This is a genomic window from Bradyrhizobium sp. SZCCHNPS1003, assembly GCF_032381555.1.
In the GTDB taxonomy this organism is placed as follows: domain Bacteria; phylum Pseudomonadota; class Alphaproteobacteria; order Rhizobiales; family Xanthobacteraceae; genus Bradyrhizobium.
Window position 1 is genome coordinate 230,687 of the sequence record NZ_JAUHIU010000003.1, and the last position, 221,561, is coordinate 452,247.

Annotated in this window: 202 protein-coding genes and 3 tRNA genes (1 of these 205 cut by a window edge); 55 read left to right on the forward strand and 150 right to left on the reverse strand. The window is 65.6% G+C overall.

All coding sequences use genetic code 11. The annotated features are described in order from the left end of the window. Both secD and yajC read right to left on the reverse strand, forming a co-directional pair. Positions 1 to 819, reverse strand: partial view of a protein translocase subunit SecD gene (gene secD, locus QX126_RS06955; RefSeq protein WP_315738138.1) — the 5' portion only. The gene continues 783 nt to the left of window position 1, outside the view; only the first 819 of its 1,602 coding nucleotides appear in the window; the start codon lies at positions 817 to 819; its stop codon lies beyond the left edge, outside the window. An 89-nt stretch (positions 820 to 908) separates the two neighbouring features. Next, a complete protein-coding gene (yajC, locus tag QX126_RS06960; protein ID WP_172108587.1) occupies positions 909 to 1,277 on the reverse strand; it encodes a preprotein translocase subunit YajC in 369 nt (122 codons plus the stop codon). A gap of 203 nt (positions 1,278 to 1,480) precedes the next feature. On the opposite strand from yajC, the gene QX126_RS06965 reads away from it, so the two are divergent. Beyond that, on the forward strand, positions 1,481 to 2,497 hold the full coding sequence (locus tag QX126_RS06965) for an ATP-binding protein (protein ID WP_315738140.1): 1,017 nt from the start codon (positions 1,481 to 1,483) through the stop codon (positions 2,495 to 2,497). A 51-nt stretch (positions 2,498 to 2,548) separates the two neighbouring features. On the opposite strand, the gene QX126_RS06970 is transcribed toward QX126_RS06965, so the two are convergent. Together QX126_RS06970 and QX126_RS06975 are read right to left on the reverse strand one after the other, a co-directional pair. Beyond that, positions 2,549 to 3,979: a LysM peptidoglycan-binding domain-containing M23 family metallopeptidase gene (locus QX126_RS06970; protein WP_315780097.1), complete on the reverse strand. Its 1,431-nt coding sequence runs from the start codon at positions 3,977 to 3,979 to the stop codon at positions 2,549 to 2,551. A 107-nt stretch (positions 3,980 to 4,086) separates the two neighbouring features. Beyond that, entirely contained in the window at positions 4,087 to 4,734 is a 648-nt protein-coding gene (locus QX126_RS06975) for a protein-L-isoaspartate(D-aspartate) O-methyltransferase (RefSeq protein ID WP_315738317.1), read from the reverse strand. A 264-nt stretch (positions 4,735 to 4,998) separates the two neighbouring features. Between QX126_RS06975 and QX126_RS06980 the strand changes: the two genes are divergently transcribed. Then, positions 4,999 to 5,382 carry a response regulator gene (locus QX126_RS06980; RefSeq protein WP_315738142.1) on the forward strand — a complete coding sequence of 128 codons (384 nt, stop codon included), beginning with the start codon at positions 4,999 to 5,001 and terminating at the stop codon, positions 5,380 to 5,382. Between the two features lie 8 nt (positions 5,383 to 5,390). Here the strand turns inward: QX126_RS06980 and surE are convergent, their stop codons facing one another. The 12 genes from surE to QX126_RS07040 all read right to left on the reverse strand — a co-directional run bounded on the left by surE (position 5,391) and on the right by QX126_RS07040 (position 17,763). Beyond that, positions 5,391 to 6,158: a 5'/3'-nucleotidase SurE gene (gene surE, locus QX126_RS06985; protein WP_315780100.1), complete on the reverse strand. Its 768-nt coding sequence runs from the start codon at positions 6,156 to 6,158 to the stop codon at positions 5,391 to 5,393. Positions 6,159 to 6,257: 99 nt separating this feature from the next. Further along, positions 6,258 to 6,614 carry a hypothetical protein gene (locus QX126_RS06990; protein ID WP_315780102.1) on the reverse strand — a complete coding sequence of 119 codons (357 nt, stop codon included), beginning with the start codon at positions 6,612 to 6,614 and terminating at the stop codon, positions 6,258 to 6,260. Between the two features lie 102 nt (positions 6,615 to 6,716). Beyond that, positions 6,717 to 8,048, reverse strand: a complete 1,332-nt coding sequence (serS, locus tag QX126_RS06995) for a serine--tRNA ligase (protein WP_315780103.1) — start codon at positions 8,046 to 8,048, stop codon at positions 6,717 to 6,719. A 118-nt stretch (positions 8,049 to 8,166) separates the two neighbouring features. Further along, positions 8,167 to 8,985: a twin-arginine translocase subunit TatC gene (tatC, locus tag QX126_RS07000; protein WP_315738146.1), complete on the reverse strand. Its 819-nt coding sequence runs from the start codon at positions 8,983 to 8,985 to the stop codon at positions 8,167 to 8,169. Next, entirely contained in the window at positions 8,982 to 9,509 is a 528-nt protein-coding gene (tatB, locus tag QX126_RS07005) for a Sec-independent protein translocase protein TatB (RefSeq protein ID WP_315738147.1), read from the reverse strand. The genes tatC and tatB overlap by 4 nt, the downstream gene beginning before the upstream one ends. A gap of 112 nt (positions 9,510 to 9,621) precedes the next feature. After that, the gene (locus QX126_RS07010; protein ID WP_006614346.1) at positions 9,622 to 9,855 is read right to left on the reverse strand and encodes a twin-arginine translocase TatA/TatE family subunit; all 234 of its coding nucleotides are present in this window, start codon (positions 9,853 to 9,855) and stop codon (positions 9,622 to 9,624) included. Positions 9,856 to 10,139: 284 nt separating this feature from the next. Continuing rightward, positions 10,140 to 11,234: an SMC-Scp complex subunit ScpB gene (gene scpB, locus QX126_RS07015; RefSeq protein ID WP_315738148.1), complete on the reverse strand. Its 1,095-nt coding sequence runs from the start codon at positions 11,232 to 11,234 to the stop codon at positions 10,140 to 10,142. A 19-nt stretch (positions 11,235 to 11,253) separates the two neighbouring features. Then, complete coding sequence (locus QX126_RS07020) at positions 11,254 to 12,093, reverse strand: ScpA family protein (protein WP_315738149.1); 840 nt, start codon at positions 12,091 to 12,093, stop codon at positions 11,254 to 11,256. Then, positions 12,090 to 13,118, reverse strand: coding sequence for a beta-N-acetylhexosaminidase (nagZ, locus tag QX126_RS07025; protein ID WP_315738150.1), 1,029 nt, complete (start codon positions 13,116 to 13,118; stop codon positions 12,090 to 12,092). Before nagZ ends, QX126_RS07020 begins: the two co-directional genes overlap by 4 nt. A 42-nt stretch (positions 13,119 to 13,160) precedes the next feature. Further along, a complete protein-coding gene (locus tag QX126_RS07030; RefSeq protein ID WP_315738151.1) occupies positions 13,161 to 14,696 on the reverse strand; it encodes an SPOR domain-containing protein in 1,536 nt (511 codons plus the stop codon). Between the two features lie 95 nt (positions 14,697 to 14,791). Further along, the gene (gene argS, locus QX126_RS07035; RefSeq protein WP_315780105.1) at positions 14,792 to 16,588 is read right to left on the reverse strand and encodes an arginine--tRNA ligase; all 1,797 of its coding nucleotides are present in this window, start codon (positions 16,586 to 16,588) and stop codon (positions 14,792 to 14,794) included. 8 nt (positions 16,589 to 16,596) lie between these two features. Then, on the reverse strand, positions 16,597 to 17,763 hold the full coding sequence (locus QX126_RS07040) for a deoxyguanosinetriphosphate triphosphohydrolase (RefSeq protein ID WP_315780107.1): 1,167 nt from the start codon (positions 17,761 to 17,763) through the stop codon (positions 16,597 to 16,599). A 110-nt stretch (positions 17,764 to 17,873) separates the two neighbouring features. On the opposite strand from QX126_RS07040, the gene erpA reads away from it, so the two are divergent. After that, positions 17,874 to 18,215 carry an iron-sulfur cluster insertion protein ErpA gene (gene erpA / locus QX126_RS07045; RefSeq protein ID WP_315711699.1) on the forward strand — a complete coding sequence of 114 codons (342 nt, stop codon included), beginning with the start codon at positions 17,874 to 17,876 and terminating at the stop codon, positions 18,213 to 18,215. Between the two features lie 15 nt (positions 18,216 to 18,230). Here erpA and QX126_RS07050 read toward each other — a convergent pair whose 3' ends face one another. The 3 genes from QX126_RS07050 to QX126_RS07060 form a co-directional block, all read right to left on the reverse strand. Then, the gene (locus QX126_RS07050; protein WP_315780109.1) at positions 18,231 to 20,546 is read right to left on the reverse strand and encodes an ATP-binding protein; all 2,316 of its coding nucleotides are present in this window, start codon (positions 20,544 to 20,546) and stop codon (positions 18,231 to 18,233) included. 760 nt (positions 20,547 to 21,306) lie between these two features. Beyond that, positions 21,307 to 22,047, reverse strand: a complete 741-nt coding sequence (locus tag QX126_RS07055; protein ID WP_315780110.1) for a metallophosphoesterase family protein — start codon at positions 22,045 to 22,047, stop codon at positions 21,307 to 21,309. A 266-nt stretch (positions 22,048 to 22,313) separates the two neighbouring features. After that, positions 22,314 to 23,219 carry a LysR family transcriptional regulator gene (locus tag QX126_RS07060; RefSeq protein WP_315780112.1) on the reverse strand — a complete coding sequence of 302 codons (906 nt, stop codon included), beginning with the start codon at positions 23,217 to 23,219 and terminating at the stop codon, positions 22,314 to 22,316. Positions 23,220 to 23,314: 95 nt separating this feature from the next. Between QX126_RS07060 and styA the strand changes: the two genes are divergently transcribed. From styA to bla, 4 genes are all read left to right on the forward strand, one after another. Continuing rightward, a complete protein-coding gene (gene styA / locus QX126_RS07065; protein WP_315780114.1) occupies positions 23,315 to 24,562 on the forward strand; it encodes a styrene monooxygenase subunit StyA in 1,248 nt (415 codons plus the stop codon). Positions 24,563 to 24,578: 16 nt separating this feature from the next. Then, complete coding sequence (locus QX126_RS07070; RefSeq protein ID WP_315780116.1) at positions 24,579 to 25,106, forward strand: flavin reductase family protein; 528 nt, start codon at positions 24,579 to 24,581, stop codon at positions 25,104 to 25,106. Positions 25,107 to 25,537: 431 nt separating this feature from the next. Further along, on the forward strand, positions 25,538 to 26,329 hold the full coding sequence (xth, locus tag QX126_RS07075; protein WP_315738159.1) for an exodeoxyribonuclease III: 792 nt from the start codon (positions 25,538 to 25,540) through the stop codon (positions 26,327 to 26,329). A gap of 20 nt (positions 26,330 to 26,349) precedes the next feature. Beyond that, on the forward strand, positions 26,350 to 27,213 hold the full coding sequence (gene bla, locus QX126_RS07080; protein WP_409999080.1) for a class A beta-lactamase: 864 nt from the start codon (positions 26,350 to 26,352) through the stop codon (positions 27,211 to 27,213). Here the strand turns inward: bla and QX126_RS07085 are convergent. The 32 genes from QX126_RS07085 to eno form a co-directional block, all read right to left on the reverse strand. Then, positions 27,168 to 28,016 carry an urease accessory protein UreD gene (locus QX126_RS07085; protein WP_315780120.1) on the reverse strand — a complete coding sequence of 283 codons (849 nt, stop codon included), beginning with the start codon at positions 28,014 to 28,016 and terminating at the stop codon, positions 27,168 to 27,170. The genes bla and QX126_RS07085 overlap by 46 nt on opposite strands. Beyond that, the gene (ureG, locus tag QX126_RS07090; protein ID WP_315738162.1) at positions 28,013 to 28,657 is read right to left on the reverse strand and encodes an urease accessory protein UreG; all 645 of its coding nucleotides are present in this window, start codon (positions 28,655 to 28,657) and stop codon (positions 28,013 to 28,015) included. The genes QX126_RS07085 and ureG overlap by 4 nt, the downstream gene beginning before the upstream one ends. Continuing rightward, positions 28,654 to 30,360, reverse strand: coding sequence for an urease subunit alpha (gene ureC / locus QX126_RS07095; protein WP_315780122.1), 1,707 nt, complete (start codon positions 30,358 to 30,360; stop codon positions 28,654 to 28,656). Before ureC ends, ureG begins: the two co-directional genes overlap by 4 nt. 5 nt (positions 30,361 to 30,365) lie before the next feature. Further along, entirely contained in the window at positions 30,366 to 31,064 is a 699-nt protein-coding gene (gene ureB, locus QX126_RS07100) for an urease subunit beta (protein WP_315780124.1), read from the reverse strand. Positions 31,065 to 31,075: 11 nt separating this feature from the next. Next, a complete protein-coding gene (locus QX126_RS07105) occupies positions 31,076 to 31,753 on the reverse strand; it encodes an urease accessory protein UreF (RefSeq protein WP_315780126.1) in 678 nt (225 codons plus the stop codon). Continuing rightward, positions 31,746 to 32,195 carry an urease accessory protein UreE gene (gene ureE, locus QX126_RS07110; protein WP_315780128.1) on the reverse strand — a complete coding sequence of 150 codons (450 nt, stop codon included), beginning with the start codon at positions 32,193 to 32,195 and terminating at the stop codon, positions 31,746 to 31,748. The genes QX126_RS07105 and ureE overlap by 8 nt, the downstream gene beginning before the upstream one ends. Before the next feature lie 220 nt (positions 32,196 to 32,415). Beyond that, complete coding sequence (locus QX126_RS07115; RefSeq protein ID WP_315780130.1) at positions 32,416 to 32,718, reverse strand: putative quinol monooxygenase; 303 nt, start codon at positions 32,716 to 32,718, stop codon at positions 32,416 to 32,418. Beyond that, positions 32,718 to 34,232 (reverse strand): amidase, encoded by a 1,515-nt coding sequence (locus QX126_RS07120; protein ID WP_315780131.1) that lies wholly within the window; start codon positions 34,230 to 34,232, stop codon positions 32,718 to 32,720. Before QX126_RS07120 ends, QX126_RS07115 begins: the two co-directional genes overlap by 1 nt. Positions 34,233 to 34,315: 83 nt before the next feature. Next, positions 34,316 to 35,017 carry an ABC transporter ATP-binding protein gene (locus tag QX126_RS07125; protein WP_315780133.1) on the reverse strand — a complete coding sequence of 234 codons (702 nt, stop codon included), beginning with the start codon at positions 35,015 to 35,017 and terminating at the stop codon, positions 34,316 to 34,318. Then, on the reverse strand, positions 35,014 to 35,742 hold the full coding sequence (locus QX126_RS07130) for an ATP-binding cassette domain-containing protein (RefSeq protein WP_315711676.1): 729 nt from the start codon (positions 35,740 to 35,742) through the stop codon (positions 35,014 to 35,016). Before QX126_RS07130 ends, QX126_RS07125 begins: the two co-directional genes overlap by 4 nt. A 1-nt stretch (position 35,743) precedes the next feature. Further along, a complete protein-coding gene (locus QX126_RS07135) occupies positions 35,744 to 36,796 on the reverse strand; it encodes a branched-chain amino acid ABC transporter permease (protein WP_315780134.1) in 1,053 nt (350 codons plus the stop codon). Then, complete coding sequence (locus QX126_RS07140) at positions 36,796 to 37,662, reverse strand: ABC transporter permease subunit (RefSeq protein WP_315780136.1); 867 nt, start codon at positions 37,660 to 37,662, stop codon at positions 36,796 to 36,798. The genes QX126_RS07135 and QX126_RS07140 overlap by 1 nt, the downstream gene beginning before the upstream one ends. Positions 37,663 to 37,727: 65 nt before the next feature. Further along, positions 37,728 to 38,966 carry an ABC transporter substrate-binding protein gene (locus QX126_RS07145; protein WP_315738173.1) on the reverse strand — a complete coding sequence of 413 codons (1,239 nt, stop codon included), beginning with the start codon at positions 38,964 to 38,966 and terminating at the stop codon, positions 37,728 to 37,730. A gap of 99 nt (positions 38,967 to 39,065) precedes the next feature. Continuing rightward, positions 39,066 to 40,115 carry a substrate-binding domain-containing protein gene (locus QX126_RS07150; protein WP_315780137.1) on the reverse strand — a complete coding sequence of 350 codons (1,050 nt, stop codon included), beginning with the start codon at positions 40,113 to 40,115 and terminating at the stop codon, positions 39,066 to 39,068. A 199-nt stretch (positions 40,116 to 40,314) separates the two neighbouring features. Beyond that, positions 40,315 to 40,791 (reverse strand): GNAT family N-acetyltransferase, encoded by a 477-nt coding sequence (locus tag QX126_RS07155; protein WP_315738175.1) that lies wholly within the window; start codon positions 40,789 to 40,791, stop codon positions 40,315 to 40,317. Between the two features lie 41 nt (positions 40,792 to 40,832). Continuing rightward, positions 40,833 to 41,549 carry a tetratricopeptide repeat protein gene (locus QX126_RS07160; RefSeq protein WP_409997702.1) on the reverse strand — a complete coding sequence of 239 codons (717 nt, stop codon included), beginning with the start codon at positions 41,547 to 41,549 and terminating at the stop codon, positions 40,833 to 40,835. Positions 41,550 to 41,652: 103 nt separating this feature from the next. Then, the gene (ilvD, locus tag QX126_RS07165) at positions 41,653 to 43,377 is read right to left on the reverse strand and encodes a dihydroxy-acid dehydratase (protein ID WP_315774988.1); all 1,725 of its coding nucleotides are present in this window, start codon (positions 43,375 to 43,377) and stop codon (positions 41,653 to 41,655) included. Positions 43,378 to 43,611: 234 nt separating this feature from the next. Next, on the reverse strand, positions 43,612 to 44,583 hold the full coding sequence (locus QX126_RS07170) for a tripartite tricarboxylate transporter substrate binding protein BugD (protein ID WP_315780140.1): 972 nt from the start codon (positions 44,581 to 44,583) through the stop codon (positions 43,612 to 43,614). Between the two features lie 91 nt (positions 44,584 to 44,674). Continuing rightward, on the reverse strand, positions 44,675 to 45,916 hold the full coding sequence (locus QX126_RS07175) for a threonine synthase (RefSeq protein ID WP_315770829.1): 1,242 nt from the start codon (positions 45,914 to 45,916) through the stop codon (positions 44,675 to 44,677). 137 nt (positions 45,917 to 46,053) lie between these two features. Next, entirely contained in the window at positions 46,054 to 47,475 is a 1,422-nt protein-coding gene (gene lpdA / locus QX126_RS07180) for a dihydrolipoyl dehydrogenase (protein WP_315780141.1), read from the reverse strand. A 32-nt stretch (positions 47,476 to 47,507) separates the two neighbouring features. Next, a complete protein-coding gene (locus QX126_RS07185) occupies positions 47,508 to 47,747 on the reverse strand; it encodes a hypothetical protein (RefSeq protein WP_315780143.1) in 240 nt (79 codons plus the stop codon). A gap of 39 nt (positions 47,748 to 47,786) precedes the next feature. Then, complete coding sequence (locus tag QX126_RS07190; protein WP_315780145.1) at positions 47,787 to 49,142, reverse strand: pyruvate dehydrogenase complex dihydrolipoamide acetyltransferase; 1,356 nt, start codon at positions 49,140 to 49,142, stop codon at positions 47,787 to 47,789. A gap of 2 nt (positions 49,143 to 49,144) precedes the next feature. Beyond that, positions 49,145 to 49,450, reverse strand: coding sequence for a DUF5076 domain-containing protein (locus tag QX126_RS07195; protein WP_015666657.1), 306 nt, complete (start codon positions 49,448 to 49,450; stop codon positions 49,145 to 49,147). Between the two features lie 12 nt (positions 49,451 to 49,462). Then, positions 49,463 to 50,860, reverse strand: coding sequence for a pyruvate dehydrogenase complex E1 component subunit beta (locus tag QX126_RS07200; RefSeq protein WP_315780147.1), 1,398 nt, complete (start codon positions 50,858 to 50,860; stop codon positions 49,463 to 49,465). Between the two features lie 29 nt (positions 50,861 to 50,889). After that, positions 50,890 to 51,912: a pyruvate dehydrogenase (acetyl-transferring) E1 component subunit alpha gene (gene pdhA, locus QX126_RS07205; protein ID WP_315756686.1), complete on the reverse strand. Its 1,023-nt coding sequence runs from the start codon at positions 51,910 to 51,912 to the stop codon at positions 50,890 to 50,892. Between the two features lie 198 nt (positions 51,913 to 52,110). Next, positions 52,111 to 52,428, reverse strand: a complete 318-nt coding sequence (locus QX126_RS07210; RefSeq protein ID WP_315780149.1) for a septum formation initiator family protein — start codon at positions 52,426 to 52,428, stop codon at positions 52,111 to 52,113. A 65-nt stretch (positions 52,429 to 52,493) separates the two neighbouring features. Next, complete coding sequence (locus tag QX126_RS07215; RefSeq protein ID WP_315738187.1) at positions 52,494 to 53,285, reverse strand: aldolase; 792 nt, start codon at positions 53,283 to 53,285, stop codon at positions 52,494 to 52,496. A 146-nt stretch (positions 53,286 to 53,431) separates the two neighbouring features. Next, positions 53,432 to 53,989, reverse strand: coding sequence for an NADPH-dependent FMN reductase (locus tag QX126_RS07220; protein ID WP_315780151.1), 558 nt, complete (start codon positions 53,987 to 53,989; stop codon positions 53,432 to 53,434). A 148-nt stretch (positions 53,990 to 54,137) separates the two neighbouring features. Continuing rightward, positions 54,138 to 55,307: a serine hydrolase gene (locus QX126_RS07225; RefSeq protein WP_315780153.1), complete on the reverse strand. Its 1,170-nt coding sequence runs from the start codon at positions 55,305 to 55,307 to the stop codon at positions 54,138 to 54,140. Between the two features lie 247 nt (positions 55,308 to 55,554). Beyond that, positions 55,555 to 56,550 carry an MBL fold metallo-hydrolase gene (locus QX126_RS07230; RefSeq protein ID WP_315780155.1) on the reverse strand — a complete coding sequence of 332 codons (996 nt, stop codon included), beginning with the start codon at positions 56,548 to 56,550 and terminating at the stop codon, positions 55,555 to 55,557. A gap of 119 nt (positions 56,551 to 56,669) precedes the next feature. Continuing rightward, positions 56,670 to 57,809 (reverse strand): zinc-binding dehydrogenase, encoded by a 1,140-nt coding sequence (locus QX126_RS07235; protein ID WP_315780156.1) that lies wholly within the window; start codon positions 57,807 to 57,809, stop codon positions 56,670 to 56,672. A gap of 36 nt (positions 57,810 to 57,845) precedes the next feature. Beyond that, entirely contained in the window at positions 57,846 to 59,129 is a 1,284-nt protein-coding gene (eno, locus tag QX126_RS07240; RefSeq protein WP_315738192.1) for a phosphopyruvate hydratase, read from the reverse strand. A gap of 195 nt (positions 59,130 to 59,324) precedes the next feature. On the opposite strand from eno, the gene queF reads away from it, so the two are divergent. Both queF and QX126_RS07250 read left to right on the forward strand, forming a co-directional pair. After that, the gene (gene queF / locus QX126_RS07245; RefSeq protein WP_315780158.1) at positions 59,325 to 59,801 is read left to right on the forward strand and encodes a preQ(1) synthase; all 477 of its coding nucleotides are present in this window, start codon (positions 59,325 to 59,327) and stop codon (positions 59,799 to 59,801) included. A 28-nt stretch (positions 59,802 to 59,829) separates the two neighbouring features. Further along, positions 59,830 to 60,135, forward strand: a complete 306-nt coding sequence (locus QX126_RS07250) for a hypothetical protein (RefSeq protein ID WP_315780159.1) — start codon at positions 59,830 to 59,832, stop codon at positions 60,133 to 60,135. A 22-nt stretch (positions 60,136 to 60,157) separates the two neighbouring features. On the opposite strand, the gene QX126_RS07255 is transcribed toward QX126_RS07250, so the two are convergent. The 7 genes from QX126_RS07255 to secG form a co-directional block, all read right to left on the reverse strand. Continuing rightward, a complete protein-coding gene (locus tag QX126_RS07255; RefSeq protein ID WP_315780161.1) occupies positions 60,158 to 60,733 on the reverse strand; it encodes a hypothetical protein in 576 nt (191 codons plus the stop codon). Positions 60,734 to 61,739: 1,006 nt separating this feature from the next. Continuing rightward, positions 61,740 to 62,903, reverse strand: a complete 1,164-nt coding sequence (locus tag QX126_RS07260) for an IS110 family transposase (RefSeq protein ID WP_315778738.1) — start codon at positions 62,901 to 62,903, stop codon at positions 61,740 to 61,742. 471 nt (positions 62,904 to 63,374) lie between these two features. After that, positions 63,375 to 64,586, reverse strand: a complete 1,212-nt coding sequence (locus QX126_RS07265; RefSeq protein WP_315780163.1) for an MFS transporter — start codon at positions 64,584 to 64,586, stop codon at positions 63,375 to 63,377. Continuing rightward, a complete protein-coding gene (kdsA, locus tag QX126_RS07270; RefSeq protein ID WP_315780164.1) occupies positions 64,586 to 65,452 on the reverse strand; it encodes a 3-deoxy-8-phosphooctulonate synthase in 867 nt (288 codons plus the stop codon). The genes QX126_RS07265 and kdsA overlap by 1 nt, the downstream gene beginning before the upstream one ends. Positions 65,453 to 65,570: 118 nt before the next feature. Further along, positions 65,571 to 65,897, reverse strand: coding sequence for an NIPSNAP family protein (locus QX126_RS07275; protein WP_315780165.1), 327 nt, complete (start codon positions 65,895 to 65,897; stop codon positions 65,571 to 65,573). A 69-nt stretch (positions 65,898 to 65,966) separates the two neighbouring features. After that, on the reverse strand, positions 65,967 to 67,598 hold the full coding sequence (locus QX126_RS07280) for a CTP synthase (RefSeq protein WP_315775009.1): 1,632 nt from the start codon (positions 67,596 to 67,598) through the stop codon (positions 65,967 to 65,969). 167 nt (positions 67,599 to 67,765) lie between these two features. Next, on the reverse strand, positions 67,766 to 68,149 hold the full coding sequence (gene secG, locus QX126_RS07285; protein WP_315738200.1) for a preprotein translocase subunit SecG: 384 nt from the start codon (positions 68,147 to 68,149) through the stop codon (positions 67,766 to 67,768). A 210-nt stretch (positions 68,150 to 68,359) separates the two neighbouring features. On the opposite strand from secG, the gene QX126_RS07290 reads away from it, so the two are divergent. Continuing rightward, on the forward strand, positions 68,360 to 68,926 hold the full coding sequence (locus QX126_RS07290; RefSeq protein ID WP_315756702.1) for an XRE family transcriptional regulator: 567 nt from the start codon (positions 68,360 to 68,362) through the stop codon (positions 68,924 to 68,926). 2 nt (positions 68,927 to 68,928) lie between these two features. Then, the gene (locus QX126_RS07295; RefSeq protein ID WP_315780168.1) at positions 68,929 to 69,456 is read left to right on the forward strand and encodes a GNAT family N-acetyltransferase; all 528 of its coding nucleotides are present in this window, start codon (positions 68,929 to 68,931) and stop codon (positions 69,454 to 69,456) included. A 27-nt stretch (positions 69,457 to 69,483) separates the two neighbouring features. Here QX126_RS07295 and tpiA read toward each other — a convergent pair whose 3' ends face one another. After that, entirely contained in the window at positions 69,484 to 70,239 is a 756-nt protein-coding gene (gene tpiA, locus QX126_RS07300; RefSeq protein WP_315775013.1) for a triose-phosphate isomerase, read from the reverse strand. A 222-nt stretch (positions 70,240 to 70,461) separates the two neighbouring features. Here tpiA and QX126_RS07305 point away from each other — a divergent pair, with 222 nt between their 5' ends. The 5 genes from QX126_RS07305 (at position 70,462) to QX126_RS07325 (ending at position 77,604) form a co-directional block, all read left to right on the forward strand. Then, a complete protein-coding gene (locus QX126_RS07305; protein ID WP_315780170.1) occupies positions 70,462 to 72,375 on the forward strand; it encodes a peptidylprolyl isomerase in 1,914 nt (637 codons plus the stop codon). Between the two features lie 20 nt (positions 72,376 to 72,395). After that, a complete protein-coding gene (gene trpD / locus QX126_RS07310; protein ID WP_315780172.1) occupies positions 72,396 to 73,409 on the forward strand; it encodes an anthranilate phosphoribosyltransferase in 1,014 nt (337 codons plus the stop codon). Between the two features lie 15 nt (positions 73,410 to 73,424). After that, a complete protein-coding gene (gene trpC, locus QX126_RS07315) occupies positions 73,425 to 74,243 on the forward strand; it encodes an indole-3-glycerol phosphate synthase TrpC (RefSeq protein WP_315780174.1) in 819 nt (272 codons plus the stop codon). A 2-nt stretch (positions 74,244 to 74,245) separates the two neighbouring features. Then, positions 74,246 to 74,740 (forward strand): cyclic pyranopterin monophosphate synthase MoaC, encoded by a 495-nt coding sequence (gene moaC / locus QX126_RS07320; protein ID WP_315738207.1) that lies wholly within the window; start codon positions 74,246 to 74,248, stop codon positions 74,738 to 74,740. Positions 74,741 to 74,892: 152 nt separating this feature from the next. Further along, complete coding sequence (locus tag QX126_RS07325) at positions 74,893 to 77,604, forward strand: EAL domain-containing protein (protein WP_315780175.1); 2,712 nt, start codon at positions 74,893 to 74,895, stop codon at positions 77,602 to 77,604. Between the two features lie 250 nt (positions 77,605 to 77,854). Here QX126_RS07325 and QX126_RS07330 read toward each other — a convergent pair whose 3' ends face one another. Next, positions 77,855 to 79,189: a S41 family peptidase gene (locus tag QX126_RS07330; protein ID WP_315738209.1), complete on the reverse strand. Its 1,335-nt coding sequence runs from the start codon at positions 79,187 to 79,189 to the stop codon at positions 77,855 to 77,857. Positions 79,190 to 79,609: 420 nt separating this feature from the next. On the opposite strand from QX126_RS07330, the gene QX126_RS07335 reads away from it, so the two are divergent. The 3 genes from QX126_RS07335 (at position 79,610) to QX126_RS07345 (ending at position 82,824) form a co-directional block, all read left to right on the forward strand. Continuing rightward, on the forward strand, positions 79,610 to 80,746 hold the full coding sequence (locus QX126_RS07335) for an alpha-hydroxy acid oxidase (RefSeq protein WP_315780177.1): 1,137 nt from the start codon (positions 79,610 to 79,612) through the stop codon (positions 80,744 to 80,746). A 45-nt stretch (positions 80,747 to 80,791) separates the two neighbouring features. After that, a complete protein-coding gene (locus tag QX126_RS07340; RefSeq protein ID WP_315780179.1) occupies positions 80,792 to 81,421 on the forward strand; it encodes an HAD family phosphatase in 630 nt (209 codons plus the stop codon). A 743-nt stretch (positions 81,422 to 82,164) separates the two neighbouring features. Then, positions 82,165 to 82,824 (forward strand): hypothetical protein, encoded by a 660-nt coding sequence (locus QX126_RS07345; RefSeq protein ID WP_315738318.1) that lies wholly within the window; start codon positions 82,165 to 82,167, stop codon positions 82,822 to 82,824. Between the two features lie 26 nt (positions 82,825 to 82,850). Here the strand turns inward: QX126_RS07345 and QX126_RS07350 are convergent, their stop codons facing one another. Together QX126_RS07350 and QX126_RS07355 are read right to left on the reverse strand one after the other, a co-directional pair. After that, complete coding sequence (locus QX126_RS07350) at positions 82,851 to 83,840, reverse strand: alpha/beta hydrolase (protein WP_315780181.1); 990 nt, start codon at positions 83,838 to 83,840, stop codon at positions 82,851 to 82,853. A gap of 12 nt (positions 83,841 to 83,852) precedes the next feature. Next, complete coding sequence (locus QX126_RS07355) at positions 83,853 to 84,785, reverse strand: MBL fold metallo-hydrolase (protein WP_315780183.1); 933 nt, start codon at positions 84,783 to 84,785, stop codon at positions 83,853 to 83,855. An 84-nt stretch (positions 84,786 to 84,869) separates the two neighbouring features. On the opposite strand from QX126_RS07355, the gene QX126_RS07360 reads away from it, so the two are divergent. The 4 genes from QX126_RS07360 (at position 84,870) to QX126_RS07375 (ending at position 88,872) form a co-directional block, all read left to right on the forward strand. Continuing rightward, a complete protein-coding gene (locus QX126_RS07360; protein ID WP_315738214.1) occupies positions 84,870 to 85,823 on the forward strand; it encodes a LysR family transcriptional regulator in 954 nt (317 codons plus the stop codon). A gap of 232 nt (positions 85,824 to 86,055) precedes the next feature. Beyond that, positions 86,056 to 87,267: a gephyrin-like molybdotransferase Glp gene (gene glp, locus QX126_RS07365; RefSeq protein WP_315780185.1), complete on the forward strand. Its 1,212-nt coding sequence runs from the start codon at positions 86,056 to 86,058 to the stop codon at positions 87,265 to 87,267. A gap of 206 nt (positions 87,268 to 87,473) precedes the next feature. Beyond that, the gene (gene lexA / locus QX126_RS07370; protein ID WP_172109545.1) at positions 87,474 to 88,172 is read left to right on the forward strand and encodes a transcriptional repressor LexA; all 699 of its coding nucleotides are present in this window, start codon (positions 87,474 to 87,476) and stop codon (positions 88,170 to 88,172) included. A gap of 259 nt (positions 88,173 to 88,431) precedes the next feature. Beyond that, on the forward strand, positions 88,432 to 88,872 hold the full coding sequence (locus QX126_RS07375; protein ID WP_315775027.1) for a hypothetical protein: 441 nt from the start codon (positions 88,432 to 88,434) through the stop codon (positions 88,870 to 88,872). A gap of 394 nt (positions 88,873 to 89,266) precedes the next feature. Here the strand turns inward: QX126_RS07375 and QX126_RS07380 are convergent, their stop codons facing one another. After that, entirely contained in the window at positions 89,267 to 91,558 is a 2,292-nt protein-coding gene (locus QX126_RS07380; protein ID WP_315780187.1) for a ComEC/Rec2 family competence protein, read from the reverse strand. A gap of 139 nt (positions 91,559 to 91,697) precedes the next feature. Here QX126_RS07380 and QX126_RS07385 point away from each other — a divergent pair, with 139 nt between their 5' ends. Beyond that, on the forward strand, positions 91,698 to 91,910 hold the full coding sequence (locus QX126_RS07385) for a hypothetical protein (RefSeq protein WP_315738219.1): 213 nt from the start codon (positions 91,698 to 91,700) through the stop codon (positions 91,908 to 91,910). Between the two features lie 21 nt (positions 91,911 to 91,931). Here QX126_RS07385 and QX126_RS07390 read toward each other — a convergent pair whose 3' ends face one another. Then, positions 91,932 to 93,620 (reverse strand): glutamine--tRNA ligase/YqeY domain fusion protein, encoded by a 1,689-nt coding sequence (locus QX126_RS07390; protein ID WP_315780189.1) that lies wholly within the window; start codon positions 93,618 to 93,620, stop codon positions 91,932 to 91,934. Between the two features lie 136 nt (positions 93,621 to 93,756). Here QX126_RS07390 and gltX point away from each other — a divergent pair, with 136 nt between their 5' ends. Together gltX and gltA are read left to right on the forward strand one after the other, a co-directional pair. Then, positions 93,757 to 95,181, forward strand: a complete 1,425-nt coding sequence (gene gltX / locus QX126_RS07395; RefSeq protein WP_315780191.1) for a glutamate--tRNA ligase — start codon at positions 93,757 to 93,759, stop codon at positions 95,179 to 95,181. Positions 95,182 to 95,484: 303 nt separating this feature from the next. After that, a complete protein-coding gene (gene gltA, locus QX126_RS07400; RefSeq protein WP_315738222.1) occupies positions 95,485 to 96,789 on the forward strand; it encodes a citrate synthase in 1,305 nt (434 codons plus the stop codon). 108 nt (positions 96,790 to 96,897) lie between these two features. Here gltA and QX126_RS07405 read toward each other — a convergent pair whose 3' ends face one another. Continuing rightward, entirely contained in the window at positions 96,898 to 97,263 is a 366-nt protein-coding gene (locus QX126_RS07405) for a response regulator (protein ID WP_315780193.1), read from the reverse strand. A 136-nt stretch (positions 97,264 to 97,399) separates the two neighbouring features. Between QX126_RS07405 and QX126_RS07410 the strand changes: the two genes are divergently transcribed. Further along, complete coding sequence (locus QX126_RS07410; protein ID WP_315780195.1) at positions 97,400 to 98,638, forward strand: GAF domain-containing sensor histidine kinase; 1,239 nt, start codon at positions 97,400 to 97,402, stop codon at positions 98,636 to 98,638. On the opposite strand, the gene lpxB is transcribed toward QX126_RS07410, so the two are convergent. The 20 genes from lpxB to QX126_RS07510 form a co-directional block, all read right to left on the reverse strand. Next, positions 98,639 to 99,796 (reverse strand): lipid-A-disaccharide synthase, encoded by a 1,158-nt coding sequence (gene lpxB, locus QX126_RS07415; RefSeq protein ID WP_315780196.1) that lies wholly within the window; start codon positions 99,794 to 99,796, stop codon positions 98,639 to 98,641. 26 nt (positions 99,797 to 99,822) lie between these two features. Continuing rightward, positions 99,823 to 100,680 carry an LpxI family protein gene (locus QX126_RS07420; protein WP_315780313.1) on the reverse strand — a complete coding sequence of 286 codons (858 nt, stop codon included), beginning with the start codon at positions 100,678 to 100,680 and terminating at the stop codon, positions 99,823 to 99,825. A gap of 5 nt (positions 100,681 to 100,685) precedes the next feature. Beyond that, entirely contained in the window at positions 100,686 to 101,495 is an 810-nt protein-coding gene (lpxA, locus tag QX126_RS07425) for an acyl-ACP--UDP-N-acetylglucosamine O-acyltransferase (protein WP_315780198.1), read from the reverse strand. Positions 101,496 to 101,524: 29 nt separating this feature from the next. Further along, a complete protein-coding gene (fabZ, locus tag QX126_RS07430; RefSeq protein WP_315775037.1) occupies positions 101,525 to 101,983 on the reverse strand; it encodes a 3-hydroxyacyl-ACP dehydratase FabZ in 459 nt (152 codons plus the stop codon). Next, on the reverse strand, positions 101,983 to 103,050 hold the full coding sequence (lpxD, locus tag QX126_RS07435; RefSeq protein ID WP_315780200.1) for a UDP-3-O-(3-hydroxymyristoyl)glucosamine N-acyltransferase: 1,068 nt from the start codon (positions 103,048 to 103,050) through the stop codon (positions 101,983 to 101,985). The genes fabZ and lpxD overlap by 1 nt, the downstream gene beginning before the upstream one ends. 117 nt (positions 103,051 to 103,167) lie before the next feature. Then, a complete protein-coding gene (gene bamA / locus QX126_RS07440; RefSeq protein ID WP_315738228.1) occupies positions 103,168 to 105,714 on the reverse strand; it encodes an outer membrane protein assembly factor BamA in 2,547 nt (848 codons plus the stop codon). A gap of 174 nt (positions 105,715 to 105,888) precedes the next feature. After that, positions 105,889 to 107,040, reverse strand: coding sequence for an RIP metalloprotease RseP (rseP, locus tag QX126_RS07445; RefSeq protein WP_315780202.1), 1,152 nt, complete (start codon positions 107,038 to 107,040; stop codon positions 105,889 to 105,891). A 39-nt stretch (positions 107,041 to 107,079) separates the two neighbouring features. After that, positions 107,080 to 108,303, reverse strand: a complete 1,224-nt coding sequence (dxr, locus tag QX126_RS07450; RefSeq protein WP_315780205.1) for a 1-deoxy-D-xylulose-5-phosphate reductoisomerase — start codon at positions 108,301 to 108,303, stop codon at positions 107,080 to 107,082. A 40-nt stretch (positions 108,304 to 108,343) separates the two neighbouring features. Next, entirely contained in the window at positions 108,344 to 109,210 is an 867-nt protein-coding gene (locus QX126_RS07455) for a phosphatidate cytidylyltransferase (RefSeq protein ID WP_315780207.1), read from the reverse strand. Then, positions 109,207 to 109,965 carry an isoprenyl transferase gene (locus tag QX126_RS07460; RefSeq protein ID WP_315780209.1) on the reverse strand — a complete coding sequence of 253 codons (759 nt, stop codon included), beginning with the start codon at positions 109,963 to 109,965 and terminating at the stop codon, positions 109,207 to 109,209. Before QX126_RS07460 ends, QX126_RS07455 begins: the two co-directional genes overlap by 4 nt. Positions 109,966 to 109,977: 12 nt before the next feature. Next, positions 109,978 to 110,541, reverse strand: a complete 564-nt coding sequence (gene frr / locus QX126_RS07465) for a ribosome recycling factor (protein WP_315738233.1) — start codon at positions 110,539 to 110,541, stop codon at positions 109,978 to 109,980. A gap of 159 nt (positions 110,542 to 110,700) precedes the next feature. Then, complete coding sequence (pyrH, locus tag QX126_RS07470; protein WP_315775044.1) at positions 110,701 to 111,417, reverse strand: UMP kinase; 717 nt, start codon at positions 111,415 to 111,417, stop codon at positions 110,701 to 110,703. Positions 111,418 to 111,489: 72 nt separating this feature from the next. After that, entirely contained in the window at positions 111,490 to 112,413 is a 924-nt protein-coding gene (gene tsf, locus QX126_RS07475; RefSeq protein WP_315711597.1) for a translation elongation factor Ts, read from the reverse strand. Positions 112,414 to 112,541: 128 nt separating this feature from the next. Next, entirely contained in the window at positions 112,542 to 113,534 is a 993-nt protein-coding gene (locus QX126_RS07480; protein WP_315738235.1) for a 30S ribosomal protein S2, read from the reverse strand. A gap of 154 nt (positions 113,535 to 113,688) precedes the next feature. Beyond that, complete coding sequence (locus QX126_RS07485; RefSeq protein ID WP_315780211.1) at positions 113,689 to 114,210, reverse strand: hypothetical protein; 522 nt, start codon at positions 114,208 to 114,210, stop codon at positions 113,689 to 113,691. A gap of 87 nt (positions 114,211 to 114,297) precedes the next feature. After that, positions 114,298 to 115,260 carry an FHA domain-containing protein gene (locus tag QX126_RS07490; protein WP_315780213.1) on the reverse strand — a complete coding sequence of 321 codons (963 nt, stop codon included), beginning with the start codon at positions 115,258 to 115,260 and terminating at the stop codon, positions 114,298 to 114,300. Beyond that, positions 115,257 to 116,549: a S1C family serine protease gene (locus QX126_RS07495; protein WP_409999081.1), complete on the reverse strand. Its 1,293-nt coding sequence runs from the start codon at positions 116,547 to 116,549 to the stop codon at positions 115,257 to 115,259. The genes QX126_RS07490 and QX126_RS07495 overlap by 4 nt, the downstream gene beginning before the upstream one ends. Positions 116,550 to 116,729: 180 nt before the next feature. Continuing rightward, on the reverse strand, positions 116,730 to 119,039 hold the full coding sequence (locus QX126_RS07500; protein ID WP_315780217.1) for a caspase domain-containing protein: 2,310 nt from the start codon (positions 119,037 to 119,039) through the stop codon (positions 116,730 to 116,732). A gap of 170 nt (positions 119,040 to 119,209) precedes the next feature. Then, entirely contained in the window at positions 119,210 to 122,740 is a 3,531-nt protein-coding gene (gene dnaE / locus QX126_RS07505) for a DNA polymerase III subunit alpha (RefSeq protein ID WP_315780219.1), read from the reverse strand. A 465-nt stretch (positions 122,741 to 123,205) separates the two neighbouring features. Continuing rightward, the gene (locus QX126_RS07510) at positions 123,206 to 123,919 is read right to left on the reverse strand and encodes an outer membrane protein (protein WP_315770845.1); all 714 of its coding nucleotides are present in this window, start codon (positions 123,917 to 123,919) and stop codon (positions 123,206 to 123,208) included. 269 nt (positions 123,920 to 124,188) lie between these two features. Here QX126_RS07510 and QX126_RS07515 point away from each other — a divergent pair, with 269 nt between their 5' ends. Continuing rightward, a complete protein-coding gene (locus QX126_RS07515; protein ID WP_315738242.1) occupies positions 124,189 to 124,524 on the forward strand; it encodes a DUF3551 domain-containing protein in 336 nt (111 codons plus the stop codon). Between the two features lie 106 nt (positions 124,525 to 124,630). Here the strand turns inward: QX126_RS07515 and QX126_RS07520 are convergent, their stop codons facing one another. Then, positions 124,631 to 125,404: an outer membrane protein gene (locus QX126_RS07520; RefSeq protein WP_315711586.1), complete on the reverse strand. Its 774-nt coding sequence runs from the start codon at positions 125,402 to 125,404 to the stop codon at positions 124,631 to 124,633. A 442-nt stretch (positions 125,405 to 125,846) separates the two neighbouring features. Further along, entirely contained in the window at positions 125,847 to 126,617 is a 771-nt protein-coding gene (locus tag QX126_RS07525) for a helix-turn-helix transcriptional regulator (RefSeq protein WP_315780221.1), read from the reverse strand. A gap of 141 nt (positions 126,618 to 126,758) precedes the next feature. On the opposite strand from QX126_RS07525, the gene QX126_RS07530 reads away from it, so the two are divergent. Continuing rightward, complete coding sequence (locus tag QX126_RS07530) at positions 126,759 to 127,838, forward strand: zinc-binding alcohol dehydrogenase family protein (RefSeq protein WP_315780223.1); 1,080 nt, start codon at positions 126,759 to 126,761, stop codon at positions 127,836 to 127,838. Positions 127,839 to 127,850: 12 nt separating this feature from the next. Here the strand turns inward: QX126_RS07530 and QX126_RS07535 are convergent, their stop codons facing one another. From QX126_RS07535 to QX126_RS07580, 10 genes are all read right to left on the reverse strand, one after another. Next, positions 127,851 to 128,552: an ABC transporter ATP-binding protein gene (locus QX126_RS07535; protein ID WP_315738246.1), complete on the reverse strand. Its 702-nt coding sequence runs from the start codon at positions 128,550 to 128,552 to the stop codon at positions 127,851 to 127,853. Positions 128,553 to 128,559: 7 nt separating this feature from the next. Beyond that, positions 128,560 to 129,843: a lipoprotein-releasing ABC transporter permease subunit gene (locus QX126_RS07540; protein WP_315711581.1), complete on the reverse strand. Its 1,284-nt coding sequence runs from the start codon at positions 129,841 to 129,843 to the stop codon at positions 128,560 to 128,562. Between the two features lie 94 nt (positions 129,844 to 129,937). Then, on the reverse strand, positions 129,938 to 131,272 hold the full coding sequence (gene proS, locus QX126_RS07545; RefSeq protein ID WP_315738247.1) for a proline--tRNA ligase: 1,335 nt from the start codon (positions 131,270 to 131,272) through the stop codon (positions 129,938 to 129,940). Between the two features lie 209 nt (positions 131,273 to 131,481). Continuing rightward, a complete protein-coding gene (locus QX126_RS07550; RefSeq protein ID WP_315770847.1) occupies positions 131,482 to 131,979 on the reverse strand; it encodes a TlpA disulfide reductase family protein in 498 nt (165 codons plus the stop codon). Beyond that, positions 131,976 to 133,202 carry a sialidase family protein gene (locus tag QX126_RS07555; RefSeq protein WP_315780225.1) on the reverse strand — a complete coding sequence of 409 codons (1,227 nt, stop codon included), beginning with the start codon at positions 133,200 to 133,202 and terminating at the stop codon, positions 131,976 to 131,978. Before QX126_RS07555 ends, QX126_RS07550 begins: the two co-directional genes overlap by 4 nt. Before the next feature lie 8 nt (positions 133,203 to 133,210). Continuing rightward, positions 133,211 to 135,601 carry a TonB-dependent receptor family protein gene (locus QX126_RS07560; protein WP_315780227.1) on the reverse strand — a complete coding sequence of 797 codons (2,391 nt, stop codon included), beginning with the start codon at positions 135,599 to 135,601 and terminating at the stop codon, positions 133,211 to 133,213. A 91-nt stretch (positions 135,602 to 135,692) separates the two neighbouring features. After that, positions 135,693 to 136,136 carry a DUF2946 family protein gene (locus QX126_RS07565; protein WP_315775055.1) on the reverse strand — a complete coding sequence of 148 codons (444 nt, stop codon included), beginning with the start codon at positions 136,134 to 136,136 and terminating at the stop codon, positions 135,693 to 135,695. A 63-nt stretch (positions 136,137 to 136,199) separates the two neighbouring features. Beyond that, on the reverse strand, positions 136,200 to 136,718 hold the full coding sequence (locus tag QX126_RS07570) for a copper chaperone PCu(A)C (protein WP_315738252.1): 519 nt from the start codon (positions 136,716 to 136,718) through the stop codon (positions 136,200 to 136,202). Between the two features lie 138 nt (positions 136,719 to 136,856). Continuing rightward, positions 136,857 to 137,222: a DUF2946 family protein gene (locus QX126_RS07575; RefSeq protein ID WP_315780229.1), complete on the reverse strand. Its 366-nt coding sequence runs from the start codon at positions 137,220 to 137,222 to the stop codon at positions 136,857 to 136,859. Positions 137,223 to 137,755: 533 nt separating this feature from the next. Beyond that, complete coding sequence (locus tag QX126_RS07580) at positions 137,756 to 138,601, reverse strand: metallophosphoesterase family protein (RefSeq protein WP_315780231.1); 846 nt, start codon at positions 138,599 to 138,601, stop codon at positions 137,756 to 137,758. 197 nt (positions 138,602 to 138,798) lie between these two features. On the opposite strand from QX126_RS07580, the gene QX126_RS07585 reads away from it, so the two are divergent. From QX126_RS07585 to QX126_RS07595, 3 genes are read left to right on the forward strand one after another with little or no spacing between them, the layout of a single operon-like run. After that, on the forward strand, positions 138,799 to 139,821 hold the full coding sequence (locus QX126_RS07585; RefSeq protein WP_315738255.1) for a sugar ABC transporter substrate-binding protein: 1,023 nt from the start codon (positions 138,799 to 138,801) through the stop codon (positions 139,819 to 139,821). Between the two features lie 11 nt (positions 139,822 to 139,832). Continuing rightward, positions 139,833 to 141,338 (forward strand): sugar ABC transporter ATP-binding protein, encoded by a 1,506-nt coding sequence (locus QX126_RS07590; RefSeq protein WP_315780233.1) that lies wholly within the window; start codon positions 139,833 to 139,835, stop codon positions 141,336 to 141,338. Positions 141,339 to 141,348: 10 nt separating this feature from the next. Next, complete coding sequence (locus QX126_RS07595) at positions 141,349 to 142,386, forward strand: ABC transporter permease (protein WP_315738257.1); 1,038 nt, start codon at positions 141,349 to 141,351, stop codon at positions 142,384 to 142,386. Positions 142,387 to 142,617: 231 nt separating this feature from the next. On the opposite strand, the gene mtnK is transcribed toward QX126_RS07595, so the two are convergent. From mtnK to QX126_RS07700, 21 genes are all read right to left on the reverse strand, one after another. Continuing rightward, the gene (mtnK, locus tag QX126_RS07600) at positions 142,618 to 143,919 is read right to left on the reverse strand and encodes an S-methyl-5-thioribose kinase (protein ID WP_315780236.1); all 1,302 of its coding nucleotides are present in this window, start codon (positions 143,917 to 143,919) and stop codon (positions 142,618 to 142,620) included. A gap of 102 nt (positions 143,920 to 144,021) precedes the next feature. Continuing rightward, complete coding sequence (locus QX126_RS07605; protein ID WP_315738259.1) at positions 144,022 to 144,297, reverse strand: DUF1467 family protein; 276 nt, start codon at positions 144,295 to 144,297, stop codon at positions 144,022 to 144,024. A 15-nt stretch (positions 144,298 to 144,312) separates the two neighbouring features. Next, positions 144,313 to 144,717, reverse strand: a complete 405-nt coding sequence (gene mce, locus QX126_RS07610; RefSeq protein WP_315738260.1) for a methylmalonyl-CoA epimerase — start codon at positions 144,715 to 144,717, stop codon at positions 144,313 to 144,315. A gap of 45 nt (positions 144,718 to 144,762) precedes the next feature. Further along, the gene (locus QX126_RS07615) at positions 144,763 to 146,433 is read right to left on the reverse strand and encodes a ribonuclease J (protein WP_315738261.1); all 1,671 of its coding nucleotides are present in this window, start codon (positions 146,431 to 146,433) and stop codon (positions 144,763 to 144,765) included. Beyond that, positions 146,434 to 147,237, reverse strand: coding sequence for a biotin--[acetyl-CoA-carboxylase] ligase (locus QX126_RS07620; protein WP_315780238.1), 804 nt, complete (start codon positions 147,235 to 147,237; stop codon positions 146,434 to 146,436). It lies immediately after the preceding gene. Then, positions 147,238 to 148,665, reverse strand: a complete 1,428-nt coding sequence (gene nuoN / locus QX126_RS07625) for an NADH-quinone oxidoreductase subunit NuoN (protein WP_315780240.1) — start codon at positions 148,663 to 148,665, stop codon at positions 147,238 to 147,240. Positions 148,666 to 148,694: 29 nt separating this feature from the next. Then, positions 148,695 to 150,203 carry an NADH-quinone oxidoreductase subunit M gene (locus QX126_RS07630; protein WP_315780242.1) on the reverse strand — a complete coding sequence of 503 codons (1,509 nt, stop codon included), beginning with the start codon at positions 150,201 to 150,203 and terminating at the stop codon, positions 148,695 to 148,697. Next, a complete protein-coding gene (nuoL, locus tag QX126_RS07635; RefSeq protein ID WP_315780244.1) occupies positions 150,200 to 152,287 on the reverse strand; it encodes an NADH-quinone oxidoreductase subunit L in 2,088 nt (695 codons plus the stop codon). Before nuoL ends, QX126_RS07630 begins: the two co-directional genes overlap by 4 nt. Positions 152,288 to 152,352: 65 nt before the next feature. After that, on the reverse strand, positions 152,353 to 152,661 hold the full coding sequence (gene nuoK, locus QX126_RS07640; protein WP_284418728.1) for an NADH-quinone oxidoreductase subunit NuoK: 309 nt from the start codon (positions 152,659 to 152,661) through the stop codon (positions 152,353 to 152,355). Continuing rightward, a complete protein-coding gene (locus tag QX126_RS07645) occupies positions 152,658 to 153,296 on the reverse strand; it encodes an NADH-quinone oxidoreductase subunit J (protein WP_315738266.1) in 639 nt (212 codons plus the stop codon). Before QX126_RS07645 ends, nuoK begins: the two co-directional genes overlap by 4 nt. Positions 153,297 to 153,305: 9 nt before the next feature. Beyond that, positions 153,306 to 153,794 (reverse strand): NADH-quinone oxidoreductase subunit NuoI, encoded by a 489-nt coding sequence (gene nuoI, locus QX126_RS07650; RefSeq protein ID WP_006611003.1) that lies wholly within the window; start codon positions 153,792 to 153,794, stop codon positions 153,306 to 153,308. 7 nt (positions 153,795 to 153,801) lie between these two features. Continuing rightward, positions 153,802 to 154,872 (reverse strand): NADH-quinone oxidoreductase subunit NuoH, encoded by a 1,071-nt coding sequence (nuoH, locus tag QX126_RS07655; RefSeq protein WP_315738267.1) that lies wholly within the window; start codon positions 154,870 to 154,872, stop codon positions 153,802 to 153,804. Positions 154,873 to 154,882: 10 nt separating this feature from the next. Further along, complete coding sequence (gene nuoG, locus QX126_RS07660; protein WP_315780246.1) at positions 154,883 to 156,952, reverse strand: NADH-quinone oxidoreductase subunit NuoG; 2,070 nt, start codon at positions 156,950 to 156,952, stop codon at positions 154,883 to 154,885. Between the two features lie 103 nt (positions 156,953 to 157,055). Further along, positions 157,056 to 158,381, reverse strand: coding sequence for an NADH-quinone oxidoreductase subunit NuoF (gene nuoF, locus QX126_RS07665; protein WP_315738269.1), 1,326 nt, complete (start codon positions 158,379 to 158,381; stop codon positions 157,056 to 157,058). 22 nt (positions 158,382 to 158,403) lie between these two features. Further along, complete coding sequence (locus QX126_RS07670) at positions 158,404 to 158,619, reverse strand: hypothetical protein (RefSeq protein WP_315756756.1); 216 nt, start codon at positions 158,617 to 158,619, stop codon at positions 158,404 to 158,406. Then, a complete protein-coding gene (nuoE, locus tag QX126_RS07675; protein ID WP_172236403.1) occupies positions 158,616 to 159,227 on the reverse strand; it encodes an NADH-quinone oxidoreductase subunit NuoE in 612 nt (203 codons plus the stop codon). The genes QX126_RS07670 and nuoE overlap by 4 nt, the downstream gene beginning before the upstream one ends. A gap of 14 nt (positions 159,228 to 159,241) precedes the next feature. After that, positions 159,242 to 160,201, reverse strand: a complete 960-nt coding sequence (locus QX126_RS07680) for an FkbM family methyltransferase (protein ID WP_315738271.1) — start codon at positions 160,199 to 160,201, stop codon at positions 159,242 to 159,244. Continuing rightward, a complete protein-coding gene (locus tag QX126_RS07685; protein WP_315711546.1) occupies positions 160,201 to 161,397 on the reverse strand; it encodes an NADH-quinone oxidoreductase subunit D in 1,197 nt (398 codons plus the stop codon). Before QX126_RS07685 ends, QX126_RS07680 begins: the two co-directional genes overlap by 1 nt. A 14-nt stretch (positions 161,398 to 161,411) precedes the next feature. Further along, positions 161,412 to 162,017, reverse strand: coding sequence for an NADH-quinone oxidoreductase subunit C (locus QX126_RS07690; protein ID WP_315756759.1), 606 nt, complete (start codon positions 162,015 to 162,017; stop codon positions 161,412 to 161,414). A 13-nt stretch (positions 162,018 to 162,030) separates the two neighbouring features. Then, positions 162,031 to 162,615 carry a NuoB/complex I 20 kDa subunit family protein gene (locus QX126_RS07695; RefSeq protein WP_284418856.1) on the reverse strand — a complete coding sequence of 195 codons (585 nt, stop codon included), beginning with the start codon at positions 162,613 to 162,615 and terminating at the stop codon, positions 162,031 to 162,033. Continuing rightward, positions 162,612 to 162,977, reverse strand: coding sequence for an NADH-quinone oxidoreductase subunit A (locus QX126_RS07700; protein ID WP_008964559.1), 366 nt, complete (start codon positions 162,975 to 162,977; stop codon positions 162,612 to 162,614). The genes QX126_RS07695 and QX126_RS07700 overlap by 4 nt, the downstream gene beginning before the upstream one ends. A 609-nt stretch (positions 162,978 to 163,586) precedes the next feature. On the opposite strand from QX126_RS07700, the gene QX126_RS07705 reads away from it, so the two are divergent. Then, a complete protein-coding gene (locus tag QX126_RS07705) occupies positions 163,587 to 163,784 on the forward strand; it encodes a hypothetical protein (RefSeq protein ID WP_315780248.1) in 198 nt (65 codons plus the stop codon). Positions 163,785 to 163,974: 190 nt separating this feature from the next. Here the strand turns inward: QX126_RS07705 and QX126_RS07710 are convergent. Then, positions 163,975 to 164,051, reverse strand: a tRNA-Asp gene (locus QX126_RS07710). Positions 164,052 to 164,535: 484 nt separating this feature from the next. On the opposite strand from QX126_RS07710, the gene pepT reads away from it, so the two are divergent. Beyond that, positions 164,536 to 165,792, forward strand: a complete 1,257-nt coding sequence (gene pepT / locus QX126_RS07715) for a peptidase T (protein ID WP_315780250.1) — start codon at positions 164,536 to 164,538, stop codon at positions 165,790 to 165,792. A 6-nt stretch (positions 165,793 to 165,798) separates the two neighbouring features. Here the strand turns inward: pepT and QX126_RS07720 are convergent, their stop codons facing one another. Further along, positions 165,799 to 166,656 carry a class I SAM-dependent methyltransferase gene (locus tag QX126_RS07720; protein WP_315738275.1) on the reverse strand — a complete coding sequence of 286 codons (858 nt, stop codon included), beginning with the start codon at positions 166,654 to 166,656 and terminating at the stop codon, positions 165,799 to 165,801. 64 nt (positions 166,657 to 166,720) lie between these two features. After that, positions 166,721 to 167,323 (reverse strand): hypothetical protein, encoded by a 603-nt coding sequence (locus tag QX126_RS07725; RefSeq protein WP_315780252.1) that lies wholly within the window; start codon positions 167,321 to 167,323, stop codon positions 166,721 to 166,723. A 206-nt stretch (positions 167,324 to 167,529) separates the two neighbouring features. Between QX126_RS07725 and QX126_RS07730 the strand changes: the two genes are divergently transcribed. Further along, entirely contained in the window at positions 167,530 to 168,357 is an 828-nt protein-coding gene (locus QX126_RS07730; protein ID WP_315780254.1) for a metallophosphoesterase, read from the forward strand. Here QX126_RS07730 and QX126_RS07735 read toward each other — a convergent pair. The 7 genes from QX126_RS07735 to QX126_RS07765 all read right to left on the reverse strand — a co-directional run bounded on the left by QX126_RS07735 (position 168,296) and on the right by QX126_RS07765 (position 176,396). Further along, positions 168,296 to 168,781 (reverse strand): cyclic nucleotide-binding domain-containing protein, encoded by a 486-nt coding sequence (locus QX126_RS07735; RefSeq protein WP_315780256.1) that lies wholly within the window; start codon positions 168,779 to 168,781, stop codon positions 168,296 to 168,298. The genes QX126_RS07730 and QX126_RS07735 overlap by 62 nt on opposite strands. Positions 168,782 to 169,118: 337 nt before the next feature. Further along, positions 169,119 to 169,195 (reverse strand) — tRNA-Val (locus QX126_RS07740). Positions 169,196 to 169,379: 184 nt separating this feature from the next. Beyond that, positions 169,380 to 171,803, reverse strand: coding sequence for an endopeptidase La (lon, locus tag QX126_RS07745; RefSeq protein WP_315738279.1), 2,424 nt, complete (start codon positions 171,801 to 171,803; stop codon positions 169,380 to 169,382). Positions 171,804 to 172,131: 328 nt separating this feature from the next. Further along, complete coding sequence (clpX, locus tag QX126_RS07750; protein ID WP_012044595.1) at positions 172,132 to 173,406, reverse strand: ATP-dependent Clp protease ATP-binding subunit ClpX; 1,275 nt, start codon at positions 173,404 to 173,406, stop codon at positions 172,132 to 172,134. Between the two features lie 443 nt (positions 173,407 to 173,849). Continuing rightward, positions 173,850 to 174,482 carry an ATP-dependent Clp protease proteolytic subunit gene (locus tag QX126_RS07755; RefSeq protein WP_315738280.1) on the reverse strand — a complete coding sequence of 211 codons (633 nt, stop codon included), beginning with the start codon at positions 174,480 to 174,482 and terminating at the stop codon, positions 173,850 to 173,852. A gap of 298 nt (positions 174,483 to 174,780) precedes the next feature. Continuing rightward, positions 174,781 to 176,139, reverse strand: a complete 1,359-nt coding sequence (gene tig, locus QX126_RS07760; RefSeq protein ID WP_315770864.1) for a trigger factor — start codon at positions 176,137 to 176,139, stop codon at positions 174,781 to 174,783. 172 nt (positions 176,140 to 176,311) lie between these two features. Further along, positions 176,312 to 176,396, reverse strand: a tRNA-Leu gene (locus QX126_RS07765). Positions 176,397 to 176,582: 186 nt separating this feature from the next. Here QX126_RS07765 and QX126_RS07770 point away from each other — a divergent pair. After that, positions 176,583 to 177,875 (forward strand): multicopper oxidase family protein, encoded by a 1,293-nt coding sequence (locus QX126_RS07770; RefSeq protein WP_315780258.1) that lies wholly within the window; start codon positions 176,583 to 176,585, stop codon positions 177,873 to 177,875. A gap of 26 nt (positions 177,876 to 177,901) precedes the next feature. After that, a complete protein-coding gene (locus QX126_RS07775; protein ID WP_315780260.1) occupies positions 177,902 to 178,984 on the forward strand; it encodes an enolase C-terminal domain-like protein in 1,083 nt (360 codons plus the stop codon). 144 nt (positions 178,985 to 179,128) lie between these two features. On the opposite strand, the gene QX126_RS07780 is transcribed toward QX126_RS07775, so the two are convergent. After that, complete coding sequence (locus QX126_RS07780; RefSeq protein WP_315780262.1) at positions 179,129 to 180,628, reverse strand: NAD(P)H-hydrate dehydratase; 1,500 nt, start codon at positions 180,626 to 180,628, stop codon at positions 179,129 to 179,131. Between the two features lie 539 nt (positions 180,629 to 181,167). On the opposite strand from QX126_RS07780, the gene QX126_RS07785 reads away from it, so the two are divergent. The 3 genes from QX126_RS07785 (at position 181,168) to QX126_RS07795 (ending at position 183,750) form a co-directional block, all read left to right on the forward strand. Beyond that, on the forward strand, positions 181,168 to 181,506 hold the full coding sequence (locus tag QX126_RS07785; protein WP_009027873.1) for a P-II family nitrogen regulator: 339 nt from the start codon (positions 181,168 to 181,170) through the stop codon (positions 181,504 to 181,506). 222 nt (positions 181,507 to 181,728) lie between these two features. Next, positions 181,729 to 183,138: a type I glutamate--ammonia ligase gene (gene glnA / locus QX126_RS07790; protein WP_315738286.1), complete on the forward strand. Its 1,410-nt coding sequence runs from the start codon at positions 181,729 to 181,731 to the stop codon at positions 183,136 to 183,138. Positions 183,139 to 183,357: 219 nt separating this feature from the next. After that, positions 183,358 to 183,750: a hypothetical protein gene (locus QX126_RS07795; RefSeq protein WP_315738287.1), complete on the forward strand. Its 393-nt coding sequence runs from the start codon at positions 183,358 to 183,360 to the stop codon at positions 183,748 to 183,750. A gap of 426 nt (positions 183,751 to 184,176) precedes the next feature. Here the strand turns inward: QX126_RS07795 and QX126_RS07800 are convergent, their stop codons facing one another. The 3 genes from QX126_RS07800 to QX126_RS07810 all read right to left on the reverse strand — a co-directional run bounded on the left by QX126_RS07800 (position 184,177) and on the right by QX126_RS07810 (position 186,273). Beyond that, positions 184,177 to 184,776: a hypothetical protein gene (locus QX126_RS07800; protein WP_315780315.1), complete on the reverse strand. Its 600-nt coding sequence runs from the start codon at positions 184,774 to 184,776 to the stop codon at positions 184,177 to 184,179. A 34-nt stretch (positions 184,777 to 184,810) separates the two neighbouring features. Further along, the gene (locus QX126_RS07805) at positions 184,811 to 185,419 is read right to left on the reverse strand and encodes a hypothetical protein (protein WP_315780264.1); all 609 of its coding nucleotides are present in this window, start codon (positions 185,417 to 185,419) and stop codon (positions 184,811 to 184,813) included. Positions 185,420 to 185,502: 83 nt separating this feature from the next. Next, positions 185,503 to 186,273, reverse strand: a complete 771-nt coding sequence (locus tag QX126_RS07810; protein WP_315780266.1) for a gamma-glutamyl-gamma-aminobutyrate hydrolase family protein — start codon at positions 186,271 to 186,273, stop codon at positions 185,503 to 185,505. Between the two features lie 234 nt (positions 186,274 to 186,507). On the opposite strand from QX126_RS07810, the gene QX126_RS07815 reads away from it, so the two are divergent. Beyond that, positions 186,508 to 187,656 (forward strand): AI-2E family transporter, encoded by a 1,149-nt coding sequence (locus QX126_RS07815; protein WP_315738290.1) that lies wholly within the window; start codon positions 186,508 to 186,510, stop codon positions 187,654 to 187,656. A 7-nt stretch (positions 187,657 to 187,663) separates the two neighbouring features. Here the strand turns inward: QX126_RS07815 and QX126_RS07820 are convergent, their stop codons facing one another. From QX126_RS07820 to QX126_RS07835, 4 genes are all read right to left on the reverse strand, one after another. After that, positions 187,664 to 188,833, reverse strand: coding sequence for a M20 aminoacylase family protein (locus QX126_RS07820; protein WP_315780268.1), 1,170 nt, complete (start codon positions 188,831 to 188,833; stop codon positions 187,664 to 187,666). A 161-nt stretch (positions 188,834 to 188,994) separates the two neighbouring features. Then, positions 188,995 to 189,543 (reverse strand): phosphohydrolase, encoded by a 549-nt coding sequence (locus QX126_RS07825; RefSeq protein ID WP_315780270.1) that lies wholly within the window; start codon positions 189,541 to 189,543, stop codon positions 188,995 to 188,997. Positions 189,544 to 189,578: 35 nt separating this feature from the next. Beyond that, on the reverse strand, positions 189,579 to 189,881 hold the full coding sequence (locus QX126_RS07830; RefSeq protein ID WP_006611040.1) for an antibiotic biosynthesis monooxygenase family protein: 303 nt from the start codon (positions 189,879 to 189,881) through the stop codon (positions 189,579 to 189,581). Positions 189,882 to 189,949: 68 nt separating this feature from the next. After that, on the reverse strand, positions 189,950 to 191,167 hold the full coding sequence (locus tag QX126_RS07835) for a GGDEF domain-containing protein (RefSeq protein ID WP_315738293.1): 1,218 nt from the start codon (positions 191,165 to 191,167) through the stop codon (positions 189,950 to 189,952). Positions 191,168 to 191,557: 390 nt separating this feature from the next. Between QX126_RS07835 and QX126_RS07840 the strand changes: the two genes are divergently transcribed. Beyond that, a complete protein-coding gene (locus QX126_RS07840) occupies positions 191,558 to 193,657 on the forward strand; it encodes a LamG-like jellyroll fold domain-containing protein (RefSeq protein WP_315780272.1) in 2,100 nt (699 codons plus the stop codon). Between the two features lie 96 nt (positions 193,658 to 193,753). Here the strand turns inward: QX126_RS07840 and rpsI are convergent, their stop codons facing one another. The 3 genes from rpsI to QX126_RS07855 all read right to left on the reverse strand — a co-directional run bounded on the left by rpsI (position 193,754) and on the right by QX126_RS07855 (position 195,289). Next, positions 193,754 to 194,236 carry a 30S ribosomal protein S9 gene (gene rpsI / locus QX126_RS07845; protein WP_172109671.1) on the reverse strand — a complete coding sequence of 161 codons (483 nt, stop codon included), beginning with the start codon at positions 194,234 to 194,236 and terminating at the stop codon, positions 193,754 to 193,756. Position 194,237: 1 nt separating this feature from the next. Continuing rightward, positions 194,238 to 194,702, reverse strand: coding sequence for a 50S ribosomal protein L13 (gene rplM / locus QX126_RS07850; protein WP_315711511.1), 465 nt, complete (start codon positions 194,700 to 194,702; stop codon positions 194,238 to 194,240). Between the two features lie 158 nt (positions 194,703 to 194,860). Next, positions 194,861 to 195,289, reverse strand: a complete 429-nt coding sequence (locus QX126_RS07855) for a PaaI family thioesterase (protein ID WP_315775087.1) — start codon at positions 195,287 to 195,289, stop codon at positions 194,861 to 194,863. 84 nt (positions 195,290 to 195,373) lie between these two features. On the opposite strand from QX126_RS07855, the gene QX126_RS07860 reads away from it, so the two are divergent. The 3 genes from QX126_RS07860 (at position 195,374) to QX126_RS07870 (ending at position 198,605) form a co-directional block, all read left to right on the forward strand. Continuing rightward, on the forward strand, positions 195,374 to 196,195 hold the full coding sequence (locus tag QX126_RS07860) for an enoyl-CoA hydratase (protein WP_315780273.1): 822 nt from the start codon (positions 195,374 to 195,376) through the stop codon (positions 196,193 to 196,195). 315 nt (positions 196,196 to 196,510) lie between these two features. Then, positions 196,511 to 197,095, forward strand: coding sequence for a CoA-binding protein (locus tag QX126_RS07865; protein WP_315780275.1), 585 nt, complete (start codon positions 196,511 to 196,513; stop codon positions 197,093 to 197,095). A gap of 226 nt (positions 197,096 to 197,321) precedes the next feature. Further along, positions 197,322 to 198,605 carry an O-acetylhomoserine aminocarboxypropyltransferase gene (locus QX126_RS07870; RefSeq protein ID WP_315780277.1) on the forward strand — a complete coding sequence of 428 codons (1,284 nt, stop codon included), beginning with the start codon at positions 197,322 to 197,324 and terminating at the stop codon, positions 198,603 to 198,605. 329 nt (positions 198,606 to 198,934) lie between these two features. On the opposite strand, the gene QX126_RS07875 is transcribed toward QX126_RS07870, so the two are convergent. Next, positions 198,935 to 199,207 (reverse strand): hypothetical protein, encoded by a 273-nt coding sequence (locus QX126_RS07875; RefSeq protein ID WP_315780279.1) that lies wholly within the window; start codon positions 199,205 to 199,207, stop codon positions 198,935 to 198,937. A 240-nt stretch (positions 199,208 to 199,447) separates the two neighbouring features. Between QX126_RS07875 and QX126_RS07880 the strand changes: the two genes are divergently transcribed. After that, positions 199,448 to 199,786 carry a hypothetical protein gene (locus tag QX126_RS07880; RefSeq protein WP_315738300.1) on the forward strand — a complete coding sequence of 113 codons (339 nt, stop codon included), beginning with the start codon at positions 199,448 to 199,450 and terminating at the stop codon, positions 199,784 to 199,786. Between the two features lie 110 nt (positions 199,787 to 199,896). Here QX126_RS07880 and QX126_RS07885 read toward each other — a convergent pair whose 3' ends face one another. Then, positions 199,897 to 200,529, reverse strand: coding sequence for an RraA family protein (locus QX126_RS07885; RefSeq protein WP_315738301.1), 633 nt, complete (start codon positions 200,527 to 200,529; stop codon positions 199,897 to 199,899). 129 nt (positions 200,530 to 200,658) lie between these two features. Between QX126_RS07885 and QX126_RS07890 the strand changes: the two genes are divergently transcribed. Next, entirely contained in the window at positions 200,659 to 201,558 is a 900-nt protein-coding gene (locus QX126_RS07890) for a LysR family transcriptional regulator (RefSeq protein WP_315738302.1), read from the forward strand. A gap of 172 nt (positions 201,559 to 201,730) precedes the next feature. Further along, positions 201,731 to 202,639, forward strand: a complete 909-nt coding sequence (locus tag QX126_RS07895) for an amino acid ABC transporter substrate-binding protein (protein WP_315738303.1) — start codon at positions 201,731 to 201,733, stop codon at positions 202,637 to 202,639. Positions 202,640 to 202,906: 267 nt separating this feature from the next. On the opposite strand, the gene QX126_RS07900 is transcribed toward QX126_RS07895, so the two are convergent. From QX126_RS07900 to QX126_RS07915, 4 genes are all read right to left on the reverse strand, one after another. Next, positions 202,907 to 203,230 carry a transcriptional regulator gene (locus tag QX126_RS07900; RefSeq protein ID WP_315780281.1) on the reverse strand — a complete coding sequence of 108 codons (324 nt, stop codon included), beginning with the start codon at positions 203,228 to 203,230 and terminating at the stop codon, positions 202,907 to 202,909. A 30-nt stretch (positions 203,231 to 203,260) separates the two neighbouring features. Then, on the reverse strand, positions 203,261 to 203,461 hold the full coding sequence (locus QX126_RS07905; RefSeq protein ID WP_315738305.1) for a hypothetical protein: 201 nt from the start codon (positions 203,459 to 203,461) through the stop codon (positions 203,261 to 203,263). A 4-nt stretch (positions 203,462 to 203,465) separates the two neighbouring features. Beyond that, entirely contained in the window at positions 203,466 to 203,771 is a 306-nt protein-coding gene (locus QX126_RS07910) for a BrnT family toxin (protein ID WP_315780283.1), read from the reverse strand. A 626-nt stretch (positions 203,772 to 204,397) separates the two neighbouring features. Then, positions 204,398 to 205,486 (reverse strand): COX15/CtaA family protein, encoded by a 1,089-nt coding sequence (locus QX126_RS07915; protein WP_315780285.1) that lies wholly within the window; start codon positions 205,484 to 205,486, stop codon positions 204,398 to 204,400. A gap of 102 nt (positions 205,487 to 205,588) precedes the next feature. Between QX126_RS07915 and QX126_RS07920 the strand changes: the two genes are divergently transcribed. Beyond that, positions 205,589 to 205,810, forward strand: coding sequence for a DUF2842 domain-containing protein (locus QX126_RS07920; protein WP_315711497.1), 222 nt, complete (start codon positions 205,589 to 205,591; stop codon positions 205,808 to 205,810). On the opposite strand, the gene QX126_RS07925 is transcribed toward QX126_RS07920, so the two are convergent. Then, positions 205,811 to 206,872, reverse strand: a complete 1,062-nt coding sequence (locus QX126_RS07925; protein ID WP_315780287.1) for a polysaccharide deacetylase family protein — start codon at positions 206,870 to 206,872, stop codon at positions 205,811 to 205,813. 275 nt (positions 206,873 to 207,147) lie between these two features. Here QX126_RS07925 and QX126_RS07930 point away from each other — a divergent pair, with 275 nt between their 5' ends. Further along, a complete protein-coding gene (locus tag QX126_RS07930) occupies positions 207,148 to 208,392 on the forward strand; it encodes a GNAT family N-acetyltransferase (protein ID WP_315780289.1) in 1,245 nt (414 codons plus the stop codon). Here QX126_RS07930 and QX126_RS07935 read toward each other — a convergent pair. Continuing rightward, positions 208,389 to 210,659 carry an exopolysaccharide transport family protein gene (locus QX126_RS07935; protein ID WP_315780291.1) on the reverse strand — a complete coding sequence of 757 codons (2,271 nt, stop codon included), beginning with the start codon at positions 210,657 to 210,659 and terminating at the stop codon, positions 208,389 to 208,391. The two genes, QX126_RS07930 and QX126_RS07935, sit on opposite strands and share 4 nt — an antisense overlap. A 364-nt stretch (positions 210,660 to 211,023) precedes the next feature. On the opposite strand from QX126_RS07935, the gene QX126_RS07940 reads away from it, so the two are divergent. From QX126_RS07940 to QX126_RS07950, 3 genes are all read left to right on the forward strand, one after another. Next, positions 211,024 to 212,157 (forward strand): glycosyltransferase family 4 protein, encoded by a 1,134-nt coding sequence (locus QX126_RS07940; protein WP_315780317.1) that lies wholly within the window; start codon positions 211,024 to 211,026, stop codon positions 212,155 to 212,157. 153 nt (positions 212,158 to 212,310) lie between these two features. Continuing rightward, entirely contained in the window at positions 212,311 to 213,840 is a 1,530-nt protein-coding gene (locus QX126_RS07945; RefSeq protein WP_315780293.1) for an undecaprenyl-phosphate glucose phosphotransferase, read from the forward strand. 87 nt (positions 213,841 to 213,927) lie between these two features. Next, entirely contained in the window at positions 213,928 to 215,199 is a 1,272-nt protein-coding gene (locus QX126_RS07950; protein WP_315780295.1) for an O-antigen ligase family protein, read from the forward strand. Here QX126_RS07950 and QX126_RS07955 read toward each other — a convergent pair. Then, positions 215,196 to 216,374 (reverse strand): saccharopine dehydrogenase family protein, encoded by a 1,179-nt coding sequence (locus tag QX126_RS07955; protein ID WP_315780297.1) that lies wholly within the window; start codon positions 216,372 to 216,374, stop codon positions 215,196 to 215,198. The two genes, QX126_RS07950 and QX126_RS07955, sit on opposite strands and share 4 nt — an antisense overlap. Positions 216,375 to 216,511: 137 nt before the next feature. Next, positions 216,512 to 217,297 (reverse strand): DUF169 domain-containing protein, encoded by a 786-nt coding sequence (locus QX126_RS07960; RefSeq protein WP_315780298.1) that lies wholly within the window; start codon positions 217,295 to 217,297, stop codon positions 216,512 to 216,514. 186 nt (positions 217,298 to 217,483) lie between these two features. Here QX126_RS07960 and QX126_RS07965 point away from each other — a divergent pair, with 186 nt between their 5' ends. Beyond that, positions 217,484 to 219,331 carry a tetratricopeptide repeat protein gene (locus tag QX126_RS07965; protein WP_315780300.1) on the forward strand — a complete coding sequence of 616 codons (1,848 nt, stop codon included), beginning with the start codon at positions 217,484 to 217,486 and terminating at the stop codon, positions 219,329 to 219,331. On the opposite strand, the gene QX126_RS07970 is transcribed toward QX126_RS07965, so the two are convergent. Then, entirely contained in the window at positions 219,328 to 220,116 is a 789-nt protein-coding gene (locus tag QX126_RS07970; RefSeq protein WP_315759222.1) for a YdcF family protein, read from the reverse strand. The genes QX126_RS07965 and QX126_RS07970 overlap by 4 nt on opposite strands. Before the next feature lie 130 nt (positions 220,117 to 220,246). On the opposite strand from QX126_RS07970, the gene QX126_RS07975 reads away from it, so the two are divergent. Beyond that, a complete protein-coding gene (locus tag QX126_RS07975) occupies positions 220,247 to 221,188 on the forward strand; it encodes an acetamidase/formamidase family protein (RefSeq protein WP_315780301.1) in 942 nt (313 codons plus the stop codon). The last annotated feature ends 373 nt before the right edge of the window (positions 221,189 to 221,561 follow it).

Sequence of the window (221,561 nt, forward strand, 5' to 3'; positions counted from 1 at the left end):
GGTGCGCTGGTCGAAGCCGGTCTGCGCATCGGAGAGATCACCGCCGGAGACAAGCACCTGCTTCTTCACGACATAGGGCTGGTTGGGTGGCGATGCGCTCTGGAGCACCTCGGAATCCGGCGGCACCCTTCCCTGCACCGCCTGATCCGCCGGCACGGACGTATCGACCATCCGGAATTCCATCTTGGCCGTGCGCCCGAGCAGGTTCTTGAGCTGCGTCGGATCCTGCAAGCCCGGCACCTGCACCAGGATGCGGTCGTTGCCCTGGCGCTGGATCACCGGCTCCACGGTGCCGAGCTCGTTGACGCGGCGCTCGACGATCTGCATCGACTGCTCGATGGTCTGGCGGATGCGTTCGGTGATGGCCGCCGGCGGGATCGTCAGCCGGACCAGTCCGCCACCGGCATCGCTGACTTCGAGGCTGCGCTGGCCGCTGGAGCCGAGCAGCCCGCCGAGCGGCTGCGAGAGATCGCGCAGCTTGGAAATCGCAGTTCCCGTGTCGCTTTCCTTGGTGATCCGGACCTCGACCCCATCACCCCGGCTCACCAATCCGGTGTATCCGATCTTGGCATCGCGCAGCGTGCGGCGAACGTCGTCGCGCACGGCATCGAGCCGCTCCTTCTTGATGTAGTTGGAATCGACCTCGAGCAGCAGATAGGAGCCGCCCTGCAGGTCGAGGCCGAGCACCAGCCGGCGCTGCGCCCAGGACGGCCAGGTCTTGACCGTCGCTTCGGAGAAGAAGTTGGGCACCGCGCACAGGCACACGACGAGCGCCGTGAGAATGATGCCCAGCGCCTTCCACCGCGTGAAATACAACATGGAGGTTGTCCGTAAGGGCCGTATCCGGCCCGAAAAAATCAGAACATCACAAAGAGCGACGGCCGGCGTTCGACTGGCCAGGCCGGCGATCAGCTCGCGGCCTTCTCGTCCTTCTTGTCGTCCTTTGCGTCTGCCTTCGCGGGCTCGCCCTTGGTGCGGACGCCCGTGATCATCTGGCGCATCTGGCGCACGCGAATGCCGTCGGCGATCTCGAACTCGACCTGGTCGTCATCGACGACCTTGGTGACCTTGCCGACCAGACCGCCCTGGGTCACGATCGTGTCGCCGCGGCGGACGTTCTTGACGAGGTCGGCGTGCTCTTTGACCTTCTTCTGCTGCGGCCGCAGGATCAGGAAATACATGATCACGAAGATCAGCGCGAACGGCAGCAGCGACATCAGCATGCTGTTGGTGTCGCCAGCGCCGGCGGCCTGGGCATAGGCAGGGGTGATCAGCATGTGGTCGATCCTCGTGGGCAGCGCCCGGTGAGACGGGAATAGCCGGCGAACCACGCTTGTCTCGGCGCGGGCCGGCCTCTTGCGAATTTCGCGCGGAATATAGCGGCAGCAGTCCCAATAGCAAGGCGCCCCGCCCCCTCATTTCGCCCCGCTTGCGGCAGCGGGCGAGGCCCGATATGGCTGCCCCATCAGGAACTTGCAGCATGTCGAAAAAACCAGCCAAAGCCCCGTCCCGCGGTCCCGCCCAAACCGTCGTCAGACGTCTCCAAAAAAGCTCCAAGCCCGCAGCGCAAAAGCCGGCGAAGGTCGCGGCAAAACGTCCCGCCGGCCCTGCTCCCGACCACATCGCCGAGCGCATCGCCCGTGCGCTGGAAGCCATTGCGACGCATCTGGCAACAACCCATGCGGGTGCCGCGCCGGCATTGGACCTCAACGCGGCCGACGCCTTCGTCTGGCATCCGGACGGCCGGCTCTCGACGGTGCCGCGCGTCAGCCGTGTCGAGATCGACCTGCTCAAGGGCATCGACCGGATGCGCGACATCCTGATCGAGAACACCGAGCGCTTCGCCAACGGCCTGCCGGCCAACAACGCGTTGTTGTGGGGCGCGCGCGGCATGGGCAAGTCATCGCTGGTCAAGGCCGCCCATGCCAGCATCAATGTCGCCCGCAAGCCGGCGGACCGGCTCAAGCTGATCGAGATTCATCGCGAGGACATCGAGAGCCTGCCCGCGCTGATGGACATCCTGCGTGCCGCGCCGTTCCACTTCATCGTGTTCTGCGACGACCTGTCGTTCGACGGCAATGACGCGTCCTACAAGTCGCTGAAGGCCGTGCTCGAAGGCGGCATCGAGGGCCGCCCCGAGAACGTCATTCTCTACGCCACCTCGAACCGGCGCCACCTGCTCGCGCGCGACATGATCGAGAACGAGCGCTCGACCGCGATCAATCCGGGCGAAGCGGTCGAGGAAAAGGTCTCGCTGTCCGACCGCTTCGGACTGTGGCTCGGCTTCCATCGCTGCAGCCAGGACGAGTACCTCGCGATGGTCAAAGGCTATTGCAGCCATTTCGACATCGCGGTCGCCGAGGATCAGTTGGAGCGCGAGGCGCTGGAATGGGCCACGACGCGCGGCTCGCGCTCGGGCCGCGTCGCGTGGCAGTTCACGCAAGATCTGGCGGGCCGCCTCGGCGTGCGGCTGACAACGCAAAAAGCCGCGCAGTAATCTGCGCGGCCCCGTGTCGTCCACGATTGCGTGAGGTCAAACGACCGGACCTCACGCCCCGTTGAGGAATTGCAGCGGGTCAACCGGCGACGATCCCTTGCGGATCTCGAAGTGGAGCTGCGGCGATCCGACTTCTCCCGATTGACCCGACTTGGCAATGACCTGGCCGCGCTTGATCGGATCACCGCGCTTCACCATCAGCTCACTCGCATGGGCATATGCGGTGACGTAGCCGTTGGAATGCCGCACCAGGACCAGATTGCCATAGCCCTTCAATTCATTGCCGGCGTAGGCGACGACGCCATCTTCGGCCGCCTTTACCGGGGTGCCCTCGGGAACGGCGATGTTGATGCCATCATTGGACTTGCCGTTGGTCTTGGCGCCATAGCTCGTGATCACCTTGCCGCGCGCCGGCCAGCGGAATGTCGGCAGCGAGCTGGTGGTCTCGGCCGGCCGCGCCGGCTCCTCCTCCTTCTCGGGCGCCGGATTGGCCTGGGCCAGGCGGGCGGTCTGGACCGGACCTGCGGCCGTCGCGACCCGTGTGGTCGGCGCTGGCGCCGGCACGGTCGCAACCGCCTGGGGAACGGTTGCGACCGGAGCCACCGGCGCAGCTGCCGCCACGGCCCTGCCAGGGACGGTCAGCCTGGTCCCGAGCTTGAGCGGCGAAGCCTGATCGAGATTGTTGGCGCGGGCGAGCTCCGCCGCCGTCAGATGATTCTGGCGGGCGATGCTGGCGAGTGTCTCGCCGCGGTTGACGAAATGGACGGTGGACGGTGCTGCGGCCGCCACCGGCTTCGGCGCGACCATTGGCGCCGCGGCAACGGGCTGGGCCGCCACCGCGCCAGGATGCGGAATGATCAGCTGCTGGCCCGGCGACAACGCGCGCGGGCCCTTGTAGCCGTTCGCAGCCAGGATCTCAGCCGATGTCACGCGATAGCGCTTGGCGAGGATGTCGAGCGTATCGCTGGTGCCGACGATGATCTTGGTGCCGCTGGCGGGACGCGCGGCGGCGACCGAACGCGGCGGCACGGTGCCGGTGGTCTCGAGGCGCGGCTGGGCCGGCGGAGCATAGGAATGCGCCGGCTGTGCATAGGATTGGGGTGAAGCGACCGGGGGTGCAGCCACGGGGACCGCAGCAGGTGGCGCATAGGATGCGACGCCGCGCCCGCCCGAGGATACGCCTCCCGCACCGCCGCCGGCCGGATAGGATTGCGGAGCCCCGACCGCTGGGGGCGGCAGCGCCGAGGACGAGTAGGCCGGCGCCGGCGCCGGAGCGGGCGTGTAGGGCTGGTGCTGCCGGGGCGGCTGCGCCTGCACCGACCCCGTGGAATCGGATGCAAAGGGGTTTGAAAACGGGTTTTGCGTCTGCGACAGCCGCGTCGACATGTCGGCGCTGCAGCCAGCGACGCCGAACGACATCAGCGCCAATGCCGCAACCTGCGGCAGGCGGCGCGAGCGAAGCAACTCGACGGTAGTGGGCATGGTTACTCACTCGTACGCAACAAACAACGAATTCGAGTAAACACAGCCGCGGTAAATAAGCGCTTAAGCCGCGAATAAAGCGTTGTGCGGCCTGCTGATCCGCACGTTTAAAGTTCGCGCGCAATCCCCGGAATTGCCGGCACAAATCGTACGTCGACGAGCTCTTTTCGGTCGAAACGATCGCCCGTTCGCGTGATCCTGACGAGCGTCTGCACCCCGTGTTGGGGCCCGACCGGCGCGATCAGGATACCGTCCGGCTCCAGCCGGTCGAGCAGGCTCTGGGGAATCTCGTCCATCGCCGCCGTCACGATGATGCGGCCGAATTGGCCGCCCCCCGGCGGCAGCGCGTAGCCATCGCCGAGCATGACCTCGACATTGAAGCAGGCGAGCTTCTCCAGCCGCTCCCTGGCCTTGTCGGCCAATGTCCGGAAGCGCTCCACCGTCAGGACATGAGCCGCAAGCCGGGACAGGATCGCGGCCTGATATCCGGACCCGGTGCCGATTTCGAGCACGCGGTGGGTCTTTTGCAGCTTGAGCTGTTCGGTCATGTAGGCCACGACGAACGGCTGGCTGATGGTCTGCCCGCAAGCGATCGCCATCGCGCTGTCGCGATAGGCGTCCGGGCGGTCCGCCGGCAGAACGAACTCCTCCCGCGGCACCTCCTCCATCGCACGCAACACCGCCTGATCGCTGATCCCCCGCCGACGCAGGGTCAGCTGAAACATCATTTTCTCGGGAGGAGCGGCTGGGGGCATCGGGATGTCGGTTGGTGGGCTCGTGGGCAATTTACCTGCGGGGCGAGGGTTGCGCACCGAATTTCCGCGCACACGTCGCAACTACGCACCGACATGGTCCCAACGACGACCGCGTTCCGCAGGAGGAACCAAGTCGGGTCCGGTTCGTTCACCTTATGGGCGAGCCTGCCCACGCCGCACGGCGGTGAAAGATGACATTGTTGACGTTGCGCCATAAGCCGTTATTTGCGAGCGTCAAATCGGGTATGGGCAAGGACTGACATCATGACTGCACCGCGGCCGCCGCGCGGCTCTGTGTTTCTGGTTGAAGACGAAGTCATGATCCGGATGATGGTGGCCGACATGCTCGAGGAGCTCGGCTATACCGTCGCGGCCGAGGCCGGCGAAATCGGCGAAGCGATGCGGCTGGCCGAGAGCACCTTTTTCGACGTCGCCATTCTCGACGTCAACGTCAACGGCAAGGTCATCTCGCCGGTGGCCGATCTCATCAAGGCGCGCAACCGGCCCTTCATCTTCGCAACCGGCTACGGCTCGTCGGGATTGCCGGAAGAATATCGCGACCGGCCGGCCCTGCAGAAGCCGTTCCAGCTCGAGACGCTCGGAAAGGCGATCGACCATGCGCTGCGTGGCGCTGAGCCACAGGGGTAGACGGCGCTTCAGCCCAGAATGTCGCTGAGCTTGCCGGAGAACGCCTCGTCCGTGCGATCCAGGCGAAGCGGAGTCACTGACACGTAGTGCGCCGCGAGGGCCGCGAGGTCCGTCCCCTCGTCGGGCACGTCGAGCGAGGCAGCGCGGTCGAAGCCGATCCAGAAATAGGGATTGCCGCGGCCGTCGCGACGCTCGTCGACCTTCAAGAAGCCGAGATTGCGCTTGCCCTGGCGGGTGACCACGACACCCCTGACCTCTTCCGGCGCACAGGCCGGGAAGTTGACGTTGATCACCGTATTCCTCGGCACGCCGGCTTCAAGCACCTTGCGCACGATCTGCGGGCCGAATTTGAGCGCGGTGTCCCAGGACGGCTTGTCACGGGTTGCGACGCTGAATTCCTGCGACAGGGCGAACGACGGCAAGCCGAGAATGGTGCCTTCGAGCGCGCCGGCGATGGTGCCCGAATAGACGACGTCCTCGGCAACGTTACGGCCCTTGTTGACGCCCGACAGCACCACGTCGGGCAGCTTCGTCCCCAGGATGTGACGGGCCCCCATGATGACGCAGTCGGTCGGCGTGCCGCGCACCGCGAAATGCCGCGGACCAACCTCGCGCAGCCGCAAGGGGTCATTGAGCGAGAGCGAATGGGACACGCCGCTCTGGTCCAGTTCGGGAGCCACGATCCAGACGTCGTCGGACAGGGCGCGTGCGACCTCCTCGATCACCTTCAGACCCGGCGCATGGATTCCGTCGTCATTGGTGCAGAGAATCCGCATGGCCACCTTTCCATCCCGTTCAAGACGATTGCCGCGGTGTCTTATCTGCTGCGCGACATCGAGGCAAACCCGCCACCTCGAGCCGGGTTCGGCAGTGGTTCAGGGCCGAATCCGCCACTGTGGCAGGAACCTGGCGAGCTTCCCTCGCGTACCCAGCCGGAGCGACGCGGCGGGGGTGACGGACACATGGGACGCTGGCGGAGGGACCGGCGAAGGCACAGCGGACTCGGCCAGCGGCGGCGCCGGAAACCGGGCCCGCGCCACACCCAGCGCCTTGTCGAAATCAGCAGCGTTGAACCAGGCCTGATGGCGCAGGGCCTCCGGCGGGCCATCATGCCACACCGCTGCACGATCGATATCGAATGCTCCCTTCAGGCGCTGGTCGACCGCCTGGATGCCGGAGCCGGTGACGACCCATTGCCGTCCGATCCAGAAAATATCCCGATGCAGAGCCATGATGCCGGTATCTGAAAAGCAATTGCTGAACAGAACCGAGGATACGACCCGTCGGCGCCCACGCAATGGCGGCGACCTGGGCGGATGCAATTTGCCGCGGCGCTATGGCTCCGCGGCCACCACCTTGAGGCCGCCCATATAGGGCTGCAGCACATCGGGGACGGCGATCGAGCCGTCGGCCTGCTGATAGGTCTCCATCACTGCGATCAGCGCGCGGCCGACTGCCGTGCCCGAGCCGTTCAATGTGTGCACGAAGCGCGGCTTGCCGTCGCTTCCGCGATAGCGTGCATCCATGCGGCGTGCCTGGAAGTCGCCGCACACCGAACAGCTGGAGATCTCGCGGAAGGCGCCGCCATCGCCCTGCCCGGGCATCCAGACCTCGATGTCGTAGGTCTTCTGCGAGGAGAAGCCCATGTCGCCGGTGCACAGCGTGATGACGCGATAGTGCAGATCGAGCCGGCGCAGCACTTCCTCGGCGCAGGCCAGCATGCGCTCGTGCTCGTCCTTGCTGGTCTCCGGCGTCGTGATCGACACCAGCTCGACCTTGGTGAACTGATGCTGACGGATCATGCCGCGGGTGTCGCGGCCGGCCGCGCCCGCCTCGGCGCGAAAGCACGGCGTCAGCGCCGTGAGCCGCATCGGCAGCTCCTTCTCGTCGACGATCGATTCGCGCACCAGGTTGGTCAGCGCAACCTCGGCTGTTGGAATGAGACCCAGGCGCTCGGTCTTGAGGCGCTCGTCCGGCGCGGCAAGAAGCTCGCCCTTCACGGCCCAGAACTGGTCGTCCTCGAATTTCGGCAATTGGCCCGTACCGAACATGACGTCGTTGCGCACCAGCAGCGGCGGATTGATCTCGGTGTAGCCGTGCTCATTGGTATGCAGGTCGAGCATGAACTGCCCGAGCGCGCGCTCGAGCCGCGCCAGGCCCCTCTTCAGCACGACGAAGCGCGCGCCCGACAGCTTCGCAGCCGATTCGAAGTCCATGGTGCCAAGAGCCGCACCGAGATCATCATGCGGCTTCGGCGCGAAGGCGTAGTTGCGCCGGGCGCCGAAGATGTGGCGCTCGACATTGTCGTGCTCGTCCTTGCCGTCCGGCACCTCGTCGAGCGGCAAATTGGGAATCGCCGAGAGCTCGCGCGCCAGCTCCTCATCTGCCTGCTTCGCGGCCGCCTCCAGCTCCGGCATGGTGGTCTTGAGCTTGGCGACCTCGTCCATCAGCGCCGATGCGCGCGCGTCGTCCTTGGCCTTTTTGGCCTCGCCGATTTCCTTGGAGGCGGCGTTGCGCCGCGCCTGCGCCTGCTCGGACGCCAGGATCGCAGCGCGACGCCGTTCGTCGATGGCGAGCAGCTGCGACGACTGGGGCGACAGACCCCGGCGCGTCAGCGCCGCATCGAAACCTTGCGGATTGTCGCGGATCGATTTGATGTCGTGCATGGTCGTTCGGTCCTGGAGACGAAAAGATCTCGGCGAGTCGCCCGGGGTCACGGGCCGGCTTGCACTACCGCGAATGGCAGCGGATGGGAACAGGCCAGGCCGGGCGGGAAGCCCGGCCCTACTCGGCCGGATTGCTGGGCAGATTGCCGGAGCCGGACGACGTGCCGGAGCCCGACTTCGCAGCCGCTTGCTTCTCGACGATCCCCACCGCGATGATGGCGCCTTCGTAGAGGGCCAGCAGCGGGATCGCCAAGGACGCTTGGCTCAGCACGTCCGGCGGCGTCAGCACGGCGGCGATGATGAAGGCGATGACGATGAAATAGCGCCGCTTCTCTTTCAGCATCTGCGAGGTCACGATGCCGATGCGACCAAGCAGGGTCAGGATCACCGGCAGCTGGAACGCGATGCCGAAGGCGAAGATCAGCGACATCATCAGCGACAGATATTCGCCGACCTTGGGCATCAGCGCGATTTGCGCCGTCTCGGGGCCGCCGAGCTGCTGCATGCCCAATGAGAAGCGCACGATCATCGGCCACACCGCAAAATAGACCAGCATGGCGCCGAGCACGAAGAAGACGGGGGTCGCTATCAAGTAGGGTAGGAAAGCATTGCGTTCGTGGCGATACAGCCCCGGCGCCACGAACTTGTAGATCTGCGTCGCGATGATCGGGAACGAGATGAAACCAGCGCCGAACATCGCGAGCTTGAGCTGCGTGATGAAATATTCGAGCAGCTGGGTGTAGATGAACTTGCTGTTCTCGGCCCCTGCCACCCAGACGAACGGCAGCACCAGGATGTTGTAGATCTGCTTGGCGAAAAAGAAGCAGAAGATGAAGGCCACGCCGAAGCCGAGCAGTGCCTTGATCAGCCGCGACCGCAGCTCGATCAGGTGATCCATCAACGGGGCCTTGCTGGCCTCGATATCTTCGACGGTCATGACGCTTTGGCGTCCTTCAGACGTTCAGCTTCTGCTGACGCAGACATTTCAGGCTGCGGCTCGGGCTTGATTTCACGCACGATCGCCAGCGGCTCGCCCACGGCTTGATGGACTTCAGGCTCCACGAAGGTCTCGGCCACTGGAGGTTCGGGGGTGGTCGGGGTCATCACAGGAGGCTCGGGCGAAGCAGCAGCCACGTCCGATGCTGGTGCCGGCTCGGCGGACTTGTCGATCCCCTCGATATCGAGCGCCTTGTCGACGTCGCGCTGCAACGAGGAGATCACGCCGGTCGGGGTGAAACCGCTGGCCGCCTCGCGGACCTCATCGAAACTCTTCTTGAGGTCGGCCATCTCCGCTTCGCGCATCGCCTCCTGGAACTGGCCCTGGAACTCCGAGGCCATCCGGCGCGCCTTGCCGATCCATTGCCCGACCATACGCAGGACGCCCGGAAGCTCCTTGGGACCGATCGCGATCAACGCGACGACCCCAATGACGAGCAGCTCACTCCAGCCGATATCGAACATGAAACAATCCGCCTACGCGACGACGCCTCTGATCCCGCCTGCCCGGGTCTGTCCGAACAGGTCCCGGTGCCGTCTCTGCGGGAGCGCGCCGCCCGCGCCTTTCACGCGCAGATCAAACGGCTTTGCTGCCGACATCCGTGCGGGTGGCCGAAGGTGTCGCGCCGTGGTCGATCGACTTGACTGGCTCGGTCTTCTCCGGCGCCTTGTCGTCGTCCTGCATGCCCTTCTTGAAGGCCTTGATGCCCTGCGCGACGTCGCCCATCAGATCGGAAATCTTGCCGCGCCCGAACAACAGCAGGACGACCGCGATCACGACGATCCAGTGCCAAATGCTAAGCGAACCCATCCTGCAACCCTCCAAACACCGGCGCAGCCTTCACCCGACTGCCCGTCGACGCTACCGCCGAAACCGCGCCATATCCATGGACTTGACCGCGACACTTCGCTTCTAGCATTCGATTGCGAAACAGCAACACGAACGCGGCCTGTCACTGGCCAAAATAGCGCGCGGACAGCCCGATCTGGGCGGAAGGTAGGCGCCAACGCCTCCAAAAACAAGCACTTAAGGTCCGACAAATCGAGGCCGGACCTACGCAATAACGCGAGTGTTAACAGCCCCGGCCGCTAGTTTTAGTGCGGCGAGCCGTTGTCGTCGGTATCGCGGTCGTGCGCGTCATCGGCCGCGTCGATCTCCTCATCCGCCGCGTCGACCTCGGCCTCTGCCTCTGCCTCGTCGTCTACCTGAGCGTCAGCGTCGGCAGACAGCTCGACGAGCTCGATAACGGCCCCGTCGTCCGGCCCGACCTCGATCTCCTCGACGGCCAAGTCCACCTCGGTGATCTCGGTTTCCGCATCGGCGCCCGGCAGTTCCAGATCGCCAATAGCGACCTGCGACGAGGTGTCGTCCCGAACAGCGGCCTCGGCGGTCGCAATCTGGCCTTCGGCGACCTCGGCCGCAGCCGTGTCGGCTGCGACCGTTTCCATCTCGGCCGTTTCGTCTTCCGCAGCTTCGGCTTCGCCAGGTTCGGCCTCGACCGCCGGCGCAAGCGCCAGATCGAGATCGCCCGGATCCAGCGGCTCCTCGTCCTCCCGGAGCGTCGGATCGTCCGATGGCGTCGGGACGGTGAAGCCGGTCGGCAAGCGGGAATCCAGCAGGCCCGTGCCCTTCAGCTCTTCCAGTCCTGGCAGATCGCCCAGGGTCTCCAGGCTGAACTGGGCCAGGAACGCATCGGTGGTGCCGAAGGTCAGCGGACGGCCCGGGGTCTTGCGGCGCCCGCGTGGCTTGATCCAGCCGGTCTCCAACAGAACGTCCAACGTTCCCTTGGAGGTGACGACGCCGCGGATCTCTTCGATCTCGGCACGCGTCACCGGCTGGTGATAGGCAACGATGGCCAGAACTTCGATCGCCGCGCGTGACAGCTTGCGCGTTTCGGTGCTCTCGCGCGTCATCAGCCAGGCGAGATCACCGGCGGTACGGAAGGTCCACTTGTTGGCGACGCGCACGAGGTTGACGCCGCGATTGGCGTATTCCGCCTGCAGTTGCGCCAACGCGGCCTTGATATCGACACCTTCAGGCATACGCTTGGCAAGCGTGGCCTGCTCGAGCGGCTCGGCCGAGGCAAACAAGAGTGCCTCGAGGATGCGCAACTCTTCGGGGCGCACCTCGGGCTCGCTCGTCGCGATCTCGTCGGGCTCTTCCATGCGCAGTTCCGCCAAGCTTGCCATGGCAGGGTCTCCTTCTTCGTTACTCAACCGTCAAGTCCGGCGCAGCCATGGCGCCGGGCTGGATCGGTGGACGCTTACGAAAATACAGCGGCGCGAACGCCTGCTTCTGGTTCAGCTCGAGCTGCCCTTCGCGGACCAGCTCCAGCACGGCCGCAAAGCTCGATGCGAAGACGGTAGCCTTTTGGGCCGGCTCGGCGACGTAGCTCAGGAGATAGTCGTCGAGACATCCCCAGTCGTCCGACACCTCGGTCATGCCGACGAGCCGTTCGAGCGACGCGCGCGCCTCAGCGAGCGACCAGACGGTGCGCTTGGCCATATGAACGGATGTCACGACACGTGCCTGCCGTTGAATGGCGTAGGCCGACAGCAGGTCGAACAGGGTGGCTGTGAACTTCGGGCGGCGGACTTCCGCGATCTCTTCCGGATTGCCGCGGGGAAACACGTCGCGCTGGAACTGCGGACGATTCATCAGACGATTGGCGGCCTCGCGGATCGCCTCCAGGCGGCGCAGCCGGTTGGCGAGCGCGGTCGCCATCTCCTCGGCGCTCGGCCCTTCCTGCGCTGGCGGCTCGGGCAACAGGAGACGCGACTTCAGGAAGGCTAGCCAAGCCGCCATCACGAGGTAGTCGGCTGCAAGCTCGAGCCGGATCTTGCGCGCGGCCTCGATGAACTGGAGATACTGGTCGGCCAACGCCAGGATCGAGATCTTGGCGAGGTCGACCTTCTGCTGCCGCGCCAGCGCGAGCAGCAGATCGAGCGGGCCCTCGTAGCCCTCGACGTCGACGACCAACGCCGGTTCGGCCTCGGCCAGCTCCGTGGTGGGCCGGCCGGTTTCAAACGACAGAATTTCAGCGGTCATGCGCTCGCGGGTCCCAGCCGGTTGATCAAGGCGTCGAGCTCGCCGCGCGCGGCGTCACGATCGAAGCCTGTAGGTGCCTTGCGCGCCGCAAGCGCGCGATCGGCGCGAACCAGAGCCTGGCCGGCCAGCTCCGGCGTCTCGGCCGCGACCGCCTGCATCTCGTCCAGTCGGCCGTTGCAGTGAAGAACCATGTCGCAGCCGGCCGCCACGATCGCACGCGTGCGCTCGGCGATCGATCCGGCCAATGCGTTCATGGAAACGTCATCACTCATCAACAAACCCTGGAACCCGATCCGTTTGCGAATCACCCGTTCGATCATTGTCGCAGAAGTCGTGGCCGGATGGGCGGCGTCGATCGCGCTAAACACAACATGTGCAGTCATCGCCATCGGGAGGTCGGCCAGCGGCCGGAAGGCGGCGAAATCGGTTGCGTCGAGTTCCGCTTCTGGCGTGTCCACGGTCGGCAGCCGGAAATGGGTGTCGGCGGTGGCCCGGCCATGCCCCGGAATGTGCTTCAGCACCGGCAGCACGCCGCCCTGCTCCAGCCCCTCCGTCACCGCCCGGGCGATCGCCGCCACCTTTTCTGGCGTCGTGCCATAGGCCCGATCCCCGATCACGGCATCAGCGCCGGCGACGGGGACGTCGGCGAGCGGCAGGCAATCCACGGTGATGCCGAGCTTGAGCAGGTCGTCGGCGATCAGGCGGGCGCTGAGCCAAGCGGCACGGAGGCCTGCGGCCGAATCAAGATCGTAGAGACGGTCGAACACCACGCCGGCGGGATAGGCCGGCCAATGCGGCGGCCCCAGCCGCTGCACCCGGCCCCCCTCTTGGTCGATCAGGACTGGAGCCTCGGCGCGGCCGACGCAGGCCCTTAATTCCTCAACCAGTGCAGTCACTTGGGTGGGTGACTGGACGTTGCGTTTGAACAGGATGAAACCCCAGGGGCTGAACTCGCGGATGAACGCGCGCTCGGCGTCGGTGAGATCAGGCCCGGAGATGCCGGTAATGAAAGCCCGCATGGTCATGCGGGCCGCATAGACCCCGCCTCGGGGGCGGTCAAGCAAGCCTTACTGGTTGCTAAACGGGAAACACTGTCCGCCGGCGGTTTTCAACGATCCGCACATCTTGTTGGCCTCTTCCTTGGTCGCGAAGGGCCCGACGGCTGCGCGGTACCTGACACCGCCCTTCTCACCCAGATCCATCCGCCTGATGATCGGCTCATATTTGCCCAGCACGGCGCCGTATTTGTCCTGCACCGCCTTGTAGGACGACATCGCCTCCGCCTCGCTGGCCTGCGACGAGATCGAGACCAGATAGCCGCCGGTACGATCATTCTGGGTCTGCTCGGTGACCGGCACGGCCGCGGCGATGCGCGCCGGTGCTGCGGCCTGCGGAGTCAGCGGCATCGGGCTGTCGTTGGCGGCCGACGCGTTGGCGTTGGCCGGCGATTTGCGGCCCTTCGGCGTCGCCGCCGGCTTGGTTGCAGGCGTCGCCGGCATCGGCGGATCGGCCGCTGCGGCCTGATTGCCCCCCGTCACGGACAGCGTCTTGATCGGACGCGGATCACTGTTGGGCAAAATGCCATTGGCGTTGGCCATTTGCGACATCGGGGCCGCCCCGGCGCTGACCGGCGGCGGAGCCGCATTCTGGTTCATTTGCGGGAACACCACGCGCGGATTGCCGCCGCGGGCGTTCAGATCCATCGGCGTCTCCTCGCGGGACACCAGCTTCTCGCCGCCATCATTGCCGAGCAGGCGATCCGGCACCTTCGGCGTCGGATCCTGCTGGGCCATGATCTTGGTCGGACTGTTGTCGGCGCGAATGATCGGCGGCTCGCCAGTGCGGCCGGACGAGATGTAGGTCTTGTAGCCGTAGGCGCCGCCGGTGCCGACCACTGCAAGGGTCAACACCGCGAGCACGGTGCTCATGCCGCTGCGCCGCCGCGGCCGCTCCTCTTCCTCGCCCTCGTCGTAGCCGTCCTGATAGCCGTATTGGCCGTCCTGGAAATCGTTGTCGCCCTGAAACCCCTGCTGTCCCGAGCCCATCTGCCCGAACAGCGCATCGTCATAGCGCGAGGAGTCCGGCTCGTTGTCATCGAAGCCGTTGTCGCGGTTGTAGTCGCGGTCGTTCTCGGCGAACCCGTGGCGCGACTCCCCGACGCTGTAGTCGAGCTTGGACAGCTGGTCGGCGAACTCCGCGTTCGGATAACCCTGCTGCTGCCGGGGCGCGGGCGCGAAATCCTGGTCCGGGAAGCCCGGCTGGCCGCGCGGATCCTGATAGCCCGCCGGAAAGGCCGGCGGTGCCGGCGCCGGCTCGCGGCCGATGTCGGCGAAGGGATTGGCGGCGGCAGGCTGGGCACGTTGCATCCAGGCCGGAGCGCCGGCAGGAGGCATGCCGGGAACCGGCTGTTCTGGCGCGGGCGCGGCGGGGCGCACCATCGGACGCGACTGAGGTTGAGGAGTTGCCCGGCCCGACGCGGCAAAAGGATCGTTCTGCCCGATCAGGCGAGCGAGTTCGGCGAGCGGATCGGCATCGGCCTGCTGGTTTCCACCACGGCCAAAACCATCAGCGGGAAAGGGTCTGTCCTGGTAACGATCAGCCATCGTGATGAAGCGTCCCTGCGGGTGAGCCGCATATGCGTCCTAAGGCGGACCCTGCCAGATTGAGGCCCCCAACTGAAGTCGTGTGTTTCCCCCAATCAGCGCATTGCATCAGGAGCATTAACGCCCAAGATCGCAAGTCCCGACGCCAGAACCGAGACGACGCCCTGAACCATGGCCAAACGTGCCTTGGTCAATTCTGCATCATCATCGATAATGAAGCGTAAATAGGGCAAATCCCGCCCCCGCGTCCAGAGGGCGTGAAATTCGCTTGCAAGTTCATATAGGTAGAAGGCGATCCGGTGCGGCTCATGCGCTACGGCCGCGCTCTCAACCGTACGTGGGTACAGCGCCAGCCGTTTCAAGAGGTCGTGTTCAGCCGGGTCGGATAGTTTTTCGAGATTCGCCTGCGCCAGGAACGCGAGTCGCGCGCCCTCCGCCTCCGGCAATTCGGGCAGGCTTTCCCGGGCATTGCGGAAGATCGAATGCCCTCGCGCGTGGCCGTACTGGACGTAGAACACGGGATTGTCGCGCGACTGCTCGATCACCTTGGCAAGGTCGAAATCGAGCACGGCGTCGTTCTTGCGGTAGAGCATCATGAAACGGACCGCATCGCGCCCCACTTCATCAACAACTTCCCGCAAGGTGACGAAGTCGCCGGAGCGCTTCGACATCTTCACCGGCTCGCCATTGCGCAACAGCTTGACGAGCTGCACGACCTTGACGTCGAGCACTGCCTGCGCAGCCGTGACGGCCTTCACCGCCGCCTGCATGCGCTTGATGTAGCCGCCGTGATCAGCGCCGAATACGTCGATCAGGTCGGCGAAGCCGCGCTCGAACTTGTGCCGGTGGTTGGCAATGTCGGAGGCGAAATAGGTGTAGCTGCCGTCCGACTTGATCAGTGGACGATCGACGTCGTCGCCATAGGCGGTGGCGCGGAACAGGAGCTGCTCGCGATCCTCCCAATCCTCCACCGGCGCGCCCTTTGGCGGCGGCAGACGGCCTTCATACACGTCGCCCCGCTCGCGCAGGAACTCGATCGTGTCGGCAACCTTGTTGGTGCTACCTGCAATCAGCGAGCGCTCCGAAAAGAACACGTCATGACGGATGTTCAACGCAGCGAGATCGTCCTTGATCTCGGCCATCATCATCGCGATCGCCTTGTCGCGTACGATCGGCAGCCACTCGGTCTCAGGGAGCGCCTTGAGCTTGTCGCCGTACTCGCTCGCGAGCGCCTGCCCGACCGGCTTGAGATAGTCGCCGGGATAGAGCCCATCCGGAATCGCGCCGATATCCTCGCCGAGCGCCTCGCGATATCGGAGGAAGGCGGAGCGCGCGAGCACGTCGACCTGCGCGCCGGCGTCGTTGATGTAGTACTCGCGCGTGACGTCGCGCCCGGCGAACTGCAGCAGGCTGCATAGCGCATCGCCGAACACGGCGCCGCGGCAGTGCCCGACATGCATCGGCCCGGTCGGATTGGCCGAGACGTACTCGACATTTACCTTCGGCGCGCCGGGCACCGGCGCGACGCGCCCGTAGGCGGCGCCTTCGCGCAGGATCGTGCTGAGCGCTTGCGCCCAGACCACCGGCTGAAGCGTCAGATTGATAAAGCCGGGACCGGCGACGTCGACCTTGGCGACGAGTTCGTCGGCCCGCAGACGTTCGGCGATCTGCTCGGCGAGTTCGCGCGGCTTGGCCTTCGCCTCCTTGGCGAGCACCATCGCGGCATTGGTGGCCATGTCGCCATGGCTCGGATCGCGCGGCGGCTCGACCACCACGCGCGAAAAATCGATGCCCTCGGGCCAGCCGCCGTGCTTGGCGAGCGCGGCGCAGATGGCGTGGACACGCGCGAGCATGTCGGCAAAAAGGTAAGGGGTGGAAGCTTGTTCGACCATGCCGCCGCCTAACGCAAATCCGGAGTCGAGTCAAAAAGCCGGTGGTGCTCCGTTAAGGCGAAACGGTCCGTCATTCCGGCGATAAAGTGGCCGATGCGGCGAGCCCGATCGCCCTCGCCCTCGCAACCGTCCAGCCAGCCCACGGGCAGCGTCGAACCGTCCTCATGGTAGCGGCCGTACAGATCGGCGACGATGCGCTCGGCATCGCGCATCACCCGCATCACCCGCTCATGACGGTACATCCGCTGCCAGAGAAACCCCTTGATGGTCGCCTCGTGCTCGGCCACATCGGCCGGAAATGCCACCAGCGGCCCGCTGTGCCGCCTGATGTCGTGAGGCGACATCGGCTGCGCCCGCGCGATCCGGCGCTCGGTCTCGGCCGCCACGGCTGCGATCAGGTAAGAGATCAGCTCGCGCACCAGCTCGGCGCCGCGCCGGATCGGATCGAGCACCGGATATTGGCGGTCGATCTCGGCGATCATCGCCGCGAGCAGCGGAATCTCCTTGAGGTCGTCGACCGTGAACAGGCCGGCCCGCAGCCCGTCGTCGATGTCGTGGGCATCATAGGCGATGTCGTCCGCCAGCGCCGCGACCTGGGCCTCGAGCGAGGCGTAGCTCCACAGCTCCAGGTCGAACCGGGCGTTGAACTCGGTAATTCCCGGCGGGATCGGCGCCTGCAACGGCCCGTTGTGCTTGACGATGCCCTCGAGCGATTCCCAGGTCAGGTTGAGACCGTCGAAATCCGGGTAGCGCTGCTCGAACGACGTGACGATGCGCAATGTCTGGGCATTGTGGTCGAAGCCGCCATGGTCCGCCATGCAGCGGTTCAGCGCGCGCTCGCCGGCATGGCCGAACGGTGGATGGCCGAGATCATGCGCCAGGGCCAGCGTCTCCGTCAGGTCCTCGTCGAGGCCGAACTGGCGGGCGAGCGCGCGGGCGATCTGGGCGACTTCCAAAGAATGGGTCAGACGGGTGCGGTAGTGGTCGCCTTCGTGGAAGACGAACACCTGGGTCTTGTGCTTCAGCCGTCGGAAGGCGGTCGAATGGATGACCCGGTCGCAATCGCGGCGAAAAGCGCTGCGGGTGCGGGACGGCGGCTCGGCGAACAGGCGGCCCCGGCTGCGATCGGGATCGCAGGAATAGGGAGCGCGGGGGGCAGCCATTCCGACCGACACGGGCGATTGTTCCTTTTGCGGTTTGATTCCTCGGCGGAGCCCACTTAACTATGGGGAGTGCCCGGCACCAAATGAATAGGGCATGACGCGCCTCCCGGAGACCCATTGCCATGACTGATGCCTCGACCGGCCCCGTCACCATCAGCGAACGCGCCGCCCGCCGCATCGGAGAGATCCTCGGCAAGGAGAGCGCCGGCGCGATGCTGCGCATCTCGGTCGAAGGCGGTGGCTGCTCCGGCTTCCAGTACAAGTTCGACATCGACCGCGCCAAGGCGGACGACGATCTCGTCATCGAGCGCGATCGCGCGGTGGTGCTGGTCGATCCGGCCTCGGTGCCGTTCCTCGCCGGCTCGGAGGTGGATTTCGTCGACGACCTGATGGGCGCCTCGTTCCGGGTCAATAATCCCAACGCCACCGCCTCCTGCGGCTGCGGCACCAGCTTCTCGGTCTAGCCTCCGTCGTATCGGTCAGACCTCCGCGATGACGGCAGGGCCGTCGGACGGCGCAAGCGTTGGCCCTTCAACGCTCGGTGCGGGCGTTCCGATTGCCTTCAGCATCGCCGACACCATGGCCGGCTTGCGCAACGGCTTAGCCAGAAAGTCGGTCATGCCGGCCTCGCGGCACTGCTTGATGTCGTCCGGGAAGGCATTCGCGGTCAGCGCGATGATCGGCAGCCCGGCGAGCCGCCCGCCCCTCGCCCGGATGGTCCGGGTCGCGGTGATGCCGTCCATCTCCGGCATGCGGACATCCATCAGCACCAGATCGAACTCCTGTTCGTCGGCCGCCTTCACCGCCTGCAAGCCATCCGGAACGATGCATTTCTCGACCGCGAACTCCTGCAGCATCTTCGACACCACCATGCGGTTGGTGGCGTCGTCCTCGGCGATCAGGACGCGCAACGGACGGCCGAGCGCCCCGATCCGCGCCTTGAGGTCGCCGGCGCCGACACGGTCGGCGCGCTGACCCGACACCTGCTTGTCGCTCCACGGCAAGGTCAGGCTGAAGCGGAAGGTCGAGCCTTCGCCCTGCACCGACGACACCGCGATGACCCCGCCCATCTGCTCGATGATGCGCCGGGAGATCGCAAGCCCCAGCCCGGTGCCGCCGAAGCGGCGGTTGATCGAGGCATCGGCCTGGGCGAAATCCGTGAACAGCTTGCCGACGCGATCGGCGGGAATGCCGATGCCGGTGTCGGAGACCCGCCATTCGATCGTCGCCTTGTGGTCGTCGCGCGTGCGGCAGGCCACGGCGATGGTGATGCCGCCGCGCTCGGTGAACTTCACCGCGTTCGATGCAAGATTGATCAGGACCTGGCGAATGCGCGCCACGTCGCCCTTCAGAGCCGGCGGCAGCTTCGGATCGATGTCCGCGTTGACCAGCAGGCTCTTCGATTTCGCATTGACCCCCATGATGGCGGTGACCGCCTCGACCAGGGCTGCCGGCGAAAAATCCACCGTCTCGAATTCGAGCTTGCCGGCATTGAGCTTGGACAGATCGAGGATGTCGTTGAGGATGCGCTGCAGATTGTCGCCGGACTCGCGGATCGTCATGACCGCGTGGCGCTGCTCATCGTCGAGCTTTGTCTCCAGCAGGGTCGAGGCGAGCCCGAGCACGCCGTTCATGGGCGTGCGGATCTCGTGGCTCATCATCGCCAGGAAGTCGGACTTGGCACGGCTCTCGGCCTCCGCCTGCTCGGCCCGCCAGCGCTCGGTGACGTCGCGGCCGAAGCCGCGATAGCCCGCGAACTTGCCCTCATGGTCGCGCGCCGGCCGTGCCGTCAGCGCCCAGCGGCGGCGCTCGCCGCCCGCGACCACGACATGGATCAGGATCTCCGGGATCGACAGCCGCTTTGCCATGCGGTCGGCGAGAGTCGAAAGCGTCGCCGTATCCGTCGGGCAGAGATATTTCAGCGTATCGATCAGCCGCTCGCCCTTGAGCTGATCGAGCGGAAGCTGCGCCACGTCGGCGAAGCGCTGCGGCGCGTCGATCAGACGGCCCTCGGCATCGGTCTGCCACAGCCAGCTCGCGGCGTTCTCCTGGAATTCCTTCAGCAGCAGCGAGATCGTCTCGTTCTGGCGCTCATGCCGGATCTGCGCCTTCAGGTTCTCCAGGAACACGTTGCCGTGCGACACCAGGTGACGCACCATGAACGAGGTGTAGAGCAGCAGGAACACGACGAGCACGAGATAGGTCGCGCCGCCGCACAGAAGCAGCGAGCCCACCGAGGCGAGCATCAGGGTCCAGGTGTAGGCGAGGCCGGCCCGCGGCACGCTCGACATCGCGAACGCGCCACCGGAGATCATCCCGGTCATCAGCGAGCCCACGATGATCTGCAGATGCGGATCGACCTGCGGCATCACGATCAGCGGCAGCGATCCCCAGATGGTCGCCAAGAAAAACGCCTGCAGCGTCATCCGGGAGATGGCGCGTTCGGACGCCTCCTGCGGCCGCGACTTGCGCGCGCGCCACCAGCCGCGCAGCGCCATGCCGCCGGCCACGGCGATCGCGGCGCCCCACGCGATGAGGAAGAGATTGGAGACGGTGTTCCAGAACACGCCGAGAATGATCGCCGCGTTGGCGAAATTGATGCCGATGGTCACGGGGACGAGGCGCGCGACGGCATCGACCTGCCGCGCCCGGATGCGCCGGCGATCTCGCTCGGTCAGCGCTTCATCGTCGAGACCTTCGATGGCGCCGAAGCCGCCGATCCAAAGGAAGAAGGCACCCAGCGGGCTGCCACCGGCCGTTCGCTTCGAGCGCGTGGGATCCCCAGGCCAATTCATGAGCGCGCAGAACCTTCCTTGTGATCCCTTGCCATGCCTGACCGGCTGCTTCAGCCGCGTTAATTGTCCCGCCCGTAGAATTACGGAAGTTCCGAACGCGCGCGCTGACAGGGCTGGATGCAACTCGTCGTCCTCGCGGCACGATATGCCCGAGTCATGATCGTCGATTTCACCCTCGTTGAGGTCGAGGGCGCAGGGAATGCCGGGTGCTGGCCGCAACCCATGGCCCGCCTGCAGAAAAAAAGCAGGCGGCAGTCACCACAGGTCCAGCCGGTCAACCGGCATTCCCTGCGCGACGGCTCTACGCCTTATACGCACTCTCCCCGGGGACCGGCTTGATTGCCCCCGTGGCCGGCGGATCATCGTCCCCACCGGCTTGGCCTCAGCATCGGGAGACCAGGACCATGCGATTTCGGCGTGCGCCAGGACTGTTCGTCCGCACGGCATCAGCCATGCTGCAGTCCACAGCGCCCGTCGCATCCCACCCCGCGTGTCGTGACGATCGCGATACGCCCCTCGTGCCGGGGCGGGACGACCTAATGAAGCGCGATTTCTGATAAAAAGAAACAACGAAATTTTTCGACGCGGGACTGGACAGGGCAAATCAGCTTGAAGCGACTGACGAAAATCCTTTCGGCGCGCAGACGGATTCGACGCCGGCCGCACCGGCTGACGCTCGGAGAATACACAAGGCCGCGCCACCGATTTGCCCGACGGGCACGCGCGAGGGCCAGTGTCGCGCCGCGCTCGGACCGATCCCTCAGATCACCGCGCCGGATGCGTAGGCGCTGGCCCAACGCGGAAACCCGTTCTCCATGGCGCGCGCCGCGGCGCGATCCCAGTCGTAGGTCAGCGCGAACAACTCCGCCTGCCAATGTCCGCGCCGCTCCGTCAGAACGGCATAGCGCGCGTGCGGCGAGCGATATTCGAGCTGGGCAGCGACGGGGATGTCGCCGAATACGGGGCAGCCGACGCTGCCGGGATTGACGACCAGGGGCCCGCGCGGCACCTGCACCATCGCCTGCCGATGGCTGTGGCCACACAGCACCAGCGTGGCGCCGCCGAGATTGACGAGACGCGCGGCCAGCACGTCGCGACGCGCCGAGACGTAGCGGCCGTCGTCGAGCATCTCTTCGAGGAGGCAGGTGCTGTCGTCATCCGGCGTGCCGTGGACGGCAAGAATGCCCTGCTCCAACGCGATCCGCGCCGGCAAGGCATGCAACTGGCGTCGCCGCTCAGGCGTGAGCGACGCACGCGCGAAACGGCCGGCCGGCGACAGCTTCTCCTCCGGCCATTCCTCGATCCAGCGGTCATGATTGCCGCGCACCGTCGGCAGCGCCAGCGACTGCAGCAGCTCGAAGGTTTCCTGCGGCCATAGCGGGCTCGTGACGCAGTCGCCGAGATTGACGGTGGCATCGACGCTGCGGGTCGCGATGTCGGCGAGCACGGCCTCCAGTGCCGGAAGATTGCCATGCACATCGGAAATCACGGCCAGTCGCATTGTCGTTTCCTCGCGTCGCAATTCGTAGTGATCACTTGAGACAGAGCCATAGCATGATCGTCATTGCGAGCGAAGCGAAGCAACGCAGGGCGACCCAGGAACTATGGATTACTTCGCTTTGCTCGCAATGACGGCGCAAACGTAGGGTGGGCAAAGCGGCGCCGAAGGCGGCGCGTGCCCACCATCGCGATCATGTTGTGGAACGGTGGGCACGGTGCTCGCGACGCTGGCGCGTCGCTGTGCGCCTTTGCCACCCTACGATTCTCTCATTGCGGCGCATTAATCGCGAACACATCGGCGCGCTCGATGATCAGGTCGCGAAACAGACGCGCCCTATGCGACATCCATTGCGGATCGGGATAGACGACGTGCAGCGGCAGCGACGGGACGTCGTAGTCGGGCAGCAAGTGGATCAGCTTGCCCGACGCGATATGCTCCACCGCGCACCAGTCCGGCAGCACGGCAGCGCCGAGCCCTTCCAGCGCGGCCAGGGTCATGATGTCGGCGTCGTCGCACGTGAGCGATGGCGTGATGCCGACGACGTGGCGGCCGGTCTCGGACTCGAAGCTCCATTCGTTCTTTGGCGACAGCCGCGAATAGGTCACGCAGGGGAGCTCGCGCAGATCGTTCGGCAGCCGCGGCTGACGGTGCCGGGCGAGCAGCGTGGGCGCCGCGACCAGCAGCCGCTTCACGGTGCCGACGCGCCGCGCGACCAGCGAGCTCGAGCTGAGCACGCCAATGCGGATGGCGAGCTCGGTGCCGGTCTCGACGAGATCGACGAACTGCTCGGTGAAGCGGATGTCGAGCCGCACCTCGGGATAGCGTCGGCCGTACTCGGCGAAGATGTCGGCGAAGAAGAAGCGGCCGAACGAGGTCGGCACCGTCATCCGCAAGGTCCCGGAGGGAGCGCCGACACGGCGCGGCGACGGCACGCCGGCGCTCTCGAACAAGGTGACGATGTCCTTGGCGAGCTTGAGGACGCGATCGGCCTCGGTGGTCGGACGCAGCTTGCGCGTGGTGCGGACGAACAGGCGGCAGCCGAACTGCTCCTCCAAGAGCGCGATGCGCTTGGTGATCGCCGGTTGTCCCAAGCCGAGATCGGCCGCGGCCTGGGTGAAGCTGCCGGCCTCCATGACGCGGATGAAGGTCTGCAGCGCGTCGATCCGGTCCATCCATTCCTCCCCGGAATGAGTTTTATTCTCCTCATTCCGTATACGTCAGGAGGCGGCCTGGTCTAGCCTCTCAAAAAATCAAACGGAGGGAGACCATGGAGAAGTCGATTGGCATTGTCGGAGCCGGCATCGGCGGGCTGCATCTCGCGCTCTATCTGCAAAAGCATGGCGTCCGGGCGACGGTCCTGACCGACCGCGAGCCCGAGCAGTATGCTGCAACGCGGCTCATGAACACGGTGGCGCACCACGGCGTCACGGTCGCACGCGAGAACGAGCTCGGCGTGAACCATTGGGACGATCCTGATGTCGTCTATCATCACCATGATCACTTCTTCAATTTTCCGGGCAGCCCCCTGCTCTTCCGCGGCGCGTTCAAGCAGCCGAGCCGCGCGGTCGACTACCGGATCTATTTGCCGGCGCTGATGAAGGATTTCGAGGATCGCGGCGGCGCGATCGAATATGCCAGCATTCAGGACGACGACATTCCGGCGCTGGTGGCGCGCTTCGACCTGCTCGTGGTGTCGACCGGCAAGGGCGCGCTGGGGCGGATGTTCAGCCACCGGCCGGAGCTGTCGCCCTACAACCAGCCGCAGCGCCTGCTCTGCGTCGGCCTGTATGACGGCGTCGACCACGGCAGCCCCGACCGCGACGATCCGCGCGGCGTGACGCTGTCGGTCTCGCCGGGGCATGGCGAGATGATCGTGATCCCGACGCTCACCTTCGGCGGCATGAAGACGGCGCTGCTGATGGAGAACATTCCCGGCGGCGACATGGCCGAGCTGGTGTCGCTCAACTACGACGCCGATCCCTCAGGCTTCCGGCGGACGCTGCTCGACAAGCTCGAAAAGCACCATCCCCACACCTACAATTGGATCGACACGCACCGCTTCGATCTGCAGCCGCTGGACCTCTTGCAGGGCGCCGTGGTGCCGACCGTGCGGCGCTCCTCGGTCAGCTTCGACGACGGCAAGATCGCGATCGCGCTCGGCGACGTGCATTCCGTGGTCGATCCGATGATGGGCCAGGGTGCCAACATGGCCTCCTATGCCGCGTTCGAGCTTGGCAAGGCGATCACCGAGGCGGTGGCGTTCGACGACCGCTTCGTCGAGACGGTCGATCGCGCGCGCGAGAACCGCGTGCTCGCCGCCGCGCGCTGGACCAACCTGATGCTGCAGCCGCCCTCGGAGGCGATGGGGCGGCTGATCTTCACCATGGCGCAGGATCGCGGGCTCTGCGACGAGTTCACCGACAATTTCAACTATCCGGAGCGGCAATGGGACCGGCTGGCGAGCGAGCGGCGGATTCATGCCTGGATCGATGACCGAGCAAAGCTTGCAGCGTGATGGCGGAGAGAAGCCGATGAGCCATCAGCCGGACCCGGCCAGTTTTCGCGCGGCCGCGTCGCGGTTCTCGACCGGTGTGACCGTGGTGACCAGCAGCGGCGAAGACGGCGCGGCGGTCGGCATGACCGCCAACAGTTTCACGACGGTCTCGACGCAGCCTCCGACGGTGCTGGTGTCGCTGAAGCGCGGCCGGACGTGGCAGGCGGTGAGCGAGACGCGCCGCTATGCGGTCAATGTGCTCGCCGCCGACGCCGTCGCGATATGCCGGCATTTCGCCGGCACCCCGCTGGCCCAAGGAGCACCAGCGCTTGACGCGCGCGACGGGTTCTTCCTGCTGCCGCAGGCCATCGCGCAGTTCGGCTGCGAGGTCGTCAGCACGGTCGAGATCGCTGACCACACGCTGTTCATCGGCGAGGTCCGCTGGTGCCGGCACAGGGACGGCCTGCCGCTCGCGTTCTACGCCAGCCGCTTCCGCAACGGCTTGGGTGCGGAGATCTTGCCGGGCGATGCGCCGGCGTATCCGGCGGAGGGATGGAGCATTTGACCGCGTGGCGCGGTGGGCACGGCGCTGCGCGCCTTTTGCCCACCCCACCAGTCGACGGAAGTCTGATGCGGTTCGCCGGGACGACTTAGTGAGCCAAACATCGTCACATTGAAGACTGCGGGTCCGGCACAGTCGTGAGGCTCAACCGCCGATCGGTCCGGGGTCGATGCCCCCCGTTGTGGCGGCTCCAGGATGACCGGAGCGCGGCCACGTGACGATCGAACCTAAATTTTACCGCCCACCCCGCCTCGCCGTCAAATGGATCGGCACCGCAGGCGCCAGCCCTGCGGCCGGTGGTCCACAGGAGTTGCGCTCGTCGTCGGCTAGCGGCGCTCGTTCAGCCTGTGATTCCACGCCATTCGCCTTGACCGGGGTGGTCGCGGCTTGATCTAACCGGGGCCGTTTCTCCTTCCCCCCGGGAACCTCAGGCCATGCGCATCGCCACCTGGAACGTCAATTCGGTCCGGCAGCGGATCGATCACCTCCTCACCTGGCTGAAGGAGTGCGCGCCGGACATCGTCTGCCTGCAGGAAATCAAGTGCACCGATGACGCATTCCCGCGGCTGGAGATCGAGGCGCTCGGCTACAACGTGGTGACGCACGGCCAGAAGACCTTCAACGGCGTGGCGCTGTTGTCGAAGCTGCCGTTCGACGAGACCAAGTCCGGGCTCGATGGAGATGCCGAGGATGTGCATGCGCGCTTCCTGGAAGGCGTGGTCAGCCTGAAGCACGGCGTCGTCCGCATCGCCTGCCTCTATCTGCCCAACGGCAATCCGCCGAACACGGAAAAATATCCCTACAAGCTCAAATGGATGTCGCGGCTTCGTGACTATGCGCGTGAACGGCTGAAGACCGAGGAGCCGCTGATCCTCGCAGGCGACTTCAACGTCATCCCCACGGCGGCCGACGTCTCCAATCCGGAAGCCTGGGTCGAGGACGCGCTGTTCCGCCCGCAGACGCGCGAGAGCTTCCAGGCGCTGCTCGGCCTGGGGCTGACGGACGCGCTGCGCGCGGTGACCGATGCGCCCGGGCAATACACGTTCTGGGACTATCAGGCCGGCGCCTGGCAGAAGAACATGGGGATCCGAATCGATCATCTGCTGCTGTCGCCGCAGGCCAGCGACCGGCTGGTCGAGGTCGGCATCGACAGTTATGTCCGCGCCTGGGAGAAGCCGTCCGACCACGTGCCGGTGTGGGCCGATTTCGATCTCGAGACGGCGTAGACTCGAGGACGGTTCCTGTGATGCGTTACTCACGGCGGCAATTGTTTCCGCTCGCGCTCGTGCCTCTGCTGGTGAAGCCGGCGCTCGCAGCCGACCTCCAAGAGACAATTGCGGGCATCGAGGCTGACGGCGGCGGGCGGCTCGGCGTGGCGCTGCTGGACACCGCGAGCGGCGCGCTCAACGGTCATCGGCTCGACGAGCGGTTCCCGATGTGCAGCACCTTCAAGGCGTTGTTGGCGGCCGCGATCCTGACCAAGGTCGATGCCGGCGCCGAGCAGCTCTCGCGGCGGCTTCCGATCACGCAAGCCGACATCCTGTCCTATGCGCCGGTGACCAAGCTGCATGTCGGCACGTCGGGCCTCTCGATCGGCGAGCTGTGCGAGGCCACGGTGACGCTGAGCGACAACACCGCCGCGAACCTGCTGCTCGCCACGCTCGGCGGCCCGGCGGGGTTGACGCGGACCATCCGCGGCTTCGGCGATGCCATCACCCGGCTCGATCGCACCGAGCCCGATCTCAATGAGAGTGTGCCCGGCGATTCCAGGGACACCACGACGCCGGCGGCGGTGGCGCAGACGCTGGCGAAGCTCACGAGCGGCAACGCGTTGTCGGCCGCGTCGCGTGACGTCCTGAACGGCTGGCTGATCGCCTGCAAGACCGGTGGTGCCAAGCTGCGCGCCGGCCTGCCCGGCGAATGGCGCATCGGCGACAAGACCGGCGCGGGTGAGCGCGGCAGCAGCAACGATGTCGCCGTGATCTGGCCCACAGGGCGGGCGCCGGTCGTCGTGAGCAGCTATCTCACCGAGACCAAGGCCAGCGACGACAAGCGCAACGCGGTTCACGCGGCGGTCGGCCGAGCCGTCGCCAGCGCGCTCGGGGCCTGAGCCGCCGCCTCGCGATAGATCGCGGCGATCGCGTCGAATCCGGTGCGCAGCTGGCGCATCTCGCGGCCGGCGAGGCGCACGCCGAGACCGGCGCTATCCGGCAGCAGGCTTGCCGCAGCGTAGAGGGCGCCGATGCAGGACAGCGCATCGGCGAGACGCCGGCGGAGCGCGGTGAGATCGTGCGTCGGGGGCAGCATCAGCACGGCCGAGCCGAACGCGCGATGGCCCTTGAAGACGGCGACATCAGGATCGCGCAGCTGCATGCGGTCGATCAGGAGCGGCTCCTCGCCCCTCCGGCGCACGACGAGCGTGGAGTCGAGCTCGCGGAACAAGCGCCCCTGCCCGTCCGGGTCATGCATCGTGAAGGCGTCGGTCACGAGCGCCGATGCATCGGCGGCGCAGTCCAGGTCGAGCACTTGGCATAAGGCAGCCTCGGGAAACAGGATGCGCGGCTCGGGCCGGTAGTCGAGCGACGCGCCGGCCGCGACGCGCAGCAGCACCTGCTCCACCGCCCGCACGCCCGGCTCGGCGCGATACACTGACGTTGCGCCCTGCGTCGTCACGCAGGCCGCCGCACCCGGGCCAAGCGTGAACCGTTGCGTCAGCCGGTCCTCGCCATGCACCGCGCCACTGCCGGTCTGCAGAATCACGCTGAGGAGATCGGGCCGCGCCGGGTCAGTGTGGAAGCTGCGCGTCAGCACGAACGGCCAGGCGAACAGCCGGCGGTCGATCACGGTGCGGCCGCCGCGCCGGACGAAGCTCAGGTCAAGCCGCGGCTGCTCTATGGGAACGCCATCGGTCACGTGCGGAACAGCACCTCGCGCTCGAGCAGGTCGACGATCGCCTCGATGCCCTCGCCGCGCCGGCAGTTGGTCAGCAGCACCGGCCGGCCGCCGCGGACTTCCGTTGCCTCGCGCTGCATGCGGGCGAGATCGACGCCGACATGCGGGGCGAGATCGACCTTGTTGATGACGAGCAGATCGGCGCGGATCACGCCGGGACCGCGCTTGCGCGGGATGTCGTCGCCGCCGGCGACGTCGATCACGAACATCCAGAAATCGGTGAGGTCGCGCGAGAACGTCGAAGCGAGGTTGTCGCCGCCGCTCTCCAGCAGGATCAGCTCGACGCCGGGAAAGCGCCGCTCCAATTCGTCGGCGGCCTCGATGTTGAGCGTCGGGTCCTCGCGGATCACGGTGTGCGGACAGGCGCCGGCCTCGACCGCCGAGACTCGTTCGGGATCGATCAGGCCGGAGCGGCGGACGCGCTCGGCATCCTCGGCGGTGACGAGATCGTTGGTGATGACCGCGATGTCGATGCCGCGCGCCTGCAGCGCCGGGATCAGGCGCTCGACCAGCGCCGTCTTGCCGGAGCCGACGGGGCCGCCGATGCCGACGCGCGCCGCGGTCATGGGCTGATCGACGCGGGTGAGAGCGAGCCGGCTCATCGCAGCATGAACCTCCTTGCGAGCGGCACCGTGGTGGCCGGCGGGCACATCAGCAGCTTGCCGTCGGCGCGCACCTCGAACGTCTGCGGATCGACCTCGACATGCGGCATCGCCGCGTTTCTGATCATGTCGGTCTTGCGCAGGCGACGGACATTCTTGATCTGCACGGTCTCGCGGCCCAGCCCGAGCTTGCGGCGGATGTCGGCCTCGACCGCGAGCTTCGACATGAAGTTCACGCCGAGCCGCTGGGGCGCAGCACCGAGCGCGCCCCACATCCGCTTCTGGATCATCGGCTCCGACAGCCCGAGGCTGCCATTGCCGTCGCCCATCGCGGCCCACACCGGGAAGCCGTTCTTGATCACCATGTAGGGCTTGAGGCCGAACGAGGCGCGCGGCCACAGCACCAGATCGGCCATCTTGCCGACCTCGATGGAACCTACGACATGATCGATGCCGACCGCGATCGCGGGATTGATGGTGAGCTTGGCGACGTAGCGCTTGATGCGCTCATTGTCGGCGCGATCAGTCGCCTCCTCCGGCAGCCGGCCGATGCGGTCCTTCATGACGCTGGCGAGCTGCCAGCATTTGGCGACGTTCTCGGCGAGCCGGCCCATCCCCTGCGTGTCCGTGCCGAAGATCGAGATCGCGCCCATGTCGTGGAGGAAATCCTCCGCCGCCATCGACTGCGCCCGCACCCGCGCCTCGCCGAACATGACGTCCTCGGGCGCATTGTAGTTGAGCTGATGACAGATCATCGTCATCGGCACGCCCTCCTCCATGCCATAGGAGGTGTAGGGATTGGTCGGGTTGGTCGAGGACGGGATCACGTTGGGCCAGGACACGACCTTGAGCAGGTCGGGCGCATGGCCGCCGCCGGCGCCCTCGACGTGGTACATGTGGATGGTGCGGCCATCGACCGCCGCCATCGTGTCCTCGCAGAAGCCGTATTCGTTGATCGAATCCGTGTGCAGATGCACGGCGAAATCGTTGCGGTCCGCCGCGATCAGGCTCTTGTCGATCACGTCGGGCGCAGCGCCGAAATCCTCGTGGATCTTGACCGACATGCCGCCCGCGGCGACCGCCTCCTCGACGGCTTCGGGATTGGAGCCGCCACGGCCGAACAGCGCGTAGTTCAGCGGCGAGAACTCGATCGATTTCAGAAAATGGCCGAAGTTCGGCCCCGAGCCGCTGCCGACGTCGAACACAGGCCCCGAGCCGTTGCCAACCAGGGTCGTGGTGCCGCCGGCCAGCGCATGATCGGACTGCTCCGGCGAGATCAGATGCGCGTGGCTCTCGATCGCGCCCGCCGTGACGATGAACGGGCCGCCGGCGATCGGCGCGGTGGTGTGTCCCACCACCATGTCCGGATGCACGTCCGGCATCACGTCGGGGTTGCCGGCCTTGCCGATGCCGACGATGCGGCCGTCCCGGATGCCGATGTCGGCCTTCACGATGCCGGCGACGGCATCGATGATGGTGGCGTTCTTGATGACGACGTCGAGGACCTTGTGTTGACAGGTGCGATGGCCGGCGATGGCCTCGCCGTCGCGCAAATTCTTGCCGGCGCCGACCAAAAGCTCATGACCGTAGATGGTGTAGTCGTGCTCGATCTCGGCGAGCAGGCTGGTGTCGGCGAGCCTGACGAGATCGCCCTTGGTCGGACCGTAGAGCTCGGCATAGGCGCGGCGGGTCAGCGTGGCCATGATCATCAGGCTCCCAGGTAGCCGCGCGACTGCGCGAGCTTCAACGCGGCCTCGCGCGCGCCGGCTGCATCGAGCGGGCCGTTGACGAGGCCGGCCTGGCCGCGCACGATCCGGTCGCCGGTGATCGGCACCAGTCGCACGGACTTGGTGACACCCGGCTCGAAGCGGACGCCGAGTCCCGCCGGACGATCGATCTTCATGCCCCAGGCGGCGGCGCGGTCGAACAACAGCGCGCGATTGACCTCGAAGAAATGGGTGTGGCTGCGCACCTGGATGTCGCGGTCGCCGGTGTTGACGACGTCGAGCGTGACCGCCGGCAGCGCAGTGAACATCGCGATGTCGTCGCCGCCCGCAATGATTTCGCCGGGCACGAACTCGTCACCCGCGGTGCCGTCGGCCGGCTGGATCGGCTCGAACAGCGCCATCACCTTGGTGCCCTCGGCGAACATCAGCTCGACATAGAGCATCGGGATCATCTGCGCGACGCCGGGTTCGACGTCGTCGGTGGTGAGCAGCCGTCCCGCCATGTCGCGGATCTCCGCGTAGGGCAGATTGCGGCGCGCGGCGGTCATCACCTCGTCGGTGATGTAGGCCACGGCCTCGGGATGGCTGAGCCTGATGCCGAGCAAGCGGTTGCGCCGCGCCATCTGCGCGGCGTTGAAGATCACGAGACGATCCATCTCGGTCGGCGACAGGTTCATCATGGCGCAACCTCTCAGGTCGTGAACATGCGCACGTGCCGCAGCGGACCGCGCGACACGGCGATGTCGATGAAGGGCGTGAAGCTCGACGGCATGGGGTCATCGTCGGGCGTATCGGCCAGCAAATCGGAGAGCAGCGCGCGGGCGCGCGCGAGGCTGCGCTGGGAGTCGATGTGGCCGATCAGGCCGAGCCGCACGGCGGCACTGACGAGGCCCGTGATGAGGGTCCAGCCGGAAACGAGCTCCGCCGCATCGAGGCCGAGGCCAGCATCACGGCCGGCAATGGCTTGCACGACGGCGAGATGGCCGAGCCGGGCATCCGCCGAGACGCACGCGCGATAGGACACGGACAAGGGACCGGCGAGCTTGACCCAGACGCCGAGCAGCGCCCTGCCCGCGCGCCGCGAGCCGTCGCGCATCTCAGCCGACGGCGTGGTGGCCTCGGCAAGGCGATCGACGGTGGCGATGGCGGCGGTGTCGCAGGCGCGCCAAGCGCGGCGCAGCAGGATGCGGTCCATGCTGGCCCAGCGCTGCTGCAGATGATCGGCGATGACGCCATCGAGATCGTCGCGGTTCGACAGCAGGCCGTCGGCGGCGAGGCCCTCGATGCCCCACGAGAAGGCGAAGCCGCCGGCTGGAAACGCGCTGTCGCCGAGTTGCAGGAGCGCCAGCGCCTCGGCACGATCAAACATGATCGCGCTCCACGACCTCGCCGGACTCGATCAAAGGCATGATGCGCGCGCGATAGGTCTCGAGCGGCGCATCGAGCAGCACGACGAGACAATCGTCTTCGAAGCGAACCCGCCAATGCAGATTGCCGGCATGCCAGCCGAGCTTGAGCGCGCTGGCCGGATCGCGCGGCGCGAGGTGCCAGACCCTCTGCTCGCCGAAACGGGCGATGATGGCGCGATCGGATTCCAGATAGAGCAGCGCGCCGTCGATCAGATCCTCGTCGCGATCGAGGCTGACCGCGCAATCGGTGCCGCGATCAGTCGTCAGGCGGAAGCGCTTGCGGCCGGCATCGGCGGGCGGCACGAACAACAGCTCGATGCCGCCGCGATGCTCCAGGGCGTGCAACTGCCGGGCATAGGCCTTGTCGTCGGCGCGTCCTATGATGCCGTGCAGACGGAGCATCGTCGTTGGTCCTCTTTGTTCGTCGGTTCTCGGCATTGGGGCCTCATGGTTCGAGACGCCCGCCAAGTGGCGGGCTCCTCACCATGAGGGTTGAGAGTTTCGCGGTGGGTTAGCTTCGCTGTGAGTTTTCTCCCGCCACAGCCACCGTCCTCGTCCTGAGGAGCCCGCCGCAAGGCGGTCGTCTCGAAGGACGATTGGTTTGCTCAAGTACCTCCGCGCCCTACCGCAGCGTCGCCGAGACCTCCTGCGAGGTCACGAGAATGACCTCGCCGTCGAGGATCGGCTTGGCGATGCCGAAGAAGGTCGCCACCGCGGCGGAGCCGTTGTGGCGTTCCATCGCGGCCTTGTCGGCGAAGCGCTCGTAGGTCGTGAACAGACCGGGCTCGGTCTCGCTCTGCGAGATGAAGAACCCGATCGTCTCCGGCTCGTTGGCCGCGACATGGGCCGCGACCGCAACGAGGGCATCGCGCATCGTGGCCTCGTGTCCCGCCTTGGCCCTGATGACCGCGGTGATGGTGATCATCAGAACGTCTTCCAGTCGCCGTCGGCCTCGAACGCGCTCGCCGCCTGGTAGATCGTGGACTCGCCATAGTCCTTGCCGATCAGCATCAGGCCGACCGGCAGGCCGTCCGACAAGCCGCACGGCAAGGTCATCGCCGGATGGCCTGTCACGTCGAACGGGCTGGTCGTCGCGGTCATCTCGAAGGCGCGCTGCACGACCTCGGCGAGCGGCGCATCCTTGGCCGGGATCGGCGTCGCAACGCAGGGCAAGGTCGGCATCAGCAGGAGATCATAGGAGCCGAACATCGCGTCATAGGCCGCCTTGGCCTGAATCGCGATGTTGCGCGACTTGGCGTAGTAGCGGCCGCGGTAGTGCTCGAGACCCCACTGCCCGACCAGCATGGTCAGCTTCAACGTCACCGACAGATCGTCGGCGCGGGTGCGCCAGCCGGAATGCGCATCGAGCAGGCCGACGTCGTAGAGACCCTTCCAGTTGAAGCCCATGCCGTTGCCGAGCATCATCTGCACCAGGAAGCCTTCGAGCGTGATCGGATTCCACGCCGCCAGCGCATGCATGTGCTCGGGGATCGAGACCTCGGACACCGAGGCGCCCAGCTTGGCGAAGCGCTCGGCGCCGGCCTTGACCTTGCTGACGACGCCCTCTTCCATGTTCGGCGCGCTGAAGCCCTCCTTGAGCACGCCGATCTTGAGGCCCTTGACGCCCTTGCCGAGCGCCTCGGTGTAGGCGGAGACCTTCGGCGCATATTGCCTGGGATCGAGCCCGTCGGCGCCGGCCAGCACTTCGAGCAGCAGCGCATTGTCGGCAACCGACTTGGTCATCGGGCCGGTGTGGTCGATCGTCGACTCGATCGGCATCACGCCGGTGTAGGGCACGAGACCGTGGGTCGCCTTCATGCCGTAGATGCCGCAATAGGACGCGGGGATGCGGATCGAGCCGCCCTGGTCGCCGCCGATGGACATGTCGACCTCGCCGGCCGCCACCAGCGCGGCGCTACCCGAGGACGAGCCGCCGGCCGAATAGCCCATCTTCCAGGGATTGTGCACCGGCGCGGGATTGGAAGTGTGGCTGCCGCCGGACAGGCAGAAGTGCTCGCACACGGCCTTGCCGACGATGGTGCCGCCGGCATCGAGGATGCGGGCGACGATGGTGGCATCGGCGGCGGGAATGAACCCCTCAAGCGTGGTCGAGCCGTTCATCATCGGCACGCCGGCGAGCGCGACGTTGTCCTTGAGCACAACGGTGCGGCCTGCGAGTTTGCCGCCCGATGCGCCCTTGACCTCGGTCTTGATCGCCCAGGCGTTGTACTTGTTCTCCTTCGCCGGCGGCTTGGCGCCCGGCGTACGCGGATATTTCACCGGCGGCAGCGGGTTCGGCAACTCATCGATGATGTCGTACTGATCGAACATGCCGCCCATCAGCGACAGATATTCGGCGGCCTCCTCGACCGTCATGTTCATGTGCAGGCTGGCGGCGAGATCGGCGACTTCCTCGGCATTCGGGCGTTTGATGGACATGAGTCATCCTTTCTTGTGAGGACAAGCTGGGCAGAGACAGCAAATTGTCAGTTCAATGGGCCGGCGCAGCGCGCCGGTAGATTCTAGCTCGGGACCATCTGACCTTCCCGGGCCAGCAGAGTCTCACGGTCGAGCTCCTCGGTGATGCGTCCCTTCTGGATGTGCAGGATGCGATCCGACAACGACGTGATGAATTCGAGGTTCTGCTCGACCACGATCAAAGACATCTTCCAGCGCATCTTCAGCGCCAGCAGGGTCTCGATGATCTCCTCGATGATCGATGGCTGGATGCCTTCAGTCGGCTCGTCGAGCAGGATCAGCCTCGGCTTGGTGCAGAGGCAGCGCGCCAGCGCCAGCAATTGCTGCTCGCCGCCGGACAGCGCGCCGCCGCGGCGGTCGAGCAGACGGACGAGCCGCGGAAAATCCTGCAGCACGGCATCGATGACGCTGCGGTCCTCCTTGGGAGCGGATGCGAGCCCCATGCGCAGATTTTCCATGACCGACAGGTCCGGGAAGATCTCGCGGCCCTGGGGCACAAGGCCGATGCCGAGCCGCGAGCGCTCATGCGGCTTCAGATGCGTGATGGTCTTGCCGGCGAACACGACCGAGCCGTCGGTGGTCGGCAGATGCCCCATCAGCGTGCGCAGCGCGGTGGTCTTGCCCATGCCGTTGTGACCGAGAATGCCGAGATACTCGCCATCGGCCACCGTCATGTCGATGCCGAACAGGATCGGGATCCGGCCGTAGCCGGATTTGAGCCCCTTGACCTCGAGGAGCGTGCTCATGCGGCCACCTTCTTGCCGAGATAGACGTCGCGCACGCGCTGGTCGGCGAGCACCTTGTCGACGGTGTCCTCGACCAGCACGCGGCCCTGGTGGAACACGGTCACGCGCTTGGCGATCTGCTTGATGAACTCCATGTCGTGCTCGACCACGACAATGGCGCGGGTCTGGTTGATCTCGCGGATGATCGCCGCCGTATGGAAGGTCTCTTCGTCGGTCATCCCCGCGGCGGGCTCGTCGAGCAGGATCAGCTCCGGCTCGGCGGCGAGCACCATGCCGATCTCGACCCATTGCCGCTGGCCGTGCGACAGGGTGGCGACGATGCTGTCGGCGTAGTCGGTCAGCCGGATCATCTCGAGCACGGCATTGACCGCCGGACCCTGCTGGCGCGGCGTCGCCTTGCGGCGCACCGCCATCCAGATGTTCTCGCGCACCGAGAGGCCGTTGAACACATTCGGGACCTGGGTCTTGATGCCGATCCCCATCCGCGCGATCTCGTGCGACAGCTTGCCCGCGATCGGCATGCCACGGAATGCGATGCTGCCCGACGTCGGCACCAGTTGTCCGGTCAGCGTCTTGAAGAACGTGCTCTTGCCGGCGCCGTTCGGGCCGATCAGGCAGCGCAGCTCCATCTCCTGAAGCGTGAAGGTGATGTCGTCATTAGCGACCACGCCGCCGAAGCGCATCGTCAGGTGCTCGGCCTTGAGCAGAGGAACCAGGTCCGCCATGTCATTCGGCTCCTGCGGGATGCGGCGCCGCCGCTGGCTGCATCGGGGGACCGTTGGTCTTCTTCCTGTCCGGCATCAGCCGCATCACAAGATCGCGGGCGGTCGGCACCATGCCCTTCGGCAGCAGCAGCACGAAGATCACCAGCACGCCGCCGAGCACGAGGTTGGAGTTCAAGAGCTGCTGCGAGCCGATATAGGCGACGATGTATTCGATCACGACGCAGCCGATGATCGGACCGAGCAAGGTGCCGAGACCGCCGACCGTGATCCAGATGATGATCTCGGCCGACAGCGACAGGCTGAAGATGGTGGGGCTGACAAAGGCGCCCCAGTTGACGTAGAGCGCGCCGGCAAGACCGGCGATCGCGCCGCCGAGGATGAAGGTCAGGCACTTCACGAGCCGCGGGTCATAGCCGAGCAGCGAGGCCCGCACCTCGTTCTCACGCACCGCGACGATGACGCGCCCGGCCGGCAGCGCCAGCAGCAGCCGCAGCAGCAGGAACACGCCAAGCAGCACATAGGCTGTCGTCCACCACGACTGCTCCGGCGACAGCACGGTCGACGGATCGAACGGCATGTTGAAGGTGGGCACCGCCGGCATGCCGTTGAAGCCGCCGAGCAGCGCCTTGCCGATCTTGTAGGCATCGCCCGAGGTCGAGTTGACCGAGTTGAACAGGATCAGGGTGACCGTGAGCGTGATGACGCCGAGATAGACGTCGGAGATGCGGCCGAAGAAGATGAAGTAGCCGAGGATCGCCGCGAACAGCGCGGGGACCGCGATCGCCAGCAGGATCGCCGGCGTCGAATCCTGGAAGTTGATGGCTGCGATCGCATAAGCGTAGCCGCCGAGGCCGAAGAAGGCGGTCTGCCCGAACGACAGGATGCCGCCATAGCCCCAGATGAAGGCGAGGCTCAGCGCCAGCACCGACATCGCGGCAAACAGCGTCAGCTGCATCAGGGCGAACAGCTCGATCACGCTCGGCACGATCGCAATCGCCACAATGGCAAGGACGATCGCACCCATCTGGCCCGCAAGACGGGAGTGCTTGGGCATCACAGGTTCCCCTTGAAGAAACGCCCCGAGATGCCCTGCGGCAGCAAGCGGATCAGCACGATCGCGGTGGTGAAGACGATGACCTCGCCATAGACAGGCGTGGTGACGTAGGCGCCGATCTGGTTGACCGAGCCGAACAGGCTTGCCGCCGACAGCGTGCCGGACAGGATCGCCGCGCCGCCGCCGACCACGGTCATGAAGGCTTTTGCGACATAGGCACCGCCCATCACCGGGGTGATGCCTGACACCGGCGCCAGCAGGCCGCCGGCGAGGCCCGTCACGGCCGCGCCGAGCGCGAAGGTGCTCATGTAGACGCGGGCCGGATTGACGCCGAGCGTGGCCGCCATTGCCGGGTTCTGCATCGTCGCCCGTGCGACGAGGCCGAAGCGGGTGTAGCGCATCACGCCATAGACGATGGCCATCATGACCGCCGCCATCAGGGCGAGGAACAGGGTGTAGTAGCTCGACTGGTACGATCCGATCGAGAAGCCGCCGAGCGGCGTCGGCACGCCCTGCTGGGTGTTGCCGTAGATCGTGGTGATGATGCCGATGATCAGAAGGCTCAGCCCCCAGGTGGCGAGCATCGAATCGACCAGACGCCCGTAGAGGAAGCGGATCAGGCAGCGCTCGATGACGAGGCCGACGATGCCCACGAACAGCGGTGCGACGACGAGCATCGCGATCCAGATGTTCACCCCGGCATTGGCCGAGATCACGGTGGCATAGGCTCCCAGCATGATGAACTCGCCATGGGCGAGATTGATGATCTTCATCATGCCGAAGATGATCGCGAGCCCGAGGCACAACAGGAACAGCGAGGAGATTCCGTTGAGGACGTCGAGCGCGAGGATGACGTAGATCGCCATGCGTCAGATCTTTCAAGGCAGTCCAGTGAAACCGGGCCCCGCCGGATGGCGGGACCCGGCAGGCGTCAGAGATTGATGATGTACTGCTTGACGTCGTTCGGGTTCTTGACGAGGTCGCAGACACCAGCGGTGTCGGCCGGCTTGGCGTCGGTGTAGGTTTCCAGCACCGACCATTTGCGTTCCTTCACCTCGGCAAGGAACGCATTGCGGACCGTGTGATGCGTCGGCTTGTCCAGCGAGACCTTGCCGCTCGGACCATCGAAGACGAGGCCGCTTTCGAGCGCCTCGATCACCTTCATCCGGTCGATGCTGCCAGCCTTCTTGACGCCCTCGGCCCAGAGCATCACGCCTTCATAGGTGCACGAGGCGAGCTCGCTGATATAAGGCGAATCCGGATGCGCCTTCTTGATCTTCTCGACGAAGCTCTTGGAGGCCGGCGTGGTGAGCTCCTCGAAATAGCCGTAGGCGCCGATGATGGCGTCGCTCTCGGCGGCATCGAGCGTCGAGGGCTCGTTGACGAGGCCGAAGGTGGTGGAGGCGATCGGGATCTTCCCCTTCATGCCGGCCGCGGTCCACTGCCGGTAGAACGCCGTGTGGTTGCCGCCGACCAGCGCCGACAGGATGAGGTCGGGCTTGGCCGCCTGGATCTTCGAGATGGTGGAGCCGAAATTGGTGACGTCGAGCGGGAAAAAGTCGGTCGAGAGGATCTCGCCGCCATTGTCCTTGCAGTATTTGGTCATCCACTTCGCGGTAATCTGACCGTAATTGTAGTCGGCCGCGATGATGTAGGCCTTCTTGCCGGACTTCTTCATCGCGCTCGGCACAAGCTTCTCCACCGTCTGCGCCGGCGTCGTGCCGGTGCAGAAGGTGTTGCGGTCGCAGACGCCGCCTTCGTACAACGTGTTGTAGAAATACAGCACCTTGAAGCGGTCGAAGGTCGGCCGGATCGCCTCGCGCGAGGCCGAGGTGATTCCGCCGTGAACGACGTCGACCTTGTCCTTCACCGCCAGTTGCTGGGCGTATTGCGAGTACATCTGGATGTTGGACTGGGTGTCGTAGTGGATCACCTTCAAGGGACGTCCGAGCAGGCCGCCCGCGGCATTGATCTCCTCGACGGCAAGCTGCAGCGCATAGACCATCGGCGTGCCGGAGGTGCCGATGGGACCGGACTGGTCGTGTAGGCTGCCGACCGTGATCGGGTTCTCGGCCGCGAGCGCACCCGAGCGCAGCACGGCGGGTGCCGCGATCAATGTCGAGGTCGCGATGGCCGAGCGTTGCAGGAAACGACGTCGGGAGAGAGTCATAAAGGTCCCCATGGGTTGATGATGCCGGTTCATGATCCGCGAGAAGTTTAAAATGACAATATTTGAAAAGGCAAGTGTTTTTAGGAAGCGTCCTGCGCGCTAGCGCGACGCGACGACCGCGAAGTCGTAGCCGTCCAGCTCGGCGAGATGGATCGGGTGGCGTCCGCCAACCACCGGCTGCGCCTCGTTGCCGCGCGCCGTGCGCCGCTGCAGCGTGCGTCCGTAGAAGCGCCTGAGGTTGCGGGCGTCGAAGCTCTCGGCGCGCTCGATCAGCGCGGCGAGCGCGTGAATCCCTTCGTAGCAGGATTCGCCATAGCCGTTCGCGGGCGGCGGGTTGTCGCCGAACGCCGTGTAGTAGCGCTCCAGGAAGGCGCCGTTGTTGCGCGAGCGCAGCGATGCAAAGTAGCTAGAGGCGACGAAGACGTTCTCGGTCTCGCTGCTGTCGAGTCCGTAAACGATGGTCTCGTCGAAGGCGGACGAGAATCGCAGAACGTGGCGGCTGAGGCCGGCGGCGCAGAAGGCGCGGCTGAAGGCGATGCAGTCGAAGCCGAGAAAGACCGGCAGCACCACGTCGCTGCGCGTCGTCTTGATGCGGTCGAGCATCTCGTCGTAATCGTGGATGCCGACCGGCACGTAGCATTCGCCGGTCACCGTGCCGCCGAAGCGCGCGATCAGCCGCTTGGCGATCTGCAGCGACGAGCGCGGCCAGATGTAGTCGTTGCCGCAGAGGAAGAACCGCCTGGCGCGCTTGACCTCCGAGAGCCACTGCACCGCCGGCCCCAGCAATTCGCCGGCGGTCTCGCCCGTGGTCATCACGTCGCTGTTCGCCGACAGGCCTTCGAACTGGGGCGTGTAGACGAACGGCACGCGGCCGCGCGCGGCTTGCGCGACAGGATCGCGCGCGTAGCTCGGCATCATGCCGACGAGGCCGTCGACGGCGAGTTCGTCGACCGCCTCGACCGCAGCCCGGCCCGCGCTGGCGGCGGTCGCGCCGGCGTCGATCACGATCAGCTCGACCTGTCGGCGGCGGATGCCGGCGGCCTGGTTCAGCTCGGTCACGGCCAGCCGCCCGCAGGCTTCGGCGGAGGGCGCCCACAACCCTGCCGAGCCGCGCTGAGGAATGATCAGGCCGATCCGAACGCTGCGCAAACGTGCCGCCTCTGCTGTTGCAGAGGAATTGCACTCACGAATCGTGCCAAGCGCGTTTTGGCGTCATCGGGGTCGTTCGTGTACCAAAGATCGCCGATTTTGGTTCTGGAACCTGACGCTGGTCAAAACATCGGCGCGTCATCGCCCACTCCTTGGGCAGCCGCTGCCGTGGCCTTGATGTCTCACCGTGGCCCGCGACTCACGGCGCGGTGGCGAGCGTCTTGCTCATTGGATAGGAGGCCGCGGTGCCGAACTTGCCGGCGGGCACGCCGACATCGGCGTAGCCGCGGGCAAGATAGAATCGGTGCGCCGTTTCGGTGCTGAGCAGCGCGACGTCGCGGGCGCCCAGTGCCATCGCCCGGCGCTCCAGCTCCGCCAACAGCGCCGAACTGATTCCACGAAAGCGCGCCTGCGGCGACACGTAGTTGGCCGTGATCTCGCCGGGGTGCGCGAGCCCGCCGACGGCGAGAATCGCCCCCTCCTCGACCGCCACCAACAGCGACCGGCCTTGCCCGTCGGCCCAGGTCGCGACGTTGTCCGGCGTCTTGTTGGCGAGCCAGCGGCCAAGGATGTCGGGATCGCCGCGGTGATCAGCCACGCACAGTTGGATGATGGATGCCCGCAGCATCTCGCAGGCCGCCGTTGCGTCTTCCGGTGTCGCATCGCGAATGACCATTCAATCCCTCTCTCGAACGGAGGGAACGCGATGCGCTCCTGCTACTCGCGCTTGCCCTGCACCCAGCTCTCGAGCATCTGCAGCGCCGAGGCGCGGTCATCGTCGGAGGCCTTGGCGAAGGCGCGGTTGTAGCTCTCCTTGATCCAGGCTTCGTCCGCACCGGCGCTGTCGCGCGCCAAGGTGAGCCACATCAGGCCGCGCGCCGGCTGGCGCGGCAGCCGGTCGCCGTTGAACAGCATCTGGCCGAGCAGCGCCTGGGCCTGATGCTGGCCCTTCTGCGCGGCGAGGCCAAGCCAGCGCGCGCCATAGCGGAAGTCGTCGCGCGAGGCATCCGCCGTCTTCAGGTACATCCGCGCCAGGTCGTATTGGGCGTCGGCATTGCCGAAGTAGGACGCCGCATAGGAGAACATCTCCCGCGCGCGATCCGGATCGGCCTTCACCTTCGTGTTGGGGATGCCGCTCAGGTAATAGCGGCCAAGCGCGACAAAGGCATTGGCGACGATCTGCGCCTGCGGCGCCGACGGACTGTCCTCCGCATGCGCATTGGCGATGCGGCTGAAATAGTCGAAGGCGCGCATGTCATCCCGCGCAACGCCATCGCCAGCCGCATACATGCGGCCGAGCTTGAACTGCGCAACCGGGTGACCTTCCTCCGCCGCGTATTGCAGCGCCGTCAGCGACTGCGTGGGCGACGTGGAGGACGTGGTCGCAGGCAACGCCTTGCGCAGCGCGCCGGCGCCGGCCTGAGCTCCAGCCACGGGGATCGCCGGCTCCTGGTTGACCGGAGCGCCATCGAACGCGAACGATGGCGTCGGCAACGCGAGCGGGGCAACCCCCAGCATCAATGCGAAAATGATCCGATCAGATGTCCGCATAGCAATACTTCTCTTGCGCACCACCTGGGTGAGTCACGGCGCCCGCCACGGCCGGCCCCACCTGCTGGGCATATTTCCAAAGTGCACCTGACGTGTGATGCGTCTCACGCGGCGTCCACTTGGTCTTGCGTGTCGCCAGCTCGGCATCGCTCAACTTCACGTTAAGGATACCCGCCTCGGCGTCGATCTCGATGATGTCGCCATCCTCGACCAGAGCGATCGTTCCGCCGACCGCCGCCTCTGGTCCGATGTGGCCGATGCAGAAGCCGCGGGTCGCGCCCGAGAACCGGCCATCGGTGATGAGCGCGATCTTGCCGCCCATGCCCTGCCCGGTCAGCGCCGCCGTCGTCTGCAGCATCTCCCGCATGCCCGGACCGCCGCGCGGCCCCTCGTAGCGAATGACGATCACCTCGCCTTCGCGATAGGTGCGCTTCTGGACGGCGTCAAAGGCGTCCTCTTCCCGATCAAAGCAGCGGGCCGGCCCAGAGAATTTCAAGTTCGACATGCCCGCGACTTTCACGATCGCGCCCTCCGGCGCGAGATTGCCTTTCAGACCGACGACACCCCCGGTTGCAGTGATCGGCTGGTCGGCCGGCCTCACCACGTCCTGGTGCGGATTCCACTTCACGCCTTTGAGGTTTTCGGCGATCGTCCGGCCGGTGACTGTGAGGCAGTCGCCGTTCAAATAGCCATGGTCGAGCAACGTCTTCATCAAGAGCGGAATGCCACCAGCCTCGAACATGTCTTTGGCGACATAGCGGCCACCCGGCTTCAAATCCGCGATATAAGGTGTCTTTTTGAAGATTTCGGCGACGTCGAATAAGTCGAACTTGATGCCCGCCTCGTGTGCAATCGCAGGTAGATGCAGCGCAGCATTGGTCGACCCGCCGGACGCCGCCACAACCGCAGCGGCATTCTCCAGGGATTTTCGCGTGACGATGTCGCGCGGGCGGATATTGGCGGCGATCAGCTCCATGACCTGTTCGCCAGCCGTCATGCAGAACGAATCGCGGATTTCGTAAGGCGCCGGGGCGCCGGCCGAATAAGGCAGCGCCAGCCCGATCGCCTCGGAGACCGTCGCCATCGTATTGGCCGTGAACTGGGCGCCGCAGGCGCCGGCGGATGGACAGGCGACGCGCTCGAGCTCGTCGAGGTCCTCGTCCGACATCGCACCCACCGAATGCTTGCCGACGGCCTCGAACATGTCCTGCACCGTGACCTGCTGGCCGCGAAAATTGCCCGGCAGAATCGAGCCGCCATAGATGAAGATCGAAGGCACGTTGAGCCGGACCATCGCCATCATCATGCCCGGCAGCGATTTGTCGCAGCCGGCGAGCCCGACCAGCGCATCGTAGGAATGGCCGCGAATCGTCAGCTCGACGGAATCGGCGATCGCCTCGCGCGACGGCAGCGACGAGCGCATGCCGTCATGGCCCATCGCGATGCCGTCGGTCACGGTGATGGTGCAGAATTCGCGCGGCGTGCCGCCCGCATGCGCCACGCCCTTCTTGACCGCCTGGGCCTGCCGCATCAGCGCGATGTTGCAGGGCGCGGCCTCGTTCCAGCACGAGGCGACGCCGACGAAGGGCTGGTGGATCTGGGCCGTGGTCAGGCCCATCGCGTAGAGGTAGGACCGATGCGGCGCACGCTCGGGCCCTTCCGTCACATGACGGCTGGGCAGCCTGCGCTTGATGTCGGTCTTCGCGTCCATCGCTGTTCTGGCCTCCCGGTGCTGAGGAGAACGCTAAAATCCTAGAAATGGATTTTCGGCAGCCTCACACGCACTGGTTATGTTCTGATCAAAGTATTTCACGACCAGGTGTGGCTAAAAAGCGGCGCGTTTGCGGAGCGCCGGAGATTGTTACCAAAACTTCGTAAACTGTGGCGACGTCGCAACATTCGTGGCCGACGCGCAACCATCCGCGGTTAGCATGGAGAGCGAAAGCTACTCGGGCACCACCCCGGAGGCTCGGATCATCGGCCACCATTTATGGATCTCGGCGCGCTGCAGGGTTCCAAGGGCGGCCGGACTGCGCTGGTCCGCCGCCGGCATCTGCAACCCCAGGTTTTTCAACTTATTTTTCACATCCGGCTCATCCAGCGCAGCCACGGCGGCCGCATTGAGCGTGTCGACGATCTCCTTGCTGACGCCCTTCGGGAGCCAGAGTCCAGACCACAGGGTCATGTGGAAGCCCGGCAGGCCGGCTTCATCGGTGGTCGGGATCTCGGGCGCGGAATCGAGGCGCTTGGCGTCCGTGACGGCGTAGGCGCGGATCGTGCCGGCGCGGACCTGGTTGATGGCATTGGAGGTCTGGTCGACGATCAGATCGATCTGGCCGGCGACGAGATCGTTCATCGCCGGCCCCGTGCCGCGATAGGGCACGTATTGCAGCTTGAGGCCGGTGACCTGCTCGAAATAGAGGCCTGCGATGTGGCTGCCGGAGCCGTTGCCCGCCGTGCCGGCCGATACGGGGTTCGGCTGCGACGTCACCCAGGCGAGAAACTCCGGCAGCGTTTTGGCCGGGATGTTGTTCCTGCTGACGATGATCATCGGATTGCTCGGCAGCAGCACGACCGGCTCGAGATCGGCCTCGAGGTCATAGCCAAGCCGGTAGACGGCGCCGTTCGCGACGTGGGTGCCGAGATGGCCGAAGCTCACGGTGTAGCCGTCGGGCTTCGAGCGCACCGCGCGTCCCACGCCGATCGAGCCGCCCGCGCCGGTCACGTTCTCGACCAGCACGGGCTGGCCGAGCGTCCGTTTCATGTGTTCGGCGAGGATGCGCATCATCGCATCCGATGGGCCGCCGGCGGCGAACGGCACGATCACGGTGATCGCGCGCGAGGGGTAGGTGTCGGCGCGCGCTGGCACCGCCAGAGCCAGGCACGCAAACAGCACGGCGCAAAGAGCTCGTCGCATCACGTCCTCCCTTGTGTCGCACGCGCCGGTCACAGACGCGAATGCGTCTGCGCCGGAGCATGTGCTCGAGGCCGCGGTGCTGTTTTGTTAGTTAGAACTGCCCGAAGTCGATCGGCTGGTGACGATCGAGCGTCCGGGTGACCGGCGGCAGCGGATATTTAAGTCCTGTCGCGCAATTGAACAGCATGACGCGATCGTTTTTCGTCACGCGTCCGTCGGCCAGGCTCTGCTTGTAGGCGGCATAGGTCGCCGCGCCTTCCGGGCACAACAGCAGCCCCTCCTCGCGCGCGACTTCGCTGAGCGCAGATGAAATCTTCTCGTCATCGACCGCGATGGCGAAACCTTTGCTCTCGCGGACGGCGCGCAGGATAAGGAAATCACCGACCGCCTGGGGCACACGGATGCCGGACGCGATGGTGTGGGCATCCTCCCAGCGCGTCGCATGCTCGACGCCCTGCTCGAAGGCGCGCACCATCGGCGCGCAGCCGGAGGCCTGCACCGCCACCATGCGCGGGCGCTTCGCGCCGATGAAGCCGATCTTCTGCAGTTCGTCGAACGCCTTCCACATGCCGATCAGGCCGGTGCCGCCGCCGGTCGGATAGAAGATCACGTCGGGCACGTCCCAGCCGAGCTGCTCGGCGAGCTCCAGGCCCATCGTCTTCTTGCCCTCGATGCGATAGGGCTCCTTCAGGGTCGAGGTATCGAACCAGCCGACCTTGGCCTTGCCCTCGCCGACGATCTTGCCGCAATCGTCGATCAGGCCGTTGACGCGGTAGACGGTCGCGCCCTGCAGCTCGATCTCGCTGACGTTCACCTCCGGCGTATCGGCCGGACAGAAGATCGTGGTCTTGATGCCGCAGGAGGTCGCATAGGCCGCGAGCGCAGCACCGGCATTGCCGTTGGTCGGCATCGCCATGTGCTTGATGCCGAGCGCCTTGCCCATCGACACCGCCATCACGAGGCCGCGCGCCTTGAACGAGCCGGTCGGCAGCCGGCCCTCATCCTTCACGATGATCTCGCCGCCGCCGAGCTTCTTCGACAGCTTGGGCAGATTGATCAGCGGCGTCATCACCTCGCCGAGGCTGACGATGTCCTGGCATTTGCGCACCGGCAGCAGCTCGCGATAGCGCCACATGTCGGCCGGACGCTGCGCGAGCGCGTCCTTGGTTAGCGCCTGCTTCACGCCGGCGAGATCGTAGCGCACCAGGAGCGGCTTGCCGGCCTTGGACAGGTTGTGGACCTGGTCCGCCGGATAATGATCGCCCTCCATCGCGCATTCGAGGTGGGTGACGAAGGTCGGGCGTTCGATAGTGAGATTGTCGCTGGATTTCACGGCAGGACTTTCAGGTTGGCCCGTCTGGTTGCATCCGCCATTGCCGGGCTTGAACCGGCAATCCATCCTCTTCGCGAACGTTCCAGAAGCGCGATGGATGCGCGGGTCAAGCCCGCGCATGACGACGGGAAACGAGACTACATGTTCAGCACGCGGCCGTAGGCGTCGAGCACGGCTTCCTTCATCATCTCCGACAGCGTCGGATGCGGGAACACCGTGTGCATCAGCTCTTCCTCTGTCGTTTCGAGGTTCATCGCCACGACATAGCCCTGGATCAGCTCGGTGACCTCGGCGCCGACCATGTGGGCGCCGATCAGCTGTCCCGTCTTCTTGTCGAAGATCACCTTGACGAGACCCTGGTCCTCGCCGAGCGCGATCGCCTTGCCATTGCCGACGAAGGGGAAGCGGCCGACGCGGATGTCGCGGCCCTGCTCCTTGGCCTTGGCCTCGGTGAGCCCGACGGAGGCGACCTGAGGATGGCAATAGGTGCAGCCGGGAATGAGGTTCTTGTCCATCGGATGCGGATGCAGGCCCTTGATCGCCTCGATGCAGACGACGCCCTCGTGCTCGGCCTTGTGCGCCAGCATCGGGGGGCCAGCGACGTCGCCGATCGCGTAGAGGCCGGGCACGTTGGTCTTGCCGTAGCCGTCGATCACGATGCAGCCGCGATCGGTCTTCACGCCCAGCTTCTCCAGGCCGAGATTCTCGATGTTGCCGACCACACCGACCGCCGAGATCACGCGATCGAACTCGACCGACTCGGTCTTGCCCTTGCCGTCGTCGATCGTCGCCACCACGCTGTCGCTCTTCTTGTCGAGCTTGGTGACCTTGGCCCCCGTCATGATCTTGAGGCCCTGCTTCTCCAGCTGCTTGCGCGCGATGCCGGCGATCTCGGCGTCCTCCACGGGGAGGATCTGCGGCAGCACCTCGACCACGGTGACCTCGGAGCCCATGGTACGGAAGAACGAGGCGAACTCGATGCCGATCGCGCCGGAGCCGACGACCAGCAGCGACTTCGGCATCTTGTCCGGCACCATCGCCTCGAAATAGGTCCAGACCAGCTTCTTGTCCGGCTCGAGGCCCGGCAGCACGCGCGGCCGCGCGCCGGTCGCGACGATGATGTGCTTGGCCTGATAGACGCCCTCGCCCAGCGCGCCCTTGGGCGCCTCGACATCCGACTTGGTCACCGTGATCTTGCCGGGTGCATCGATCGCGGCGCGCCCCCAGATCACCTGGACCTTGTTCTTCTTCATCAGGAAGCCGACGCCGTCGTTCAGCCGCTTGGAGACGCCGCGCGAGCGCTGCACCACCGCCTTCGGATCGTAGGAGATCTTCTCGGCAGAGAGGCCGTAATCCTTGGCGTGCTGCATGTAGTGATAGATCTCGGCCGAGCGCAGCAGCGCCTTGGTCGGGATGCAGCCCCAGTTCAGGCAGATGCCGCCGAGATAGGACTTCTCGATGATCGCGGTCTTGAAGCCGAGCTGCGCGGCGCGGATCGCGGCGACATAGCCGCCCGGGCCGGAGCCGATGATGATGATGTCGAAGGATGTGTCGGCCATTACGGCTCCCATTCAACTGAAGCAGTTGGAAATCAGATGGTCGTGGTGCTGCCGACGAAACGTCGCCAGATCAAGGCTCGAACAATCGCCTCCAGCAGCATCAGCACGGCGCAGATCGCGAATCCAGCGAGCACGATTGGCGCCCAGATGCCGCGCGACAGCGCCTCGCCGGAGAAGAAAGCAGAATGGATGACGTCGATCCCGAGCGGGTTGGCGAACAATGCGACGCTCACCAGTGCCGTGATCCAGGGCCACCGCGTTCTGATGCGCATGCGCTGGCCCCGTTTGCCATCCCGCTCCGCAAAGCAACATCACACCATCATCATCACGGGATTCTCGATCAGTTGCTTGAAGGCGCCGATCAGCTCGGCGCCGAGCGCGCCGTCGATGGCGCGATGGTCGCAAGACAGGGTCACGCTCATCATGCTCGCGATCTCGATCTTGCCGTTGCGCACCACCGGGCGTTCCTCGGAGGTGCCGACCGCGAGGATCGTCGCATGCGGCGGATTGATCACGGCGGTGAAGTGGTTGATGCCGTACATGCCGAGGTTCGACACCGCCGTGGTGCCGCCCTGATATTCCTCCGGCTTCAGCTTGCGCGAGCGGGCGCGCGCGGCAAAATCCTTCATCTCGCCGGAGATGGCCGATAGCGTCTTGGTCTCGGCCTTGCGGATGATCGGCGTGATCAGGCCACCCGGCATCGCCACGGCGACGCCGACGTCGGAATGCTTGTGCTTGACCATGCCGCCTTCGGTCCAGCTGACGTTGCAGTTCGGGATCTTCTGCAGCGCCACCGCCATCGCCTTGATGACGAAGTCGTTGACCGACAGCTTGTAGAGCGGCTTCTTCTCCTTGTCCTTCGGCGCCGCCGCATTGATCTCCTCGCGCGCGGCCAAGAGCTTGCCGATGTCGCAGTCGATCGTCAGGTAGAAGTGCGGGACGTTCTGCACCGATGCGGTCAGGCGCTGCGCGATGGTGCGGCGCATGCCGTCATGCGGGATGACTTCGTAGGAGCCCGGCTCGAACAGCGCCAGGATCTGCTTGTCGGACATCGAGGGTGCGAGCGCGGGGGCGCCTGCCGCAGCGGGCGCTGCTGACGGCGCGGCCTTGAGGCCCTTGCCCGACTTCGCCTCCTCGACGTCGCGCGCGACGACGCGGCCATGCGGGCCGGTGCCGGTGATGCGGACGAGATCGATGCCGGCATCCTTGGCGAGACGGCGCGCCAGCGGCGAGGAGAAGATGCGGGCGTGGCCGTTGACCTGGAGCGCAGGCGCAGGCGCGGCGGGCGCAGGAGCCGCGGCCGGCTTGGGCGCGGACGCAGCGGCAGGCGCAGGCGTCGCGGCGGGCGCCGCAGATGCCGTCGGCTTGGCTTCGGCCTTCGGAGCTGCGGCCGCCGACGCGCTGCCGGCCGCCTTGACGTCCTCGCCCTCGCCGGCGAGCACCGCGATCACGTCGTTGACGGGTACATCCTGCGTGCCTTCCGGCACCAGGATCTTGGCGAGCGTACCTTCGTCAACCGCCTCGACTTCCATCGTGGCCTTGTCGGTCTCGATCTCGGCGATGACCTCGCCGGACTTGACCTGGTCGCCTTCCTTCTTGAGCCAACGAGCAAGGTTGCCCTTCTCCATCGTCGGCGAAAGCGCGGGCATGAGAATGTTGATCGGCATGATCAGTGACCTTGTTTCGACCTGGGGCTGGTGGTGCCCGTGTCGGTCGGCCGAGCCAGCTCGGCTTCGAACATCTCGACGATGCGCTGCAGCGCCTCGTCTTCGGAATAATCGCTCTCGCGCGCATAGGCGCGCGCAGCATGGCGGGCGACGTCGACCAGGAGCAGCCCCCACACGTCGGGCTCCTCGAAGGCGCGCTGGAAGGCGATCGAGAGCCCGCCATCGAGCACGAAGGCGCGCAACACTTCGGTGGCGTCCTCGCGGCCGATGACGTCCGGCGGCAATGGCTGCTCCTTGGGTCCGGCCATCTGGGCTTTCCCTTAGCGGTAGCAGACGGATTTGGCGGCCTGCACGACCTCCGCCGCCGACGGCAGCGCGAGCTTCTCGAGGTTGGCCGCATACGGCATCGGCACGTCCTTTCCGGACACGCGGACGACCGGCGCATCGAGATAGTCGAAGGCGTGCTCCATGATCCGCGCGGCAATCTCGGCACCGACGCCGCTCTGCGCCCAACCCTCTTCCACCGTGACGGCGCGGCCGGTCTTCTTGACCGAGGCGATGATGGTGTCGGTATCCATCGGGCGCAGGGTGCGCAGGTCGATCACCTCGGCCTCGATGCCCTCCTTGGCGAGCTCGTCGGCGGCCTTGAGCGCATAGGTCATGCCGTTCGACCACGCGATGATCGTCACGTCCTTTCCGGCGCGCGCGATGCGCGCCTTGCCGATCGGAATCACGTAGTCGTCGAGCTTCGGCACCTCGCCGGAATGACCGTACAGCACCTCGTTCTCGAGGAAGATCACCGGGTTCGGATCGCGGATCGCGGCCTTCAACAAGCCTTTGGCGTCCGCCGCCGAATACGGCGCGACCACCTTCAGACCGGGCACGTGCGAGTACCAGGACGAGTAGTCCTGGCTGTGCTGGGCGGCAACGCGCGCCGCCGCGCCGTTCGGGCCGCGGAACACGATCGAGCAGCCCATCTGGCCGCCGGACATGTACAAGGTCTTGGCCGCCGAGTTGATGATCTGGTCGATCGCCTGCATGGCGAAGTTGAAGGTCATGAACTCGACGATCGGCTTCAGGCCGGCCATCGCGGCACCGACACCGATGCCGGCGAAGCCGTGCTCGGTGATCGGCGTGTCCATCACGCGGCGGGCGCCGAACTCCTGCAGCAGGCCCTGGGTGACCTTGTAGGCGCCCTGATATTCGGCGACCTCCTCGCCCATGATGAAGACGTCGCCGTCGCGGCGCATCTCCTCGGCCATCGCGTCACGCAGCGCCTCGCGGATGGTCTGCGTGATCATCTCGGTGCCCGCAGGCACCTCGGGATCGGGCTGAGCAACGCTCTGCGGCGCAGCCACGCCGGTCGGCGCGGGCGCGGCCGGCGTGGCTGCGGCAGGCTCGGACGGCGGCGCCGATGGCGCAGCCTTCGTCTCGGCCGCAGGTGCTGCGGCCTTGCCGAGATCGGCCGCGGTCTCGCCGTCCGCGAGGATGGTCGCAATCGGCGTATTGACCGCGACGTCGGCGGTGCCTTCGGGAATCAGGATCTTGCCGAGCGTGCCCTCATCGGTCGCCTCGACCTCCATGGTGGCCTTGTCGGTCTCGATCTCGGCGATCACGTCACCCGACTTGATCGCCTCGCCTTCCTTCTTCAGCCATTTGGAGAGATTGCCCTTCTCCATCGTGGGCGACAGCGCAGGCATCAAAACTTGAATTGGCATATCAGCTCCGGACAAAACAGCGTCTGCGCTTAACGGTAAACGTCGGTGTAGAGCTCGGCGACATCCGGCTCGGGATCGGCCTGGGCGAAATCGGCGGCCTCGTTGACGATCTTGCGCACGTCGGCGTCGATCGCCTTGAGATCCTGCTCGGTGACCTTGGCCGCCAGCAGGCGGTTGCGCACCTGCTCGATCGGGTCCTGGTCGTGACGCACCTTCTCGACTTCCTCGCGGGTGCGATACTTGGCCGGGTCGGACATCGAGTGGCCGCGATAGCGATAGGTCTGCATTTCCAGAATGTACGGGCCCTTGCCCTCGCGGCACCACGCGACGGCCTTCTCACCGGCAGCCTTCACGGCGCGGACGTCCATGCCGTCGACCTGCTCGCCCGGGATGTTGAAGGAGATGCCGCGCTTGGAGAAGTCGGTCTGCGCCGAGGCGCGCGACACGGCCGTGCCCATCGCATAGCGGTTGTTCTCGATGACGTAGATCACCGGCAGCTTCCAGAGCTCCGCCATGTTGAAGCTCTCATAGACCTGCCCCTGATTGGCCGCGCCGTCGCCGAAATAGGCAATGCTGACTGAGTCGTTGCCGCGGTACCGGTTGGCGAGCGCGAGGCCCGTCCCGAGCGACACCTGCGCACCGACGATGCCGTGGCCGCCGAAGAAATTCTTCTCCATGCTGAACATGTGCATGGAGCCGCCCTTGCCCTTGGAGTAGCCGCCGCGGCGCCCGGTGAGTTCGGCCATGACGCCCTTGGCATCCATCCCGGTCGCCAGCATGTGGCCGTGATCGCGATAGCCGGTGATGACCTGATCGCCCGGCTTCAGCGCCATCTGCATGCCGACGACCACAGCCTCCTGCCCGATGTAGAGGTGACAGAAACCGCCGATCGCACCCATGCCATAAAGCTGACCCGCCTTCTCCTCAAAGCGACGGATCAGCAGCATGTCGCGTAGCGCGGCCAATTCCTGTTCTCTGGTGAATTCCGGCGGCGGGCCGTTGTCTCTGTCCTGCCCTTGTTCCTTTGCGGCGGTTTTCTTGGGTGCGGCCATGGCAATTCCGGATGAGAGAAAAAGTAGCTCTCTCTAGCTCAACTCCAAGGCACGTAAAAGGACTGCGTGAATTGCGGTTCATTTTGCTTTGCCGCACTGCAAACGAGCGCGAAATAAACGAATGCTGATGAGCGCGTTTTTGAAATTCCTGACGCCACGGCCTGCTAAAGTTTAGGCACCGCGGCGAAGGGACACGCGTCACTGCGGCCGATTGATCCGGATCAGATCACGCGGGTTGGCATAGCCGAGCTGAAAACGGGCGCGTTCATCGAGCATGTCGGGATCGACCCGGTCGGAGCGCAGCAGCAATACGCGCTTCTCACCCTCCGCCCGCTCCTGCTTCAACCGGGCGAGCTCGGAGGTGAGCGCAACGATCTCCTGGTCGAGCTCCTGACGCGCGGTCAGGCCGTACCGGCCGGTATAGGCGTTGATGCCGAAGTAGCCGATGATGGCGGCCGCCATCGTGTAGAGGGCTAGCCCGGTCAGGAAGGATTTGAGGCGCGCGCGGGAGACCATGGCCCGAGAATGCGGCGCCCCGGTTAAGGAAACGCTAACCCTGAGCCCGCCGTGCCGCTACGCGCTCAAGCCCGATAGGCGGGCTCCTCGGCGTCGAGCGTCCGCTTGATCGCTTCGAGATGCAGCCGCGCCGATTCCGCATCCCCCTCCCGCATCTGGCGATAGGCGGCCTCGGCGATGTCGGGCGCCACCGGCACCACCTTGCGCCCGGTTGACAGCGCCAGGCACTGAACCTGGCAGGCGCGCTCGAGATAATAGAGATCGTCCCAGGCTTCGGCGATGGTCGGCGCCAGGACCATGACGCCGTGATGCTTCATGAAGACGATGTCGGCATCACCGACAGCCCCGGCGATGCGGTCCCCCTCGCGCGCGTCGAGCGCCAGCCCGTTGTAGTTCGCGTCGACGGCGGTTCGTCCATAGAATTTCAGCGCCGTCTGCCCGGCGAAGATCAGCGGATCGCCTTCGGTCATCGAGAGCGCGGTGGCATACGGCATATGCGTATGGAACGCGACCTTGGCGCGCGGCAGCGCCTTGTGGATGCGGGCGTGGATATAGAATGCGGTCGCCTCCGGGCGGCCGTCACCGGCAATGACGTTGCCGTCGAAATCGCAAACCAACAGCTTCGAGGCGGTCAGCTCACGAAAGGCATAGCCGTAGGGATTGACGATGAAGAGGTCGTCATAGCCGGGCACCAGCGCCGAGAAGTGGTTGCAGATGCCCTCCTCGAGCCCGTGCCGCGCCGCCATCCGGAAACAGGCCGCAAGGTCGATCCGCGCCTGCCAGACGGCCTCCGAGTCGAGATCCGGCTGGTTCGGGCCGGGCTTCGCCGACGACGCGGGTGTGAACGAATGGGCCATCGTGCTTCCTTGGCAATGCGCATCCTTGCGCAGGTCCGGCGTTGCCTTGAAACGGATCGGGCAAGGCGCGTCAACGCCCTGCCCGGATCATACCCGTCATGCAGTTGGCGACCGCCGCACGGGCGGACGCACGGCGACGACCCTGGTCAGCCGTTCTGCTTGGCCACGAAGGCGGCGAACGCCTCCAGATATTGCTGCAGCACCGTCTTGAGCGAGTCCTTGACCAACTCGCCCTGGGCGTCGAAGGCGTCGCCGACCCCGTTCAGGTAGATCTCCGGCTGCCCCATGACCGGACCCGCGATGCCCGGCATGATGTTCTGCAGGTGCTTGGCCGCCGCGACGCCGCCGAGCGCACCCGGCGAGTTGGCGATGAGACCGACCGGCTTGCCCAGGAACGAGCTCTGCCCATAGGGACGCGAGGCGACGTCGATCGCATTCTTCAGCACGCCGGGAATCGAGCGGTTGTATTCGGGCGTCAAGATGAGCACGCCGTTCGAGGCCTTCAGCTTGTCGCGCAGCGCGAGCCAGTCGGCCGGCGGATTGGCTTCGAGATCCTGGTTGAAGAACGACAGGCCGTTGAGCGTGGTGACGTCGATCTTCAGGCTGACCGGCGCCAGCTTGACCAGGGCATTGGCGATCTTGAGCGTGAAGCTCTCCTTGCGGAGGCTGCCGACGAGGGCGACGATCGAATAGGGTGCAGGCATGGGGAGATCCTTTGAGGAGCGGCGTGTGAGGGGCACTTAAAGCGCTCCGGCAGGAACATGCAAGTGCATGAAACCGGATCCCGCGAAACACTGCGCTTCATCGCAAGAGGCGCTCGATGCCCCCACCCGCCTGCCGCTTCCCTCGGGCTCAACCCGTCTCTTTGAGGTGACGGGTGAATTCCGCCACCGCCTGGTGCGTCAGCCAGATCGCCTGGCCATCGACGGGCTGCGCCCATGACGAGACCTTGGCGATCACGATGTCGTTGGACGTATCCACGAACAGGTTCTGGCCGTGAATGCCCATCGCGAACATGAGCTGCGGCTGGTCGTTGATGACGTACCAGCCGCTGCGATAATGCATGTTGCGGCTGATGGCGGCAAAGCTGTCGCGCCACTGCCCGTCGCGCCACGCCTGGGCGTCGCCATTGTGCCTGATGTCGTCGAGCCAGCCCTCGGGGATGATCGTGTGCGAGCCGCGCCGGCCGCCTGACAGCACGAGCTGGCCGAGCCGCGCAACGTCGCGCAGCGTGGCGCAGAACCCGCCGGTGCAGCGCGGCGCGCCCTTGCGGTCGAGCGTGATGAAGGCCTCGCCGCTCGCCCCCATCGGCTTCCACAGCAAGGTGCTGACCAGGCTCGCGAAGCTGCGGCCGGTGGCCCGCTCGATCGCCCAGCCGAGCAGATCGGTGTTGGCGGAGACGTAGCTGAAGGTGCCGCCATGCGGAATCGCCTGCGCGCGCATCGTCTCGAAGAAATCGTGCAGGTTCGGCGTCGTGCGAGGTGCGACCGGCTCCCAGCCCGCGGCGTCGGCATAGGCCTGCAGGCCGGCGCCGTCGAACACGACGCCCGCTCGCATGTCGAGCAATTGGCGGATCGTGGCGCCGCGATAGGCCGTGGCCGCCACTTCCGGCACGTAGCGCGTGACCTCGGCGTCGACGTCGAGCTCGCCGCGGCCGGCCAGGATGCCGGCCATCAGCCCTGTGATCGACTTGGTCGCCGACATCAGGATGTGCGGCGTGTCGCGGTCGGTGCCGCCGTCATACATCTCGAAGACGATGCGGCCGTCCTGCAGGATCAGGAGCCCGTCGGTCGCCGTCGCCTTCAGGAAACCGTCGAGATCGAGCGTGCCGCCCTTGGGCAGCCGCACGCTGAAATCGTCGAACGACACGAGGCTCGACGGCAGCGTCCAGGCGCTGCCCGGCGCGCTCTCGATGTCGGCGACCGGCAGGATCGCGCGGATGTTGTGAAAGGCCCAGCGGCTGAACGGCGCAGTGCGCCAGTTGGAGAGATCGGCGTTGGAGGGAGAGGGATCGGTCGACATACGAATCCTGCGGGATTTCCGAGGTGCTCGACATAGGGGTTCGCAACAGGCGCGGAAAGCCCGACATTTCGCATATGCAAAAACGCTCAGGCCGCCCGAAGGCGGCCCCCTCTCTCCTCCGTCATTGCGAGCGAAGCGAAGCAATCCAGGGCTCGGTTGGGACTCTGGATTGCTTCGTCGCGGAGCCTGTCCTCGGGCTCGCCGGAGGCGAGACCCGGGGGCTCCTCGCAATGACGCTAACCGATATTCAGATCACCGGATTCCACGGCGCCGGAATCAGCCGGTACTTGGCGCCGTCCTTCTCGACATAGCCCACTGAAGGGAAAGAGAAGTGGAAGCCGATCACCTTGGCCTTCTCGGCGGCGGCCATGTCGTAGAACTTGTGCCGCGTCTCCTGCGCCATCGCGGCATCGGTGTCGAACATCACGTGCCAGTCCGGGTTGCGCAGGAACAGCTCGGGGACGTTGGTGACGTCGGCCTGGATCAGGACCCTGGCATTGCCGGACGCGACCGCGAACGAGGTGTGGCCCGGCGTGTGACCGGGCGTGCCAAGCGCGGTGATGCCGGGCGCGACCTCCTTGTCCCACTCGTACTGGGTGACCTTGCTCTCGAGCCCGCCGAACACCTTCTTGAAGTTGGCGAAATTGCCCTTCATCAAGTCGGTCTGCGCCTTGGCGGCATTCTCGTCGCTGGCCCAGAACGCCCACTCCTTGGCCGGCACCTTCAGCTCGGCGTTCGGAAATGCCAGCGAGCCGTCGGCGAGCTTGAGGCCGTTGATGTGGTCGCCATGCATGTGGGAGAGCACGACGACGTCGATGCTCTTCGGATCGACGCCGGCGGCAGAGAGGTTCTGCAGCGTGCGTCCGACCGCGCCCTTGCTGGCCTCGAAGGCGCCAGCGCCGTTGCCGGTGTCGATCAGGACCAGCTTGGAGCCGGTGTTGATCAGCTGCGGATTGAAGGGGATCGTGATCATGCCCTTCGGCATGTAGGCGCTTTCGGCAGCGGCGAGCGCGTCGTCCTTCGCCGTGTTGACGACGAACTTGTCGGGCATCGGAAAGGTGCGCGCGCCGTCATTGACGGAGGTGCATTCGTAGTCGCCGACCTTGTAGCGGTAGAAGCCGGGCGCCTGCGCGCCGGCGGGCGCAACCGCCGCGCGTGCCGGCGCGGCCAGCGGCGGCAGAGCGGTCGCAGCTCCGGCGAGGGCCGCACCGGCCAGAAATCGACGGCGATCCAATAGGGTCATGACAAATCTCTCCTCAGTGCTCCATGCGGCTGACACCGCCCCCAGACAAACGGGGCGGATTTTCTCCGCATGCGGGCCAAACGCAAGCCCGTCAGCAACGTCCCGGGAGCGACGTTAGGTCACTTCTCTTTGTTGGGGTCGATGAGGAATTTTTCGCCGGTGGCCCGTTTGGCGTACACGGCGAGATTGGCCGGATCGAGGGCTTCGGGGAGTGATACGACCTTGGTGTAGTGGCTCGCGAAGGTCGTCTTGAGCTCGTCGACGACGCGCTGCCGCAACCGCTCGGTATCCGCCTTGCCGATCTTCATCAGGAACGGAAACAGCAGCCAGCCGCCGACGCTCCAGGTCATGCCGAAGCCGCGCGTGATCTCGGTCGGGCGCGTGTCGAGGCTGCCGTAGATGTAGACCTGCTTGTGCACGTTCGAGCCGTAGCGGCTGTAGGGATGCTTGCCGGACTTGTTGATCGCAGCTTCCATCGCGTTGAGGATCTGGCCGGCGAGCTTGCCGCCACCGATCGCGTCGAAGGCGATGGTCGCGCCGGTCTCGACCAGCGCCGCGATCAGGTCGTCCATGAAGGTCGGCGCCGTCGAATCCACCACGTATTTGGCGCCGAGGCCGCGCAGGATCTCGGCCTGTGCTGCACTGCGCACGATGTTGACGAGCGGGATGCCGTCCTTGAGGCAGATCTTGTTGAGCATCTGCCCGAGATTGGAGGCGGCTGCGGTATGCACCAGCGCGGTATGGCCCTCGCGCCGCATCGTCTCGGTCATGCCGAGCGAGGTCAGCGGGTTGACGAAGCAGGAGGCGCCCTCGGCCGGCGTGGTGCCGGCCGGCAGCGGCAGGCATTCGGAGACCTTGAGGCAGCGATACTGGCTGTACATCGCGCCGCCGATGGCCGCGACAGTGCGGCCCATCAGCGCCTTCGCGGCGTCCGAGGAGCCGGTCTTGACCACGACGCCCGCGCCCTCGTTGCCGACGGCCAAGGACTCATCGAGCCGGCCGGCCATCGCCCGCATCCCCGCCTCCGGCACCTTGGCCGTGACCACGGGGCGGTCCGTGGTGCCGGACGCCTGCAGGGTCGACAGATCGGCCGCGCCGACGAGGAGGCCCAGATCGGACGGATTGATCGGCGCCGCCTCGATGCGCACCACCACCTCGTCCGGCCCCGGCTCGGGGGTCGGCACGTCGACCAGCGAGAGCTCGAGCTCGCCGCTGCGCTTGATCAGCGTCCGCAGTTGCAGGCCTGTCTCGACACCCATGCGCGCCTCCCCTGTTGGTTCTTCTTCAGCGCAGGCTCAGGCCAAGGCCTTCAGCGCCGCCCTGCCCGCATATTTGGCCTGCGCATCCAGCTCCTGCTCGATGCGCAGCAGCTGGTTGTACTTGGCGGTGCGGTCGGCTCGCGCCAGCGAGCCGGTCTTGATCTGCCCGCAATTGGTGGCGACGGCGAGATCGGCAATCGTCGAATCCTCGGTCTCGCCCGAGCGGTGCGACATCACGGCGGTGTAGCCGGCCTTGTAGGCCATCTCGACCGCGGCCAGCGTCTCCGTCAGCGTGCCGATCTGGTTGACCTTGATCAGGATCGAATTGGCGCGCCCGTTGCGGATGCCGTCGGCAAGACGGTTGACGTTGGTGACGAACAGGTCGTCGCCCACCAGCTGGCACTTGTGGCCGATCAGGTCGGTCAGCTCCTTCCAGCCGTCCATGTCGTCCTCGGACATGCCGTCCTCGATCGAGGCGATCGGGTAGCGGGCGACCAGGTCCGCAAGATACTTGGCCTGCTCGGAGCGCGAGCGCGACTTGTTCTCGCCCTCGTAGACGTACTTGCCGTCCTTGAAGAACTCGGTCGCGGCGCAGTCGAGCGCCAGCATCACGTCCTCGCCGGCGGTGTAGCCGGCCTTGCCGATCGCGCTCATGACGAAGTCGAGCGCGGCGTCCGCCGACGGCAGGTTCGGCGCGAAGCCGCCCTCGTCGCCGACATTGGTGTTGTGGCCCGCCTTCTTCAGCTCGGCCTTGAGCGTGTGGAAGATCTCCGAGCCGCAGCGCAGCGCCTCCGCGAAGCTCGGCGCGCCCACCGGCATGATCATGAATTCCTGGAAATCGATCGGGTTGTCGGCGTGCACGCCGCCATTGACGATGTTCATCATCGGCACCGGCAGGGTCCGCGCCGAGGTGCCGCCGACATAGCGATACAGCGGCATGTCATAGGAGATCGCCGCCGCCTTGGCGCAGGCGAGCGAGACGCCGAGGATGGCGTTAGCGCCGATCCGGCTCTTGTTCTCGGTGCCGTCGAGCTCGATCAGGATCTGGTCGATCTGGACCTGGTCCTGCACCGACATGTCGCTCAAGGCCTCATAGACCTCGTCGTTGATGGCCTCGACGGCCTTCAGCACACCCTTGCCGAGATAGCGGTGCTTGTCGCCGTCGCGCAGCTCGACCGCCTCATGGGCGCCGGTGGAGGCGCCGGACGGCACGGCAGCGCGGCCGACCGACCCGTCCTCCAGCACGACGTCGACCTCGACCGTGGGATTGCCGCGGCTGTCCAGGATTTCGCGGCCGATGATGTCGACGATGGCGGTCATGAGGTCCTCTCGCGGGCGTTTCTGGGTGGGCGTTGTTGCGCTGCTTCTACCGCAGGGACGGGAGGCCGAAAAGGCCAAGTCGCGAAGAAGTCGCGGCCAAATCACGAAGCCGCCAAATCACGAGGCGGATGACGCGAGGCCGGCGATTGGTTAAGACGGCGCCACCCTCACCCGTGACCCGAGCCTTTCCGAGACATGGCGAAAAGATCCACCAAATCCGAGACATCGGCGCAGCTTCAACTTGGCCGGGAGGTCGCCCAGCCCGACAGTCCCGAGGCGGCGAGGCTCGACCGCGTTCCCAATCCGCAGAACGACACGGATTACCTGGCCCGTTTCACCGTGCCGGAGTTCACCTCGCTATGCCCGGTAACGGGACAACCGGACTTCGCCCATCTCGTGATCGACTACGCGCCCGGCCCGTGGCTGGTGGAATCGAAGTCGCTCAAGCTCTATCTGGCGAGCTTCCGCAACCACGGCGCCTTCCACGAGGACTGCACGGTGGCCATCGGCAAACGCCTCGCCGCCGAGATCAAGCCGAAATGGCTGCGCATCGGCGGCTACTGGTACCCCCGCGGCGGCATCCCGATCGACGTGTTCTGGCAGACCGGCAGGCTGCCGAAAGGCCTTTGGGTGCCGGACCAGGGCGTGGCGCCGTATCGCGGGCGGGGGTGATGACGATCGAGAAGCGGAAGGCGCGGTCGTGAACGGCGCAGTCGAATATGCCCGCCTGTCGGTGTTCTGTCCCAAGTGCACCACAACCGTCACGTGGCCGTCTTCGCTGTCAGCAACGGACAAGGCGAGAATTGCAGCCGAAATCCGCCGCAGCCAGATTGAGGGCCACAAACTGCTCGTCGCCCAGTTTGGCTTCTCGATGAGGGAAGCCAAAGCTCTGACGCTGCATGTCACGCTGACGGAAGGCACGTGCCACCGCTGCCGTCGTCCGCTTTCCCAGAAGGACGATGTGAGCGTCTGCGAGACGTGCCGCTCGGCCAACCTCGACTGGTAGTCGCCGATCGCGCGCTCCTGCCTCAATACGCGTAGTAGCCGTCGAACTTCGCCTTGTAGGCGGATGGACACAGGATCTGAAACGTACTCAGCATTGCGTCCGTCCTCGCCGCCGTGCTGTTGTCGACGATCTGCTCGTTGCGATGATCCTTCCAGTTGGTGCGGATCATCTTCTTTTTTTCGCCGCTCGACTGAGGCTCCCCGGTGCCGACCAGCGAGTAGTTGCCGAACTCGGTATAAACCGTGTTCTTGGAGCACATCGCCCGCCGCTTGGTCTGTTTGCCGGCGTTGAGATCCATGACCTGCTTGGCGCAACGCGCCACTTCCGCCGGCTTGATGTCGTCAGGCGGCGGCTCGCGCAGGCAGCTCTCGATCGCGTCGTCGAGCTCGATCCGGAACGTCACCGCGGCGGTGTCGCTATCCTGGTCGGAGATGGTCAGAATGGTCGCATCGCCCCTGTGGGCGCTGAGCAGGATCTTGGCAGGCGCCGTCGCAGCAACGCGTGGGCTCTCGGACTTGGCCGAGGGCTGCGCCAGCGCCTGATGGAAACCGCCCGCAACGATCGCGACATGCAGCAACAAACGCCCCGCCCGCTTCACCGTCGTTCTCCCTTCACTCACCCGCCAAGAATGTTAAATAGAACAAATCAGAAACGCAAGTCAAAATACCTTCAGGTTGTATCGGCCGGCGCACGCATTTGCGGCGCAGCGCATGCAAAGTCCCGCATCAATGACCGTCCGTGGCGGCGGGTCGCCCGTCGGGCATGGTTGCTATCAGGCGAGGCCCTTCGCCATCGATTTCGACTGCTGAACCTCCTGCGCCTCAAAACTGAATTTTGTTGTCCGCTCAGGGCGATCACCCCTGTCCAGATCTTCCGCGAAAAACATTCTTCTTTCGCTTTATCGGAATTCGTGATTGATTGCTCCCGTCCCGTCTCGATCAGAGGGGCGCTTCGCGGTCGTCACGGACGTTGAGGCGGGATGCGGTGGGCGTGTCGGGGTCGCAGCGTGATCACTCATGCGGACGAACGGTCCTGATGCGCCGGCGAAATCGTATGGTCCTGGCCTCCCGACGCTGAGGTCACGCTGGTGGTGATGATCCGCCGGTCACGGGGGCAAGACAGCCCGGTCCCCGGGGAGAGTACGTATAAGCCGCCCAACCATCGCGCGGGGAATGCCGGGATGTCTCGGCTGAACCTTGTATGGGGAGTAAGTTGTCAAGAGGGGCGTCGTTTGTTGGGGGCGGTCTTTGGCGCCAAGGAGAGGCGCGGTCAAGGCTGGCCGAAGGCCACCGCCGGAGGCGGCGCGTCAGCGGCCTTGAGCGCGCCGAGCTTGGCGCCATCATGGCGCGCCCGCAACGCGCGGTGTCGCGATGGCAGGCCGGACGTGATGCGAGGATTGGGCCGTGAACGACAATGCGGAACGACCGCATCACCTTGTATCCGGTCGGGCGCGAGGCCCGGTACCCTGATCTTTCATGCACGGGGGAAGGTAAGGCCCAGTCAAGACGGGACCCCTCTGTGAGAGCGGGAGGTTTATGCCCCCGGTTCAGCACGGTCACGCGTCGGTCCTGGCTCACGTCGGCTGTCATGGCGCGCGCAGCCGTTTACGAAGTTGGACGCAGCACGGCGCCTTCGGGAACAACGCCGGTCACCAGATAGCGCCACAGCGCCACCATCAGCTTGCGTGCCAGAGCGACAATGGCAATTCGCCGGATGCGTCCCTTGATGTCGCGCACCCGCTCGCGGAACCAGCGTGTCAGTGCGCTGTCCGGCTGATGAACGGTCCATAGCCACGCCAGCTCGACCGCGAGCTCACGGGCGCGCCGGTTGCCGGCTTTGCTGATGCCCTGCTCACGGCTGCGCTCGCCACTGTCATAGGGCGTGCCGGTGAGACCAAAGTAGCTGCCGACCTGACGACGGTTGTCGAAGTCGCGATAGAACACCTCGTTGACCAACTTCTGGCCGCCGACCGGGCCGATGCTCCTGAGATCCATGAGCTGCATGATCCTGGCTTCCGGCGAGCCGGGCCGAGCGGCGCACAGCTCGGCTTTGCTTTTGGCCTCGAGCTCCTTGAGCTGCCGTGCCACCAGGCACAGTCGCTCGTGTTCGCGCACGATCTCTTCCTTGAGCCGCACCGGCAGTGGACGACCGTCGCCAGTGCGCAGGCTGGCAAGGCTTTCCAGGAACGAGCGATCGAGCGGGTGGACGTCGCGAATGCCCTGGCCGTGCAGCAGTCCCTTGATGCGGTTGCTGTGAGCCGTGCACTCCTGGATCAGGCGATCACGTTCACGGGTACGGCGCTTGCGATCCTCATCCTCGACGCTTGGCACGTGGACGATGCTGCAGACCCGAGGCTCGCCCCGCAAATGGGCGAGGAACGCCCGCATCAGCTTCTCCAGATCGATCCGGTCGGTCTTGGCGCGCCGGGCACGACGGTTCACCTCGATGCTGGAAGGGTCGACCTCATGATTGACGATGCCTTGTCCGCTCAGCCATCGGTGCAGCCAGTGGCCATCCAAGCCTGCTTCGTAGCATGACAGGATGCGCACCGGCCGGCCGCCCGCGGCAGCCGCAGCCTTCTTGCGCATGTCCGCAAGCCGGGCCGCCAAGGCGGCCAAGTCACCGCCGCCGATCGTGTACCGGCTCAGTTTCTGCGAGCCAGGAAGCAGCACGCCGAGCTTCCATTTCGCTTTGCTCAGTTCAAACGCGAGGTAAACCGTGGCATGCTCCGCCGCGGCGGGTGTGTCAGTGCGATCGAGCTTGATCATCTTGATCCTCCGAGGGCCGGATGGTTCGGAAATCCAATCCTAACCCTTCTTGACCACCCGCCGCCCCATAGGACCTGTGGTTCCTGCCGCCAGCATTTTTTCTCGCTGGCGGGCCATGGGGGCGGCCAGCTCCCGGCATTCCCCGTGCCCTCTTCTCAGAAGGAGGGCATGTCCAAATGGCAAAGCTCGGACGCAGTCGCGCCGCGAGATGGCGGCGGTGCGTCCCGCGGCCAACGAAAGCGCCGATATGTCTCAGCCGCGCATCTTCAGCATCGAGAGCGAGAAACGCCCTCGCCGCACTTTCCCAGGACCATCGCAGCTAACGATGGGCATTTTGCCCTCGCCCGTCTCCACGTCGTCATGGCCGGGCTTGTCCCGGCCATGACGGAGCAACAAATGAGCAGGCGTTGCTGCCGCGACGGGACCATGTCTTCAGATGCAATGGGCCCGCGCCCGTGTCCGACATGGCCGTCAGCTGACCGCCGCATCCGCCGGCGGCCGCTGCCGCAGCAGCGCGGCGCAGGCGAAGCCGAGCGCGACCATCATGATGGCGGCGATCAGCAACGTCGGCTGCTTGCCGCCATGGACCAGGCCGAAGCCATAGGCGATCGGGCCGACCGTCTGGCCCATGAAGAAGAAGAACGAGTGCAGCGACATCGCGGTCGCGCGCGCCCCGATCGACAGCTCGCTGGCGAACACCTGCAGGCAGCCATGGATCATGTAGAAGCCCCAGCCCATCAGCAGCATGCAGCCGAACTGCAGCTTCCAGCCCGGACCGAAGGCGAGCGCGGCAAGCTGCAGCCCGACCAGGGCAGCGCCCGTGATCATCATGCCCTTGACGCCGAGCCGCGGCAGGAAGTTCGAGACCGTGAACGTGTAGAACAGGCCGCCGACCGCGAAGCCCGCGATGACGATGCCCGCGATCGACAGCGAGGTCTCGCCGAGATCGAACAGGAACGAGGCGATGAACGGAAACAGCCCGAACACGCAGCAGCCTTCGACGAACACCGCCGAGAAGCAGAAGCGCGAATTGGGGTTGGTGAAGATGGTGCGGTAGCCCTTCCTCAGCGCGGCGAGATCGGTGGTCGGCGCATGCGTGACCTTGGCGCCGCGAAAGCCTGCGGCCACCGCGAAGGAGGCGATCAGCCCGAGCGCGCCGAGGATCGCGAGCACGCCGCGCCAGCCGATGAGATCGCCGATGATGCCGGATGCCGTCGCACCGAGCAGGTTGCCCGCCATCGAGCCCGCGAGCGTGCGGCCGATCGCGACCTGCCGCTTGTCGGGTGCAACGAGATCGCTGGTCAGCCCGAGCGCCACCGGAAACACGCCGCCCGAGGCGATGCCGGCGAGGATGCGCGTCGCGAACAGCAGCGGAAACGAGGTGGCGAGCGCGCCGAGGATGCTGGCGACACCGAGCAATGCGAGGCACAGCGTCATCAGCCGCGCCTTGCCGAACAGATCGGCGGCGGCGCCGATCGCGGGCTGGATCAGGGCATAGATCAGCGCATAGCCGGCCGCGATCCCGGCCGCAGTCGTGATGCTGATCGAAAAATCCTCGGCGACGTGCGGCAGCACCGGATCGAGCGCGCGCGTCGACAGCGCCGCCGAGAAGCCCGCCAGCGCGATGATGTTCACGGCCGGAGGAAAGCGCTGCTCGGAGGGCCGGGCCACGGGCTGGTGCATCAGCGCGCGAGGCCGGTCGTCGCCTGCCCCTTTGCGAGCTGGTCGAACGCCATCAGCGTGCGCAGCAGCCCCTCGAACTCGGCCAGCGGCACCATGTTCGGCCCGTCGGAGGGCGCATGATCGGGATCCGGATGCGTCTCGATGAACACGCCGGCCACGCCGACCGCCACCGCCGCCCGCGCCAGCACCGGCACGAATTCGCGCTCGCCGCCCGACGAGGTGCCCTTCCCGCCGGGTTGCTGCACCGAATGGGTGGCGTCGAAGATGACAGGCGCGCCGGTGGTGCGCGCCATGATCGGCAGCGCGCGCATGTCGGAGACCAGCGTGTTGTAGCCGAACGAAACGCCGCGCTCGGTGACCAGCACGTTGCGATTGCCGGAGCCCGTGATCTTGGCGACGACATTGGCCATGTCCCAGGGCGCCAGGAACTGGCCCTTCTTGACGTTGACGACCTTGCCGGTCGCGGCGGCTGCGAGCAGCAGGTCGGTCTGCCGGCACAGGAACGCCGGGATCTGCAGCACGTCGACGGCCTGCGCCACCTCGGCGCATTGGCCGGCGTCATGCACATCGGTCAGCACGGGCAGACCGAGCGCGGAGCGGATCTCGGCGAAGATCGGCAGCGACTGCGCAAGGCCAAGCCCGCGTGCGGCGGAGGCGCTGGTGCGGTTGGCCTTGTCGAACGAGGTCTTGTAGACGAGACCGATGCCGAGCCGCGTCGCGATCTCCTTGAGCGCCGAGGCCACCTCCAGCGCGTGCGCCCGGCTCTCGAGCTGGCATGGTCCCGCGATGATCGCGAGCGGCAGCTGATTGCCAAACTTGACGGAGCCGAGCGTGACGACCGGAGCGGCAGAGATCGAAGCGTTCACGACATCATCCTCATGTGAGCGCGCGACCATGGCCCAGCGCTGGCGTCCGGATCAACCCGGCGTGTGCCCGCGAATAGCAGGGTTGCGGGGATCGGTCATCCCCGCCCCTGCCCGGGCTCTAGTTCAACGCCGAGAACGCCGTCGGCACCAGGAACTGGCTGGTGATGTTGGCGACGATCTGGCCGTCCTCCTCGCTCTTGGCGCGCGCCGCGATCCAATCGGGATCGGTCATGAACTTGGTCCACTTGGTCTCGCGCTCGGCGAGCGATTCCCAGGCCAGGAAATAGGTCAGGTCCTGGTTGGATTCGCCGATCAGGGTCGTGAAGAAGCCGACCGGGCGGATGCCATGCTTCTCCCACAGCTTCAGCGTCGTGGTCTCGAAGCGCTTCAGCAGCGCCGGCAGCCGGCCCGGAATGCAGCGATAGATGCGGCTCTCGTAGATCATTGGTCACTCCCTGATCTGTTGGATCGGGAGCGTTCTCGCAATATTCGGCCACACCGTCAAAGACGGTCGTCAGACCAGCCGCGACTGCACCATCGCCGCCTGGATGAAGGACGCGAACAAGGGATGCGGCTCGAACGGGCGCGACTTCAGCTCGGGATGGAATTGCACGCCAATGAACCAGGGATGGTCCTCGTATTCCACGATCTCCGGCAGCACGCCGTCCGGCGACAGGCCGGAGAACTTCAGACCGTGCTGCTCGAGCCTGTCCTTGTAGGCGGTGTTGACCTCGTAGCGGTGGCGATGGCGCTCGGAGATCTCGGTGGCGCCGCCATAGACCTCGGAGACGCGGCTGCCGCGCTTGAGCGCCGCAGGATAGGCGCCGAGCCGCATCGTGCCGCCCAGATCGCCGCTCTTGGAGCGCTTCTCCAGCTCGTTGCCGCGCAGCCATTCCGTCATCAGGCCGACGAGCGGCTCCGGCGTCGGACCGAACTCGGTCGAGTTGGCCTCTGTGATGCCGACGAGATTGCGCGCCGCCTCGATCACCGCCATCTGCATGCCGAAGCAGATGCCGAAATACGGCACGTCACGCTCCCGCGCGAACCGCGCCGCGCGGATCTTGCCCTCGGCGCCGCGCTGGCCGAAGCCGCCGGGCACCAGGATGCCGTTGACGTGCTCGAGGAATGGCGCCGGGTCTTCGTTCTCGAACACCTCGCTCTCGATCCAGTCGAGCTTGACGCGGACCTTGTTGGCGATCCCGCCGTGAGAGAGCGCCTCGATCAGCGACTTATAGGCATCCTTCATGCCAGTGTACTTGCCGACGATCGCGATCGTCACGTCACCTTCGGGATTGCGGACGCGTTCGTTGATCGTGTGCCAGCTCGCCAGCGCCGGCGGCACCCGCGGCTCGATGCCGAACGCGGCCAGCACCTCGTCGTCGAGGCCGGCGGCATGATAGGCCTCCGGCACGGCATAGATGTTGTCGACGTCACGCGCCTCGATGACGGCGCTTTCACGCACGTTGCAGAACAGGCCGAGCTTGCGCCGCTCCTCCTTCGGGATCGGACGGTCGGTGCGGCACAGCAGAATGTCCGGCTGGATGCCGATCGAGCGCAGCTCCTTCACCGAATGCTGCGTCGGCTTGGTCTTCAACTCGCCGGCGCTCGGAATGTAAGGCAGCAGCGTGAGATGGATGTAGATCGCGTGATGGCGCGGCAGCTCGTTGCCGAGCTGCCGGATCGCCTCGAAGAACGGCAGGCCCTCGATGTCGCCGACGGTGCCGCCGATCTCGACCAGCACGAAATCGTACTCGTCATTCCCGGACAGGACGAAATCCTTGATCGCATTCGTCACGTGCGGGACGACCTGGATGGTCGCGCCGAGATAGTCGCCGCGCCGCTCCTTGGTCAGGATGTCCTGGTAGATCCGGCCCGTGGTGATGTTGTCGGCCTTGGTCGCCGGACGGCCGGTGAAGCGTTCATAGTGGCCGAGATCGAGATCGGTCTCGGCACCGTCGTCGGTCACGAACACTTCGCCGTGCTGATACGGCGACATCGTGCCGGGATCGAGGTTGAGATAGGGGTCGAGCTTGCGAAGCCGGACCTTGTAGCCGCGGGCCTGCAGCAGCGCGCCTAACGCGGCTGAAGCCAGACCCTTTCCGAGCGAGGAAACCACGCCGCCGGTGATGAAGATGTACCGCGCCATGGGACCCTACCTTTAATGCCGCGCGCTCGATTCGCCAAAACGAATCGCTTGCAGCCCGCAACGCTGTCGCGGGCCTGTGGGTTACTTCAAAATATTAATGGTCTCAGGTACTTGAGACCGCCTCATGACGCAGGACGCCAATTGCGTTCCTGCATGGCTTGCCCGCGTTATTGCGACTGCGGGGCCTGCGGCGCAGCCGGAGCCGCGGGTGCCTGCTGCTCGTCGGCCTTCTTGAGCTGGTCGAGCACGCCGCCCGCGGTCGGCGCCACTGGGGTCGCTCCGCCTGACTGGGTCTGCCCCGGCAGGTTGTTGAGAATCGAGGTCGGCTTGCGATCCAGACCCGCGAGCCAAGTCAGCGCCAGGCTGGTGAGGAAGAAGAGGAGTGCCAGGATCGCGGTCGTGCGCGTTAGCAGGTTGGCCGTGCCGCGGCTCGACATGAAACCGGCGCCGCCGCCCATGCCAAGGCCACCGCCCTCGGATTTCTGCAACAGCACCGTACCGATCAGGACGGCGACAATCATGAGGTGGATGACGATCAAGACAGTCTGCATGGTGACCTTCCGTCACAAGCCCTCGCAGGCCCCGACCGGGGGCCGGGATCGCGAGAGCTTCGCGGGCTATTCGGAAATTTGCGCGGTGTTACACGATCATGTCGAGCAACGCCACCCCGCAGATAATCCCAACCGCGCTTCGCACAAGCGCCGACGTCGCCCTCCGGGTCGACACTTGCCGGCCGCTTCAATATCCATTATTAGAGACGAATGGATCAAATAGTAGACGACTTCAGCCAGAGGCTCGCCCGTCGCCTGCTGCTGGAACGGGACGGCCGTGGGTGGTCGCTGGCCGACCTCGCCGAACGCTCTGGCGTGTCGAAGGCGACCATCAGCAAGATCGAGCGTGCCGAAGTCAGCCCGACCGCGGTGATCCTGGTTAAGCTCGCAAGCGCTTTCGATCTCACGCTGGCCGGCTTGATGCTCCGCGCCGAAGCCCAGTCGGAGCGCCTGTCCAAGGCCGCCGAGCAGCCGGTCTGGCGCGATCCGGACACGGGCTATGTCAGGCGCCAGGTCTTTCTCAGGCCGGATCATCCGATCGAATTGGTGACCGTCGAGATGCCGGCGCACCGCAGCGTGACCTTGCCGGCCTCCTCCTACATCCACATCCGCCAGCTCCTCTGGGTTCAGAGCGGGCAATTGACCATCACGGAAGGCGCGGAACGCCACGTGCTCGGGCCGGGCGACTGCCTCGGCTTCGGCCCACCGATCGACACCACCTTTGCCAATGAGACCGACGCGCCCTGCGTCTACGTCGTCGCCCTTGCCAGGAGTTGAGAATGTCCCCGCCCCGAATCGCGGCCCTGTCCGATACACCGGCAATCCGGGCTGCGCTTCGCGCAATGCTGATCGAAACGGTCGCCCATGGTGGCTCGGTCAGCTTCATGCACCCGCTTCGCGAGGCGGATGCCGACGCGTTCTGGCGGGAATCGCTGTCGGCCGCGGCGCGCGGCGAACGAGCCGTTCTTGGCGCCTTCGATGGAGAGGATGTGATCGCGACCGTGACGCTGCAGCTGAAGCTGCCGCCAAACCAGCCGCACCGCGCCGAGATCGCAAAGATGATGACGCGCATCAGCCACCGCAAACGCGGAATCGCGACCGCGCTGCTGACCGCGGCCGAAAACCTCGCCCGCACGCATGGGCGGACGGTGCTGGTCCTCGATACCGCCGAGGATGGGGGCGCCTCACGGCTCTATGAAAGCGTCGGCTTCCAGCTGAGCGGAACCATTCCGGACTATGCCTTGAAGCCGCATGGCGGCCTCACCGGCACAAAGATCTATTGGAAGCGAATCGAACAGGCGGACTGAGGCGCGCGCTTTCGCTCACATCGCTTCTCAACAGCCCTTCGCAATGGCGAGAAAGTCTGAGGCTTTCAGGCTGGCGCCGCCGACCAGCGCGCCGTTGACATTCGCGACCGCCATCAGCTCGGCCGCATTGGAGGGCTTCACCGAGCCGCCATAGAGGATGCGCGTCCGCGCTCCCTCCTGCTTGAAGCGATCGATCAGCAGCTCTCTGATAAAGGCATGAATCTGCTCGACATCCTTGGCGGTCGGGGTCAGGCCGGTGCCGATCGCCCAGACCGGCTCATAGGCCACGACCAGGTTGTCGGCCCGTGAGCCCTGCGGCAGACTGAGGTTGAGCTGGCCGCGCAGGATGTCGAGCGTCTGCCCGGCATCGCGCTGCTGCTGGGTTTCGCCGACGCAAACGATCGCGACCAGTCCGGCGCGCCACACCGCCTCGGTCTTCTGGTGCACCACAACATCGGTTTCGCCATGATCGGCGCGCCGTTCGGAATGGCCGACGATGATGGCGCTGGCGCCGGCATCGGCCAGCATCTCCGCCGAGATGTCCCCGGTATGGGCTCCCGACGCCTTGGGGTGGCAATCCTGAGCCCCGACCGCGATCGCGTGGGTGCCGCGTGCCCTCTCGGCGAAGCCTGCCACCAGAGTGGCGGGCGGACAGACCAGCAGATCGGCCTTGCCGGTGACCTCGGCGGCTCCGGCCAGCATGGCGTCGAACTCGGCGGTCGAGGCCTTCAGGCCGTTCATTTTCCAGTTGCCGGCGATCAGCGGCCGGATGCGGTCGGTCATGGCGGGATTCCAGCAAATGTTGTGACGGACATCGGCTAGCAGAGCCCTTCGACGAGCACCAGAGCGGGAGCCGTCTTCCCACCGCTTCAATCGGCCTCAGGGCCGAGGTTGCGACCGGGCGGCGGCCTCTCTATAAGCCGTTTCAACTCGGTGACGGCCTTTTGCGGAATCTGCTTTAAGGCGCGGCCTCTTCATCCTTTTTCCTGCAGACAGACTGGACCCATGCTTCGAGGATTACGCAAGGCCTCATCAAACTGGCTCGGCAAGACCATCATGGCGGTGGTCATGGGCGTTTTGATCGTCAGTTTCGGCATCTGGGGCATCGCCGACATCTTCCGCGGCTTCGGGCAGTCGACGGCTGCAACCGTGGGACGCACGGAGATCTCGGTCAACGAGTTCCGGCAGATCTATACCGACCGGCTGCAGCAGATCGGCCGCCAGCTCGGCCGTCCGCTGACCACCGAGCAAGCCCGCATGTTCGGGCTCGACCGCTCCGTTCTGCAGCAGACGATTGCGGAAGCCGCCCTCGACGAGCAGGCCCGCCGTCTCGGTCTCGCCCAGTCCGATGCGGAGACCATGCGGGTGATCCTCAGCGATCCCAACTTCAAGGGCCCGAACGGGGCGTTCGACCCGCAGCGTTTCCAGGCCATCATCCGCAATTTCGGCTTCACCGAGCAGCGCTATCTGGCTGACCAACGCCGACAGTCGCTGCGGCGGCAGATCACCGGCACGATCACGGCCGGGCTGGAGCCGTCCAACACGATGCTCGAGGCGCTCGGCCGCTTCCAGAACGAGCAGCGCTCGATCGATTACATCAAGCTCGACGCGGCGCAGGCCGGCACCATCGATGCGCCCTCGCCCGAGGTTCTCGCGTCCTATTTCGAAGAGCACAAAGCCCAGTTCAAGGCGCCGGAATATCGCAAGATCTCCTTCGTCGTGGTGACGCCCGAAGAAATCGGCAAGTGGACCGACGTATCTGACGAGGACGCCAGGAAGCTGTTCGACCAGCGCAAGGCGCTGATGGGCACGCCGGAGAAGCGCCAAGTCCAGCAGATGACCTTCTCCACCATGGAGGAGGCACAAGCGGCGCGCGCCCGGATCGCCGCGGGTGAAGTCACGTTCGACGAGCTCGCCAAGGAGCGCAACCTCAACCCAGCCGATCTCGATCTCGGTCTGGTGACGAAATCGGCGATTCTCGACCCTGTCGTTGCCGATACCGCCTTCTCGCTGCCGACCGGCGAGGTCAGCCAGCCGGTCAAAGGCGCGTTCAACGTGGCGCTGGTCAAGGTCAGCGCGATTCAGCCGGGCCAACAGCCAGAATATGAGAGCGTCGCTGCCGACATCAAGAAAGAGATCGCAGCCGACCGCGCCAAGTCGCAAGTCGCCAATCTTCGCGACAAGATGGAAGACGAGCGCGGCGGTGGCGCCAGCGTGTCAGAGGCCGCCAAGAAGCTCGGTCTCAATGCCGTCACGCTCGAAGCGGTCGACAGGTCCGGCAAGCAACCCAACGGCCAGCCCGTTTCGAACATCCCGCTTGGCCTGGATGTCGTTGCGCAGGCCTTCAACAGCGACGTCGGTGTCGACAACGAGCCGATCTCGTTCCGCGGCGGCTCTGTCTGGTTCGAGGTTCTCGGCATCACCCCGCCGCGCGATCGCCCCCTCGACGAGGTCAAGGATCAGGTCGCCGCGCGCTGGCGCGACGACGAGGTCGCAGCCAAGCTGCGCGCGAAGGCCACCGAACTGGTCAAGAAGCTCAACGAGGGCGGCAAGCTCGCCGACGAGGCGGCATCGCTCGGCGTGAAGGTCGAGACGGCCAGCGCGTTCAAGCGCGACGCCTCGGTTCCCGGCGTCCCCACCGGAGCGATCACCGCCGCATTCCGCACGGCGAAGGACGGCGTCGGCCAGACCGAGGCTGATGGCGGCCGGCAGTGGATTGTGTTCCGTGTCACCGACATCATCGAGCCGAAGGTCGACCTCGCGTCCGAAGACACCAAGAAGCTGAAGGACCAGTTGCAGCGCGCGCTCGCCGACGAGCAAGGCACGGCCTATGTCATGAAGCTCGAGAAGGACATCGGGACGACGATCAACGAGGCTGCCGTGGCCCAGGTGGTCGGCGGCGGCAGCAGCAACCAATGACGGATCGCTAGGGGCACGCGATGGACGATCTCAAGTCGATCATTGGCAAGGTGGCGACCGGCGCGCCGCTGTCCCGCGAGGAGGCGGCGTCCGCCTTTGACAGCATGATGTCGGGCGAGGCGACGCCGTCGCAGATGGGCGCGCTGCTGATGGCGCTGCGCGTGCGCGGCGAGACGGTCGAGGAGATCACCGGCGCTGTCAGCGTGATGCGGGCGAAGATGCTGCGCGTCGACGCGCCGGCGAGCGCGGTCGACATCGTCGGCACCGGCGGTGACGGCTCCGGCTCGGTCAACGTCTCGACCTGCGCCTCCTTCATCGTGGCCGGCGCCGGCGTGCCGGTCGCCAAGCACGGCAACCGCGCGCTGTCGTCGCGCTCGGGCGCGGCCGACGTGCTCGCCGCGCTCGGCGTCAAGATCGATCTGAAGCCCGACCAGGTCGGGCGCTGCGTGCGTGAGGCCGGCATCGGCTTCATGTTCGCGCCCGCGCATCATCCGGCGATGAAGAACGTCGGTCCAACCCGGGTCGAGCTCGCCACACGCACGATCTTCAATCTGCTCGGTCCCCTGTCCAATCCGGCCGGCGTCAGGCGCCAGATGGTCGGCGTGTTCTCGCGGCAATGGGTGGAGCCGTTGGCACAGGTGCTGAAGAATCTTGGCTCGGAATCCGCCTGGGTCGTGCACGGCTCCGACGGGCTCGACGAAATCACCTTGACCGGCCCGACCTTCGTCGCCGCCTTGGAGAACGGCCATATCCGTACCTTCGAGGTCTCGCCCGAGGAGGCCGGGCTCGGCCTGTGCGGCAGCGATGGTCTGAAGGGCGGTGACGCGGCGGCCAACGCCGTGGCGCTGCAGAGTGTGCTCGATGGCCTGCCGAGTCCCTATCGCGATGTGGCCCTGCTGAACGCCGCGGCGGCGCTGGTCGTTTCCGGCCGCGCCAAGACGCTGAAGGAAGGCGTCGCAATCGGCCGGGATTCGCTCGACAGCGGCGCCGCAGCAGCGCGGCTGAAGCAGCTGATCGACGTCTCGAACGACTGATCTGCGGAGCGCGCCATGTCGGATATCCTGGCCAAGATCGAAGCCTATAAGCGCGAGGAGATCGCGGCCGCCAAGCGGGCGTGCCCGCTGTCGGATCTCGAGGCGCGAGCGCGTGATGCCTCAGCGCCGCGCGGCTTCGTCGCGGCGATCCGAGCCAAGCATGCGAACGGCGACTACGCGCTGATCGCGGAGGTGAAGAAGGCTTCACCGTCGAAGGGGTTGATCCGCGCCGATTTCGATCCGCCTGTTCTCGCCAGGGCCTATGAGGCCGGCGGCGCGGCCTGCCTCTCGGTGCTGACCGACACGCCGTCGTTCCAGGGCCATCTGGACTTCATGGTCGCCGCACGCGCCGCGACCGCCCTGCCCGTGCTGCGCAAGGACTTCATGTTCGACACCTATCAGGTGGTCGAGGCTCGCGCTCATGGCGCCGACTGCATCCTGATCATCATGGCCGCGCTCGACGACGCCGCGGCTGCGGAGATCGAGGCCGCCGCGCTCGCCCACGGCATGGATGTGCTGATCGAGATCCATGATCGCGCCGAGCTCGATCGCGCGCTGAAGCTGCGCTCGCCGATGATCGGCATCAACAACCGCAACCTGCGCACCTTCGAGACCACGCTGGCGACCTCCGAGACGCTGGCGCCGCTGGTCCCGAAGGAGCGTCTGCTGGTCGGCGAGAGCGGCATCTTCACGCCCGGCGATCTCGCGCGCCTGGCGCGCGTCGGCATCCAGACCTTCCTGGTCGGCGAGAGCCTGATGCGGCAGGCGGACGTCACGGTGGCGACCCGCGCGTTGCTCGCGCGCGATGCCGCCTCCGCCAGCGCGGCTGAGTGACCATGTCCGACAAGTCACCCGGCGCTCCCGCCCTCACCCACATCGATGCTCGTGGCGAGGCCCGCATGGTCGACGTGTCGGACAAGGCTGCAACGGAGCGCACGGCAACAGCCGAAGGCCGCGTGGTGATGAGTCCCGCGACGCTCGAGCTCATCATCTCCGGCAACGCCAAGAAGGGCGACGTACTCGGCACGGCCCGCATTGCCGGCATCATGGCCGCCAAGCGCACATCCGAGCTCATTCCGCTGTGCCACCCGCTGGCGCTCTCCAAGGTCACCGTCGACATCACCCCCGACGCTGCGCTGCCCGGCTGCATCGTCAGTGCAACCGTCAAGGTCACCGGGCCGACCGGCGTCGAGATGGAAGCCCTGACGGCCGTGTCCGTCACCTGCCTGACGATCTACGACATGATCAAGGCCGCCGAGCGCGGCGTGCGCATCGAAGGTATCCGTTTGACCGAGAAGATCGGCGGCAAGTCCGGGCATTATCGCGCCTGAAGGTATTGGAAAACCAAATACAACTTCGAATTAATTGTTCGCTAACTCAACTTCCTAACCTCACTTCCATAGCGGGCCTATAGCAATGGTTGTGGGAGGGACATCGTAGCGGTTCCATCCCGAAGCGCCTATCGCAAGCGTATTCAGGACCGATGACGACCAACGCTAGTCCACGGAATGCCCTCAGAGCTTCGACCGACCGCGGTGGACCGATCCGCTGGCTGGTCGGCGGAGGCCTCGTGCTGATTGCAGCCATCGCGATCGGCACGACCATCATGGCCGACAGTTTCCGGGAACGCGCGCTGAACAGCGCGACGCGCGAGCTGGAGAACACCGTCCTTCTACTGGCGCGTCATTTCGATCAGCAGATGGAGGATCTCGGCGCGATCCAGCGCGATCTCGCCAACTACGTCCGACAGAACCATATCGACACCGGCGCCCGCTTCAAGGAGCAGATGGGAAGCGCCGCCGTCAATGCCATGCTGAAGGACAAGCTGAGCGCGGTGACCTATGTCGGCGGTCTGAACATCTTCGACTCCGACGGCAACCTGATCAACTCCGGAGCGACCTGGCCGGTGCCGCCCGTCAATATTGCCGATCGCACCTTTTTCAAGCGGCTGAAAGCCGATCCGACCGCGCCGCAATTGCTGATCGAACCGGTCGTGGGCCGGATCACCGGCACATATGTCGCGGTCATCGCCCTGAAGCTGACCAGTCCCAACGGCGAGTTCCTGGGCATCATCGGCCGCAGCCTCGAACCCATCAATGTCGAGCGGTTCTTCGCCTCCGTCGCGCTCGGGCCCGACGCGGCGATCTCGATGATGCATCGCGACGGAACCCTTCTGGCCCGCCATCCACGCCACGAGGGCATGCAGAACCAGAACTACAAGAGCGCGCCGATCTTCCGCCAGATCCTGGCCGGCGATGGCAACACCACGGGCATTTTCAGCAGCCCCGTCGACGGCGAGCACCGCATCGGCGCGTCGCACCGGCTGACGAGCTATCCCTTGATCGTGACCGCGACGACGACGGTCTCGGCGGCGCTCGCCGACTGGCGCGAGCAGATGCGCTTCCTGATCGCCGTCGGCGTGACCTCGGTGCTGCTGATCGCCGGCATGCTCTACGTCGTGGTGCGCCGGTTGATCAGCGACCACGACGCCTCCAGCCGCCGCTTGACGCTGGAGAAGGAACGGCTCGACAAGGCCGTCAACAACATGACCCAGGGCCTCCTGCTGTTCGACGCATCGGAGCGCCTGGTCATCAGCAACCAGCGCTACGTCGACATGTACGGCCTGTCTGCCGACGTCGTGAAACCAGGCTGCACGTTCCGCGAGTTGATCGCGCACCGCAAGGCGACCGGCTCGCTCGCGGGCGACGACGGCGAATATGCCGATGCGGTGCTGCGCGACATCGGCCGCAAGACCTCGCAGATCATCGAGACCACGGACGGTCGCTGGATCCAGATCGTCAACGAGCCGATCGCGGGCGGCGGCTGGCTCGCCACCCACGAGGACATTACCGAGCGCAAACGGTCCGAGGAGCAGATCACGCATCTGGCGCACTATGATGCCCTGACGGATCTGCCGAACCGCACCCTGTTTCACGAGCGCCTCAAGGAGGAGCTGACCGGCGTCCTCCAAGGCCGGCGCCTCGCGCTGCACTACATCGACATCGACGAGTTCAAGGGCGTCAACGATTCGCTCGGCCACCTCGTCGGCGACGAGCTGTTGAAATCCGTCGCGGCGAGCCTGAGCACCTGTGTCGGCACCACGGGATTCGTCGCCCGCCTCGGCGGCGACGAGTTCGCCGTGGTTCAGACGGCCATCCGCAACCGCGAGGACGTCGAACAGCTGATCGAGGATATTCTCAGCGCGATCCGCGCCCCGCGCTACTGCCTCGGCCATCAGCTCACCGCCGACGCCTCGATCGGCGTGGCGCTGATCCCCGAGCACGGCACCGATCTCGACCAGATCATGAAGAATGCCGATCTGGCGATGTACGCCGCCAAGGCCGCGGGACGGCGCACCTGGCGCTTCTTCGAGCCCGAGATGGACGCCCAGGTCAAGGCGCGCCACCAGCTCGAGGTCGACCTGCGCCAGGCCATCGCCGACGATCGGCTCGAGGTCTACTACCAGCCTTGTCTGAGCCTGCAGGACGACCGCATCGTCGGCTGCGAGGCGCTGGTGCGCTGGAAGCATCCGACCCGCGGCACCGTCTCGCCGGCCGAGTTCATTCCGATCGCCGAGGACACGGGCCTCATCAACCTGCTCGGCGAACGCGTCCTTCAGGTCGCCTGTACCGAGGCTGTGAGCTGGCCGGACGACATCCGGCTCGCCGTCAACGTCTCGCCGGTGCAGTTCAAGAGCGGCACCCTGGCGCTCAAGGTCGCGAATGCGCTTGCGACCTCCGGCCTGCCGCCGCATCGGCTGGAGCTCGAGATCACGGAAGCGGTGCTGATCCGCGACGACGACGCGCTCGACACCCTGCACCAGTTGCGCGCGCTCGGCGTCCGTATCGCGCTCGACGATTTCGGCACCGGCTATTCGAGCCTCAGCTACCTCCAGCGCATTCCGTTCGACAAGATCAAGATCGACCGCTGCTTCGTCCAGGACATCACCGAGAGTGAGGGCTCCGCGGCGATCGTCCAGGCCGTGGTCAACATCGCCGCCATCCGCAAGATGTCGACGACCGCCGAGGGCGTCGAGACCGAGGCGCAGCGCCAGGTGCTGAAGCGGCTCGGCTGCTCGGAGATGCAGGGCTATCTGTTCAGCCCTCCGAAGCCCGCAGCCGACGTGGGGCAATTGTTCGCCGCGCAGCGCGCCAATCCCTCAACCGGCCGCCATTCGCGCCCCAACGCCGCGTGAGCCAGTTCCGAACCGATAAATACCGTTGCAATTTGAGGCTTTTCCACAAGCCAAACTCAAACCCTACCAACCAGTCGTCCCGTCCGCCGCTTGAAGTCCACGGCTCCGCCATGATCTACGGGACACAGACGGACATACTCCGTGTCCGCTTGTACACGCTGGTCGAAAACCACGGCGGGACGGCCTCAGGGCCGCCCCGTCGGGTGTGAGCATCGAGCGTCGCAAGCCGCGCACCCGCCCACTTCGCAGATCAGTTCGGCACCGCCGCCTTGGCTCGGACGTCGGCATTCACGGTGACGCCGCGCAGCACGTTGAAGGCGGCGTGCAGCGCCTTGTCGTCCTTCTCGTCCGGCGGAACGTAGGACTGCGAGCCGGTCTGCTCGGTGCCGTCGGGCGCCGAGAGATGGCCGCGCATGCCGGCCTCACCCTTGAGATCGCCGCGATCCTTCAGCTCGTCCGGCACGTCCTGCTTGACCTCGATGTCCGGCGCGATGCCCTGCGCCTGGATCGAGCGGCCGGAGGGCGTGTAGTAGCGCGCCGTGGTCAGCGCCAGCGCGCCATTGCCGGCGCCGAGCGGAATGATGGTCTGCACGGAACCCTTGCCGAACGAGCGCGTGCCGACCAGGGTTGCACGCTTGTGATCGTGCAGCGCGCCCGCCACGATCTCCGACGCCGAGGCCGAGCCGCCATTGATCAGCACCACGAGCGGCTTGCCCTTGGTGAGATCGCCGCCGCGTGCGGTGAAGCGCTGCGTCTCCTCAGGATTGCGGCCGCGGGTCGAAACCACCTCGCCTCGCGAGAGGAACGTGCTGGAGACCGACACCGCCTGATCGAGCAGGCCGCCCGGATTGTTGCGCAGGTCGACCACATAGCCGGCGAGCTTCTCCTGCGGAATGTCCTTGGAGATGCTGGCGACGGCCTTGCGCAGGCTCTCGGTGGTCTGCTCGTTGAAGGATGTGATGCGGATATAACCGATGTCGCCGCCTTCGGTGTGATAGCGCACCGGGCGCACCTTGATGATCTCGCGCGTCAGCGTAACGTCGAGCGGTGCGTCCTTGCCCTTGCGCATGATGGTGAGCTTGGTCTTGGTGTTGACGCCGCCCTTCATCTTGGCGACGGCCTGCTCGAGCGTCAGCCCCTGCACCGCCTCGCCGTCGATCTTGGCGATGAGATCGCCCGAGAGAACGCCGGCCTTGGACGCGGGCGTGTCATCGATCGGCGCGACGACCTTGACCAGGCCCTCCTCCATGGTGACCTCGAGACCGAGTCCGCCGAACTCGCCGGACGTGGTCTCCTGCATGTCGCGCCAGGACTTGTCGTTCATGTAGCGCGAATGCGGATCGAGCGAGGACACCATGCCGTTGATGGCGCCTTCGATCAGCGCGGGATCGCTCGGCTTCTCGACATAGTCGGCGCGAACACGCTCGAACACCGCGCCGAACAGATTGAGCTGCGAATAGGTGTCGGCCATGCCGGCCGCGGCCTTGGCCTTCGCAACGAGTTGCGCGCCGTCGGGACCCGTGACCATCAGGGTTAGCCCGACGCCAGTCATCGTGCCCGCCAAGAACAGCCAGTTTTTCCGCATTGTTTGCTTCCCGAGCGTTTGTTGGATGGCCGGCCGATCAAATGGTCCGCACGCATCGCCGGCGCGATTTGTGTTGCGAACACACACCACATTTCCGGTTTCTTCAAGGCCGATATTGCGCCGCCGTCCCGGGGCCCGACCGCCGGCGCTCGCATCCGAAATGGACGTTCACAGGCTGAAATCAAGCTCAAGGCTGCGCCGGCGCCGGGCCCGGCTGAACATACCCCGTCTTTCACGGACACCCATGATCACAATTCGACGAGCCGTGTACCACGCCGCGATTTGATGGCCTGGGCCTGCGGGGCGCCGCTCCCTGCGCGCGCCCGGGAAGCTCGAGTTCGGAATGGCTTGCTCCCGGCCCGCTCGATGGGCAATGCTCCGCGGCAAAACCGCAAGCATGACAGTCGCTGGGAGGCAAACATGAACCAACGGACCCCGATCGAGGCCGGGTGGCGGAACGTCGAACTCGGCTCGAGCGACGAGAAGTTCCAGGACCTGCACGAGCTCATCCGCAAGGCGCGCGCCCAGCTCAACCAGAACGCCTGGGACTACATCATCGGCGGGGCCGAAACCGAGACCACGCTGCGTCGGAACCGGATGGCGCTCGACGAGATCGCGTTCCGTCCGCGCGTGCTGCGCGACGTGTCCAGGGTCGATGCCTCGGTCGAAACTTTCGGACGCAAGCTGCGCCTGCCGGTGGTCATGGCCCCGGTCGGTGCGCTCGAAATCTTCGATCCGGCAGGGGCGGCCAGCGTGGCCCGTGGGGCGGGCCGATTCGGAGCGGCGCACATGCTGAGCTCGGTGTCGGAACCCGGGCTGGAGAAGACCGCCGAGGCCGCGCCCGACGCGCTGCGAATCTTCCAGCTCTATGTCCGCGGCGACGACGCCTTCGTCGAGGACTATGTGAGCCGGGCGGTCGCCAACAGCTACACCGCGTTCTGCCTGACCGTCGACACCGCCCATTACAGCCGGCGCGAGCGCGACATCGCCAAGCGCTACGTCCGCGAAAGCCGGCTGCGCGCGACCGGCGGCGACCACCAGAAGGCGCTGAGCTGGCACACCGTCAAGCTGATCAAGGACAAGTTCAAGCTGCCGCTGATCATCAAGGGCATCGCGACCGCCGAGGACGCGCAGATTGCGGTCGATCACGGCGTCGACTGGATCTACGTCTCCAACCATGGCGGCCGCCAGCTCGACCATGGCCGCGGAGCCATGCAAGTGCTGCCGGAGATCGTCGCCGCCGTGAAGAGCCGGGCAAAGATCATGGTCGACGGCGGCTTCTGCCGCGGCACCGACATCGTCAAGGCGATCGCCTCCGGCGCCGACCTCGTCGGCATCGGCCGGCTGCAATGCTGGGCGCTCGCCGCGGCCGGCGAGGACGGCATCCTGCGCATGCTCGAGCTGCTGGAGGACGAGGTCATCCGCGCGCTCGGCCTGCTCGGCGTCACCTCGTTCGCCGAGCTCAACGGCTCCTACCTGCATCCGGCAACCGCCACCAACCAGCCGAGCGTCGTCAGCGCGTTTCCGCTGGTCGACATCGAGCCCTACCGTTATTGAGGCGGAGGCCCTTCCGTTCAACGCCAGCCATCGACGCCCCCCTCCATGCCCTCCTCCGCTCTCCGCCCCGGCGACGCCGACGCGCTGCTGTTCGATCTCGGCCGCGTCGTCATCGACATCGATTTCGTCCAGGTCGTCTCGCGCTGGGCCGCGCATGCCGGCTGCGCGCCGGAGCATCTCGCCGCGCGCTTCGTGCGCGACGAGATCTACCACGGCCATGAGCGCGGCACGGTCTCCGACGCCGACTTCTTCGCCAACCTGCGCCGGCAGCTCGGCATCGACATCACCGACGCGCAGTTTCTCGAGGGCTGGAACGCGATCTTCGTCGGTCCGATGCCCGGCATCGCCCCGCTGCTCGCACGCGCGGCGGAGAAACTGCCGCTCTATGCCTTCTCCAACACCAACCAGCCGCACATCGATCACTTCTCGCCGCGCTACGCCGACCTGCTTGGTCACTTTCGCGAGATCTTCCTGTCGTCGTCGATCGGCCTGCGAAAGCCGGATGCCGAGGCCTACGCGCATGTGGTCGATGCGATCGGCGTGCCCGCCGAGCGCATCGTATTCTTCGACGATCTCGCTGAAAACATCGACGGCGCGCGGGCCAGCGGGCTGCAGGCGGTGCTGGTGCGCTCGACGGACGACATCGCCGCGGCGCTGGAGGCGCTCGGGATCTGATCGCATCGCGCAAGGGTGCGTCATGGCCAGCGGCGTGACGTTCTGAAGGGCTGCGCTCGCAATGACGGTGCCCACTCATGCAAGATTGTTTTCGCGACACGATGTGCCCGAGCTTTGCTGCTCTCATCTCACCCTCCTCCAATCGGAGGGCGCAGGGAATGCCGGGCTGCTGGCCGCAACCCATGGCCCGCCTGCAGAAAAAAAGCAGGCGGCAGTCACCACAGGTCCAGCCGACATCCGGCATTCCCTGCGCGATGGTCTTCACGTTTATACGCGATCTCCCCGGTGCCCGGCTTGTTGGCCACCGTCGCCGTCGGGATCATCATCACCCGCCGGCTTGGCATCAGCTTCGGGATGCCAGGACCACGCGACTTCACGTCCGCGCCATGCCGTTCGTCCGCGCGCCATCAGGGCACGCTGCGACGCGTCGCGGCCACCGCATCCCGCGCTCCACGTCCGTGACGATCGCGAAGCGCCCCTCCTGTCGAGCACGGGACCAAATCAGCATAGCAGACTTTTCCGAAAAAGCGAATCCTAAATTCGACCGCCGGCAACCGCGCCATCCGGCCCGTCTCCCGCCACATCCGCTGGTCGCAGACGGCCCGACCGCCTAAGCTGTCCGCTCTGCACGCCCCGCGACCCGGAAGAACCGAATGCCCCTCGACATCATCTGTTTGCGTGATCGGCCCGACCTGATCCCGCGCGTGTTCTCGCCCGAGCTGGATGCCATCTGGCCGGAGTTCATGCGGCAGGACCGGACGGCGACGTTGTACTATGATCCGCCAGTGTTCGACCAATATGCGGACTGCGCCTACGTGGCGCTCGCCGGTGACGAGGTGGTCGGGCGCGCCTTCGCCGTCCCCTTCACCTTCGGCATCGAGGGCCGCCGCACGCTGCCGGATGCGGGCTGGGACGAGGTGATCCGCTGGGGTCACGAGGACCGCCTGCTGGGACGGCGGCCGACGACGATGAGCGCGCTGGAGATTGCGCTGCTGCCGAAGGCGCGCGTGCCCGGCAGCTCGCTCGCCATGCTCGCGGCTCTGAAAGGCTGCGCACGCGCCAAAGGTTTTGCCGAGCTGTACGCGCCGGTGCGGCCGAACCAGAAACATCTGGCGCCGCGGACGCCGATGCGCGCCTATCTCGATCAGCGGCGCGAAGACGGCCGATTGGTCGATTCCTGGCTGCGCACGCACCTCGGCATCGGTGGCGAGATCGTCAAGATCGCGCCGTGCTCGATGACCATCGTCGGCACGCTCGCCGAGTGGTCGCAATGGACCGGCGTGACCTTCGATCGCTCGGGTGAGATCGAGGTCCCCGCTGCTCTCGTGCCCGTGCTCGCGTCGGTCGAGCACGACCATGCCGCCTATGTCGAGCCGAATGTCTGGATTCGGCATCCGCTCTAACGCGGTGCAGGCCGTCCGCGCGACGATCAACGCGCCGGCACGACGCGCTCGTCCAGAAATCCGATCACCGCGTCGAACGCCTGCCGTCGATTCCGCTCCATCAGGATCATGTGCGTGCCCTGCCCGATCTCGACCAGGCGCTTGTACGGCGCGCTCACGAGACGAACGAACAGGTCGTGCGCCACGTCGAAGCGGACGTCCACATCCCATTCCGCCGAGAGCACGAGAACAGGGCAGTTGATCGTGCTGGGATCGTAGATCGGCTGGTCCACGGTCCAATGCTCGCGCACGTCCTGCACCGCGCCCGAAGGCGCGCGGATCGCGCCGGGGTACGGCGAGTCCGGATCGGTCGCGAGCGTCGCCTCCGCCCAGGACTCGAACCAGCCGTCCGGAATCAGCTTGTCCCGCGCCTGCTCCGGAGCGGCGCCGCGCCACGCAGCCTCGAACGCGCGCGGGCTGACGATCCGATAGGCGCCGAGCGGTCCGCCGGCGTCGATGCGCAGCGGCTCGCTGGACAGCCAGAGCGGCGTCACCAGGATCAGCTTCTCGAGCTTCGCGCTCGCCGCGCTCGCGAGCATGCCCGCGACGGTGGCGCCCCAGGACATGCCGAGCACGTTGGCGCGCGGGACGTCGCGATGCCGGCAGATGAAGTCCACCGCCGCGCCGAAATCGTCCACGGCGGTCCGCGCATTGACCAATGGAGATCCCTCCTCGGCCGCCCGCGACATCTCCGGCGGCCGGCTGGAGCCGCCATAGCCGCGCGCATCGACGGCCCAGACATCGTAGCCGGCCTGCGCCAGGACATCCATGAAGGAGGCGCCACCAACCGCGACGTCGAACAGGCTGGCGGATGAAAAGGTGGCGCCGTGCATCATCACCAGCGTGCGCTCGGCCGAGAACCGTTGCACGTCATGCCGGCGCTTGTTGATGAGCTGAAGCTGTACATCGGACACCGGGCCTTCGATCAGGCGGCGCTCGGAAACGATGCGCGAGGAGGACGTTGCGTTCTCGGTCATGGTCACCTCGGATCAGGCGAACTGCCACGCGAACCGGTCGCCGTCGCGGCTGATCCGCCCGGCCGAGGACTCGGCGAAGTGGGTCGTGAACACGAGGGAGCCGGTCTCGGCGGCATGGTTCATCGCCCATCGGCGTGAGGTCCGCGCCGCATCCGGAAATTCGCAATAGACCGAGTTCCAATCCGGACGCGCGACCTGCAGCGGATGATGCATCACATCGCCCCAGAACAGCGCGCGCTCGCCGCGCGAGGTGAGACTGATGCAGGCGTGATCGATGCTGTGACCAGGGCTCGGCAGATAGCGGAAGCCATCCACGACCTCGCTGCCATCGACCGTGATCTCACGCGCGAGGCCGGCCTCGACGATCGGCAGCACGCTGTCTTCGTAGACCCCTGGCAGCGGCGGATGCAGCATGCGACCGAGACCGGCCGCATCCCTGATCGCGGCATCCGAGCCGTCAGCGGCCGACAGTGCCGCCAGATAGGCGCGCTCGCGGCCCGAGAAAACGTACCGGGCGTTCGGAAACACCGGCGTCCAACGGCCATCGGCAAGCTGCGTATTCCACCCCACATGATCCGCGTGCAGATGCGTCATCAGGACGAGATCGACATCGCCAGGGGCGACGCCGGCCGCCCGCAGCCGGTCGAGAAACGGCTCGTTCAAGCGATGCAGAACTGCTGCGCCGGGCCGCTCCTTGTCATTGCCGGTGGCCGTGTCGATCAGGACCACCCGCTCCGGCGTCCGCACCAGCCAGCTATGGATGCTCAGGCGCAACGATCCCGTGTGCGGATCGACCGATCCCGGCCCCACCTGGCCTCGTTCCCGAACGATGCTGTCTGCTTCTACGCCCGGAAACAAAAACTCGCCCTCGACCGCATCGAGGCCGATCTCGAAGATCTTGGTGATGGTGGCGTCTCCGACGCGATAGGTCGTGATGTCCTGCATGTCTGGCGGCCTCGATCCGAACGGTGGTCTTGTCTGGGCCGAGATCTAGGACTAGGTCATACATTCCTCAAATCGATCCAGCTCATGCAGTCCATCGATCACTTCGATCTTCGCTCCTTCGACCTCAATCTGCTGGTCGCGTTCGACGCGCTCATGCAGGAGCGCAGCGTGACGCGCGCGGCCGCACGCCTCAAGGTGGGTCAGCCTGCGATGAGCCATACGCTGTCGACGCTTCGCGTGCTGCTGCAGGACGAGCTGTTCGTCCGCGTCGGCGCCGTCATGCAGCCGACGCCAAAGGCTGCGGTGCTCGCCGGGCCGGTTCGGGCGGCGCTGGGGCAGATGCAGGCAGCGCTGCATGCCGCACCGGAGTTCGACCCGGCGACCGAGCAGCGCACCATCCGCCTGGGATTTTCAAGTGAGGTCGAGCTGCTGCTGATCCCCGAGCTCACCGCGGTGCTCCGTCGAACGGCGCCCGGCGTGCGGCTTCTCAGCCGGCCGACCGAGCGCAACGAAGTGCATCGCCTGCTCGACGACGGAGCCTTGGATGTCGCGGTCGGCTGCTTCGACGCCGTCGCACAGCGGCACAGATCCCAGCTCCTGTTCGAGCAGGCGCTGAGCTGCGTCTACAATCCAAAGCGCATCGCGATGAAAACGCCGATCAGCCTCGCCGACTATCTGTCGCTTCCGCACGCGCTGGTGACGCTGACCAACAGCCTGCAGGGCTGTCTGGAGGCGGCGCTGGATGAGATCGGGACCGAGCTCAACGTGGTCTCAGCCTCCTCGGAATTCCTCAGCGTGCTGGCGACGGTCGCCGCATCACCGGTGATCACGACGATACCGACCAGGATGGCAAAGCTCTACGGGCCGCGATTTGGGCTGACGCTCTGTCCCGCGCCGTTGAAGCTGCGGCTGCCGGCCGTCTCGATGGTCTGGCCGCTGCAGCTCGATCGTGATGCAGCATCGGTCTGGCTGCGGAACATGGTGGCGGATATCCTGCACACGACCGAGCGCGCCGCCTGTCGCGCGGCTGCTGGATAGAACGCGGGGCGGGAGCTAATCGGAACGGCGCATCGGCCAACGCCTTGGCACTGCGGTCGACCTTCTGCGCACTGATTGCAGGGTTTCTCGCGCGATCGTGAGGCAGCGGCCCGGACGCGGCCAACATCAGACGGTCAGAACGCAGGGAGCGGCCTAGGCCCTTGGCCGCGCTGTGCGCGTTCGGTTAGAAGGCGACTCATTCGATCTGCCGTCTCCGTCCGAAGGAACTCTCATGGCCCTGATGCCGGTGTCCGATGCGTTGTCCGCCGTGCTCGCCGGCGCCGAGCCGCTGGCCGAGGAGCTGGTGACGCTGGACGAGGCCCATCACCGCATCCTGGCCCGCGACCTCGCGGCGCTGCGGACGCAGCCGCCCGAGGCGATGTCGGCGATGGACGGCTACGCCGTACGCGCGGCGGACGCAGCCCAGGCCAAGGTGCGGCTGAGGGTGATCGGCGAGGTCGCGGCGGGGCGGCCGTTCGATCGCGTGGTCGGACCCGGCGAGGCGGCGCGCATCTTCACTGGTGGCGTTGTCCCTGAGGGCGCCGACGCGGTGGTGATCCAGGAGGACACGATCGCCGAAGATGGCCACGTCGTCATCACCGAGGCCGCGATCAAGGGCCGGCACATTCGGCCCGCGGGCGTCGACTTCCACCAGGGCATGGTGCTGCTGAAGGCGGGCCGCCGGCTCAGCGACCGCGACCTGTCGCTGGCGGCCAGCATGAATCATCCGGCACTGCCGGTGCGGTGCCGGCCGAAGGTGGCGCTGCTCGCCACCGGCGACGAGCTCGTGATGCCGGGCTCGACGCCCGGCCCGGGCCAGATCGTCTATTCCAACGGCTACGCCCTGCGGGCGCTGGTGCGCAGCGAGGGCGCGACACCGATCGATCTCGGCATCGCCGCGGATACGATGGAGGCCACGGTCGCCGGGATCCGGCGGGCGCGCGAGGCCAAGGCCGACATCCTGATCACGACCGGCGGCGCCTCGGTCGGCGATCACGACCTCGTCAAGCAGGCGCTCGAAGCCGAGGGCATCGAGATGGCGTTCTGGAAGATCGCGATGCGGCCGGGCAAGCCGATGATGCACGGACGGCTCGGCGACATGAGGGTGATCGGACTGCCCGGCAATCCGGTGTCGTCCTATGTCTGCGCCATCCTGTTCCTGGTGCCGCTGATTCGGCGGCTGCTCGGCCGTGACGAAGCTCGCATGCCACGCGAGACCGCCCTGCTCGGCCGCGAGCTCGGGGCGAACGATTCGCGCGAGGACTATCTGCGGGCGCAGCTCGAAGAGCGCGCCGACGGCACCCTGATCGCAACGCCGGTGACGCAGCAGGATTCGTCGCTGCTCGGCAATCTCGCGCTCTCGCAGGCGCTGGTGATCCGGCGGGCGTATGCGCCGAAGGCCGCCGCCGGCAGCCCGTGCGAGATCCTGCGCCTGCCGAGCTAGGCCGTTTCCCCCGGCAAAGCCCGGTCCGTTCACTACAATTTAAGGATTGCGGAACACACATCGAACATATAGTGTCCGTTCATGATTTGTTTTTAGTATGTTGCGGGCGACGCGATGATGGTCCGACTCCAAGGCGCTCTCAGCCGGTTTGTGCTCAAGGCGCAGCTCCTGGACTCGGACGACAACAAACTGGGGACCAGGTCGAGATGCTGACGCGCAAACAGTACGAACTTCTGCGGTTCATCAACGAGCGGCTCAAGGAAGCCGGCGTGCCGCCGTCCTTCGACGAGATGAAGGATGCGCTCGATCTGCGCTCGAAGTCCGGCATTCATCGCCTGATCACGGCGCTCGAGGAGCGCGGCTTCATCCGCCGGCTGCCCAACCGCGCCCGCGCGATCGAGGTGATCAAGCTGCCCGAGCTGTCACAGGCCGCCAACAACCGCCGCGGCTTCACCCCATCGGTGATCGAGGGCAATCTCGGCAAGGTGCGCACCAGCACTCCCGCGCTGGACGATGGCGAGCGCCCCGTCGCAGTGCCGGTGATGGGCCGCATCGCCGCCGGTACCCCGATCGAGGCGCTACAGACGCGCAGCCACACCATCAGCGTGCCTGCCGACATGCTCGGCAACGGCGATCACTATGCGCTTGAGGTGCGCGGCGACTCCATGGTCGATGCCGGCATCCTCGACGGGGACATGGCGCTGATCCAGCGCAACGAGACCGCCGACACCGGCGACATCGTGGTAGCGCTGATCGACGATGAGGAAGCGACGTTGAAGCGCTTCCGCCGCCGCGGCGCATCGATCGCGCTGGAGCCGGCCAACACCGCCTACGAGGTGCGCATCCTGCCGCCCAACCGGGTGAAGATCCAAGGCAAGCTGGTCGGGCTGTATCGCAAGTACTGATCGCGGACGCGATCGGTCGATCGGCGGCGAGCGCACGCGCTTCTCCGCCGATCGAAATTGGTCACGCGCGAATGCACCTCAGGATGTGCAGCGCGGCATGCTCAAACGCTTGTGATCGCCCGCGGGCGCACGCGGTGCAGATCAGCGCAGAATTGCCGTGAAGCGCGCGCTAACATCACCATCGATGTCCACTCTGATAGAGGCCTGCGCCTGTCCGGGGGGAGCGTGGGTCGGCTATCTCTCAACGAGGAGCGATCCGATGTGTGACTACAGCCTCCATGCGGTTGCGTCCCGTCCCGCCAAGGTCGGCGAGACGTTGATCTCGACGACGTTTCGCGGCACCGCCACCCGCGGCTTCGCCCTCGAGAGCGAGCCGACCGTCGCAGTCTGCATGCTGCCCGGCACCGAGTTGGCATTTGTCGAGGACGTCCGCTACGACAGCCGCTGGCTCTGGACCCGGACGATCCGCGAGCGCGTCGCGAAGTTCAACAGCATCGAGACGCACATCCCCGATCGCCATCACGACGCGATCGAATTCGCCGACGGCCGCCACGTGCTGGTGACCCAGCTCTGCGAGGGCCAGCGCGTCACCGTGCTACAATTGCCGGTCAGCAAGCAGCCGGCCGAGCGCCGCCCGGGCATGGCGGAGGACGTTCCGGCTTCGCAGGCCACACCGATTCGCCGCATCAGCATCACCTGAGCGCCTGCGCGTCCGCATTTCTCTCGGTCATGAGCGAGCTTTCGGCCGGGGGAGATTTGGTTTCTGCAAGCGCAAGGTCCTTTCGGGCGAACCTCACGCTCCGGCATCGCATCGAATAGGAACGACATCCCTCGGCCGGCATTGTGTGCCGGGGGAGCTTGCCGCCGCGGTCAACAAGATCGATTGGAACAAGGCCGACCGGATCACCGAGCCCGGCCGCTACATGCTTCCGTTCGGATGGCTAACGGTCACGGTTGATGACATCGCCGTCTGGCAACGATATCCGGGCGCTGCGTTCACGCTGGTCGAAGGTCCCTCGCTGTTCGATGGACCCGACGCCACCGAGTATCATCTCAGCACGTTGTATCATCTCAGCACGTTCGAGCTCCGGCGCTCAATCCTGCTCGCCCTGCTCCGTCTCCGGCGGCGTCGCGTCCTGAAGCCGCGACACCGGCGCACGCGGCGTCAGCGTCGTGTCGAACTCGCCGGCCTCGGCGGGCGCCGGCCACCACGGGCGGTCGGTGCCGCCGGCGCGCACCGGCGTGACGGAGAAGCCGGTGCCCCGCTGCACCAGCATCAAGGCGCCCTGCTGCTGCAGGCGCTGGCGATCGATGACGGCCGCCGCGCAGGATGACGGCGCGGCGCGCGTGGTGACGATCAGCGCGGCACGGGCGCAATCATCGTCGAGCGCCTCGGCGCGCAGGGTCAAGGCGGCGAATCGGCCGTCGGCCATCGCGACCACGCAGCCCGCCTCGTCGCAGGAGACGCCATCGGCGAGCGATGAATCCGCCGGCAGCCGGGCATCGGCGTCGGCCGCGAGCCACTCCTTGGTGGCGAACACGTCCTTGCCGGTGCGCATCACATGCAGGCGTCCGTCACGACCGCGCACCGCCACCGCACGCCCATCGCCGGCGATCAGGACATCGGGCAGCGGCGTCGTGGCGGCCCACGCGGTGGCCACCACGAGCCCGACGGCACCCGACCAGCGCAGCGGTGTGCGCAGCAGGCCGATCAGGATGACGCCGAGGCTGGCCAGGATCAGCGGACCGATGCCGAAGCCCGGGATGCGCCCGACCGCGCCAGGCAGCGCCGCCACCCAGCGCGTCACCGCGATCATCCAGTCGATGCCGAGGCCCATCAGCGTCCACCAGGGACCGTCGAGCCCGAACGGCGCCGCCAGCAGGCCGAGCAGTCCGGCGGGCATCACCAGCACCGAAACCACCGGCATCGCCGCGAGATTGGCGAGCACGCCATAGGGCGTGACGCGATGGAAGTGGAACGCGGCATAGGGCGTGGTCGCAAGCCCCGCGATCAGCGAGGCCAGCAGCAGCATCGCAAGCTCGCGGCCGCCCCACAGCGCGATGCGCTGCGCCGTGGAGCTGTCCGGCGTCGCAAACAGTTTGGGCAGGCCGAACTGCACCAGCGCGACCAGGCCGAGCGTCGCCGCGAACGACATCTGGAAGCTCGGATGCACCAGCGCTTCGGGTGCCGCGATCAGCACGATCATCGCCGCGACCGCGAGCGTGCGGAAGGTGACGGCGCGGCGATCGACCGTGACCGCGATCAGCACCACGGCCGTCATGAAGAACGATCTCTGCGTCGCGACCTCCGCGCCCGACAGCAGCAGGTAGAACGCCGCCGCGACCAGCGCCGCCGCGGCCGCCCATTTCTTGATCGGATGGCTGATAGTGAGGCCGGGGATCAGCGCAAGCAGCGCGCGCACGGCGAAGAACACGACGCCGGCGACGACGGCCATGTGATAGCCTGAGATCGACAGCACGTGGCCGAGGCCGGAGACGAACATCGCATCGTTGACATCGGGCGTGATGGCGTCGCGCCGGCCGGTCAGCAGCGCGGTGGCGATGGCGCGCTCATCGCCCGTCAGGCGGGCGCGGATGCGTGCGTCGATCGCATCGCGCAGGCCCTGCATGGCCGCCGCATAGCCCAGGCCGAAGCCGGCGGCCTGCGGCGGCGTCGCCGTCGTGATCGCGCCCATCACGAAGCCGGAGGCGCCGATGCCCTGGAAGAACATGTCGCGCGCGAAGTCGTAGGATCCCGGCCGCACCGGGGCCATCGGCGGCAGCAGCCGCGCCTTGAGCTGCACGAAGCTGCCGACCTCGGGCGCCGTGCCCTTACGCACCGCGAGCCTGACACGCGCGATGGTGACGGCGTTGCGCGGGCTCTCCATCGCGGTGACGCGCAGCACGATCCGATCGCTGCGTTCGCGGATGTCGCGCGCCTCGACGAAGCCGGACAGCGCCACCGAATACAACGGCCGCGCCAGCACTGGATGAGCGACACGCGCCGTCTTGATGGTCGCCGCGGCAAAGCCGCACGCTGCAGCTGCGATCATCACGGCAGCCGGAAACATCCGATGCCGCCGCATCATGATGGCGACGATGCAGAGCAGCGCGGCGGTGGTGGCGGCAATCCAGAGCACCGGCTCGTGATCGGCGGTGAAGTACAGCGCGATGCCGGCCCCGAACGCCACCGGCACCCAGGGCAGCAGCCGGCCCGCCCCGGCCTCCTCGACCGCCCAGCTCTTCAGGCGGACGGCGAATGCCGACGACGCGCCGGCCCCGATCGCGGGCCAGCCGCCGGCCAGCGCGCCGCGCGGCGGCCAGACATCGGCCATCGCGCCCGCGATCCCGCGACGCCCTCCCGGCGGCCTGACCGGCTCCGCCATTGCCCACACCACCCGTTACTTCACGGGCATGGAGGCTAGCGAAACCACGGGGAATCCGACTAGCGGAACGGAACGAGAATCCAATCCCGGTGCCGGGAACGTCATTGGAACTTTCTGCACCGCACGGGCTTATGCGGGTATGGACCACCATGACAATGACGATCCCTTTGCCGACCTCGCGCTCGACACGGCGATCCACCTGCGCTGGACGTTGCGGGACATCAAGGCCCACCGGCTCACGCTCTCCCCCGTCGCCGACGATGATCTCTCGCTCCTCGCGGAGCGCGGCCTGGTCGAGGTCAGCGATGGCGTGCCAACGCTGACCGAGGCCGGCCTCGCAGCGATCAATTGAGCTGCGGCTGCGGTCCCCATCTCATCCCTTCGCGACCTCCTTCGCAAAGGTGTCGCGCAGGCCGATGGTGCGGTTGAACACGAGCTTGTCGGGCATCGAATCCGGATCGCGGACGAAGTAGCCCTGGCGCTCGAACTGCATCGGTGCGTCCGAATTGCTCTCGGCGATCGCCGGCTCGATGCGGGCGTCGATCAGGACCTCGAGTGAGTTGGGATTGAGATCGGCGGTGAAGTCGGCCGCATTGGGGCTCGGATTGGCGAACAGCTGGTTGTAGAGGCGGATCTCGGCGGTCAGCGACTGCGCAGCGGGCAGCCAGTGCATCGTCGCCTTGACCTTGCGTCCATCCGGCGCGTTGCCGCCCTTGGTCGCGGGATCATAGGTGCAACGCAGCTCGACGATCTCGCCGGCGTCGTTCTTGATGACGTCGCGGCACTTGATGAAATAGGCGTAGCGCAGCCGCACCTCGTTGCCCGGCGACAGCCGGAAGAACTTCTTCGGCGGGTTCTCCATGAAGTCGTCCTGCTCGATATAGAGCTCGCGGCCGAAGGCGATCCTGCGCGTGCCGGCTGCGGGATCGTCGGGGTGGTTGATCGCCTCGAGCTCCTCGACCTGGCCTTCCGGATAATTCTCGATCACCACCTTCAGCGGCCGCAGCACGGCCATCCGACGCAGCGCCGTGCGGTTCAGCTCCTCACGAATGCAGAATTCGAGCATGCCGACGTCGACGATGCTGTTGGCCTTGGCGATGCCGATGCGCTTGATGAACTCGCGCACCGCAGCCGGCGGCACGCCGCGCCGCTTCAGGCCGGCGATGGTCGGCATGCGTGGATCGTTCCAGCCTGAGACATGGCCGTCCTGCACCAGCCGCGTCAGCACGCGCTTCGACAGCAGCGTGTAGGTCAGGTTGAGCCGCGCGAACTCGTACTGGTGCGGATGCGACGGCACCGGCAGCTTGTCCAGGAACCAATCGTAGAGCGGCCGGTGGTCCTCGAACTCGAGCGTGCAGATCGAGTGCGTCACGCCCTCGATCGCGTCCGACTGCCCGTGGGCGTAGTCGTAGCTCGGATAGATCTTCCAGGCGTCGCCGGTGCGCGGGTGATGGGCGTGCATGATCCGGTACAGCACGGGGTCGCGCAGGTTGATGTTGCCGGCGGCCATGTCGATCTTGGCGCGCAGCACGCGCGCGCCGTTCGGGAATTCGCCGGCCTTCATGCGCCGGAACAGGTCGAGATTCTCCTCGACCGTGCGGTCGCGGAACGGGCTGTTCTTGCCGGGCTCGGTGAGCGTGCCGCGCGACAGGCGGATCTCCTCCTGCGACTGGTCGTCGACATAGGCGAGCCCGGCCTTGATCAGCCCTTCCGCCCAATCGTAGAGCCGCTCGAAATAATCCGAAGCGAAGAACAGGTTGTCGCCCCAGTCATAGCCGAGCCAGCGCACGTCGGCCTGGATGGAATCGATATATTCCTGCTCTTCCTTGGTCGGATTGGTGTCATCGAAGCGCAGATTGCAGCGGCCGCCGAACTCCTGGGCAATGCCGAAGTTGAGACCGATCGACTTGGCATGGCCGATATGCAGGTAGCCGTTCGGCTCCGGCGGGAACCGGGTGACGATCGTCTTGTGCCTGCCGCTGTCGAGATCGGCCTGGACGATGTCGCGGATGAAGTCGCGCCCTGCCTCTGCCGTCGTCGCCGTGTCTGTCGTCGTGGTCATCAAGAATATCCTGCTCCGGAATTTGGCAGCCTATCTGCCAAATCCGCTTCCCCCAAGGAAGGCTTTAGTTATGCGATAGGCCTGCTATACACCCCCCGCCCTTCATAGCCCCTGCCTGGATTTCGTGCTGCCGCCCATGACCTCCCCGATCGTCACGCGCTTTGCCCCCTCCCCGACCGGCTTTCTCCACATCGGAGGCGCCCGGACGGCCCTGTTCAACTGGCTGTATGCGCGGGGCCGCGGCGGCAAGATGCTGCTGCGGATCGAGGACACCGACCGTGAGCGCTCGACCACGGCGGCCATCGACGCCATCCTGGACGGCCTGAAATGGCTCGAGCTCGATTGGGACGGCGAGGTCATCTACCAATATAGCCGCGCCGCGCGCCATCGCGAGGTCGCCGAGCAACTGCTCGCCAGCGGCATGGCGTATCGCTGCTATGCCACCGCCGAGGAGCTGGCCGCGATGCGCGAAAAGGCGCGCGCGGAAGGCCGCACCCGGCTCTATGACGGCATGTGGCGCGACCGCGATCCAAAGGAGGCGCCCGAAGGCGTCAAGCCGACGATCCGGCTGCGCGCGCCGCTGACCGGCGAGACCGTGATCGAGGACCAGGTGCAGGGCCGCGTGGTCTGGCAGAACGAGAACCTCGACGACCTCGTGCTGCTGCGAGGCGATGGCAATCCGACCTACATGCTGGCGGTGGTCGTGGACGACCACGACATGGGCGTCACCCACGTCATCCGCGGCGACGACCATCTGATCAACGCCGCGCGCCAGAAGCAGATCTACGATGCGCTCGGCTGGACGGTGCCGTCGATGTCGCACATCCCGCTGATTCACGGGCCCGACGGCTCGAAGCTGTCGAAGCGCCACGGTGCGCTCGGCGTCGACGCCTACCGTGCGATGGGATATCTGCCGTCGGCACTGCGCAATTACCTGGTGCGGCTCGGCTGGAGCCATGGCGACCAGGAGATCTTTTCGACCGAGGAGATGATCAAGGCGTTCGACCTGCCGGCGATCGGCCGCTCGGCGGCGCGGTTCGACTTCGCCAAGCTCGAGAACCTCAACGGCCACTATATCCGCCACAGCGACGATGCGGCGCTGGTGCGCCAGTTCGAGGACGTGCTGAATTACGTGCCGAACGGCGCGGCTCTCAAGGCCAAGCTCAACGACGCCACGCGCGCGCAGCTCACCCAGGCGATGCCCAGCCTCAAGGAGCGCGCCAAGACGCTCTTGGAGCTGATCGACGGCGCCGCCTTCATCTTTGCCGACCGGCCGCTTCCGATCGACGCCAAGGCCGCCGCCCTGCTGACGCCGGACAGCCGTGCCTTGATCGGCCGGCTGCATGAGGCGCTGGCCGCTGTCGAGTCCTGGAGCGGACCGGCCACGGAAGCCGCGCTGCGTGCGTTTGCTGAAGCCAACAATCTCAAGCTGGGCGCGGTGGCGCAGCCGCTGCGCGCGGCGCTCACCGGCCGAACCACCTCACCCGGTATTTTCGACGTTCTGGCGATCCTGGGGCGTGATGAATCCTTGGGCCGTCTGGAGGACCAGACCACCTCATAAGGTCGCATTGCTCCCCATCTTGCAGCGCACAGGGCAATACGATACGCATTTGCGCGGCACCCACTGGTTTTCCCGGCTCGGACATTCTTCATACGTTGCGGCGGGCTCGTTGACGGATGTTAGGGCCGAAGGACACTAGTAAGTATAAGATTCCAGTACGGTTTCGGATTTGACCCTCGCTTAAGCTGTTGGCAGCGACAGTGACGCGAATGTCAAAGCCACCGCACTAGATAAAGTCCACCTGCCCTGCCATCTCTCAAAAAGAACAAGGGCCAAGCCTAACGATCTCATCGGGGACAAACGATGGACGCAAAATCCGCAAGCAAGACCGCGACCCTCACCGTCGGCAACAAGAATTTCGATCTTCCGATCCTGAGCGGCACCGTGGGTCCCGACGTCATCGACATCGGCAAGCTCTACGCCCAGACCGGGATGTTCACCTATGACCCCGGCTTCACCTCGACCGGCAGCTGCCAGTCCAAGATCACCTATATCGACGGCGACGCCGGCGTCCTGGAATACCGCGGCTACCCGATCGAGCAGCTCGCCGAGAAGGGCGACTTCCTGGAAACCTGCTATCTGCTGCTGTACGGGGAGCTTCCGACCAAGGCCCAGAAGCAGGATTTCGACTATCGCGTGACCCATCACACGATGGTGCACGAGCAGATGTCGCGCTTCTTCCACGGCTTCCGCCGTGACGCGCATCCGATGGCGGTCATGGTCGCTTCGGTCGGCGCGCTCGCCGCGTTCTATCACGACTCCACCGACATCAATGATCCGAAGCAGCGCATGATCGCGTCGATGCGGATGATCGCCAAGATCCCGACCCTGGCGGCGATGGCCTACAAATACACCATCGGCCAGCCCTTCGTTTATCCGAAGAACTCGCTCTCCTTCGCCGAGAACTTCCTGAACATGTGCTTCGCGGTGCCGTGCGAGGAGTACAAGCCGAACCCGGTTCTCGCCGACGCGCTCGACAAGATCTTCATCCTGCACGCCGACCACGAGCAGAACGCCTCGACCTCGACGGTGCGCATCGCCGGCTCCTCGGGCGCCAACCCGTTTGCCTGCATCGCCGCCGGCATCGCCTGCCTGTGGGGTCCGGCACACGGCGGCGCCAACGAGGCGGCACTAAACATGCTGGCCGAGATCGGCACCGTCGACAAGATCCCGGACTTCATCGCCAAGGTGAAGGACAAGAACAGCGACGTGCGCCTGATGGGCTTCGGCCATCGCGTCTACAAGAACTACGACCCGCGCGCCAAGATCATGCAGAAGATGTGTCACGCGGTGCTCAAGGAGACGGGCCACGCCGACGATCAGATGCTCAAGGTCGCGATGGAGCTCGAGAAGATCGCGCTCAGCGATCAGTACTTCATCGAGCGCAAGCTCTATCCGAACGTCGACTTCTACTCGGGCATCACCCTGAAGGCGATGGGCTTCCCGGTGTCGATGTTCACGGTGCTGTTCGCCGTCGCCCGCACCGTCGGCTGGATCAGCCAGTGGAGCGAGATGATCGAGGATCCGCAACAGAAGATCGGCCGTCCGCGCCAGCTCTACACCGGCGTCACGACGCGCAACTATGTCGACATGGACAAGCGCGGCTGAGCCGCACCGCAGCGCAATTCCGCTCTCGAACGGCGCCGTCGATCCCGACGGCGCCGTTTCGTTTGTGAGGTCGCACCTTTCTAACTCGCGGCACCAGTCGGGAGTGCATCAGGCCAGCGCCTCGAGATGAGACCTGAGCTGCTCGGCCCCATATGGCTTGGCAAGGAAGCGCGCGCCCGACGGCAATTCCGAAGGGGTCACCTGACCTGACGTCACCAGGAGCGCAACCGGGGGCCAGCGGTCCCTGATGACGGCGACCAACCGAAGGCCGTCCATCGAACCGGGCATTTGGATATCCGTGAAAACGACCGATACACGGTCACATCGCTCGAGAAGCGAAATGGCCTGATCGGCGTCAACGGCCTCGATGACTTCGAAACCGAGGTCTCTGATCATGTCGACAGCGTTGGCGCGGATCAGCCCCTCGTCCTCAACGACCAGAACTGTTTTTCTTGTGAGCCGACCGCGGGACACTCTGTCTCCTGTCCAATGTCATTCAATCGCACGACGATCATTTTGTTCCGGCGAACGTTCCGGGGCTCAATGCGTTGAACGGTGCAAATTGAAGACACGACTTGCATCCTGGATCGGGGACCAGCTCGAGCATACGATGACGACCAATCCCAACTCGGACGTCGATGCTGTCCAGCAGCTCGACGCCGTTCCCAAAATTCTGGACTCGGTGAGCAGGATCACCGGGATGGGATTCGTTGCGGTCGCGCGCGTGACCTCGGATCGATGGGTCTGTTGTGCGGTCCGCGACGACATCAATTTCGGCCTGAAAGAGGGCGGCGAGCTGCGCGTCAAGACGACGATCTGCAGCGAGGTCCGGGAGCGAGGCGAAGCTGTCGTCATCTGTGACGTCGAGACGGATCGCATGTTTCGCGATCACCCGACGCCAAAGCTCTACGGCTTTCGCAGCTACATCTCCGCTCCGATCACCCTGTCCGACGGGACCATCTGGGGCACCCTGTGTGCGATCGATCCAGCGCCGCGCGAGCTGGACCGGCCCGAAATCGTCAGCACGTTTCAGCTGTTCGGGGAGTTGATCGCGGCCCAGCTGGAGCTTCATCAGCGCTTCGCGCTCAGTCAGGCCAGCCTCGGCCTCAGCGAGAAGAGCCGGTTTTCGACCGAGCAACGGCTCAAGATCACCGAGGCCGATCTGCTCGACGAGCGCCGGACCGCCGAGCTGAGAGAGCAATTCATCGGCGTTCTCGGCCATGACCTCCGCAATCCACTGGCCTCGATCGACGCCGGAATGCGCGTGCTGCTGCGCAACCAGGACAGCGCCAGAGCGCCCGAGATCATTTCCATGATTCAGAAATCAGTCATGCGCATGGCCGGACTGGTCGACAACATCATGGATTTCGCCCGGGGGCGCCTCGGCGGCGGCCTGACGATCAAGCCCGACGCGCGGCAACCGTTGGCGCCGGTGATCGAGCAGGTCGTCTCCGAGATCCGGCTGGCTTGGCCCGATCACGAGATCGAGACCCGGATCAACATCGCGGAGCCGGTCAAATGCGACCGCAGCAAGATCGGACAATTGTTCTCGAACCTGCTCGGCAATGCCATCTCCTACGGCGACAAGGACAAGCCGATCCAAGTCTCCGCAACGACGAGCGAGGGCTGTTTCGTGCTGGATGTCACCAATCACGGGCCGCCGATCTCGAACAAGGCGATGCAGAATCTGTTCAAGCCCTATATGCGCGGCGAGCGTCCAAGCCAGCATGGTCTCGGGCTTGGACTCTACATCGCTTCCGAGATTGCGCGAGCGCATGACGGCACGCTGCAGGCCACCTCGACCGAGGACAGAACGACCTTCGAATTCAAGATGCCGCTTCAGGCCTGATCAGCGCCGCCCGCTGCGCATCGTCGCCAGCACGATGTCGGCCGCGCGCACGCTCGGCGAGGCCGCGCCCGTGGACATGATCGCGTCGAGGCGATCGAATGCCTCGACCTGGCGCGCTCGTATCGGACCGTCGCCCAGGAGATCGGCGAGAACGGGCGCGAGATTGTCGGCGGTGCAGGCTTCCTGAAGGAATTCCGGAATGACGTTCTCGCCGATCACGAGATTGGCGAGAATGACCGATTGCACGTTGACGACTCGCCGGAGAATGAACGCCTCGATCTCGCCGACGCGATACGCCGTCACCATCGGCACGCCGGACAGCGCGAGCTCCAGGGTCACCGTGCCGGACTTGGCGAGCGCGGCGCGCGCGCGCCTGAAGGCTGCCCGCTTCTCGGCCTCGCCCGTGACGATCTCCGGAGCGAGCGGCCAGTTCGCGATCCCTGCCCGCACCGCGGCTTCGAGATGCGGCGTGGTGGGCAGCACGGCTTCGAAGGCCAGGTTTTGGGCGCGCAGCCGCGCCAATGTCTCGCCGAACACGGCGATGTGGCGCGCGACCTCGCTGCGCCGGCTGCCGGGAAGCACCAGCAGAACGGGAGGGTCGGCATCCCGGCGCGCCTGCTCTGCCGCATTGGGGCGCAGGTTGGCGAGCTGCTCGATCAGGGGATGGCCGACATAGGTGCAGGGCGGACCATTGAGCCTTCGGAACGCCTCCGGCTCGAATGGCAGCAGGCCCAGCACGTGATCGACGTAGCCGCGCATCGCGCGCGCCCGGCCCGGGCGCCACGCCCATACGGTCGGTGCGACGTAGTTCACGATCGGAATCTCGGGATCGCGCGCGTGAACCCGCTTCGCCACGCGCTGGGTGAAATCGGGACTGTCAATGATGACGAGCACGTCGGGCTGGGCCGCAACGATCGCGTCAACCGTGCCGCGGATCAGGCCGAGGATCTTGGGCAGTTGCTTCAGCACCGCCGCGAAGCCGACGATCGAGAGCTCCTCGATCGGAAACAGCGAGGCGAGCCCCTCGCGTGTCATGCCGCGGCCGCCGACGCCGGAGAATTCGACGCCGTCGCCGAGCCGCTGGCGCAGCACCTTCATCAGGCTGGCGCCGAGGCGATCCCCGGACTCTTCGGTCGCGACCAGGCAGATCCTGCGCATGGCCGCGCCTGCCAGAGGCCGCGCCGTCACGCAGTGACGCCCGTGATGAACACGCCTGCCCGATCGGCGGCAGCCACTGTCTCCTGGGGATCGGCGAGCAGCGTATAGGCGGCCGCGACGGCGACTCCGGCGAGACCCGCGGCTGAAAGCCCCTCGACGGTGCGCGGGCCGATGGTCGGCAGGTCGTAGCGAAGATCCTGGCCGGCCTTGGGCGCCTTCACCAGCACGCCGCGCCCGGCCGCAGCACGAATGCGGCGATCGGCACGCAGCCGCGCCACGCGGGCCAGCAGCCCGTCGGTGCCCTCGATGTCCTCGAGCGCAACGACGTGGCCGTCGATCACGATCACCGCCTGCCCGACATCGAACGGCGCCATCGCGCGCAGCACGGCGAGCCCCTTGGCGATGTCACCGGTCACCAGATCGTTGGGCCCGCTCCGCGTCAGCCGCCCTTCGGGCACGAGCAGATTGGGGGCGACGTCCTTGACGCCGATCATGTGAAAGCCGTGGCGCTCGAAGATGCGGCCAACGCCGGACAGCAGATGGTCGTCGCCGCCACGAAAGGCCGACCAGATGTAGGGCAGCTCGCGCAGCGTGCCCCAGTCGAAACGGATCTCCGACACCGCCGGACGAACGAGGTTGCCGATGAACATCAGGTCACGGACACCCTCGGCCTTGAGCAGCTTCAGGGCATTGCCGAGCTGGCCGAGGCCGATCCAGTGATGCCGGAAACGCGCCAGCGGCTTCGGATCGCAGATGCCCTTCAGGGCGAACAGCACCGGCGTCCGGCCGCGCGCGACGATCTCGTCGGCGACCGCAAAGGGCAGCACCCCGCCCGCGGCGATCATGCCGATCGGCGGCGTGGTCTCGGCGGCCGGCGTCCCCATCGCGCTCAAGGCTCGATCGTCGGCCTGCCGATCTCGGGCAGGCACAAGGCGCGATGTCGACCGCCGTCGATGAAGGCGAGGATCTCGGCAATGGCGGGATCCTCGCCGGCGAGCGGCCGCACCGCCGCGAGGCGGTCGGCGAACACGCCGGGACCGTGGAACAGCTTCTGGTAGAAGGCACGCACCGTGGCGAGGCGCTCGCGGGTGAACTTGCGGCGCTTCATGCCGATCACGTTGAGGCCTTCGAGGGCGGCATACTGACCGTTGACCAGGCCATACGGAATGATATCGCCGCGCACGCCGCAGACGCCGCCGACCATCACGCCATGGCCGATGCGGGTGAACTGATGCACCGCCGAGAGACCGCCGATGTAGACGGAATCGCCGACCTCGACATGGCCGCCGAGCGTGGCCGAGGTCGCGAAGATCACGTTGTCGCCGACGACGCAATCGTGGGCGACATGGGCATTGTTCATGAAGAACCCGGCATTGCCGACCTTGGTCAGGCCGCCGCCCTTGGTGGTGCCGATGTTCATCGTCACGCCTTCGCGGAAGGTGCAGCCGGAGCCGATCTCAAGCCGATGCGGCTCGCCGCGATAGCTGAGATCCTGCGGCGCGCCGCCGAGCACGACGAAGGGCGAGATCACGTTGTCGTCGCCGAGCGTGGTGTGGCCCATGATCTGGACGTGGCTGATCAGTCTGCAGTTCGACCCGATCACGACGTTGGGGCCGACGATGCAGTAAGGACCGATCACGGTCCCCTCACCGATGACGGCGCCATCCTCGACGCGTGCGGTGGGATCAATCTTGCTCATGTCGACGCAATCAACTTTCTACCAGCCCGTCAGTCGGTCAGCATCGCGCCGACATCGGCCTCGGCGACGACGACGCCGTCGACCTTGGCATCGCCGTGGAACCACCACATCGTCTTGCGCCGGCCGATCGAGCGCATGTGGTACTCGATGGTCTGGCCGGGCAGCACCGGCTTGCGGAACTTGCACTTGTCGATGGTGAGGAAATACACCGCGCGCGGCTTTTCCGTGCCCTCGACCGACTTGATGCCGATCACGCCGGCGGTCTGGGCCATGCCCTCGATCATCAGCACGCCCGGATAGACCGGCCGCTCCGGAAAGTGTCCCTGGAAGCAGGGCTCGCCGATCGAGACGTTCTTGACGCCGATGCCGCTGTAGTCGGCCCGGATGTTCTTCACGCGGTCGATCAGGAGAAATGGATAACGATGCGGCAGCGTCTTGAGAATCTCGTTGATGTCGACGTCCGCAAACTTGATGGGTGACTCCTCCATCACTCCCGTCCTTCGTCCCTGTTCATCGCGGTCGAATCCCGCACCAGCCGTTCCACCGCAACGATCTCGCGGAACCACTGCTTGGTCGGCTTGGCGAAGAAACCGCCCCACCGGCCGTTCGGCGGAATGTCGTCCTTGACGCCGCTCATCGCGGTCACCTGCGCACCATCGCCGATCGTCAGGTGATTGTTGATGCCAACCTTCGCCCCGAGCGCGACGTTGTCGCCGATCGTGAGACTTCCTGCCAGCCCGATCTGGGCCGCCAGCAGGCAATGCCGCCCGATTGTGACATTGTGGCCAATCTGCACCTGGTTGTCGATCTTGGTGCCTTCGCCGATGACCGTGTCGCGCAGGCTGCCCCGATCGATCGTCGTGCCGGCGCCGACCTCGACATGGTTCTGGATCAGAACCCGCCCGGTCTGCGGCACCTTGGTGTGCCCGTCCGCGCCGAAGAAGATGAAGCCGTAGCCGTCCTGGCCGATGCTGCAGCCGGGATGGATCAGAACGTCATTGCCGATCAGCGCGCACTGAATGACGGTGCGGGCGCCGACATTGCAGTCGCGACCGATCTTGACGTGGGGGCCAATCACGGCACCCGCACCAACGATGGTCCCCGAGCCGATCTCGACATGGGCGCCGATCACCGCCAGCGGCTCGACGATGACGCCGTCCTCCAGCCGCGCGGTGGGATCGATGATGGCTTGGGGCGAGATTCCGTCGTCGCCGAACCAGGGCTGCGGCCGCAGTGCGTCGGCATGGAACTCACGCGCGAGCAGCACGAAGGCGCGGAACGGCTGATTGGCGCGGAGCACTGCGACATGGGACGGCACGCGCGCCTCGAATCGCGGACTGACCAGGCAGGCGCCCGCTTTGGTCCCGGCGAGCTGGTCGGCGTATTTGAGGTTGTCGAAGAACGCCAGATGCATCGGGCCGGCCTCGTCGAGCGACGCCAGTCCCTTGACGACCTGCTCGCCGCGGGATGGGTCGACCAGGGTGGCCTTGGCGGCGGCGGCGATCGCCGCCAGGGTCGTGGGCGGCGGCGATTGGAAGAAGGTCGGCTGGGCCATTCCGTCGTACTCTCAAGACAAAAAGTCAGAGCCCGGCTCCGGTGTCCCGGAACCGAGCTCCTATTTCTTACACCGGCGAGGTTGGTCGATGCCAACCCGGATTCGATCGGCCCAGGCTCAGAACGAGGTACCGCCGCCGAACCGGAATTCCTGCGTCCGGTCGAACTGACCCTTGGTGAGCGGGATCGCGTAGTCGAAGCGCAGCGGACCGAACGGCGACGCCCACACCAGACCCACGCCGACCGAGGTCCGAACCTTGTTCTGGTCATCGAACTGCAGACCAAGGCAGGTGCCGGCGTTGTTCGGGTTGCGCGTCGGCTTGATACAGCCGGGGGTATTAACCTCGCCCGTCGCAGCCCAGGACGTCGGCCCCTGATAGCCCCACAGGCCGCCGGCGTCGGCGTAAACGGCACCCTTCAGACCAGTTTCCTTGGGCAGGAACCAGAACGGCATCTGCAGTTCGAGCGAAGCGCCCCAGTACTTGGTGCCGCCCAGCGCGTCCTGCGTGCCGAACGGATTGATATCGCGCGGACCAATGCCGTTCGGAGCGAAGCCGCGAACCAGGTTCGGACCCATCTGGAAGTGATCGAGCATGCGCAGCTGCGTATTGCCGATCTTGTTCAGGATGCCGCCCTGGAGGTGGACGATGCTGACGATGTCCGACACCAGCGGGGTGAAGTACTTCGCATCGAACGCGGTCTTCAGGTACGACACGTCGCCGCCGACGCCCGCGAAGTCCTGCTTGAAGTCGACCAGCAGGCCGTCGGTCGGGTTCTTGTTGTTGTCGAGCGTGTTGTAATTCAGCGTGTAGCCGAGCGCCGAGGTCAGCGTTGCGCCCTTCGCCAGCTCCTGACGGACCGGCAGCGACGCCTCGCCATTGGCGAAGCAGCCCAGGCCGTTATTGCCGGTCGGATCGACGCCGCCATTGGCGTTGATGAAGGCCGGGGTCGGGTTGAACGGCACGAAGCGGTTGCCGATCAGGGTGCCGGCGGCCAAGTTGTTACAGTCCGACAGCGTCGCCGGCAGTGAGATCTCCTGGCGGTAGATCGAATAGCGCAGCTGCAGCGACAGATCCTCACGCAGCTGGAAGCCGAGGCGCGGGCTGAAGCCGAGCGTCTTGGTGCCGTAGGAGATGAAGTTGTTGGCGAGCTGCTGGCGCTGGTAGAGGTCGAGGCCGAGCGCGACCCGGTAGTCGAGCAGATAGGGCTCGACGAAGGACAGCGAGTAGCCGCGGGCGAACTGGCCGTAGGTCACCGACGCCTTGGCGAACAGGCCGCGGCCGAGGAAGTTACGCTCGGAGATCGAGACCTCGGCAAGCGCACCGTCTGTGGTCGAATAACCGCCGGAGATCGAGAAGTCGCCGGTCGACTTCTCTTCCAGGATGACGTTCAGGACCACGCGGTCGCTCGAAGAGCCCGGCTCGGTCACGATCTTCACGTCCTTGAAGAAGTCGAGGTTCTTCAGGCGGCGCTCGGCACGGTCGACCAGGGCGCGATTGTAGGCGTCGCCCTCGGAGATGTCGAACTCGCGGCGAATGACGTAGTCGCGGGTGCGGGTGTTGCCGCGAATGTTGATGCGCTCGATATAGGTGCGCGGGCCCTCGTCGACGGCGAAGACGACCGACACGGTGTGGGCCTCGAAGTTGCGATCGCCGCGCGGACGGACCACCGCGAACGCGTAGCCGCGCCGCGAGGCCTCGATCTGCATTTCCTCGACCGACTTCTCGATGTTCTCGACGTTGTAGAGCGAACCGACGCTGACGCGCGAATAGCCGCGCAGCGTGGTGGCGTCGAGCGTTGCGATCGACGACTGGAAGTCGACCGAACCGACCCGGTACTGCTGGCCTTCCTCGATCTTGAAGGTCACGAGGAAACCCTTGCGCTCCGGATCGTACTCGCTGAGCGCAGCCACGACCTGCACGTCGGCATAGCCGTTCTTCAGGTAGAAGCGGCGAATCAGGTCGCGGTCGGCCTCGACACGGTCCGGATCGTAGACGTCGCCCGAGCCGAGGAAGCTCAGGAGGTTGGTCTCGCGGGTCTTGATGACGTCCTTGAGGCGATAGGACGAGAAGGCGTTGTTGCCGACGAACTCGATCGACTTCACGCCGGTCTTGGCACCTTCCTCGACCGTGAAGATCAGGTCGACGCGGTTGTTCGGCTGCTCGATCATTTCCGGCGTGACGCGCACGTCGTAACGGCCCGAGCGGCGGTAGATCTCCGCGATGCGCTGGGCGTCGGACTGCACCATCGGACGCGACAGCGTGCCGCGCGGCTTCGACTGCACTTCCGCCTGGAGCTGCTCGTCCTTGACCTTCTTGTTGCCCTCGAAAGCGACGCGGCCGATCACCGGGTTCTCGACGACCGTGACGATCAGGCGCCCACCCTGGCGATTGATCTTCACGTCGGAGAACAGGCCGGTCTCGATCAGCGCCTTGAGGCCGTCGTCGACCCGGCCGGCGTCGAGCGTCCCGCCGGGGCCCGGCTTGAAGTACGAGCGGATGGTCTCCAGCTCGACGCGGCGGTTACCGACCACTTCGATCGAGTTGACCGTCTGAGCCGCAGCTGGCGACGAAAGAACCACGCTCGCCAGCGGCAAAGCCACCGGTCCGGCGAACATGATAAAGGCGGCCGCCAAGCCCCCCCGCACCCGCAATCCGAACTTCATGCGCTACGCGCCCTTATATTCCGTTGCCGGTTCCGTACCCCTACGAACCCGACAGATTCCCATTTGTCGTTCGCTTGTAGCCAATTTGGACCCGACGGCAAACGCCGGATCTCTCTGAATTTTCAAATTCGTTTCAAAACGTTGCCCAACGGCCACGTCGTAAAAAAGCCGCGCTCAGGACCCGGCGAGGTGAAGGATATCGTTATAGGTTGCAAAGACCATGAGCATGAGGACCAGCCCGAGGCCGATTCGGAACCCCATCTCCTGCGCCCGCTCGGACAGCGGCCGACCGCGGACGGCCTCGACCCCATAGAACAACAGGTGCCCGCCATCGAGCAGCGGAACCGGGAACAGGTTCAGGAGCCCGATCGAGACCGAAAGCGTCGCGCACAGTTGCACAACGAACTGGAAGCCGAGGCTGGCCGCCTGCCCCGAGAGTTGTGCGATTCGGATCGGTCCGCCGACGTCGCCGGCACTCCCGGCGCCCGCGAACAGCGAGGCGATGAACTTGAAGGTCGTGGAGATGATGAACCAGACCTGCTCGAAGCCGATCTTGATCGATTCGAGGAACCCGACCGGGATCGACCGCGATTCGTCCGGCTTGGCGTTGTACTGGATGCCGAGCACGCCGATCCGGTGGCTGTTGCCGAACAGGTCCTTGACCTCCTTCAGCGCCGGCGTCGCCTTCAGGGTGAGTTCCGTGCCGTCACGCTTGATCAGGAAGGACAATTCCGTGCCGGCGCTGACCGAGACGACCCGCTGCATGTCGGCGAAGGTCTCGATCGCCCGGCCATCGATGGCAGCGATGACGTCACCGTCCTTGAAGCCGGCGGCGGCCGCGACGCTGTCCGACTGCACCGCATCGACCCGCGGGGTCGTGTTCGGCTTGCCGAAATACAGCGCCATGCCGGCGAAGATGATGACCGCCAGGATGAAGTTGGCGATCGGGCCGGCCGCGACGATCGCAGCGCGCTGGCCGACGGTCTTGTGGTGGAAGCTGTCGGCGCGCTCCTCAGCCGTCATCTTGGCGAGCACCTCGGCCGACGGCGTCGAGGCCTCGGATTCGTCGCCGAAGAACTTCACGTAGCCACCGAGCGGGATCGCCGAGATCTTCCAGCGGGTGTTGTGGCGGTCGTTGAAACCGATCAGTTCTGGGCCAAATCCGAGCGAAAACGTCAACACCTTCACGCCGGCCCAGCGCGCGATCAGGAAATGGCCGAGCTCATGGAAGAACACCACGATCGTCAGCACGAACAGGAACGGGACGATGTAGCCGAGAAGGCCATGGCTCAACGTATTGAAGATATGGTGGAAAAATTCCGACATCGATGACCTTCCCGATGGGCCAGTGGCCCGTCCAACCCTTTAAGATGCTTTTGCGGCGATTTGAGGCAAGAGGCCGGAGGCCCTTTTTCGCGCGTCATGGTCAATGGCGATGGCGTCGTCCGCCGAGGTCAACGGTGCCAGATTACCTGATCGGGTCCATGCTTCGAGGGTCGCCTCGACCAGTCGGGCAATGGCACCGAACCGGATATGACCAGCGATGAAGGCAGCGACAGCGACTTCGTTGGCCGCATTGAACACCGTCGTCGCGCCGCGCCCGGTGCGCAGCGAATCGTAGGCCAGCCGCAGACCGGGGAACCGCTCGAAGTCCGGCGCCTCGAAAGTCAGGGCGCCGATCTTGGCGAGATCGAGCCGGGCCGACGGGCCCTTGATACGCTCCGGCCAGCCAAGGCAGTGGGCGATCGGAATGCGCATGTCGGGCGCGCCGAGCTGCGCCACCACCGAGCGATCCGAGAACTCGACCATGCCATGGACGATGGACTGCGGGTGGACCAGGACGTCGATCTCGTCGGGCGAAAGCGCGAACAGGTAGGACGCCTCGATCACCTCGAGGCCCTTGTTCATCATCGAGGCCGAATCGATCGTGATCTTCTGGCCCATGCTCCAGTTCGGATGCTTCAGCGCCTGCGCCAAGGTCGCCTGCTCGATGTCACCAGCCGCCCAGGTGCGGAACGGACCGCCGGAGGCGGTGATGATCACCCGCACCAGCTCCTCGCGATTGCCCGAGGACAGCGCCTGGAACAGCGCGTTGTGTTCCGAATCGGCCGGCAGGATGCAGGCGCCGGCCCGGGCGGCCCGCTCCATGAAGAAGTCGCCGGCACAGACCAGGCATTCCTTGTTGGCGAGCGCCACGGTCGCGCCGCGGTCGACCGCGGCGAGCGCCGGCTTGAGGCCGGCGGCGCCGGAGACGGCCGCCATGACCCAGTCGGCGGGACGGGCTGCCGCCTCGATGATGGCGCTCTCCCCTGCCCCGCATTCGATCCCGGTGCCCGCCAGTGCGTCACGCAGCTCAACGAGCCCCGCCGGATCGGCCACCGCGACGAAGCGCGGGCTGAACTCCCGGGCCAGCTTCACCAGGCCCTGGACGTTGCTGTTGCCGGTCAGCGCCTCGACCCGGTAGCGCTCCGGCGCGCCGCGCACGAGATCCATGGTCGAATCGCCGATCGAGCCGGTGGCGCCGAGCACGGTGATGCTGCGCACCTCCGCGAGACCGGCCTTGTTGTTCCGCAATGGCACTGCGCTCATGTTCTCACCAAGCATCTCGACCGGTCAGCAGCGCTGCCGGTCACCAAACCAGAAGACCGCGGCCGACGCCATCGAGGCCGCCGCGCAGCAAACCGAGCAATGCGGCGACAACGATTGCCGCGACATAGCCGTCCAGGCGATCCATTAGGCCGCCATGGCCGGGAATGATGTGACTGGAGTCCTTGACCCCGAAGTGCCGCTTCACCGCAGATTCGAGCAGGTCGCCGAGCTGCGAGACCACCGACAGCGCCGCGGCCAACACGAGCATCGTCACCAGTCCGCCGGCGCCCGCCAACGACCAGCCGGCCGCGGCAGCAAGGCTGGCCGCGAAGCCGCCGATCGCGCCGGCCCAGGTCTTGTTCGGGCTGATCCGCGGCGCGAGCTTCGGCCCGCCGATGCTGCGGCCCGCAACGTAGCCGCCGATGTCGCTGGCCCATACGACCAGAAACACCAGCACCAGCGCATGCCATCCCTCGGCGGCATCGAAGCGCACCAGCACCGAGCCGAGCTCGGCAGCGGCGGCGTATGCGAAGCCGGCGGCCGCCCAGGCGCGGCGTCCCGCATCAGCCAGCGCCGTGACCACGACGAGGCCAAGAGCGAGCACGACGACGGCGAAGTCGATCAGGCCGAATGCGCAGCAAATGCCGGCAACGCCGATGGCCAGGGCTCCGGCCGTGCCGACGCTGGCCTTGCGGACCTCGCCCACCACCATCAGCCATTCGAGATACAGGCCGACCGCGACCACCGTGACCAGTGCGGTCCAGAATACGCCGCCGGCATAGGCGGCGCCGAGCGCCAGCGGCACCAGCACCAGCGCCGCCGCAACCCGCATCACCAGATTGCTGGGCGCAGCCTGCTTCGGCTGCCCGCCGGCGTCTCCCACGGCTGCGGTGTCCGGTTTGGTCACGAGGCGGTTTTCGCCACGAGGCCGCCGAAGCGGCGTTCACGCCGGCCGAACTCGGCGATCGCGCCCTCCAGCGCGGCCTTGTCGAAGTCGGGCCAATGGATCGGCACGAACACCAGCTCGCTATAGGCCGCCTGCCACATCAGGAAGTTCGACAGCCGCTGCTCACCGCTGGTGCGGATGATGAGATCGGGATCGGGAACATCGGGCGCATCGAGATGGGCACCGATCGCGTCGGCATCGATTGAGGACGGATCGCGCCGGCCCTCGGCGACCTCGCGCGCCAGAAGCTGGGCCGCGCGCGCGATCTCCTGGCGCGAGCCGTAGTTGAAGGCGACCACCAGCGTCAGCTTGGTGTTGCCCCGGGTCAGCTCCTCGGCTTCGCTCAGGAGCGCGCAGATATCGGTCTCGAGCCCGTCGCGCTCGCCGATCACCCGGACCCGAACGCCGTCGCGATGCAGGGTTGCGAGATCGTTGCGGATGAAGCGGCGCAGCAGGCCGAACAGATCGCCGATCTCGCTCGCCGGGCGTGACCAGTTCTCGGACGAAAACGAGAAGATGGTGAGATAGCGAATGCCGAGCTCAGGCGCGGCGCGCACCACGCGGCGCAGCGCCTCGACGCCGCGGCGATGCCCTTCCGCTCGCGGCAGCCCGCGCGCCGCAGCCCAGCGACCGTTGCCATCCATGATGATGGCAACGTGGGCCGGGCCGTCGGAGCGTTCCGGCGCCTCCGTCACGGGGGCCGCGGCATTGGACATCAAAAACATCCTTCAGACGGTGAGGATTTCCTTTTCCTTCGCCGCCAGCAGCTGGTCGATCTCCGAAATCACGCTGTCGGTCGCCTTCTGCACGTCGGCAGCGAGGCGCTCCTGATCGTCCTCGGACATCTCGTGATTCTTCTCGAGCTTCTTGAGGGTATCGAGACCGTCGCGGCGGACATGGCGGACAGCGACGCGCGCGGCCTCGGCATATTTGTGCGCGACCTTCACCAGCTCCTTGCGGCGTTCCTGGTTGAGCTCGGGAATGCGAAGCCGGATCACCTGACCTTCGGTCGCCGGCGACAGGCCGAGATTGGAATCCACGATCGCCTTCTCGACCGCCTTCACCATCGACTTGTCCCAGACCTGCACCGACAGCAGACGCGGTTCGGGCACGGAGACGGTGGCGAGCTGGTTGAGCGGCATGTGCGAGCCATAGGCCTCGACCTGGACCGGCTCCACCATCGACGCCGAGGCGCGGCCGGTGCGCAGGCCGCCGAGCTCGTGCTTCAGCGCCTGGGTCGCGCCCTGCATGCGGCGCTTCAGTTCGTTGAGATCGAAATTGCCCGTGGACATCACGCTTTCCTTTCTGCAACCCGGTCGCTGCGGCCGTTCTGCCGGGCCTTGGAGGGCCGGCGGCGGGACTCGCGCAACTCCCGGACGAATTCCTGTTTCGCTTACGCTTCTACCGCAGGCTGGGGATCGGTCCAACACCGGCTGCCGACGGTGCCGGGCTCACCCCGCGACGATGGTGCCGCGCCCTTCGCCCCGCAGCATCGCACCGATCGAGCCGGGTTCGGCAATGGAGAAGACAATGATAGGCAGCGATGTTTCCCGGGCAAGCGCGAATGCAGTCGCGTCCATGACCTTGTAGCCGCCCTCGATGGCCTGCGAATGGGTCAGACGGTCGAAGCGCTTGGCAGCCGGATCCTTCTTGGGATCGGCACTATAGACGCCGTCGACATTGGTGGCCTTCAGCACGGCCTGCGCGCCGACCTCGGCCGCCCGCAACACGGCGGTGGTATCGGTGGTGAAATAGGGATTGCCGGTGCCGCCCCCGAGCACCACGATGCGCCCTTCGGCCAGCGACTTGTGCGCTGCAGCGCGCGTGAACAGCTCGCAAACCTCCGGCATCACGAAGGCCGAGAGCGCCTGCGCCGGGGTACCCTTGCGCTGAATCGCGGCTTCGAGCGCCAGGCAGTTCATGACCGTCGCGAGCATGCCCATCGTGTCGCCGGTCGGGCGCGATACGCCCTGCGACGAGACCTCGACCCCGCGCACCATGTTGCCGCCGCCGACGACGACGGCAATCTCGACGCCCAATTTCTGAGCCGCAATGAGGTCGTCGGCGATGCGGTCGATGGTCGGCTGGTCGATGCCGAAGGAATGAGGGCCCGCGAGATATTCGCCGGACAGCTTGACCACGACGCGACGATAGACCGGCTCAGCCATGTGCCAATGCTTCCCTGTCTCGCGCGTTGGGATCCGGCGCACGCATGCGCCGGATCGAACCAGGTTCAGTCGTTACTTCTTGCCGCTGGCGGCGGCGACTTCGGCAGCGAAGTCGGTCTCTTCCTTCTCGATGCCCTCGCCGAGGGCATAGCGGACGAAACCGGCGACCTTGATCGGACCACCGACCTTGCCTTCGGCTTCCTTCAGCGCCTGCGCGACGGACTTGCCGCTGTCGTGGATGAAGGCCTGCTCGAGCAGGGTGACTTCCTTGTAGTAGGTCTTCAGACCGGACTCGACGATCTTCTCGATCACGTTTTCCGGCTTGCCCTGCTGACGATATTTGTCGGCGAGCACGTCCTTCTCGCGCTTGACGAGTTCCGGATCGAGACCGGCCGCATCGATCGCCTGCGGATTGGCCGCGGCGACATGCATCGCGAGCTGGCGGCCGAGCACGGCGAGCTCGTCGGTCTTGCCGGGCGACTCCAGCGCCACGATCACGCCGAGCTTGCCGGCACCCTCGATGACGGCGCCATGGACGTAGCTCGACACGACGCCCTGGCTCACTTCGAGCGAAGCCGCACGCCGCAGCGTCTGGTTCTCACCGATGGTGGCGATCGAATCGGCAATCGCGGCCTCGACCGTGATGCTGCCCACCTTGGCGGCCTTGATCTTCTCCACGTCGGCACCGACGTCGAGCGCGACCTGGGCGATCATCTTGACCAGGCCCTGGAAGTGCTCGTTGCGGGCGACGAAGTCGGTCTCGGAGTTGACCTCGACGACCACGCCCTTCTTGCCCGAGGTCAGCGCGCCGATCAGGCCCTCGGCCGCAACGCGACCGGCCTTCTTGGCGGCCTTCGACAGGCCCTTCTTGCGCAGCCAATCCTGCGCGGCCTGCATGTCGCCGCCGTTCTCGGTGAGCGCGGCCTTGCAGTCCATCATGCCCGCGCCGGTCGACTCGCGCAGGTCCTTCACCATCGCTGCGGTGATGTTAGCCATTGTTGAACGTCCTTTTGCCTGTCCAAAGCGCGACGCAGCGGATGGCTGGTCGCCGCCCGCTGCCAGGAAAAACCTATCTCAGTCGCGATGGCCGGCGTGAGACGCCGGCCAGATTCTCTTGCGTCGTCTTAGGCGTCGGCGAGCGACTTGGCCTGGGCAACCCAGGCATCGGCCCGGCTCGGCAGACCCACTTCTTCGCCGATCTGGTGTGCCGTGTCGTGATCGAGCTCGGCGAGCTGCCAGTAGTGGAAGATGCCGAGGTCGTTCAGCTTCTTCTCGACGGCCCCCGAAACGCCGGTGAGCTTCTTGAGATCGTCGGCGGTGCCACGCGGACCGGGCAGCCCCTGGAACTTCGAGGCGACCGACGCTGCCGGAAGCTCTTCCTCCAGCGGGGCGGCGGAAGCCCCGACGTCGATCCCGAGCTCGCCCTGCGCCCGCGAGATGCCGTCGATCGCGGCACGCGCGATCAGGTCGCAATACAGCGAGATCGCACGGCCCGCATCGTCATTGCCCGGCACGACATAGGTGATGCCCTTCGGGTCGCAATTGGTATCGACGATCGCGGCAACCGGGATCTTGAGGCGCTGGGCCTCCTGGATCGCGATGTCTTCCTTGTTGGTGTCGATCACGAAGATCATGTCGGGCAGACCGCCCATGTCCTTGATGCCGCCGAGCGAGCGATCGAGCTTATCGCGCTCGCGCTGCAGGGTCAGCCGCTCCTTCTTGGTGTAGGAGTTGGCTTCGCCAGAGGACAGCACCTCGTCGAGATGACGCAGGCGCTTGATCGAGGCCGAGATCGTCTTCCAGTTGGTCAGCGTACCGCCGAGCCAGCGCGAATTGACGAAATACTGCGCGCAACGCTTGGCCGCATCGGCCACGTTGTCCTGCGCCTGGCGCTTGGTGCCGACGAACAGGATGCGGCCGCCCTTGGCGACGGTGTCGCTGACAGCCTGCAGCGCCGTGTGCAGCAGCGGCACGGTCTGGGCGAGATCGATGATGTGGATGTTGTTGCGGGCTCCGAAAATGAAATCGGCCATTTTCGGATTCCAGCGGTGAGACTGGTGACCAAAGTGCACGCCAGCTTCGAGCAGCTGGCGCATCGTGAATTCAGGTAGCGCCATTGGATATTCTCCGGTTGATTCCTCCGGAAACGCGTGAGCAAAGACAGACCGTTAAGGCCCGGCTTGCCACCGGACGCCCTCTAGGAGAGCCAAGTTTCCGTGTGAGATGGCGCGCTATATAGCCGGATTTTGGCGCAACGCAAGGAAAATGGGCCTATTCGGCCTGCAGAAGCTCCGCCAGCGCCGCCCTCGCCTGCCCTTCCTGGAGCGGAACGAAGTCGACCGGGCCCTTGTTGTCGGCGCCCGACGAGGCCGCCGCCATTACGCCCATGCCCAGCAGGCCAAATGCCATGCCGCCGCCCTGCATGGCCCTGGACCGATCGCTGGGCCTGATCGAGAAGAAATAGGTCCGCCCCGGTTCGGTATTGAAATCGAGCACCGAGTCGCCCGGGAACAGGGTCTGGGTGGCGACGAGGTGGTGCGGACCGGCCGGCCGGTCGAGGTAGACGTAGGTACCGGGGATCAGGCGGCTCAGCGCGACGCCATCGACCTTGGCGTCGCAAGTGGTCCTGTCGAGCCAGGCATCCTTCAAACTCATGATGACGATGCGGGAGTGTCCGGAACGCGGCGCCCCGATCTTCTGTGACACCACCGCATACTCGGTGCCTTCTTTGCCTGTTAGGCACCCTGATACCAGAAATGCCGCCCCCAATCCCAGCAGCGCCCGCCTGTTCATTGCCCTCTCCCCGTAAAAACCCGGATAGAGGCTATGATGGGAACCGGGGACTTTCAATCTGCTTGAGCAAAGACGGTGGAACCGTGCTCAGCGCTCCACACCGGCCGGCGTCAGCGCGGCCCGATCGGCGTCGAGCTTTGCCCTCAGCCACGCAGCGTCGTCGAAGAAGACCTGCTCGTCCTGTACTGGAACCAGGCGCAAGGACGGCGGCATCATCACGTGGCTGACATTGGGACGGCCGGAATTCGCCAGCGCCTCCGACCGCTGCACGGTCTGGACCGCGATCGCGACCACGAGCAGCAGCCCGACTACCATGCCCTTGGCGAGCATGTGGGTGCGCCCGACCTCGCGCAGATGCAGGAAGCATGTCGCCGCCAGAACGATCCACGACACGACATAGCCGTAGGTGAAGACGGCGGTCCAGGTCAGGGCGAACGAGGCAATCTGGGCGAACTCGCTGTAGATCCAGAATGCGATCAGACCCGCCTGCGCGATCAGGAGGTGGCGCAGAAAATGCGAGCGACCGGAAAACAGCCGCGCCAGCAGCGCCCAGACGCCGACCCAGGCAACGACGACCCCGATCATGGTGAGGGTCGGCACGAGATAATCGGACAGATGCGCCTCGGTGGTCTGCGCAAACCAGGTCATCAGCGCATTGATCGCGAGCAGGACGACGCCGAGCGCGATCGCCGCGATGATCGGCAGCGCCCCGCGTTCGGAGCCCGCGAGCCGCTCCGGCTCGACGGCATGGCCGGCGTCGCGGATCCGGAGCAGTGTCTGGCCGATCCGGATCGGCTTGATGCCATCGAGGACGAGCTGCGGCCTCCGGCTCTTGCTGCGATCGAGAAAGAGACCGTTGGCGCTGCCGAGATCCTCGGCGACGAGGCGCCCCTCGCCGTCACGGAAAATCCGCACATGGCGCGCGGCGACATAGGGATCGTCAAGGATGACGTGATTGTCATAGCCACGGCCGATGCTGATCTCGGTGGCATCGACGCGGAAGCGGCCGGCGACGTCGCGATGCTTGGAGAGGATCTCGATCCAGATCATCGTGCGACCTGCAGGCGTTCGAGGAAGCTCTTGCCGAGGCGCAAGGCGTCGTCGTAGGCGATCGCTTGCAGGTTCAGCCGCGACACCAGCGCCTCGTCGGCGTGGTCCTGCGTGACCGCGACCAGCACGACGTCGTAGAGGCCATCGAACTCACGATAGCCTTGCGCGCACCACAATGCGCGCAGCGGCGGATGAGCGGCCGCCGGCGCGACGCCGACGAAATCCGCATGGCAATGCTGCGGCGTGTACCATTTGCGGAACGAGCCACCCATGGTCAGCCGCGGCTGCGCCAGTTGCGTCAGCACGGTCGCGAACTGGAATTGATTGAGGTCGATCGATTTCGCGTAGGAGTGGCTGACCTCGACCACGCCGGTGTTGAGGTCGGAGGCGACATACACGCTCGCCTCGGCCTTGCAACTGGTCGAATTGATGCTGGCGCGCGGCTTCGGCGACGCGCTGGCATTCGTGCTCGCCCAGCATTCGAACCAGCCCGCGCGCGTCTCCGGCGCCTGATAGGACCCAAATACGCGGTCGCGGAAGCCCTCCTCGCCCAAGGATTTGTAGAGCGCTCCGCGCCAGCTGGTGAGCTGCGCGACCACGTCCTTGCGCAGATCGGCCGCCGCCGGCCTGGCATCCTGACCGCGTGCCAGCAGCGCGGCGGCGAAGCGCGCCGGCACCAGGAAGCTGATGAGCTGGCCGCCGCGGCGGGTGGCGACGTTGACGCCCACCACCTGGCCTTGCGCATTGACCGCCGGCCCGCCGCTCATGCCGGGATTGAGCGCGCCGGTGAAATGGATGTGATCGTTGTAGCTGTGCTCGACGAGACCGTTATAGGTGCCCTCGATGATGGTGAAGCCGAGATCGAGCGGGTTGCCGAGCGAATACAGCCGCTCGCCTTTCGGCAGGCTGCCGTCGAGCGCGGCCTTGTCGAAGGAGAAGAATGGCGCGTTCTGCTTGTCGACGCGAACGAGCGCGAGATCGTTGGGCAGGTCGACGGCGAGCAGCGTCACGCCGCCTTGTGTGCCATCGGCTCCCGTATATTCGAGCCGGTAGGTCTTCGGCTCGAGCGCGGCGTCCGACACGACGTGATAGTTCGTGACCGCGAGCCCGTCGGCGGAGACCAGGAAGCCGGAACCGGTCGAGGTCTGGCGACCGGCATCGGCCACGAGCGTGCGGATCTGAAGCAGGCGCGGCGGCGCCGAGGCATAGACGGCTTCGGCGCCCGGCAGCGCCTGCGCATTGGCATAGGACGGGACGCCCGCAACCCCAGCACTGCCAAGAGCTGCCATGATCGCGCCTCGCCACAGCAGCGCGCGCACGGTGCCAACAAACGCTGATATCAATGGTGCCCCCGCAACACGTCGTCGACTGCCGACGTCGCGCGCCCACGATCGATCAATCCGGCGGTCCGGCCAATATCGAAAACGGGCCTGCGATGCAACCGGCGCGCCGCGGCTGCGCCGGCCGGCTCAGCAATGCGGCACGTTCGGCGGACACCGCTTGCCCGGGGCCTGCGGCGGAGCAGGTCGCGGCGGTGGTGCAGCCGGTCTCGCCATCGGCGGCGGTGCGGCGGGCCGCGCCATCGCGGCCACCGGCGGCGGGCTTGGACGTGCCATCTGCGGCGGCGGGCTCGGACGCGCCATTGGCGGCGGCGGAGCCGGCCGCATCATCGGCGGCGGAGCGGGCCGGGCCATCGGGGGCGGCGCCGGCCGGGCCATTTGTGGCGGAGGAGCTGGGCGCATCACAGGCGGCGGCGCGGGCCGCGCCGGCGCCGCTCGAAGCACGGGCGCAGCCGGCGGCCGTGGCGGCGGCGGACTCGGCCGCGCAGCCGTCGGCGGCGCTGCGCGATGCTGGATCTGGTCGGGCACGGCCGGCTGCAGCCGCGGTCGCGCGTCCGGTGCGTGTGGAATGGCCGCCGGCGCAACCGGGCGAGGAGCCACCGCCGGTGGAGGTGCGGCGGGTGCGCCGGGCGGCGTGCGGTTCGCTCGCATGTCCGGTCGGATCGCAGGCGCCTGCACCGCAGCGGGAAGCCCCGGCGCGCCACGTTGGCCCGGCACCGGAAGCGCATTCGCGTTTGGCGGGCCCTGCCCCGGCCGGCCGGCCTGATTTGGAAGCGCAGCCTGCGGAACGCCAGCAGGCAACGGTCCGCCCGGTCCGGCGGGTCGCGCGCCAGGATTGGCGACCGGTGCGGGCGGCGGCACCTTGCCCTGCTGGATCAGGGTCGCGCGCTGCATTACCGCGGGCGGCAATGCCGGCGCCGTCGCCACGGCCGGCTGGGTTGCCGCAGCGGGACCGGTGGACATCGGACCGGCAGGTGCGGGACGATTGATCACGGTGTTGATGACCGCGGTGTTGTGGATGTTCTGGTAGATGATGTTGTTCGGCGGCGGCGCAACGAAAGCCGGCGGCCGGACATAAACCGGGATCGGCACGAACACCGGCCGCGGCAGGATGAACAGGCCGACCGGCGCGAACGGCGGCGGCAGCTCCACGAACTCCGGCGGAGGCGGCGGCAGGATGTAGACCGGCGGCGGGGGCGGCGGCACGAAATCGAATTCGGGATCCGAGAACAGCAGCACCGGACGTTCGACATAGATCACCTCGTCGAGCGGCGGCGGCGGCACGTCATATTCGATCATCGCGAAGGTCGGCGGCGGCGCCGGCGCTGCCGACAACATCGCCAGCCGCCGCCGGGCGTCCTCGGCATGCGCGCCATAGGGATAGCGCTTCAGATAGGACCAATAGGCTTCCGGGCTGTCGGTGCGAAACGTCCGCCGCCAGGTCAGCGCCTCGCGGCGAGCGGCGACCAGGGCGCGCACGCGCCGCGCCAGCGGGTCGCTCGGATAGGCGGCGATGAAATCCTCATAGCCCTGCAGCGTGTCGCGCTCCAGCGCGGCGGCATAGGCCTCCTGCACCGGCAGTTCGCGGATCGGGCGCGAGCGCAGCGCCGCGGTCTGCTCGGGCGAATCCGGCGTGGCCGGCGCGTCCGGCGCCCGCTCGAAGAAGGAGAAGGCGGCCTGGATCTTCTGCGCATCCCACGGCACCTGCGCGCCCTTGGTCTCCTCGTTGACGCGCAGCCGCAGCCTATCGAACACCTCCGGCAGCGACAGGCCGCCGGTGCGGATCATCTCGGCGAGCGAGCGCGCGTAGATGCCATAGGCGCCGGTCTCGTTCGGCGCGATCGTGCCCGGCGCCGCATTGAAGGCGATCAGCATGTTGGCATCGGGCTCGACCAGCGCCAGGCCGCCGGCGATCGCCGGGCCGCCGGCAATGAAGGGCTGCTGACGCGCGGCATCGAGCACCACGACGCTGGCCTTCACCGGCGTCGCCGCAAGCTGGCGGATGTAGTCGCTGAGGCGCAGGCCCTCGGTCGGAATGTCGACGTCGCTGCCGATGTTGGCGTCGACGGGAAGAAAATAGTTCTCGCCGGCGAGCTGCATGCCGTAGCCGGCGAGATAGACCATCGCGACGGTGTTGGTGTCGGCTGACTGGGCCTTGTGAATGAAATCGCGAAAGCTCTTGCGCAGCGTGTCGGCATCGAGGTCGCGGGCGCCCACCACGTCGAAGCCCGCCGCCTGCAGCGTCTGCGCAATCAGGCCAGCATCGTTGGCCGCCGTGGCCAGCGGACCCTTGGCATAGGCCCCGTTGCCGATCACCAAGGCGATGCGCTTTTCGGCGCCGGGCTGCTGCGCTGCAGCAAGCCGCGGCAAGCCCGCCAAGGCGAGCAGGCAGAGCGAGACACTCAGGACGATCTTCGCGGTGATCTTGGTCAAGCGCATGGTTCAAGCCCCTTCGAGGCACCCGCCGCGGATTCAGCGGGAGAATGGCTGAACCGCGGTTGAACGGAGGCATGTCCGTACAGCCCACGCGCAGCTTTTTTGTTCCTCGTCCCCCTGTTCGACCAGCAAGATCGCCGAACGCAGCCGTTCCAGCGGAACGATCGCCCCGATTATAGCTGCTGCACGTCGACCACGCCGGTCACCGCCTTGATGGCACCTGCGATTTGTGGCGAAACCTTGAAGCGCCCCGGCAGCTTCATCTCCACCTCGGTTTCGAGGTCCAGCATCATGACCAGCGACACCTCGCCTTCGCCTGCGGCGGTGCGGGGCGCCGACGGCGGCGCGGCACTCTTGGCGATCGCCCCGTTGCCATTGGCCGCGACACCTTCCGGCCCCTGCAGGCGCTTGACGATGGAGTCGAGCGGCTTGGTGTCGCGCAGGAAGATGCGCAGGCCACGCTGCGTCTTGGCGGCGGCATCATCGAGCGGCTCGGCATGGAGCACGCGCGCGCGCACATCCTCGCCCTGCAGCTCGGCGCCGAGTTGCAGCAGCACCGCCGCGCCCGGCTCGAGCACGTCGCGATATTGTGCAAGGCCTTCGGAGAACAGCACCGCCTCGAAATGGCCTGTCGGATCCGACAGGCCCATGATGCCCATCTTGTTGCCGGTCTTGGTGCGCCGCTCCATGCGCGACACCACGGTGGCGGCGACCTTGCCCGCGGTCGCGCCGGTCTTCACCGCGCGCGAGAACTCGGCCCAGCTCTGGACGCGCAGGCGCTTCAGCGCCGCGGCGTAGTCGTCGAGCGGATGGCCCGACAGGAAGAAGCCGATCGCATCATATTCGCGCCGCAGACGCTCGGCCGGCAGCCAGTTCTCGATGTTGGGCAGGATGATCGCGGGCGCGTCGGCGGCGTTGCCGAACATGTCGTTCTGGCCCGAGGTCGCGGCCTCGTGCGCGCGCTGGCAGGCGGCGACGATGGCGTCGGCGCCGGCGAACACGCGCGCGCGGTTCTTGTCGAGCACGTCGAACGCACCGGCCGCAGCCAGCGTCTCGATGATGCGCTTGTTGATCGCGCGCGGATTGACGCGGGAGGCGAAGTCGGCGAGCGAGGTGAACGGCCCGCCCTTGTTGCGGGCCTCCACGATCATCTCGATCGCCTGCGGACCGACGCCCTTTAGGGCCGCCAACGCGTAGAAGATGGTGTTGCCGCTGACCTCGAAGGTCGGGCCCGAGCGATTGATCGACGGCGGCTCGACCTTGATGCCCAGGCGCTGCGCCTCGGTACGAAATTCCGAGAGCTTGTCGGTGTTGTTGAGATCGAGCGTCATCGACGCCGCGATGAACTCCACCGGATAATGCGCCTTCATGTAGGCGGTGTGGTAGGACACCAGCGCGTAGGCGGCCGCGTGCGACTTGTTGAAGCCGTAGTCGGCGAACTTGGCGAGCAGGTCGAAGATCGTGTCCGCCTGGTCCTTCGGCACGCCGTTCTGGGTGGCGCCCTCGACGAAGCGGACGCGCTGCTTGTCCATCTCGGCGCGGATCTTCTTGCCCATGGCGCGGCGCAGGAGGTCGGCTTCGCCGAGCGAATAGCCGGACATCTGCTGCGCGACCTGCATCACCTGCTCCTGGTAGATGATGACGCCGAAGGTCTCCTTCAGGATCGGCTCCAGGATCGGGTGCAGATATTCCGGCTCCTCCTCGCCGTGCTTGCGGGCGCAGTAGGTCGGGATGTTGGCCATCGGACCGGGACGATACAGCGCCACCAGCGCGATGATGTCCTCGAAGCGGTCCGGGCGCATGTCGATCAGCGCCCGCCGCATGCCCTGGCTTTCAACCTGGAACACGCCGACCACGTCGCCCCGCGCCAGCATCTGATAGCTCGGCGCGTCGTCGATCGGCAGAGTCGCGAGATCGACGTGGACGTCGCGCTGCTTCAGAAGCTTCACGGCGACGTCGAGCACGGTCAGCGTCTTCAGGCCGAGGAAGTCGAACTTGACGAGGCCGGCGGGCTCGACCCACTTCATGTTGAACTGGGTGACCGGCATGTCCGATTTCGGATCGCGATACATCGGCACCAGCTCGCTCAGCGGCCGGTCGCCGATGACGATGCCGGCAGCGTGGGTCGAGGCGTGTCGCGTCAGGCCTTCGAGGCGCATCGCGATATCGAAGGCGCGGGCCACCACCGGATCCTCGTCGCGGAACGCCTGCAGCTTCGGCTCGCCCTCGATCGCGGCGGCGAGCGTCACCGGCGCGGCCGGGTTCTGCGGCACCAGCTTGGTCAGCTTGTCGACCTGGCCGTAGGGCATCTGCAGCACGCGGCCGACGTCGCGCAGCACGCCGCGCGCCTGCAGGGTGCCGAAGGTGATGATCTGCGCCACCTGGTCGCGGCCGTAGCGCTGCTGCACGTAGGAGATCACCTCGCCGCGGCGGTCCTGGCAGAAGTCGATGTCGAAGTCCGGCATCGACACGCGCTCGGGATTGAGGAAGCGCTCGAACAGCAGCGCGAACCGCATCGGGTCGAGATCGGTGATGGTCAGCACCCAGGCGACCAGCGAGCCTGCGCCGGAGCCGCGACCCGGCCCGACCGGAATGCCGTGCGCCTTGGCCCATTTGATGAAGTCCGACACGATCAGGAAGTAGCCCGCGTACTTCATGCGCATGATGACGTCGAGCTCGAAGGCGAGCCGCTTCTGATAGTCCTCCTCGGTCATGCCCGGCGCCATGCCGTGCACCTTGAGGCGCCGCTCCAACCCCTCCTCCGCCTGTCGCTTCAGCTCGGCGGCCTCGGCGCTCGCGGCGTCCACGGCATCGCTGCCGGTGCCGGCGCCGACCGTGAAAAACGGCAGGATCGGCTTGCGCGTCCGCGGCCGGTACGAACAGCGCTCTGCGATCTCGACCGTCGAGGCCAAGGCCTCCGGAAGGTCGGCGAACAGCACCGCCATCTCGGCACGAGTCTTGAAGCGGTGATCCGGCGTCAGCTGCATGCGCTCGGTGTCGGCGATCAGATGGCCGCCGGCGATGCACAGCAGCGCATCATGCGCCTCGTAGTCGTCGGCGGTCGCGAAATACGGCTCGTTGGTCGCGACCAGCGGCAGGCCCTTGCCATAGGCGATATCGATCAGGCCGCCTTCGACGCGGCGCTCGCGGTCGACCCCGTGGCGCTGCAGCTCGATGTAGAGGCGGTCGCCGAACAGGCTTGCCAGCCGCTCGCAGCGCTGCGTCGCAAGTGCCGCCATGTCGTGCTGGATCGCGAGCGAGATCGGCCCATCGGGCCCGCCGGTGAGCGCAATCAGACCATCGACACCCTCGTTCAGCCACTCGAACTTGATGTGCGGCGCCTGATGCGTCGGCGTGTCCAGGAAGGCGCGCGAGTTCAGCCGCATCAGGTGGCGGTAGCCCTCCTCGCGTGCGGCTAGCAGGACGATTCGCGAGGGCTGCGCGACCGCACCGGCATTGCGGGCATTCGGGTCCATGTCGCCGAAATCGATGGCGAGCTCGCAGCCGGCGATCGGCTGGATGCCATAGCTCGCCATCTTGTCGGAGAATTCAAGCGCACCGAACATGTTGTCTGTGTCGGTCAGCGCCAGCGCGGGCTGGCGATCGGCCTTGGCGAGTTCGCCGAGCTTGCCGATCTTGATCGAGCCCTTCAGCAGCGAATAGGCGGAGTGAACGTGGAGATGGACAAATCCGGCGCTGGACATGCTCGCTTTGCAACTTCCTGGGGCTTTTCCGAGATCGATCACGGTGTCGGGCCGGCTTCCGGGCTTGCTCGGGTCACGACCCGGCGCCATGCCCTATCTCCCGACCGACTCGCTCCGCATCATATCGGACGCCCTCCGGCGAGTCCGGCGCCCTCGCCTGCCTTGTCCCCAGCCGCTGCGCTCGGAAAACTAAAGCTGTGGAATGATTTGCGCCCAGAGCGCGATCATGCCGACGAACAGCGTGATCGACGCCAGCGCGGCGGCTTCTTGAACGAAAACCTTCAGCATCGGGACCTCCCTGAGTCAGAACATATGAAGAACAATGTTCCTTTTCTGTTCTCAGGTCAAGCGCGCTGATCGACCCGTTGCCGCGCCCGCGCCGCAGATGGTTAATCCGGCCCACAAACAAGAAGCCCCGGCGCGAACGCCGGGGCTTTGCAATCCGCCGATCGTGCGCGGAGCGACTCAGTACCGCGTCGCGACCGGGCCGCCGAAGCGGTAGTTCAGGCGGGCGGTGAACAGATCGACGTCCTGCTTGATGCTGTCGGAGCCGAGCGCGCCGAAGCTGACGGTCTGGCGATCCATGAACAGATGGTCGTACTCGACGCCCAGCGACCAGTTCGGCGCGAAGCCGTATTCGAGTCCGGCACCGACCACGCCGCCCCAGCGCGTGTCGTCGTTGGAGGCGAGGAACGCGCCGGTCGCCGCGTTGGTGATCGTGTACTTGTTGCTGGTCACGGCCGCGCCGCCCTTGGCGTAGAGCAGCACGTTGTTGATGGCATAGCCGACCTGGCCGGTGAACAGGCCGAACGCATCGGTCTTGGTGCGGTTACGCGTTCCGAACAGCGCGCTCTGATTGTCGCCGGTGAGGTCGGCCCAATTGCCCTGCGCCTCGACGCCGAACACGATCTGGCCCATCTGCCAGCGATAGCCGACCTGGCCACCGACGGTGCCGCCGGATGCATCATGCGAACCCTCGCGGCCGCCGCCGACCAGATCCCAGGTGTTCTCGCTCCAGCCGCCGCCACCGTTCACGCCGATGTAGAAGCCGCTCCAGTCATAGATCGCAGCCATCACCGGCGGCGGTGCCTTCGTGTAGGGACGCGCAGCGAGATCCGCGGCAAGCGCCGGCGAGGCCAGCACCACGAGCGCCGTCGTCGTCAACAGAAGTTTCTTCATCACAGGTCCAGTCTCGTCTCATTTGGCCCCCAGGCCAGCCGCATCTCTTAACGATCTGCGCCACAATTGCTGTAGCCGCTCGGTCACAGCTCGCTGCTGAAAGGCCACGAGACATGTTGGGAAATTAATCTTTAATCACAGTGTGTTGATGGAACTTTCCAGCTTGCAATCGAGGGCCGACCGACTACACACGCGTGAGGGCCGTCGCGCCGGTGCTTCGCCATGAAGCACGCGCGTTCTGGTCATCAAGGAATGAAGGGAGATCGTTGATGCGTGAGGTTTTATTTGCGGCCCTGGCTGCAGCCGGCCTCGTGGTCGCAACCCATGCGCCGGCTCACGCCGTCGGTGTCAGGCATGCGTTCTGTCTGCAGGGTGATGAGTTTCCGGGCTTGAGCCACTGTACCTTCGACACTTACGCGCAATGCCAGGCGACGGCGTCGGGACGCCTGCTGAACTGCATCGCGAATCCCTATTTCGCCGGCGTCAGCAATGACCCGCGCGCGACGCCCTATCCGTATCCGCACAGGCAACGGATCAAGCCGCGTCCGCCGGCGCCAAATCCCTACGCGCCGTTCCCCAACCCATTCGTGTTCGAAGAGGACTGACCCGTCCCCACCTTCGACGCAGCGAGCTATCGTCTCAGGCCATACCATCGAAGGTTCGTCGAAGCCGTGGCTCCGACGAACCGAAGCAATCGAAGATGTCGTTGCGTCAGCGCATCATCCCGAAACCCGGACCGAACTTGTAGTTCAGCTTCACGAGCCCGATGTCGACATCCTGCTTGATGCGATGAGTCATCGCGGGCGCGCCGGCCGCGGCGACGAAGTTCAGGTTCTTGTTACCCAGGAAGATGTGGTCGTACTCGACGCCGACCGACCAGTTCGGCGCGAAGCCATATTCGAGGCCGGCACCGATCGTGCCACCCCAACGCGTGGTGTTGGCGCGATCGAGCATCACGTTGGTGCCCGTGGTGAAGGTGTCGTAGCGATCGCCGACGACCGCGGCACCGCCCTTGATATAGCCGAGAATGTTGTCGAAGGCATAGCCGACCTGGCCGGTGAACAGGCCGAAGCCGTTGGTGCGTGAACGGTCGCTGACATTGGGAAGAATCAGGTTGCGATTCGTGCCTTTGAAATTCGCCCAGTCGCCCTGCGCCTCGACGCCGAACACCCAATTGGCCATCTGATAGCGGTAGCCGACTTGGCCGCCGACGGCCGCGCCGCCGCCGCCGGAGCAGCCCTCGCGGTTGGCTGCCGGGTTCACCGCCACACCGGCGTTCGAAACCAGATTCCAGCAATCCCGACTGGAACCTCCGCCAGCGTTGAAGCCGACATAGAAGCCGCTCCAGTCATACACCGTCGCCACGACGGCGGGCGGCGCCTTGGTGTACGGCCCCTTCTTCATTGGAAGATCAGCTGCGAATGCAGACGTCGCCGCGGCGATTGCGCCGAGCCCCACCGTTGCGCCGAAAAGCGTCTTCATCATCGAACTCCGTAGCTTCTGTCCCAAAGTCCCCAGGCCCTCTGGTTTCGTGCGAAAAACATGCAGCGCGACGAAGCGATCCTGCACCCGCATTCGCTCCGCCGACATCAACCGATGTGCAGATCAGAACCATTCTTTCCGGCTTTTATGGGATTGGGCGCAAAGGCCTGTTTTCCAAGGCTTTGCCCGCAACATGAACAAACAACTAATAAGATGTAAGGAGGAGTCGTGGCCGGCGTCCATCCATGGCCACAATACGAGCGACGGCAAAATCGTGATCGGGAAACTCCCGGTCACGGAACGAACCCTGTCACGTCTCAGTCGTGAATTCTTCAGGGCAGCGACGGGTCTTGCGAATGCGTAGCATCATCATGCGCAAAGCGGACGAATGTGTGGTGCTTCCCGGCCCATGCTGAACGCACGCTCGTCCCGAGCGGCATCGTCATCACGTGTAGTAGATCGCCAACTTCAGCGCGGGATCGTCATTGGACTGGAAGGTCGCGTATCGCAGCCTCACGCGGCCCTTCTTCGGATGCTCGAGCAGCTTCTCGCCGGCAGCAAGCGCATTGACGTCGTGCGCCGCCCACAGGCCGTCGAACTCGCGGCTGCCGCGCCGAAGCCGCTCGATCAGATCGACGAAAGCGGGATCGCCCGCCCACAGATCGTAGGTCGCGCGAAACTGCGCGACCATGCGTTGCGCCAGCTCCTTCCATTGCGAGCCGAACAGCCGGCGCACGCCGGGCTTGCACAGCATCAGCACCAACGTGTTGCGCTCATCGTCGGCGAGTTGCGAGAAGCCGAAGATCTCGTCCGCCGCGGCATTCCAGGCCAGCACATCCCATCGTCGTCCTGAGATGTAGGCCGGCTGGTTCAGACTCTGCACGAGCTCGCGCAGCCGGACCGGCACCTGCTCGCGCACGAACGGCTTGCGCGCAGGATCGCGCACCAGCGCCTTGAGATGAGCATGCTCGGTTCGGCTCAGGCGCAGGGCGCGCGCCAGCGCATCGATGGTCGAGGAGGACGGCTTCACGGCCCGGCCCTGCTCGATTCGGATGTACCAGTCGACGCCGATGCCAGCGAGCTCGGCCACTTCCTCCCGTCGCAGCCCTGCGGTGCGTCGCCGCCGCCCGGCCGCGAGTCCGACCGCTTGCGGCGTCAGCTTCTCGCGCCGCGAGCGCAGGAAGTTGCCGAGCTCGGCATGTCGCGGATCACTCATGTGCTGGATCCCTCATGGTTCGCTCCCGCGGGAGGTGTGGCCAGCGTGGGCTTGCCTAATCCCAGGATAATACCAGGCCTTCCTGCGCGGAGCATAGACCGGCAGGCTGGAGCCTCGCCACCGCGAAAATGGAGAAGGACCATGAAGGCCGCCGTGCTCAAACGATTTGGATCGCCGCTCGAGATCGAGCATGTCGAAGACCCCGTGCTCGGCACCGGCGAAATCATCGTCGACATCGCCGCGGCCGGCGTGCTGTCCTACGCGAATGAAGTGTTCAGCGGCGAACGGAAGTACCTGCTGGACCTTCCGGTGATCCCCGGCACCGGAGGGGTCGGCCGGGTCAGCGCCCTCGGCCCCGACGCGACGCATCTCGCCATCGGCGACTGGGTGTTCTGCGATCCAACCGTGCGCTCGCGTGACGCAGCCTTCGCCCCCGACATCACCCTGCAGGGCTTGAGCGCGCGCGGACCGGGCGGGCTGAGGCTGCAACAATATTTCCGGCACGGCTCGTTTGCCGAACGGATGCGCGTGCCGACGGAGAACGCCAAGCCGATCGGGGCCATCGACACTGATGACGCTGCGCGCTGGTGCGCGCTCGGCACCCTGCTCGTGCCCTATGGCGGCTTTATTGCCGCCAATCTGCACGCGGGCGAGACCGTCCTGGTCAGCGGCGCCACCGGCAGGTTCGGCAGCGCCGCGGTCGCGGTGGCGCTTGCCATGGGCGCCGCTGCGGTCGTGGCGCCCGGCCGCAACGAGGTCATGCTGGCGGAGCTGAAGCGCCGGTTCGGATCCCGCGTCCATCCGGTCAGGCTCTCGGGCGACGAGGGCGAGGACATCGCACGCATGAAGCGCGCGGCGCCGCGCCCGATCGACTGCGTGCTCGACATCATGCCGCCGTCGGTCACCGCCCAGGTCGTGCGGTCGGCCGTGATGACCGTGCGTCCCTATGGGCGCGTGGTGCTGATGGGCGGCGTCGGGATGCTGGGCGGAGCCGGGCTCGAGCTGCCCTATCCCTGGATCATGCGCGAGTGCGTCACGATCCACGGCGTCTGGATGTACCCGCCAAGCGCGACGGTCAGGATGGTGGAGCTGATCAGGGCCGGGCTGCTCGACCTTGCGCAGTTCGAGCCGACCTGTTTCGACCTCGATCATGCCAACGACGCGGTCGCCCATGCCGCCGCCCATCGCGAGCCGTTCAAGATGACGGTGATCAGGCCCTGACTGCGGCCGGACTCAGTCGAGCTCGACGACCTTGCCGCCGACGATGGAGACGCGCCGGTCCATGCGGCCCGCCAGCTCCATGTTGTGGGTCGCGATCAGCATCGCGACCCGCGTTGCCTTCACGAGCTGCATCAGCGCGTGAAAGACGTGATCGGCGGTGCCAGGATCGAGATTGCCGGTCGGCTCGTCCGCCAGCAGCGCACGCGGCGCATTGGCGACCGCACGCGCGATCGCGACGCGTTGCTGCTCGCCGCCGGAGAGCTCGGCCGGACGATGCTTGATGCGCTCGCCGAGCCCGAGATAGGCCAGGATCTCGGTCGCCCGCTTCACGGTCTCCGACCGCTTGAGGCCGCGGATCATCTGCGGCAGCATCACGTTCTCCAGCGCCGTGAACTCCGGCAGCAGCCGGTGCGACTGGTAGACGAAACCGATATCGGTCCTGCGCATCTGGGTGCGCTCGATGTCGGTGAGCTGCGACGTCGGCACGCCCCCGACATAGACCTCGCCCTCGTCGGGGCTCTCGAGGAGGCCCGCGATGTGCAGCAATGTCGACTTGCCCGAGCCCGACGGCGCCACCAGCGCCACCGACTGCCCCGCCCACAGCGCCAGCTTGGCGCCGTCCAGGATGGTCAGCTGCTGCTCGCCCTGCATGTACCGCCGCTTGATCTCGTGGAGATAAACGACCGGCACATCCTCTGCCCCCTGCTCTTCCATCAGCGCCTCACTCGTAGCGAAGCGCTTCGACCGGGTCTAATCGGGCCGCGCGCCATGATGGATAGAGCGTAGCCAGGAAAGACAGGGTCAAGGCCATGATCAGAACGGCCGCGGTCTCGCCGGCATCGATCTCAGCCGGCAGCTTCGACAGGAAATAGAGCTCATTGGGAAACAGATCGGTGCTCGTCAGCCAGGACAGAAACTTCCTGATCGAATCGATATTCATCGAGATCAGGAGGCCGACGACGAATCCGGTGAGCGTGCCGACCACCCCGATCGAGGCGCCGGTAATCAGGAATATCCGCATGATCGCCCCCTGCGAAGCCCCCATGGTGCGCAGCACGGCGATGTCCTGGCCCTTGTCCTTGACCAGCATGATCAGTCCCGAAACGATGTTGAGCGCCGCGACCAGGACGATCAAGGTCAGGATCAGGAACATCACGTTACGCTCGACCTGCAGCGCATTGAAGAAGGTCGAGTTGCGCTGGCGCCAGTCGACGAGAAAGATGGGTCGGCCGGCCGCCTCGGTCACCGTCTTGCGAAACTCCTCCACCTTGTCGGGATTGCTGGTGAAGATCTCGATCGCGGTGACGTCGTTGTTGCGATTGAAATAGGCCTGCGCTTCGGCCAGCGGCATGAAGACGAAGCTGGCGTCGTATTCCGACATCCCGATCTCGAACACCGCCGCGATCTTGTAGGGCTTGATGCGCGGCGTGGTGCCCATCGGCGTCACGGCGCCCTTTGGGGCGACCAGGGTGATGCTGTCGCCGGCATGCAGCGACAGCTGGTCCGCGAGCCGGCGCCCGATCGCCACGCCCTGCCCCTCGTCGAAACCTTCCAGCGAGCCCTGCTTGATGTTCTTGGCGATCGACGTCAGGTTCGTGAGGTCCTGCGCGCGAATGCCGCGGATGAACACGCCTGACGCATTGAATGGCGACGAGCCCAGACCCTGTCCGTCAACCACCGGCGCGGCAAGGCGGATGCCCTGCACCTGCGCGATCCGCTCGGAGACGTCCTTCCAGTCGGTGAGCGGCGACTCCAGCGGCTGCACCAGCAGATGCCCGTTCAGACCGAGGATCTTGTCGAGCAGCTCCTTGCGGAAGCCATTCATCACCGCCATCACGATGATCAGGGTGGCGACGCCGAGCATGATGCCGAGGAAGGAGAACCCGGCGATGACGGAGATGAACCCCTCCCGGCGGCGCGCACGCAGATAGCGCCCCGACAGCATCCACTCGAAGGGAGCGAAGGGGGTGGTGGTCTGCACCGGTTCGGTCATGGCGTCATCCATTGTGCGATCATCCCATGATTCGGGCCGAATGTGGCCGGATTGGCCTGAAGGGACGGGCAGCCCCGGTGGATAATCCGATGATCGAACGCGCGTCTCAGCCAGCCAATGTTCCGCCGCCGAGCCGTGCCACGACGTCCGCGGGGGACATCATCTGGCGGGCGCCGTCGCTGCGGGTCTTCACCTCGACCTTGCCCTCGGCAAGGCCCTTGGGGCCGACCATGATCTGCCAGGGGATGCCGATGAGGTCGGCCGTGGCAAACTTGCCGCCGGCACGCTGCTCGGTGTCGTCGTAGAGCACGTCGACCCCCTTGGCGAGGAGATCGCGATAGAGCTGCTCGCAGGCAGCATCTGTGTCGGAGCCGCCCTGCTTCAGGTTGAGGATCACGGCGCGGAACGGAGCGACCTCCTCCGGCCATCTGATGCCGGCGTCGTCGTGGCAGGCCTCGATGATCGCACCAGCCAGCCGTGACACGCCGACTCCATAGGAGCCGCCGTGGATGGCCACCTCCGCCCCGTCGGGGCCCGCGACCAGCGCCTTCATCGGCTCGGAATATTTGGTGCCGAAATAGAAGATCTGGCCGACCTCGATGCCGCGGGTATGGACCCGCCGCTCAGCCGGCACCTCGGCTTCGAAGCGGGCGGCGTCATGGACGTCCTCGGTCGCCGCATAGAGCGACGTCCATTGCTTGATGATCGGCGTCAGGTCGCCGTCATAATCGACGGAGGCCGGAGGGATCGGCAGGTCGAGCACATTGCGGTCGCAGTAGACGCCGGATTCACCGGTCTCCGCGAGCACGATGAACTCATGGCTGAGATCGCCCCCGATCGGACCGGTCTCGGCGCGCATCGGGATGCCCTTCAGGCCCATCCGCGCGAAGGTGCGCAGATAGGCGACGAACATCTTGTTGTAGGCGCGCCGCGCGCCGGCTTCGTCGAGGTCGAACGAATAGGCGTCCTTCATCAGGAATTCGCGGCCGCGCATCACGCCGAAGCGGGGACGCTGCTCGTCGCGGAATTTCCATTGGATATGATAGAGATTGAGCGGCAGGTTACGGTAGGACTTCACATAGGCACGGAAGATCTCCGTGATCATTTCCTCGTTGGTCGGCCCGTACAACAACTCACGCTTGTGGCGGTCGCTGATGCGCAGCATCTCCGGACCGTAGGCATCGTAGCGGCCGCTCTCGCGCCAGAGATCGGCGAGTTGCAATGTCGGCATCAGCAGTTCCAGCGCGCCGGCGCGGTTCTGCTCCTCGCGCACGATCTGCTCGATCTTCTTCAGCACCTTGAAGCCCAGCGGCAGCCAGGCATAGATCCCGGCCGCCTCCTGCCGCAGCATGCCGGCGCGCAGCATCAACCGGTGCGAGACGATCTCGGCTTCCTTCGGATTTTCTTTCAGAATGGGCAGGAAAAACCGCGACAGACGCATGGGCGAGGCCTTCGAGATTCGGTTCGGGCTGGCGCAGTCAAACCGGATCAGGCGGCAAAACACAAGGCTGGGATTGAGAAAAAGCGGCTAAGCCGCCGGATTCCCAATCAATTTACCGGTTTCCCTGAAGTGGAGGATGAACCCCGCCGCGGCGCCATCTCAAGGCTGGCCGCGGCGCGGCCAGCCTTGATCCCCTCGCCCGGACCGTCCTAGCGCGACCGTCCCTGCTCCGAGGACCATTTGTCGAGATCGCTGATCTCGGCGCTGCCTTCGATGGTCGAGACGACGCCCTCGCGGGTCACGAGCATCGTGCGCGGAATGTCGCCCTGCCAGGACGGATCGATCTCGAACCGGAGGCGCTCCACATAGCCGTCGGCGAAAATGAAGTTCTCCGCCGTGGAGAGACCGGCCTTGTCCAGCATGGCCTGGGTCGCGGCATTCAGATTGGGCACGAGGTCGGCGCTGACCGTGACCACGTCGATCTCGGGATGATCGAACATGAACTTGCCGAGCTGCGGCAGCTCGATCTTGCAGGGGCCGCAGGTGACGCCCCAGAAATGGATCAGGGTCGGACGACCCGCATGGGCCCGCAGCACCTCGCGCCACGTGCCGCGCTCGAACGGCTTGAGCGATGGCGGCGCTGCGGTGCTCGACGCCGTCAAGGCGACGAGGCCAAAGATCGCAAGGGCTGCGAATGCGCGTTTCATGACTCATCTCCGATCGGCTGCAACCGATAGCCGTCCGACTTGGTCATCCAGGACAGGAATATCTGCCTGCCACGGGCGACCAGCAGCGGGTGATCCGACGCATTGTCCGTGCTGGCAACGGCGCGCGGCTTCGACCACGTCTCGCCATCGTCCCGCGATTGCATTCCCATCACCGTGGTCCGCTCGCCGTCGAACTCCTTCCACACCAGCGTTGTGCTGTCCTGGGTCGCGAGCACATAGGGCCGCGTGGGATTGCGATCGGCCTGACCGATCGACATGGGCTCCGAGAACGTTCGGCCACCGTCGCGCGAATGCGCATAGAACAGCCCCTTGCGAGCCTTGCCGTTGGTGAACCAGGCGACGTGATAGGTGCCGGTCGGCGCCACGGCCAGGCTCGGCCCTTGATGCGGGCAGGCCTTGATCTGCCAATCGTCGGTGCTGACCCGGTAGACCTCGCCGGGCGTGCCGAGATCACTGAACGTGATCACGGCATGGTCGCGCACGCTGCCTTCGAAGATGTTGCGGAACATCACCGCCGGACGTCCCGGCCCCGCGAAGGCAAGGCCGAGCCGGCAGCATTCGCAGGTGTTGTCCTGGGCCAGCGTCGCTTCGGCATAGGTGGCGCCGCCATCGCGCGACGAGGAGAAGAACAAAGCCGCGCCCTCGTAGGCGCGCCCGGCGGCCTTCGCCGGCACCCGGTTGCGCTTGTCGAGCCACGCCACGAAGACGGTGCCGTCCTGGTCCAGCGCCAGCGCCTCGAAGCGTTGGCTTTCGTTGTTCGACGTGATGGGACGGAGTGCCGCGAAGCTTTTGCCGCCGTCCTCCGACCTGGAGTACAGCACCTGCCCGTTGAACGCCTGGTCGCGGAAGATCGAGAACGCCACCGCGATGACGCCTTTGCCATCGACTACCAGCTTCGGCCGGGCATCGGGCCCCCAGTCGAGGTTGAGCTGCTGCTCGGTGACCGGCACGGTGGCGGAATACGTTTTCCCGCCGTCGGACGAGCTCGCAACCGAGATCCGTCCTCCGGCCATCCAAACGAGCCAGAGCTTGCCGTCGCCAGCGAAGAACGGCGTCACCTTGGTTGCGCATCGGAGCTCAGTGCCCTCGCATGCAGCGTCAGATCCGTGCTGGTGCGCAATCTGGGCTTGGGCGGTGAGCGGACAGAGCAAGGCAATCGCCAGTCCAACGAGGCCGCTTCGAAGTCGTGACGTCCTTGTCATTTCGGTCCTCATCGGAATGCCACCTTCATGCCGGCCAAAAAGGCGCGCGGTGAGCCGGCGTAGATCGTCCCGGTGCCCGCCAGTCCCTGCACGCCGGCGCCCGTCACCGTATTCTGCAGGTTGTTTGCGGAGGCGATGTAGGTGCGGTCGAACACATTGCGGACCTCGAAGAAGACGTTCATCGACTTGAACGTATCCGAGGCAAGCTCGGTCTTGTAGTGGACGTTCAGATTGACGAGCTCATAGCCCGGTGCCTTCAGCAGATTGGCGTTGTCCATATAGAAGGAATCCTTCCACTGGACCTCGACGAAGGCACCAAGCCCCGCGAGCCTCCCGCTATGGTGATCGTATCCGAGCCGTGCGGTCAGCTCGTTCGGCGAGATGCCGGGAATCTTGTTGCCAACGCGGTTGAAGCTGAACAGCTTCGAGCCGCCCGCAAGGTTCTCGGTATATTCAGTGTAGACTTGGTCGAGGTAGGTGTAGGCAGTGGTGAACCGCCAGCCCGGCAGGAACCGCCAATCGGCCGCCAATTCGACGCCGCGATGCTCCGAGCGCGGTGCGTTGAAGGTGTAGGAGGTGTTCTGCGTCCCCGTGACGGCCTGGGTGACGATCTCGTTGCGGAAGAACTCGTAGAAGCCCGTCGCGCTGAGGGTCAGAGACCGGTTCGGCGTCCAGTCGAAACCCACGTCGTAGCCCAGATTGGTCTGCGACTTCAGCTGGGTGTTGTTGCCGAAATCGCCGGTTGGCAACACGAACAGGTTCGAGACCTGCGGCGTGCCATAGCCGGTGGCAACGCGGGCGCGCAGCAGCCAGTCGCTGTTCACGCGGTAGAGCAGCGCCAGCTCGGGAGCGAGATTGTCGAACTGCCGGTCCGCCGTCGTGATCGTCGTCGTTGCCGTCGCGCCGTAGGTATAGGCGGTGTTCACGCCGCGCAGATGGGTACGCTCCCAGCCGAGACCGGCCATCGCCGTCAGTGCCGCTGTTAGCTTGAGCTCCTCGCGCGCCCGCAGGCCGTAGTTGGTGGTCTCGCTCCAGGTGTTGGCCGAGAGGCCGCCGAGCGCCGCGTTGCCGCCGGGCACGACGAAGCGCGTATCTCCTGACGCGGTCAGCGTGTTGTAGAACGCGCCGAAAAAGGCGGTCGATTCCAGGCCGAAGATCTCTCCCCTCTTGGTGAGGTCGCTCATGTAGTTGTAGGACGGATAGTCGCCGATCGCGCTGGTCGATCCTGTCGGCTGGCTGATGTTGCGGTCGTCGAACACGAACTGGTTGCGCCAGGTCGTGTCGTTGTCGAAGTCGTGCTCCCAGCGGCCCCCGACGATGGTGCGGCGGTCGTTGCGGCCGAGGCCCGCCTGCAACGCGGTCTCCTGGTCCACTCCACCGAGCGCATTGATTCCGTTCTTGTTGAGCCCGACGGTCGCGCAGCCGGCTGCTCTGGACGCCCAGGTGGTGCAGCCCTGCTGGTACGGGTTTTGATAGTATTGGCTCAGCGTGTAACGGAGCGGCAGCCGCGTGACCAAGTCGTTGTTGATGATCTTGACCGTGAAGCGGTCGTTGGGCGTCGCCCTGTAGGTGCCGAGGAAGTTGACGGTCTGGGTGTTGAACCAGCTGTTGCCGAGATAGCCGTCGCCGCGGACGTCGCTGGTGAACAGCGAGCCCTCGAAATTGCCGACCTTCTTGCCGAACGTCATGTAGTTGCTGAGATAGCCGAAGCTGCCGCCTTCGCTGCCGATCTCCGCACCGTCGATGCTGCCGCCCGGGCGGGTGCGGAAGTTGATCGCACCTCCGGTCGCGTAATTGCCATAGAGCGCCGAGGACGGCCCGCGGATCACGTCGACCGCACCATAGGCGTGGGGATCGATCAGGTCGCTGCGCGACAGCCCGTCCGGCTGCGTGACGGGAAAGCCGTCCTCGAACAGCGCGATGTTGCGGATGCCGAAGCCGTTGCGGGCATTGGAGCCGCGGATCGAGATGCCGAGATCGCGCGGTCCGTTGCCCTGCTTGAGCGAGACGCCGGGGCTTTCGCGTAGGATGTCGCCGACGGAAAACGCAGGCCGGTCATCGTAGCGGCTGCGGTCGATCGTGGTCGCGGTCTGGCCGGACGGCGACTGGCTGAGCTGGCTGCGAGCGGCGCCGGCACCCGAGGCTGGGTCGGACACCGCTCCTCCCTGCCCGGAGCTGCTGGCCACGGATGCGGCAGGCGGCTTCGGCACGTGAGTGCGGACGGATGTTGCCTGCGCGATCGGCTTGCGCACGGCCCGTTGTGGCGCGGCGCGCGGCGCGTCGACGGTGACGGACGGCAATTCCTTCTCGGTCTCGGCGCTCGCGATCGTGGCCGATTGCAGCAGCATGAGCTGCAGGGCGAGCACGCTCACACCACCAAGGGCATGACGACGGAACATGTTTGACTTCCCCGATGCCGGCTGCACGGCCGGTCTTCCTGGTTCAGAACGGATTGGCGCGCTGCTGCGGCGCCGATGACGATTTCTGTGCTCAGGAAAGGAAGGGAGGTCCTCTTGGTTGCGCCTGTGCCCGGGCGAGCAGATGAACGAGGCGGAGCTCGCGCGCAGTCCAGACGATGGACGCCGTCAGACGCAGCGGAGCCGCATCGAATGGCGCGGGCGGCGCGTCGAGCGCCGCGGCAGCGTGCAGCACGCAGCACATGACGCAGTCGAGGCCGCAGGCGGTGCGGTCGGTATCGCCATTCGATGGCGCCGCATCCGTCTCGGCATGACAGATCACCACCCCGCCAAACGGATCGGCCGTCGCGATCGTCACAGCCGTCATGGCGGACGCCGCCACTGGCGCTAGCACCTGCAACAGCATTGCTAGCAGGGCGACCGGCAGATATCGGCCGAGCTTTCGACGGAAGCGGGCGGCAGGCCCCCGAGCACGGCCGACCGCCACCAGCCGGCTCGCGAGCGAACCGGCTGTCATGGCAGCGTTCACCACCCGTTGCATCGAGGCCGGCCTCTCCGTCGGAGTCGCAGTGCGCCCGGCCTACATCTTCATGCCGGAATGATCGTGCTGCTTCATCATGCTGCCGCCCTCTCCGCCCGGCCCCTTGGCGCCGACCGCCTGCACCTCGAGCGTCACGGCGACCTTGCCGGCCTTCTCGAACTCCAGCGTGACCGGCAGCTTGTCGCCCTGCTTCAGCGGGCTCTTCAGATCCATCAGCATCAGGTGATAGCCGCCCGGCGCCAGCGCGACGGTCTTGCCCGGCTCGATCGTGAGTCCCTTGTCCAGCGGACGCATGGTCATGACGCCGTTGGTGACAGCCATCTCGTGAATCTCGACTCGCCCGGCGACGTCGCCCGTCACTGCGACGAGGCGGTCCGGCGCGCTGCCCTTGTTCTCGATGGTCAGATAGCCGGCGCCCGTCTTGGCGCCGCCCGGCGTGGCGCGGCTCCATGGCTGGGTGATGACGAGGTCACCGGCCTTCACATCCGCGGCGAAGGCGGCAGAAGATCCGCCCAACAGGAGAGCGAATGCAAGCAGAGAGCGTCCGAGGAAGGTCATGTCGGTTATCCTTTTCTTGGCGGCAATGCGCCGGCGGCTCGATCGATTGGCACGTGTCCGCGCGCCAGTCACGGCCGAGCAGACAACGCACGGTGGTTATGCGATTTGGGAGATAAGGGCCGCACAGCAGCCAGCGCGTCACGCTGCGGGCGGAGCCCTTGCCTGCGCGTTCGAGAAGGCCTTGGTGATCCGGCCGGCCGGATCACCGGCGCGCCACACGACCTCGCCCGATTCCCGTTGCGGTGTGGCGATGGCGGACAGCTCCGGCCCATCCAGTGTGACCGGCTGCGCCAGGCAGCACAGCGAACAGCCGTGGAGTGCGAGCTTCGCCGGCGACTCATCGTCCAACGACTGGGAACCAGACTGGCTGTGGCAAATTTCGAGGCCGCGCAGCGGGTCAGCCGCGGCTGAAGCCGCCGCCCAGGCAGCACCGATCGGCGCCAGGATCTGCACCATCAGTGCGATCAGCATGATCGGGAGAAACGCCTGCAGCCGCTGCCGCATCAAAGCCTGCCAAATGAACTGAATTCTTGTGCCCGAGCGAACGCCAGGAGTCGAGGTCGCGCAAGGCACAGTCGGCACATTTCGCCAGCGGTCGTTGATTAAGAACAATCCCGCCGCAACCGATGGGCCGACCGCTTTCACGGTAATTCAGCACCCATCACGAGAAAACACGAAAATAAAACTCGTCAATTGCAAGCACTTACCGATCATTTCAGAGAGTGCGCGAATTTTGAACAATCGTTGCCGAAAAGGATGACAAACGCAAAAAGATCGTCTACGAATTTGGGCCTCAGGCTAACGCTTGCGGAAGTCTGGTGGTCCAAGTCTCGGGAGGAGCCCTGGCGCGCAACAAGCAGCGTCACCCCGCTTAACAAGATCAAATCTGAACTTGCGGGATATCTAAAGGGTCGACACAATTTCCGAGCAGGGCCCGCTGCCCTGCTCTATTTTTTTGCAGTCGTCGCAGCGCGCCACAATATTTCCCGTTAACGGTATCGCGGGCCGGATGAACGCCGCCTGAACACGCAATCACATCAGGCCACCGCAGCCGTCGCAAAGCGCTCCAATGGATCACGCCACCGCGCCTTGGCCGCTGGCCAGGGCAGTGTCACCGACAGCGGCTCGCGGCCGGTCACGGTCCAGCGCAGCACACCATCATCGATCGCGAGAATGCCCGCCGCCTCGGCCGGATCGCCCGAGATGAACGTCTCGGTCAACGACTGCAAGGTCAGATGCGGTGTGCCATCGACCGTCGTCAGCGTATTCCAATGAACATGGCCGGCGAGCGCGACGATCGGGCACGGCGCGTCCGCGATGGCCGTGCGGATTGCGTCGGTCTCGGCATAGGCCGCGTGTCCCTGATTGGCTTCGAAGTAGTAGTTGCCGATCTGAGCATGCCCTGACAATGGCACGTGGCTGACGAGCAAGGTTGGACGATCATCCTGCACGAGCAGTTGGACCAGCGCGTCGAGATCGCCCGCGGAGAGGCGAAGGCCGCGCGTCGGCGTGAGAGTCACGTCGGGTTGCCAGAACACGCATCTGACATCGCCGATGATCAGGGCGCGCGACCCGCTCGGACGATCCATGATCGCTTCATTGTCGGCGAGACTGAGCAATGCGACATCATGATTGCCGCTGACGTGATGATGCGTCGGCGCAAGCTTTGCGAAACACATCGCGACATCGCTTTGCAGCAGACGATCGCGCTCGGGATCTTCGTCAGAAATCCGGTCGCCGAGATCGATGACCGCATCGATGTTTTCGGCGTTCACCTCCGTGACGAAGCGCTCGAGCAATTGCAGCGCCGCCGATCCTCGCTTCGTTGGTGTATCCCGGCCGTGATGGATGTCGGCGATCACGGCAATGCGTGTCGTGGCCAAAGGCTCTCTCCCAAAGCTGCGCTGCCGCGTACCACGAGCACATCACGGTTTTCTGACATCGCGCGTGCGCCGCGATAGTCGCTCGGTGCAACGCACAACATCCGGCTGTGGCGTGATCAATGGGGTTGTGAAACACTGCTGTTCTCGGCGGCGCGATCAATGACGCCGCCGGACAACGATGGGACAGGGAGCACGGGATGTCCGGCACTAAAAGAACGTCCACGACGAGGCGCGATCTTCTCCAGGCGGCGACGGCCGCGGGCTCTGCGGCGGCCCTTCTCGCCGGCTTCGGCATCAATCCGGCGATGGCCGCCGAGATGGGCCGCTCCGAAAAGCCCCTCAAGGCGGCCTTCTCCAATGCCGGCCTGCAGGCGACCTGGTGCGCCCAGGGCAAGCAGGCCGCGGAATGGTGGGGCAAGCTGCTCAATGTCGAGGTCACCTGGTTCGACGGTCAGCTCGATGCGGTGAAGCAGCGCGCCGCGATCGACAACATGGCGTCGCAGAAGTGGGATTTCGTCGCCATCCAGGCGTTCGGCATCGGAACCCTGACCCAGCCGGTGCAGAAGATGATCGATGCCGGCATTCCCGTGATCGACATGGACACGCTGATCGCGCCGCTGGATCAGATCAATGTGCATTCGTTCCTGGCGCCCGACAATGAGTTCATGGGCGCATCGGTCACGCAGGCTCTGGCGACTGCGATGGGCGGCAAGGGCAAGATCATCATGACGCAGGGCGCGCTCGGCCACACCGGCGCGCAGGGCCGTGCCAAGGGCTTCAATTCGGTGATCAAGCAGTTCCCGAACATCGAGGTGCTGGACACGCAGCCGGCCGACTGGGACGTGTCGAAGGCGGCACGGCTGTGGGAGACCTATCTCACCAAATACCCGCAGATCGACGCGGCGTTCTTCCACAATGACGACATGGCGCTCGCCGCCTACAACATCATGAAGGCGCGCAACCGCACCAACATCCTGATCGGCGGCGTCGACGCCATGCCGCCGGCGATCCAGGCGGTCAGCGAGGGCCGCATGTTCGCGACCGTCCGCAATCCGTCCTGCCGTATTCATGGCGGCGCGATCGTCGCAGGCGTCGCCGCGGTCACCGCCGGCGAGAAGAGCGGCCAGGGCATTCCGAAGCACGTCATCACCGATGGGCCCGTCGTGACCAAGGCCAATGCCGCCGGCATGCAATGGATGGAGGATCACTTCCTGATCTGAAGTCCCTCCCCATGTCGAACAGCCGCCCGCCTCTTCTGGAATTGCAGGACATCACCAAGTCGTTCGGCGGCGTCACCGCGTTGCGCGGCGTCGACTTCACGCTTCGCCCCGGCGAGATCCATGGTCTCGTCGGGGAGAACGGCGCCGGCAAGAGCACGCTGATGAAGATCATCGCCGGCGTGCACACCGGCTTCTCCGGCCGTTTCCTGCTCGACGGCCGCGAGGTTCATTTCAACTCCGTGCGGGACGCCCGTGCGGCCGGCATCGCCATGGTGCATCAGGAGCTCAGCGTCGCACCTGATCTCACGGTTGCCGAGAACGTGTTTCTCGGCAACCAGCCGACCAATGCCCTCGGTATCGTGCAGTGGCGCCGGATGGCGCGCGAGGCCGCCGAACAGCTCAAGAAGCTCGGGATCGACGCCGATCCGATGAGCCGGCTCGGCGATCTCCCGATCGGACTGCAGCAACTGATCGAGATCGCGCGTGTGCTGTTCTCCGGCGCGCGCATCATCATCCTGGACGAGCCGACCTCGGCGCTGTCACCGCCCGAGGTCGAACGGCTGTTCGCGACCTTGCGCGCGCTACGCGAGCAGGGCACCGGAATCATCTTCATCTCGCACTTCATCGAAGACATTCTGCTCATCTCCGATGAGGTGACCGTCTTCCGCAACGGTCGCAAGATCATGGAGACACCTGCGGCCGATACCAGCAAGGCGGCGCTGATCGAGGCCATGATCGGCAAGGGCCGCGATGCGCTGGAGGACAGCTACACCCACGACATCACCCTGCCCGCGCCGCCGGCCGACAAGCCGGTGGTGGTCGAGGCCGCGGGCCTGTCGCTGGCGCGCAACTTGAAGCGCGTCTCATTTTCGGTGCATGCCGGAGAGGTGCTCGGCATCTACGGCTTCATGGGCTGCGGCCAGCTCGAGCTGGCGCGGATCCTATTCGGCAAGCTCGCGCCCGACGCCGGCGAGCTGCGCGTCTCGGGCGAGCGCAACCGCTTCAAGAGCACGGCGGATGCGCGCCGCGCCGGCATCGCCTTCGTGCCCGAGAGCCGCCGCGACATGCTGTTCCTGCAGGAGCCCGTCTACAAGAACGTCTCGATCAGCATCCTCGACCGCATCAACGCGGTGCTGCTGAAGCCGGCCCGCGAGCGCGCGCTTGCGAAGCGCCAGGTCGAGCAGTTGCAGATCCGTCCCGCCGACGTCGAGATCGACCTTGGCCTGCTCTCGGGCGGCAACCAGCAGAAGGTCGCGCTGGCCAAATGGCTCAGCCACCCGCCCCGGCTCCTGGTGCTGTGCGAGCCGACCCGCGGCATGGATGTTGGCGCCAAGAGTGACGTGATCCAGATCGTGCGGAAACTACGCGACCAGGGCATTGCCGTCATCGTGCTCTCGACGGAGCCGGAGACTGTCCTGTCACTGGCCGATCGCGTCATCGTGCTCAAGCGCGGCGAGGTCGTGCGCGAATTCGCCGGCGAGACCATCAGCAAAGACCGTCTGCTCGAGGCGGCGTAGGGAGATTGTCATGGCGCATGGCGAGACCGTTCCGATGCCGGAGGCGCAACCACGACGCGCCGGTGGGGTCGCAGCGCTGCTGCGCTCGCAGATGCGCAACATCGCGCCATTCCTGACGCTGATCTTCCTCACCGCGTTCTTCGCAATCGCGAGTCCATCCTTCGCCACGCTCGACAATGTCGGCAACATCCTGACCCAGGTGTCGGTGACCGGCATCATCGCGGTCGGACTGACCTTCGTGATCCTGTGCGCCGAGATCGACCTGTCGATCGCTGCCATCGCGAACGTGACCGGCATCGCGGTGGCCTATTTCACCTTGCAGGAGTCCTACGTCAACATCGCCAATTTGCCGATGCCCGGCTTTGCCGCCATCCTGCTCGCGCTGGCGCTGTGCGCGCTGCTTGGCGTGGTCAACGCCTTCGGCCTGACCGTGATCGGCATTCCCTCCTTCATCATGACGCTCGCGATGATGCAGATCGCCGCAGGCATTTCGGCCATGCTGGTGCGCGGCCAGATCGCCTACAAGGTGCCGCCCATCATCACGACGCTCGGCTCCGGCTCCGTCGCGGGCGTGCCCTGGATCGTGATCGTGGCCGCCCTGATGCTGTTGCTCGGTCACCTCGTGCTGACCTACACGCGGTTCGGCCGCTACGTCTACATGGTCGGCGGCAACCGCGAGGCGGCGGAATATTCGGGGCTGAACGTCAAGCTGATCCTCGGCAGCGTCATGGTGATCTCGGCCGTCTGCTCGGGGATCGGCGGCATGCTCGGCGTGGCGCATTTCGGCAGCGCGCAGCAGAACGAGTTCGACACCTACCTGCTGGATTCGATCGCCGCCGTCGTGGTCGGCGGCACCAGCCTGTTCGGCGGCCGCGGCGGCATCGGCAACACCATCGTCGGCCTGTTCGTGCTCGGCGTGCTCAACAACGGCCTCGACCACGTCAACATCGACAGCTTCCTGAAGATTCTGATCCGCGGCCTGATCCTGCTCGCCGCGCTGGTGATCAACGTCTACGCGCAGCGGCTGCGCGCCAAGGCGGCGGATTGAGCGTGTGTCGTAGGGCGGTCGCGTGCCCACCATCGAGCTACGTGGCACGTGAGACATGGTGGGCACGGCGCGATCTGACAGTGCAAACGACGACAGACCGTCGCCGCGTGCCTTTGCCCACCCTACGCATCTGTTTCCGTCATTGCGAGCGAAGCGAAGCATTCCAGAGGCTTGCGAAGATTCTGGATTGCTTCGTCGCTTTGCTCCTCGCAATGACGTTGACCCCGTGAATCAAAAACCAGGCTGCCAGTGACGCAGCTCGCGCGCGGCGCGTGTCACGACCTCGATCGACGTGAACGATGCCGTCTCCACCATCAGCGTTCGGGCCAAGCGCAATGCCCGCGCCTCGCAGGTCGCGCGCCGCTTCTCATCCTCGATCAGCTCGAAATCGATGTTGTGCGCCAGGCCGAGAATACGACGGATGATCTTCGCGGCTGCAAATCCGACGGCATCCTGGAACAGGCGCGCCATGAAGGCCTGACGTTCGGCCTCAAGCCGCGCAGTTCCTGCTTCACCGGGAAACAGCGAGAGCGGATAGGCATCGCCGATGGCCTCGCTGCGCCACAGCGCCAGGAACTTGCCCGAGAACGCGCTCCACACCTGGTCCACGGTGATCAGCACCCAGCTCTCGAATGCCGCCCTGTCGCCGGGCGCGCGCTCGTGTCCGGCCGATGCAAAATAGGCCATCAACAAGTTGGCCAGGACAGCACCGACGTCGAAGCCCATCGGGCCGTAGAAGGCGAATTCCGGATCGATCACCCGGGTCTCGGTGTCCGTGACCATGATCGATCCGGTGTGCAGGTCACCATGGATCAGCGCCTCGGCGCTCGACAAGAACTTCAGCTTCAGCCGGGAGACCGCGACATGAAGATCGAGATCGGCACGAATGTCGGCCGCGGTCGCGTCGAGCCATGGTGAGGTCCAGCGGTTCTGCTCAGCGATCCGATAGGGATCGGTGAAGATCAGGTCCTCCGTGATCTTGCACAGCGCGTGATTGCCGGCGAAGCTCGCGATCGCCTCCTTCTTCGCGGCGGCAGAGAGCGCGAGGTCGGACGAGAAGAACAGCGTCCGCGCCATGAAGGTCGTGATGTGATCGACGAAGGCCGGATAGATCGTGCCCGCGACCAGCCCCTTGCGCATGATGATGTGCGGCTCCAGCAGCTCCATCGCCGTCAGCGCCAGCGCCGGATCATGATGAACGATGGCCGGCACGAGGCCCGGGGCAAGGCGGTTCTGATGCGTCAGCGCCAGATGCTCATAGTGGGCGCGTGACAGCGGCAGCGGCCAGCTCTCGCCGACCAGCCGCACGTAAGGCAGCGCCTGCTTCACCGCGAGTCCGCCGGACGATCCCTTGACGATGAAGACTAGATTGAGGTTGCCATCGCCGACCTCGGTGATCGACCAGCGCTCGGCCGGTCCGCCGAGTTGCCCTGCAACTGAAGGGATCCCCGCGAGATAGTTTCGAAGATCAGTCTCGTTCAGAATGCGATAGCCCGATGGCGTCCCGTTCCGGGCCTCGGCCGATGTCGTCACGCGCAACCTCCCTATCGAACTTGTTTTGACCTCCTATAGCAAAAAAGCCGACGCGCGTCCGCGCATCGGCTTCGAGAGAACGTTGTGCGATGCGAGCGGCAGCTAGAACGGAATCCCCATCAGCCGCGACAGTCGCTCGATGCTGAGATACCCGGCCTGATAGGCCACGAGTGCCAGGCCGAACACGACCGCCGACAGCAGCGTCGTCCAGATCAGGCGGCGTCCCATCAGGCTGATGGTCGGCGCCCCGGGATCGGTGCCGGGCGAGCCGCCGCCCGTCTCGTGCTGGCTGCGCACGCCGAACGGCAGGGTCACGAACAGCATGACCCACCACAGCACGAAGTAGATCGCGAGCCAGGTAGAGATCGTATAGGCCATGATCGCCCCGCTGCCTCAGGCCTGCTCGATCTCGACGAGCGCGCCGGAAAAATCCTTCGGATGCAGGAACAGCACCGGCTTGCCATGGGCGCCGATCTTCGGCTGGCCGTCGCCGAGCACGCGGGCGCCCTCCTTGATCAGCGTGTCGCGCGAGGCGATGATGTCGGCCACCTCGTAGCAGACGTGATGGATGCCGCCATCCGCATTGCGCTCGAGAAACTTCGCGATCGGCGACGCTTCGCCCAGCGGCTGAATGAACTCGATCTTGGTATTGGGCAGGGTCACGAACACGGTGATCACGCCGTGCTCAGGCAACGGGACGGCTGGGGATATCTCGGCGCCGAACGCCGCGCCGTAGATCTTGGCGGCCTTTTCGGCGTCCTTGACCGCGATGGCGACGTGGTTGAGCCGGCCCAGCATGACATCCTCCACTTTTCTTTTGAACCGCCGTTTGATCGGCCTGCGTCAGACTTCCAGGACGTGAACCAGACAGATCGGCTTCTTGCCCCATTGCTCATTGACCGCCGAACGCACCGCCCGCCGCACGGATTCTGCCGCTGCGTCCGGATCGCGCCGACGCGCCCGCGGCAGACCTTCGAAGGTCGAGACGACAGCATCGAAGACGATGTCGTCCATCTCCTCGCCCGCCGCATTCTTCTCGGGGATGCCGACCATGTCGACTTCCGGATCGTCGGCCAGCTCGCCCTTCTCGGTGATGGCGAGCGCCACGAAGATGCAGCCGGCAAAGGCCATCTTGCGACGCTCGACCACGGCGCGCGACTTCGAATCCTCGACGATGCTGCCGTCCTTGTAGAGGCGCCCTGCCGGCAGCTGGTCGATGATTCCGGGATCGCCGGGACCGAGCTTGACGAGATCGCCGTTGCGACAGGTGATCACCTTGGGCACGCCGCAGGCGCGCGCCAGCCTCGCGTGCTCGTGCAGATGCAGCGCCTCGCCATGGACGGGGATCAAGAGCTGCGGCCGCGTCCACGCGATCATGTCGCGCAGCTCGTCGCGGCGCGGATGGCCGGAGACATGAACCAGATGATTGCGGTCGGTGATGATCTCGATACCCTGCTGCACCAGCCCGTTGATGACGGCGCCGACCGCCTTCTCGTTGCCGGGGATGGTGCGCGACGAGAAGATGACAGTGTCGCCCTTGTTCAAGGTGACCAGCGGATGATCGTCATTGGCGATGCGCGAGAGCGCGGCGCGCGGCTCGCCCTGGCTCCCCGTGCACAGCGCCAGCACCTTGTCGGCCGGAAAGTGGCCGTAGAGGTCCATGCCGCGGAAGTTCTGCACGCCATCGAGATAACCGGTCTCGCGCGCGACCTGGACCACGCGCTCCATGGCGCGGCCGACGATGACGACCTCGCGCTCGGCCGCGCGCGCCGCTTCGGCGACGGCGCGGATACGCGCGACGTTGGAGGCGAAGGTGGTCACGGCCACGCGGCCGCGCGCCTCCTTGACCAGGGTCGTAATCGTCTTGGCAACCTCGGCCTCCGACGGCGAGCGTCCCTCGCGCACAGCGTTGGTGGAATCCCCGATCAAGGCGAGAAGTCCGGCGTCGCCGAGCTCGCGCAGCCGCTTCTCATCCGTCGGCGCGCCCAACACCGGCGTCGGATCGATCTTCCAGTCACCGGTGTGCAGGACGGTTCCGACCTCGGTGTGGATCGCCAGCGCGTGCGATTCAGGGATCGAATGCGCGACCGGAATGAACTCGACGTTGAAAGGACCTATGTCGACGCGGCCGCCGGAGGGGATCACCTTGACCGGGATCTTGGCCGGGAGGCGCTCAGCCTCGCACTTGGCCTCGAACAGCGCGGCGCTGAACTTGGTCGCGTAGATCGGGCATTTCAGCCGCGGCCACAGATCGATGATGGCGCCGAAATGGTCCTCATGCGCGTGGGTCAGCACGAGGCCGACCAGGTTGTTGCGCTCCTTCTCCAGGAAGGCGACGTCGGGCATGATCAAGTCGATGCCCGGCAGATGCTCCTCATCGCCGAAGGAGACGCCAAGATCGATCGCGAGCCACGAGCGCTGGTGGCGATTGCCGAGCCCGTAGATCGACAGGTTCATGCCGATCTCGCCGACACCTCCGAGCGGCGCAAATGTCAGTTCGTCGGGACGTGCCATCTAGACCGCTCCTTTGGATGCGACCGAGCCGAAATGAACATCACCGGCCGTGATCGGCTCCAATCGTCCCTCCGCGGTCCGCACCAGCATACAACCCTGTTCGTCGATCGTGTCGAAAATCCCCTCGATGATAGCATGTCCGGACCTGATGGCGACCGGCTGGCCGAGGCCTGCCGCCCGCTCCAGCCAGAGCCTGCGGATATCACCGAAGCCCCGCCCCTCGTTCCAGATGCCGAAATATTCGACCCAGGCATCCGACAGCGCCGAGAACAGATCCTCGGCGGTCACCTGGATTCCGAGGTCCGCCAACGATACCGCCGGTGTCGGGGTATCCAGCGGCGCCGCCACCACGTTGGTTCCAATGCCGGCGACCACCGCCAATCCGCCAGCCACCTGCTCCGCCTCGAGCAGCATGCCGACGATCTTGCGGCCGTCAGCGAGAACGTCGTTCGGCCATTTCAGCGCAAATGACGCGTGTGCTCCGGACCGCAGCGCAGCCTCGATGCTCACCTGGCGCAACGCGCTCTCGATGGAGAGGCCTGCGGCAAAGCCGAGTGTGGCTGCGATCGCAGGAGCCACGTTCAGCACTTCCAGCACGCTCGAGGCCAGATTGCCACGCGGGGCGATCCACGGACGCTGGCGCCGGCCGCGCCCGGCCGTCTGCTCCGATGTGACGAACCAGCATGGCGCCCTGCCGCCCTCTCGGGCTGACTTCAGCGCCTCGACATTGGTCGAGCCGGTCTGGTCGAACGTGACGAGTCCGTAGCCAGCCTTGGCGGCCTGGGACCCTAGCGCAAACGTCATCTAGAACAGCGATTTCGCCGCGGCCGCCGCCGCGCTGACGAGCGGGCCGGGATAGGCGAAGAACAGGATGTTGAAGATGCCGGAGATCGCGAGCACGGTGCGCAGCTCGATCCTGACGGGATCGAGCGTAGGCAGCGGCTCGTCGAAATACATCGTCTTGACGATCAGCAGATAATAGTAGGCGCCGACCACGCTGGTAAGGACGCCGATCACCGACAGTGTAAACAGCCCGCCCTTGATCGCGGCGACGAACACGTACCATTTGGCGAAGAAGCCCGCGAGCGGAGGAACGCCGGCCAGCGAGAACAGCAGCATCGCGAAGAAGAAGGCGAGCAGCGGATTGGTGCGCGAAAGTCCCGAAAAATCGCTGATCTTCTCGAACGATTGGCCGTTGCGCTTGATCGCCATGATCACGGCGAAGGAGCCGAGCGTCATCGCGACGTAGATCGCGATGTAGGTCAGCACGCCCTGCGCGCCCTCGACCGTACCGGCGGCGAGACCGACCAGCGCGAAGCCCATGTGGCCGATCGACGAATAGGCCATCAGGCGCTTGATGTTGGTCTGGCCGATCGCGGCGAACGAGCCGAGCGCCATCGAGGCGATCGAGACGAACACGATGATCTGCTGCCACTGGAAGGTGATGCCGGGGAACGCGGTCAGCGCGACGCGCGCAAACACGGCGAGAGCGGCGACCTTCGGAGCCGAGGCGAAGAACGCCGTCACCGGGGTCGGCGCGCCTTCATAGACGTCCGGCGTCCACATGTGGAACGGCACCGCAGACACCTTGAAGCACAGGCCGGCGAACAGGAAGACGAGGCCGAAAATGATGCCGACGCTGCCGGCCTTCGTCGCCGCCGCGATCCCGGCAAAGCTGACCGTTCCGGTAAAGCCGTAGATCAGCGATGCGCCGTACAGCAGCATGCCGGAGGATAGCGCGCCCAGCACGAAATACTTCAGGCCGGCCTCTGTCGACTTGACGTTGTCGCGATGGCTGGCCGCGACAACGTAGAGCGCGAGCGACATCAGCTCGAGACCGAGGTAGAGCGTGATCAGGTCGCCGGCCGAGATCAGCACCAGCATGCCCAAGGTCGAGAGCAGCACCAGGATCGCATATTCGAAGATGCGGCGGTCCGGCGCCGACAGGAATTCGACCGACATGATCAGCGTCGCGATCGAGCCGATCAGCGCCAGGATCTTCAGGAAGCGCGCGTAGCTGTCAGCGATGAAGCTGCCGCCGAACGCCTGGCCGCCCGGCTGCCTGAGCACCAGGATGCCGACCACGATCAGCAGAGCGACCGCCAGCCAGGTGACGAGCCCCGTCGTCCCCTGTCCGCGAAACGCGCCCAGCATCAACAGCGCCATGGCCCCCACGGCCAACAGCAGCTCCGGCAACACCACCCAAAGCTGAGGCCCAAGATTCTCGATCATCGTCTGTGTCCCGACCCCTCAAGGTCTCATCATTGGAGCAGCGCGGCGGCCTTCACGGCCGTCACGGCGGTATTGTAGTTGTTGACGAGCTGCTGCACCGACGCCGCCGACATATCGAGGATCGGCTTCGGATAAACGCCGAACAGGATGGTCAGCGCCACCAGCGGAAACAGGATCACGCCCTCACGCAGGGTGAGATCCTTGATGCTGGCCAGCGACGGCTTGGTCAGCGCACCGAACACCACCTTGCGGTAGAGCCACAGCGCGTAGGCCGCCGAGAGGATGACGCCGAAGGTCGCGAAGAACGCGGTCGGGATCGACACCTTGAAAGTGCCGAGCAGGGTCATGAACTCGCCGACGAAGCCGGAGGTGCCGGGCAGGCCGACATTGGCCATGGTGAACACCATGAACACCAGCGCATAGACCGGCATCCGGTTGACGAGGCCGCCATAGGCCGCGATCTCGCGGGTGTGCATCCGGTCGTAGACGATACCGACGCAGAGGAACAGCGCGCCCGAGACGATGCCGTGGGAGATCATCTGGAACACGCCCCCGGCCACGCCCTGCATGGTGCCGGCGAAGATGCCCATCGTGACGAAGCCCATATGCGCCACCGACGAATAGGCAATGAGCTTCTTGATGTCCTCCTGCATCAGCGCGACCAGCGAGGTGTAGATGATCGCGATCACGGAGAGCGTAAAGACCAGCGGCGCGAAGTCGTGCGACGCCAGCGGAAACATCGGCAGCGAGAAGCGCAGGAAGCCGTAGCCGCCCATCTTCAGCAGGATCGCGGCGAGAATCACCGAGCCCGCGGTGGGCGCCTCGACGTGCGCATCCGGCAGCCAGGTGTGAACCGGCCACATCGGCATCTTCACCGCGAAGGAGGCGAAGAAGGCAAGCCATGCCCAGGTCTGCAAGGAGCGCGGCACCGCCGTATGCATCAAGGTCGGAATGTCGGTGGTGCCGGCGTTCCAGTACAGCGCCATGATGGCGAGCAGCATCAGCACCGAGCCAAGCAGCGTGTAGAGAAAGAACTTGAACGAGGCGTAGACCCGGCGCGGACCGCCCCAGACCCCGATGATCAGGAACATCGGGATCAGCCCGCCCTCGAAGAACAGATAGAACAGCACGAGGTCGAGCGCGGAGAACGTGCCAACCATCAGCGTTTCCAGGATCAGGAACGCCATCATGTATTCGCGCAGCCGGTTGGTGACCGACTTCCAGCTCGCGATGATGCAGAACGGCATCAAAGCGGTGGTCAGGATTACGAACGGCAGCGAGATGCCGTCGACGCCCATGTGATAGCTGATGCCGGCCGCCAGCCAGTTCGACTTCTCGACGAATTGGAAGTCGGTCTGTGCCGGATCGAAGCGCAGCACCAGGATCACCGACACCGCGAAGGTGATCAGCGTGGTCCACAGCGCGATCCAGCGCGCGTTGCGCCGGGCCGCCTCGTCGTCGCCGCGCACCAGATAGATCAGCAGCGCGCCGACGATGGGCAGGAAGGTGACGACAGAGAGAATTGGCCAGGTGGTCATTGCTGGCCCCCCATGAACATGAACCAAGTGATCAGGCCGGCGACGCCGATCAGCATGGCAAAGGCATAATGATAGAGATATCCGGTCTGGATCTTGACGACGTTGCGCGTGATGTCGAGCACCCGCGCCGAGACACCATCCGGACCGAACCCGTCGATGACGAAGCCGTCGCCCTTCTTCCAGAGGAAGCGGCCGAGCCACTTCGCAGGACGGACGAAGATCACGTCATACAGCTCGTCGAAGTACCACTTGTTGAGCAGGAACTTGTAGAGCAGCGGCTGCTGGGCCGCCAGCTCCTCCGGGATGTCCGGACGACTAATGTAGAAGAAGTAGGAGACCGCAAAGCCCAGCACCATCATGATGAACGGCAGTTGAGCGAGCCAGAACGGCATATGCTCCATGTCCTCCAGGATGTGCGGGTTCATCTTCAGCGACTCGCCGAAGAAGTGCTCGACACCATGGGGATCGGTGAACACGCCCTTGAACGGGAGGCCGGCCAGGATCGAGCCTGCCGCGAGCACGCCGATCGGGATCAGCATCCAGATCGGGCTCTCATGTGCGGCATCGTAGTGGTGCTGGTCGTGCGGCGTACCGAAGAATGTCTTGAACACCAGGCGCCAGGAATAGAACGAGGTCAGGCCGGCGGCGACAATGGTGAGGAAATACGCGTAGGTCGCAAACGGATTGTGTGCGGCGTACGCAGCCTCGATGATCGCATCCTTGGAGAAGAAGCCTGCGAAGCCGGGGAAGCCGGTCAACGCCAGCGTGCCGACCGTCATCACCGCGAAGGTGTACGGGATCTTGCGCCACAGGCCGCCCATGTTGCGGATGTCCTGCTCGTGGTGCATCGCGTAGATCACCGAGCCTGACCCTAAGAACAGCAACGCCTTGAAGAAGGCGTGCGTGAACAGGTGGAACATGCCGACCGAGTAGGCCCCTGCTCCCATCGCCACGAACATGTAGCCGAGCTGTGAGCAGGTCGAGTACGCGACGATGCGCTTGATGTCGTTCTGCACGAGGCCGACGGTCGCGGCGAAGAACGCGGTTGTGGCGCCGAAGAACATCACCACGGCCTGCGCATTGGGCGCGAGCTCGAACAGCGGCGACAGGCGCGCCACCATGAACACGCCGGCGGTGACCATGGTCGCGGCGTGGATCAGCGCCGAGACCGGGGTCGGACCTTCCATCGCGTCCGGCAACCAGGTGTGCAGCAGGAACTGGGCCGACTTGCCCATCGCGCCCATGAACAGCAGCAGGCAGGTCAGGGTCAGCGCGTCGGCATTCCAGCCGAGGAAGTTGATGGTCTTGCCCGCGAAGCTCGGCGCGGCGTTGAAGATGGTCTCGAAGTCGGTCGACTTCGCCAGCAGGAACACGGCGAAGATGCCGAGCGCGAAGCCGAAATCGCCGACGCGGTTGACGACGAAGGCCTTGATCGCGGCAGCGTTGGCCGACGGCTTCTGGAACCAGAAGCCGATCAGCAGGTAGCTGGCGAGACCGACGCCCTCCCAGCCGAAGAACAGCTGCACGAGGTTGTTCGCCGTCACCAGCATCAGCATCGCGAAGGTGAACAGGCTGAGATAGGCGAAGAAGCGCGGACGGTTCGGATCCTCATCCATGTAGCCGATCGAATAGAGATGCACGAGCGAGGACACGCTGGTCACGACGACGAGCATCACCGCCGTCAGCGTATCGACGCGCAGCGCCCAGGAGACCTGCAGCTCGCCGGAATTGATCCAGGGCAGCAGCTCCTTGACCCCGGCCTCATGATGCATGAAGCCGACGCTGATCAGCATCGCCCAGGATAGGCCGGCCGACACGAACAACAGCGCCGTCGTGATCACCTGCGCGGCCCAGGTGCCGGCCGCGGGCGGCTCGGCGACATGATGGTCATCGTGCCCATGACCGCGATCGTCATGTGCCTGCGCGTCGGCGGCGCCGTGGTGATGGCCGTCGTCGTGATGGCCGTCGTCGTGATGATGCTCGACCACATCGCCGCTCGGATGGCGTCCATGCGCCCCCAGCAGCGCGATCAGGCCGGCCAGGATCGCGCCGAGCAGCGGCAGAAAGACAATGGCCTGGATCATTCGCCCGTCCCCTTACGCATGACCTTGCCGGCAAGCCGGCCCCCATCTGTGCGGATCATGCGCCCTTAGCCCTTCATCAGATTGACGTCTTCAACCGCAATCGAGCCGCGGTTGCGGAAGTAGACCACCAGCACGGCGAGGCCGATCGCGGCTTCCGCCGCCGCAACGGTCAGAACCAGCAGCGCGAACACCTGCCCGACGATGTCGCCGAGGAAGGTGGAGAACGCCACCAGGTTGATGTTCACCGCGAGCAGGATCAGCTCGATCGACATCAGGATGACGATGATGTTCTTGCGGTTCAGGAAGATGCCGAGGATGCCGAGCGTGAACAGCATCGCGGCGACGGCGAGGTAATGTCCCAGTCCGATGGTCATTTCACCCACTCCGCGGCGTCCGTATCCTGCAGCCCCTGCCCGACCGCAACCTTGCGGACGGCCATCGCCATCTCGGGCGTGCGCGCGTTCTGGACGTTGATGTCCTGGCGCTTGACGCTCGCCTTGTGGCGCAGGGTCAGCACGATCGCGCCGATCATCGCCACCAGCAGGATCATGCCCGACAGCTGGAAGTAATGGATGTATTTCGTATAGAGCACGAGGCCGAGCGCCTCGGTGTTGGTGACGTTGGTCGGGATCGCCGCGGTGATCGCCTTCGGCGCCGTCGGGTTGATGACCCAATACGACACGGTCAGCAGCAGCTCGAACAGGAAGATGCCGCCGATGACGAGGCCAATCGGCATGTACTGCAGGAAGCCCTCGCGGAGCTCCGTGAAGTCGACGTCGAGCATCATGATCACGAACAGGAACAGCACCGCGACCGCGCCGACATAGACGACGACCAGGATCATCGCCAGGAATTCGGCTCCCATCAGCACGAACAGGCCGGAGGCGTTGACGAAGGCGAGGATCAGATAGAGCACCGAATGAACGGGGTTCTTGGAGACGATCACCATCACGGCCGAGGCTACGCAGACCGCCGCGAAGAGATAGAAGAAGAGCGCAGGAAGGATCATCGGACGGCCTCAGCGGTACGGCGCGTCGAGCGCGATGGCTTTGGAGATCTCGCGCTCCCAGCGGTCGCCGTTCGCGAGCAGCTTGGCCTTGTCATAGTAGAGCTCCTCGCGGGTCTCGGTCGCGAACTCGAAGTTCGGTCCCTCGACGATGGCATCCACAGGACAAGCCTCCTGGCAGAGGCCGCAATAGATGCACTTCACCATGTCGATGTCGTAGCGCACCGTGCGGCGGGTGCCGTCGTTGCGACGCGGGCCGGCCTCGATGGTAATCGCCTGCGCAGGGCAGACGGCCTCGCAGAGCTTGCAGGCAATGCAGCGCTCCTCGCCATTGGGATAGCGGCGCAGCGCGTGCTCGCCGCGGAAGCGCGGCGAGATCGGGCCCTTCTCGAACGGATAGTTCAGGGTCGGCTTGGGCTGAAAGAAGTAACGCATCGCGAGGAAGAACGCGGAGACGAACTCCTGCAGCAGCAGCGACCGTGCGGTGGCGGAAATGTTCATGACAGCCTCATTTCGGCGCGATGCCGGCGAAGTGCAGCACGCCCGCGACGATCACCACCATGGCCAGCGACAGCGGCAGGAACACTTTCCAGCCAAGACGCATCAACTGGTCGTAGCGGTAACGCGGCACGATCGCTTTCGCCATCGCGATCAGGAAGAACATGAAGAACAGCTTGAGCGAGAACCAGATGACGCCCGGCACCCAGTTGAACGGCGGCAGGTCGATCGGCGGCAGCCAGCCGCCCAGAAACAGGATCGTCGCCAGCGCGCACATCGTGGTGATCGCGACATACTCGCCGAGCATGAACAGCAGGTACGGCGTCGAGCCGTATTCCACCATGAAGCCGGCGACGAGCTCCGATTCCGCCTCCACCAGATCGAACGGCGGACGGTTGGTCTCGGCCAGCGCCGAGACGTAGAACACGACGAACATCGGGAACAGCGGCCAGACGTACCAGTTCAGGATCGTCAACTGCGGCAGGCCGATCAGGCTGGCGAGACCGCGCGCATGCTGCGCCTCGACCACCGCCGAGAGGTTCAGGGTGCCGGCGCAGAGCAGCACGGTGATGATGACGAAGCCGATCGAGACCTCGTAGGACACCATCTGTGCCGCCGAACGCAGCGCCGCCAGGAACGGGTACTTCGAGTTCGACGACCAGCCGGCCATGATGATGCCGTAGATCGACAGCGACGAGATCGCGAAGATGAAGAGGATGCCGACATTGATGTCGGCGATCGCCCAGCCGAGATTGGTCGGGATCACCGCCCAGGCCGCCAGCGCCAGCACGCAGGAGACCAGCGGCGCCAGCAGGAACACGCCCTTGTTGGCGCCGGCCGGAATGATCGGCTCCTTGAGCACGAACTTCAGCAGGTCCGCGAAGGACTGAAACAGGCCCCAGGGCCCGACCACATTGGGACCCCGGCGGATCTGCACCGCCGCCCAGATCTTGCGGTCGGCCAGCAGGATGTAGGCAATCGCGACCAGCAGGACGACGAGGAGCAGGACGCTCTGCGCGACCATGACGATCAGCGGCCAGAGGAAGCCGGTCCAGAACGAGCTTGCAAAGAAATCAGCCATCAGGTCACGCTCACTCCGCTGCCGTCAGCATCTGCCCGGAAGCCAGGCGGGAGCATTCCGCCATGACCGCCGATGCGCGCGCGATCGGGTTGGTGAGATAGAAGTCGTCGATCAGCGGCTTGAACGGCGCCTTCTCGAGGTTGCCGCCCTTGCCCGCCAGGGTCTTGATGTCGGCGATCTTGCCCGCCTCGATCTGGTCGATGCGGCCAAGATGCGGCACGGCCTTGATGATCGCAGCGCGCAGAGCGGCCAGCGAGTCGTAGCCAAGCTTCTTGCCGAGCACGTCGGACAGCGCGCGGATGATCGCCCAGTCCTCGCGCGCCTCGCCCGGCGGGAACGAGGCGCGGCCGGCGACCTGAACCCGGCCCTCGGTGTTGACGTAGAGGCCGGACTTCTCGGTGTAGGCTGCGCCCGGCAGGATCACGTCGGCGCGATGCGCGCCACGGTCGCCGTGGGTGCCGATGTAGACGACGAACACGCCCTCGGGCACCTCGACCTCGTCGGCGCCGAGCAGGACCATCACGTCCATGGTACCGAACGTCGTCATCTGCGCGGCCGTGAGGCCGGTGCCGTTGAAGCCGATGTCGAGGGCGCCGACCCGCGATGCCGTATTGTGCAGCACGGCAAAACCGTTCCAGTCGTCGCGCACGGCGTTGACGTCCATCGCGATCTTGGCGGCCAGCGACAGGATCGCCGCACCGTCGTGGCGCGCTGCGGCGCCGGCGCCGACCAGCACGATCGGGTTCTTGGCGTTACGGAAGGTGGTCGCGAACGAATGCTTGCCGGCAGCGACGTCGCTCAGGGAGTCGGTGCCAGCGCCGATGTGCTCGTACGCATAGGTCAGATCGGCCTTGGGACCGACGACGCCGACCTTGAGCTGACCGGAGCGCCAACGCTTGCGGATGCGGGCGTTGAGCACAGCCGCTTCCTTGCGCGGATTGGCACCGACGATCAGGATCGCGTCGGCCTGCTCGATGCCGGCGATGGTCGGATTGAACAGGTAGGACGCACGGCCGAGCTTGGCATCGAAGCTGTCACCGCCCTGCACCGCGACGTTGGTCGAGCCGAGTTTGGCGAGCAGATCCTTGAGCGCGTACATCTCCTCGACTGCGGCGAGATCGCCGGCGATGGCGCCGACGCGCTTGCCATCGATGCGCGACAGCTTGGTCGCGATCGCCTTGAACGCTTCCGGCCAGGATGCAGCGCGGAGCTTGCCATCCTCGCGAACATAAGGACGGTCAAGCCGCTGCGTGCGCAGGCCGTCGACGACATGACGCGTCTTGTCGGAGATCCACTCCTCGTTCACGGCATCGTTGATGCGCGGCAGGATGCGCATCACCTCGCGGCCGCGGGTGTCGACCCGGATCGCCGAGCCGAGCCCATCCATGACGTCGATCGACTGCGTCTTGCCGAGCTCCCAAGGGCGTGCGGCGAAGGCGTAGGGCTTCGAGGTCAGCGCACCGACCGGGCAGATATCGACCAGATTGCCCTGCAGCTCCGAGCTCAGCGCCTGCTCGAGATAGGTCGTGATCTCCATGTCCTCGCCACGGCCGATCGCGCCCATCTCCGGCACGCCGCAGACCTCCGCCGAGAAGCGGACGCAGCGCGTGCACTGGATGCAGCGGTTCATCGAGGTCTTGACCAGCGCGCCGAGATACTTGTCCTCGACCGCGCGCTTGTTCTCGGCGAAGCGGCTGGTGTCGACACCATAGCCCATCGCCTGGTCTTGCAGGTCGCACTCGCCGCCCTGGTCGCAGATCGGGCAGTCGAGCGGATGGTTGATCAGAAGGAATTCCATCACGCCTTCGCGTGCCTTCTTGACCATCGGCGACCGGGTCGAAATTTCCGGCGGCTCGCCCTTCGGGCCCGGCCGGCAATCGCGCACGCCCCAGGCGCAGCTCGCGACCGGTTTCGGTCCGCCCTTCACCTCGACGAGGCACATCCGGCAGTTGCCGGCGATCGACAGCCGCTCATGATAGCAGAAGCGCGGGATCTCGGCGCCTGCCGCCTCGCACGCCTGCAGCAGCGTGTACTCCGGCGGCACATCGATCTCTTTGCCATCGATGATGATCTTGGTCATTGCCTCACATCTCTCTCAAACCACGAGCCACCGCGCCGTCGCGCACCGGAAAGGCGCGACAGGCGCGAAGGAAAACCTTGCTGGCAGGTTGGCCTGCCATCGCCTACTCCGCCGCCACCATGTGCGCGGGATCGCGCACGCCGACGTCGTCGACATCGGCCTTGTGCGAATACTGGTCGATCCGCGCTTCGATCTCGTGACGGAAATGCGTGATCAGGCCCTGGATCGGCCACGCCGCGGCGTCACCGAGCGCGCAGATCGTATGCCCTTCGATCTGCTTGGTGACCTCGAGCAGCATGTCGATCTCGCGCTTGTGCGCCCGGCCCTCGGCCATGCGGGTCAGCACGCGCCACATCCAGCCGGTGCCCTCGCGGCACGGCGTGCACTGGCCGCAGCTCTCATGCTTGTAGAAATAGGAGATGCGCGCGATCGCCCGGATCAGGTCGGTCGATTTGTCCATCACGATCACGGCCGCGGTGCCGAGGCCGGAGCGCAGCTTCGACAGGCTGTCGAAATCCATCGGCGTGTCGATGATCTGATCGGCCGGCACCATGCGCACCGACGAGCCGCCCGGAATCACCGCCTTCAGATTGTCCCAGCCGCCACGGATGCCGCCGCAATGCTTCTCGATCAGCTCGCGGAACGGGATGCCCATCGCCTCTTCGACGTTGCAGGGCCGCTCGACGTGACCGGAGATGCAGAACAGTTTTGTGCCGACATTGTTCGGACGGCCGATGCCGGCAAACCACGCCGCACCGCGGCGCAGGATGGTCGGCGCCACCGCGATCGACTCGACGTTGTTGACCGTGGTCGGGCAGCCATAGAGGCCGACATTGGCCGGGAATGGCGGCTTCAGCCGCGGCTGGCCCTTCTTGCCCTCGAGGCTCTCCAGCAGCGCGGTCTCCTCGCCGCAGATATAGGCGCCGGCGCCGTGGGCGACGTAGACATCGAACGGCCAGCCATGGATGTTGTTCTTGCCGATCAGGTTGGCCTCATAGGCCTGATCGATCGCCGCCTGCAGCCGCTCGCGCTCGCGGATGAACTCGCCGCGCACATAGATGTAGCAGGCATGCGCATTCATCGCGAAGCTGGCGAGCAGACAGCCCTCGACGAGATGATGCGGATCATGCCGCATGATCTCGCGATCCTTGCAGGTGCCGGGCTCGGACTCGTCGGCGTTGACCACGAGATAGCTCGGCCGGCCGTCGGTCGATTCCTTCGGCATGAACGACCATTTCAGGCCGGTCGGGAAGCCGGCGCCGCCGCGGCCGCGCAGGCCCGACGCCTTCATCTCGTTGATGATCCAGTCGCGGCCCTTCTCGATCAGCGCCTTGGTGCCGTCCCAGCTGCCGCGCCGGCGTGCGCCTTCAAGGCCCCAATCGTGCAGGCCATAGAGGTTGGTGAAGATGCGGTCCTTGTCGTCGAGCATGATCAGACGGCTTCCTCGGATGTCAGCGGTTCGACTGCATGGTGGCGATGAAGGCGGCGCAGCCGCCGAACACCAGCGCCCACAGCAGACTGGACTCCAGCGTCGCGTTGAGCGCGAACCGCTGCAGCACGAAAATGAAAGCGGCGGCCGCGAGCGTATGCAGCGCCACGTAGCGCCAGTTCTTCATCGCGGCGCCCTCTTGGCTCAGGGCCGCAACGCGGGTGCGCTTGCGGCTCATGTCTTTTCCTTCAACGTGGTCGGACCGCCGGCGGGCGCCGAGAACTGGCGGCCGTTCTGCGGACCAGGCGTCGGCAGGTTGCCGGTCGCGAAGCCGTCGAGCACCTTGCCGAAGCTCTCCGGCGTCAGGTCCTCATACGTGTCCTTCCAGACCTGCACCATCGGCGCATTCACGCAGGCGCCCAGGCACTCGACCTCTTCCCAGCTGAAGTCGCCATCCTTCGACAGATGGAAGGGGTCGTGATGAATACGGTGCTTGCAGACCTCGATCAGCTCCTCGGCGCCGCGCAGCCGGCATGGCGTCGTGCCGCAGACCTGGACGTGGGCCTTCTTGCCGACCGGCTGCAGCTGGAACATGGTGTAGAAAGTCGCGACCTCGAGCACGCGGATGTAGGGCATGCCTAGCATGTCGGCGACGACGCGGATCGCAGCTTCGGACACCCAGCCCTCGTTCTGCTCCTGGGCGCGCCACAGGATCGCGATCACCGCCGAGGCCTGCCGGCCTTCCGGGTATTTCGCGATCTGAGCCTTGGCGAAGGCGAGGTTTTCCTCCGTGAACGCAAAGCTCGCGGGCTGGACTTCCTTCGGGGCAAGACGGCGGACGGACATGGCTCTTCAGTCTTTCATTGCATGCGGCGCGCGGCACTTGCATTGAGCGCTGCGACGCGATTCTGCCAGAAGGCACTTGCAGTTCCGAACACGTTATAGCCGACGTGAGCGGACGCCTTGATGCGGTCGAGGATCGACAGCTCGGTCACGATCTCGAAGCGGCCGCTCGCGGGGTCGTAGACCATCAGTTGCATCGGCGTTTCATCGAGGATGTAGCGCGACACCGTATGATTGCGATCCTGGCCGTGCTCCTCGCACAGGACCATGCTGTCGGTCGCAAGCAGCCGCGCCCCACCCTTGATCGCCTCGATCTCGACGCCCTCGACGTCGAGCTTGATCAGGTACTTGCCGGAAGCGGCGACGTTGCCGTCGTCGATGAGGTCATCCAGCGCCATCACCGGCACCTGCTCACCGCCAGCGCTGTCGCCGGCGATACTGAAGGCCTCGTGCTTGGTACCGGTGAGATGCGCGACGCCGCGGCGTTCGCCGATGGCGCACTTCATCACTTCGAAGCGGCCGCCGTTGATCTGCGCATTGTTCGCAAGCTTGGCGAAGTTCGCCGAGGACGGCTCGATCGCGATCGCCTTGTGCGAGCCGTAGGGCGTGCTCGACACCAGCACCGACCAGTAGCCGTAATTGGCCCCGCCATCGATGAAGGTGTAGTCGACATCGACAGTGCCGAGGAACAGGAGCTCGAGCTCGTCCTCATAGTGATAGTCGCGGTTGAGAAGCTTGCTCCAGTAGCCGTCGCCATAGGGGAACTCGAACACGGCGTCCGGGTTGAGCTTCACCGCGATGTCGCGCTCGGGCAGCGCCAAGCGCAGCAGGTTGGCGCAGCGATTGTAGCCGCGATGCGAGAAATGCGAGGAAATCTTCGAGCCGGTCGACAACGCCAATGCAGCCGTGCGCTCCCAGAGGTTCGCTCCTTCGAGCGCTCCGGAAGCACGATCGAACTGGATCGGCGCATGGCCCATCAGCGGTCCACCTCTCCGAACACGATGTCGAGCGAGCCGAGAATGGCCGAGACGTCGGCGAGCAGATGGCCGCGGCAGATGAAATCCATCGCCTGCAGATGCGCGAAGCCCGGCGCGCGGATCTTGCACTTGTAGGGCTTGTTGGTGCCGTCGGCGACAAGATAGACGCCGAACTCGCCCTTCGGCGCCTCGACCGCCGCATAGATCTCACCCGCGGGGACGTGCACGCCCTCGGTATAGAGCTTGAAGTGGTGGATCAGCGCTTCCATCGAGCGCTTCATCTCACCGCGGCGCGGCGGCGCGATCTTGTTGTCGGTGATCATCACCGGGCCCTGCCCGTCCGGTGCGCGCAGCTTCTGGATGCACTGCTTCATGATACGCACCGACTGGCGCATCTCTTCCATGCGGATCAGATAGCGGTCGTAGCAGTCGCCGTTCTTGCCGATCGGAACGTCGAACTCCATCTCGGCATAGACATCGTAGGGCTGCGACTTGCGCAGGTCCCAGGCCGCGCCCGAGCCGCGCACCATCACGCCGGAGAAGCCCCACTCCCAGGCCTGCTTCAGGGTCACGACGCCGATGTCGACGTTACGCTGCTTGAAGATGCGGTTGCCGGTGAGAAGCCGGTCGAGATCGTCGACCACCTTCAGGAACGGATCGCAGAATGCGTCGATGTCGTCGATCAGCTTCGGCGGCAGGTCCTGGTGGACGCCACCGATGCGGAAGTAGTTGGCGTGCATGCGCGAGCCGGAGGCCCGCTCATAGAACACCATCAGCTTCTCGCGCTCCTCGAAGCCCCACAGCGGCGGGGTCAGCGCGCCGACGTCCATCGCCTGGGTGGTGACGTTGAGCAAATGCGACAGCAGCCGTCCGATCTCGGAGTAGAGCACGCGGATCAGTTGGCCGCGGCGCGGCACCTCGATGCCGAGCAGGCGCTCGGCGGCGAGGCAGAAGGCATGCTCCTGGTTCATCGGCGCGACGTAGTCGAGCCGATCGAAATAGGGCATCGCCTGCATGTAGGTCTTGGTCTCGATCAGCTTCTCGGTGCCGCGATGCAGAAGGCCGATATGCGGATCGACGCGCTCGACCACCTCACCGTCCAGCTCCAGCACAAGGCGCAGCACACCGTGCGCCGCCGGATGCTGCGGGCCAAAGTTGATCGTGAAGTTGCGGAGTGCCGGGCTCTGCTCGTTCATGCTCGCGCTCCCACTCACTTCGTCGCTTTCTCGTCGCCGGGCAGCGGATAGTCCGCGCCTTCCCAGGGCGACAGGAAATCGAACTTGCGGAATTCCTGGTTGAGCCTGACAGGCTCGTAGATCACCCGCTTCTCCTGGTCGTCGTAGCGCACCTCGACGAAGCCGGTGGTGGGGAAGTCCTTGCGCAGCGGGTGGCCGTCGAAGCCGTAATCCGTCAGCAGGCGGCGCATGTCGGGGTGACCGACGAAGATCACGCCGTAGAGGTCATAGGCCTCGCGCTCGAACCAATCCGCCCCCGGGAAGACGTCGATCAGCGACGGCACCTGCGTCGTCTCGTCGGCCTCGGCCTTGAGCCGGATGCGTGCGTTCAGGGTCGGAGACAGGAAATGGTAGACGACGTCGAAGCGCTTGGCGCGCTCCGGGTAGTCTACCGCGGTGATGTCGGTGATGTTGACGAACCGGAGAGCCGGATCATCACGCAGATACTTCACAACCTCGACGATCCGACCCGGCTCCACGCTCACCGTGAGCTGATTGAAAGCGACCGAATGGCCGATCGCCGCGCCCGGAAGCGCGCTCACGATCGTCTGCCCAAGGGCGTCGAGCCTGCCGTCGTCCATAACGAAAAAACCTTCAGCGTTCGATGGTGCCGGTGCGCCGGATCTTCTTCTGCAGCAGCAGAACACCGTACAGCAGCGCTTCCGCGGTCGGCGGACAGCCGGGCACATAGATATCAATGGGAACGATGCGGTCGCAGCCGCGGACCACCGAATAGGAATAGTGATAGTAGCCGCCGCCATTGGCGCACGACCCCATCGAGATGACGTAGCGCGGCTCCGGCATCTGGTCGTAGACCTTGCGCAGCGCCGGCGCCATCTTGTTGGTCAGGGTGCCGGCGACGATCATCACGTCCGACTGGCGCGGCGAGGCGCGCGGCGCGAAGCCGAAGCGCTCGACGTCGTAGCGCGGCATCGAGACCTGCATCATCTCGACGGCGCAGCAGGCCAGGCCGAACGTCATCCACATCAGGGAGCCGGTGCGGGCCCAGGTGATGAGATCGTCAGCGGTGGCAACGAAGAATCCCTTGTCCGACAGCTCGTGCCTGACCTCGAGGAAATACGGGTCGTTGGCACCGATCGGCCTGCCGGTCGCGGGATCGAGAATGCCCTTCGGGGCCGGTGCGATCACCGGACCGGTCGAGGACGTGGTCGGGCTCAATCCCATTCAAGCGCGCCTTTCTTCCATTCGTAGGCAAACCCGACCGTCAGCACGGCCAGGAACACCAGCATCGACCAGAAGCCGGCCGCGCCGAGCTTGCCGAATGCCACTGCCCAGGGGAACAGGAAGGCGACTTCGAGGTCGAAGATGATGAAAAGGATGGCCACCAGATAGAAGCGGACGTCGAACTTCATGCGCGCGTCGTCGAACGCATTGAAGCCGCATTCGTACGCGGAGAGCTTCTCGGGATCGGGCTGCTGGTAGGCGACCAGGAAGGGCGCGATCAGCAGAACCACCCCGATGATGGCTGCGACACCTATGAACACGACGAGGGGGAGATAGTTCTGGAGGATGCCGGTCATCGGCGCCACTTTCCTCTGCGGTTTCGGTGCAAACCGCAGATTCGTTGCATTGGAATTGGTCGAAGCCTTAGCGCAGCGCACCAAGCCGCGCAAGACAAGCCGTCTCGCCGGTGTCATCCCTCCCCACATTGCGGAAACCTGGACACACCGAGCCACGGCGCCACGGATGACGCGTGCAGGAGCCGCATTGCAGACCCGCAGCATTACGGTGTCGCACGGACCGGCGCGGGATGCTGAGGTGATCAGCGATCGCGAGCGCGCACGCCGCCGTGCGCAGGCTGGGCGGGGTCGGAGAGGGATGCGGATCAGCGTTCGATCGAGCGATCCAAGCAAGGCGACTGGACCGTCACCCGATAGGCGTCCGTTATCACGTCAGATGGTCACGAAGGGCCGCCGGATCAAGATCACCTGCGGCGGCCGGCGCGGCCGCGGTCACCGCCGATGCCGGCATGGGTGCCGATCATGGGCTCCGGCCGCATACTCCCGATTGCCGGCGCGCCGACTGCAACCGATGAAACCATTTTGAGGAAACGAAGAAACCGGATCGAAACAAAGCGGAGGTACATGTCCAGGCAACAAAGTGGCGCTCTGAGACGCCGGGAGGCTGACATGAACCACTCGCTGCATTCCGCAGACCGATCGACTCACATGAAGATCGTCGTCGTTGCCCTGATCGCAGGCATCGCGGTAACCGCTTTCGGTATCGCGACCCGCGCCAATGTGGACTACAGCCAGACGGCATCGCACGTCGTGAAGGCCGGCAAGCCTGTGACCGTGACGAGTTCCAGCGACTCGATGGTGCGCTGAGCCGTCGGTCCGCTGCTGACAGCGGTCGCAGGCCACCCGCTGGGTGGCCTTTTTCGTGCCCGATCGGAAAGATTAGCGACGGAGCGCCTGCAGTTCGGCGAAGCGTCAGGTGGTGGCCGGGGAGAGATCACGCGGTCGCACGGCTTGCGGCGGCCAAAGGATCAAATCGAAAGCTAAGCCATTGAAAACATGGCGCGAGAGACGGGGCTCGAACCCGCGACCTCCGGCGTGACAGGCCGGCGCTCTAACCAACTGAGCTACTCCCGCGTGATCGCGAAATCCGCGGAGGAGTGCGACTTAAAGGGGCGATGTTTCGAAGTCAAGGACAATGAACCGATAGCTGTGCGAAGTCCTTGATGAGCGGTCAATCGAGGACGCCGGAGCGCGGTCTCTCTGAGTGGCGTCGGGCATCCGCCGTAAATCGCGCATGATGATGGGCCAAGTCGATGATCCGTCTTTTTTCTTCGGGACCGCAACGGCACGACCGCAAAGGAAGATGAGTTTCGAATCGCCGGACTGGGTATCCTTTAGGTCCCATGCGCGCAGGAGCGCGCAATTCAGCCGCCGGCGGGCGGTACCGATCACAGCGGGTCGCGACGTCTTCCGCAGCAAAGGAGCCGGCGGATGCGCTTTGGTCGGGGGAACCACTGATAGCCTGATGAACCCTGGTATCTGGCATGCAATAACTGATATATTAATATACCGATGCATACGGTAACATATTGTTCCCTCTCCTGTCCTTGTGGTGCACATGTCCGATCCGCTTCGCAGCTACACCCACTCCGTCACCGAGCGTCTGCTCCGTTATGTCGTGATCGACACCCAGTCGGACCCGACATCGCCGACCTGCCCTTCGACGCTCAAACAGAAGAATCTCGGCCGGTTGCTCGCAGCCGAGCTGCAGGCGATGGGCCTCTCGGACGCCCATCTGGACGACCACGGCTACGTCTATGCGACCATCCCGGCCACCACCGACAAGGCCGTGCCGGTGATCTGCTTCTGCTCGCACATGGACACGTCGCCCGACTGCTCCGGAGCCGACGTGAAGCCGCAGATCGTGCGCAACTACCAGGGCGGCGACATCGTGCTGCCTAAGGACCCGAGCCAGATCATCCGTGCGGCCGAGCATCCGGCGTTGAGGGACCAGATCGGCAACGACATCGTCACCACGGACGGTACCACGCTGCTGGGGGCCGACAACAAGGCCGGCATCGCCGAGATCATGGACGCGGCGCAGTTCCTGATCAGCCATCCGCAGATCAAGCACGGCACCATCAAGATCCTATTCACGCCGGACGAGGAGATCGGCCGCGGCGTCGACCGGGTCGACCTGAAGAAGCTCGGCGCCCATTTCGGCTACACGATGGATGGCGAGACCGCAGGCAACATCGAGGACGAGACCTTTGCCGCCGACGGTGCCACCATCCTCATCAACGGTGTCAGCGCCCATCCCGGCTTTGCCAAGGGCAAGATGGAGCATGCCATCAAGATCGCATCTGCGATCATCGAGCGGCTCCCGAAGGATAGCTGCTCGCCGGAAACGACGGAGGGCAAGGAAGGCTTCCTGCATCCGGTCGGGATCTCCGGCGCGCTCGAACAGGCGCGGCTCGATTTCATCGTGCGCGATTTCAGCGAGCAGGGCTTGCGGCAGAAGGAAGCGCTGCTCGAGGACATCGTCAGGGACGTCCTGAAGGACTATCCGCGCTCGAGCTACCGGATGGAGGTTCGGCAGCAATACCGCAACATGAAGGAGGTCATCGATCTGCATCCGGAGATCGTGACCTATGCCGAGGAGGCGATCCGCCGCGCCGGCCTGACGCCGGTCAGGACATCGATCCGCGGCGGGACCGATGGTTCGCGGCTGTCGTTCATGGGCCTGCCCTGCCCCAACATCTTCGCCGGCGAGCATGCCTTCCACTCGCGTCTCGAATGGGTCAGCGTCCAGGACATGGAGAAGGCGGTGCAGACCATCGTCCATCTGGCGATGATCTGGGAAGAGCAGTCCTGAGCGCCGTCAGGCGCGCGCCGTCACCAGCCAGATCGAGCCGGCGAGCGTCACGCTGTCGCCGCGTACATACTGCGTCAGCAGCTCGCGGACCGACTGCCGCGCCGCATCGCGCGTCTCCTGGGGATGCCCCTCCAGCGCGCGGCTGGCGGGGCCGATCTCGAAGGCCGATTGTACGGCCGCATCGAGCCCCTTGCCGATCGCGACGTCGAGCGACAGCGCATGTGCCTCCAGCGCGACGTCGCTGAAGCCGGCCTCGCCCAGGATGCGCGTCACCCGCGCTTCCGATGCGAAGGCAAACGGACCGGGATCGTCGGGCGCCATCTCCGGCAGCTTCGGGACGTGGCGATAGACCGCCTGCAATGGCGCGATCATCCAGGGATTGGCCTTCGGCTCGCGCCAGCAGGCGAATACGACCCGGCCGCCCGGCTTCAGCGCGCGGCGGATGTTGGCGAACGACGCCACCGGATCGGCGAAGAACATCACGCCGAACCGCGACACCAGCAGATCGAAGCTCGCCGGCGCGAACGGATGCACGGTCGCGTCGGCCAGCACGAACTCGGCGGGAAGCCCGGCCGGCGCCACCGCGCGCGCCCGCTCCAGCATTGGGGCGGAAATGTCGACCCCGAGCACATGCCCGCCAGGCGCCACCTGCCCGGCCAGCGCGATCGACAGGCCGCCACAACCGCAGCCGATATCGAGCACACGATCACCCGGCTTGGCCGCGATGCGGTCGATCAGGATCTGCGACACCGGTGCGAGCAGGATGTCCTGCGCCTCCTGGCGATCGGACCAGCGCTGGCCGCCCGGCCCGTTCCAATAGGCGATCTGGTCGGCGTTGCGCTCGTCCCCTGCCGGCAATTGCATGATGTGCCCTGTCTGATTGAGGTCATCGCAAGAGCCGGCATGGCGCATGCAGCCGCCTGTCCTGTCAAGGCACGAGGCCGCGATGCGCTCGAGGAAGAAAGTGGGCCGGTTCTGACCACGGTTCGGAGAGACTTTCGCCGACGGCGAGAGCGCTCCAACGTCGGCTCAGCCGCGCGAACTCCTGTCGGATGGCGTCGCGCCGCATCGGCGTGTAGGCCGCGCGCTCCTCCGCTGACATCCCATTTAGCAGGCTGCGCGCCGACGGTGCCATCTCGGCCCCGCGCGCCCGCAGCGCCGGATCGTCAGCCTGCTGCAGCCAGTCCTGCCAGCACACATAGGTGGCGCGCTCGGAGCGGGCATAGTCCTCGCTGCGTTCCGGCATCAGGCGCTGGTCCCTGGTCTCATGCCTGCGACGCAGCCGCGCGGCCTCGCGGGACGAGGTCGCATGCGGGACCAAATGAAAAGTCCCGGCCGTGCCGCCGGCCGCGAGCCGCCCGAACACGGCGCCGTCAATCCCGAGATGCTTTTCGACGATGAAGTGTTGCAGATCATGCGGCATCCAGGGATCGAAGCCAGGCGCCGGGCTCATTTCGAGGGTGCGTCCATCACCGAGCGTCGCGCGCACCGCGTAGCGGCGCTCGCCGGTGCGGACGAAGGAAACAGTCATGGGCGGTCGCGGACGACGAGACATGGGACACTCGCAATTGGCAGCTGCGGCTGAAAAACGGCCCCATCATACCGCCGCGGGCGAGGGATCGATAGATGCGCGCGGACCTGCTGGCGAGCGCAGCAGCGCAATGCAATAGCGGGACAGCCTCTGGTCTCGCTGGTTCTGGTCTCGCTCTTGCTTCGATCAGGCGCGTCAGGAGCCACATGCGCACTCTCATCGTTGCCGATCTTCATTACTCGCTGCCGCAGTTCGACTGGCTGGTGGCGGCTGCCGATCATTTTGATGCGGTGGTGTTCGCCGGCGATGCGCTCGATCTCGCCTCGATCGTCGACATTCGCGCCCAGATCGTGGTCGTGAAGACATATCTCGTGCTCCTGGCGGCCAAGACGCGGGTCATGATCTGCTCGGGCAATCATGACCTGGAGGAGCGCAGCCCGGATGGCGAGAAGATCGCGGCCTGGATCGGGACGGTCCGCGAGCTCGGCATCGCGGCCGACGGCGATGACGTCCTGATCGGCGATACGCTGTTCTCGCTTTGCCCATGGTGGGACGGTCCGCTGGTCAAGGCCGCGATCGGACGCCAGCTCGATGCCGCCGCGACGCGCGACGCAGCCCGCTGGATCTGGGTGCATCATGCGCCGCCGGCCAACTCGCCGGTGAGCTGGGGCGGCAAGCGCTTCTTCGGCGACACCGAGCTCGAAGGCTTCATCGCGCGGCACCGCCCGGCGATGGTGATCTCCGGCCACGTCCACCAGTCGCCGTTCATCAAGGACGGGTCCTGGTTCGATCGCGTCGGTGAGACTTGGGTGTTCAACACCGGACGGCAGCCCGGGCGACCGCCGACCTACATGGTGCTCGACACCGATGAAGGGCGCGCCTTCTGGTTGGCGGCCGGGCAAGCCGAATGGATCGATCTCGCCGGCCCGCTGCAACGCCCGGCGCAACCCGTAACGGCGGCGCCGGACTGGCTCAGAGTCGTGGATCGGATTCCAGATCCGTTCCTGGCGAAACCTGCTGCGGCGGCAGGTTGATCATGCTCTGCAGCACCTCGCCGACCATCGAAAGATGGGTGCCATGGCCGGCATATTGCCGCTTCAGGTCGGCGAGATAGCTGTTGGCGACGTTCAGGCGCTGCGCCAGCATGCGCGCAATCGCGAGCGTCGCCTCGGGATTTTCAGCCAGGAAGCGCCGAGCGTCGGGAATTTCGTAGATCAGGCAATCCGCGGCGGCGCGCACGGTCGCCGTGTGAGGCTGCTCAAGCAGCAGCGACATTTCACCGAACAGCGCGCCCGGCTCCGACACGACCGCCACCGTGGCGCCGGCCTTGATCACCTCCAGCCGCCCCTCGAGCAGGATGTAGAGATGCCCGGTGCTATGCCCCTCCTCGAGCAGCATGGTGCCCGCCGGAATGGCACGCTCATGTCCGCCGGTGCAGTGGCGCAGGAAGTCGGTCATCGGTTCGCCCGCGATGTTTCACTCCGCGCGCCAAGCTAGCCGAAGAACGGTTCATCGCCACGCGAAATCGTCCGGGCGCTTCGCACCAGCCGTCGCAAAGGATTTTAAACCCCTGTCCGAATTGAGCACTCGGCGGCGCCATCATCGTGATCGGGACGTGGGTTTGGCTCAGCCGCCGAGGCTCGATGGCAAGGTGGCTCAGCTTTACGAGAGCAGCAAATCGATGAAACCCGACGCACAAACGCGCTTCTGGAGAGCATCGCCATCAGCTTGGAAAATCGACGCGCACGACAATAGCAGCGTCACCATTGCGAGGGTGCGTCCCAGCGGATGCTAATGGTAGGCGGCGAGAGATTCGAACTCCCGACCCTCTCGGTGTAAACGAGATGCTCTAACCAGCTGAGCTAGCCGCCCTCACGTCGCGCTTCTTTACCCCCTGCCCGATCCTCAATCAACGCCGGAACCACGCGGCGGCAGCGAGAAACCGCCGCAGCGGGAACGGTGGGGGCAGACCACGCACGCTCGAAGGGTCGGTGGTTCGATCTCCCAACGAAAACGGCGCCCTGACGGGCGCCGTTTCCTTGGATCAGTTCAGTCCTCAGTGGGCGGTCAGGCCGCCGGCGGCTTCGTCGCCATCGGCCTTCACTGGCACCTTGGTGTCCTCTTCCCAGACGATCGGCACCGGCTTGCGGACCAGGGCCCGGGCGACGACGTCGTCGAGACGGGACACCGGGATGATGTCCATGCCGCCCTTGATCGCATCGGAGATCTCCGTGAGATCCTTGGCGTTGTCCTCGGGGATCAGCACCGTCTTGATGCCGCCGCGGGCAGCGGCCAAGAGCTTCTCCTTCAGACCGCCGATCGGCAGCACGCGACCACGCAAGGTGATCTCGCCGGTCATCGCGACGTCGTGGCGGATCGGAATGCCCGTCATGACCGAGATGATTGCGGTTGCCATCGCGACGCCCGCCGACGGACCGTCCTTCGGGGTCGCCCCCTCCGGAACGTGGACGTGGATGTCGCGGCGGTCGAACATCGGCGGCTCGATGCCGTAGACGATCGCCCGCGAGCGGACGTAGGACGCCGCCGCCGAGATCGACTCCTTCATGACGTCGCGCAGATTGCCCGTCACCGTCATCTTACCCTTGCCGGGCATCATGACGCCTTCGATCGTCAGCAGCTCGCCACCGACATCGGTCCAGGCCAGGCCCGTCACGATACCGACCTGATCGTCGCTCTCGATCTCACCGAAGCGATACTTCGGCACACCCAAGAATTCCTCGACGGCCTTCTCGGTGACCTTCACCGACTTCTTCTTGGACATCATGAGCTCCTTCACGGCCTTGCGGGCCAGTGTGGAAATCTCACGCTCCAGGTTACGCACGCCCGCCTCGCGGGTGTAGCGCCGGATCACGAGCAGCAGCGCGTCGTCGTCGATCGACCACTCCTTCGAATCCAGGCCGTGCTTCGACAGCGCGGACGGGATCAGATGCTTGCGGGCGATCTCGAGCTTTTCGGTCTCGGTGTAGCCCGCGATGCGGATGATCTCCATGCGGTCCATCAGCGGGCCGGGAATATTCAGCGTATTCGCGGTCGTGATGAACATCACGTTCGACAGGTCGTAGTCGACCTCCAGATAGTGGTCGTTGAACGTCGTGTTCTGCTCGGGGTCCAGAACCTCCAGCAGCGCCGACGACGGGTCACCCCGGAAGTCCGAGCCCATCTTGTCGATCTCGTCCAACAGGAAGAGCGGGTTCGAGGTCTTGGCCTTGCGCATCGACTGGATGATCTTGCCGGGCATCGAACCGATATAGGTCCGGCGATGACCGCGGATCTCCGCCTCGTCGCGCACGCCGCCCAGCGACACGCGAACGAACTCGCGGCCGGTGGCCTTCGCGATCGACTTGCCGAGCGAGGTCTTGCCGACGCCGGGAGGTCCGACCAGGCACAGGATCGGGCCGGTCAGCTTGTTGGCGCGCGACTGCACCGCCAGATACTCGACGATGCGATCCTTGACCTTCTCCAGCCCATAGTGATCCGCATCCAGAACCGCCTGCGCGGCCTCCAGATCCTTCTTCACCTTGGACTTCTTGTTCCACGGGATCGACAGCAGCCAATCCAGATAGTTGCGCACGACGGTCGCTTCCGCAGACATCGGCGACATCTGGCGCAGCTTCTTCAGCTCGTGCTGCGCCTTCTCTCGTGCTTCCTTGGAGAGCTTGGTCTTGTTGATGCGCTCTTCCAGATCGGCGAGCTCGTCGCGGCCGTCCTCGTCACCCAGCTCCTTCTGAATGGCCTTCATCTGCTCATTCAGGTAGTACTCGCGCTGGGTCTTCTCCATCTGGCGCTTGACGCGCGAGCGGATGCGCTTCTCGACCTGCAGCACCGAGATCTCGCTCTCCATCAGGCCCAGCACCTTCTCCAGGCGCGTGGTGACGGACAGCGTCTCCAGGATGCCCTGGCGATCGGCGATCTTGACGGCGAGATGCGAGGCGACGGTGTCGGCCAGCTTGCCGAAATCGGTGATCGACTGAACGACGCCGACGACTTCGGCGGAGATCTTCTTATTCAGCTTCACGTAGCTTTCGAAGTCCGACACGACGGACCGCCCGAGCGCTTCGGCCTCGACCGACTTCGCATCGGTATCCTCGAGCGCAACGGCAGTGGCTTCGTAGTAGTCGGCACGATCGGTGTACTTCTCGACGCGCGCGCGCTCCAGACCCTCGACCAGCACCTTCACGGTGCCGTCGGGCAGCTTGAGGAGTTGCAGCACGCTGGCGAGCGTCCCGGTCTCGTAGATAGCATCCGCAGCTGGATCATCGTCGGACGCGTTCTTCTGCGTCGCCAGCATCACCAGCGCGTCGTTCTTCATCACCTCTTCGAGCGCGCGGATCGATTTCTCGCGGCCGACGAACAGCGGAACGATGTTGTGCGGGAAGACGACGATGTCGCGGAGCGGCAGAACCGGATACGCGTGGCTCTCGCCGTAGACGATGGTCGGCCGGGGTTTGGGGGTCGTCATGGCCTGTTCCTTTTGTTTAGCCCCCTTGCACGCAGTCCGCCATCGTGCGCAACCGCCACAAGGTGCGATCTGATCCGGACATCACTGACGCGTCGATATCGCCCGCTTGTTTCGGATCGTTTGTTGAGGCGAATCCCGGGATTGAGATTTGTATCGCCACGCGACATTAGGTGGCTATCGACCCGGGGGGTGTCAAGTATCGGTAAACACCCGCCAAAAATGGCTCTACGCGGCGGGACGCTGAAACGCTGCGATGCCGCGGACATGATGTCCGCAGCGATCGCCGATCTAACAAATCGAGGTCTTCTGTCTCTCGTGCCAGCGCGCCTCACGCGCTGGCGCTGCTTTCCACCGCACGATCGGACCGATCGGCGTAGATGTAGAGCGGACGGGCCGTGCCCTCGACCACTTCGCGCGAGATGACCACTTCCTCGACGCCCTCGAGACCCGGCAGGTCGAACATCGTCTCGAGCAGGATGCTCTCGAGGATCGACCGCAGGCCACGCGCGCCGGTCTTGCGTTCGATGGCCTTGCGCGCCACTGCGCCCAGCGCCTCGTCGGCGAAGGTGAGCTCGATGTTCTCCATCTCGAACAGCCGCTGATACTGCTTCACCAGCGCGTTCTTGGGCTCGGTCAGGATCTTCTTCAGCGAGTTCTCGTCGAGATCCTCGAGCGTCGCCACGACCGGCAGACGGCCGACGAACTCGGGGATCAGGCCGTACTTCAGGAGATCCTCAGGCTCGACGTGACGGAAGATCTCGCCGGTACGGCGGTCTTCCGGCGCCAGAACCTGGGCGGCGAAGCCGATCGAGGTCGACCGGCCGCGCGCCGAGATGATCTTCTCCAGTCCGGAGAACGCACCACCGCAGATGAAGAGGATGTTGGTGGTGTCGACCTGGAGGAACTCCTGCTGCGGGTGCTTGCGGCCGCCCTGCGGCGGAACCGACGCAACCGTGCCCTCCATGATCTTGAGCAGCGCCTGCTGGACGCCCTCGCCCGACACATCGCGGGTGATCGACGGATTGTCCGACTTGCGACTGATCTTGTCGATCTCGTCGATGTAGACAATGCCACGCTGCGCGCGCTCGACATTGTAGTCGGCCGCCTGCAAGAGCTTCAGGATGATGTTCTCGACGTCCTCACCGACATAGCCGGCCTCGGTCAGGGTCGTCGCATCCGCCATCGTGAACGGCACGTCCAGGATGCGGGCGAGCGTCTGGGCGAGCAACGTCTTGCCCGAGCCGGTCGGACCAATCAGCAGGATGTTCGACTTCGCGAGCTCGACGTCCGAGTGCTTGGTCTGATGGTTCAGCCGCTTGTAGTGGTTGTGGACGGCGACCGACAGCACCTTCTTCGCATGGTTCTGGCCGATGACGTAATCGTCCAGGACCTTGCAGATCTCCTTCGGGGTCGGAATCCCGTCGCGCGACTTCACCAGCGAGGACTTGTTCTCCTCGCGGATGATGTCCATGCAGAGTTCGACGCACTCGTCGCAGATGAAGACGGTTGGACCTGCGATCAGTTTGCGGACTTCGTGCTGGCTCTTGCCGCAGAACGAGCAATATAGCGTGTTCTTCGAGTCGCTCGTGCCGACCTTACTCATTCCTGTCTCCGTCCGCGGTTCGCTCTTGTCCGCTCGTTCGTTCCGATCCGGCACGGGCCGGACCAGACTGGTGAAAGAGCAAATTTCGTACCAAAATTAACACCTTGTTCTTCACCCGTCGTGCACCGACGACCTACGCGAATCCCCCACGATCCATAACTGGACACTCTAGCCAATCATGCTGTCATCCGACTATCAAGAATTCGCTAATCGAAGCACAGACCCTAGACCGTGACATTACCGTGATTTTGGGGCTTGACACGGTAAGAACACGCGAAATCAGCGAAGCGTTGCGTGTTTGCCACGCCTATTTGCCGGCCGCACGGCAGGGTTGCGGCCCTTTTGGGACCCCACCTTGGTACCTTTGCCGGCCCGAGCCGGCAAAGGCGATGCTGTTGCGTTCCGAGGCCCGTCAATCGGACCCCGCCTCGATCACGGACGGCTCACTTGCCCATCGCCGCCGGATCCTCCGGCCGCTTGTCGAGAACCTTGTCGATCAGGCCGAACTCCTGGGCCGCTTCCGCCGTGAGGAATTTGTCGCGCTCCAGGGCGTCCTCGATCGCCTTGTAAGACTGGCCGGTGTGCTTGACGTAGATCTCGTTCAGCCGCTTCTTCAGGTTCAGGATCTCCTGGGCGTGCAGCATGATGTCGGTCGCCTGGCCCTGGAACCCGCCGGACGGCTGATGCACCATGATGCGCGAGTTCGGCAGCGAGAAGCGCATGTCCTTGTGGCCGGCACAGAGCAGCAGCGAGCCCATCGAAGCCGCCTGGCCGGTGCACAGCGTCGACACCGCCGGACGGATGAACTGCATCGTGTCGTAGATCGCGAGGCCCGACGTCACCACGCCACCGGGCGAGTTGATGTACATCGCGATTTCCTTCTTCGGGTTCTCGGCCTCGAGGAACAGGAGCTGCGCGACGATCAGGGTCGCCATGCCGTCCTCCACCGGACCGGTCACGAAGATGATGCGCTCCTTCAGGAGGCGTGAGAAGATGTCGTAGGCGCGCTCACCGCGGTTGGTCTGTTCGACCACCATGGGCACAAGGTTCATATAGGTTTCGACGGGATCGCGCATGAATCACCCAAGGGTTGGACCAGCAGTTGAGACGACCGGCCGCCGCAGGTGAGGCTCATTTCAACGAGCAGCGACGGACAGGTGTCCCGTGATGCAGAACTTCAAGACCGAGCTCACAGATATGGACCAATTCGCCGGTGACAAGACCGGGTCCCCTGGCCAGCCGCGAGCAAGGTCGTTGCGCTGTTCAAGCTGATTCCCGCGGCGGCGGCCAGCGCCTGAACCGGGCCGACCGGCGCTTTCGCCGGTCAACCTTAATCACGCGCTTATGTCGCGAACCCTACGATGGGCGACCTGTTCAGGCCGCCTTGTCGCTGTCGTCGTCCTTGAACAGCTCGTCCTTGGAGACCTTCTTCTCGGTCACGTTGGCGAGCTCGAGGATGAAGTCGACGACCTTGTCCTCGTAGATCGGCGCGCGCAGCTGCGCGAGCGCCTGCGGGTTGTTGCGATAGAAGTCCCAGACCTCCTTCTCGCGGCCCGGCATCGAGCGCGCGCGCTCCATCACGGCGCGGCCGACCTCGTCGTCGGTCACGGTGATCTTGTTCTTCTCGCCGATCTCCGACAGCACGAGGCCGAGACGGACGCGGCGGTCGGCGATGGTGCGGTACTCGTCCTTCGCCTTGTCCTCGGTGGTGTTCTCGTCGGCGAAGGTCTTGCCGCTGGAGTCCATCTCGGCCTTGACCGAGTTCCACATCAGGTTGAACTCCTCGTCGATCAGCGACGGCGGCGCATCGAACTTGTGGGTCTCGTCGAGACGGTCGAGCAGCGCGCGCTTGACACGCTGGCGGGTCGCCTGGCTGAACTCGCCGGCGAGGCGGTCGCGCATCAGCTGCTTCAGCTTGTCGAGCGACTCGAGGCCGAGCGTCTTGGCGAACTCATCGTCCACCACCTTGTCCTCCGGAGCCTCGACCGCGGTCGCCGTGGTCTCGAACTCCGCGGCCTTCCCCGCGAGCTCGTTGTTGAGATAGTTGGTCGGGAACGTCACCTTGAGCGTGCGGGTCTCACCGACGCCGATCCCGATCAGTTGGTCCTCGAAGCCGGGAATGAAGGTGTTCGAGCCGATCACGACATCGATGCCCTCACCGGTGCCGCCCTCGAAGGCGACGCCATCGATCGTGCCCTTGAAGTTGATCTTCACCCGGTCGCCGCTCTCGGCCTTCGCGCCCTCGGCCTTCGCGGCGTAGCTGCGGTTGGCATCGGCCAGGCGCTTGATCGCCTCGTCGACATCGGCGTCGGTGATGTCGGCCACGGGCTTCTCGACCGAGAAGGTCTTGAAGTCGGCGAGCGCAATCGCCGGCACGACCTCGACGGCCACGGTGTAGGTCAGGTCGGACTGGCCAGCGAGGATCTTCTCGACCTCGGCCTCCTCCGTCGGCATCGTCACCTTCGGCTCGGTGGCGAGGCGGAACCCGCGCTCGGTGAAGATCTGCGTGTTAGTGTCGCGGATGGTCTGGTCGATGGTCTCGGCCATGACCGACTTGCCATAGATCTTCTTCAGATGCGCCACCGGCACCTTGCCGGGGCGGAAGCCGTTGATGCGGACCTTGTCCTTGAGATCGACCAGCTTGGCATCCGCCTTGGCGTCGAGATCCGCCGCCGGAACGCTGATCTGGAACTCGTGCTTCAAGCCTTCCGACAAGGTTTCTGTGACCTGCATGGCGTCAATCTTCTTCCGCTTCGGTCCGAACCCTTGCGATCCGGACACATCTGACTCAATTGTGGACGACGCGCGGCAAAGGGCCTTGCGTCGGTGGGATCGGCGGCCCCGCTTCTCTGTCCGAGAGGGCGGGTCTGCCGGTAAAACTTGGGGCAAACGCCGGAGAAGCGCTTGGTGCGGGCGGAGGGACTCGAACCCCCACAACTTTCGTCACTGGAACCTAAATCCAGCGCGTCTACCAGTTCCGCCACGCCCGCGTGAACTGCATCGATAGCCCGGCCGCGGTGCCGCGGGCGGCGCGGCTTATACCACGCACGAAACCGTCCGCAGCAAAAAAATGGGCTGTCGAAAGCACCACCGGCAGGCCGATCGACCGTGTCGCACGCACAGATAAGGGAAAACAACATGATCCGCATCCCCCTCATCGCACGATGTTTTGTCGCATGACGGAACCGTCCGAGGGGCTCAGCCGCCGTGCCCTGCTCGGCGGCCTCGCCGCAGCCGGCGCGGCCTCGTTTGCTCGCCCGGCTCCGGCCGCTGGCCGAATCTCGGTTTCCTTGGACGCTCGCGGCGAATCTCTCGCGCTGAGCCCGGGACGTTCACCGAGCCCGCTATGGCGGCTGGCTGCACCGGTTCCGGTGGTCCGGCTCGCACGCGGCACGGCGCTCGATCTGGACCTTTCGAATGGCCTTTCGATCCCGGCCGCGCTGTCCAGTCGCGGCCTCACTTTGCCCGCACCGCTGCTGGCGCAGGCGGAGATCGGCCCCGGCGGCCGGGCCACCATTCCAGCCTTGGCGTCGCGCGCCGGGACCGGCCTGCTCGACCTGCGGCTGCTCGCCGACGCCGTGCCGATCCGGCCGCTCCCTGTCATCGTCGACGAAGCCGAGACGGTAACTGTCGACCACGACGAAATTCTCCTGGTCGAGGACTTCAGGCTCGCGGCGGACGGAACCGCGGTTGCGCCACGAACCGAGGCGAGAGACGCCGACCCCCTTTACACCGTCAATGGGCACATCCAGCCGGAGATCGCGCTGCGAACCCATGCGCGGGTCAGGTTGAGGTTCATCAATGGCTGTCAACGCGCTGTGATCGCGATCAAAATCGCCGACCTCGACGCCGTCCGCGTGATGGCCATCGACGGCCAGCCGGCCGAGCCTTTCCTGGCTCGAAACGGCGCGGTGGTGCTGCCGCCCGGCGGCCGCACCGACGTCTTCCTCGACATGCCCGCCGCCAAGACAACGCTGGCCATGCTGCTGCACGACGGCAGCAATGCGCGTCCCCTCGCGCGGCTGGTGGCGTCGAGCGAGCCGCCGCTCCGTGCCGCCCCGTTGCCGCCGGCGCCGCCTTTGCCTTCGAACGGTTTGCCGGACAAGCTGGACCTGAGGACCGCCGCTCGGGCCGAGCTCACGCTCGACGGCGCCGGCTGGCAACCGCCCGCCGCGTTCAACGCCGCCGGCGCCCCCACCTTCCAGGCCAAGGCCGGCCAAGCGGTCGTGCTGGCATTGGCAAACAAGAGCGCCGGCACCCATGTGGTCCACCTTCATGGCCAGCCGTTCCGGTTGCTCGACCGGCTCGACGATGGCTGGAAGCCCTATTGGCTCGACACGCTGGCGCTGGAGGCCGGCCAGACCCAGCGCATTGCATTCCTTGCCGAGCAATCAGGCCGATTCCTGGTCGAGAGCACGGCGACCAACTGGGCGGCGCCGCGCCTGCTGCGGTGGTATGAGATCCGGTGAGGAACGAACCTGAGGGAACAGTCCCCATGACCACTGCCGCCATCACCGGGGTCACGGCACGCGCCGTGATCACGCCCATGAAGCGCCCCTTGCGCAACGCGTTCGGCATCATCGACTCTGGACCGCTGGTGCTGATCGACGTCGCAACCGATCAGGGGGTTACCGGCCATTCCTACCTGTTCGCTTACACCAGGCTCGCCTTGAAACCGCTGCTGCATCTGGTCGAGGAGATCGGCCGCGAGCTCAAAGGCCAAGCGCTGGTCCCGTTCGACCTGATGAAACTCATGGACGCCAAATTCCGCCTGCTCGGCTGGCAGGGTCTCGTCGGCATGGCCGTCTCGGGCCTCGACATGGCGTTCTGGGATGCGCTCGGTCAGCTCGCGGGCAAGCCCGTGGTCGAGCTGCTCGGCGGCACCGCGCGACCAATTCCGGCCTATGACAGCTATGGCGTGCTCGATGCCAAGGACGACGAGCGCACCTTGCGCGCCGCGCGCGACGAGCACGGTTTCCGCGCCATCAAGACCAAGGGCGGTCATGGCGATCTCGCGACCGACGAAGCGATGATCAAGGGCCTGCGCGCCCTGCTCGGTCCGGACATGGCGCTGATGCTCGACTTCAACCAGTCGCTCGATCCGACGGAAGCCACGTGCAGAATCACGCGCCTTGCTGCCTACGACCTGACCTGGATCGAGGAGCCGGTGCCGCAGGAAAACCTCTCCGGCCATGCCCGGGTGCGCGAGCGCTCGGAGATCCCGATCCAGGCCGGCGAGAACTGGTGGTTTCCGCGCGGCTTTGCCGAGGCGATCGCGGCCGGCGCCTCCGACTTCATCATGCCCGACCTGATGAAGGTCGGCGGCATCACCGGCTGGCTCAACGTCGCAGGGCAAGCCGACGCAGCCTCGATCCCGATGTCGAGCCACATCCTGCCCGAGGCGAGCGCGCATGTGCTGGCGGTGACGCCGACGGCGCACTGGCTGGAGGTGCTGGACTTCGCCGGCGTCATTCTGGCCGAGCCGCTGCAGGTGGTGGACGGCAAGGTCACGGCACGCGGGCCGGGTCTTGGGCTCGCGTGGAACGAGAACGCGGTCGCGAAGTATCAGGTGCAGTGAGCCCGAAACACGCGCTGCCGCCCTGCCCTGAGCCGTCATCGCCCGGCTCGACCGGGCGGTCCAGTACGCCGAGACGCTGATTGTCACGTCGATGGGCCGCGGAGTACTGGATGCCCGCCTCCGCGGGCATGACAATCTTTGCCGTCAATACTCGACGCCGAACCGGTCAAACAGCCGCCGGAACACCGCAGGCAAGGTCTCCGTCAGATCCTCCGCGATCAGCCCCGGCCCCGCCTCGTTGCCCGCCTCGCCATGCATCCAGACGCCGATGGTGGCGGCTTCGAACGCCGGCACGCCCTGCGCCAACATTCCGGCGATGATGCCGGCGAGCACGTCGCCGGCGCCGGCGGTGGCGAGCCAGGGCGGCGCATTGGCGGCGATCGCGGCGCGGCCGTCGGGCGCGGCCACTGTCGTGTCGGCACCCTTCAGCAGCACCACGGCGCCACAGCGCGCGGCAGCCGCGCGCACGCGCTCCAGCTTGGAGCGGCCGGGATGCTTGTTGCTGAGATCCGAGAACAGGCGCGGGAATTCGCCCTCGTGCGGCGTCAGCACGATCTGCGCGTCGGCCATCGCCCTGATCTGCTCGAACAGCCGCTCCGGCGCATCGGCGAAGCTCGTCAATGCGTCTGCATCGAGCACGAGATGACGCTGCGCCGACAGCGCGGTGAAGACGAGGTCGCGCGTGCGCTCATTGACGCCCGTTCCGGGCCCGATGATGCAGGTGTTGTAACGCTTGTCGCCGAGCAGCTCGCCGAACTCGATCGCGGTGTCGGCGGCGCGCACCATCACCGCCGTCAGCGCCGCCGCATTGACCGCGAGCGCATCGCGCGGCGAGGCCAGCGTGACCAGACCGGCGCCGGCCCGCAACGCGGCGCGCGCGGCCATCCGCGCCGCGCCTGTCGCGGCGACGTCGCCAGACATCGCGAGCACATGGCCACGCGCGTATTTGTGGCCGTCGATAACAGGCACGGGAAAGCGGCCCTGCCAGAGTTCGGGTTCGTTCTCGAAGGCCTGCGGCCTGATCTCAGCGAGCACCTGGGGATCGATGCCGATGTCGGCGAGCCGGACGCGCCCGCAATGCTGGCGGCCCGGCAGCAGCAGGTGCGCTGGCTTCTTGCGGAAGAAGGTCACCGTCTCGGTGGCGCGGACCGCAATGCCCATCACCGCAGCCGTGGTGCCGTTGATGCCGCTCGGCAGGTCGACGGCGAGCACCGGCGCGCCATTGCCGTTGATCGCTGCGATGACGTCATGGGGCTCGCCGGTGACGGGCCGGCTGAGACCGGCGCCGAATAGCGCGTCGATGATCAGCGCCGGCTTGCCGATCGCCTGCGGCGTGAACGGCAGCACCGGAAACTTCCAGCCCTTGGCGGCGGAGGCCGCATCGCCATGCAGCGCGTCGCGCTCGCACATCAGGATGACCGACACGTCCCTGCCCTGCGCGGCGAGCTCGGCCGCGGCAACGAAGCCGTCGCCGCCATTGTTGCCCGGCCCGCACACGACCACGATCGGCCCGGTCTCGACCAGGTCCATGGCCGCCTCGGCCACCGCCTGTCCGGCACTCAGCATCAGCGAAAAGCCCGGCGTGCCGGCCGCGATCGTCAGCCGGTCGGCGCGCTCCATTTCGCTCGTGGTCAAGATTTCCATAAACCGCTCTCGTCTCCAGCCACCGTCTTGCGCCGGCGGCCTGATGTCGTCCCCATGGCCTCGCAGGGGACGTCGGCGCCCCGTTCCTCGGAACCGGTGCGCGCGAATCCCGCGCTTCCTATTGCCGCGCCGGCCCGCAACTTCCAAGGGCGCTGCACATCTGGCAAGGCGCGACGAAACCCGGCACGTCGCCTTTTCCCTGGGCATTTCGGACAGCGCCCGGCTCCGCCGTCAAGACCTGCACAACGTTTGATCTGTTTGCCTAATCTCAAGGCTCCGGTATTCTAGACGTTCCTTGAGGGAATCGTCGGGTGCTCGTGAAATGCCTGATTATCGGCTCGATTTGGGCCCGTTAACGACTTGGCATAGACCCTGCTTTTGTGGAGCCACTTCGGCACGGGGCAAGTCGGGCAGTCAATCACCGGGCCTCCGCCGGAGAGTGTCGGGCCCGGTAACGAAATGATCGAACGACCTGCGCGTGCGCGCAGCCTGACGATGACCCACCTGTTGTTTATAGCGGAATGCCCGGGAGGCGCTCAGTGAAGAAGATCGAAGCCATCATCAAGCCGTTCAAGCTCGACGAGGTGAAGGAGGCGCTTCAGGAAGTGGGACTTCAGGGCATCACCGTCACCGAAGCGAAGGGTTTCGGCCGGCAAAAAGGCCATGCCGAGCTCTACCGGGGCGCCGAATACATCGTCGATTTCCTGCCCAAGGTGAAGATCGAGATCGTGATCGGCGACGACCTGGTCGAGCGCGCGATCGAGGCGATCCGCCGCGCCGCCCAGACCGGCCGCATCGGCGACGGCAAGATCTTCGTGTCCAACATCGAGGAAGCCATCCGCATCCGAACCGGAGAATCCGGGCTGGACGCGATCTAGCCCGACCGCAGGCCTGGAACGGACCGTCCGCTCCAGGCCCCGCACGGAACGTTTGCTGCGCCAGCAGCCCCTACGGCAGCTCAAGTGTCCTCTGCGAGGCGCTTGCACGCGGCCGTTTTGCCGTTTCCGATGTTGTCTTGGCCCCCGCACGAGGCTATGGAGCATGACCCGCGGACGCCGTCCCGCGCCGGGCCGTGACGTTATAAGCCAAGAGGGGTATTCATGAAGACCGCCAAGGACGTCTTGAAAGCAATCAAAGACAACGACGTCAAATACGTCGACCTCCGCTTCACCGACCCGCGGGGCAAGTGGCAGCACGTCACCTTCGACGTCAGCATGATCGACGAAGACATTTTTGCCGAAGGCACGATGTTCGACGGCTCCTCGATCGCCGGCTGGAAGGCGATCAATGAATCCGACATGTGCCTGATGCCCGACCCGGTCACCGCGACGATCGATCCGTTCTTCGCCGAAACGACCATGATCATCACCTGCGACGTGCTCGAGCCGACCACCGGCGAGCCGTACAACCGTGATCCCCGCGGCATCGCCAAGAAGGCCGAGGCGATGGTGAAGTCGATGGGCGTGGGCGACAGCGTGTTCGTCGGTCCCGAAGCCGAGTTCTTCGTGTTCGACGACGTCCGCTACAGCTCCTCGCCCTACAACACCGGCTTCCGCCTCGACTCCTCGGAGCTGCCGACCAATTCCGACACCGAGTATGAAGGCGGCAATCTCGGCCACCGCATCCGCACCAAGGCCGGCTACTTCCCGGTGCCGCCGCAGGACTCGGTGCAGGACATGCGCTCGGAGATGCTCGGCGCCATGGCCCGCATGGGCGTCAAGGTCGAGAAGCACCACCACGAGGTCGCTTCCGCCCAGCACGAGCTCGGCATGAAGTTCGACACGCTGACCTTAATGGCCGACCAGATGCAGATCTACAAGTACTGCATCCACCAGGTCGCGCACATCTACGGCAAGACCGCCACCTTCATGCCGAAGCCGGTCTATGGCGACAACGGTTCGGGCATGCACGTCCACCAGTCGATCTGGAAGGACGGCAAGCCGGTGTTCGCGGGCAACAAATATTCCGACCTGTCGGAGACCTGCCTGTCCTACATCGCCGGCATCATCAAGCACGCCAAGGCCATCAACGCCTTCACCAACCCGTCGACCAACTCCTACAAGCGTCTAGTCCCGGGCTATGAGGCGCCGGTGCTGCTCGCCTACTCCGCGCGCAACCGCTCGGCGTCCTGCCGCATCCCCTACACCTCCTCGCCGAAGGCCAAGCGCGTCGAGGTCCGTTTCCCCGATCCGCTCGCCAACCCCTATCTCGGCTTTGCCGCGATGCTGATGGCCGGCCTCGACGGCATCAAGAACAAGCTCGATCCGGGCCCGGCGATGGACAAGGACCTCTACGACCTGCCGAAGGAAGAGCTGAAGCAGATCCCGACCGTCTGCGGCTCGCTCCGTGAGGCGCTCGAGAACCTCGACAAGGACCGCGCCTTCCTGAAGGCCGGCGGCGTGTTCGACGACGACTTCATCGACAGCTACATCGCGCTGAAGATGACCGAGGTCGAGCGCTTCGAAATGACCCCGCACCCGGTCGAGTTCGACATGTACTACTCGGGCTAAGGCCCGATAAGATCGGCGGATGACGACACCAGGGCGCCCCTTGCGGGGCGCCCTTTTCGTTGGTGTCGCAGTGCCGTGCTGGCGAATGCCAAGGCCGGCATGAGCGCCAGAACGGCGGTACGACATTCCGCCCAATGACGAATAGGGACAGGCGCAAGGAATAGATCGGGCCGGAATGAGTTTCTATCCCTGTGATCCACATGCATTGGGAGATTTCGAATGACCAAGCTTTCGATCTCGCGCCTCTTCCTGACCGCCGCAATCTCACTCGCGGCGATCTCGTCCGCCAGCGCGGCGCCTCCAACCAAGAGCGGCAGCAGCACGAAGGGCGACATCCTCACCGACAACAAGGGCATGACGCTCTACACGTTCGACAAGGACGTCGACGGCAAATCAGCCTGCAACGGTCCCTGCGCGACCAACTGGCCGGTCCTGAAAGCCGAAGCCAGCGACAAGGCCGACGCCAACTACACCATCATCACCCGGGACGACGGCTCCAGGCAGTGGGCTTACAAGGGCAAGCCGCTCTACACCTTCGCCAAGGATCAGAAGCCCGGCGACATCACAGGCGACGGCTTCCTGAACAACGCCTGGCATCTCGCAAAGCCCTGATCGCAGCCGCGCTCTCGCCACGCGCGGGACGAGCTGTACGGATTGGGCTTGGCCGTAGGAGACGGCCACTCTCGGAGAATCCGCCGGACGCGCCTGCGACCGGCGCCCATTGACGAGCGCTGCGTTGTCGTGGCTATCGAGAAATGCGGCAAGCTTTCCTGATGGAGATCTTGCCGCACCACCCCTGCCCCCAGCGCCCTTCACCGGGCGCCTTTTGTTGGTGGCTGCTCATCTGCGATGATCCAACGGGACTCGTCCTTCGAGACGCTTGGCTATCGCCAAGCTCCTTAAGGATGAGGAGATGGAGGTCGCGCGCAAGGCCGCGGTTTCTCCTCGTGGTGAGGAGCGCCCGTGAGTCAATGAGATCATCCGACAGAAGTGCGCGCGCCGTCTCGAACCATGAGGCCCGAGGGCGCAACTCAGCCGCTATTTCTCGGGAAAGCTCACCACGATCTGCTCGACCACCGGTCCCCATTTGCGCAACTCCGCCTTGTCGGATGCGATGCGATCACCGATCGGATTTCCCTCGTGGTCGTCACTGCCGAAGCGAACGCTGACGGAGCATCCACCCGGCAAAGGACGGCTCAGCGTGCCGCCTTTCCAGTCGACAACGAAGCCGCCACCATCGGTGAAGAACTCGCGGATCAGAAACGGCCTGCCATTGATCTTCTGCACCTCGGCCAAGGTCGAGCCGAGCGTCACGCCGGCAACATTCCAGTGACTCGTCTTGGAGTCGATCAAGGTGAGACGTGACACCCGCTGCATCGTCTCGTCAGCAAAGCCGATCTCGATACGCCGGTCCGGCGCTTTTGGCGACAGCACGACGCCTTGATAAGTGATGTCCTCCACCCCGGTGAACAACTGGTCGTCAGTCACCGCCTCCTGGCCGTAGCGCTGCATCAGGCTCTTGGCGGAGTCCGTGACCGACACCGGCGAGGTGCAGGTGATCGGCCCCTCGGCAGGCGGCGCGGTCTGTGCCCATGCCGGCGCAGCCAGAAGCATCAACAACAAGCTCGTTCGGCGCATGCTCATCCCGGTCAATCCTGCGACTATGAAGCCATCACTTCGCGGCGAAATTGATGCCGATCTCCGTGACGACGGGCGCGAATTTGACGAGCGCCGGATTGTCGGACGACACCTTCACGCCATCGCCCGAGAGCGCTCGCGGTGGGTCCTTGTCCCTGCCGAAGCGCACCGTGACCGAGCAGCCGCCCGGCAGGATGCGTCCCAGCGCGCCGTTCTTGAAGTCGGTGACGAAGCCGCCATAATCCCAGCCGAAGCCTGAGACGACGAACGGCTTGCCGTTGGCCTTCTGGACCGCGGCGAGGCTCGCGCCGATGGTGATGCCCGCAACGCTCCAGCGGCTGGTCTTGGCCGTGTCGCGCAAGGTCAGCCCGGACACCGTCGCGATCTTGTCGTCGATGAAGGCGACCTCGATGCGCCGGTCCAGCGCCCGCGGAAACAGCACGAGACCCTTATAGGTCCCGCCTTCGGCGCCGGGGAGATCCTGAAACACGGCCTCATCGCCGTAGCGCTGCTTGAGACTCTTCACGGTGTCCGTCGCCGCCACGGGCAGCGTGCAGGTGATCGGTCCTTCAATGGGCAGCGCGGTCTGGGCGAAGGCCGGAGCGGCGAGGAGCAGAGCTGCAGCAGTCAGGACGTGGCGCATCCGGGCTTCCTTGTGACGAGCTCACGATGAGGCGTCTCTGCAGCTTCGTCTGCCGCGCCGGAAATCCGGTTCAGTCCCGGCCTTCAGGATGACAGATGGCGCTTCTTGACCGCCGCCCCGAACGCCTCGAATAGCTTGCGGTTGATCGGGTTCTTCTGCGGGTCATATTCGGCGTGCCATTGCACGCCCAGCGCAAAGCTCGGCGCGTCGGCGATGCGAATGGCCTCGATGGTGCCGTCCTCGGCGATGCCCTCGATCACGACGCGGTTGCCCGGCTCCAGGATGCCTTGACCATGCAGCGAATTGACCTTGATAATGTCGCAGCCGAGGATGCCGGCGAAGGCGCCGCCCGGCGTCAGCTTGACCTCGTGGCGATCGGCGAAGATGACGGTCGGATCGGGATGGATCTCACCGTTCTCCAGCCGGGGCATGCGATGGTTCATGCGGCCGGGAATCTCGCGGATCTCCGGATGCAGCGAGCCGCCGAAGGCGACGTTCATCTCCTGCAGGCCGCGGCAGATGCCAAACAGCGGGATGCCTCTGGAGACGCAGGCCTCCGACAACTGCAGCGCGACCTCGTCGCGGTGGATGTCGTAGGGCTCGTGCTTGAGGCTCGGCTCGGTGTTGAAGCGGGTCGGATGCACATTGGCGCGGGCGCCGGTCAGCACCACGCCATCGACGACATCGAGCAGCGCGGCGATGTCGGTGATCTCGGGAACGCCGGCAAACATCAGCGGCAGCGCGCCCGCGACCTCGGCCACGGCGCTCAGGTTGCGCTCGCCCACCATCTGCACGGTGAACCTGTTCTCGACGCGATGGCTGTTGCCGATCACGCCGACCACCGGACGTTTCATTGCTTTCGTTTCTCTCCCTTTTGTCCGGCCTTCGGCTGCCGCATCCGCCAGTCCGGCAGGCACAAATCATGCCTGCGTCGCACGGCAGGATCAACATATGGCCACGCGGGTCCCCAATGCCAATTGCGGACACCCCCGCAAGCGTCCTGCAGCGCCCCACTTCCCCAAGCCTGCGCTTGATCCGCCAGCCGTTTTCGCCAATGTGTGGGGGCCGATCAGCACAGAGGATGCCTCATGACCGCCCCCGCCGACCCACGCCTCCAGGCCCGCAGCGACCTGGCCTGGGCCATTGCCGTGGGCGGCATCGGGGTAGCCCTGTTCATGGCCGGCATGGCCTTCACCTGGTATTACGCGGCTGCGATCTTCCTGTTGTTCGCGGGCATGCTGCTCGGCGTCGCGCTCAACGCGATGACCAGCCTGCTCGGCCGCGTGCTGCCCTGGCCGCATCCGGCGCGGCTCGTCATCGTCTGCTTGGCCCTCGCGGCCGTGCTCGTCGGCATCGTCTTCCTCGGCGGCACCACCATCGCGGACCAGGCCAAGGTGCTGAGCGATACGATCAAGTCGCAGCTCGGCAACATCAAGGGCTTCCTCGACCGCAACGGCATCGACACCAGCTTCTTCGACTTCAACGCCGCGAGCACGGCCACATCCGCGCCTGATGGCGGCTCGACCACACCGACACAGACGCCGTCCCATGGCCTGCCGGGCGGCCTGCCCTCGCCGAGCGCGCTGGCCTCCTCCGGCGGCGCCATCGTCAGCCAGACCTTCAAGCTGCTGCTCGGCACCGTCAGCGCCGTCGGCAACTTCTTCATCGTGCTGTTCTTGGGATTGGCCTTCGCGGCCCAGCCGGCGGTCTACCGCAGCGGATTGCTTTTCCTGGCGCCGGCGAAGTACCGGGACCAGGCCACCGTGATCGTGGACCGCATCAGCTACACGCTGGAACGCTGGCTGATCGCCCAGATCACGACGATGTTCGCCGTGTTCCTCGTCACCTGGATCGGCCTCGCCATCATCGGCGTGCAGAGCTCGTTCATCCTCGGCATCCAGGCCGGCCTGCTGGCGTTCATTCCGACCGTCGGCGCCATCATCGCCGGCGTCATCGTGGTGCTGGCGAGCCTCGCCTCGGGCTGGGTCGCGGCCGTCTCTGCCTTCGTGCTGTTCCTCGGCGTGCACGCGATGGAGAGCTACGTGCTGACGCCGCTGATCCAGCGCCAGGCACTGGACATCCCGCCGGCCACGCTGTTTGCGTTCCAGATCCTGCTCGGCATCGTGTTCGGCGTCTGGGGCCTGACCCTGGCGCTGCCGCTGATGGCGATCGCCAAGGTCATGATCGACTATTTCAAGAGCGACCGCCGCACCGAGGACGCCGCGGCCGCGATCTGAGGCCCGCTCAGCCGGCCGGCATCGCGGTCTCGACCAGCTTGGCCCAATAGCTGATGCCGTGCGGGATCACCTCGTCGTTGAAATCATATTCCGGGTGATGCACGCCCGCCCCCTCGCCGATGCCCATGAACACGAACGCGCCGGGCCGCGCCTGCAGCATGTAGGCGAAATCCTCGCCGCCGAGCCGGGGCGGCATATCGGTGATGACCTGCTCCGGCCCGACGACGCTGCGCGCCACGTCGGCTGCGAACGCGGTCTGCTCCGCGTGATTGATGACGACCGGATAGCCCCATTCATAGTCGATCTCCGCCTCGACGCCCATCCCGCTCGCGAGCGCCGTCACGAGGCCCTTGAAGCGCTCGTCCATCAAACGGCGGATGTCCTCGTCGAGCGTGCGCACGGTGCCGCCGATGATTGCGGTCTGCGGAATGATGTTGTCGGCGGTCGTCCCCGCGTGAAAGCGCGTGATCGACAGCACCGCGCTTTCGACCGGATCGACGTTGCGCGCCACGATCGTCTGCAGCGCGGTCACGATCTGCGCGCCGGCGATGATCGGATCGACGCATTTGTTCGGCCGCGCGGCATGGCCGCCGAGGCCCTTCAGGCGCACCTCGAAGGTGTCGGCGGCGGCCATCACGGCGCCGGTGCGCGTCGCGACAGTCCCGAGCGGCAGACCCGGCGCGTTGTGCAGGCCGTAGACCTCCTCGATGCCGAAGCGCTCCATCAGGCCGTCCTCGACCATGGCACGGCCACCGGCCCCGCCCTCCTCGGCCGGCTGAAAGATGACGATGGCCGTGCCGGCGAAGTTGCGCGTCTCGGCGAGATAGCGCGCCGCGCCCAGCAGCATCGCGGTGTGGCCGTCATGGCCGCAGGCGTGCATCCGGCCCGGAATGGTGGACTTGTGCGGGATGTCGCTGATCTCCTGCAGCGGCAGCGCGTCCATGTCGGCACGCAGGCCGATCACACGCTGCGACGGCTCGCGCCCGCGGATGACGCCGACGACGCCGGTCCTGCCGATACCGCTGACGACCTCGTCGACACCGAACGAGGCCAGCAGCTCGGCGACACGCGCGGCCGTCCGATGCACCTCGTAGAGCAGCTCGGGATGCTGGTGGAAATCGCGGCGCCAGACCTTGGCGTCTTCCGCCAGCTCGGCGGCGCGGTTGATGATCGGCATGACGGAGTTCCAGAAAATGAGGAGCACGCCATGGCGACGCGCATGTCATCTCATTGCATGTCGAGCCGCAGCAAAAGACAAGCCACATTCGCTCATGCGATGCTGCGCAGGCTGCATTGCCGCAGCGATGCGGCCGCTCGAAATGCCTGAGCTGATCCTGCCTATGATCGAAGATCGCTCAGCTCGCGCGCGAGGTTGGCCCGCGCCTTCTGGTCGAGGGCAGCGGCAAAGCCCGCATCCGGATAGATCACGGGGCGCGCCGCGAACCGCTCCAGCACGGCCGCGCGCCCGGCGCGGTAGGCGTCGTCCGGCACGTGCGCATATTCGCGCCGGATCGCATCCGCATAGGCGTCGTAGCCGGCCTCATCGGTGCCGAGAATGGCGAGATCGATCGAGACGAGCAGCGCGCCCAGCCGATCGCCGGGCGCGACATCGTGCGTCCGGGTCAGCCGGATCAGGCGTCCGACCTCGTCGCGCAGCTCGGGCGCGACGTGACGCTCGGCAAGGATGGCGCTCTGCTCCTCATTGTCGGAGCGCGTGGGATCATACACGACGTCGTGCCACCAGATCGCGAGGGTCAGGATCTCGCGGTCGCGGACGCTGAGGTCCGCGACGCGATCGAGCTGGGCCAGGCAGTCCCGGACGTGGCGAAGATCATGGTAGTGCCGTCCGGCGGCAGCGTAGGCTTCGACCAGATCGTCATGCGTCATGATGGTGTTCCGCGGCGAGCAGCGCTGGCGCGGCCTCAGCCGGCCGAAGTCAGCACCGTCTCGGTGTGCTCGACATCCGGAGGACTGGCAAAATACTGCCCGACTAGGCCGCGCCATTCGGTGAAGTTCTCCGAGCCGCGGAAATCGACCGTGTGGTTTTCGAGCGTCTCCCACTTCACCATCAGGCGGTAGCGCTGCGGCTTCTCGATCGATTTGTGCAGCTCGAAGCCGTGAAAGCCCTTGGAGCGGCCGAAAGCAGCGCGTGCTTTCGCGACCGCGGCCTCGAAATCCTTCTCCGTGCCCGGCTTGACGTCGATCTGGGCGATTTCCGTGATCATGTTCTGTCGGCCTCCCCTGGTGTGGGCCGCTTGTCTAGCCCAGACCTCGGGAGAGCGAAAGCCGCGCCTCAGCTGGACAACACCGCCTGTCCCGACTGCGGCAGGCTGGCAGCGGCGCGCTGGCGGCGGTAGCGGTCGAGCGACAGTGGCAGCTCCGCCGACGCTTCGACCCGGTTGCGCCCGGAACGCTTGGCCTTGTAGAGGGCGGTATCGGCGGCCGCGAGCAGCACGTCGAGATCGGTCCCGCCCGGCCCGCCGGCGACACCGATGCTGACGGTGGTGTCGACCGGCTTGTCCTCGCACACCACGCCGGAGGCCGCGAACGCCTCACGGACACGCTCGGCGGCGACCATGGCCTCTTCGATCGAACAGGGCAAAAGTGCTGCGAACTCCTCGCCACCGATCCGCCCCGAGAGATCGGTGAGGCGCAGATTGTTGACCACGACGTTTGCGAACAGCTTCAGGACCTCGTCGCCCTCGGCGTGGCCGAAGCGGTCGTTGATCGACTTGAAATGATCGATGTCGAAGATCAGCACGCTGACCGGGCGCTGCTCGCGCGCCTCGCGCTCGATGAGCTGCGCGGAGGACTCGGCAAAGCCGCGGCGGTTGAGCAGGCCCGTCAGCGGGTCGGTGGTCGCCGCGCGCTTGTGGGCGCTGACGATGCGCTCTGACACCAGCATGAAGATCACGAACACGGTGCCGACCGCATAGAGCACGAGCTCGATCGAAAAGATCGTGACCCAGGCCGCGGCGAAGGCGCCGTCGGAATCGCGCAGCATGTTGCCGAGCAGGATCGGCAGCATCAGGACGAAGCCGTGCATCACCGGCACGATCAGCGCCGGCCAGCGCTTGTGCAAGGTCCGCCGCCGCTCCTGCCACAGCTCGGCCGCGGTCAGCATGGCGTAGATCACGACGATCGCGGCGCCGATCGTCAGCCGCAGCGCCTGCGCCGACGCATCGAGCAGCATGCCGCTGGCGATCCAGACCGTCGCGCCGAGCACGAGCCCAAGCACGCTCGGCGGCTTGCCGTGGAACACGCGCGCGGCATTCCACACCATGGCGGTGGCGATCAGACCGATGGAGCTCAGGAACAGCGACACCACCTCACCATAGAGCTCGCCGATCAGCGTCCACAGCGCGATCGCGACGGCGCCGAGAATATAGGCCGCCCCCCACCAGCGCAGCGCCGGCGTGTTCTCCTGTCGACCGAAATGGAGCAACATGGCGCCAAGCAGCGCCGCGACCATGGTCGCTACGATGTCGAGCGTCATGCTATCAAGCGCCATCGATCACCTCGGTTGCTGCGGCGGCGCGGGAAGTCAGGGTTAGCGCGGCCTTATCGCGATCAACCTAGCGGGCGGTTTGTTGGAAAGAGGTTTGCCTGGGATGCCAAGTTTTCTCGAAAAGCCCGGCGCAACTCGTCAACAAATTGCTGCGCAAGAAATCTGCAAACAGGATTCAAAAATGCCGAGGCAATCCGCGCGACCGCCCGCCCAGATTGCACACGGCACACACCCCTTCATTGATAGTTGTGCCCCCTCGCGTGCGGAATCAATGGTTTCCCGTCCTGCGGCGAACACTCATCGAAACGATAAGAAACCTTCTCAAATTTGAGATCATCTCTCCCTAACACGTCCCGACCGCGGCGCGATCCGCCGCTCGAGGTGGGGACGAGGATGTCTTTCGACGACGATTCATCGAACAACAAGCCGGCCGCAGGCCATCATCCGTCGCGCGGTCCGGAGCCGATGCAGGGCGTGGACCGCCGCACGCTGCTGCGCAACGCGATGGGTGTTTCGGCGCTCGGCCTCGGCGCCAGCCTGCTGCCCGGCCAGGCGGCGCACGCGCATTGGCGCATGCATCATCACCACCATCACGTCACCACCAGTTTCGCGCTCGCCGTCCTCCCCGATACGCAGTTCTACTCGCGCTATGCGACGTCCGAGGAAGGCCAGGCCTATCAGCGCCAGTATGGCAGCACGCCCTATCCGGCGCAGACGCAGTTCATCGTCGACAACGCCGCGAAGTATCACATCCCGTTCACGATCCATCTCGGCGACGTCGTCGACCAGTCCAAGCATCCGCAGCAATGGGCGGTCGCCGACGCCGCGATGAAGCTGCTCGAGAACGCCGGCCGGCCCTATTCGGTGCTCGCCGGCAATCACGACGTGCTGTCGGCGCTGGAGTTCGAAAGCGCGGCAAGCCAGAGCGCTGGCACCGATGCGCAGCGCGGCGCGTCCGAGCCTTATCTCACATGGTTTCCCACCAGCCGCGCGGCGAAGCAGCGGACCTTCCTGGAGCGCCATCCGACCGGCTGGCACGAGGCGCATGTGTTCCACGCCTGCGGCGTCAGCTTCATGGTGCTGTCGCTGTCCTGGCGCGCCTCGGATGATGCCATCGCCTGGGCGCGCAGCATGATCGCGCGCCATCCGATGCTGCCGGTCATCCTCGCCAATCACCAGTTGCTCAACATCGCCAATGACGGCACGAGTCCGCTCGAGGTCGCCTACGGCCAGTATCTCTGGGACAAGCTGATCCGCAGCAACGACCAGATCTTCATGACCCTCAACGGCCACTATCATGGCGGCGCGCTGCTGACGAAGATCAACGACTTCCACAATCCGGTCCACCAGATGGTGGTCGACTATCAGATGGCCTATCAGGGCGGCAACGGCCTGATGCGGCTCTACGAGTTCGACTTCACCCGCAACAAGATCGACGTCGCCTCGTTCTCACCGTGGGTGGTCGCGAAGCCGAAGGACAGCCTCAAGCAGTTCGACCGCGCCTGGCTGACCGAGGACAATCACGAGTTCACCATTCCCATCGACTTCCGCCGCCGCTTCGCCCGCTTCACCAATTTCTGCCATCTGCCGGCCTTCGCCGGCACGCCGATCCTGCCGCGCGTCAAGCAGGATCTCTACGCCAACTACACCGAGGCGCCCGAGCCGGTGGTGGTGCCGCCGGCGAACGAGCAGGACTATCCGCTGATCGCCGAGACGGTTGCGCATTGGCGGATCGCCTCGTCGGCGATCGGCAAGGCGGTGGCCGCCGGCACTGCACTGCCGGACCTCACCGCCGCCAACCCGATGCAGCGCGCCTCGCTCACGGGCGCAGCTCAAGTGGCTGACGTCGCCTTCACCGCCGACAAGCATCGGCTGTCCTCGGCGCCGGGCAGCATGCAGTTCCTCAACACGACCAAGCAGGGCGCCGGCCGCTTCAGCTGGTTCACGACCGCGGCCAACGCGCCGATCAACGCGGCAACGTTCGCATCCGGCTATACCGTCGAAGCCTTCATCAAGATCGATCCGAACTGGAAAGCCAGCGACCACGCCTGGTGCAACATCCTCACCCGCTTCGGCAACCGCGGCTGGCTGCCCGGCTATGCCGGCGGCGACCCGGAATCGCCGCCGATCCTGTTTGCGATCTCGAACCTGCGCGAGGTGCAGTGGGAGATCGTGCCGTCGAGTTCGACCCAGCAGCCGCAGACCGATTGGTCCGGCGAGATCATGCTGAACACCTGGTACCACCTCGCGATCGTCAACGATCCCAAGGACAATTCGACCGTGCTCTACATCGAGGGCGCGCCGGTCGTGCGCAGCGTCATCGGCGGCAACGGCCTCGCGAGCGTTGCGGCGAGCCAGCCCTGGGCACTCGGCTGCGGCTGGTGGGATCGCGCACCGTCGGACGGCTTCATCGGCAGCATCGGCGAGGTCCGCGTGGTGTCGAAGCCGCTGGCACCGAACCAATGGCTGACGGCGCGCCGCGCCAGCGCCTGATCCGCACAGGCCTCACGCAAAACAAAACGGGCGCCCGCGAGGGCGCCCGTTCGTATTGGAGAGCAAGGGATCCGGCCGCAGCCGGAACCCGAGAGATCAGCGCTTCGAGAACTGGAAGGAGCGGCGGGCCTTGGCCTTGCCGTACTTCTTACGCTCGACGACGCGCGAGTCACGGGTCAGGAAGCCGCCCTTCTTGAGGACGCCGCGCAGCTCCGGCTCGAAATTCGTCAGCGCCTTGGACAGGCCGTGACGGACCGCACCGGCCTGGCCGGACAGGCCGCCGCCGGCGACCGTGCAGATCACGTCGTACTGGCCCTTGCGGGCGGCGACGACCATCGGCTGCTCGATCATCATGCGCAGCACCGGACGAGCGAAGTAGACCTCGATGTCGCGGGTGTTGACGGTGACCTTGCCGGAGCCCGGCTTGATCCAGACGCGGGCGACCGCGTCCTTGCGCTTGCCGGTGGCATAGGCGCGGCCGAACTTGTCGACCTTCTTCTCATACTTCGGAGCGTCCGGAGCCGTGACGGCGCCCTTGAGCTGCGACAGCTGATCGAGAGACTGGATGCTTTCGGCCATCTTATGCGGCCCTCGTGTTCTTGCGGTTCAACTTGGCGATGTCGATCTTCTCGGGGTTCTGCGCCTCGTGCGGATGATCGGGTCCGCCATAAACACGCAGATTGCCCATCTGCACGCGGCCCAGCGGCCCGCGCGGGATCATGCGCTCGATGGCCTTCTCGATCACGCGCTCGGGGAAGCGACCCTCGAGGATCTGGCGCGCGGTGCGCTCCTTGACGTGACCGACATAGCCGGTGTGCTTGTAGTACACCTTCTGCTCGCGCTTGCGGCCGGTCAGGACGGCGTGCGCGGCATTGACGATGATGACGTTGTCGCCGCAGTCGACGTGCGGCGTGTAGATCGGGAGGTGCTTGCCGCGCAGCCGCATGGCGACCAGCGTTGCGAGACGGCCGACGACCAGACCCTTGGCGTCGATCACGACCCACTTCTTCTGGACCTCGGCCGGCTTTGCCGAAAAGGTTTTCATGAGAGATATCCGTGACAGGGAGATTGCGGCGCGGGTGACGCGCCGAACTGGTCGCAGCTTCTAGAGAAGCCGCCCGCATTCGTCAACGCCATCCGAGCAAAATTATAGCAACAAAAACAATTGCTTATAAATAAGGTGCAATAATACCCTCGAAAACCTCACGCATTCGGAATGGAATAGGTGGCCGTGACGTGGGCGATCGGATCAGGCGATTCCCCTGACAATAGCGTGACTTCGCCGACCGCGAGCCGCTTGCCGAGCTTGAGCAGCCGCGCCTCGGCCAGCACGTCGGCGCCGGCCGCGCCCTTGCGCAGGAAGTTGATGTTGAGATTCGTCGTCACCGCGAGCCCGACCGGGCCGATCGCCGACAGCAGCACCACGTACATCGCGAAGTCGGCCAGCGCCATCAGGGTGGGCCCGGAGACCGTGCCGCCGGGACGCAGCATGCGCTCGTTGAAGCGCTGGCGCATCCGGCAGCTCCGGCCGTCGGCGCTCTCGATGCTGATGTCGCCGCCAGTGCGGAAGGCCTGGGGAAATTCCGCGTGCAGGAACGTTTCGAGTTCCGCGATGGTCATCTTCGCCGTCATGTCTCCCCCTGCTCTGTCGCGTTGCCTTCTGTTACATTAGCCGCGATCCAGCGCCCAAACGGAAATCGCCAACCGGAAATCGCAATGTCCGCCCCTGCCCCCGCCAATGCCGCCGACGTGCCGATCCTCGCGCGCGAGATGGCCGGCGCCGTCGCCGTGCTGACGCTGAACCGGCCGGCACAGCGTAACAGCCTGTCGGAGCCGCTGATCGCGGAGCTGCATCAAGCCCTGGCCGAGATCGGTGCCGACAAGGCCGTGCGCGCCGTGGTGATCGCGGCCAACGGCCCGGCGTTCTGCGCCGGCCATGACCTCAAGGAGCTCACCGCCCGTCGCAGCGATGCCGATCGCGGCCGCGCCTTCTTCGCCAAGCTGATGAACGCCTGCAGCGCGATGATGCAGGGAATCGTGCATCTGCCGAAACCCGTCGTCGCCTCCGTGCAGGGCATCGCCACCGCAGCCGGCTGCCAGCTGGTCGCGAGCTGCGATCTCGCCGTCGCCTCCGAGCGCGCGTCGTTCGCGACGCCCGGCGTCGACATCGGCCTGTTCTGCTCGACGCCGATGGTGGCGCTGTCGCGCAACGTGCCGCGCAAGCAGGCGATGGAGATGCTGCTGACCGGCGAGCCGGTTCCAGCTGTGCGTGCCCGCGACATCGGCCTGATCAATCGCGTGGTCACGGCCGGAACGGAACGCGACACGGCGATTGCGCTGGCACAACAAGTCGCGCGCAAATCCGCCTATACAATCAAGCTCGGCAAGGAAGCATTCTACCGCCAGGCTGAGATGAGCCTTGCCGACGCCTATCGTTATGCGGCAGAGGTGATGACGCAGAACATGCTCGCCCGCGACGCGGAAGAAGGCATCGGCGCCTTCATCGAGAAGCGGACTCCGACCTGGCGGGATGAGTGACGCCCGCCGCTCTCTCCTCCGTCATTGCGAGCGCAGCGGCGTGTCGGCCGAAGCCTGCAAGGCGAAGGCGGACGCAATCCAGAGTTCCACCCGAGCCCCTGGATTGCTTCGTCGCGGAGCCTGTCATCGGGCCGCGCGTTCGCGCGGACCCGTTGGCTCCTCGCAATGACGGCATCAATAACTTCGTCATTCCGGGGCGATGCGAAGCATCGAACCCGGAATCTCGAGATTGCTGAACTCAGCTCGGGATTCCGGGTTCGCCCTTCGGGCGCCCCGGAATGACGATGCCCGATATAACTAATAGAAACGTGCCCCATGAATCACGACACCTATCCCGACGACTACATCCGCGGCATCCTCAACGGCGTGAAGGTGATCGCGATGGTCGGCGCCTCGCCGTCCGAGATCAGGCCGAGCTTCTTCGCCTTCAAATATCTGGTGCAGCGCGGCTACGACATGATCCCGGTCAATCCCGGCCATGTCGGCAAGAGCCTGATGGGCCGGCCGTTCGTCGCCTCGCTCGCCGACATCGGCCGTCCCATCGACATGGTCGACATCTTCCGCAGCTCGCAGCACATCATGCCAGTGGTCGACGAGGCCTTGAGGCTGTCGCCTTTGCCGAAAGTGATCTGGATGCAGCTCGGCGCGCGTGACGATGCGGCGGCCGAAAAGGCCGAGGCCGCTGGGCTGAAGGTCGTCATGAACCGCTGCCCCAAGATCGAATATGGCCGGCTGTCGTCGGAGATCTCCTGGATGGGTGTCAACTCGCGCACCATCAGCGCCAAGCGCGCGCCGATCCCGACCCAGGGCATGCGGCTGTCGCTGAACCGCACCAGCGTCGGCGGCGGCACGACGGCAGCGGCCGACCGCGCCGCGAAGGACAGAAGCGATCCCTCCTGACGCATCTGCGAAAGGATCGTGTCGCGACGACGGCGCGACACAGCAACGCATTTCAAATCCGACTGATTATCGCCGCCAGCCTTGACGGCATCTTGCCCGGTGGCAAATGTCCTCCGCCGGGATGACGCGGAGGCGCACGACGGCGCGCTATTGACACCGTCTCCCATCATCGATCCCTGCATCAGCCGGCGCCGCTGCGCGAGGGATCAAGCCAAGAGGAAACATCATGACCGACCGTGCCCCGGGATTTGCCACCCTCGCCATTCACGCCGGCGCCCAGCCTGACCCCACCACCGGCGCGCGGGCGACGCCGATCTATCAGACCACGTCGTTCGTGTTCAACGATGCCGACCACGCCGCCTCGCTGTTCGGGCTGCAGGCGTTCGGCAACATCTATACCCGCATCGGCAACCCCACCAACGCCGTGCTCGAGGAGCGCGTCGCAGCTCTCGAGGGCGGCACCGCCGCGCTGGCCGTGGCCTCTGGCCATGCCGCGCAGGTCGTGGCGCTGCAGCAGTTGCTGTCCCCCGGCGACGAGTTCATCGCCGCGCGAAAACTCTATGGCGGCTCGATCAACCAGTTCACGCATGCGTTCAAGAGCTTTGGCTGGAACGTGGTGTGGGCCGACACCGATGACGTCGCGAGCTTCGAGGCGGCGGTGAGCCCACGCACCAAGGCTGTATTCATCGAGTCGATCGCTAATCCCGGCGGCACCATCACCGACATCGAGGCGGTCGCGCAGGTGGCGCGCAAGGCGGGCGTGCCGCTGATCGTCGACAACACGCTGGCCTCGCCCTATCTGATCCGCCCGATCGATCACGGCGCCGACATCGTGCTGCACTCGCTGACCAAGTTCTTAGGCGGCCACGGCAACTCGATCGGCGGCGTCATCGTCGATGCCGGCACCTTCGACTGGGCCGGCAGCGGCGACAAATATCCGATGCTGACGCAGCCGCGTCCCGAATATCACGGCATCCGGCTCCACGAGACGTTCGGCAATTTCGCCTTCGCCATCGCCTGCCGCGTGCTGGGCTTGCGTGATCTCGGACCGGCGCTGTCGCCGTTCAACGCCTTCATGATCCTGACCGGCATCGAGACCCTGCCGCTGCGCATGCAGAAGCATTGCGACAACGCCAAGGCCGTCGCCGAATATCTCAGCAAGCATCCCGGCGTGGCCTCGGTGAACTACGCCGGCCTGCCCGAGGACAAGTATTACACGCTGGCGCGCAAATACTGCCCGAAGGGCGCCGGCGCCGTGTTCACCTTCTCGCTCAAGGGCGGCTACGACGCCGGCGTCAAGCTGGTGTCGAACCTGAAGCTGTTCTCGCATCTCGCCAATGTCGGCGACACCCGCTCGCTGGTCATCCACCCGGCCTCGACCACGCACAGCCAGCTCGACGACGCCGCCAAGATCAAGGCCGGCGCCGGCCCCGACATCGTCCGCATCTCCGTCGGCATCGAGGACAAGGAAGACCTGATCGCCGACCTCGAGCAGGCGCTGAGCGCGTAAGGCGCGTTTCGCTCTACGGATCGCGCCGCGCATCGGCGTGCGGCGTGACGAGCGCATCTCTCACCACGTCATGGCCGGGCTTGTCCCGGCCATCCACGTCTTCGCCCCGGCAATGACGACGTGGCTGCGCGGGCCGTCGCCGCGCCGAAGGGGCTTCGGCCCCGCAGGCGGGACAAGCCCGCGCATGACGAGTAACTGACGGCTGAGACAGCAAGCGGCCCCGAAAACAAAGAGAGCGCGGGCGGCCCCCTGGGCTTCCGCGCTCTCCTTCGTCCCACGGCCGGGCCGTTGCCGGCTTCTCGGACCGCGCCCTCGTTAACTCCAGGTGATCATCTCATCAGCTGCAACAGGCGCGCGTGCATCTGGCCGGCCAGTGGCAGCGCGGAGGCCGCGATCAGCCGGCTTGCCGACAGCGCCTGCAGTCCTGCGGCGCCCTCGTCGATGGCAGCGAGTTCAGCGTTGACTGAGCCGGTCCGTGATTGGAGATTTTGGCGCGCCGACGCCGAAAACATGATCACCGACATGCTCGAAACCTTCTGGTCTGAGACTCTGATGAAATGCAGCAGAGATTTTCGCGCCCGGACGCAGCGGCCGGGCTGCATTCGGCCGACCTTCAAAATCGCCGGCAGCAGTAAGCTTGCACCCGCAGAACTTAACAAAAGCTGAAAATGCCCGTCCTTCTACGGATGATTGCAGCCAACTGTCGGATGCCGGAAGGATTTCGTTAACCATACCCGGCTCATCCTGCCGCCCGTGGAATCGCCTTCCGGACCCGCGTGAAAGCAGCGGTGGATGTATCGCGAAGCGCCGACGCCACCCGAACAGAAGTCGAGGAGAGCAGGATGCGAACGTTGGTGATCATGATGCTGCTGGCGGCCATCGCGGCGAACGGCGTCGTGCTCGCAGCCGACCTGCCGGCCGTCCACGACAAGATCGTGCACATCAAGGCCCGCCGCGCCGTGAGAGCGCCGCCGCCGACGGTCGTCGTCGTCAGGGACCAGGACTCGCTGATCTCCCCGATGTGGCCCTCGACGCCGCTGCTGTTCGGCCGCCAGGAGCTGCCCGGCTATTACGGCCGCGCCTTCTCCTACGACTACCAGGGCCCCTATTACGGCGGCGAAGGCTACACCAACTACATGTTCCGCCTGCCTTATGCCTGCGGCGTGTATGGGTATTGCTGAGCGGGGTGCCGTTGGCATGCAAGTAGCCCGGATGAGCGAAACGACATCCGGGACGACAAGGACGAGGTCCGCATACCGCCAAGGCTCGTACGGATGACCGCAATAGACGCCTATTTTGCGTAGGCACCGCCATAGCGCCCCGCGCGGATGCTCGCCAGGATTTCGGCTTCACGCTGCTCCTGCGCGCGGGCGGACTCGAGCAGTTCGGATGCGATCGCCGGCGCGAAAGCGACCACTCCGTCGGCGTCGGCAACCACGATATCGCCTGGCGTGACGATCATGCCGCCAATCGACACCGGCACGTTGATCGTACCCGGACCGTTCTTGTAGGGGCCACGGTGATTGACCGCACGCGCGAACACGGGGAAGTCGGAATTCATCAGCACGCCGGAATCCCTGATCGCACCGTCGACGACAATCCCGGCCGCGCCGCGTTCCCTCGCGATGGCGGCGATGATCTCGCCGACCAATGCCCGCGTCTCGTTGCCGCCGCCATTGACGACGAGGACGTCGCCAGGCGTAATAAGATCGAGCGCGCGATGAATGAAGAGATTATCCCCCGGCGCCGTATTCACGGTCAGCGCGATCCCGGCCATCGGCGAGCCCGTATAGAATGGCCGTAGACTGGCTGCACCAGGCAACCGCTGAAGGTTGTCGCTGATCACGGCCGTGGAAACGCTCTTGAACGCGGCGACGACCGCCGCATCGATCGGCGCACCAGGCTGCGCTTGTCCCTCACCCATTCTCGCTCCCCGTCTTGCACAGTCCAGAGCGTCGCTCGATGGCGCCCCGCCTCGGCGGTGTAGGACTCGTCTTGAATTCAGAAAACCGATAAATGGAGATATCGATCCATCTCTTTTTTGAATGCGAACATGGTCACCCTGAAGCAGCTAGAAGCTTTGAACTGGATCGCGGAGCTCGGCACGTTCGAACGCGCCGCAGCCAAGCTGAACACGACGCAATCGGCGATCTCGAAGCGCATCCAGGAGCTCGAGGCCTCAGCGCGCGTTCCGCTGTTCGATCGCAGCCAGCGCGGGGCTCGTCTGACCGAACGTGGCGAGCAGATCCTTGCTCTTGGCCGACAGATGTTGGCGTTGCAGGACCAGATCCTGGAGTTGAAGGACGGCCGGCAGTCACCGGCGCGCCGTCTGCGGCTTGGGGCGACGGAGCTGTCAGCGCTGACATGGCTGCCGCGTCTGGTTTCGGCCATTCGCGAAGCCCATCCGGCGGTGATGATCGAGCCTGAAGTCGAAACCTCCCGAAGCCTCTACGATCGGCTGATCGAGGGCAGCCTCGATCTCGTCGTCATCCCGGACGTCTTCTCTGACCCGGAGGTGACGTCGCTGCGGCTTGCCGAAGTGCAGAACGTGTGGACGGCGCGCCCCGGCCTGGTCAGAACGCGCCGGAGCCTCGATTTCGACGAGCTTGGTCATCATACGATTCTGATGCAGGGCCGTCGCTCGGGCTCCGGCCTCTTCGTCAACAAATGGCTCGCGGCCAACGGCGTCTCCTTCAAGCGCGCCATCTCGGTCGACAATCTGACTGCGCTGGTCGGGCTCGCCGTGGCCGGCCTCGGCATCAGCTATCTTCCGCAACGCTGTTTTCGTCCTCTCTTCGAGCAGAAGAAGCTGGTCATCCTGCCGGTCAAGCCGACGCTGCCGGCCGTGCCCTATGCGGCCATGTATCGCAACGACAGACCCTCGGCCTTCGCGGCCGCCGTAGCGGATCTGGCGCGCCAGACCTGCGATTTCGGCCGTCAACTCGAAGGTTAGACAGGGCAGGTGAACCCGGCGACGACGCCCGGCGCGGCGATCCATCACCTCCAGGAATGAGAAAGAAGGCGGTTTTATCCCTTTTCATCCAGGCCGGACGCAGCGAGGCTGCATCGCCGCTGCGCGTGCAACGCTGCACGCGCAAAGAGGATTGCTGCGAGGAGAGGCTTTGATGCGCATTTGGGGACTTCTGCTGACGGCAGCGCTCGCTGCAAACGCCGCCGGCGCCGAGGAACTGACGGGCACGCTCCAGAAGGTCAAGGAGACGAACAGGATATCGATCGGCTTCCAGGAATCGTCGGTGCCGTTCAGCTATCTCGACGGCAACCAGAAGCCGGTGGGCTACGCGCTCGACATCTGCGCCCGGATCGCGGATGCGGTCAAAAAGGAGCTTGGGCTTCCTAACCTCACGATCGAAACCGTTCCGGTGACGTCATCCAATCGCATACCGCTGATGACGAATGGCACGATCGACCTCTTGTGCGCCTCCACTACCAACAACGCCGAACGCCAGAAACTCGTGACCTTTGCCAATACGCACTTTCTCAGCGCCACACGCTTTGCGGCCAAGAAGTCGCTCTCGCTCCAGACGATCGACGACCTCAGGGGAAAGACGGCCGTCGCGATCGCTGGATCGACCAACATCGCACAGCTGAACAAGGTCAATGTCGAACGCAAGCTCGGCATCAACATCGTGCCGGCCAAGGACCAGGCCGAAGCGTTCCTGATGCTGGAGACCGACCGGGCTCAGGCCTATGTGCTCGATGACGTCCAGCTCGCGGTCGCCATCGCGCGGTCGAAGGACCCGGCGGCGTACATGATCAGCAGCGACGCATTCTCCAAGCCCGAACCTTTCGGCATCATGCTGCGCAAGGACGATGCGCCGTTCAAGGCCATCGCCGATCGCGTCACGGCCGAGCTCTATCAGAGCCCCGCCATCGAGGCGCTCTACAAGAAGTGGTTCGAGTCACCCGTGCCGCCGACCGGGATCAACTTCAACTACCCGATGCCGGCCCCCTTACGCGCCGCGTTCAAGTCGCCCAGCAGCAGTCCCGACCCGGACGCGTATGCGCCCGATTGAAGCTCGCGATATCCGTGCCAACAGCAACGGCGGAGATAGCCTCATCCGCCGCAGTCGCCTGCGACGGACGGCCCTCGGCTATTGCCAAGATCAGCGGCGGCGGCGCTCCTGATATCTATTTCGCCGCCTTGATCCGCGCGATCTCCTCCTTGAGGAGCGTCGCGACCAGTTCGTCCAACGACGAGCCGCACTCGGCGTTCGAGAAGTCGTATTCGTTCTTCATTGGTTGAGAGCAGCTGTGATCTTGTTGATCCGCGCGCCCGTAACTCACTCCGCGGCCACGACGCGCACGTCGAGCTGCACGCCTGTCTCTGCCTGCAACACGCCGATCACGCCAAGCAGGTTCTCGGCCGTGGGATTGCCGGATGGCCCTAACATGCGCATCAGGCTCTTCGACGGCCGCCCGAGCGCCTTGCTCAACGCCTCGAAGCCGATCGTTGCGTTGATATACGCACGCAGGCCGGCGCGGCCGTCATCGACCTCTCCGCGCAGCAGCGCACTCACGGCTTCCTGGAACAACGCCTCGCGAAACGCCGGATCGCGGTCCGAGCGCGCCCGAACCGTGTCGCGGAAGTCTGGTCGCGAAGGCATCATGAGGTGCTCGCAGAAACTCCCAAAGAGCTATTTCGCAGCCTCGATCCGCTCAATATCCTCCTTGAGAAGCGTGTTGACCAATTCGGTCAACGATACGCCCCGCGCGCTGGCCAGCCCGGTCAGGTGATCGAGCACATCAGGCTCGAGATGCACCGGAGGCAGCATTCGCGCGCCCTTGCGAAAGAACTTGCCGCGTTCGGCGTTCGAGAAATCGTATTCATCCTTCATCGGATCACCCATTCTCGTAGGAGCGGATTTCGCGCCGGGTCGGGCGACGGACAGAAATGATGCGGATCGCTGCGCGGTCTGCCGATAGCTCCGTGTACGTATGCACGACCAGCAGTAGCTCGTGCGCAATATTGCGTCCCATCGTAACCCATCGTTCCTCGCCTGCGCCAGATCCGTCATCGAGACGCGAGAGCGCCAACGGATCGCTGAAGATGCTCATCGCCCGCTCAAAGGCAACGCCATGCTTGCGCAGATTGCTCTCTGCCTTGGCCGGATCCCAATCGAACTCGAATTGCGTGGTCCGCCCCACCCGGCGATGTCCGCGACACGCCACGCTTGCCAAACGACGCAAATCAGCTTATGTTCTCTTTTTGTTCCTATCCAGCCGAGGGGCGCTTCCGGATCGTCCAGTTGCGTAGGGCAGGAATGCGGTGGACGTGGCGGGCCGTGCGTGGACGAAAGTTTGCGAGGACGAGCGACCTGTCACGGACGGCGAAATCGCGTGGTCCTGGCGCCCCGACGCTGGCGCTAAGTTTCGTGTGGGTGCTCAACGCATCGCATGAGGTGACGGGGGCAAGACAGCCCGGTCCCCGGGGAGATCGCGTATAAGCGTTAAAACCATCGCGCGGGGAAGGCCGGGTGTTTTCGGCCGTACCTGTGGTGACCGCCGCGTGCTTTTTTCTTTGCACGCGGGCCATGGGTGCCGGCCAGGCATCCGGCCTTCCCCGCGCCCTCGCGTGTTTTCGAGGGTGAAACGATCGGCAAAGCTCGGCGCGATAGCGCGCGAGGATGAAAACTGATGTCTCCACGTCATTGCGAGCGAAGCGACTTGTCCGCCGAAGCTCGAAGAGCGAAGGCGGAAGCAATCCAGAGTCGCGCGCGGGACTCTGGATTGCTTCGTCGCCTTCGGCTCCTCGCAATGACGGAAGAGAAACTCTACCCCACCTGCCCCGCAGCCACGGCCGCCTGCGGCACGGCGACAACAGCGACACGTCGCGGCGACAGACGTTCGGCCTGCAGCACGGCGAAGGTCAGCACGATGATGGCCGTACCCTGATGCAGCAGCGCCAGCGAGATCGGCACCAGTGCGAGCAGAGTGAGAATGCCGAGCACGACCTGCACCAGGATGGCGGCGAGTAGCCGGTGGGCGCTGCGCACCACCGCCCGTCCGGCGCCCGCGCGCATCACGTCGAAGGCGTGCCACGCGGCCAGCGCCAGCAGCGTGTAGGCGGTCATGCGATGCATGAACTGCACCGTCAAATCGTTCTCGAACAGGTTGATCCACCACGGCGACTGGATCCACAGATTGGCCGCCTTCGGGATCAGGCCGCCGTCGATCTCGGGCCAGGTGTTGTAGACGAGGCCGGCGCGCAGGCCGGCCACCAGCGCGCCGAGATAGAGCTGCACGAAGGTGACGCCGACCAGCAGCCAGGCTGTCAGCCGCAGCCGCGCCGGCACCTCGGCCTCCTCGCGCGGCGCGAGTCGGCGCAGGGTCCAGACGATCGACGCGTAGATCAGCAGCGCCAGCGCGAGATGGGTCGCCAGCCGGACCGGCGCCACCTCGGTGCGCTCGGTGAGGCCGGAGGCCACCATCCACCAGCCGACCGCGCCCTGCAGCGCGCCGAGGCTGAAGATCAGCCACAGCCTGCGGCCGAGCGGCCCGGAGACGGCGCCGCGCCACAGGAACCACAGGAAGGGCAGCAGGTAGACCATGCCGATGACGCGGCCGAGCAGCCGGTGGCTCCACTCCCACCAGAAGATGGTCTTGAATTGGTGCAGGGACATGCCGGCGTTCATCTGCCGGTACTGCGGAATGGTCTTGTAGGCCTCGAAGGCGTCGGTCCAGGCCTGCTCCGACAGCGGCGGCAGGGTGCCGGTGACCGGCTTCCATTCGACGATCGACAGCCCGGATTCGGTCAGCCGCGTGGCGCCGCCGACCAGCACCATCAGCGCGATCAGGCCGGCCACGACGAGCAGCCAGATGCGGATCGCGGCGAGATCTGTGGTGCGGGGAACCGTGGTCATGGACGTTGAACGCTCGATTGAACCGGGGCTGACAGGCCCTTATAATCCCGAGGAAATCGCGCGCAAGCCGTGCCGCCCCCAGCCGAGGCTGACAATCCCGTCATGACGATCCGCACCCGCAAACTGATCGGCGCCGTCGCGCTGCTCCTGCTCGCTTTCGCCTGGTCGATGATGGGCATGGTGATGGCGCAATTCCCTCTGATCGCCAATTCCGGCTGGCTGCAGGCGGTGTATTACGTCGTGGTCGGCATGGGCTGGGTGCTGCCGGCGATGCCGATCGTGAGCTGGATGCTGCGCCCGGATCCGGAGCGGCAGCAGGGCTGATCAGCCGAGATCGAGTTTCGGCTGCGGCGCGGATTTTTCCCGCGGCAGGGTGATGCCGGCCATCAGCACCTTCAAGGCGCGCAGCGAGCGCGAGCGGCCGTCCCAGGCGATCCGCGGCAGCATGTGCAGGCTGGTGCGGCCCTCGCTTTGCACGACGCCGCCGATGGCGGAAGCCGCACTGACGAAGCCCGCCTGCTCCGCGAGCACGACGTCGCTGCGGCGGAACGAATAGCGATCGCCGAACGGATACGCCATGTGCCGGACCGGTCGCCGCAGCGCCGTCTCCAGCACCGCCATGCCCATCGTGATCTCGCGCTGGGCGTCGGCATCCCGGAGATTGGCGAGGACGGGATAATGCACGGTGGCACTGCCGATCGTGACGTTGGGGTCGGCGGCGAGACGGGCGATGTCGGTCCAGTCCATCGAGGACTCGCGGCTCAGGGCGGCGAGATCGACCGAATGGCGCGCGCAGAGGTCGCGGATCGCGATCGACAGCTCGGCCGGAGGCAGCTTGCGCAGCCAGCCCGCGAGATGGGCGAACAGCTCGTATTTTTCGGCCGTCGTGGACACATTGAAGCGCTGCTCCCGATGCTCGATCACGAGGCTGATGCGGGCCTCGCGCGCGATCACGGCCTCCAGCGCCAGCCACCAGGCTTCGCCGAGACCATCGGGAAAGGCCGGGGGCACGTAGACGGTGAACGGCACGCCGTGGCGGGCGAGCACGGGATAGGCATGCGTGATCACGTCCTTGGAGGCGCCGTCGAAGCTCAGGCAGGCGAAGCGACGGCTTTCGGGCAGCCGGACCGACCGGTGGCAGGCCTCGTCGAGCGAGACGATCTCATAGCCCCAGCGCTTCAGCGCCCGGATCACCTTGTCGAGAAAAACGGGCGTGATCTCCGCGCACTTCAGCGGCTGAAACGCCCCCTTGCGCCGCGGCCGTACCCGCTCGAACCGCAGCACGGCGCCGGCGCCGCCCGTGGCCCGCGACGCGAGCAGCGTGCGTCCGCTGAAATAGGCCAGCTCGAGCCGGGCGCTGCGCAGCCACCTGTTGTCCGACGACAATTCCCGCGCCCCTTCCCCGAATCCCACTTGAAACCAGACCGTCCGCGCCCACCTGATGCTGTCAGACCATGGCGCGATCGCGTCATGATCACCGCCATCCGATGATAGCGATCGTCCGCCGTCAAGATCGCGTGGCCGCTGCCGATTTGAACAGGTCTTTGTTTGTGCCATTCCCGATTTGGGACGAAGTCATTGCCATTACCTTTTGTTGAGACTTCTTTGCGAGGGTCTCCCGACGTCAAGCAACAAAATTCCACGACAACGCGAGCTGCGCGATGACCATGGCCGCCGTGATCGAGAGCCGGACGGCGCAGGCGCCCGCGCGGCGGCTGCCGTCGGGGCTCGCGCGGGTCGACGTCGTGTCCGATCTGGCCGCCGCCGAGCCGGTCTGGCGCGCGCTCGAAGTCCCCGAACATGTCTCGACGCCCTACCAACGCTTCGACCTGCTCGGCGCATGGCAGCGCGACGTCGGCGCGCGCGAGCATGCGACGCCTTTCATCGTCATCGGGCGTGATGCCGAGCAACGCCCGCTGCTGCTGCTGCCGCTGACGTTGCAGCACGCCTGCGGCATGCGCATCGCCACCTTCATGGGCGGCAAGCATACGACCTTCAACATGCCGCTGATGGATCGCGAATTCGCCACGCGCGCCAGCGCCGGCGATCTCGACGTCCTGCTCGCAGGGGTGCGCGACCGCGGCGGTGTCGACGTGCTCGCCTTGACACAGCAGCCGCTGCACTGGCGCGATCTCGCCAATCCACTGGCGCAATGGCCGCACCAGTCGTCGGTGAACGACTGTCCGGTGCTGTTGATGCCGCCGGGGGCTGCGCCGACTGCGCTGTTGTCGAATTCGTTCCGAAAGCGACTGAAGAGCAAGGAAAAGAAGCTGCAGGCGCTGCCCGGCTATCGCTACATGGTCGCGAGCAGCGACGCCGAGATCGCCGAGCTGCTCGACTGGTTCTTCCGCACCAAGCCGATCCGCATGGCCGAGCAGAGGCTTCCGAACGTGTTCGCGGAGCCCGGCATCGAGGCCTTCGTGCGAAGCGCCTGCATGGCAAAGCTCGACTGCGGGCATCGCGCCATCGATATCCACGCGCTGCGCTGCGACGACGAGATCATCGCGTTGTTTGCCGGCGTCGCCGACGGGGCGCGCTTCTCGATGATGTTCAACACCTACACGCTGTCGGAGAATGCGCGCTGGAGCCCCGGGCTGATCCTGATGCGCTCGATCATCGATCATTACGCGCGAGAGAATTTTCGCGCCCTCGATCTCGGCATCGGATCTGACGACTACAAGCGGATGTTCTGCAAGGATGACGAGCCGATCTTCGACAGCTTCATGCCGTTGACCGCGCGGGGCCGCGTCGCCGCAACGACGATGGCTGCGGTCGGACGGGCCAAGCATGCCGTCAAGCACAGCCCTGCCCTGTTCCGTCTGGCACAGCAGCTGCGCGGCGCGCTGCAATCGCGTGGCGGCGCCGCCCAGGTGGACGAAAAGGCCGACGAGAAGGCCGGAGACTAGGCGGCGACGCCGCGCGGCCCCGGCTGGTTGCGGTTGGCGCCTCCGACCGGTGCCTTCAGCATGGTGACGGCGCCGAAGCCGACCTCGCGCAGCTGCTCGCTCATCTGGCTGCGTGCGTCGGCAGACATGTTGGGATCTGGCACGACGATGGCGCGCGCGCCCGCGGTCAAAAGCTCGGCCGGCAGGTCGGAGGCATTGCCGGCGTCGAGCAGCACGTGGTCGTAGACTCGCAGCAGCGCATCGATCGCGAGCGCGAGCCGCGGCGATTGCAGTTGGCTGCGGTCGGCGCCGGGGCGGCCGGCGTTGACCAGATGCAGCCGCGAGGCCTGGTCCTTGGTGATGATGGACGCGAACGATGCCTCACCCAGCATCAGCTCGATGAGGCCGGGCGCGGCCGGATCGACCGACACGCCTGCAAGCAGTTGCGGGCTGCCGGCGAGGTCGACCAGCACCACGCGCGCCTGCGCTGCCATGGTGCGCGCGATCGCGAGCGCGGTGGACGTGACGGCCTCGCCGCCGGCCGTACCGAGCACGGTGACCTTGCGGGCGCCCTCTCCCGCGGCGAGCAGATCGGATGCGAGCTGCTCGAACTCGTTCATCGGCGGCGGCTTGACCGGTTCGGGCGCGACGGCGGCCACCGCTGGCGGCACGACCGCGGCGGGACGCGCCGCTGCAGTCGTTGCCGACGCGGCAACGGCCGGCGCTGCGGCGACCATGGGCGCCGCGATCATCGGCTCGACCCGGGCCGCGAGCACCATGACATCCGGCATCGCGCTCGCCGCTGGGATCTGGCTCGCTGGGCGCGGCGCGGTCAGACGCAGCAGCTCGCCGGTGATGACCACGCCCGAGGTCAGCATCAAGGTCGCCAATGTGGCGATCAGCACGATCGGCAGCTTCTTCGGGTACGCCGGCGTGTTGGACAGCACCGCCCGCGAGATGATCCGCCCATCCGCCGGCGGGGTGTCGAGCGACTCACGGGTGTTCGCCTCGCGGTACTTGGCGAGATACGATTCCAGCAGGTCGCGCTGCGACTTCGCATCGCGCTCCAGCGCCCGCAGCTGGACATCGAGGCCATTGGTGGAGGTGGCCTGCTTCTTGGCCTGATCGAGGCTCTGGCTCAGCATCTGCACCCGCCCGTCGGCGATGCGCGCGTCGCTGTCGAGCGAACGCGAGATCTTGCCGGCCTCGTCGCGGATCTGGCGGTCGAGATCAGCCAGTTGCGCTTTCAGCTCCTTGATGCGAGGGTGATTGTCGAGCAGCGTCGACGACTGCTCCGCGAGCTGCGCGCGCAGATTCACGCGCTGCTCGGACAGCCGGCGCATCAGCTCCGAGTTGACCACCTCGGACGCCTCGATCGGCTGGCCGCTCTGCAGCATCTCCCGGATCAGCCGTGCCTTGGTCTCGGCATCCGATTTCAAGGCGCGCGCATTGTTGAGCTGGGTGTTGACCTCGCCCATCTGCTGGTTGGACAGCGACGTGTTGTTGGTCCCCATGAACGAATTCGACTTGGCGCGGAACTCCTCGACCCGCGACTCCGCCTCCTCGACCTTCTTGCGCAGCCCCTGGATCTCCCCAGAGAGCCATTGGCTGGCCGATTTCGCCTGCGCCTGGCGGGCATTCTGCTGAACTACGAGATAGCCATCCGCGATCGAATTCGCGACTTGCGCCGCAAGCGCCGGATCCTGCGACTGGAACTCGACGACGAGCACCCGCGATTTGTCCACGGCGTAAACGGTCAAGCGCTCGTAATAGGCGTCCATGACGCGCTCGTCCGGCGTCATGGCGAGCGGATCTTTCACGAGGCCGATCATCGCCGCGACCGACTTCAGCGGCGACACGCCCCGCAGCACGGGATCGAACTCCGACAGCTCGCCCAGCTTGTTCTTCCTGATGATGTCGCGGGCCAGATCGCGCGACAGGACCAGTTGCACCTGGCTCGTGACCGCCTCGGCATCGAGCGCCGTCCGCTCCTCGGTGCGCTCCCCGTTCGGCCGCACGAACACGTTCTCGCGGCCGTCGATCAGAATCCGCGCTTCGGACTTGTAGCGCGGTGTGATCATGTTGACTGCGGCAATCGACAGAACGAGAGCGAGCAGCGTGGGCAGAAGGATGAAGCCACGCTTTCGCGCCAGGGCACGACCGACCAGCCGGATGTCGAGATCGCCGGCCGGGCCGGGCTCCGCCGACGACGGCGAGCCTGTCACAGGTCGGGCGGAGGCTCCGTCAACCTGTGTCTTCTTGCCGGCACGCCAGAACGCCAACCGCATTATCCACTCCCGCGAGACCCGCGCCACGCCGCCACCATACGTGGTACAATTACACTCTATTAAGGTTGCTGACGGGTTAACCGGAGCGCCTGCAACCTCGCCCTATCGAACAATCGTCATCCTTCGCCATATGCTGCTCGCAACACGTGAGCTTGCGCCAGATCGTCACAATGCTGGTGCGAGCTTGCCTGGTAGTGACGACAAGTGAGACTTTGTTAACCATCAAGCCTCTATCGAGGTTGGAGCTATCGATATTCAGCGACGAGAGGCGCCCGTGCTTCCGCTATCCGCCAGTCGTCAGATCAGCTCGCGCAGCGGCGCCTGGCAAAACCAAGCGCAAGCCGAGGGCGCGGGCGAGTTCGACATGGCACCGTCGCAGAACAAACCTCTCAAAATCCTTCACGCGGTCAGAGCTCCCGTCGGCGGCATCTTTCGGCATATCCTCGACCTTGCCAACGGTCAGGTCGATCACGGGCACGACGTGGGCATCATCGCGGACAGCCTGACCGGCGGCGAACGCGCCGATGCCGCGCTGGCCCAGATCGCGCCTCGCCTGACACTCGGCGTGCACCGCATCCCCATTCATCGGGAGCCTTGGCCGAGCGACATTCTGGCGCTGAGACGGTTTTATCGACTCGCCCGTACACTCGCCCCGAACGTTCTGCACGGCCACGGCGCCAAGGCCGGCGCATTCGTCCGCCTGCTGCCGCACCGGCCAGGAACGATCCGCATCTACACGCCTCACGGCGGTTCGCTGCACTACCCACGCGACACGTTCAAAGGCGCGCTGTATGGCCGGCTTGAACGTGCGCTGATGAACCGGACCGACCTCTTCCTGTTCGAGAGCGTATTCGCCCGCGATACCTATGAGCGCATGATCGGCCATCCTCAGGGACTGGTGAATTGCGTCTTCAACGGTGTCACTGCAGGCGAGTTCGACCCGATCGCACCAGCCCGGGACCAGACCGACCTGGCGTATGTCGGCGAGTTCAGGCACATCAAGGGCACGGATCTGCTGATCGATGCCGTCGCGGAGCTGCGCTCCCGTGGCCGCCCGCTGACGCTGACTTTGGGCGGCGACGGCGAAGAGATGACGAAACTCAAGGCTCAGGTCGAACGCCTCGGTCTTGCGGCCGCAGTACGCTTCATCGGCCACGTGAAGGCCCGCGACGGATTTTCGAAAGGGCGGCTGCTCGTCGTTCCCTCGCGTGGCGATTCCATGCCCTATGTTGTGATCGAGGCGGGAGCCGCCGGGGTTCCGATGATCGCAGCGAGAGTCGGCGGCATCCCTGAGATCTTCGGACCGCACGACGACGCGATGTTCATGCCGGGCAACGCGACCGCGCTGGCCGACGCAATCGCTGCCGCACTGGACGATCCGGCTACCACGCAACTGCGCGCCAAGGCGCTGCGCGAGCGGGTCTTCCAGCATTTCTCACAGAAAGCGATGGTCGATGGCGTGCTCAACAGCTATCGTGAGGCGTTTACCAAGACCTGACGTCATTTACCATCGCTAACCGTTTCTTTCGATTTGGCCCTTAATCCCGCCGGTGGGGAATTTCCCCCGGCGCTATCAGCGCTTACATGACCACAAATACTAACAAACATAATCCGGGCTTGTACGACTGTGGAACCGATCAACGCTCGCTCGATGTTGGATGCTGCTGCGGCGACGGCCGCATCGACCGCCGCGGCCGGACGGCCGGCCGTTGAACGGCGCCGCCGCTTGTCGCCGGCGGCCCTCGCGGTCGCCAATCAGAAGGTTCACCGCGCCTACTCTCCGATCGTCCTCGCCGGCATCGTTCGCATCATCGATTTCGTGCTGCTGAGCGTCGTCGGCAGCGTCATCTATTTCGGCTACGTGGTTCCGCTCAGCGGCTTCCATTGGGAGTATCTCGTTGCCATTCTCGGCCTGGCCGTGACCACGGTGGTGTGCTTCCAGGCCGCCGACATCTACCAAATCCAGGTCTTCCGCGCCCAGGTGCGGCAGATGACCCGGATGATCTCGTCCTACTGCTTCGTCTTCCTGCTGTTCATCGGGCTCTCCTTCTTCGCCAAGATCGGCAACGAAGTCTCCCGTCTCTGGCTCGCCGCGTTCTTCTTCGTGGGGCTCGGCGCGTTGATCGCGAGCCGCGTCGTGCTGCGCAACCTGATCCGCAGCTGGGCCAGGCAAGGACGCCTCGATCGCCGGACCATCATCGTCGGCGCCGACCAGAGCGGCGAGGACTTGGTGCGTGCCCTGAAGGCGCAGGACGACTCCGAGATCGAGATCCTCGGCGTGTTCGATGACCGCAACGACTCCCGCGCGCTCGAGACCTGCGCTGGCGCGCCGAAGCTCGGCAAGGTCGATGATATCGTCGAGTTCGCGCGCAGAACCCGCGTCGACCTGGTGCTGTTCGCGCTGCCGATCTCGGCGGAAACCCGCATCCTGGACATGCTGAAAAAGCTGTGGGTGCTGCCGGTCGACATTCGCCTTTCGGCCCATACCAACAAGCTGCGCTTCCGGCCGCGCTCCTACTCCTATCTGGGCGTGGTCCCGACGCTCGACGTGTTCGAGGCCCCCATCACCGACTGGGACCTGGTGATGAAGATGCTGTTCGACCGGCTGGTCGGCGGCCTCATCCTGCTGCTTGCGCTTCCGGTGATGGCGCTGGTCGCGCTCGCGATCAAGCTCGACAGCCCGGGGCCGGTGCTGTTCCGGCAGAAGCGGTTCGGCTTCAACAACGAGCGCATCGACGTCTTCAAGTTCCGTTCGCTCTATCACCACCAGGCCGACCCCACGGCGTCCAAGGTCGTCACCAAGAACGATCCGCGCGTGACCCGCGTCGGCCGCTTCATCCGCAAGACCAGCCTCGACGAGCTGCCACAGCTGTTCAACGTGGTGTTCAAGGGCAACCTCTCGCTGGTCGGTCCGCGGCCGCACGCCGTGCAGGGCCAATTGCAGAACCGGATGTTCGACGAGGCCGTCGACGGCTATTTCGCCCGCCACCGCGTCAAGCCCGGCATCACCGGCTGGGCGCAGATCAACGGCTGGCGCGGCGAGATCGACAACCAGGAGAAGATCCAGAAGCGCGTCGAGTTCGACCTCTACTACATCGAGAACTGGTCCGTGCTGTTCGACCTCTACATCCTGCTCAAGACGCCGCTGGCGCTGATGACCAAGAGCGAGAACGCCTATTGATATCGGGGATCCGGAGCGGGCACACGCCCGCTTCGCGCGTGTGTCTGGCCGATCCCGCCATGCGTTGCGTATGAGTGTGAGTTCGCGATGGCCATGACGGCGGCAGCCGGAGAGTTCGCATCGAGGCCGATCGCCCCTCCGGGCGTCGTCGCCCTGCAGCGTGCGCTGGTCTGGATGGTCGGGGTCTCCGGCGCCATCGTGTTCATCGAACCGAGCCCCTATGAGCTCGTCACGCTCGCCTCCGCCGCGGTGTTCTTCGCGACCGGCATGAGGCTGCGCCTCGTATTCCTGCCGCTCCTGCTGTTGCTGGTCCTGGTCAATCTCGGCTACACGATCAGCGCCATACCGCTGCTCGACGATTCCAAGATCGCGACCTGGATCGCTACCTCCTGGTACATGGCCTTCACGGCGATCTTCATCGCCATGCTGACGTCGGACGACACAGAAGCGCGGCTCGACATGCTCCGCCGCGGTCTCGTGATGGGCGGCGCGATCGCAGCCCTCGCGGGCGTCGCCGGCTATTTCCATCTGGTGCCGGGTGGATACGATCTCCTCACCCTCTATGGCCGTGCGCGCGGCACCTTCAAGGACCCGAACGTGCTCGGCGCGTTCCTGATCCTGCCGGCGCTGCTCGCGCTGCAGAACGTCGTGACCGCCCGCTTCGCCGCGACCTTGCGCGCCAGCTTTGCGCTCGGCGTGATGGCGCTCGCCATCCTGCTCGCCTTCTCGCGCGCGGCCTGGGGCGGCCTCGTCCTCACCGCCGCCTTCATGCTGGCGATGATGGTGCTCACCAGCCAGACGCGGGGCGAGCGCTCCCGCATCATCTTCATGACGTTGGCGGCCGCCGTGGCCGGCATCGTCCTGATCGGCGTTCTGCTCTCCATCGATTCCATCGCCGACATGTTCAAGCAGCGGGCAAGCTTCGACCAGAGCTATGACGAGGGCCGGTTCGGACGCTTCGGACGCCACATTCTCGGCGCCGACATGGCGCTCGACCTGCCGTTCGGGATCGGGCCGCTGCAGTTCCACAACTACTTCCCCGAGGACACCCACAACTCCTATCTGAACGCCTTCATGTCGGGCGGCTGGCTGTCCGGCATCTGCTATCCCGCTCTGGTCTTCACCACCGTCATTCTCGGCTTCCGCTATCTGTTCGCGCGCGTACCCTGGCAGCGCACCTACATCGCAATCTTCGCCGCCTTCCTCGGCACGGTCGGCGAAAGCTTCATCATCGACACCGACCACTGGCGGCACTTCTTCCTGATGCTCGGCACGATGTGGGGCATGATCGCCGCCACGCGCGCCCATCAGGCCGAAGCGAACCGATCCGCAGCGATCGGTGCGCACATCACCTCTTAGTCCTCCACCGCAAACGTCAGCCCGGCATTATCCACCAGCCGCTTGATCAGGCTGTCGCGGAGCGCAGCGCCCGGCGTCCAGAACCCGCCTTTCACGCCGGCGCCGTCGCGTAGCAGGCCGACGGCGCATTCACTGATCATCTTCGAGGTCGAACCGTAGCCGGGATCGCGGTTGCCCTTCACGGATGCGCGGACCTGGCGGCCGTCGGGGGTGATCGCGACGAAGAGGAGATTGTAGTAGCCCTTCTCGCGCTCCTCCTTCGAGGGACCCTCGCCCGGCTTCGGCGCGTTGGGCCCGGTTTTCTCGGCATTTGCCGCCATCACCTTCTTGGCGTTGGCCTCGCCCTTCTCGCCCGGGCCGGTCAGCACCATCTCGTCATAGACGAAGTCCTGCCCGTAGGGAAAACCCATCAGCATGTTGGAGCGGTGGACATTGCGGGTGTTGATCAGCGCCATCATGAACGGTGCCGTCCAGGACTGCAGATCTTCCTCATAGACGGGCTTGTTGCCCGACGGCTGCTTCGGGCCCTTGAAGCCGGGCGTCAGGGCGAACGAGTCCTTGAGGATCGCTACCAGGCTCAGATCCTTGGCGACCGCATCGAAGGTCGCCTTGGCGCTCGCCGCGGTGCCGCCCGAGAGCGTGCCGCTCATGCCGCGGACGCGGCCCTTCACGCGCGACGCTGCGGCGCCGAGCACCTTCTTGGCCTGCTGCTGCACGAAATAGACGCCGAGCTCGAACGGCACGGAATCAAAGCCGCAGGAGAACACGATGCGCGCGCCGCTCTTCTCGGCGGTGGCCTGATGCTTGTCGATCATCTGCCGCATCCACACCGGCTCGCCGCACAGATCGACATAGTCGGTGCCGGTTTCGGCGCAGGCCGCGACGAGCTCGTTGCCATAAAGCTGATAGGGACCGACGGTGGTCAGCACCAGCTTCGTCTGCGCCACCATGGCCTGCAGGGATGCAGGATCTGAGGCGTCCGCCGCGATCAGCGGCGTATCGGCAGGCGCACCGATCTGGTCCCTGACAGCCGCGAGCTTGTCGAGGCTCCGGCCCGCCATCGCCCAGCGCAGCGACGTATCGCCGCGATACTGCGCGGTGAGATATTCGGCGACGAGCTTGCCCGTGAAGCCGGTGGCGCCGTAGACGACGAGGTCGAATTTGGAAGACGTCATTCTTGTTCCTTGAAGATCAGCTGCAATTGAGTCGCGCCGTCATTGCGAGGAGCACTTGCGACCAAGCAATCCGGGCTCTCTCCTCCGAAAGACTCTGGATTGTGTCGCTGCGCTTGCAATGACGGAGCATGTGGCTCTCATTTCTTCCCATACGACACGCTCATGCCGGCGCGGACGTCGTTCTGGATGCCATAGGGCGCGATCGGATAGCGCAGGCCGTTTTTGGCGAGCTGTTTCATGCCGGTGATCGCCCTGGCAAGATCGGCCGGCTTCAGCGCCATCAACATCTCCTCATCCGGCACGCCGCCATAGCGGCGCTCGGCGAAGCACGGCAGCGACAGGCTCGGCTCGCCGGTCTTCAGCGCGCGGCCCCAGGAGTCGGCGCAGGCGGTCTCGCCGACGACGCCCCATTCGAACTTCTTGTAGCCTGTATATTGCAGGCCGTTGATCAGGATGATCATCTGTCCCGGCGTCGCATAGACGAGGCAGATGTCCGGCGGATCGAGCCGGCCGCTCGAAAGCGGGCTGACCGCCATGGCCTGGTAGCGGCCGAACGGCACGACGTCGAGCGCCTCCTGCCGCTTGCGCGCATCCTCGGCCGTGCCGTGCCAGACTCCGACATAGTTCTCGCCCTTGAGCCACGTCTCGTCCTGCGGGCCGAGCCCGATCACGGCCCGGCATTGCGCGCCGACGAGATCGTCGCCGGTGATGCCGACGGTCCAGCCGAGCCGTGCGGCCATGCTGACGATCTGGTCGGTCGTGTGCACGGCGTTGGGACGGCGGATCTTCTCCACCGCCTCCATGTCGGCGACGCGGGCGAACATCTTGATGCCGATGACGGTCGTCTTCAGCCGCAGCAGGTTGTTGAGATCGGCGACCATGGCAACCAGATCCAGCCTGTCCGGCGCGCTCGGCTGTTGCATGTGGCGTTCCCCTCTGCCGCACCCATCGGATGGCGCGATCCGTGCGTTCGATGTCGGGCGCTTGTTAATGCCTTGCACCGGCCGAGGCCAGTATTTCTGCGCGACGCGCTCGCACGCCATACCACGATCCTTCTCGATGTCCCTAGAATCACTTATGAATTTTTGATCCTCGGACAGGGCCCCGCGATGAGCCAGCGCGACCGGAAAGATGGCGCGACAAGCGCGAAGGCCGGCCCCGGCGGAGCGCCGGTGCTGTCGCCGGCCGCGCTCTACGAGGCCGGGCTGCATCACCTCGGCGCCGGCCAGCTGCTCGATGCGCAGATGTGCTGCGAGCAGGCGCTGGCGGCCGACCCGAACCACGCCGACAGCCTCGCGCTGCTGGGCATCGTCGCGCTGCAGACCGGGCAGCACGACCACGCCGTGGCGTGGTTCTCGCGGGCCATCCGACAAACGCCGAAGATCGACTATCTCACCAGCCTCGGCTTCACCTTGAAGCAGATGGGCCGGCTCGACGATGCGCTCGCGGTGTTCGACAAGGCGATCCAGCTCAAGCCCGACGATGCCGAATTGTGGAAGCATATGGGCGGCGTACTGCTGGCGCTCGACCGCGGCGCCGAGGCGCTGCTGAGCTATCAGCACGCGCTGACGATCGATCCCGCCCACCGTGAGGCTGCGTTCCAGAGCGGCCTGCTGCTGCATCAGCAGCAGCGCTATGAGGAAGCCGCCCGAGCCTTCACGATATGCCTGACGCAGCGGCCGGACGACCTGCAGTCGCTGCAGATGCGCGCCCGGTGCCTCCGCGAGCTCAGACGCTACGACGCGTATCTGGCCGATTGCGAACGCGCGCATGCGCTGGCGCCGACAGAGCCGATGGTCTGCAACAATCTCGGTGATGCCTTTGTCTGTCTCGGCCGCAGCGCGGAGGCGCTGCCGTGGTTCGATCAGGCTCTGGCGTTGCGGCCGGACTTCGTCGAGGTGCTGCTCAACAAGGGTTTTGCGCTGCTGCAGCTGCTGCGTTTCGAGGATGCTGCTGCCGTCTACCGGCAGATTCTCGCGCTCGTCCCCGATCATCCCAAGGCGGCGTGGCAGCTCGCGCATATCGAGCTGCAGTGCGGCGACTTCGTCTCCGGCTGGGCCCGGCGCGAGGCCCGCTGGGCCATGCCGGATTTCTCGATCGACTATCCGCGCTTTGCCGAGTCCAAATGGCTGGGCCACGAGGACATCGCCGGCAAGACCCTCCTCATCGAGGAGGACGAGGGTTTCGGCGACACCATCCAGTTCGCCCGCTACGTGCCGATGGTCGCCGCGCGCGGCGCCAAGGTGATCCTGGTGGTGCGGGAGGCGCTGCGGCCGCTGATGGCCGGCATCGACGGCGTGACGCAATGCCTCGCCTACGCACCGGACCTGAAGCGGCCGGTCTTCGACATGCACTGCCCGGTGATGAGCCTGCCGCTGGCCTTCGGCACCACGCTCGATACCATTCCACCGCCAAGCTATCTCCCGCCACTGCCGGCCGAGCGCATCGCGGCCTGGGAGCGGCGGCTCCGAGCGCATGACCGGCTGCGGGTCGGTCTCGTCTGGTCCGGCAATCCGCATCAGGGCAACGATCGCAACCGCTCGATGCCGCTTGCGACCCTGCTGCCGCTGCTCGATCTCGGGGCGGATTTCATCAGCCTGCAAAAAGAGCTGCGGCCAGCCGACAAGGCCGTGCTGGCGCAGCAGAGCGGCATCCGCGACCTCACCGTCGAATTGACCGACTTCGTCGAGACCGCGGCGCTGATCTCCTGTCTCGACGTCGTCGTCACCGTGTGCACCAGCGTCGCGCATCTCGCCGCCACGCTGGGACGTCCGACCTGGATCATGCTGCCCCATCTCGCCGACTGGCGCTGGCTGCGCGATCGCGACGACAGCCCGTGGTATCCGAGCGCGCGGCTGTTCCGGCAGGACGCGAGCTGCCGCTACGAGCCGGTGGTCGAGCGCGTGCGCGGCGAGCTGGCGGCAAAGGCGGCGGGCTTCAGCAAGACGATTGCCTAGGCCGGTCCCGGAAACAGATCGTCGATGCGGCCGCGCAGGCGGTAGGCCACGAGCCCGACCCATTCGCGCACGGCGATGTCGGCGCGGCGCAGTCCGAGCAGCGAGATGCCGTCGAAGTCGAGCACGCGGCCGACGCGCCAGTCCACGGGATAGGGCTCGACCGGGAAGCCGGCCTTGCGGAACAGCCCCACCGAGCGCGGCATATGATAGGCCGAGGTCACCAGCAGCCAGCGCTCGCCCGGCTTCGGAGAGATCATCGCCTTGGAGAAGATCGCATTCTCGTAGGTGTTGCGCGACTGCCGCTCCAGCAACAGCCGCTCCTTCGGCACGCCGAGGCTGAGCAGGATCTCGGCGCCGACATCGGCCTCCTTGGCCTCTGTCGCGATCAGGTTGGCGCTGCCGCCGGTGAACAGGATGCGCGCATTCGGGTAGCGCCGCGCCAGCGCGGCTGCCTGGATCACCCGGTCGGCGCCCGCCACCGTCACCGGCATGCCGTACATGACCGACAGGTCGGAATCGACGGGACCGCCAAGCACGATGATGCCGTCCGGCGCGCCGCTCGCCGGGTCCCATTTCGGAAACCGGCTCTCCAGCGGATAGAGCATGAGGCTGCCGAGCGGCGTCAGGCCCACGATCGCCAGCAGCAGCATGGCAGAGACCACGAGCCTGCGGCCGAGCACGGCAAACCGGGTCAGCATGAGGATGGCGCCGAGCAGGCCCAGCGCGATCATGAAATTGGTCGGCAGTGCCAGCAGGCCGAGCGTCTTCGACAGGACAAAGAACATTGCGAGCTCCGGCGCGGGGTGAGGTGCCACGGCCGCCCTCATACACGACAGCCGCCATGCGTCGCCATCTCTCTGCGGCGGCCAGCAGATGCGCTATGCTCGGTCCCGAACCGGTACGAATGAGAGGACCATGGCCCATCACCATCTGCACGCGAGCCCCGAGACCTGCCATTGGGGCTTCTTCGAATCCCGGCTGAAGCCGGTGCTGACGATCGACAGCGGTGACGAGGTCGCGATCGATTCGATCAGCGGCGGGCCCGACGTCGTGCCCGACACCAGCAAATTCCACGTGCCGCCGGAATTGTTCGAGGTTCACGCCAAGAGCGAGCGCATGGTGCCCGGCCACATCCTGACCGGCCCGATCGCGGTCAAGGGCGCGGAGGTCGGCGACGTGCTCGAGGTCGACATCCTCGACGTCCAGCTGCGGCAGGACTGGGGCTACAATTTCATCCGGCCGCTGGCTGGCACCCTGCCCGACGATTTCCACGAGAGCCGGCTGATGAACATCCCACTCGACAAGACCAGGATGGTCGGCAAGATGCCGTGGGGGCTGGAGCTGCCGCTGGCGCCGTTCTTCGGCGTGATGGGCGTGGCGCCGCCGCCGGCCTGGGGCCGGATCACGTCGCTGATCCCGCGGGCGATGGGCGGCAATCTCGACAACAAGGAGCTTAGGCCGGGCGCCAAGCTGTATCTGCCGGTGTTCGTGCCAGGCGCGCTGTTCTCCTGCGGCGACGGCCATGGCGTGCAGGGCGACGGCGAGGTCTGCGTCACCGCGATCGAGACCGCGCTGCAGGGCCGTTTCCGTCTCACCGTGCGCAAGGATCTCAAATTCGACTATCCGCGCGCCGAGACGGCCACCCACTACATGACGATGGCGATGGACCCCGACCTCGACCAATGCGTGGTGCGGGCGCTGCGCGACATGATCGTGCTGCTGGGCGAGAAGCGCAATTTGTCGCGCGAGGACGCCTACACGCTGTGCAGCCTCGCCGCAGATCTGCGGGTGACCCAGACCGTCAATGGCTCCAAGGGCATTCATTGCATGATCGCGAAGGCCGTCGTGCACGGGTGAGAAGACAGGGCTGAGCGTCGGGCCAAACACACTGCTGTCGTCCCTGCGAACGCAGGGACCCATAACCACCGAGCCAAGTCCTGACGAGAGGTGGTTGGACTTGCGCAAGCCAACTGCTCCCTGGGGTTATGGGTCCCCGCGTTCGCGGGGACGACGCCATTGATGCCGCGCGAGGGAGCGCATCGAACGACGCGTGACGTCGCGCTGCCGCGGCAGGTCATGCCCGAGTTCTGCTGCAGCATCTCACCCTCTGAAAGGTCGGAGGGCGCAGGGAAGGCCAGGCGTCGGCTGACGCCCGCGGCCCGCCTGCGAGAAAAAATGCAGGCGGCAGGTACCACAGGTGCAGCCGAGAAACGCCCGGCCTTCCCTGCGC

Coding starts and splice junctions, on each gene's coding strand:
- pepT (WP_315780250.1), top strand. CDS start 164,536: ATGTCCGATCCGCTTCGCAGCTACACCCACTCCGTCACCGAGCGTCTG.
- QX126_RS07855 (WP_315775087.1), bottom strand. CDS start 195,289: ATGACGGCGAAGATGACCATCGCGGAACTCGAAACGTTCCTGCACGCG.
- nuoI (WP_006611003.1), bottom strand. CDS start 153,794: ATGAACATTTCCGCCACCGCACGGTCGCTGCTGCTGCAGGAGTTCGTC.
- ureC (WP_315780122.1), bottom strand. CDS start 30,360: ATGGCCACGCTGACCCGCCGCGCCTATGCCGAGCTCTACGGTCCGACC.
- QX126_RS07010 (WP_006614346.1), bottom strand. CDS start 9,855: ATGGGTTCGCTTAGCATTTGGCACTGGATCGTCGTGATCGCGGTCGTC.
- QX126_RS07970 (WP_315759222.1), bottom strand. CDS start 220,116: ATGTTCTTTGTCCTGTCGAAGACGCTCGGCCTGCTGGCACTGCCGACC.
- QX126_RS07920 (WP_315711497.1), top strand. CDS start 205,589: ATGACGATCCGCACCCGCAAACTGATCGGCGCCGTCGCGCTGCTCCTG.
- QX126_RS06990 (WP_315780102.1), bottom strand. CDS start 6,614: ATGGCTCTGCATCGGGATATTTTCTGGATCGGACGGCAATGGGTCGTC.
- QX126_RS07585 (WP_315738255.1), top strand. CDS start 138,799: ATGTCCGGCACTAAAAGAACGTCCACGACGAGGCGCGATCTTCTCCAG.
- erpA (WP_315711699.1), top strand. CDS start 17,874: ATGACTGATGCCTCGACCGGCCCCGTCACCATCAGCGAACGCGCCGCC.
- lpxB (WP_315780196.1), bottom strand. CDS start 99,796: ATGCGCAGGATCTGCCTGGTCGCGACCGAAGAGTCCGGGGATCGCCTC.
- proS (WP_315738247.1), bottom strand. CDS start 131,272: ATGCGTCTGTCGCGGTTTTTCCTGCCCATTCTGAAAGAAAATCCGAAG.
- QX126_RS07875 (WP_315780279.1), bottom strand. CDS start 199,207: ATGCAGCCCGGCCGCTGCGTCCGGGCGCGAAAATCTCTGCTGCATTTC.
- QX126_RS07775 (WP_315780260.1), top strand. CDS start 177,902: ATGACCACTGCCGCCATCACCGGGGTCACGGCACGCGCCGTGATCACG.
- QX126_RS07185 (WP_315780143.1), bottom strand. CDS start 47,747: ATGCGCATCAGAACGCGGTGGCCCTGGATCACGGCACTGGTGAGCGTC.
- nuoN (WP_315780240.1), bottom strand. CDS start 148,665: ATGATCGAGAATCTTGGGCCTCAGCTTTGGGTGGTGTTGCCGGAGCTG.
- bla (WP_409999080.1), top strand. CDS start 26,350: ATGCGTTACTCACGGCGGCAATTGTTTCCGCTCGCGCTCGTGCCTCTG.
- QX126_RS07220 (WP_315780151.1), bottom strand. CDS start 53,989: ATGCCTGCACCCTATTCGATCGTCGCCCTCGTCGGCAGCCTCCGCAAG.
- QX126_RS07825 (WP_315780270.1), bottom strand. CDS start 189,543: ATGACGCATGACGATCTGGTCGAAGCCTACGCTGCCGCCGGACGGCAC.
- QX126_RS07645 (WP_315738266.1), bottom strand. CDS start 153,296: ATGATCCTTCCTGCGCTCTTCTTCTATCTCTTCGCGGCGGTCTGCGTA.
- QX126_RS06970 (WP_315780097.1), bottom strand. CDS start 3,979: ATGCCCACTACCGTCGAGTTGCTTCGCTCGCGCCGCCTGCCGCAGGTT.
- lexA (WP_172109545.1), top strand. CDS start 87,474: ATGCTGACGCGCAAACAGTACGAACTTCTGCGGTTCATCAACGAGCGG.
- QX126_RS07670 (WP_315756756.1), bottom strand. CDS start 158,619: ATGAGCCGCAAGCGCACCCGCGTTGCGGCCCTGAGCCAAGAGGGCGCC.
- tsf (WP_315711597.1), bottom strand. CDS start 112,413: ATGGCTAACATCACCGCAGCGATGGTGAAGGACCTGCGCGAGTCGACC.
- dxr (WP_315780205.1), bottom strand. CDS start 108,303: ATGAGCGCAGTGCCATTGCGGAACAACAAGGCCGGTCTCGCGGAGGTG.
- QX126_RS07900 (WP_315780281.1), bottom strand. CDS start 203,230: ATGCCTTCGCGACCAGACTTCCGCGACACGGTTCGGGCGCGCTCGGAC.
- QX126_RS06980 (WP_315738142.1), top strand. CDS start 4,999: ATGACTGCACCGCGGCCGCCGCGCGGCTCTGTGTTTCTGGTTGAAGAC.
- ureE (WP_315780128.1), bottom strand. CDS start 32,195: ATGCTCCGTCTGCACGGCATCATAGGACGCGCCGACGACAAGGCCTAT.
- yajC (WP_172108587.1), bottom strand. CDS start 1,277: ATGCTGATCACCCCTGCCTATGCCCAGGCCGCCGGCGCTGGCGACACC.
- QX126_RS07200 (WP_315780147.1), bottom strand. CDS start 50,860: ATGCCAATTCAAGTTTTGATGCCTGCGCTGTCGCCCACGATGGAGAAG.
- nuoG (WP_315780246.1), bottom strand. CDS start 156,952: ATGACCAAGATCATCATCGATGGCAAAGAGATCGATGTGCCGCCGGAG.
- QX126_RS06975 (WP_315738317.1), bottom strand. CDS start 4,734: ATGCCCCCAGCCGCTCCTCCCGAGAAAATGATGTTTCAGCTGACCCTG.
- nuoF (WP_315738269.1), bottom strand. CDS start 158,381: ATGCTCGACGACAAGGACCGCATCTTCACCAACCTCTATGGCCTGCAC.
- QX126_RS07565 (WP_315775055.1), bottom strand. CDS start 136,136: ATGACAGCCGGTTCGCTCGCGAGCCGGCTGGTGGCGGTCGGCCGTGCT.
- QX126_RS07355 (WP_315780183.1), bottom strand. CDS start 84,785: ATGCAGGACATCACGACCTATCGCGTCGGAGACGCCACCATCACCAAG.
- QX126_RS07155 (WP_315738175.1), bottom strand. CDS start 40,791: ATGGTCATTCGCGATGCGACACCGGAAGACGCAACGGCGGCCTGCGAG.
- QX126_RS07510 (WP_315770845.1), bottom strand. CDS start 123,919: ATGAAGAAACTTCTGTTGACGACGACGGCGCTCGTGGTGCTGGCCTCG.
- QX126_RS07865 (WP_315780275.1), top strand. CDS start 196,511: ATGAATCACGACACCTATCCCGACGACTACATCCGCGGCATCCTCAAC.
- QX126_RS06965 (WP_315738140.1), top strand. CDS start 1,481: ATGTCGAAAAAACCAGCCAAAGCCCCGTCCCGCGGTCCCGCCCAAACC.
- QX126_RS07125 (WP_315780133.1), bottom strand. CDS start 35,017: ATGAGCACGCTCCTCGAGGTCAAGGGGCTCAAATCCGGCTACGGCCGG.
- QX126_RS07105 (WP_315780126.1), bottom strand. CDS start 31,753: ATGTTTGATCGTGCCGAGGCGCTGGCGCTCCTGCAACTCGGCGACAGC.
- pdhA (WP_315756686.1), bottom strand. CDS start 51,912: ATGGCCGCACCCAAGAAAACCGCCGCAAAGGAACAAGGGCAGGACAGA.
- QX126_RS07860 (WP_315780273.1), top strand. CDS start 195,374: ATGTCCGCCCCTGCCCCCGCCAATGCCGCCGACGTGCCGATCCTCGCG.
- QX126_RS07115 (WP_315780130.1), bottom strand. CDS start 32,718: ATGATCACCATCACCGCGGTCATCAGGGCCAAGGCGGGACACGAGGCC.
- QX126_RS07215 (WP_315738187.1), bottom strand. CDS start 53,285: ATGGCCCATTCGTTCACACCCGCGTCGTCGGCGAAGCCCGGCCCGAAC.
- QX126_RS07880 (WP_315738300.1), top strand. CDS start 199,448: ATGCGAACGTTGGTGATCATGATGCTGCTGGCGGCCATCGCGGCGAAC.
- QX126_RS07030 (WP_315738151.1), bottom strand. CDS start 14,696: ATGGCTGATCGTTACCAGGACAGACCCTTTCCCGCTGATGGTTTTGGC.
- ilvD (WP_315774988.1), bottom strand. CDS start 43,377: ATGGACGCGAAGACCGACATCAAGCGCAGGCTGCCCAGCCGTCATGTG.
- QX126_RS07725 (WP_315780252.1), bottom strand. CDS start 167,323: ATGACTGTTTCCTTCGTCCGCACCGGCGAGCGCCGCTACGCGGTGCGC.
- QX126_RS07890 (WP_315738302.1), top strand. CDS start 200,659: ATGGTCACCCTGAAGCAGCTAGAAGCTTTGAACTGGATCGCGGAGCTC.
- ureB (WP_315780124.1), bottom strand. CDS start 31,064: ATGATGAACCTGTCGCCGACCGAGATGGATCGTCTCGTGATCTTCAAC.
- trpC (WP_315780174.1), top strand. CDS start 73,425: ATGTCGGATATCCTGGCCAAGATCGAAGCCTATAAGCGCGAGGAGATC.
- glp (WP_315780185.1), top strand. CDS start 86,056: ATGGCCCTGATGCCGGTGTCCGATGCGTTGTCCGCCGTGCTCGCCGGC.
- QX126_RS07485 (WP_315780211.1), bottom strand. CDS start 114,210: ATGAACAGGCGGGCGCTGCTGGGATTGGGGGCGGCATTTCTGGTATCA.
- QX126_RS07550 (WP_315770847.1), bottom strand. CDS start 131,979: ATGAAACGCGCATTCGCAGCCCTTGCGATCTTTGGCCTCGTCGCCTTG.
- QX126_RS07680 (WP_315738271.1), bottom strand. CDS start 160,201: ATGGGCCATGCGCCGATCCAGTTCGATCGTGCTTCCGGAGCGCTCGAA.
- QX126_RS07460 (WP_315780209.1), bottom strand. CDS start 109,965: ATGTCCAATGCCGCGGCCCCCGTGACGGAGGCGCCGGAACGCTCCGAC.
- QX126_RS07130 (WP_315711676.1), bottom strand. CDS start 35,742: ATGGCGGACCTGGTTCCTCTGCTCAAGGCCGAGCACCTGACGATGCGC.
- tatC (WP_315738146.1), bottom strand. CDS start 8,985: ATGACCGTCGAAGATATCGAGGCCAGCAAGGCCCCGTTGATGGATCAC.
- glnA (WP_315738286.1), top strand. CDS start 181,729: ATGAAGACCGCCAAGGACGTCTTGAAAGCAATCAAAGACAACGACGTC.
- QX126_RS07135 (WP_315780134.1), bottom strand. CDS start 36,796: ATGCCCAAGCACTCCCGTCTTGCGGGCCAGATGGGTGCGATCGTCCTT.
- QX126_RS07230 (WP_315780155.1), bottom strand. CDS start 56,550: ATGACCCTATTGGATCGCCGTCGATTTCTGGCCGGTGCGGCCCTCGCC.
- fabZ (WP_315775037.1), bottom strand. CDS start 101,983: ATGGAGGAGTCACCCATCAAGTTTGCGGACGTCGACATCAACGAGATT.
- QX126_RS07330 (WP_315738209.1), bottom strand. CDS start 79,189: ATGCGGAAAAACTGGCTGTTCTTGGCGGGCACGATGACTGGCGTCGGG.
- QX126_RS07590 (WP_315780233.1), top strand. CDS start 139,833: ATGTCGAACAGCCGCCCGCCTCTTCTGGAATTGCAGGACATCACCAAG.
- QX126_RS07410 (WP_315780195.1), top strand. CDS start 97,400: ATGACGACCAATCCCAACTCGGACGTCGATGCTGTCCAGCAGCTCGAC.
- QX126_RS07140 (WP_315780136.1), bottom strand. CDS start 37,662: ATGGCGATCTACGTCATCCTCGCGCTCGACGTCCTCAACGGAATCTCC.
- QX126_RS07915 (WP_315780285.1), bottom strand. CDS start 205,486: ATGACCACGGTTCCCCGCACCACAGATCTCGCCGCGATCCGCATCTGG.
- QX126_RS07615 (WP_315738261.1), bottom strand. CDS start 146,433: ATGGCACGTCCCGACGAACTGACATTTGCGCCGCTCGGAGGTGTCGGC.
- QX126_RS07325 (WP_315780175.1), top strand. CDS start 74,893: ATGACGACCAACGCTAGTCCACGGAATGCCCTCAGAGCTTCGACCGAC.
- QX126_RS07360 (WP_315738214.1), top strand. CDS start 84,870: ATGCAGTCCATCGATCACTTCGATCTTCGCTCCTTCGACCTCAATCTG.
- QX126_RS07950 (WP_315780295.1), top strand. CDS start 213,928: ATGGCCATGACGGCGGCAGCCGGAGAGTTCGCATCGAGGCCGATCGCC.
- serS (WP_315780103.1), bottom strand. CDS start 8,048: ATGCACGACATCAAATCGATCCGCGACAATCCGCAAGGTTTCGATGCG.
- nuoK (WP_284418728.1), bottom strand. CDS start 152,661: ATGACCATCGGACTGGGACATTACCTCGCCGTCGCCGCGATGCTGTTC.
- QX126_RS07705 (WP_315780248.1), top strand. CDS start 163,587: ATGAACCACTCGCTGCATTCCGCAGACCGATCGACTCACATGAAGATC.
- queF (WP_315780158.1), top strand. CDS start 59,325: ATGGCGAAAAGATCCACCAAATCCGAGACATCGGCGCAGCTTCAACTT.
- QX126_RS07535 (WP_315738246.1), bottom strand. CDS start 128,552: ATGGAAGAGCAGGGGGCAGAGGATGTGCCGGTCGTTTATCTCCACGAG.
- QX126_RS07895 (WP_315738303.1), top strand. CDS start 201,731: ATGCGCATTTGGGGACTTCTGCTGACGGCAGCGCTCGCTGCAAACGCC.
- QX126_RS07560 (WP_315780227.1), bottom strand. CDS start 135,601: ATGTTCCGTCGTCATGCCCTTGGTGGTGTGAGCGTGCTCGCCCTGCAG.
- QX126_RS07295 (WP_315780168.1), top strand. CDS start 68,929: ATGTCCCCGCCCCGAATCGCGGCCCTGTCCGATACACCGGCAATCCGG.
- QX126_RS07945 (WP_315780293.1), top strand. CDS start 212,311: ATGTTGGATGCTGCTGCGGCGACGGCCGCATCGACCGCCGCGGCCGGA.
- lpdA (WP_315780141.1), bottom strand. CDS start 47,475: ATGGCCGACACATCCTTCGACATCATCATCATCGGCTCCGGCCCGGGC.
- QX126_RS07265 (WP_315780163.1), bottom strand. CDS start 64,586: ATGCACCAGCCCGTGGCCCGGCCCTCCGAGCAGCGCTTTCCTCCGGCC.
- QX126_RS07570 (WP_315738252.1), bottom strand. CDS start 136,718: ATGACCTTCCTCGGACGCTCTCTGCTTGCATTCGCTCTCCTGTTGGGC.
- QX126_RS07870 (WP_315780277.1), top strand. CDS start 197,322: ATGACCGACCGTGCCCCGGGATTTGCCACCCTCGCCATTCACGCCGGC.
- QX126_RS07595 (WP_315738257.1), top strand. CDS start 141,349: ATGGCGCATGGCGAGACCGTTCCGATGCCGGAGGCGCAACCACGACGC.
- QX126_RS07940 (WP_315780317.1), top strand. CDS start 211,024: ATGGCACCGTCGCAGAACAAACCTCTCAAAATCCTTCACGCGGTCAGA.
- QX126_RS07195 (WP_015666657.1), bottom strand. CDS start 49,450: ATGGCCGGACCCAAGGAGCAGCCATTGCCGCCGGACGTCATCGGCCGC.
- nuoE (WP_172236403.1), bottom strand. CDS start 159,227: ATGTCCGTCCGCCGTCTTGCCCCGAAGGAAGTCCAGCCCGCGAGCTTT.
- QX126_RS07500 (WP_315780217.1), bottom strand. CDS start 119,039: ATGCGCTTGACCAAGATCACCGCGAAGATCGTCCTGAGTGTCTCGCTC.
- QX126_RS07170 (WP_315780140.1), bottom strand. CDS start 44,583: ATGCGACGAGCTCTTTGCGCCGTGCTGTTTGCGTGCCTGGCTCTGGCG.
- QX126_RS07685 (WP_315711546.1), bottom strand. CDS start 161,397: ATGAACGAGCAGAGCCCGGCACTCCGCAACTTCACGATCAACTTTGGC.
- QX126_RS07770 (WP_315780258.1), top strand. CDS start 176,583: ATGACGGAACCGTCCGAGGGGCTCAGCCGCCGTGCCCTGCTCGGCGGC.
- gltA (WP_315738222.1), top strand. CDS start 95,485: ATGGACGCAAAATCCGCAAGCAAGACCGCGACCCTCACCGTCGGCAAC.
- lon (WP_315738279.1), bottom strand. CDS start 171,803: ATGACGACCCCCAAACCCCGGCCGACCATCGTCTACGGCGAGAGCCAC.
- QX126_RS07820 (WP_315780268.1), bottom strand. CDS start 188,833: ATGCCGATCATCAACCGCGCCGCCGAGCTGGCGGAAGACGCCAAGGTC.
- moaC (WP_315738207.1), top strand. CDS start 74,246: ATGTCCGACAAGTCACCCGGCGCTCCCGCCCTCACCCACATCGATGCT.
- tatB (WP_315738147.1), bottom strand. CDS start 9,509: ATGTTCGATATCGGCTGGAGTGAGCTGCTCGTCATTGGGGTCGTCGCG.
- QX126_RS07350 (WP_315780181.1), bottom strand. CDS start 83,840: ATGACCGAGAACGCAACGTCCTCCTCGCGCATCGTTTCCGAGCGCCGC.
- QX126_RS07605 (WP_315738259.1), bottom strand. CDS start 144,297: ATGGCCTATACGATCTCTACCTGGCTCGCGATCTACTTCGTGCTGTGG.
- QX126_RS07840 (WP_315780272.1), top strand. CDS start 191,558: ATGTCTTTCGACGACGATTCATCGAACAACAAGCCGGCCGCAGGCCAT.
- frr (WP_315738233.1), bottom strand. CDS start 110,541: ATGTCCACGGGCAATTTCGATCTCAACGAACTGAAGCGCCGCATGCAG.
- pyrH (WP_315775044.1), bottom strand. CDS start 111,417: ATGGCTGAGCCGGTCTATCGTCGCGTCGTGGTCAAGCTGTCCGGCGAA.
- QX126_RS07815 (WP_315738290.1), top strand. CDS start 186,508: ATGACCGCCCCCGCCGACCCACGCCTCCAGGCCCGCAGCGACCTGGCC.
- surE (WP_315780100.1), bottom strand. CDS start 6,158: ATGCGGATTCTCTGCACCAATGACGACGGAATCCATGCGCCGGGTCTG.
- QX126_RS07120 (WP_315780131.1), bottom strand. CDS start 34,232: ATGTCCATCAAACGCCCGAATGCCGAGGAAGTCGCCGATCTCGCCGCC.
- QX126_RS07225 (WP_315780153.1), bottom strand. CDS start 55,307: ATGTCGACCGATCCCTCTCCCTCCAACGCCGATCTCTCCAACTGGCGC.
- QX126_RS07340 (WP_315780179.1), top strand. CDS start 80,792: ATGCCCTCCTCCGCTCTCCGCCCCGGCGACGCCGACGCGCTGCTGTTC.
- QX126_RS07290 (WP_315756702.1), top strand. CDS start 68,360: ATGGATCAAATAGTAGACGACTTCAGCCAGAGGCTCGCCCGTCGCCTG.
- argS (WP_315780105.1), bottom strand. CDS start 16,588: ATGGTCGAACAAGCTTCCACCCCTTACCTTTTTGCCGACATGCTCGCG.
- secG (WP_315738200.1), bottom strand. CDS start 68,149: ATGCAGACTGTCTTGATCGTCATCCACCTCATGATTGTCGCCGTCCTG.
- QX126_RS07780 (WP_315780262.1), bottom strand. CDS start 180,628: ATGGAAATCTTGACCACGAGCGAAATGGAGCGCGCCGACCGGCTGACG.
- ureG (WP_315738162.1), bottom strand. CDS start 28,657: ATGAGCCGGCTCGCTCTCACCCGCGTCGATCAGCCCATGACCGCGGCG.
- QX126_RS07935 (WP_315780291.1), bottom strand. CDS start 210,659: ATGCGGTTGGCGTTCTGGCGTGCCGGCAAGAAGACACAGGTTGACGGA.
- trpD (WP_315780172.1), top strand. CDS start 72,396: ATGGACGATCTCAAGTCGATCATTGGCAAGGTGGCGACCGGCGCGCCG.
- QX126_RS07965 (WP_315780300.1), top strand. CDS start 217,484: ATGAGCCAGCGCGACCGGAAAGATGGCGCGACAAGCGCGAAGGCCGGC.
- QX126_RS07305 (WP_315780170.1), top strand. CDS start 70,462: ATGCTTCGAGGATTACGCAAGGCCTCATCAAACTGGCTCGGCAAGACC.
- QX126_RS07795 (WP_315738287.1), top strand. CDS start 183,358: ATGACCAAGCTTTCGATCTCGCGCCTCTTCCTGACCGCCGCAATCTCA.
- QX126_RS07275 (WP_315780165.1), bottom strand. CDS start 65,897: ATGATCTACGAGAGCCGCATCTATCGCTGCATTCCGGGCCGGCTGCCG.
- QX126_RS07260 (WP_315778738.1), bottom strand. CDS start 62,903: ATGATCAAGCTCGATCGCACTGACACACCCGCCGCGGCGGAGCATGCC.
- mce (WP_315738260.1), bottom strand. CDS start 144,717: ATGCTGGGCCGGCTCAACCACGTCGCCATCGCGGTCAAGGACGCCGAA.
- QX126_RS07960 (WP_315780298.1), bottom strand. CDS start 217,297: ATGCAACAGCCGAGCGCGCCGGACAGGCTGGATCTGGTTGCCATGGTC.
- QX126_RS07690 (WP_315756759.1), bottom strand. CDS start 162,017: ATGGACGACGGCAGGCTCGACGCCCTTGGGCAGACGATCGTGAGCGCG.
- QX126_RS07955 (WP_315780297.1), bottom strand. CDS start 216,374: ATGACGTCTTCCAAATTCGACCTCGTCGTCTACGGCGCCACCGGCTTC.
- QX126_RS07620 (WP_315780238.1), bottom strand. CDS start 147,237: ATGACGTTTGCGCTAGGGTCCCAGGCCGCCAAGGCTGGCTACGGACTC.
- QX126_RS07525 (WP_315780221.1), bottom strand. CDS start 126,617: ATGAGTGATCCGCGACATGCCGAGCTCGGCAACTTCCTGCGCTCGCGG.
- QX126_RS07835 (WP_315738293.1), bottom strand. CDS start 191,167: ATGGCGCTTGATAGCATGACGCTCGACATCGTAGCGACCATGGTCGCG.
- QX126_RS07540 (WP_315711581.1), bottom strand. CDS start 129,843: ATGGATGACGCCATGACCGAACCGGTGCAGACCACCACCCCCTTCGCT.
- tig (WP_315770864.1), bottom strand. CDS start 176,139: ATGCAGGTCACAGAAACCTTGTCGGAAGGCTTGAAGCACGAGTTCCAG.
- QX126_RS07495 (WP_409999081.1), bottom strand. CDS start 116,549: ATGGCAGCTCTTGGCAGTGCTGGGGTTGCGGGCGTCCCGTCCTATGCC.
- QX126_RS07730 (WP_315780254.1), top strand. CDS start 167,530: ATGCGCACTCTCATCGTTGCCGATCTTCATTACTCGCTGCCGCAGTTC.
- QX126_RS07280 (WP_315775009.1), bottom strand. CDS start 67,598: ATGGCGCGGTACATCTTCATCACCGGCGGCGTGGTTTCCTCGCTCGGA.
- scpB (WP_315738148.1), bottom strand. CDS start 11,234: ATGGCAAGCTTGGCGGAACTGCGCATGGAAGAGCCCGACGAGATCGCG.
- rplM (WP_315711511.1), bottom strand. CDS start 194,702: ATGAAAACCTTTTCGGCAAAGCCGGCCGAGGTCCAGAAGAAGTGGGTC.
- QX126_RS07145 (WP_315738173.1), bottom strand. CDS start 38,966: ATGACTCTCTCCCGACGTCGTTTCCTGCAACGCTCGGCCATCGCGACC.
- QX126_RS07575 (WP_315780229.1), bottom strand. CDS start 137,222: ATGCGGCAGCGGCTGCAGGCGTTTCTCCCGATCATGCTGATCGCACTG.
- QX126_RS07800 (WP_315780315.1), bottom strand. CDS start 184,776: ATGCGCCGAACGAGCTTGTTGTTGATGCTTCTGGCTGCGCCGGCATGG.
- QX126_RS07515 (WP_315738242.1), top strand. CDS start 124,189: ATGCGTGAGGTTTTATTTGCGGCCCTGGCTGCAGCCGGCCTCGTGGTC.
- clpX (WP_012044595.1), bottom strand. CDS start 173,406: ATGAGTAAGGTCGGCACGAGCGACTCGAAGAACACGCTATATTGCTCG.
- QX126_RS07930 (WP_315780289.1), top strand. CDS start 207,148: ATGACCATGGCCGCCGTGATCGAGAGCCGGACGGCGCAGGCGCCCGCG.
- QX126_RS07210 (WP_315780149.1), bottom strand. CDS start 52,428: ATGGTCTCCCGCGCGCGCCTCAAATCCTTCCTGACCGGGCTAGCCCTC.
- QX126_RS07190 (WP_315780145.1), bottom strand. CDS start 49,142: ATGCCGATCAACATTCTCATGCCCGCGCTTTCGCCGACGATGGAGAAG.
- QX126_RS07975 (WP_315780301.1), top strand. CDS start 220,247: ATGGCCCATCACCATCTGCACGCGAGCCCCGAGACCTGCCATTGGGGC.
- QX126_RS07630 (WP_315780242.1), bottom strand. CDS start 150,203: ATGACCACCTGGCCAATTCTCTCTGTCGTCACCTTCCTGCCCATCGTC.
- QX126_RS07050 (WP_315780109.1), bottom strand. CDS start 20,546: ATGAATTGGCCTGGGGATCCCACGCGCTCGAAGCGAACGGCCGGTGGC.
- QX126_RS07830 (WP_006611040.1), bottom strand. CDS start 189,881: ATGATCACGGAAATCGCCCAGATCGACGTCAAGCCGGGCACGGAGAAG.
- QX126_RS07530 (WP_315780223.1), top strand. CDS start 126,759: ATGAAGGCCGCCGTGCTCAAACGATTTGGATCGCCGCTCGAGATCGAG.
- nuoH (WP_315738267.1), bottom strand. CDS start 154,872: ATGGCTGATTTCTTTGCAAGCTCGTTCTGGACCGGCTTCCTCTGGCCG.
- QX126_RS07555 (WP_315780225.1), bottom strand. CDS start 133,202: ATGACAAGGACGTCACGACTTCGAAGCGGCCTCGTTGGACTGGCGATT.
- QX126_RS07885 (WP_315738301.1), bottom strand. CDS start 200,529: ATGGGTGAGGGACAAGCGCAGCCTGGTGCGCCGATCGATGCGGCGGTC.
- QX126_RS07520 (WP_315711586.1), bottom strand. CDS start 125,404: ATGATGAAGACGCTTTTCGGCGCAACGGTGGGGCTCGGCGCAATCGCC.
- tpiA (WP_315775013.1), bottom strand. CDS start 70,239: ATGACCGACCGCATCCGGCCGCTGATCGCCGGCAACTGGAAAATGAAC.
- QX126_RS07335 (WP_315780177.1), top strand. CDS start 79,610: ATGAACCAACGGACCCCGATCGAGGCCGGGTGGCGGAACGTCGAACTC.
- QX126_RS07490 (WP_315780213.1), bottom strand. CDS start 115,260: ATGATCTGGATCGAGATCCTCTCCAAGCATCGCGACGTCGCCGGCCGC.
- QX126_RS07420 (WP_315780313.1), bottom strand. CDS start 100,680: ATGGGGACGCCGGCCGCCGAGACCACGCCGCCGATCGGCATGATCGCC.
- QX126_RS07805 (WP_315780264.1), bottom strand. CDS start 185,419: ATGCGCCACGTCCTGACTGCTGCAGCTCTGCTCCTCGCCGCTCCGGCC.
- gltX (WP_315780191.1), top strand. CDS start 93,757: ATGACCTCCCCGATCGTCACGCGCTTTGCCCCCTCCCCGACCGGCTTT.
- QX126_RS07735 (WP_315780256.1), bottom strand. CDS start 168,781: ATGACCGACTTCCTGCGCCACTGCACCGGCGGACATGAGCGTGCCATT.
- QX126_RS07385 (WP_315738219.1), top strand. CDS start 91,698: ATGGACCACCATGACAATGACGATCCCTTTGCCGACCTCGCGCTCGAC.
- rpsI (WP_172109671.1), bottom strand. CDS start 194,236: ATGGCCGAAAGCATCCAGTCTCTCGATCAGCTGTCGCAGCTCAAGGGC.
- bamA (WP_315738228.1), bottom strand. CDS start 105,714: ATGAAGTTCGGATTGCGGGTGCGGGGGGGCTTGGCGGCCGCCTTTATC.
- styA (WP_315780114.1), top strand. CDS start 23,315: ATGGAGAAGTCGATTGGCATTGTCGGAGCCGGCATCGGCGGGCTGCAT.
- QX126_RS07720 (WP_315738275.1), bottom strand. CDS start 166,656: ATGCAATTGCCGGCAGGGGACGAGCGCAACGCCGACCAGATCGCCTAT.
- QX126_RS07060 (WP_315780112.1), bottom strand. CDS start 23,219: ATGGACCGGATCGACGCGCTGCAGACCTTCATCCGCGTCATGGAGGCC.
- dnaE (WP_315780219.1), bottom strand. CDS start 122,740: ATGTCCAGCGCCGGATTTGTCCATCTCCACGTTCACTCCGCCTATTCG.
- QX126_RS07390 (WP_315780189.1), bottom strand. CDS start 93,620: ATGACCACGACGACAGACACGGCGACGACGGCAGAGGCAGGGCGCGAC.
- QX126_RS07070 (WP_315780116.1), top strand. CDS start 24,579: ATGAGCCATCAGCCGGACCCGGCCAGTTTTCGCGCGGCCGCGTCGCGG.
- QX126_RS07020 (WP_315738149.1), bottom strand. CDS start 12,093: ATGACCGCTGAAATTCTGTCGTTTGAAACCGGCCGGCCCACCACGGAG.
- QX126_RS07755 (WP_315738280.1), bottom strand. CDS start 174,482: ATGCGCGATCCCGTCGAAACCTATATGAACCTTGTGCCCATGGTGGTC.
- lpxD (WP_315780200.1), bottom strand. CDS start 103,050: ATGGCCCAGCCGACCTTCTTCCAATCGCCGCCGCCCACGACCCTGGCG.
- QX126_RS07055 (WP_315780110.1), bottom strand. CDS start 22,047: ATGCGACTGGCCGTGATTTCCGATGTGCATGGCAATCTTCCGGCACTG.
- lpxA (WP_315780198.1), bottom strand. CDS start 101,495: ATGAGCAAGATTGATCCCACCGCACGCGTCGAGGATGGCGCCGTCATC.
- eno (WP_315738192.1), bottom strand. CDS start 59,129: ATGACCGCCATCGTCGACATCATCGGCCGCGAAATCCTGGACAGCCGC.
- xth (WP_315738159.1), top strand. CDS start 25,538: ATGCGCATCGCCACCTGGAACGTCAATTCGGTCCGGCAGCGGATCGAT.
- nagZ (WP_315738150.1), bottom strand. CDS start 13,118: ATGACCATGCGGGCTTTCATTACCGGCATCTCCGGGCCTGATCTCACC.
- QX126_RS07380 (WP_315780187.1), bottom strand. CDS start 91,558: ATGGCGGAGCCGGTCAGGCCGCCGGGAGGGCGTCGCGGGATCGCGGGC.
- QX126_RS07345 (WP_315738318.1), top strand. CDS start 82,165: ATGCGGCAGGACCGGACGGCGACGTTGTACTATGATCCGCCAGTGTTC.
- nuoL (WP_315780244.1), bottom strand. CDS start 152,287: ATGATCCAGGCCATTGTCTTTCTGCCGCTGCTCGGCGCGATCCTGGCC.
- rseP (WP_315780202.1), bottom strand. CDS start 107,040: ATGTCGGAATTTTTCCACCATATCTTCAATACGTTGAGCCATGGCCTT.
- QX126_RS07375 (WP_315775027.1), top strand. CDS start 88,432: ATGTGTGACTACAGCCTCCATGCGGTTGCGTCCCGTCCCGCCAAGGTC.
- QX126_RS07700 (WP_008964559.1), bottom strand. CDS start 162,977: ATGACCGGCATCCTCCAGAACTATCTCCCCCTCGTCGTGTTCATAGGT.
- QX126_RS07480 (WP_315738235.1), bottom strand. CDS start 113,534: ATGGCGCTACCTGAATTCACGATGCGCCAGCTGCTCGAAGCTGGCGTG.
- QX126_RS07905 (WP_315738305.1), bottom strand. CDS start 203,461: ATGAAGGATGAATACGATTTCTCGAACGCCGAACGCGGCAAGTTCTTT.
- QX126_RS07235 (WP_315780156.1), bottom strand. CDS start 57,809: ATGGGTGTCGAGACAGGCCTGCAACTGCGGACGCTGATCAAGCGCAGC.
- QX126_RS07810 (WP_315780266.1), bottom strand. CDS start 186,273: ATGAAACGTCCGGTGGTCGGCGTGATCGGCAACAGCCATCGCGTCGAG.